Below are 221,131 nucleotides of genomic sequence, written 5' to 3'. Positions count from 1 at the left end.
TCGGCCCGGGGGAGAAGAAATGGCAAAGGCAGGAGCGGGCTCCTGCCTTTTTTGATTATTTGACCAGAACCGGGCCTGTGCCCTTGTGTTCGGGATTTTCGTTCATGATGCCAAGGCGCCGCGCGACTTCCTGATAGGCTTCGAGCATGCCGCCAAGATCGCGGCGGAACCGGTCCTTGTCGAGCTTGTCGTTGCTCTCGATGTCCCACAGGCGGCAGGAATCGGGGGAGATCTCATCAGCAAGGATGACGCGCATCGTGTCGCCCTCGAAGTAGCGACCACATTCGATCTTGAAGTCGACGAGGCGAATGCCTGCTGCCCGGAACATGCCGCAAAGATAGTCGTTGATGCGGATGGCCAGCGCCATGATGTCGTCGATTTCCTGCGGGCTCGCCCAGCCAAAGGCGGTGATGTGCTCTTCGGAGACCATCGGATCGTCCAGACTGTCGTTCTTGTAGCAGAATTCGATGACCGAGCGCGGCAACTGGGTGCCTTCCTCAAGGCCCAGACGCTTGGCAATGGAGCCGGCCGCCACGTTGCGCACGATGACCTCGAGCGGAATGATTTCGCATTCCTTGATCAACTGTTCGCGCATGTTGATGCGGCGAATGAAGTGGGTCTGGATGCCCATATCATTGAGATTTTTGAAAATGAATTCGGAAATCCGGTTGTTCAGAACGCCCTTGCCGTCAATGATTTCGTGCTTCTTGTTGTTGAAGGCGGTGGCGTCGTCCTTGAAATGGCAGATAAGCGTACCCGGTTCTGGACCTTCATACAGAATTTTGGCTTTGCCTTCATAGATTCTGCGACGACGATTCATGAGCGTAATACCGTTTCATTGAGCCCCTAAAGGGCTGGTGTATTGGAGTGAAAAGCCCTGACGCTTTTCGTGCGAACAGTCGGCTTTTTTCGTTTCAATTCTGTGTCACTCAGGCCGCTTGCTGCTGATCGCCCGAGGGGTTCGATTCTGACCCTCGCCCTTCAAGGGGAGAATCAGGCCGGACCATCTCTGGACTATAACGCAAATCGAGCGTGCGGCGGGAAGCCAAGTCGCGATTTCGGTTGGTTTCGCGCTGTCTGACGCGCAGTCTGGCGCACAGGCACGGTGATTAGCGAATTTTGAGCCAATTCTCAATCTTGGAAACGCACAAAACGCAAGTTTTTTGCGATGTTCGGTTGATCGTTCGCTTGTTGGCATCATGGCGCAAGGACCAAACCTTGAAATGCGCACAGTTGGACCGCCTACGACGGATTGATAAGACGGCCAATTTCAAGTGGTGTGCCGAAGCCAATGGCGCTTGTGGTATAATGATGTGGCGCTGTGCCGAGGTCTCTGTTCAGGCCGTGATGCGACGAAAGTGGGAGGGATATAGAAAATGGTCCTGTTGTTTTCTCAACGGTACTGAACATATACGGGAAGGTAGGTATGCGCTCGGATTGATCCGAAGGGGAGAGGCTTGATGACAACATTTGATAAGCGTGAACAAAGCTATGAAGCCGGGTTCGTGCATGATGAGGAAACGCGCTTCAAGGCGACGGCACGCCGCAACAAGCTTCTGGGGCTCTGGGCCGCCGAAAAGCTGGGTCTTGAAGGGGAGGAAGCAGAGAATTACGCAAAGGAAGTGGTGCGTTCGGACTTTGCCGAGCCGGGCGAGGAGGATGTTTTCCGCAAAATCCAAGCTGACTTTCAGGAAAACGCGGTGGATCAGTCCGAACATCAGATTCGGCGGCACATGAGCCAGTTGCTCGCGGTTGCACTGGAGCAGATCAGGATTGGCTAATGATGCGTGTGCCAGCCGCGTTCAGCGTTTGGCGCCGCTATTATCCTATATTCTAAATCCTTTAAATTAGAATTCTGCCAAGGTTTCGGCTTCATTTGATCTAGGTCAGAGCAAAGCCGCGCTTTTCTGCGCATTCTTCGATAAGAGGAATGTTATATGCGTCTTTTGTTCGTCCGGGCAAACGGTGCAGGGAAAGGGAGGAGGACCCTCGATGCTGAAGCTGACGGCCATATTTTTCATTGTCATCGCACCGACGTTGGCAGGTATTTTTGCGCTGGTTCCATTGACTATGTATGGAACCCTTGATTTTGACCCGATGCTGTTCATCGCATTTGTGGTTGCGGGCGTTGTTCTGGCGCTCCCGGTATCTTGGTATGTTGCAAAGCGTGTCGATGCAGCCATCTCCAAGGAAAGACCGGCTGCGACTGCTTGATGCCCGCAATAGCTTGATATCTGTGATTGGGTGCAATGCAAAAGGCCTGACTGGTGTCAGGCCTTTTTTTGTTTCACGACAACTTGTTCATGAAGTTGGCGAAAGTCATCAGGCCTTCGGGCCATGGGCCCTGACCGCTGTGTTCATTCAGGTGGCCGGTGTCGCCTGCGTCGACCAGCTGGGATCCCCATTTTGCGCTGAAATGCTCTGCCGTTTCAAAGGCGCAATAGGGGTCGGAGCGTGAGGCGACAAGGATCGAGGGAAAGGGCAATGGCGCTTCCGGGATCGGGGCAAAATGGCGAATGTGGCCCGGCACGTGATCATCGCTTTCCACGTTTGGCATCCCGACCAGAAATGCTCCACTGACAATGCCGGGCTTTATGCCGTGTGCAGCCTTGACTGCAGCGACGACACCCAGAGAATGGGCCACAAGAACAGCGGGCCGGGTGGCTTTTTCAACGTCGGCGATGATGTTGGAGACCCATGCCTCCATTTGCGGATTGGCCCAGTCTTGCTGCTCAATGCGGCGGGCAGACCTGATCTTGTCCTCCCACCGGGATTGCCAGTGATCGGGGCCGGAATTATCCAGCCCCGGTATGATGAAAATGTCCGCTTCAGACGCTTTCATGAGACTCCTTTCGGGTTGCCCCTATCGGCGAGGCCTCAAGCTTCGCCGAACACGCGTTTGAAGATCACGTCAACATTCTTGGTGTGATAGCCAAGGTCGAAGCGATCCTTGATTTCCTCTTCCGAGAGATATTGACGCACGTCTTCGTCTGCAAGAAGCTCGGTGAGAAAATCGACGGTGGCGTTGCCTGCCATGTGATAGCTCTCCCAGACCTTCATCGCATTGCGCTGCACGAGGCGATAGGCGTCTTCGCGAGAAGAGCCTGCCTGAGTGAGGGCCAGCAGAATGCGCTGGGAATGCACGAGACCGCCCAGGCCGTTCATGTTGCCCAGCATGCGCTCGGGATAGACCAGCAGCTTGTCGATAACGCCGGTAAGACGCACAAGGGCGAAGTCGAGCGTTACGGTCGCATCTGGGCCGATCATGCGCTCAACGGAGGAATGGGAGATATCGCGTTCATGCCAGAGGGCGACATTCTCAAGGGCAGGCGTGACGGCAGAACGCACGATGCGGGCAAGTCCGGTAAGGTTCTCGGTCAGGATCGGGTTGCGCTTGTGCGGCATGGCCGAAGAGCCTTTCTGGCCCTTGGAGAAGAATTCCTCTGCTTCGAGCACTTCGGTGCGCTGCAGGTGGCGGATTTCTGTCGAGACGCGCTCAACGGACGATGCGATCACGCCAAGGGTGGAGAAAAACATGGCGTGACGGTCACGCGGGATGACCTGTGTGGATACTGGCTCGGGCTGAAGGCCCATGGCTTCTGCCACATGTTCCTCAACGCTGGGGTCGATGTTGGCGAAGGTGCCGACGGCCCCGGAAATGGCACAGGTGGCGATTTCGTCGCGGGCCGCAATGAGGCGGGTCCGGCAGCGATCGAATTCTGCGTAGGCTTCGGCCATCTTGAGGCCAAAGGTCACCGGCTCGGCATGGATGCCATGAGAGCGGCCGATGCAGACGGTGTCCTTGTGCTCGAAGGCGCGGCGTTTGGTGGCCTCAAGCAGTTTATCAAGGTCGGCCAGCAGCAGATCGGCAGCTTTGGTCAACTGGACGTTGAAACAGGTGTCCAGCACGTCCGAAGAGGTCATGCCCTGATGCACGAAGCGGGCGTCGGGGCCGACAATTTCGGCCAGATGGGTGAGGAAAGCAATGACATCATGCTTGGTCTCGCGCTCGATCTCGTCAATCCGGTCGATGTCAAAGGTCGCCGCGCTGCCCTTTTCCCAGATAGTCTTTGCTGCGCTTTCCGGGATGACACCCAGCTTGGCGAGCGCATCGCAGGCATGGGCTTCGATCTCGAACCAGATGCGGAACTTGGTTTCGGGAGACCAGATGTCGACCATGTCGGGCCGGGAATAACGAGGGATCATGTCGGTTGCCTGTGTTCGTTTGTGGGACCCCTTGGGAGCCTCGCCAGAAGCAGGACCAAAGGGAGGAAAAGGGCCGGATATGCGACGGGCATATCATGGTATGCACTATCAGCAGCGCGCGCTTTATTGGGCTTTTTGGGCGGCTTTGCGAAGGTTTTCGATTTCTCTGCGATAGTCGTCCACGCTCTCGCCCTTGAAAATGGCAGAACCGGCAACCAGCACATTTGCGCCAGCCTCGACAACTTTTGGCGCAGTTTCAACCGTGACGCCGCCGTCAATCTGGATGTCGATGTCACGATCACCAATGATTTTCTTTACGCGGCGGGTTTTCTCGATCACTGAGGAGATCAATGACTGACCACCAAATCCGGGATTAACCGTCATCAAGAGCACCATGTCGAGGCGGTCGAGCACATATTCGATGACGCTCTCATGGGTTGCGGGGTTCAGTGAAACGCCTGCCTTCTTGCCCATGGCCTTAATGGCCTGAAGAGAACGATCAAGATGTGGACCCGCTTCGGCATGTACGGTGATCATGTCCGCGCCCGCCTGGGCAAAATCTTCCAGATACGGGTCGGCAGGCGAGATCATCAGATGCGTGTCGATGATCTTGTCGGTATAGGGGCGAATGGCCCGCACGACTTGTGGCCCAAACGTGATGTTGGGCACGAAGTGGCCATCCATGACATCGACGTGAATCCAGTCGCACCCGGCCTCGTCAATGGCCTTGACCTCTTCGCCAAAGCGGGCGAAATCCGAAGCGAGAATGGAAGGGGCGATGATGATGGGCCGCGCCATGGTTGTTGATCCTGTCGTGTCATTGGGATGTTGGCTTCGCGGGTAGCATATGGGCGGGGTTTGGGCAAGCTTCCGGGTGGGGGGGGTGACGAATTGTTTTTGATTTTGCAGGCAATCGGTGCAAATATTTCGCGGATCAACGCAAGAGACGAGGCCTTGGCGCTTTTGTCCTGATAAAATGCGGGAAGTGATTGCTCTTTTGTATTTTGTTTGTATATTGGTGGTATTTCCGGGGCGTTGGCGTTCTGCTGTCAAATCCAGCCTGTCTCAAATGATACTGTGGTCCCGTTTCAAACGATGCTCCCTTGATGTCGGGTCACCGAGGGCTGCCGAGTGGAGTCAATTTTGATGAGTAACGAAGAAAAAAGCCATGACGTCCTCGTTCTTGGAGCGGGGATTGTGGGTGTCAGCACCGCCTTGCATTTGCAGGCTGCGGGGCAATCGGTGGTGCTGGTTGATCGACGTGAGCCGGGGGAAGAAGCCTCCCATGGCAACGCTGGCGTCATCGAGAAGGATGGCATGATCCCTCTGACCATTCCGAGCAATCCGATTGAGGTGGCGAAATATGCGTCCAATCGGCAGATCCACATGCACTATCATCCCACGTTCATGCCCAGGCTTGCGCCATGGCTGTTTCGCATGTGGCTGTTGTCCAATGACAAGGGCATCGATACCTACGCCCGGGCGATTGCCCCGCTTAGAGCGGTAGCGGCAGACGAACATGCGCATTTCGCCAATGAAGCAGGAATAAACGAGCAGTTTCGCGCCACTGGCTGGATCCACCTTTACCACAGCGCCAAGAGCTTTGCGTCAACCGAAGGGGCGCGGCGCTATGCGGCTGAGTTTGGGGTCGATTATGAGGTGGTCAAACAGACCGATCTCGAAGAGCTCGAACCGCACATGCAGTTTGACAAGGACGATCACGCCATCTTTTGGAAAGGCTGCGTGTCTGTCTCTTCGCCCAAGACCGTGACCAAGGCCTATGCAGCGCTATACGAGAGCCGCGGCGGACGCTTCGTCAAAGGGGATGCCAGGAGCCTCAAACGGGAAGGGGATGCTTGGGTCGTCACCACCGAGGCTGGCGATGTCAAGGCCAACAAGGTGGTTGTTTCGCTGGGGGCATGGAGCCTCGATCTGCTCAAACCCATGGGCTACAGCTTTCCGCTTGCGGCCAAGCGCGGCTATCATCAGCATTTCGCCAGCAAGGATGGAGCCTTCCTCAATCGCCCCGTGGTGGATGAGGACGTCGGTTTTCTGATGACCCCGACCGAGGCGGGCATCCGGATGACCTCAGGCATTGAGTTTGCCGCGCGGGACACGAAGAAAACACCGGTGCAGATCTATCGTGCAACCGAATGGGCCCGGCATCTCTATCCACTTGGGGCACCGGTTGAGGATGAACCTTGGATGGGCTTCCGGCCATGCTTCCCGGATTCGCTGCCGCTCATTGATCGGGCGGACAACCATCCCGGCCTCTACTTCAATTTTGGCCATGGCCATTTGGGATTTGCGACGGGGCCGGTGACTGGCCGAATGATGGCCGATATGATCATGGGGCGCGAGCTATCCTATGATGTGAAAGGCTTTTCTGCAGGCCGGTTCTAGGGCAGGGTGGTTCTTCAAGAACAAGAAACGACGCTGGTCTGAACGGGCCAGCGTCTTTTTTGCCTCACGCGTCACTCGACCAGCGGCAGAGCGGCGGTCTCCTTGACGGTGGAAACGACGATGCGCGACTGAACATCCGAAACCAGTTCGGAATTGAGCAGTTTGTAGCACAGAAAATTGTCGTAGGCCTTGATGTCTTCGGTGATGACCTTGACCAGATAGTCGACAGCACCGGTAATGCGTTCGCAGGTGACGACTTCGGGCCAGACGCTCATCAGCTTGTCGAATTCTTCCATGTTTGTGCGGCTGGGCACGGTGAGTTTGACAAAGGCATAGGAGACAAAGCTCAGGCCCACGGACTCGCGATCTATGATCGCGGTGATCTGCTTGAGAACGCCCGTTTCCTTGAGTTTCTTGATACGGCGCCAACAGGGCGTTTGCGACATGCCAGCCTGCTTTGCGACTTCCGCGATGGAAAGTGATGCGTCACTCTGCAAGACTTTGAGGATGCGCACGTCCCCTGAATCCAGTGTCATTTTTTCCATATCTAGCTCACATTAGAAATATTTTATTCGAAGGCTACAAAGTATTTTGGGGCTTGTACATGATTATTTTTATTCAATTCGAGCTGCCCTAGGAAAGAAAAGCACTCGATTTGAAAGGAATGTGAAGAAAAAGCCCCTGTGGCTCGACGAGGTAAAACAATTCTTCCGCCGAGGATTGTGGATTACGTCGAACAGAATCATCGCTAGGACGAAAACATCGCTCGCCACGTGGGGAAGGGGTCTTCGGGTGCCGGCGTGGCCTCATAGACCCCTCTGGCGATGGCACGGGCCATCGTCGCTGCGCCATGAGCGCCGAGCATCCCAAAGCCGTCATCTCCATTGGGCAGATCCTTGCTGCCTGTGGACAGCGCGAAGATCAAATCCCCATCCATTGGAGAATGGGACGGCCAGAGCGCGCGAGCAAATCCGGTGTGGGCCATGATCGCAAGGCGCTTTGCCTCGGGCTTGGTCAGTTTGGCATCGGTGGCGATGATGCCGATCGTGGTGTTGCCACCCAGTCCGGTCGGTAGGCCGCCGGTGGGGGCATTGCGCATGGCGTCCAGCTTCGTGTAGGGGATGGCTATGTCTTCGGGGAGTTCCTTGGCATGACCGAGCCCGCCGAATTCTGCATTCTTCTCGAAGGGCGCGGCCCAGAAATGGGGTGTCTCGCCCATTGTCGCGCGCCCCACGGCATTGACCGCGACCAGCGCACCGATGCGAATGCCGTCGTCTGTTTGCATGGATGCGGAGCCCAAGCCCCCTTTCAGTCCTGCCGTGAAGGCGCCTGTGCCCGCACCATGGCTGCCGAGAGAAAAATCTTGGGCTGCTGCCTCTGCAGCCTCCCAGCCAAGCTCCCAATAGGGGCTCTGGCGGGACCATGACTTGTCGCCGCCATTGATCAGGTCGAACAAAATGGCGCTTGAGACGATGGGAACACGCACCGGTCCGATGGCAAAGCCGCGGCCTTGTTCTCGCAACCAGGCTTGCACGCCACCTGCAGCATCGAGGCCATAAGCGGAGCCGCCGGACAGAACAAGCCCGTCGATATGTTGCACGCTCTGTTCGGGGGAGAGGAGGTCTGTGTCCCGGGTGCCCGGCGCGCCCCCCAGAATCATGCACGAGGCAATCATCGGCCGGTCGCACAGAAGTGCTGTCGTTCCTGATTTCAACGTCAGATCAGTGGCGTTGCCGACCTTGAGACCATCGATATCCGTGATGAGATTGTTCATTTGGTTTCCTTGCGTCCGACTGAACTCCCTGACCCTCATGTGCCATCCTGACTGGACAACACAAGTTAGGGAGCTCTGTCTGCGTCAGCATAACGAGGCTTTTGGTCAGGACCAAGCCCGCATTGGCAAGGTTGGCGGTGTGGTTGGTGCATCTTGTTGCGAACGGGCCGGCATAGCTACGCAAAAAGAAAAGCCCCATTGCTGAGTGCAAAGGGGCTTTCCATTTTATTCAAGAGCGGTCAGATCGTCAGATCTGTGATACCGATCTTATTTGTAGGAGTATTTGCCTTCGCTCCATTCGTACCAGACATAGCCTGGCAGGGTGACGTCGCCTTTGTCGTCGAAGGACAGGTTGCCAAGAACGGTGGAGAATTCGCCTTCGTTCAGAGCTTCGTTGACAGCGTCATAGTCGGTGGAGCCAGCCGCTTTAACAGCATCAGCCCAAGCCTGGATCGCAGCGTAGGTGTAAAGAACATAGCCTTCGGTGGTCAGGCCTTTGGCTTTGAATTCTTCCACAACCGGTGCTGCTTCCGGGTTAAGAGCCGGATCCGGGGAGAAGGTCATCAGGGTGCCTTCGCCAGCGTCGCCGGTGATGGACCAATATTCGTCCGTCACAAGAGCGTCACCAGAGATCAGGACGGTGTCCATGCCCTGTTCGCGCATCTGACGAACGATCAGGCCTGCTTCGGTGTGATAGCCACCAACATACAGAGCGTCGATACCAGCCTGTTTGAACTTGGAGACCAGCGCGGTGTAGTCTTTTTCACCAGCGGTATAGGCTTCGTACATTGCAGTTTTGCCACCAAGAGCTTCGAAAGCTCCCATGGTCTGATCAGCAAGACCCTTACCGTAAGCGGTTTTGTCGTGGATGATGGCCACCTTCTTGTCGCCGAACTCTTCAAAGAGCAGTTTACCGGCAACTTCACCCTGCTGGTCATCACGACCACAGACGCGGTAGGTGCCGCCATCCGGATTCGGACGTTCGTCGGTGAATTTCGGGTTGGTGGAAGCCGGCGAAATCTGCACAAGGCCTTCTTCAGCATAAACTGCGGACGCAGGAATGGAAGAGCCAGAGCAGAAGTGGCCAGCCATGAAGACAACGCCTTTACCAACCATCTGGTTGGCTACAGCAACAGCCTGTTTCGGATCGCAGGCGTCATCGCCAACTTCCAGCTTCAACATTTCGCCGTTGATGCCGCCAGCTTCGTTGATGTCTTCAACCGCCTGCTCGGCACCGATTTTCATCTGCATGCCGAAGGAAGCATACTGACCGGTCATTGGGCCTGCAGTTGCGATCACGATATCGGCCATTGCGGCGCTGGACATAGCAATAGAGCCAGCAAGGGCGACGCCTGCCAAAAGTGCTTTTTTCATCAAAACTCTCCCATGAGATGTTTGGCGTGTTCCGTTGCGCCTGATTGAGCGCAACAATCTGGTAGTGATTTTATTTTTGAACCTTACGGTTGGTTGGATTAGGGCTGAAATTTATAAAACATTCAATCCCCTTTTTCTCCTTCACAAATTGAACAATCGATTATGTCCCGCATGTGTCGGAGCGAGTGTGGCGTGTGTCGTCACACCCGATCTTTTGCTGATCGGCTCTGGCCTACCGCTCTTTCCAGGAAAGAGGGCTGACCTTTTGATAGAGCCAATGATACTGCCTTACCATCTGATTTGTGCGTGTATAGCGGTAACCCAGCCAGCAGAAGGCTGTCAGGATTACGAAGGTGACCAGATAGTAGTAGAGGGACAGCAATTGTCCTTCATAGAGGCCGTAATTCAGAAATCTTACTGCTGCGGTCAGAAGCAGCATGTATAAAAATATTTGCCAATTCGGACGCCAGCTCAACGCGATGGCTCTGCCTGACATCCAAGCTGCTCCGCCACCCAGAAAAATGGTGAGGACGAGAAAGGCGGCGATGGTATTGTCCCAAAGAAAGTTCATGACAACCGTTCCTTTTGCTTAGTGCCGTCCGCCTTCGAGATAGGCTGCCTGAACTTCCGGATTGGATAGAAGTTCCTTGCCGCCACCTGTCAGGGTGATCTGTCCATTGATCATCACGTATCCGCGATGGGCGAGGCGCAGCGCATGATAGGCATTCTGTTCCACGAGAAAGACCGTCAGACCCTGCTTTTCATTCAGCTCCTTTACCACTTCGAAGATCTGCTTGACCACGAGAGGGGCAAGACCCAGAGAAGGTTCGTCCAGCATCAGAAGCTTGGGGCGGGACATCAGGGCTCGGGCGATCGCCAGCATTTGCTGTTCGCCCCCTGACAGGGTGCCGCCCCGTTGACTTTGACGCTTTTCCAGAATGGGGAAGAGGTCAAAGACCATCCTGAGGTCTTCATCAATGTGGGCGTAGTTGATGACTGCTGCCCCCATCTGAAGGTTTTCCATGACGGTCATGCGGCCAAAGATCCGGCGTCCCTCGGGAGACTGAGCGATCTGTTTGTGCGCAATCTCATGGGTTGGCAGCTTGGTGATGTCCTCGCCGCGGTAGATGATGGAACCGGCGCGGGCACGCGTGATGCCGCAAATGGTCATCATGGTGGTTGATTTACCGGCACCGTTGGCACCGATGACGGTGACGATCTCGCCCTCATTGACATCAATGTCGATGCCGCGCAGGGCAACGATCTTGCCATAATAGGTTTCGACGCCTCTCAGGCTCAGGAGTGGCTGGCTCATGAGGTCTGCTCCTCCTTATGCGAGAAATGCGCTTCTGCTTCGGCTTCCTCAACCTCTTCGTCATCGACACCAAGATAGGCAGCAATCACGCTGGGGTCATTCTGGACATGATTGGCATCGCCGTCCGAGATCTTCACGCCATAATCGAGAACGACAACATGGTCGGAGATCTCCATCACCATGCTCATGTCATGTTCGATCAACAGAACCGCCGTGTCGTCTGTCTTCCGGATGGAATAGAGCAGTTGGTTCAGCTCATGGGTTTCCTTGGGGTTCAGACCTGCAGCCGGTTCGTCAAGGCAGAGCAGTTCCGGACCCGTGCACATAGCACGGGCGATTTCCAAACGGCGCTGGTCGCCATAAGGCAAGTCTGCGGCGGGGTCATCTGCCCGGTCGATCAGCCCGATCCGCTCAAGCCAGCCTTTTGCTTTATCGATCGAGGCGGTTTCGGACCTGCGGAAGCTCTTGAGACCAAGGACGCCGCCCACAGTGAAGTAGGAATCCTTCATCAGTTTGTTGTGTTGGGCGATCATCAGGTTTTCCAAAACGGTCATGCCGCCGAACAGACGGATGTTCTGGAAAGTCCTTGCCACTTTGGCGCTTTGCGCGATCTGGAAATCGGGCATCCGTTCCAGAAGGAGCTGTTCGCCGTTTAACCGTTTCATGGTGATCCGGCCTTCAGTGGGTTTGTAGAAGCCCGTGACGCAGTTGAAGACCGTGGTCTTGCCGGCACCGTTGGGGCCGATCAGAGCGGTGATGTCATTGCGGCCAACCTCGAAGGAAAGGTCATCGACCGCAACCAGACCGCCAAAGCGCATCGTGAGATGCTCGACGGTCAGGATGGGATTGTCGTTCCAAGTGTTCATCCTTCGCCCTCCGCAACCAGATCGCCCGAGACGGCTTTCTTCTCTTTAAGATAGACAGACGGGGCGCGACTTGAGATCAAACCACGCGGTTTCCAGACCATGATGAAGACCATCAACAGGCCGAAGACAAGCATGCGCAGCTCTTGTAGATCTCGGAAGAGCTCAAAGCCGCCGATCATGACGATGGAGGCGATGACGACGCCGATCTGGCTACCCAGCCCGCCAAGCACCACGATGGCCAGAATGATTGCCGATTCCATGAAGGTGAAGCTCTCTGGCGAAATGAAGCCCTGCCGGGTGGCAAAGAATGCGCCGGCGAAACCGCCGAACATAGCGCCAAGCGAGAAGGCTGTCAGTTTGGTGTTGGTGGTGTTGATCCCCAGAGACCGGCAGGCGATTTCGTCCTCACGCAGGGCTTCCCATGCGCGGCCAATCGGCAATTTGCGCAGGCGCATTGTCACGAAGTTGGTAACGAGAGCCAGAATCAGGATGAGATAGAAAAGGAAGATCACCCTGTGCAGTGAGGAATAATCAAGGCCGAAGAAATCGGCAAATCCGTCCTTGCGCTTGAATTCAAGGCCGAAGAAGGAGGGGCGCGGAATGCGGGATATGCCGTCGGGGCCGCCGGTGAACTGGTACCAGTTGAGCAGGACGACACGGATGATTTCCCCGAATGCTAGCGTCACGATGGCGAGATAGTCGCCGCGCAGACGCAAGACAGGGAAGCCCAGAATAATGCCCCAGAAGGCTGCCAGAATACCGGCAAGCGGCAGGCAGACCCAGAAGGAGAGATCAAAATAGTGGGCGAACAACGCGTAGGAATAAGCGCCAACCGCATAAAAGGCCACATATCCGAGGTCAAGAAGACCGGCGAGGCCAACCACGATGTTCAGACCCCAGCCGAGCATGATGTAGGTGAGAACCAGAATGCCAAGGTCAATCATATAGCGATCGCCCCAAAACGGCATCGAAACAGCCAGCGCCAGAAGGGCGGGGCCGAAAAAGGTGCCGATTTTGGTCAAGGCTTCCGTTGATGGCAGGACGGATTTGGCCGCATCTGCGACGACGTTTTCACCGCGCCAGACGAGCAGGCTGATCAGGAAGCGACCAATCGCAACCACAACAACCATCCAGGTAACCAGTTCCCACTGGCTGGTGAGGACAAGGCCGCCTGTCGCGGTCTTTGTTCTCATGCCCACGAGGATCCACGTCAGGCCAAGGGTTACCAGTGCCGCTAGGCCCGCATCCTTGAGAGCGGCACCTACGCGGCTATCGTTGAGAAACTGCATCTTACACTTTCTCCACTTCAGGCTTGCCTAGCAGGCCGGACGGCAGGAAGATCAACACAATCGCGAGGATCGAGAAGGCTGCCACGTCCTTGTACTCCACCGAGAAGTAACCGGACCAGAAGGTCTCGATCAGGCCGATGAGCAGACCGCCAAGCATGGCGCCGGGAAGCGAACCAATCCCGCCAAGGACAGCGGCCGTGAAGGCTTTCACCCCGGCAAGGAAGCCGATGTAGAAGTCGATCACACCGTAGTAGAGCAGGAACATGATGCCTGCGACCGAGGCGAGCGCTGCGCCCATGACGAAGGTCAGGGAGATCGTGCGGTCGACATTGACACCGAGAAGGGCTGCCATTTTCTGATCCTGTTCGCAGGAGCGCTGGGCGCGTCCGAGCGATGTCTTGTTGATCAGGAGGGTAAATCCGACCATGAGCAGGAATGTCGTCACGATGATCAGGATCTGCATGTAGGACAACTGGACCGCAAAGCCATTGCCTTCCATCAGGGTGAAGCCACCAGTGATTTGTGGCGGCAGCGGCTTGACGCGTGCGCCCTGAACGACCTGAACGAAGTTCTGAAGGACAATCGACATGCCGATGGCCGTGATCAGCGGAGCCAGGCGGAAGGAGCCTCGCAAGGGGCGATAGGCCAGACGCTCGACACCCCATCCCCACACCGATGTCATCAGCATCGATATGATGAGGACGATCAAGAGGGCAATGGGAAGGAAAGTGACGCCCATGGCTGTTACGGCCAGAAGCGCGATCAACGCGATGAATGCGCCAACCATGAAGATGTCACCATGGGCAAAGTTGATCATGCCGATAATGCCATACACCATGGTGTAACCAATGGCGATGAGACCGTAAATAGACCCCAGTGCGATACCATTGATCAGCTGTTGTATAAAATATTCCATTTGACTCGCTGTTCCTGAGTTCTCTGTGGCTTTGGACCACTTATTATGATGGAAGGTGTTGTTTTGTTTTTATATGAGAAAGTTCTCGCCAACTTTTTTAGCAAGAAGTGGCTAGGAGTACAAATAGTTGAGTCGAGAAAACAAACAATTTCAGCGTAATTCGAAAAATATGTCTATAATTTAGCCAAATTCGGCGTGAATGCTGGTATATTTGGCACTGATATCGGGGTTTTTTAGAAGAATGATTGCATAATAGACGATAAATGTGGAACGTTTCTGCTGTTCTGTATGAAAAATATGCAGAGTTGTAATCTGTACCATAGAAACTGTTGGAATCTTGCGTATTTATTGCGCAAATCTAGTTGTTCTGGAAAGATTCCGGGTGTTTCACGGCACCGGACTGGCAGTCCAGATCGGTGGTTCCGTAAGGGTGCTTAGGGAGAAAGAACTAGATTAATCCAAGTGATCGGAAACTCACGTGACCGCTGCGCGCCACTATGATGTGATCATGCAGAATGACACCGAGCGGTTCTGCTGCGTCGGCAACCTGTTTGGTCATGTCGATATCAGCCCGTGAAGGGGTCGGGTCGCCGCTTGGATGATTGTGAACCATGATGATGGCAGAGGCAGAAAGCTCGAGCGCGCGCTTGACTACCTCGCGAATATAGACCGGTGTGTGATCGACCGTTCCGGTCTGCTGCACTTCATCGGCGATCAGCTTGTTCTTCTTGTCCAGAAAGATGACCCGGAACTGCTCGATATCATTGTAGGCCATGGTGGTGCGGCAATGATCGAGCACCGCGTTCCATGACGACAGGACCGGGCGGTTCTTGACCTGATCGGATGTGAATTTGAAGGCGGCAGCCTGAACCAGCTTGAGTTCGGTGACGACCGATTGTCCAATGCCGGGGATCTCCATCAGCAGACGGTCCGGGGCGGACAGGACCTCGGCGAAAGAGCCGAAGCGGTCCAGCAGGGCCTTGGCGACGGGCTTGGTGTCCCGCCGCGGGATGGCGCGAAAGAGAATGAGCTCAAGCAACTCGTAGTCATGCAGAGCTGCCGGGCCTGCCTCGCGGAACTTTTGGCGCAGGCGGTCGCGGTGGCCCATGTAGTGCGGTGAACCCGCTGCATCCTTCAAACCGCCCATTGCGCTGCCTCCCTGCAAGCCCTCGGGGTTGAGGCTAGTCGTTGCCTAGAATATAGGGCGGCTTGTCATAACCCTTTGGCGACAGGGTGAAGATCTCGCAGCCATCCTCGGTAATGCCGATGGAATGCTCGAACTGGGCCGAAAGGGAGCGATCACGCGTGACGGCGGTCCAGCCGTCGTGCAGCACCTTGACGTGGGGCTTGCCCAGATTGATCATCGGCTCGATGGTGAAGATCATGCCGGGCTTGAGCTCAACGCCTTCGCCCCGCGTGCCATAATGCAGGATGTTGGGTGCATCGTGGAACAACTGGCCGACACCATGGCCGCAAAAATCCCGCACGACACCGCAGCGTTCGCTTTCAGCATATTCCTGAATAGCCGCGCCGATGTCTCCGGTGGTGTTGCCCGGCTTGGATGCGTCGATACCGATCATCAAGGATTTATAGGTGACGTCGAGCAGACGTTCGGCCGCGCGCTTGATCTGGCCAACTGGGTACATCCGCGAACTGTCGCCGTACCAGCCGTCGAGGATGTAGGTGACGTCGACATTGACGATGTCGCCTTCCTTGAGGGGCTTGTCATTGGGGATGCCGTGGCAGACAACATGGTTGATCGAGGTGCAGGTGTATTTCTTATACCCGCGGTAGTTCAGGGTTGCTGGCAAGGCGCCGTTCTCTTCGCCGAAATCACGGATGAAATCATCGATTTCCTGGGTCTTGGTTCCCGGCTTGATCAGTTCGGCAACGCCATCAAGGGCGCGGGCGGTCAACTGGCCAGCCTTACGCATGCCTTCGAAGGCTTCTTCGCCATAAAGGCGAATGTCGCCGGTGTTTCTGAGGGGGGCGCTTGAGGCTTCTATATAATTTACCATTGGATCGTATTCCGATTGCTTCTTTCCCCCATGGATATCGTTCTCGCACGCAATGTGCAAACCGGAAATCGGATCAAAGGGGCACTTTTTGCTTCATCGGTGCAATGAAAGACGCGTTGGGTTCTTCATTGTTCAAAGGGGTGGAGATCAAAGGGGATCGGGTGCGACAGCGTGATACCGTCCGTTGAGATGTCGCAGGCATAAACATAGGCCTCAACTCCTCGCTGGCGTGCAAGGGCAAAGGCGGCGGCATAGTCCGGATCTATGTCCGCAGCAAGGGAGAAGCGCTCAGCGTCCGTGCGCTGGACCAGATAGAGCATCACGGCACGGTGCCCCTCCTGAACCATGTCACCAAGTTCGACAAGATGCTTGGCGCCGCGTTTTGTGACCGAATCCGGGAATTCGGCCAGACCGGGGACGCGCAACAGATGGACGTTTTTCACCTCGACATAGCAATTCGGCAGGCCTTCTCCCTCCAGCAACAGGTCAATACGGCTGTTCTTGCCGTATTTGACTTCGCGCCGAAGGGTCGGGTAGGCGGCGACTTCGCTCACCTTGCCTGCCAGTATGGCCTCTTCGACAATGCGGTTGGGGTGGGCTGTGTTGATGCCAATCATTGCGCCGTCCAGTTCCATGAGTTCCCAACTGTAGGCGAGCTTGCGTTTGGGATTGTCGGACTTTGACAGCCAAACTGTCACGCCGGGGTCTTTCAGGCCCATCATAGAGCCGGGGTTGGCACAATGGGCGGTGATCAGGCTGCCATCATCCAGTTCGATGTCGGCCAGAAAGCGCTTGTAGCGTTTGATCAGAGTGCCTCGAATGAGGGGGGCGGCGAATTGCATGGGCGGTCTCTTCGGCGGGAAGACGTGTTTCGGGATGGGGTGGTCGATGTGTTGTGTCAGCTTAGGGATCCCGTGGGCGCGGTTCAAACGGAAAACGTGGTTTTATGGTTTGGCCTGTGGGGGCTGTTTTGGGATGACGAGCGTGCCATCTTCTTGTTAAGATTAGCGGTGTTGTCAAATAGCCCACTTGAGCGGATGGGCGCCTTGGCGTAAATCCAAGGGCATTCTTTCTGAGCGTCAGCTGGGATCTCCCTTTGCGGGATGAGGGTGTGACGATCAGGAGCCAATAACAGATGTGAGACACGTGCGATGAGTGTAGAGGTGGTGACCGCAGCGGTTCTGGTGATCGGAGACGAGATCCTGTCTGGCCGAACCAAGGACAAGAATGTCGGCTTCATCGCCGATTATCTGACACAGGTCGGGATAGACCTTAAGGAAGTGCGGGTCGTTTCCGATGACATGGACGCCATCGTCGAGGCGGTGAATGCCCTGCGTTCGCGCTTTACCTATGTCTTTACCACCGGCGGCATCGGCCCAACCCATGATGACATCACGGCGGATTCCATTGCGGCGGCCTTCGGGGTCGGGATCGATCATGATCCGCGCGCCATGGCCATTCTTGAGGCGCACTATGACAAGATGGAAGGGACCGACTTCAATGAGGCCCGCAAACGCATGGCGCGCATTCCATTCGGTGCCGATCTGATCAAGAATAAAGTATCGAGTGCACCGGGCTTTCGCCTTGAAAACGTCCATGTCATGGCAGGTGTTCCCTCCGTGATGCAGGCGATGATGGACGAAATCGTCCCCACTCTTCGCACCAACAGCCAGATCGAGAGTGTCACCATCGACAGTGGCCTTGGTGAGGGACTGGTGGCTGGACCCCTGTCCAATCTGCAAACGGATCATCCGCAGGTGGTCATTGGCTCATACCCTTATATCAAGGACAATGTCTTTGCGACCAACATCGTTCTGCGCAGTCGCGACAAGGACGCCCTGTCTGCTGCTGCAGATGCGGTTCATGCGCTCTTGACGGATCTCAAGGGGCACCATCAAGGTCAATTTTAGCAAGCGGCTCCCAAAGGGGCAGGCGTGATCGAAAGCGAGAAGGAAAAGAATATGGCTGAGGCTTCTCCCAATGCCTTTCCCGTTTACTGGGAACAATTTCACAGGGATTGCCGCGCTCTTGCATGGCGTCTCAAAGGGGTCTCCGAATGGAAGGCCATCGTCTGCATTACGCGCGGTGGGCTCGTGCCTGCGGCGATCATCGCCCGTGAGCTGGGTGTGCGGATGATCGATACCGTCTGCGTTGCGTCCTATCACGATTATGAATCGCAAGGTGAGATGCAGGTTCTCAAGCCCATTGATCCGTCGGTGATCGATGTGGAAGGTGGCGATGGCGAAGGTGTGCTGATCATCGACGATCTGGTCGATACGGGCAAAACCGCAAAGGTGGTTCGGGCCATGCTGCCTAAAGCCCATTTCGCCGCGGTCTATGCCAAGCCGATGGGCCGACCTCTCGTCGATACCTATATCACCGAGGTTTCTCAGGATACCTGGATCTATTTCCCCTGGGACATGGGCCTGCAGTTTCAGGCACCGATTGCCAAAGGGCCTGTTGGCTAGTCGCCTGCATTTGTCCTTCAAGTCGACAGGAGGGGCGGTGCTGATCGGTGTCGCCTGCTCTCCTTTGCCACAAGTGGATACCGCTTCGCTGCGTTTCTATCGGCGCGGGCTTTGTGGATGGAGTGTGAGGCATTGCTTGCAATTGCCACTTCATCGCATTAGCAATGGTCGCACCATTTCTGCGGGCATGGCGGAATTGGTAGACGCAAGGGACTTAAAATCCCTCGATCCTAGATCGTCCGGGTTCGATTCCCGGTGCCCGCACCAGATGCTTTGATGCTTCTGTTCGCTACGCATTGGCCTGTTCGATCAGGCCTTTGGAGCTATTTTTCCTTACGGATGACTTTGGCGCCGATCGTGAAACCCAGATGGGATGTGATCATCATGGCCACCACAACGCACACGACCGAGATCGTATAAAAGGACGCTGATTTCTCAACAAATGCGGCCTTGTTGACGAACATGACCGCACTTGCGGCCAGCAGAGCTGCAACGCTCGCCTGCCAGCGCTTTTTCAGGATTGTGCTGATGATGAAATTCGCAATGCCGGGCGGGCTGAACATAGCCGCAAGAAAAAGCCTGGAGAGTGTGTCAAAGTCCATTATGCGTCCGTTCGGGCAAGTCTCGTCTATTTGGCTCGATCATGGCCCGGGTTGCCGTGAATTGGAAGAAAAAACAGGCCAAATATCCCGCCCCTTTTGATGTGCTTGGGAAAACCGGATCAGAAGGGCAGGAATATCGGGATCGCGAAGGTCGAGATGATCAGCGCTATGACCTGAAGCGGTACGCCGATGATGGCGAAATCGCGGAACCGGTAGTTGCCCGGACCCATCACGAGGGTGTTGATGGGAGAGGCGACAGGGGTGGAGAAGGCGGTCGAAGCGGCGATGGCCACGCTCATCAAGAGCGGTTCGGGATTGACGCCCATGATCTTGGCGACTTCGAAGGCAACAGGGGCCAGCAGCACTGCGGTCGCGGTGTTCGAGGTGAACTGGCTGAGAACCGATGTGAGTAGGAAGAAGGAAATCAGCATCATATAGGGTGAATTGGCACCATTGAGCGCGAGCATTTTATCAACGATGAGCGCCAGTCCGCCGGTTTTATCAAGGGCGGTTGCCATGGGGATCATGCCCGCGATCAGGACGAGGCTGCGCCAATTGATGAGCGTGTAAGCCTTTTTGGGATCGACGCACTGGGTGACAACCATGGCGGCTGCTGCAAGGACGACGGCGAGCACGCTGGGCACAACGCGGAAAATGATCAGGCAGAGCATAACCAGCAGAATGCCGATGGCGATGGGGGCGAGCTTTCGGCGGGGCAGGTAATTGTTGATCTCTTCGGGGAAGGACAACAGCAGGAAGTCCTCGCGAGAGGCGCGCAATTTCTGAATGTCGCGCCATTCGCCCAGAACCAGCAATTGGTCGCCGAATTCCATCTCGATGTTGCCGATGTTGCCTCTAATGGCTTTGCCCCGCCGCATGATGCCAACAATGGTCAGATTGTGCTTGGTGCGAAAGCCTGCACCGGAAATCTTGCGCCCCACCAGACGGGAGCGTTGGGTGACGATCAGATCGGCGATGCCCAATTCGCGGGCGGACAGGTGATGACCGGCTTCGTCCATATCGATGACCTTCATGCCAACGGCGGCCAGATCTTCCGGTGAGAGCGGCTCGGCCATGACACCATAGATCACGTCTCCTTCCTGAAAGACGATTTCCGAGTGCATGAAGGACACCTTGGGTTTGGAGCCTGACTGGTCCCGATCCTCGATGCCGAAGACGGTCAGGCCGATCTTGCGGCGCAGCTTCACGCTGACCACGGTCTCATCAATCAGGATGGAGTTTTTGTGCAGCTCCAGCCGGACGATCTGGTCCTTGACGCCATAGGCCGAAATCATGTCGTTGAGAGAGCGGCGTTCCTGTCGCTTGTGGACCGCGGATCCATCGTCGCGGAGCATTTTGCGACCGTAGAAGACCATGTAGACAACGGCGATTGCCAGAATGATCAGGCCGATGGGGGAAAACGCGAAAAAGTTGAATGGCTCGAGGCCAGCTTCCTGCAACTGGGCACTGACAACAAGGTTGGGCGGTGTGCCGATCAGGGTCAGCATGCCGCCAATGAGAGCGCCGTAAGCAAGCGGCATCAAAAGCTTGGAGGGCGAAATGCCGGCACGCGTGGCCAGACGAATGGCGACGGGAATGAAAATCGCCCCGGATCCGGTCACGCTCATGACGGAGGCGAGTGCGGCAACCGACAGCATCAACAGGACAATCAACTTCCATTCATCGTGACCGGCAACCTGAACGATCTTGTCGCCGACAGCGTAGGAAATGCCGGTCTGGGCAAGCCCTTCCCCGACAACGAACAGACCAGCGATCAGAATCACCACCGTTGAGCCGAACCCGGCGACTGTTTCAGCCGGTGTGAGAATGCCGGACAGACCGAGTGCGAGCATGACCCCAATGGCCACAAGATCCAGTCTCACCTTGTCGGTGACAAACAGAATGACCGAGGCTCCAAGGACGATGAAGGTGAAGATAATTTCCCAGGACATTGAGGATCCAATTGATGTGGTGACGGGGCTTTTGAAGATTGGCGAATCCGTTGCCGTGCAACGGTGCGCCAACCATAGCAGAGCCACTGCATATTTCAGCAGGGATGGCCTATAACAGCCATGCTCAAAATGCAGAACTCAAGTTAACATCTGCAATTAATACATACCTGTCAGGTGGTTATCGGATTCGTATGCGCGCGTATTAATACTTTTTGGCCATCACGTGCCTGTGCGCTTCCGCGCTCTCATACCAAGGGCGTGAAGTTCTGACTCTTTAGGGATTCCATTTTTAGCACTGGCGTGATTCAACATGGCAAAGGAGATTTTGCCATGTCTGCCGCTTTGATTCTTAGCGATGCTTTTGACGCCGATAGTTTGCGCCGTCTTGCCAAAGGATGCCGCAATGCCAAACAGAGCCGCCGCCTACTGGCCATTGCGGCTGTCTATGACGGCATGAACCGTGCTGATGCCGCCAAAGTCGGCGGTATGGACCGCCAGACTTTGCGAGATTGGGTTCTTCGCTTCAATGAGCAAGGCACCGATGGTCTTGTCGACATCAAAGCAACCGGCGCTCCCATGCGCTTGAGCCCAGAACAGCTCGAAGAGTTTGTTGCTATCGTTGAAACCGGTCCTGATCCTGAGAAGGACGGCGTCTCTGTCTGGCGTAGCCAGGATCTGGTGCGTGTGATCCAAGAGCGGTTTGGGGTCTCCTACAAGGAACGTGGAGTACGGGATCTTTTGCGCCGCATGGGGTATGTGCGCATATCTGGTCGACCTCAACATCCAGAACAAAAGCCTGAAGTCATTGATGCTTTCAAAAAAACTTCTCCGCAACGTTGGCAGCGCATGTAGGCCATTTGCCAAAGAACAAGCCCATCGAGATTTGGTGGCAAGATGAGGCTAGGCTTGGTCAGAAGAATGGACTGGCCCGACTATGGGCAAAAAAGGGAACCAGACCACGTCTGCCAGCCGATCAGCGATATAAAAATGCCTATCTGTTCGGTGCAATATGTCCAGCGCGTGGCGTTGGCGCGGGATTGATGATGCCTTTTGCAAATACACAGGCCATGCAAATGCACCTCGAAGAAGTCTCAAGGACAGTGGCGCGCGGCGCTCATGCCGTGGTGCTGATGGATCGTGCCGGATGGCATACGACAAGCAGACTCAACGTGCCCAAGAATATCACCATCCTCCTGTTGCCTTCCAAATCACCGGAACTGAACCCAGTTGAGAATATTTGGCAGTATCTGCGCGGTACCTTCCTGTCCAATCGGGTCTTCGAAGACTATGCCGCCATTCTTGATGCTGGTTGCCAAGCATGGAAGAGCCTCTCCGCCAACCCAACCATCATCCATTCAATAGGTATGAGAAAATGGGCTCAAGAAGGTCAGAATTAAATGCCGTTGGTATCACGTCTTTGTTGTGCTTTCTGAGAAAAAAAGCCCCCTTCCGATGATTGATACCAAGGGCGTGAAGTTCTGACTCTTTAGGGATTCCATTTTTAGCACTGGCGTGATTCAACATGGCAAAGGAGATTTTGCCATGTCTGCCGCTTTGATTCTTAGCGATGCTTTTGACGCCGATAGTTTGCGCCGTCTTGCCAAAGGATGCCGCAATGCCAAACAGAGCCGCCGCCTACTGGCCATTGCGGCTGTCTATGACGGCATGAACCGTGCTGATGCCGCCAAAGTCGGCGGTATGGACCGCCAGACTTTGCGAGATTGGGTTCTTCGCTTCAATGAGCAAGGCACCGATGGTCTTGTCGACATCAAAGCAACCGGCGCTCCCATGCGCTTGAGCCCAGAACAGCTCGAAGAGTTTGTTGCTATCGTTGAAACCGGTCCTGATCCTGAGAAGGACGGCGTCTCTGTCTGGCGTAGCCAGGATCTGGTGCGTGTGATCCAAGAGCGGTTTGGGGTCTCCTACAAGGAACGTGGAGTACGGGATCTTTTGCGCCGCATGGGGTATGTGCGCATATCTGGTCGACCTCAACATCCAGAACAAAAGCCTGAAGTCATTGATGCTTTCAAAAAAACTTCTCCGCAACGTTGGCAGCGCATGTAGGCCATTTGCCAAAGAACAAGCCCATCGAGATTTGGTGGCAAGATGAGGCTAGGCTTGGTCAGAAGAATGGACTGGCCCGACTATGGGCAAAAAAGGGAACCAGACCACGTCTGCCAGCCGATCAGCGATATAAAAATGCCTATCTGTTCGGTGCAATATGTCCAGCGCGTGGCGTTGGCGCGGGATTGATGATGCCTTTTGCAAATACACAGGCCATGCAAATGCACCTCGAAGAAGTCTCAAGGACAGTGGCGCGCGGCGCTCATGCCGTGGTGCTGATGGATCGTGCCGGATGGCATACGACAAGCAGACTCAACGTGCCCAAGAATATCACCATCCTCCTGTTGCCTTCCAAATCACCGGAACTGAACCCAGTTGAGAATATTTGGCAGTATCTGCGCGGTACCTTCCTGTCCAATCGGGTCTTCGAAGACTATGCCGCCATTCTTGATGCTGGTTGCCAAGCATGGAAGAGCCTCTCCGCCAACCCAACCATCATCCATTCAATAGGTATGAGAAAATGGGCTCAAGAAGGTCAGAATTAAATGCCGTTGGTATGATCTGAAGGGGGCGATTGATTGATGTCCGAATTCTTTTGGCTACGGCACTAACTGTTAGCGGCAGAAGCGCTTATGGCCGCTATAGGTCGTGAAATAGCCGGTGCGCGGATTAAAGGACCGGTATTTGCTGTGACAATAACGATACCATGCACGGGTCCATGGGCGTGGGCGGCCATAGTGAACCGGACTTGACCTCCGGTAGCTTGGGCCTTTTCGGCCGTGACAATGACGAATGCCGTTGTGGATGTGGCAGCCGCGCCAGTGTCCGCGGTGATAGTGATTGCGAACGCGCGACCAACGGTGTTTGGATGCGCTGTAAAGGGCAGCCGCCCCGACGGCCCCCGCAACCAGACCAGCAACAAAGGCGGCTTTGCGTCCATTGGCGGCGTGCGCCTTGCTGGTTGGAATGGTAATGGCTATGGCTGGCAGGATAGCCACAAGCAAAGCGTAGATAAAAATCTTTCTTGCAAACATTGTGTGCTCCTCGAGATCTCCCCAGTGTCTTCCCAGTCGCAAACAGTAGACCAGTTATACTTGAACATCATGGCAGACTTGGGTGGGTTAGGCTAGAAGAACGTAAAAATAGGTATATTTAAGTACAAAAAGACCACCGTCCTGATGGGGCGGTGGTCTGGCTTTGATCTTCAATCACAATGTTTTAGCGGCAGAAGCGCTTGCGACCGCTATAGGTCGTGTAATACCCGGTGCGCGGGTTAAAAGACCGATATTTGCTGTGACAATAGCTATACCATGCGCCGGACCAGGGACGCGGGCGCGCGTAGTGGCGCGGTCTCACCGGACGATAATGGCGACGCGGAAGGTCGTAACGATAGCCGCGATGGCGACGATCCTTGCGATAATGGCGATAGCGCCGGTCGCCTCTATAATGTCGGCGTGGATTGCCCCGCCAATCAACAGTCTGCGCGACGGCTCCAAGGGTCAATCCCGTGATTGTGCCTGCCACGAACGCTGCGTTTCGACCCTCTGCCGCTTGCGCCTCAGCGGTCGGCAAGGTGACCGTCGCTGTTGCGGCAAGGCCGGCAATGATCGCTATTGCTGCAAATGCTCTTTTAAACATGTTTTCTCTCTCCGATGAATTTGACACTGCTGAGGTGTCAAGAGTCACCCTGACCATCCACAAATCGAACGCTACATGCAAATCGTGATCAGAATGCGGTCAAGGTCGAAATTTATTTTCCCTTTGCCGTTGCCGCGCACTCTTGGCCGATGCTTTGCATCCATATGCACTCTCTGAAGCGCGGTTTTGGTGCGTTTGATACTGAGGAGAAAAGCCACCCTTTTGGGGCGGCTTTTGTTGAGTGGGAGGATTAACGGCAGAAGCGTTTGTGGCCGCTATAAGTGGTGAAGTAGCCGGTGTGTGGATTAAAGGACCGATAGCGGTTGTGGCAGTAGCGATACCATGCACGGGTCCAGGGAGCTGGGCGACCGTGGTAGGCCGGTCCCGCATGATGACCATGGTAATGGCGGCGATGCGAATGGGCGGCCATGGCACCCACGGCAAGACCGGTGAAGGCTCCGATAGCAAAGGCCGCTTTGCGTCCGCCTTTGGCCTCGGCCTCAGAGGTTGGCATGGCAACTGTTGCTGCGGCAGCGAGGGTTGCGATCAGTGCAAAGGTTGCGATGGTTTTCTTGAACATGTCGTTTCTCCTGAAAGGTATCTGTTGTGATCTGGCTTTGAAGGTCAGTGTGTCGCTTTGTTGATTGGGTTGGCGGTGGTGTTCGCCGCCTATACTCATCAGTCGCGGTCAGGCCAGAATGGGTTCAAGAAAAATCGTGTTTTTTGTCGATTTTTATAAAAGGCATGGAAATTCAATGGGATAGTTGATGTGCTTTTCTTTCCTATGGTCTGGGGTAAGGCAGGCTTTCGGCCTTATAGGCGTTGGAGCGTGTCCGTTTCAGCATCGTTTCTGTCTGGGCTGGCCCGCAGATGATTCCTGTGCCAATAATAAGAGTGGGCGTGTCTGACGTTTTTCCATTAAGTTTTTTGAACCAAACGGCGCTCTCAAACGACACAGGTATGACAGTGAAATCGAGGATCGAATGTCTGGATCTGATAATGCCCGTGATCTTGAGCTGTTGCGACAGATCGCGAGCAATGATCGAAAAGCCATAGCTCTTCTGTATCAGAGGCATCATCTTCGGCTTTATCGTTATCTGCTGCGCTTTGTGAAAAGCGAGGCTGTTGCAGAGGAACTTGTGAACGAGACTTTCATCGATGTCTGGCGTGCGGCAGGCAAATTCGAGGGGCGCTCTCAGGTTTCGTCCTGGATCATTTCCATCGGACGGAACAAGGCGATCTCTTTGTTGCGCAAGAAGTCGGACGCAGAGCTGGATGACGATTATGCAACCAGCCTTGAGGACGATAGCGACACCCCGGAGGTCACGACGCTGAAGCAGGACAAGGCCGTGCTCATGCGGATCTGCATCAACAAGCTGAGTGATGAACATCGGGAAGCGATCGATCTCGTTTACTATCAGGAAAAGGCGATCAAGGAGATTGCCGTGATCCTGTCTGTTCCGGAGAACACGGTAAAGACGCGCGTGTTTCACGCTCGAAAGAAACTGTCCGAACTCTTGTCAAAATCCGGCATAGACCGGGGATGGCCATGAAACCCGTTGGATACCCGTGTCGAGGACAATGATCATGATGAATGAAGCGGAAATCGAAAAGCTCCTGCCTTGGTATTCAAAGGGCCTTTTGGAGCGCGATCAGACCGAGCAGGTTGATGCCTACTTGAAGGCGAACCCCGAGATGCAGATGCAGCTTGATCTGATTGCGGAAGAGGCTGATGCGGTCGAGCGGATCCATGCGTCTCTCGGAGCTCCCAAGCCCGGCGGGCTGGACCGGCTGATGGCCGATATCGATGCGATCGAGGCCGAGAAGGCACCGGTTTCGAACACGGCAAACTCTCTGGCTGACAAGTGCAAGGCCTTCTTTGACAATTTCTCTTCGCCGGGCATGCGCATTGCAGCCATGGCGGCCGCCCTGGTGGTTGTCATTCAGGGCGTGATCATCGGCGGATTGATCGAGGGGGGGCAAAAGGCAAACGTGCCGGGCTCCGTCTCGTCCCGCTTTACCACCGCGTCGGGGCCTGCGGAAGCTGTCAGGGTTGATGGCGGCGCTGTCTTCCTTGTTTCCTTCAGGAAGGATGCCCGTATCGATGCCGTTGCCGCATTGCTGAAGACGCAGTCTGCCCGCATCATCAGTGGGCCAAAGGCTGGTGGTTTCTTCGAGCTTCAGGTTCCGTCTGACAAGTTGCCGGACGGTGGGGCCAAGGCGGTGGTTGATGCGCTCAAGGCAGAAACCGACCTTGTGCAGTTTGCATCTGTCTCCGAGTAAGAGTCGAAATCCTTGTTTTTGGTCGGGCCTTGTTTGATGGTCGGGCATTGAGAGACCTTCAAGCGCAATTTGTTGTGACTTATGGTAAGCTGTTCCCCGGAATGGAACCATTGCGGGGCATTGGTGGGCACCTTGCCGCGCTTCGTTTGTTGATTGTTGTTGGTCAGCGCGTCGGAGAGAAGCGATGAAACGGGCAAGACTTCAGAAGATTTTCGGCTATGGATGCGCGGCTTTGACCTGTACCTTCCTTGGATTGTCATCGGTGGCAGGGGCCCAGACCTATGGCCAAACAGGCACCCAGACTGGTCATAGTGACCGGAGAAACGATAGCGGGAATCGCGACCACAAGAAGAGCAATAAATTTGCCCCTGCATTTGGTATCGGAATCGGTATTGCGCGTGAGATTTACCGCCAGAGAGAGTTGGAGCAGGTCGACCCCCAATATGTGGAGCCGCCCGCAACCTATCGCCCTCCCAAACGCATCCAACCGAAACGGATAAAGCCCAAACGTATCAAGCCCAAGCGGACGGCAAAGCCCCAGCGCATTCAGCTGCCGCAAAATCTGCCCGTGCTCGCCAAGGCCAAGCCGCGCATCTATTCGATCGGTGACAAGCCGTGGGCAAGTGAGACGGATTTTCTGATCGCCATGACACCGGGTCTGTCGCGACCGGATCTGGCTTCGTTCCTCAAGGAGTATGGACTGTCTGTGCTCTCGCAGACACGGGTGGGGCTTATCGATCAGGTGCTATTGAAGGTGGCCTATCCGGATGACTTGTCTGTGAGGCGCGCCCTGCAATTGGCGACGGATGACCGCGTGTTTCGAGCTCAGCCGAACTATTATTACTATCCGACCGCAAATGCCGACCCTCAGCCTGTGAGCCTCTTTGCCGAGTTGCAATATGCGTTCGACAAGATGCGTTTGAGCCAGCTTGAAGATGGGGAAACCGGTCGGGGCGTCAAGCTTGCCGTGATTGACAGCGGTATTCGAGGGACCCACCCGGCGCTTTCCGATGCGGTGGCATCAAGTTTCACGGCCTTTCCTGATGCGGATGCCGAGAGCCTCAATTTTGATCATGGCACCGCTGTTGCGTCGATCATTGCGGCCAGAACGGGGATGCGCGGCGTTGCGCAGAATGTTTCGCTGATGTCGGCGCAGGTGTTCCGCTTTGGCGAAAGTGGCAACATGGTCGCCGATAGCTTTGACATTGTGCGCGGCATCGACTGGGCCGTCAGCAATGGCGCGAAAATCCTCAATCTCAGCTTTGCCGGATCAAAAGACAAATTTCTTGCTGATGCTTTGAAACGCGCGAGCGAGAAAGGCGTGATCATGATCGCGGCGGCGGGCAATGAGGGAGCAGATGCGCCAGCGGCCTATCCTGCCGCCTATGAGGATGTGATTGCCGTCACGGCCACCGATGAGGAGGACGGGCTTTATAGCTTTGCCAATCGGGGTGACCATGTCGAACTGGCAGCGCCGGGTGTTGATGTTCTTGTTGCTGCGGGCGAAGAGGGCTATGGCCTTCAGACCGGAACCTCGATGGCGACAGCCTACATTTCCGGCTCGGTGGCCTTGATGCTCGAGCGGGAGCCTCAGTTGGATGTGCAACAGATCAAGGATCGTCTTGCCAGATCCGCACTGGATCTGGGCATCGCGGGGCGTGATCCCGAATTCGGCTATGGCCGTCTTGATGCCTACAAGGCCATCACCAATGAGCTTCAGTCTTCCAATGAAGTGCAGGCAGACACGATGTCCGACGCCGCCAAGGTGACCAAAGCGCTCGATTTTTCCGGCGATGTCCCTGAGGGCGATGTCCCTCAAGGCAAGGGCGCTGAGAAGGACATGTGAGTGTTGGCACCATGCTTGGCTGCGGCTTTAAAGTGTGGAGTGATTTCCCAACGGCCAAGGCTGCTGACAGGATGCTGTCAGTAGCCCTTCTTTATGGTTGGTTTCAACGGCACTGATGCCGTGCCAACTATGGAGAGAAACATGACCAACAATCCCAAGAATGCCGTAACCTGGTTTTCCATTCCTGCAACGGATTTCGACAAATCTGTGAAATTTTACGAGGAGTTGCTCGACATCTCTCTCGATCTGGTGACCATGGAAGGGGATGCTTCAAGCTATGGTCGTTTTCCTGTCATGGACGGCGGTGTCTCCGGCGCGGTGACATCTGATGGCCGATACCGCAAGGGCGGAAATGGCACAGGCGTTGTGATCTATCTTGCCTGCCGGGACATTGATGCGTCGATTGCAAAGCTCGATAAGCTTGGCGGCGAGCTTTTGGCACCAAAGATGCCCTTGCCGGGCGATATGGGGCAGGTGGCTGTGATTGCGGATTGTGACGGCAATCCTGTGGGCTTGCATCAGGCGTGATCTCGCAGTCCTTGCCGCAGTTGACCAAGGCTGGGATCCTTGCGGATCGGAGAGAGAGAATGCGGCGGGCTGATCGTTTGTTTGAGATTGTACAGTTTCTGCGGGGTGGGCGTTTGCTCACCGCGCAGGCTCTTGCCGACCGGTTGGAAGTCTCCAAACGCACCATTTACCGCGATATTCTCGATTTGCAAGCAAGCGGAGTACCCATCGAAGGAGAGGCTGGAGTGGGGTATGTTCTCTCCAGCGATTATCACGTGCCGCCCCTCAGTTTCACGCCCGATGAAATCGCCGCTCTCGTGCTGGGTGCGAGAATGGTGAAGGCGTGGGCGAGCGAGGATCTCAAAAACGCTGCGGAGGAAGCACTGGTCAAGATTGATGCGGTGGTGCCCGACGGGATGCGCAACCTCATGAGCGAGACACAGCTTTATGCCATGAAGCTGGAAGATCAGGGCAGCGAGCGGATGACGCTCGATCAGCTCCGGCTTGCCTGCAAGGAACGGCGTGTAATCGTGATGACCTATCTCAGTCTTGAAGGGCAAGGCAGCACGCGCCGTGTCCGTCCGTTAGGGCTCTATTTTTGGGGGCGCGTCTGGACCTTGCTCAGCTGGTGTGAGCTGAGACAGGATTTCCGCTCTTTTCGCGTCGATCACATCGAAGGTCTTGACGTGATCGAGGAGCACTTCCCGGTTGAGAAGGGGCGGGAGCTGAGGGACTATGTTGCCCGGATGAAAGCGCTCAGCAAAGCGTCTTCCTGACGGTGGGCAATCGCAAATCGGCGCTAAATGTCGAAGTGCTGTTGATCGGGACGCCAGCGATAGATCCAGTCGAATTGCTTGAGCAGTTGGGACTGGGGCATCAGGCGCATGGCCAGATTGCGGGCCGTCGCCATGGGGCCACTATAGTGATAGATGTCGCCGTTCTTGGCCGCGCGCTGCACAACCTGACAGACCCGCGCCTTGCGCATGCGTTCATAGGCCATCAGTCGGATGTGCATGGTGGCGGAAATCTCGTCGATAGCCCGGGCCAGAATGGCGGCGTCCTCGATGGCCATGCCAGCTCCCTGAGCCATAAAGGGCAGCATTCCGTGCGCGGCGTCGCCCAGCAGTGCAACCTTGCCCTTGACCCAATGCTGTTCGGGTTTGTGGCCGCACAGGGCCCATTTCAACCAGCCATCCTGCTCTGCCAGCACTTCGCGGATCTCCAGAGGCCAGCGCGCAAATCGCTTGTTGAGCCAAAGGGCATCGCCCGGGGCGCTCCAGCCCTCTTCGGTCCAGTCTTCATCGACGATTGCGACGATGTTGAGCATATGGCCGCCAACGACCGGATAGTGAACGAGATGGGCCTTTGGCGACAGCCACAGACCGACATTCTGCCGGTCGAAATGCTCGGGAACCATCTGCATGGGCATGGTGATCCGCCATGCGGTCTTGCCCGAATAGGTGGCCGGGCTGCTGCCGACATGCTCGGTGCGGATGCGGGACCAGACGCCATCTGCAGCGATCAATGCCGCGCCGCGGTAAAAGCGCTGCGTGCCATTGCTGCGTTTGCTGCGCACCTCGATATAGTCGTCGGTCTGCGCAATTTCACGCACTTTCCGATCTTCGAGAATTTCAATCAGGTCGAACTGACTGGCACGATGATAGAGCGCCTGATGAAGATCGGCGCGATGGACCACAAAATAGGGAGAGCCATACCGGCTTTCGAAATCGCTGGTATCAAGTGTCGACAAAAGGCTGCCGGAAGTGGCCGAGTGGATGTTGATCTTGGGCGGTGTGACGGCATGCTCCGACAGATAGGGCCAAACGCCCCAATCCTTGAGGCTCGCCGTCGCGTTGGGGGAAATCTGAACACCGGCGCCAACCTCGGTTGGAATCGTGTTGCGCTCGAGTAGCAAAACCGGGATGTTTCTTGAAGCCAGCGCCAAGGCAGCAGACAGACCACCAATACCGGCTCCGGCGATGATGATCGGCAATTGTTCAGTCATGTTTCTTCCCTTTGCGGCACTCGTCAGCAGGACCGGCAATTGTCATCAGAAAGCTGCTTTCCAATGACCCTATGGTGTTTCGGGCCTGTTGCTACTCTTTGATTTGGACACTAGACCGGCCAGTTGATTGCTGTATTGATCCTTAGCAAACAGCACGGCTCCCCGTCTTTGAGGTCTGGCTCTTTTCCCAAGGTGGGGGCTTGCTATTCGTGATAGCAACCAACCGGGTTGGTTTTTGTCTTGCCCATATTTTTATTGTATTTGTAATGGGTTGAGCAGTAGGGGCAGAGAATTTCGCTGTCATCACCCATGTCGAGATAGACGTGCGGGTGGTCTTGCGGCGGGCTTGCGCCCATGCACTGGAATTCGCGAACGCCGATTTCGATTACAGAAACACCCGCGTCATTCTTGAAGTGGGGAATCGTGTGGTCTGCCATGGCTGAATCTCTCTTGATATGCGCGCCTGCCTGCCGGACCTTAACCGGACTGGTGATCAAATCCTAGTGTGCACGGGATACTGCTTAGGAACAATCCCGCTTTTATAAGGCGCGCGCAATTGCCTTCCAAACGAAGATCCCTGGTTGCTCTTTTGTGCCAACCTGTTATGAAACGGGACTATCTGTCCATATCGAACCCAACTGTCTGTCATGCCTCAATTCCAATCCGAAAATGTTACGCTCTCCTATCTTGATGAGGGGGCTGGTGAACCGATCCTGCTCATTCACGGCTTTGCCTCCAACAAGATGATCAACTGGGTCAACCCCGGCTGGGTGCAGACCCTGACCGGCGCGGGCTATCGCGTCATTGCGATTGACAACCGGGGGCACGGGGAGAGCGAAAAGCTCTATGATCCGGCGCTCTATTCGGCCCTTACCATGTCCGAAGATGCGCGGGCCTTGCTTGATCACCTCGAAATCGAAAGCGCCTTTGTGATGGGCTATTCGATGGGCGCTCGGATTTCTGCTTTTCTCTCGCTCAACCATCCCGAGCGGGTGCGGCGGGTGGTTTTTGGCGGGCTTGGCAGTGGCATGATCCATGGCACTGGCGATCCCGAGCCGATCATCAAGGCGTTGAGAACTGACAACGTCGACGAGATCCGCCATGTGGTCGGTAAGTCCTTCCGGCAGTTTGCCGAGCAGACTGGCAGCGACCGGATGGCGCTCGCAGCCTGCATGGCCGCGTCGCGCCAGAAGATATCCGAAGAAGAGCTTTGCGGTCTCAAAGTGCCAGCTCTCGTTGCTGTGGGCACGCGAGATGCCATCGCAGGGTCGGCGCAGGATCTGGCTGATATCCTGCCCGAAGCCCGGGTTTGCGACATTCCCGGTCGCGATCACATGGTTGCGGTTGGCGACAAGGTCTTCAAGAAAGCTGTGCTCGAATTCCTGTCGGAATATTGAGCGGCCCGACGATGCGAGCGCCAGACGATACGGGCGAAAAGCGCGCCTATTTGCCGGTGAAGACCGGTTTGCGCTTTTCTGCAAAGGCCTTGCGTCCTTCTGCATAGTCGGCGCTGTCGTAACAGGCGATGCCCATTTCGCGCAACGCGTCCGCAAGCAGGCAATCGGTCTGGTCGATGGCGCTATTGATGGCCGCTTTGTGATATTGCGCGCTCAAGGGAGCGAGGGTGGCGACCGTCTCGCAGTAGCCTTGTGCTTTGGCATCAAACTCCGCATCCTCGAAAATCTCGTTGAGCAAGCCCATTGCTGCGGCCCTGTCTGCGTCATAGACATTGGCTGTGAGATAAAGGGCCTTGGCATTGGCAGAGCCTGCGAGGGTGACAATGTCGCCGATGGCGCCCAGCGGGTAGCCCACTCCGAGCTTGCCTGCCGGTATGCCGAATTTGCCGCTTTTGTTGGAAAGACGCAGATCGCACGCAGCAGCCAGTCCGAGGCCGCCTCCCATGCAGAAGCCCTTGATAAGCGCGATGGTCGGCTTTTTCGCATTGCGAATCTGGCGATAGCAATCGGCATTGATATCATCATAGCGGGAGGCGGAGGCTGTGTCCTTGCGCACCGTGTCGAATTCGGAAATGTCAGCCCCCGAGATGAAGGCCTTCTCGCCAGCCCCGGTGAAGGCAATGACGTGAATGGCGGGGTCGTCGTCCAGTTGCTTTACCGCAGCCGGGATTGCCTGCCACATATCAAGGGTCATGGCGTTGCGGCGGGTTTCGTTGTTGATGATGATCCGACCGATGGTGCCGGAGCGCTCGATGAGGATCTTGTCGGTGGTTTGGGTGTTTGTCATGACTGTGATATCTTGGCTTTTGGTGATTGAAATGGGGCAAATAAAAACCCCGCAACTCAAATGTGATGGCGCTGCTCTTGCGGGTGACATCTGCGCAGACTATGTCTAGCGGCAATGTTGGCCCTTTGAAAGTCGGGCAATAGGCGAAGGAAGAGGCAAAGAGCAATGGCTGAAAGCAGTCTGAAGAGCGTAAGCGGCGAGGAGCTGGATCTGGTTGATCCGATCTGGCATCGGGTTCGTTCCGAAGCGGAAGAGGTGATCCGTGCCGAACCGGTGCTGAGCAGCTTCATCTATTCCACGGTTCTCAGTCACAAGCGTCTTGAGAATGCGGTCATGCACCGGCTGGTGGATCGTATGCACAGCCCCGCGATGGACTCGGAGGCTATCCGTCAGGCCTATCGTGAGGCCTATGCCTCCGATCCCTCCCTTTCAGACGCCATGCGCGCCGATATCGTCGCAGTGGTTGATCGCGACCCTGCGTGCGACCGCTATCTTGATCCCTTGCTCTATTTCAAGGGGTTTCAGGCCATCCAAACCCATCGTCTTGCCAACTGGCTCTGGAAAAATGGTCGTCAGGATTTTGCCCTCTATCTGCAAAGCGTCAGCTCGGCGGTCTTTCAGGTGGATATTCATCCGTGCGTTCCGCTTGGCAAGGGGATATTCTTCGACCATGCCACCGGTATCGTCATTGGGGCCACTGCGGTTGTCGAGGATGATGTGTCCATTCTTCAGGGCGTTACTCTTGGCGGGACCGGCAAGGAAGGCGGTGATCGCCATCCCAAGATTCGCCATGGCGTCCTGATCGGGGCCGGTGCCAATGTGCTTGGCAACATCGAAATCGGCAATTGCTCACGCATCGCCGCCGGGTCTGTCGTGCTCAAGGATGTCGCCCCCAACACCACGGTGGCTGGCGTTCCCGCCAAGATGGTTGGCAAGGCCGGATGTGCCGAGCCTGCGCGCACCATGGATCAGATTTTACGCGAAACCGAATAGCTTCGTGTGCGTTATCCTTGGTGGCTTGGCTAGAGTGGCCAAATCGCGCATGTGGACAATGATGTGTGGAAAGCGGCTTTACTCTGGAAGCTCGTTATGTCACTTCACCAACGAGCATATTAAGGCATTGCGGATCGTTTAGGGCGGCTTTGCAAATCGGGCCCTTAGGATAAGATGGCATCTGCATCTGATCCCGCATACAACAAACTTTTTGCAGGAGGCAATTTTGGACAAGACCGAACTGGCGAAACTTCAGAATTTCATGCGTCGGACCTTGCAGTCCCCAAAACTCGAAGTGCGCGCTCGCCCCCGCAAAGATGATTCTGCCGAAGTGTATGTTGAGGACGAGTTTGTCGGCGTTCTGTTCCGCGATGAGGAAGACGGGGACCTGTCCTACAATTTCTCGATGGCGATTCTGGACTATGACCTCGAGGAGCAATGAGCCTTACGGCGCCCTTTCGAGAGATTTGACATTGCATCAAAGCTGCCTGATCCCTGATCCGGCGGCTTTTTTGTTGTCTTTTCTAGGGGTGTTCCAAAGGGCCGCCCTAGGTGACTTTCCCCCTTGCCTAGGGGAAATGGACAAAGCCGGTGACGCGGTCCTTGATGGTTTCGTCCATGCGTTTCCATTCCTTCAGCAAAGGCAGGCGAAAGCGATAGCTTAGTTGCACTTTGCCAGTGAGCATGATGTCGCGCATGCAGAATGTGGGGGAGCCTTTTACGGGCTGGACACAACGGGCGACAAAGGGCTCGCTTTCATCCGGTTTGAAATAGACCGTCTCTCCGGCGAAGCTTGATTTCGGGTCCATGGCAAAGCCAATCAATCTGGCCGGCCCGCTGATCGGGTCACCATCGAAATGCTCGCTATAGACCGTATAGAGCCGCTCGGAGCTTGAGAGGATCTGCTCGGGCTGACTGAGGGTGGCGTAGATCAGACGCGAGTCGGGGCCCGAATTGCTGAAGTGAACCTGATTGTCACGGGTGAAGCCTTCCAGTTCCGGCCAGAGCATGACGAGGTCCAGCTGTTGGACCATGGCGTCTTCGCGTTGTTCGGGGCGGCGGATCATATTCTCGGGCACCGTGAAGCGAATGTCGCCGATGAGGATGATTTTCGGCTCGGTCTTGGCGCTGTAGGGGCTGTTGAGAAGCTCGGGGCCGGAATATTCGAACAGGCGACTGACGATGAACAGGGTCGTGATGGCAATCAGCCCGGCAATAAGCAGAAAGAAAATCCATCTCTGCGGCGAACCATGTTCGTCAAGCGGCTGTTGCATCTCTGTCCTTTGCTGCTGTCCTTGCCCTGTCATTATTGGATAAGGGGCATTGCAAGCTTAAGCAATCCTCTCTGGCGCTTCAATGAACAGTTTGGCGGGAGGTCCGGCCCGATGCGGACGGGCCCGGCGGCACGCGGATTGCACTTTCCTGATCAATGCATTCGCTCTGTTTCAAGGTGAGACGAAATGGAGCCAGAAATCAGGAAAGGTGTCCATAGATGGGACTTGAAGTGTTTGCGTTTGTCTATGTCACATGTGTGGGATTCGTCTGCGCGGGGATTCTCTCCAGCCTTTATCAGTTGTTCGCTCAACGGCCGGTCGGTTTTCGGGTTGAGGCTGAGAGCTGGGGGAAAGCCATGATCGCGATCGGGATGTGTACCTTTGCCGGCCCGTTCATTATCATGCGCAATGCCTTGCGGGGGCGCCGGATCGAGAACAGGCCGATCGGTTGGCTGTTCGGTTCGTCTGCCATTGCAGGTCTTTGGAGTGCCTGCTCGGGTGTGCTTCTGCTCAATGCTGTTGTTGGCACGATGACCGCCGTGGGGTGAATGCCCGCAGCAAAGAAGCAGCAAAGAAGAAGGAGGAGAGCAGGGTGACACTTTATCAATTGGGAGAGGTTCGACCCGAATTGCCGGAAGCGGGAGACTGCTGGGTCGCACCGTCGGCGAGTGTGATCGGCAAGGTCATTCTGAAATCGAGCGCAAGTGTCTGGTTCGGAGCCGTGCTTCGCGGTGACAACGAGGCCATTACTGTTGGAGAGCGCAGCAACATTCAGGAAGGCAGCACGTTGCACACCGACATGGGGTATCCGCTCGATATTGGCAGTGACTGCACGATTGGTCACAATGTGATCCTGCACGGATGCACGATCGGTGACAATTCGCTGATTGGAATGGGAGCGGTGATCCTCAACGGGGCTAAAATCGGGCGCAATTGCCTGATCGGTGCCAAAGCGCTGATCCCGGAGGGCAAGGAGATTCCCGACAATTCCCTCGTCATGGGGATGCCGGGCAAAGTTGTTCGCGTGCTTGATGAGGAGGCCGTCGCCAAACTGACCGCCTCGGCGCGCAACTATGTCGCCAACTGGAAGCGGTTTGCGTCTGAACTGCAGGCGATCTAGCCTCTATACCGTTCAACCGGATGGCCCAAAAGGGCAAGGGCCAGCTGCGGGGACAGCTGGCCCTCAAAACCTGATCGATGCGGACGGGAAGTGGGGATTTACGATCAGGTTTTGTCTTCGTACTTCATGTCAAGAGCTGTCACACTGGCAAGAGTTCGAACCCCACTTATTCCTATGTTTCTTCAATCAGTTAGCATGTGTGTCTTTCAGAGCAGGCCGATCTAGCTGCCAGTTATCTTTGGTCAAGGATCGCGGTCCAGTTTGAAGGGTGAAGCGCGGCCTGGCGTTTGACATAATGATAAGGTGTCTGGTCCCACGGCAGGATGCGCGAGTCCTGATTATCAAGAATGAGGTCGCCCCGGTCGGTCCGTACGGTGAGCACGGCATGGCCGTTGCCATTGACTTCGCGCACAACCGTGATGAGCAGCGCCGTTTCTGGCCAGCCGAGATTGTTCAACAGGCGCCGTTTGAGCAGGGCATAGTCTTCGCAGTCCCCTGCGTTGCCCGGATAGGTCCATACTTCCTCGGTGCGATAGAGCTCCTGATCGGTAACCGGTTTCACGGTCTGGTTGACCTGATTGTTGATGTTGATCAGCTGTTCCCAGTTTTCCGGCGTCAGGCGCACCGCCTGATCCACGCTGAAGGACTTGTTGCATTCGCGCGGATTCTGGCGGCAGAATTCGACATGTCCTATGGGTGCAGAGGTTTTCCCTGAAAGGGTCATGAATGGTGAAAAGGATGCTGCTTGTGATTGGCTGATGAAGGCCAAGCTTGTGAAGCAGAAAAATGCAAATCCCCAAATGCGCTTTTTCATGTAAATCTCCCGTCGTTGTCTGGAGATTTATAGCGCCTTCGATTTTATATACTTCCAACTTTGCTTGGTACATTTGAGTATAATAAAAATAGTACTTTATTTTACTTTGATTTGAATTCGAATTTACTTTTATTATATTTTATTTTTATTTTTATGAAAACTTGAATAGCCTTTTTCTCAAGCTTTAGGAAAAAGAGCGTCAAACTTTGTTAAAACTGTAATGAGCGGGAAAAATGTATAAAAAACAATAGCTTAGGGAATTTTTTGTCGCCGCTTCGGCTTGTTGCCTTGCTCCCGTTGAGGTTTGACAACAACAACGACGAGAGATGAGAGGTTGCTTTCAGGCCGCGCACAAGCGATCTGATGCGCGCCAGTTGGACGCCGCGCACGGCAAAATCCCACCGAAAAATGATATTTTCGATGAGATTATTTTCTCAAAAATATTCTGTGTATGTGATTGGGCGTGCCGGATTTAAACGCGAGGATGCATTACGGCAGGATCGTTGAAGGTGATCGGGGAGGACGCTCAAGAGAGACATGCGTCACTTTTGGCCTGTGTCACCCATACGGGATGTCAGCGCAGATTCTCGTCGAGCATGTTCCGGTCCTGAACTGCGGCGAATTCGATGGCGAGACCATCTTCAAGGTGGCGCACCACACGAGCGCGGATCTTGCCTACCTTGACCGGTTTGCCGATCTTCGGGCGTACCTTTGTCTTGACCGCGGCGCCCGAGAGCGACAGGTCGAGAACCTGACAAATATGCTCAGTGCCATCTTCAAGGATAAGCTTGGTGATCGGGGCCTTGGGCTGTTGCCGTTCGTGGCGGCGATCTTCAGGCAGATCGAGAATGTGGCGGTTGGCCAGCCAGGTCAGCTGTGATGCCAGCTTGTCACGCTTTCTTGATGTCGCATCGACAGTCAGGGCAAAGCCACCTTCAATCTTGCGAACGATTTTTCCTTCAATGCGGCCGATGTGATCGATATAGGCAATGACCCTCTCACCGATTTCACCGCGAATTGGTGCGATCAAGGCAACGCCGCCGGGGGACATGTTGATAACCTGGCACGGGTATTCCTGCTTGTTCTCAAGCATGAACCGACCGAGCAGATTTACCCTGACCCGCTGGTGCCGTCGACGCTCGGTTACCCGAGGCAAAACGGATTTTTGCAGTGATGCAGACATGAAGGACCGCTTATCGCCATAAGAGACTTGTTGACGTGACTGGACCTATCCTAGGCCTTGCATGGTTAACAAAGCCTTTTAGCGGGCGTCCGGAATATCGCTTTGGTTGTGATCATGACCTTGGTGAAATCGATGTGAGAGGCGTTTAGGACAGGATTGGCCGAAAATAGCTGTAAATGCCGATATTCCGCCATCGATCCGAACGGAACGGCAAAGAAAAAGCGCGCGTCATGATCCGGATCGTGACGCGCGCTCAGTCTTTAATCAACAGGCAAAAGGATTTGTTCAGTCTTGACGCCCACCTTCGATGACCGTCAGGTGCCCGAAACGCTGCTCGGTCTGGAACGCCGGGCTTTTGTGCATTTGAGCGGCTGCCTGTCGCGTGGCGGTGACAGGGGCAAGGCCGAACTTGTTGTTAAGGCTCTCATCGCCCGCGCCCTTGCGCATGAAAGAGGGGCGTTCGTCCGGCCAGATGAGACGCATGGATGTGACGCTCAGCTCGGTCAGTGGCCAGATGCCCACCCAATAGGGAATGTCTGCCGGGCTTGCTGCGCCAAGGATGCGTGACTTTGGTTGGCCATAGTGGCGCAGCGGCAAAAGGATTGCCTCGAAATCAAGCTCCTGATCCCGTTCGGTCTTGCCCTTGAAGCCTACAACGGCAGCGGCTTCATCTTCTGCCACGGCGGTGAGCAAGAGGCGGATGCTCGAGGTATCCTGTCGGCTCCAGATCTTGAGGAAATTCTGGCCTTTCAATTCGCGGCAAAAAGAGCCGCACAGACGCGTTCCGGCAAGTCTGAACCGGAGGGTGTCCTGATTCTCATATTCAAGAATGAATGTGTCGCCCAGAATTTGATGAATTTCGGCCGGATCAATGTCACTGCGTTCCGGAGCCGTCCGTCCGCCACGCAAGCCATCCCAGTATGTGAAGAGCTCTCGTGTCACCTGATGTTTCATGGTTCTTCTCTATCTGGGCCAGTTTTGTGCCAAAGCTGTTTCAAGCTGAGACACTTTAGACCCTTTGCCTGTTGTCTACCCCATGATCTGCGAAAGCCGTGCCAATTTGCTCGGTCATCGGGGGGGCGACTCAGGCCGGGTCGAACTTGGTAGAGACATACAATAAAGAATGGCCTTTCTAGAGCGAAGGGTTTGTCTGGGGCAGATTAACATTAATAATGTCTTTCGATTGCCACGGGCTTCCATGCGCAGTAAACAGGTGATCAACAGCATCCTCGGCGTCGGGCCGGACTCCTAAAGCGCCCGATGCTGCGGCTCTTCAAGCCAGCCCTGATAATTTTCAGGAGGCTTTTTTTGCCATCCGAAGTGATCAACAGGTCGTCGGGTGGCTTTTTTTTATCAAAGGCTCCGTCGTCCCTGCTAGGCGTTGTTAAAACAATTGCCTTATCAAATGGGAGCCACCATCGCGCCGTGCTGTGCTGCGTGGGCTTGATGTCGCCACAAAAAGCTCCCAAATGTCAGTCTTGGCGCCTGTAGAGACAAGGAACAGACATGGCATTGCAACCGCGCGGCTCCTGGCATATGCCTGCCGGAACACCTCCTCCAAGAGAACCCATGCTCAATTTGCCGAGGCCTATCATGGTGCTTGGCGGAATCATGATTGTCATTCAGGTGCTGCAGTCCTTCGTGCTTTCTCCTGTTCAGCGACAGGATCTCATGCTGTGGTTCTCTTTCCTGCCGCCACGCTACGGCGAAGTGGCGCAGAATTTTGCCTTTCCCGGCGGGATCTTCGGAGATGTCTGGACCTTCGTGACCTATGCCTTCCTGCATGGAGGCTGGGCGCACCTGCTTCTCAACCTCGTTTGGATGGCGGCCTTTGCAACGGTGGTTTTGCGGCGGATCGGGACATTCAATTTCGCGATCTTCTTTGTCGTCACGGCAGCAGCCGGTGCATTCGTGCATCTGCTGGTGCATCTGAACAGTTCCTCGCCGCTCGTCGGTGTGTCCGCGGTGCTCTCCGGTGCAATGGCGGCGACCGCACGGTTCGCCTTTGTTGGCGGCTATGGCGGGTTTTCTGCCCTACAGGGAACGCACACCTATCCCGCGCTGACCCTCAAGCAACTGTGGCAAAACCAGCAGGCGATGGCTTTTCTGGGTATCTGGCTGGTGCTTAACCTGGTGTTCGGTCTGACGTCTGCTTTTGGCGGTGGCGGTATCGCTTGGGAAGCGCATCTTGGTGGATTTATTGCCGGTCTGCTCATCCTGCCCTACGTTGACCCCTACAGCCGACCGCCGCGCGGTCCGAAAAAACCAAAAAAGCAGGACGAGAAGAAACGACCTGAGCACTTACGCGTTATAAAGTAGACGATTGGTACTCTGCCCGGACAGAAGAAACAGCAAGATCTGAGGTCTATCCATCTTTTGTCCTCGCTCAAACAGTATTAATTGTGTTTTAAAAAGCGTCGCCAAAGCAACGTTTGACCGTTAGTGTTGGCGATATTAGTCGTAAGTTTTCGCGTCGGACGCTTGCCATGCGCTTTATTTCGTCGCAGACTTTAAAAAGGACACGTCATCGGTGCCCGAAAGACAGCGTTGAGATTGACTTCGGGCATCAGATCATCAGGGGAGACATGCATGACGATCGCTACTATTCTGGATAAGAAGGGGCGCGAGGTCTTTACGATGCAGCCCGCCAGTCCGCTGGCAGACGTCGTGAAGATGTTGCGCGAAAAGAGGATTGGTGTGGTGTTGCTCGCGGAAGGCGCAACGCTCAAAGGCATTTTGTCAGAGCGCGATATTGTGCGCGCGCTGGGCGAAAAGGGAGGGGCCGTGCTGTCCGAGTTGGCCTCCGATTACATGACCGCGAATGTGGTGACCTGCAAAGAGGCGGATACGATTGTCAGCGTCATGTCGAAGATGTCGTCGGGCCGGTTTCGCCACATGCCTGTCGTCGAGGATGGCAAGCTGATCGGGCTGGTCTCGATCGGGGACGTCGTGAAGCGCCGGATTGAGGAAACCGAACGGGAAGCGGAAGAAATGCGGCGCTACATTGCCTCAGCCTAGAGGCTGGCCTCCTTTTCGCAATCTGATGCTCTGGAGCAATTCTCCGGAGCAAGCGTGCTTGAGAATGCATTATAATACCGAGCAATGGCGTTTAAATCTAAACTGTTGACCCGGTTTATCTTCAAATCGCTCTGACAGGCGGGCTTATTGCCCGCCTTTGTTTTGTCTTTTGTCGTGATGGCGTGGTTGGCGGGGCTAGGACTTGAGGTCATCCGACAATTCGTGCAGTTCCTTGATCACCTTCTGAGTTGCTGCATAACCTGCCGCGATGGAGGCCTCAGCCTGATCAAAGTCGAACATGCCGATATCCTTGAGGCGGGGTTTGATGGTGATGTCCGGTGGGTCTCCGGCGAGACGGGAGCGTGTGATCCGGTCCTGAATGATGGTGTAGGCGTCAAACATCACGCTCGAGATGCCGGGGCTGCCCTGTTCTTCGTTGCCAAAGACGAGATTTTTCAAAGTCCCCAGTGTTCCCATGGCCGGAGCCTCCCGCTCAAGGGGCTGGCTCGCGGGAAGCCGATCGTCCTCGAAATGGACATTTGGGACGATGGTGCCGCGCCCGAACGTATCCGAGCTGAGATTGACCGCGATAACGATTCTTGCCCCCAGGGCGCGCGTGAGGGAGACGGGCACCGGGTTGACCAAAGCCCCGTCAACGAGAAGACGGCCATTGACATTAACAGGCGAGAAAACGCCGGGCAGGGCATAGGATGCCTGCATTGCCGTGATCAGGGAGCCCCGGCGGAGCCAGATTTCATGGCCCGTTGAGAGCTCGGTGCCAACCGCCATGAAGGGCCGGTCCAGATCCTCGATTTTGATATCGTTGAGATAACGCTTGAGAAGTTTGGTCAGGCGTGTGCCGTTGATCAGGCTGCTGCCCGAGAAGCTGACATCAAGCAGGCCAAAAAGACGGCCACGGGTCAGACCGCGGGCAAATTCCTCCAGCTTGTCGAGACGACCGGCAAGATAGCAGCCGCCAACCACAGCGCCGATGGACGTCCCGGTGATGATGTCCGGCCGGATGCCTGCTTCGTCAAGAGCGTGAAAAACACCAATGTGGGACCAGCCCTTGGCAGCGCCGCCCCCAAGAGCAAGGCCAAGCGGCGCATCGAGAGAGGGTGGCGCTATGACAGGGTCGGATTGCTCGGAGATCTCCTGTGTTCCATCCTGAGATGTTGCACCCTTGTCTGGTGCGGGCGTGTCCAGCCAGTTCGAGAGCATGGTCTTGTCCTCCGGGCTTCTAGTCTATCAGTGGAGCGCTCCAGGAGCATTAACAGGCGGATGGGCCTTCCTTGTCAATTGGTCGGATGGGATCAATGCTTGCCATAGACCTTGGCGGGGTCGAACAGGGGCTTGTCTTCAGTGAAGGACAATTTGGCTTTGCCGTCGTCCAGCGAGGCTGCGCGGTAGAAGCAGGATTTGTAGCCCTGATGGCAATTGGCGCTGGCGCCGCGGGTGCGGACCTTGATCCAGATGGCGTCCTGATCGCAATCGGTGCGTAGCTCAATGACATCCTGAACGTTGCCGCTGGTCGCGCCCTTGTGCCAGAGCTCCTGACGGGAGCGGCTCCAATAGTGAGCCTCCCGGGTTTCAAGCGTCAGGCGCAGGCTTTCTTCGTTCATATAGGCGAACATGACGACATCACCGCTGTCGGCATCGGTGACGATGCAAGCGATAAGGCCGGCCTCGTCAAACTTGGGCAGCATGTCTGTGCCCAGCTCGATGGTCTCTTTGTCTTTGCCGTCTCGGGAGAAAAAGGGCGTGGGCATGGGCGTCTCTTCCTAAACTATGGATGGCCGTTATTGCTGCTCTTGCCATAGCCTTGATGGGGCAAAAAGAAAAGGGGCGGATCCAGATCCACCCCTTGCTCATGTTGTGGTGTGGTTCGGTGGGCCTAACGCCGCTCTCCGACCAAACGCATGAAACGCTCCTGCTTGTCCGCATCGTCTTCGAAGACGCCGGTGAAACAGGTGGTCACAGTGGATACGCCCCTTTTCTGAACGCCCCTCATGCTCATGCACATATGTTCTGCCTCGATCATCAGGGCAATGCCGCGCGGAGCCAGAGATGTCTCGATGGTCTTGATGATCTGGGAGGTCATGGATTCTTGCGTCTGCAAACGGCGGGCGAAGGTGTCGATCACCCGCGCCAGCTTGGACAGACCGACGACGCCGTTTGCCGGGTAGTAGGCAATGTGCGCCTTGCCAACGAAAGGAACCATGTGGTGTTCGCAAGCGGAATAGAATTCCACATCGCGCAAAAGCACCATGTCCTTATAGCCGTTGACCTCTTCAAAGACACGCTCAAGCGGCACGGTCGGGTCTTCGCGATAGCCCTTGTAGAGATCCTCATAGGCATTGACGACCCGGCGAGGCGTGTCAATCAGGCCTTCGCGTTCGGGATCATCGCCAATCCATTTGATCAGTGTGCGTACGGCTTCCTCAGCCTCTTCACGAGACGGACGCTCGGTCAGCGCCCAGTCTTCGGCGGTGTTCTCCGCGCGAGGGAAGGGGTGCAGATTTTCTGTGTTTTTGTTGTTTTTCAACGCTGTTTCATGCTCACTCTTGGAAGCCGAAGCGGTATCACTCGTGTCAACGACAATAGCCATGGGAATCCCCGTGCCTTTCCTGAATGAGGTGCGAGTGGCATTTGGATCGACGGAATGTCATCGTTTGGTGACGATTGATCTAGTTGCGCCATCATGCACTTTTTTGCTGATTTGTCAGCAGCTATTTGCTCCTGCTAGGCAGGCATCATGCTCTTTGATCTGAATATTTGCTTTCGGGGGTGGGAAAAGCTGCGACATTCTTGTTTCACTTCCCATATAGGGGTTATAGGGTGAAGCACCAAGTTTGGATCGCATCGGCGAGTAAAGAAACGGGATCATTTTCATGTTAGATGCCATCTACAACAAGAAAATCATGGAATTTGCCGGCAATATTCCACGACTTGAGCGTCTGGCGGAGCCTCAGGCCTCGTCCAAGAAACACAGCAAGCTGTGCGGATCGACGGTTGAAGTCGACCTTGTCATGGAAGACGGCAAGGTGGTTGATTACGGCCATGCGGTCAATGCTTGTGCGCTGGGTCAGGCGGCGTCCTCTGTTGTGGCGCGGCATATCATCGGGTCGGATGGCAATGAGCTGCGGCTTTTGCGCGATGAAATGCGGGCCATGCTGATGGACAAGGGCAATCCGCCGCAGGGAAAGTGGGACGATCTGCAATATCTCGAGCCTGTGCGGGACTATCCTGCGCGCCACACCTCAACGCTTTTGGTGTTCGATGCGGTGGTTGATGCGATCGATCAGATCGAGCAATCAGGGCAATCAGGGCAATCAGAGTCTGGGCAATGAAATATCTGGCGATTGGTCTGATCAAGCTCTATCAGATCTTTCTTTCCCCCTTCATGGGGCGGCAGTGCCGTTATCTTCCCACCTGTTCCCAGTATACTGAAGAGGCGATTGGGCGCTTTGGCTTTTGGGCCGGGGGCTGGGTTGGCCTTGCGCGGATCTGTCGCTGTCACCCTTGGGGACATAGCGGCTATGATCCCGTGCCTGAACGGTTGCCTGATGATGCTCGTTGGTATAAACCATGGCACTATGGCCTGTGGGGTGGCGACCACATTGATCATGCGACGGGACCGGGGTCCTGCGATTGATGCCTTTGCTGCTCCTCCCTAGGCCATAGACTGATCGCATTTTATGACAAAAACCGGGCCATGCCCGAAAGCTTACCTGCGTTGTAGGCAGGAGTTGAGCAGGAGAATACCAATGGTCAATCTGACTTTCCCCGACGGATCTGTTCGCGAATATGATGCTGGGACCACCGGCGTCGATATCGCTGCGGGCATTTCCAAATCCCTCGCCAAAAAAGCCGTCGCCATGAAACTGGATGGCGTGCTTAGTGATCTGGCTGATCCGATCAAGAGTGACGCCTCCATCGAAATCGTGACCCGCACGGACGATGTTGCGCTCGAGCTTATCCGTCACGATGCCGCGCATGTGATGGCCGAAGCTGTGCAGGAACTCTTCCCCGGAACCCAGGTCACCATCGGCCCAGTCATCAAGGATGGCTTTTATTACGATTTTGCTCGCAACGAGCCCTTCACCACTGAAGATCTCGAAGCCATTGAGAAGAAGATGGCCGAGATCATCGCGCGCAACAAACCCTTCACCAAGGAAGTCTGGAGCCGCGATGTTGCCAAGAAGCATTTCTCCGACAAGGGAGAGGGCTACAAGGTTGAGCTGGTGGAAGCCATTCCGGCAGATCAGGATCTGAAGATCTACCGGCAGGGCGAGTGGCTCGATCTGTGCCGCGGTCCGCACATGACCTCGACCGGCCACATTGGCACGGCCTTCAAGCTGATGAAGGTTGCCGGTGCCTATTGGCGCGGCGATTCCAACAATGCCATGTTGAGCCGCATCTACGGCACGGCATGGGCTTCGGACAAGGATCTCAAGGAGCATCTGCATCGCCTCGAGGAAGCCGAGAAGCGCGACCACCGCAAGCTGGGCCGCGAGATGGACCTGTTCCATTTTCAGGAAGAGGCCCCCGGGTCCGTCTTCTGGCACGACAAGGGCTGGACCCTGTTCCAGAGCCTCATTGCCTATATGCGTCGCCGTCAGCGGGATTGGGGCTACAAGGAAGTCAACAGCCCTGACATGATGGAGAAGTCTCTTTGGGAGACGTCTGGCCACTGGGAGAAGTTCGGTGAAAACATGTTCACCACCCAGACCCCGGATGAGCGTGTCTATTGCTGCAAGCCGATGAACTGCCCCGGCCATGTGCAGATCTTCAAGAATGGTCTCAAGTCCTATCGTGACCTTCCCCTGAAGATTGCCGAGTTCGGCAAGGTGCATCGCTATGAGCCATCGGGTGCTCTGCATGGAATGATGCGCGTGCGTCACTTCACGCAAGATGATGCGCACATCTTCTCTTCCGAGGATCAGATCACCGAAGTCTGTGTCGATATGCATCAGCAGATCATGTCGATTTATCGGGATTTCGGCTTCCATGACATCCGCGTCAAATTCTCGGACCGTCCCGAAAAACGCGTTGGTTCGGATGCTGTCTGGGATGCTGCCGAGGCGGCATTGAAGCATGCGATTGATGCGGCAGGTCAGGAATGGACGCTTAATCCGGGCGAGGGGGCCTTCTATGGTCCCAAGCTCGAATATGTCCTGCGCGATGCCATTGGTCGTGACTGGCAATGCGGCACGGTTCAGGTTGACCTCAACTTGCCCGGACGTCTCGGTGCCTTCTATATCGACACCGAGGGCAACAAGGTCAATCCGGTGATGATCCACCGGGCGCTGTTCGGATCGCTGGAACGCTTCTGCGGCATCCTCATTGAGCATTATGCCGGTCACTTCCCGCTTTGGCTTGCGCCGCTGCAGGTGGTGGTCGCGACCATCACGTCCGATGCGGATGAGTATGCGCAAGAGGTGCGTGATCTGCTGACCGCTGCGGGTCTCAATGTTGACCTTGATCTTCGTAACGAGAAGATCAACTACAAGGTTCGCGAGCACTCGCTGGCCAAGGTTCCGGCGCTGCTGGTTTGTGGCAAGAAGGAAGCTGAAGAGCGGACCGTTTCCATCCGTCGTCTCGGCTCCAAGCACCAGACCTCGATGAGCCTTGAAGAGGCGATCTCTTCGCTGGTCGATGAAGCTGTGGCTCCAGATCTCCGCCGCGAGATGGAAGCTGCCAAGGGGCAGGCTGCCGAGTAGAGATGTGTCTCACTTGAGAGATTGATTCAACTAACAAGGCTAAAGGCGGCACTTTAAGTGTCGCCTTTTCTTTTTGTATTCCAGATGGTTATTCCGCTTTGGTGCTAAAGAGAATCTACGGCTTCAGACTTTGATTCCGTTTTCGGATGCAAGATCGTCTGGCCGATGGCGCGGCCCAAAATGTCGTAGGCAATCGCCTGCCAGCTCGAACCGGTCCTCTGGAATACCGGGGGTAAGGCAGCTGACGGATCGGTGAGGATGACTGGCTGGATCTGCTCCAGTTCAGGCAGGCGACGGCGTATCGAATCCTTTGACATCCAGTTGCCCATCTGCTGTGGCGTCTGTACCAGCCAGCCTTCGATGCCGTAGGCCAGTTCAACCGCGTCGGGTATTGTTGCGGTTATGGGCCGATAGATCAGATCCGGTTTGAGCGGGTCGAAGATTGAACTTTCAATGCGATGAAGCCGGATGGAATTGCCCCCCTGTATCTGCGAGAAGGTTTCCCTTAGCGCAGCCATCATGTCGTTCGTTGTGACCGGCGGCAGCATTTTTGTCTCGGTGCTCTGCTCGCCCCAAAGGCGGTTCTGGCGTTCCAGAGAATAGACGCCAAGTTCATCAAGGATGCCAAGCGTCTCGCCGGTGCCGTCAAGGTCTGCATGGGCCTCGCCGGGATAGAGAGAGAAGGCTTTCTCGCTTGGAATGAAGGTGCGCTCGAAGCGGGTGCGGATCAATGTTTCGAACTTCGCGTGTGCCACATCCCGCTGATCTGCCTCCAGCTCTCGCCAGAGATAGCGGGTGATGAAGCGCAGTCCCCTGTTCTGTGACAGGATCCATTCGTGCATATCACTGAGATCGGATTGTTCTTCGGGAGCGGCTGAGTTCAAGTGCGCAAGCACGGTGGAGAAAATCTGATCCCGGTGCTGGAGTGGAGCGTCCTGACGTCGCCGATTGCCATCGTTGTCGAGATACACTTGAGCGATTTTTTCACTGGACGTGATGTCTCCACCGCCAGCGGGAAGGGGATCATCGGCACGGTGAGGGCCCCAAAGCCCCGTCTGAGGGTGTTGATGGGAATTGGCCCAATCGATGAAAGCGAGGTGCCAAGCGTCAGAGAATTTGTACATGCCAAGCTCCTCCAGATCCTGCGCGAATCCGATCAATTCTCCAATTTCGACGAAAGGAGTCTGGGGCATGCGCGCGCCAAATGGCCCAATCATTGAGAGATCATCCAGAAGCGGGATGAGTTCGCCGGGCTCGTTGAAGCCTTCGAGGAAGCGCATGGGATGGTTGAGCTCAAGTGGCATGCCAGTTTTTCGCGAAAGACCGTCAATTGTGTTTATCATATTGGCCGTGACGCTGATGGAGGCAAAAACCGGATACCCCTTGTCCTGCATGAAGTCTCCCGTGTCAGGCTGTTGCAGATCCTTGAAGAAAGTCAGCGTCTGGGACGGAGTTGCATCCTGTGGCAGCTTGATGAGGCCTTCGCCGCTTTCAAGTTTGTGATGCACAGCGCGAATGATCGACAGCGCAGTGAGATAGTGCCCCCGATCCACATGGTAGATGACAGAGAGCATCTGAAATTCAAACTCGGCCATGAAATAGCCCTGCTGTTTGCGTTCAGCATTGAGGGCAAAGATTTCATCGACCTGAGCTTTTGTCTTAAGGCCCAGAAAGGCGAAGGATCCGAGCAACACCACACACAAGGCAATGAGGGCATAGCGAACTGGATGGGCGCGGATGCCCCATTTTGACTTGGCGGATGCGTTGGCCATTGTTCAATCTCACGGCGAAAGGCGTTTGAAACTACAGCCGCAGATATATGGTGCCGTGATGAAGTCCGTAGATGGCAAAGCGTCGCAGATTGGTTCTGCAGAGGAGGGTGTTGGGTCATGTGGTGGGGCGCTGGGACATGGATCAGCGCACCGTTGCGAGAACCTCGATGTCTCGGTCAAGACCGGAGTCCACCGAGAAGTCTCTGTTGTAGACTTCATTGTTCTGCTTGGCGATGGCGGTGTAGTCGCCGGCTGTCAGGGCGAGGGTGGGGAAGGCGCCGATGGCCCGTTTGACGACATCGCCGCCGGGCGTGAGAACCGTCCAGATCGTGTTGGCCAAGGCTTCGCCGCCGGGTTCGGAGACGAGGCGCAATGTGACCTTGGCGGCATTGTGGATCATGGTCACGTTGACGAGTTTGCCGGCAGAGATTTCAACGTCGCCGCGCACCTTGGCGTTGGAGGTGCCGTAGCTGGAGACGATGTGATAGGTCCCTTCCGTCAGCTTGATGACATGATTGGGTTTGACATTTTCAGCCACCCGCTTCTGTGCTTCGCCCTCGGCCTTGTCCCGTGTGTAGATATCGAAGGACAGAATGGAGTTGTCGAGCGGAATGTCGCCCGTGGCTACCGCGTTGAGACGGACCGCTCCTGCCTGCAAATTGAAATTCTCGGCATAATCACCGGCTTTGTCGAGCACGATGCGTTTGGTCAGATTGGCAAATCCATATCCGGCATAGATGATGTATTTGCCGGTTTCCAATTCGACTTGGATCGGGCCGCCTTCGATATCCTGAATGAGGGGCAATTGGCCATTCTCGTCACGCTTTTCCTCATAGATGCGCCAGTCAATGCCGCGGCGCAGGACTTCTCCTTCGTCTGAGAGAAGCGCGGCTAGCTGCAGGCGTGCAATGCCTCCGGGCTGGATCTCCGGCTCGACTGGTGCTTCTGGCTGAGTGGTCTCGCCGGGAATGGGGGCAAGGAGCGGATCCTGGCTTTCTGTGCCTTCGGCGCTTTGTGCTGCCGGGTCCGTCTGATCGGTGGTTTCAGCCGCGCTTTCGGGTGTTGCGCCCTGAGCCGGTTTGGCTGTCGGCAGCTGAATGGTCTCGGGCAGTTTGATATAGGAGGGTGGCGGCGCGGCTGTCCTGCTCTCCTTCTGGATGACTTCACCGAGATTGAGGGGCTGGTCGGCCTGCTGTGCGGCGGCGTTGCCCGGCAAAACGGCTATTGTAAGAATCAGAAGCAGGCACCTGAGAATGATCTGTACAGGTCGAACGGTTCGATTGGAAAGATCGGGGCGTTTCACGTTTGGGTCCTTGCTTGCAATGCAACTGGTTCTTGCGTGACAGACTCGGTCATACTGACCACTCTGTTTAGCATCTGGTGCTGGCTTAGCAAATCCAAAAACCATGGTCATTTCTGGGCACAAAGACCGGGAGGTCTGGTGCGTCTAAGTTTCTTTGCGTAGGTTCTGAGAGAATTTTGTAAGAAGGAGTGTTCAATGTCAGAATTGCTTGATCATCTGCTCACGCGGCGCAGTGTGCAGGCCGCCTTTCTGGAAGCACCGGCCCCGAGCGAGGCTGAGGTCGAGGTGATGTTAACCGCAGCGGCCCGTGTGCCTGATCACAAGAAACTGGCGCCTTGGCGATTTCTTCGGTTTGATGCGGCGGGCGCAAAGCGGCTTGGTGACGTGGTGGCCGAGCGCTGGCTCGAAATAGAGCCTCGCTCGAAAGACGAACGGGTCGAGGTGGAGCGGGCGCGATTCACGCGTGCACCACTGGTGATCGCCGTTGTCTCGTCGCCCAATCTTGCCGCGCCGGTCCCTGTCTGGGAGCAGGTGCTTTCCGCCGGGGCGGTCTGCATGAACCTTGTCCACGCTGCCCATGGTTCCGGTTTCGCCGCACAGTGGCTGACGGAATGGTATGCCTTCGATGCCCCATTTCTGAAGGTGCTGGGCCTCGGTCCGGATGAGCAGATTGCCGGTTTCATCCATATCGGCACCGCAGCCGCAACGCCTGCAGACCGGGATCGCCCCAACCTGTCCGATATTGTCTCCTATTGGCAGGAGTGATCGGATTTCTCTCTTTAACTCAGAAGGTTGCCCTTCGGTTCTTGTGTTCAGATTCTGGTGATTGGCGGATTGATTTATGTGCATGAGGATCTGATTCAAGAGCTTTGAATTCTGATTCAGAAAAGTGGATCAACTGTTTGATATTCATGCAATAAATTACTTGAAGTGCGGATCGGGCGTGGCCCTTTTGTGTTATGCCTGATCCAGACCGAAGACAGAATTGAGAACGGCGACCTGTTGCTCGTTTGTCGCGATCTTGCCTGTGAAGCCGTCTCGTCTGGCGGTCATGGCCTCCCTTTTGAGGGCAGCCGGGCTGCCGCTCGCGGGGAAGCCCGTGTCGATCGACGCGACACCTGCGGCGGCTGCACCAAACAGGCAAAGGCTTCGAGCGGTGAGGCATGGTGGGGTGAAATCGGCCGTCTCGTCACGGGGCGATTTGGCCCCGATGGCCGCTGCGATTTTGTCGGCGTCCCATATCAGTGCCTTGAGACGTGGGCTTGAGCCTTGGTAGGTCTCCAGCCCGAAGATGGCCTCTGCGCTTTCGGGTGCCACGGCCAGAATGTCAATCGTGCCGATCGGCACATTGGCGATGGCTTCCGCTGCGCCGAGCCTGACATCCATGGCGGTGATGTCCGTGCCCGAGGTGCAGTTTGTCACAAGCACGCCGTCGGGTCCGGTCTCGACGAGTTTGCTGATGTCCTCATCCGAGGTGTGATCGGCGCGCGCATCGATTTGGATATAAAGGTGCGGATGCTTCTCTGTGCCGAGCAGTTTGGTGCATGCTGTTCTGATCTCGCAGATGGCACCTTTCATTGCATCAAGGTCAAGTTCGATGGGCGAAAGGATGAGCGCATCCGCCTTGGAGGTGATGGCGGATTCCAGTTCACTATACAGGGTGTCGGCACTCAGGCGGATGGGAAGAAAGGTTCGCATGATAGCAGCCTCGGCTCGGTTCGATCTGGCGTTGCAGACAGTATAGGTGCGAAGCCGGGCAGGGGCGATCCCTTCCTTTGGGGCGTCCCCCGAAGATCAAGGCTTTTCAAGGCCTGAAGCTGGCTGGTTCCTTATGTGTTAAGCATTCATTAACCTAAAATGGGCACCATGGTTAAGAAATGGTAACCAGTCTGAGTCCCAAATGTTTGGACAGGGTTTTCCCATCCGCACATTGGGCCATTCCAGAGGATTAAGAGAGAAAGCCGTGACCAGTCCCGTTGCGAACAATCTGCCTCAAAGGTTTCAGTCCGTTTTTGAAGAGGCGAGCCGGACCACCGGCACGAGCTTTCAATTTCTGCTGCATACGGCTCAGCGTGAAAGCGGACTACAGCCAGCGGCAAAGGCGCCGACTTCATCTGCGACCGGCTTGTTTCAGTTCGTCGAGCAAACCTGGTTGCAAACCATGAAGCATGCCGGGCCGGAGCTGGGTTACGGCAATTTGTCGGACAAAATCACACAGGTCGGCAGCAAGTATTACGTCAGGGACCCCGATGCGCGGGATCAGATCCTCAACCTGCGCAGTGATCCTCGGGCATCGACGTTGCTGGCTGGTGCGCTTGCCCAGCAGAATGAAGGCATTCTGGCGCAGAAACTCAATCGGGATCCCTCGTCCGGGGAGCTTTATGCCGCGCACTTTCTGGGTGCGAATGGCAGCAGCAAGCTGATCGAACTTGTGAACAGCAATCCTGATCTTGCCGCGAACAAGGTCTTCCCGCAGCAGGCGCAGGCCAACCGCGGCATCTTTTATGAAAAAACCGGGGAGGCCAAAACGGTTGCCGAGGTCTATGACGATCTCGTTTCGACCGTTCCCAACGGTGCGCCGGAGAAGAAAAGCCGGACGCTGGTCGATGTTCTTGGTTTGCGCGATCTGTTCAAGTCCAAGAACAGCGAAGAATCCAGCCGTTATGCGCAGGTGAATGAAGAGACTGTCCCGGCGACAGCGCAGGCGAGCGTGACAAAGTCGACTGTCGCGCAGAATCAACCCGTGGAGACGGATGTTGCCAAATCCCGTTTGGTGGCAGAATCGTCTGACAGGTCTCTTGAGAATTTCTTTTCGCATCCCGGCAAGCCCTTGCTGCCCAGTCGGTATGGGCTGAGCTATAATTCGACGGAAACGGCGCTCGAGGCGCGTTCCTCTCGTCTTGCACTTGATACAGATGGCCAGCGCGTGATTGAAGCCGCTCAGCATGAGATGCGCAAGAGCCGCATTTTCACAGCCGAACAGGCAAGCTATCTCACCGGTGATCCACTGTCAGGCGTTCGGACCATGCAGACCGAAGCCGACAATCCAGACGTTGCAGCGTCGGCGGATATGCAGCCATTGCCCCGCAGCAAACCGGCAGCACCCTCCGCCCCTGTTGCTGCCTCCAGTCCCGCCAGCACAGCTGGCGCAATTCTGCAGACGCGCCCGGTCAGTGCGGACGTCTTATCTCCAGCCCCGATCGATCTGGTTGGTGATGAAGCGAGCGCTTCTGTCAGCACACATCAAACCGGCCGCAGTCGGTCCGCCATGGACCTTACGGCTTTCCTCAGCCGAGACGTGTTTAAGCTCGGACGCACGAGCTGATTTCATCCCGATTGCCTTTGCCATTTATGGTGAACCGATCGTTAAGGGTTGGTCAGGCAAAATGATCCCAAGTAAGGCACTTTCCGTGCCGCCTTTTCAGTATGTGCGTATCGGCCTTCGGGCCAGGGATTTTTGGGATGATTGTTGCGAAGTTTCTCTCGTGGATTGAAACCGCCCCTGTCGAGCGTCGCGCGGAAGCGACAAGCGCCTTGGCGCGTGCCTACCTCTATTCCGATCTGGAGCCTTGCGAGAAGCAGGCAGCGGAAACGGCCTTGACGATTCTTCTGGATGATCCATCGCCGATGGTGCGTGAAGCGCTGGCCTATGCGCTCGCAACGTCGCCCTATGCGCCCAGACACGTTGTTCTCACTCTTATTCAGGATATCGAGGCGGTTGCCGTTCCGGTTTTGGCTTCCTCGCCGGTGTTGCTGGATGGAGAGCTTGTCGATCTGATCGCTGATGGCGCGGTCTCTCAGCAGATAGCGATTGCATCACGCCCGTCTGTGAGCCCGTCGCTGTCTGCTGCGATCTCAGAGGTTGGCACACTCGAGGCTTGCCGTGCCATGCTGGACAATCCCGGTGCACAACTGGCTGTGTTCAGTCTGCGTCGGCTGACCGAGCGTTTCGGACATGAACCCGAGTTGCGCAACGCCTTGCTCAGCCTTCCCGGCCTTCCTGTTGATATCCGCCAGATGCTGATCGTTCAACTTGGCGATGCTCTGGGGCAATTGTCGCTGGTTCAGTCATTCGTCAGTGTTGAACGTCGCTCTGCGCTGCTCAAGGACGCGTGCGACAAGGCCACTGTCGATCTTGCCTTTTGCTGTGCGCATGGCGATGAACTGATCGCACTTGTCGAGCATTTGCGCCTGTCCGGGCAGCTGACGGCCGACATCCTCATTCGCGGGCTTTGTATGGGCAATGTCGAGCTGTTCGTGGCGTCGATGGTCAGCCTCACCGATCTCAGCGACAAGCGGGTGCGGGCCTGTGTGGCGGACGCCAGTCAGAGTGCTGTTCGGGCTCTGTGCCTGAAGGCCGGGCTTTCGGAGCGCGTCGTGTCGACTGTTCAGTCCGCGCTGGTTGCCTATCAGGATCTATCGGAAGATTTCGACCCCGAAGTGCCCCGGTCGCGGTTTGCGCGGCTGATGGTCGATCGGATCCTGAGTGATTATGATGGGGGCGGGGACGACGAGCTGGACGATCTGAATGCACTGCTAAGGCGCTTTGCGACGCAGATTGCGCGTGACGAGGCTCGGGAAATGCGGGCAAAGTTTCGGCAAGTCGATGCCGCTTGACGCATGGAGGCGAAGTGCCACGTCAGCAATCAACTGCGGAGCCGCTCGACAGGGCGGCTCTTTTCGTTTCTAGCGATTGTTCGGATCAAAGGGTTTGCCTGTGACCTTTTCGATATGGTCGATCGCGACGCTTGAAAGCTCGTTGGCCAGCTTGTTGCCGATTGCATTGTCTTCTTCGCGAGCGCCTTCGTTGACGACAGCAGTGATCGCCTGAACATGTTTTTGCATGATCTGCTTGGGCAAGTCTTCAACTTGCGGAATAGTCTCAATCAGATCGCACAGGGATCCAGCGATGACACCAGCGATCGGAAAGCCCATGGTGTGCCCCTGACCCTTTATGTCGTGAGCAGACCGGAACAGGGTGGCGACGGTCTCTTCGGTCCATTCACCTTTTTCCATCGGCTCCCAAGCTTTTTGCAGCTTGAAAACCTCTTCCTTCATCCAGTTGCCAAAATTGACCGAAAGACGTTCCATGGCTTGCTCTGCCTTGGCAACGGGATCAAAATCGTTGCTGCTGGGCAAGACACGAATTTTTTTCCTCAAGTCGACTTTGGGCTTTATGATCTCATAGTCGGCCATTTGGTTTGTCCTTTGCTTGTCCTATGACCTTAGGCCGCTTTAGGGCCCGAGTCACCTGCTCTCGTCACTTAAGCTCCACCCGGTCTGGGTCGGATTGAGCGTTTCTACGCTCGCTGCCCTTGTAGAGTGGGTTGGAGAACCGCCTGCGATCAGGTCCATAAAATGCCGAGGCTTTGATGAAAGGCCTTGGATTGATTACGCAATTCGCGACCCTTGCATACAGTGCCTTTGCCGAAATGGGTTTGCACAAAAACTCGGTTACCCCGGAGTCTCTGGCGTCGACCACTCTTTTCTTCTCCGAATGTCCGGTCAGCATGATGATCGGTACTGTCGGATTGCTGGACGAATCAGGGTTACGCATCATCCTCGTGAGTTCTATGCCGCTAAATATAGGCATAAACCAGTCAGTGATCACTATGTCCGGTTGAGTCGCCTGAAATAATTCGAGGCCGGTTGCTCCGTCCTCTGCTTCGGTTACTTCTCGGGCTCCAAATCCGTTGATCAAGGTGCGCACGACCCGTCGCATATGCGTGTTGTCTTCTACCACTAGAAAACGCAACTGCGAGAGGTCGAGATTGATCATTGCTTGTGCAGCCTAAAAAAGTCACCTGCCATGCCGGACGCCTTTGTTCGCTGTCCGGCAATGGTTCGAATTTGAATTATAGTGGTTGCATATTAAAGAAGGCTTTCCTTGCTGCAAGGCAAAAACCTTGATGGAATTTGCATCTGCCTGCAGGTTCAATAGCGGAACTGCTCGGTGAGAATGCGCTCCGTCCAGCCGTGTTCGGGGTCCAGCATAATCTTGCAGGAATGCTCCATGTCCTCGCGAATTTCAACCTCCAAGACGGATCGGATTTCCGAATGATCTGCCACGGCGCTCAAGGGGCGCTTGTTGGGTTCGCGTACCAGAAGCCGTACCTGTGCCGAATTGGGCAACAGGGCTCCGCGCCAGTGACGGGGCCGGAAGGGGCTGATCGGCGTGAGGGCCAGAAGAGGGGAATCGATGGGCAGGATCGGACCATGCGCTGAGAGGTTATAGGCCGTGCTGCCGGTGGGGGTTGCCACCAACACACCATCGCAAATCAGCTCTTCCATGCGGATCTTGCCGTCAATCTGGATTTCGAGCTTTGCGGCCTGCGCTGTCTGGCGAAAAACGGAAATTTCGTTGATTGCGAGGGATTCGTGGATGGTGCCGTCTGCGGTGGTTGCTTGCATATGCAAGGGACGAATTTCCGACACCTCAGCTTTTTCAAGGCGTGCCTGAAGATCGTCTTCGAGATATTCATTCATCAAGAAGCCGATCGAACCGCAGTTCATACCGTAAATGGGTATGTCGCTGTTCATGTAGCGATGAAGGGTCTGGAGCATCAGGCCGTCGCCACCCAGAACAACAATGACATCGGCCTGATCGGGAGGGACGGAACCATAACGGTGAGCCAGCTTTTTCCTCGCCTTTTCCGTTTCATCGGTTGCGCTGGAAATGAAAGCGATATTCTCAAATGCCTGCGACATTTCGATGGTCCGTTTTTTACTCAACTGATCCGCTTTGCGTGGACCCTTAATCTGCAGTAGCATGGATTAGATATTTTTCCAATCAGGAGGACCGCTTGGACAACAAGTTTGATGCCGAATGTCTGTTTGTGTATGGCACCTGTCCCGATGCCGAGGTGGGCAAGGCTATCGCGCGGGCGCTGCTGGATGCGCGGCTTGTTGCCTGCGTCAATCTTTTGCCCGGCATGATTTCGTTGTTTCGCTGGGATGGAAAGGTTGAGGAAGCGGCGGAGGTCGCCTTCATTGCCAAGACAAGCAAATCCAGGATGCCTGCCGTCAAAGCTCTGTTTGAGAAACATCACCCTTACGAAGAACCTGCCCTAATCGCACTGCCTGTGGCCGATGGCCTGCCGGGCTTTCTGAGCTGGGTCATTTCGGAGACGGCTGATCCTTCGCCAGATGCTGGCTAGTGATGGCCTGCTGCATGTCTTTTTGTCCGTAGTATGGGGATAATACCTAGGTGAGGGCGCGGTGTGTCATGTTTGGTCCATCCATAGATAAGGGAGGACTATCATCATGGCTAAGAAAATTCTGTTGCTCGCTGGCGATTTTGGCGAAGACTACGAAATCATGGTTCCGTTTCAGGCCTTGCTTGCGGTCGGACATGAGGTCATCGCGGTTTGTCCGGACAAGAAGGCGGGAGAGTCGATTGCCACCGCCATTCATGACTTTGAAGGCGACCAGACCTATTCGGAAAAGCGTGGCCATAATTTCGCGCTCAATGGCACATTTAGCGAAATCAAGCCCGAGGACTTCGACGCGCTGGTTGTTGCCGGTGGTCGGGCGCCCGAGTATCTCAGGCTCAATGAGGCTGTGCTTGCGATGGTGCGGCATTTCTTTGATGCAGACAAACCGGTTGCTGCAATCTGTCATGGTGCGCAACTTCTGGCCGGGGCGGGGGTTCTGAAAGGGCGCAATTGTTCGGCCTATCCGGCGTGCAAGCCCGAGGTGGAACTGGCTGGCGGCACCTACGCCGATATAGCCATTGATGCTGCTGTGACAGATGGTAATCTGGTGTCTGCGCCAGCATGGCCGGCTCATCCGGCCTGGATCTCGCAGTTTCTGGTGGTTCTGGGGACAAAAATCGAAACCTGAACATGCCCGTGGATTGCCGGAAGTCTGTAGCGCTCGGTATGGGAGGATACCATGTGTCAATTGTTTATTGGATCTGATCCGGCAATGTGGGAGTGTGAAACCCGATCCTTGCGGATCGACGGCATGGTGACGTCGATCCGGCTGGAGAGTTTCTTCTGGCAGGTTCTGGAACAGATTGCCAAGCGTGACGGGTTTGCCGTCACGCAATTGATTTCAAAGCTTTATCATGAAGCCGAAGACGCCGATCACAATCTGGGGAATTTCACCAGCTTCCTCAGAGTGTGTTGTGGGCGCTTTCTGGCATTGCAGCTGACGGGCGACATTCCGCAAAATCCATCCATTCCGATCCGGTCTCTCAATGCGGAGCGGATTCTGGATCGCGAGCGCAATGGGTGGGCAGAGGAAAGACTGCGCCTCGTAAAATGATCCTGCGTCATATGATGCTGTGAAGAGCAGCCTCTCACACAGCCCCAGTCACTTAACCTTGCGTAACATCTTATGCGTGCGGCTTTGAGGTGGATGCTTTTCTACAAGCGCCATTTCGAGAATTGCCGCAATGAGCCCGGAATCCCGAATATTTTTCCCAATGCAGCATTAAGGCGATCAAATTATCCCAAATTGGGTGGAATATATCGAATAAAAGATTGCATTTCTGTTTTGTTTGGTTTCGACTTTGGGTCTGCTGGTTAGGCATTGGGAGAGACCGTTCCTGAGGGTATAACTTCGGGAGCGGCAAATACTACTGGATGGTTGATTTTATGCATCCGGTCTGTCTAGTTGGCACATCAAAATGATAACGAATAGAGGGATATTAACATGAAGCTGCTTACCAAAGCTCTGGCTGCGACCGCTTTGGCTGTTGTGTTGTCTGCGACCGCGCAAGCCAAGACCCTGGTTTATTGCTCTGAGGGTAGCCCGGAGGGTTTCACCCCGGCGCTTTACACGGCGGGCACCACGTTTGATGCTTCGTCCAAGAACGTCTACAATAAGCTGGTCGAATTCGAGCGTGGCGGCACCAATGTCGTCCCTGGCCTGGCTGAAAGCTATGACGTGTCCGAAGATGGTCTGGAATACACCTTCCATCTGCGCAAAGGCGTCAAGTTCCACACAACCAAGGACTTCACTCCGAACCGCGACTTCAATGCGGATGATGTGCTCTTCTCCTTCATGCGTCAGAAAGATCCGAACCATCCTTACTACAAGGTTTCGGGCGGCACGTACGAGTATTTCGGCGGCATGTCGATGGATACCCTGATCAAGGATATCGTCAAGGTCGACGATTACACCGTCAAATTCGTTCTTGCCGAGGTTGAAGCGCCTTTCATCGCCAACATGGCCATGGATTTTGCCTCCATCCATTCCGCTGAATATGCCGATCAGATCGCTGAAACTGGCAAACTGGAAACCTTCGATCAGAACCCTGTCGGCACCGGTCCTTTCCAGCTCGTCGCTTATCAGAAAGATGCGATCATTCGCTTTAAGGCCAATCCGGACTACTGGGCAGGCAAGGCTCCGATTGACAACCTGATCTTCTCGATCACGCCGGATGCTTCTGTGCGCTATCAGAAGATGAAAGCCGGCGAATGCCATGTCATGCCGTATCCGAACCCGGCAGATCTTGAAGCCATGGACGCGGATGACAGCATCAACCTGATGCATCAGCCCGGCCTGAACGTTGGCTATCTGGCTTACAACAACCAGAAAGAAAAGTTCCAGGACGTACGTGTTCGCAAGGCCCTCAACATGGCCATCAACAAGAAGGCCATTCTGGATGCCGTCTTCCAGGGCTCTGGTGAAATCGCCAAGAACCCGATTCCGCCGACCATGTGGTCCTACAACAACAAAGTTGTCGATGATCCGTATGATCCGGAAGCTGCCAAAAAGCTGCTGGCCGAAGCCGGTGTTGAAGGCATGAAGACCAACATCTGGGCCATGCCGGTACAGCGTCCTTACAACCCGAATGCGCGCCGTATGGCTGAACTCATTCAGGCTGACTGGAAAGCCATTGGTGTTGAAGCTGAAATCGTGTCCTACGAATGGGGTGAATACCTGAAGCGTTCGTCCAATGGTGAACATGATGCCGCCCTGCTTGGCTGGACCGGTGACAATGGTGACCCGGACAACTTCATGTATGTTCTGCTTGGCTGTGATGCCGTTGAGTCCGGTGCAAACCGTGCGAAATGGTGTAACGAAGAGTTCAACGATCTCTTGCTGAAAGCAAAACAGACCACCGATATTGAAGAACGCACCAAGCTTTATGAAGAAGCTCAGGTTGTCTTCAAACGCGAAGCCCCTTGGGCAACCATCGCGCATTCGGTCGTCTATGAGCCGATCAGCACGAAAGTGAAAAACTACAAGATTGATCCGCTCGGTGGCCACATCTTCTACGGTGTGGATATCGAGGAATAATCTACACGGACAGGGGCGGGTTTTACCGCCTCTGTCTTTTTTTGGCTTAGGGCTATGGATTGCGCCCAGTGTATCCGCTAAAGAATGCCCGAAATTCTTGCCTGTCACCAATGACGATCAGCCTTGCTGATTCAATAAAAGAAGACGACCGGCAAGGCAGCTGCTGAATGAACAAAAGGCGAGAGTGCAGACTCTTTCCTTCAAAGGACTGGCAACATCAATGTTGGGTTTTATCTTGCGCCGTGTCGGGATGCTTATTCCGACCTTCATTGGCGTGACACTTGTGGCGTTCTTTTTCATACGCCTTCTCCCCGGTGATCCGATCCTGCTGCTCGCTGGCGAGCGCGGCATTTCCGAAGCACGTTATGCGGAATTGCAGGCGCAGTTCGGCTTTGATCAGCCGGTGATCATGCAATATTTCGACTATCTGGCAGGCCTGTTCCATGGGGACTTTGGCACGTCGATGGTGACGCGTCGCCCGGTATGGGACGAGTTCTTCACGCTCTTTCCTGCAACGCTGGAACTCTCCTTTGTCGCTATCATCATTGCCGTTGTGCTCGGCATTCCGGCTGGTGTGATCGCTGCGGTTAAACGCGGTTCGGTGTTCGATCATTCGGTCATGACCACCGCGCTTGTCGGTTATTCCATGCCGATCTTCTGGTGGGCGCTTCTGGTGATCATCGTGTTTTCGGGCTGGTTACAGTGGACGCCTGTCTCCGGACGAATCTCGGTGATGTATTACTTCGAGCCGGTTACTGGGTTCATGTTGATCGACTCGCTGCTCTCTGGTGAGAAGGGGGCCTTTGGCTCAGCTTTCTCACACTTGGTCTTGCCATCGATCGTGCTTGCTACCATTCCCATGGCCGTGATTGCGCGTCAGACGCGCTCTGCCATGCTGGAAGTGCTGGGTGAGGATTATGTCCGCACCGCACGGGCCAAGGGCCTCTCGAAGTTTCGTGTGACCGGGCTTCATGCGCTGCGCAACGCGCTTATCCCGGTGATCACCACCATCGGTCTTCAGGTGGGCGTGCTGCTCGCCGGGGCCATCCTGACTGAGACCATCTTCTCCTGGCCGGGAATCGGCAAGTGGATGGTCGACAGCATCTCGCGGCGTGACTATCAGGTCGTGCAGGGCGGGCTGCTCATGGTTGCCGTGCTGGTGATGACGGTCAATCTGATCGTCGACCTGCTTTATGGTCTCATCAATCCGCGCATTCGGCATCACTAAGGGAGCGCTCTATGACTGATACAATTGAAAGAGTCGAATCCGTCTCCCGCCAGTCCACGCGGGCTGTGTTAAAGGAATTCTGGTTCTATTTTAGCGTCAACAAGGGGGCGGTGATCGGCCTTGGCGTGTTTGTCGCGCTTGTCCTGATCGCGTTGCTGGCCCCTTATATTGTGCCGCATGATGCCAATCACCAGTATCGCGATGCCTTCCTTCTGCCTCCCTTCTGGCAGGATGGTGGCCAGAGCGCTTACCTTCTGGGTACCGATGCTGTGGGCAGAGACATGCTGTCGCGTTTGATCATGGGGTCACGCTTTTCGCTATTCGTCGGCGTGGTTGTTGTTCTGATCGCGCTCACTGGCGGCATCGTGCTTGGTCTTGTTGCTGGCTACTATGGCGGCAAGACCGATACCCTGATTATGCGGATCATGGATATCATTCTGGCGTTTCCCAGCCTTTTGCTGGCGCTGGTCATGGTCGCCGTATTGGGGCCGGGCCTCATCAACGCCATGATCGCGATTGCGGTGGTCTATCAGCCTCACTTCGTGCGTCTGACGCGAGCCGCAGTGATGGCCGAACGTGAGCGCGAATATGTGGTTGCAGCCCGCGTCGCCGGTGCCAGTTCGCTCAGGCTGATGTTCCTGACCATTCTGCCCAACTGCACAGCCCCGCTGATTGTGCAGGGCACGCTGTCCTTCTCCAATGCCATCCTCGATATTGCGGCTCTTGGCTTTCTGGGACTTGGTGCCCAGCCGCCGACCCCCGAATGGGGAACGATGCTTGCTGAAGCGCGCGAGTTCATCCTGCGTGCCTGGTGGGTTGTCACCTTCCCGGGTATTTCGATCCTGATCACCGTTCTGGCGATCAATCTCATCGGTGACGGTCTGCGCGATGCGCTTGATCCGAAACTGAAACGGTCTTGAGGAGGGTTTCTTATGTCCTTGTTGGAAATCCGTAATCTCACGGTCGAATTCGAAACAGCCACCGGTCCGTTTCAGGCCCTCAAAGGGGTCGACTACAGGGTCGAGAAGGGCGAAGTTCTCGCCATCGTTGGCGAGTCCGGTTCGGGCAAGTCGGTGGCCATGCTGGCGACCATGGGCCTGTTGCCGGACACGGCAACGGTCAAGGCCGACCTCATGCAGTTTGATGGTCGTGACCTTCAGACCCTGTCTGCCAAGGAACGCCGGCAGGTGATCGGGAAAGACATCTCGATGATCTTTCAGGAGCCGATTGCCAGCCTCAATCCGTGCTTCACGGTGGGCTTCCAGATTGGCGAAGTGCTCAAGACACATCTGGGCCTCACAGGCAGGGATGTGAAGACACGGACGCTCGAGCTGTTCGAGGCGGTGGGCATTCCCACGCCTGAGAAGCGGCTTAACAGTTTTCCCCATCAGATGTCCGGTGGCCAGTGCCAGCGCATCATGATCGCCATGGCGATTGCCTGCCAGCCTCAGTTGCTTATCGCCGATGAGCCGACTACGGCGCTCGATGTGACAATCCAGAAGCAGATCCTTGATCTCTTGATGGACATCCAGTCGCGCAGTGACATGGCCCTGATCATGATCACCCACGACATGGGTGTTGTCGCAGAAACCGCTGATCGGGTGGTGGTGCAGTATAATGGCGAGCAGATGGAAGAATCCGGCGTGCTTGAGCTTTTTGAAAGTCCCAAGCATCCCTATACCAAGGCGCTCCTGTCTGCTCTTCCCGAACGGGCAGATGGCGACAGGTTGCCAACGGTGAGTGACTTTGCCAGCTCCTACAGCAAAGAGGATACAGTGGCCTCATGAGTGTTGAAACCAATCCGATTATGCAGGTGCGTGGCATCACACGGGACTATATCACCAAGAGCGGCATGTTCGGCCGTGTTGAAACCGTGCGTGCGCTCAAGGGGATCGATTTTGATCTCATCAAGGGCGAGACACTGGCACTTGTTGGGGAATCCGGCTGCGGCAAGTCGACCCTAGCGCGCATTCTTACGCTGATCGATGCCCAGACGTCGGGCGAGTTGAAAATCGAAGGCCATTCGATTGACATCTCCAAAAAGAAGATCGGTTCCGAGTTGCGCCGAACCATCCAGATTGTGTTCCAGAACCCTTATGGCTCGCTTAATCCGCGCCAGAAGGTCGGGGCGGTTCTTGAAGAACCGCTGCTGATCAACAATCCGGAAATGCCATCGGCGGAACGTCGGCGACGCGCGATGGACATGCTGCAGAAAGTGGGGTTGGCTCCGGAGCATTTCGGGCGCTATCCGCATATGTTTTCGGGCGGCCAGCGTCAGCGCATTGCCATCGGTCGTGCCCTGATGTTGAACCCGGATATCCTTGTGCTGGATGAGCCGGTGTCGGCGCTCGATCTGTCGATTCAGGCTCAGATCCTCAACCTGCTGAAGGATTTGCAGGACGAGTTCAATCTCTCCTATCTGTTCATTTCCCACGATCTCAGTGTGGTTAAGTATCTCGCGGATCGGGTGATGGTGATGTATTTCGGTGAGATCGTCGAAAGCGGAACGCGCGAAGAGGTGTTCAACAATCCACAGCATGACTACACCAAGACCCTGCTTGCGGCGACGCCGCAGACGAGCATCGAGAAGATCAGGGCGCGGGTGACTGAAGGCAAGAAATCCGCCTGACTTGGTGTCAGTTCAACCCAAGTCCAGTCTGAGAATAGGACAAAGCCTAAACAAGCCCGTCGAGCGAATGGCTCGGCGGGCTTTGCTGTTTGTTGAATAAAACCTGTGATAGGCGCGCATCAGATCGGGGTGACGAGCGGTTCCTGCCTGTCTTGCTCATCGTCCTTCGGCGTTTCGCTGTCACTCGCCGGTGGTTCAGCAGCCTGATTTTGGACTTCGGGGTCATCTGCTGGCCCGTCTTCCATCACGTCTTCAGGCGCAGTCTCAGGCGTGTTTTCAGGCGTCTTCTCCGATGGAGCCCCTAATGTCTCATCCGTCTCGTCCTCAACCGCATCTTCCTCTTCGGGCTCAGGTTCCTCGATTTCGAGATAGATGATATCTTCCGCTGCAAGGAAGGCCGGTTCGGCACTGGTTTGCTCTTGCTTGATCTTGTCGTCTGTTTCCGTGGCAAAGGCCGCGATACGCTCATTGAGTTCATCGAAAATGAACAGCGGGGCGTGGCCCTGATCCTTCACTTCAAAAAGCTCGCAATCCGGATGACGGGCCAGCATTTCTGAAGCCGTGGATGGCGACAGCAAATCGGAATTCTCTCCCCGGATCACCAGAACGGGACAACGGGAGAGGGCGATGAATTGTGGCCATGCGGCGGGCAAGGGTTGGCTGAGATCGAGCGAGCCTAGGCTGTCGGCGATTGCCTTGTCGAAGTCGCTTGTGGGTTTGCCCTTTTCGTCCCGGAACGTCATCTGTGCGAAAAGCTCCCATTGCTCTTCACTGAGGTTTTTGAACTGGTTGAAGTTGGCCGTCTTCATGTAGGACAGGGCATCATCCCAATCACTCACCGGTTTTGACATGGTGAGATAGGATTTGATGCGCGCAATGCCGGTTGCGTCAATCACCGGGCCGACATCATTGAGCACCGCGCTGGCGATGATGCCGGGGCGCAGGGCTGCGATGGCCATGGTCAGCAGGCCGCCACGGGAGGTGCCTATGAAGATCGCCTTTTCCAGACCGGCCGCCGTCAACGCATGGATGGCATCGTTTGCCTCGATCAGGACGGTATAATTCTCGGGGTCTTTGTCATAATCGGACGGCCCGCGGCCCCGGCTGTTAAGGATCATGACGAAGCGAGGATTATCCGGGTCTCCGGCGAGACGTTCGGCAAGCGGATGGAAGTCGCGGCTGTTGCGCGTGAGGCCCGGAAGGCAAAAGATGGGGGTTGACGGCCACGACCGGTCGCCAAAAACTTCTCCGCGTAGAACGAGGCCGTCAAAGGTCGTGATTTCGAAGCGTCTGACAGGATAGTCCATCAGCATGTCCCATGGTTTGGCATCGGCCATCGATCAAAAAACGGCATGATGGTCTGGTAGCCCTTGTCGTCTTTTGTCTCTCATATCCACTATGTTTTCAGTCTTAGCGCGTCTTTGGCGACCTGCCAAGCTGGTGCAGCCTGCTCTTTGGTCGACTAGGATTCGATCTTTGCATCAAGGATGACCGCGCTTGAGATCTGCACTGATATCGAGCCCCTTGCCGTGGATGCGGGCTTCATAGACCTGCAGATTTTCGATCAGCTTCATGACATAGTCGCGGGTTTCGGTGAAGGGGATCCGCTCCACCCAGTCAATCGCGCTCACCTCATTGGTTCGGGGGTCTCCGAAGCGCTCAATCCACTGGGGCGGGCGCCCCGGACCGGCGTTGTAGCCAGCAAAGGTGAGGATGAGAGACCCGTTGAAGGTTTCGAGATTTTTCTTCAGGAAGGCACTGCCCAACAGCACCGCATATTTTGGATCGCGGGTCAGCCTGGATTTTGAATATTTCACGCCCAGACTGCGAGCCGTCCGCTTTGCCGTGGCGGGGAGCATCTGCATGAGGCCGCGCGCGTTCGCGTGGCTCACGGCTCCGATGTTGAAGACGCTTTCCTGTTTGGTCAGTGCATAGATCAGGGCAATATCAATGCCGTTGGTTTTGACACCGCGCGGGATGACGTTGAGCGGGAACGCCATCTTCTGGGCCGGCATGTGGCGATTGAGGGCGATCTGTCCGATCTGCACGGCTTCCTGATGCTGGCCATAGCTCTGTGCCATCTGATGCAGAAGGAGGACTTCTGATGGATTGTCGAGCGTTCTGGCAAGATGACGGAAAATCGGACCCGCGCGATCTTCATGACCAACCGCTTTCAGGCGCTTGATGGCCTTGACGAGTTCACGACCATTGAAGCGGGTCTTGGTGCCAGCATCGGCTGCAGGCGGATTGGACAAGTGCATCTGTGTCTGTCCGATTTCCTCCATTGCAAGCTGGCCATAATAGACAGTCGGGTTAGCAGCCGCCTTGTAGAATTTCTCGGCGACCTTGCGGTCTCCGGCTGTCTCCCATGCACGACCCTGCCAGTAGAGCCCGCGCGACTTGTCGCGATCGCGGGAGGCCACTTTCCAGCTTCTTTCGAAATGGATGGCAGCCGTCTTGTGATCATGCAGGTAGCGCAAGGCGAAGAAGCCGGCGTGGAATTCGGCCTCGGACTTGTTCTTGCTCGATTGGGCCGTATGGCGGGCCGCAATGAGATAGGCGCGCCTGGCATCGCCCTTGTTGAGCATGATGCGGGACATGAGCCTGCGTTCAATCCACCATTCGCGGTGATTGATCAGCTTTTCGACAGCGCGAGGGGCATTGATCATGACGTCGGCTGCGGCGGTCTCATTGCCCTTCCTGCGCAAATACTGGATGCGCGAGAAGACATAGCCGGGATCCGAGCGAAGGCTCTTGGGAACCGCCTTGAGCTTTGCACTGGCCGATTTCTGTTGGCGGATCACTGCGGTGCGCGCCTCGACATATTTGCGCTGATCAGCGGTCAGATATTTGTTCAACCGGTTCGCGCCTGTCGCTCTCTCATGGTAGAGCAGGAAGCTGGCGCGTTGGAAGTGATCGTTGTTGGTCAATAGCGAGCGCATGGCTGACAGGATTTTCCGCTCGGTTTTTGCATTCAGTTTTTCACTGCGCCAGATGGGCCGAATGATCCGCGCGGCCTGTTTTTTGTTGCCAACCATGGCTTGTGAGATGGCGACCTCGATTGCGGCTGTGGTCGATTTGGGGATCGTGTTGCCAAAGGCTCCGGCCAGCGGTTTTCCCGTTCTGACCTGACGGGCGACTGCTTCCTCGATTCTGCGGGCCGTCAGGCTGCGGCTCGGCCAGTTGGTTTTCTGATCATAGAAGCGCTTGATTTCCGAGGCCGGGAAATTGCGATAGGCACCAATGGTCAGTATGTAGGTCAGGATCGAGCGATCAAGCGAGGGCTTCATGCCCTTGTAAATAGCAACGGCTTCGTTGGATTTGTATTTATCGAGCGCATCAAGGGCCTGCTTCAGCGTGCCTCTCTTGGCATCGATATCGTTTGTGGTTTTGATCACCTTGGGCAGTGCGACCGTGGCGGGTGCTACGGTGGCCGTGATTGCAGTGAGTGGAGGTAGGCCCGGCTTGGCTTGGGGCAGGGCTGTGACAATCGCTGCGCCGCTCGTCGGTGTCACCGAATGGGTATCGATGATTTGCTCGACGCTTTGTGGCACGAGTTGAACCGGGGCAGGGGTCACTGCTGGGGCCGCAATCGGAACGGCAGCCGGACGCGCCTTTGGCAAAGGCATCGTCTCGGCCTGCGCGGAGGCGTCGCAGGCACCAAATACGATGGCCAGAATGAGGCTTGCTGCGGCTGTTCTATTAATGGATTTGCACATATCAGCTTGAAATTCTGTTGGTTTCCCGGTTTATCTCTCTTTGAGACATCAATCTTGCAGAATTATGATGAACAAATCCCTTCGGGATGGAATGATTCCCATTGTTGCATTGAGCGCTGTTCTGTGATGTTATGCACTCATGAAATCGGCAATTTGCTGGATATGTCGTATATTTCGGCAATTTGCTGGACTGAAATAACAAAATGTCAAGAATAATGGCGGGAAAACCCATAACCCGCTCAAAGTGAGGAAACACGGATATGTTCAAGGGATCTTGCACCGCTCTGATCACACCTTTTCGAGAGGGCGCTGTGGACTACAAGGCCTTTGAGTCTTTTGTAGACTGGCAGATCACCGAAGGAACCCACGGGCTGGTTCCTGTCGGCACAACGGGGGAATCCCCAACACTCAGCCATGATGAGCACAAGAAGGTCGTCGAGGCTTGCGTGTCTGTTGCCAACAAGCGTGTTCCCGTTCTGGCCGGTGCCGGTTCAAACAACACCGCCGAGGCCATTGATCTGGCAAAGTTTGCCGAAGGGGTTGGCGCTGATGGTGTGCTCGTTGTTACGCCCTATTACAACAAGCCATCGCAGGAAGGCCTCTATCAGCATTTCAAGGCGATTGCCGCTTCGGTTTCCATCCCGATTGTGATCTACAACATTCCGCCCCGTTCGGTGATCGACATGAGCGTTCAAACCATGAAGCGCCTGTTCGATGATTGCGACAATATCATCGGTGTGAAGGACGCGACTGCGGATCTGACACGGGTGACGCGTCAGCGGCTCGAAATTGGCAAGGACTTCGTGCAGTTGTCCGGCGAGGATCCGACCGCGCTTGGCTATAACGCGCAAGGCGGCCATGGCTGTATTTCGGTGTCGTCCAACGTTGCACCAAAGCTGTGTTCACAGTTCCAGACTGCCTGCATGGACGGCAACTGGGACAAGGCACTTGAGCTTCATGACATGCTATTTCCGCTGCATCGTGCGATGTTCCTTGAGCCAAGTCCTGCAGGGGCGAAATATGCCTTGTCGGTGCTCGGCAAGATTCAAAACGAGATCCGCTTGCCGCTGGTTCAAGCAACAGATCCGGTGAAAGCCAAGATCGAAGCTGCAATGAAGGTTGCAGGTCTGATCTAAAGCGCTTATCTGTTGGGCATGGCACAGAAAAAGAAAAAAAGCGATCCGAATAATCGTACCGTGGCGGAGAACCGGAAGGCGCGTCACAACTACGAGGTTGGCGATGTTTTGGAAGCGGGCCTACAATTGACAGGCACCGAAGTCAAAAGCTTGCGCCTTGGCAAGGCCAACATCGCTGAATCCTATGCGTCGGACGAAAATGGCGAGATTGTCCTGATCAATTCCCACATTCCGGAATATACTCAGGGCAATCGCTTCAATCACGAGCCGCTCCGGCCACGCAAGCTGCTTTTGCACAAGCGCGAAATCGACAAGCTGAAACAGGCTGTCCAGCGAGAAGGCATGACCATCGTGCCTTTAAAGCTCTATTTCAACGACAAGGGCATCGCCAAGCTCGCCATTGCTGTTGCCAAGGGCAAGAAGGATTATGACAAACGCCAGGATGCCAAAAAGCGTGACTGGCAGCGCGACAAGGCGCGTCTGCTGCGGGAGCGTGGGTGAGCGTTTGCATTTCCAACGGCACCTTTGCCGCTCTGTCGCGGTGGCAAAGTCATCGTCCCCTTAAAGGAGGGGAAAACCCGAATTTGGGGGTTCAAATTCTGACTGTGCCTCTATAAAGATGACACTCCAATGACGCGGGGTGGAGCAGCCCGGTAGCTCGTCAGGCTCATAACCTGAAGGTCGTAGGTTCGAATCCTACCCCCGCAACCAATCTTCCCTACATTTTGTATGAATGATAGCTACTTGATTTGGTCAAGCATTCGCTCGCTATGCGTGATGGTGCAGTGGTTCTTGGTCGCGGTATCGGTCGCTCCTGATCAGCGCTGCGACGGCTTCCATCCCCGTGAGGGCGATTCCGCCGGCTTGTGGCAGGCAGCTGCGGTTTCATCGGCAATTGGTTCGGGCACAGGCGCCGACAGGTTCGCTGGCACGCAGGCATATTCGGCAGACCCACCACCACTCATCACGTAATCGCCAAAGATGCGTTGCCCGACTTCGAAACCGGTCACGCCAGCCCCGATCTTGTCAATCGTTCCGATACTATTCGACCCCTGAAGCTTGATGTGAGGAGGCTGCCGCCTTGGCCTTGCGAAAGAGATTTGTGTCGAATAAGCGTTAATGCTTAAATGTGCTTCCGATATTTTGTCGCTGCGACACCTTCAAGGCGCTCTAGTCCGGGAGGGATCGGCACATATTGCAAGCCAAGCGTGGAGAGAGGTAAAGACCCATGCCCAAACAGATCGTCGGCGGTGGCCACAAGAAAGTCCTCTACACGCTCAATACCATGCGCCAGATCGGTGTGGTGAAATCGGCCAAGGCTCTGACCAGCAAGAATACCTGCAAATCCTGTGCGCTTGGCATGGGGGGGCAAGCCGGCGGTATGGTCAACGAGATTGGCGAATACCCGGCTGTCTGCAACAAAAGTGTTCAGGCCCAATCGACGGATATTCAGCCTCCCATTCCGGATGCCCTGTTTGACAAGCACACCATTGCTGATCTGCGGGAGCTTACGGGCAAGGAAATGGAGACCCTTGGTCGCCTGAATACCCCGCTCTACAAGGCAAGGGACGCTGAGGGGTTTTCAAGACTGGAGTGGGATGATGCCTTGCAGATCGTTGCCGACAGGCTGAAAGCGACCGAGCCTGACCGATCCTTTTTCTACTCCTCCGGTCGGTCATCCAACGAGGCTGCGTTTTTGTTCCAGCTCATCGCCCGGATGTACGGCACCAACAATGTGACCAACTGCTCCTATTTCTGTCATCAGGCCACTGGCATGGCGCTGGGGGCCACCATCGGCACCGGAACCTCCACCGTTGAGCTGGCGGACCTCACCGGCGCTGATTTGATCTTTGTGATCGGTGCGAATCCGGCATCGAACCATCCACGTTTCATCCACAAGCTGCTCGAGTGCCGCAAGCGGGGCGGCCATGTGGTGGTGATCAACCCGGCGAAGGAACCGGGCCTCGTGCGCTTTGCCTCGCCCAAGAGCGCCCGCGCCATGATGACCGGGGGGCGTGATGTCGCCTCCCACTATCTCCAGCCGAAAATCGGCTCTGATATGGCGCTGTTCAAGGGCATTGCGAAGGCGATCATCGAGGCGGGTGATCTCGATGAAGCCTTCATTGATAGCCACACCATCGGGTTCGAGGCTTTCCTTAACGACATTAAAGCCATCTCATGGGATGAAATTACCCAAACAAGCGGCGTTCAGCGGGACAAGATCGAAGAGGCTGCCCGCATTTATGGCGCCTCAAAATCGGCGGTCTTCTCGTGGGGCATGGGCATGACCCATCATCTCCATGGCGTGGAGAATATCGAATATATTTCCGCCCTTGCCCTGATGCGCGGCATGGTGGGGCGGCCCAATGCCGGTCTACTCCCCTTGCGCGGCCATTCCAATGTGCAAGGGGTTGGCACCATTGGCGTCAAGCCGGTCTTGCCGGAAGAGGTGCTGTCCCGTCTGGAAGAGGCCTTTGGCATCCAACTGCCAGCAGCCAAGGGACTTGATACCATGGCCTCTTTGGCTGCTGCGCGTGACGGGTTGATTGATAGCGCCGTGATCATGGGGGGCAATCTCTATTCAGCCACGCCAGATACCGCTTGGGCGCGGGAAGCCCTGGAGCTGATCGGGTTCAAGCTGTTCATGACCACCACCCTTAATCAGGGCCATGTGCATGGTCTTGGAAGCGGGGAGGTGCTGATCCTGCCGGTCACGGCCCGGGATGAAGAGTGGGAGCCGACCACACAGGAGAGCATGTTTAACTTCGTGCGCCTGTCTGATGGCGGCATCCATCGTCTCGACAAGGTTCGCCCGGAATCCGTGATCCTGTCCGATCTGGCATCGCGCCTTCTGGGGGATGATGTGATAGACTTCAAGGTGTTTGGCAAGCATCAGGAACTGCGCAAAGCCATCGCGCAAGTGGTGCCCGGTATGGAAGATCTGGCCACAATTGATGTCGCCAAGCGCGAATTTCACATTCGCAACCGGATCATCCATAGCCCGGACTTCAAGACCAAGGACGGCAAGGCCCATTTTGTCACCCATCCGTTGCCGGAGGCTGGAGACAAGCCTTTCGTTCTGTCCACGATGCGCAGTGAGGGGCAATATAATTCCATCGTTTATGAAGAGACGGACAGCTATCGCGGCACCAAGACCCGATGGTCCATCCTGATGAATGCAGAGGACATGAAAAGACTCGGCATCGAGCCCGAAGCCAAGGCGGATGTGACATCACCCAACGGCAAGATGGAAGGGGTGACCGTCTATGCCTTCGGATTGCCGCAAGGATCCATTCTGGCCTATTACCCGGAAGCCAATGTGTTGACCGACACAAAGGTGGATCCGCGCAGCCGGACACCTGCCTTCAAATCCGTTGATGTCGATGTTGCCATCGCGGGCGCGGTGGGGCCGAGGTAACGGCCTCTGGTCGTGGCGATGGCCCTATTTATGAAATACAGGGGCGCTGGCCATGTTTGCTTGAGCGAGGTCAGAGTGGCTTTATCCACTCCTTGCGGAAATAGCTGTTGCAATGCGATGGCTTAGCTTCTATGGGTGTGCAGCGTTAAGCGCGCAAGTGACAAGCAGGGATACGGTCAAAGCCTTTCCCGCACCCAATCTCACAGATTGTCGGTCTCTTGAAATGGCACGGACACGGTGCCATATAAGTGCTATGTTGCTTTGGCAATATAGGACACGCTTTGGCGCGGGGTGGAGCAGCCCGGTAGCTCGTCAGGCTCATAACCTGAAGGTCGTAGGTTCGAATCCTACCCCCGCAACCAACGCTCCTTCGCATTCGATTGAATGTGAAGTTGAGCAGATGTGAAGATCCCGAAAGCGAAGTTGCTCTCCCACGAGACGAAATTTTCTTTTCTCCATTCTTGCTCTGTCGATCTTGGTTATCGTTGCCGGTCGTCAGGCCTTTATCTTCGTTTCCAGTGCGCGGTACTGCGATGGGGTCATGCCCCATTTGGATTTCATCGTGCGCGAGAAATGGGCGACATCGCAAAAGCCGCAGGCGATGGCGATTTCCAAGATGGGTTCATTGGTTGTCCTGAGCCATACGAGGGCACGTTCCAGCCGGAGCGTCAAATAGATTGTGTGCGGTGTTTCCTTGACATCTGCCAGAAACCGGCGCTCCAGAGTACGCCTTCCGATGCCGATCTCCTTGGCCATATCATCAATGGTTTTGGGTAGTTCGATATTCTGCTGCATGCGCAGGATGGCACGTTTTACCAGCGGATCTTTTGCCTTGTTTGAGGAAAAGGTTGCTGGCTGCGGTCTCTCGCCGCTCATCGCATCGTCGATCATCATGATGTTGAGGCTTTTGATGGCTGCGGCCTGTCCTATGTGGCGCTGGACCAGAAAGGCGGCGAGATGAGCCGTGCCGTGGCCTCCCGAGCAGGTCAGGCGATTGCGGTCGACCACGAAGATCTGGTCAGACACCGGCTCTTCGGTTTCAAAGCGATCAATGAATTCCTGATGATGAAACCAACTGACGCAGGTTTTGTAGCCTTGAAGAAGCCCCGCTTCCTGCAAGATGAAAACACCGGTGCACAGGCCAACGAGTGAGGTGCCTTCGGTGGCGACCCGCTTGAGATAGGCGATGCTTTCGGCGCTGAGAGCGGCCCGCTCGCCCATCAATCCTCCGACAACGACGACATAGTCATAGTGGCCCGCATTCCTCAGCCGTGTGTCTGGCCGGATGGAGACGCCGCAGCTGGATTTGATCAAGGACATGTCGTCGGACAGGACTGCCCATTCGCAGTGTATCTGGCGGGATTTGTCGGCGTCGTCGGCAGCGAGGCGCAGAACATCAACGAAATTTGCGAAAGCCGACAGAGTGAACCGGTCGGACAACAGAAAGGCAACGCGCAATTGTTTGCGGTTTGAGGGCTCATTTGTCGGCATGGCGCAATTTTACAAATCATGTGACGGAAATATTCCTGCGCACAGCCCATCATACTTTCAACCTGTCGTCCAGACACGAATATTAGGCGGTGTGTATGATGACGCGCTTCAATGCATTTTCTTTGATAAAAAATACTCTTTCCGGACACAAGAACTGGCCCGAGCAATGGCCCGAAAGCCAACCGAAGAGCGAATATGATGTGATCATCATCGGCGCTGGCGGGCATGGTTTGGGCGCGGCCTATTATCTGGCCAAGGAGCATGGCATCACAAACATTGCTGTGATCGACAAGGGCTGGCTCGGTGGTGGCAATACGGGCAGAAACACGACGATCATCCGCTCGAACTATCTCTATGACGAAAGTGCGCGGATCTATGATCACGCCCTCGATCTGTGGGAAGGGCTCAGTCAGGACCTCAATTACAATGTAATGTATTCAAACCGCGGCGTGCTGATGCTCGCCCACACGGTGCATGATGTGCAGAGCTTCAAACGTCACATTCATGCCAATCGCCTTAATGGCGTCGACAACCAGTGGCTCACCCCTGAAGAAGCCAAGGAGTTCTGCCCGCCCCTCAGCATTTCGCCAAACGCCCGCTATCCGGTGATGGGGGCGGCCTTGCAGAAGCGAGCGGGGACGGCTCGCCACGATGCTGTTGCCTGGGGCTATGCCCGGGCTGCGGCTGCTCGCGGTGTTGAAATCATCGAGAATTGCGCGGTCAATGCCATTCGCCGCAATCCCGATGGCTCTGTTGCGGGTGTTGATACCTCGAAGGGCTTCATCAAGGCCAAGAAGATCGCCGTTTCTGCGGCTGGCAACTCCAGCGTTGTGATGGACACCGCACATGTTCGCATGCCGCTCGAGAGCTATCCGCTTCAGGCGCTGATTTCCGAACCGGTCAAGCCCATCTTCCCCTGCGTGGTGATGTCGAACGCTGTTCACGCCTACATTAGCCAGTCGGACAAGGGCGAGCTCGTCATCGGGTCGGGGACGGACCAATATACTTCTTATTCCCAGCGTGGCGGTCTTCCGCTGATCGAGCATACGGTCGCTGCCATTACCGAAATCTTCCCGATTTTCAATCGTATGCGGATGCTGCGCAAATGGGGTGGCACGGTCGATGTGACGCCTGATCGGTCAGCCATTCTGGGCAAGACCCCGGTCAAGGGCCTTTATGTCAACTGCGGCTGGGGCACAGGCGGCTTCAAGGCCACGCCGGGCGCGGCCCACACCCTTGCCTGGACTGTCGCCAAGGACGAGCCGCATCCGATTAACGCCCCTTTCAACCTTGAGCGTTTCCGCTCCGGCCGCCTGATTGACGAAGCCGCTGCCGCCGCCGTTGCCCACTAAGGATCTCGCCATGCTTTTGATTCATTGCCCCTATTGCGAGGAAACCCTCCCCGAAGCCGAATTCACCTATGCCGGTGAAGCCCATATTGCCCGCCCTGCCGATCCAGACAGCCAGACCGACGAGGAATGGGAAGCCTTCCTGTTTATTCGTAGCAATGCGCGCGGGGCGCATGCGGAAAGATGGCGGCATTTCCATGGCTGCGGCCGCTTTTTCAACGCGGTGAGAAATACGGTGACCGATCGCTTCCTTGCCACCTACAAGGCAGGCGAGGCCCGGCCAGAGCTTGAACCCACGAAGGAAGACGGACAATGAGCGACTTTCGTGTTTCCGGCGCAGGGCGCGTTGATCCGTCCAATCCGGTGTCTTTCACCTTTGACGGCAAATCCTATCGTGGTGCAAAGGGCGACACCATTGCCTCAGCGCTGCTTGCCAATGGCGTTCATCTGATCGGGCGTTCTTACAAGTACAATCGCCCGCGCGGCCCCGTCACGGCAGGGTCGGAAGAGCCGAACGCGCTGGTCGGGACGAGCCGGGGCAAAGGGCGTTATGAGCCCAATTCCCATGCCACGATGCATGAAATCTGGAATGGGCTCGAAGTCACCTCCCAGAATAAAGGCCCGAGCCTGAAGTTTCACGTCGGTGCGATCAATGATTTCGCCTTCATGTTCTTCTCCGCCGGTTTCTACTACAAGACCTTCATGTGGCCGCGGGTGCTCTGGGACAGGCTCTATGAGCCCTTCATCCGCAATGCCGCGGGACTGGGCACCTCGCCGAGCGAGGAAGACCCCGATCATTACGCTTCGCGCTATATGCATTGCGATGTGTTGATCGTCGGGGCCGGGCCTTCGGGACTGGCGGCTGCGCGCGCGGCGGCGGTGGATGGCCTCAAGGTCGTTGTGGTTGACGAACATTCGGAAGTGGGTGGTTCGCTACTGTCCGAGCCGCAGGCGGTGATCAATGGCAAGCCCGCATGGGACTGGTTGGAAGCAGAAGTCACCGAGCTTAAAGCGCTGGGCGTGAAGATCATGCCGCACACCACGGCCATCGGCTATTATCATCAGAACATGATCGGCCTGTGCCAGAAGGTGAGCGATCATCTGGAGCATGTGCCCGATGGCATGCCGCGTGAGCGCCTCTGGCGGGTTCGTGCCAAGCAAGTCGTACTGGCACAGGGGGCCATTGAGAAACCACTGGTCTTTCATTGCAATGATCGACCGGGCGTCATGCTGGCCGGGTCGGTACAAACCTATCTCAACCGCTATGGCGTCAAGGTCGGCAACAGGCCATTGGTGATCACCAGCCATGACAGTGCTTGGTTCGCTGCCTTTGATCTGCATGATGCCGGGGCCAAAGTTCAGGCGATTGTCGATGTCCGCGAGGATGTTCGAGGCGATCTTGTGGCCGAGGCAAACCGTCGGAGCATCCCGGTCAAACTATCCCACACGGTCAGCGAAACCGCAGGCCGGTTGCGCATCAAGCGCGTTCGCATCAATCCGGTGAAGGGCGGCTCGGTCGGGGCGGGGGAATGGATCGCTTGCGATGTGCTTTTGATGTCGGGTGGCTGGACGCCATCGCTGCATCTGTTCTCGCACACCAAGGGCACGCTCACTTGGGATGATGATCGCACGACCTTCTTGCCCAATGAAACGCCGGAGGATTGTGTTATCACCGGCGCAAGCCGCGGCCTTTGGGGGCTTCAGGATGCCATGACCGACGGCATGCTCGCAGGGCAGAAAGTCGCGTTTCTGCTTGGCAAGGATGCAGAAGCGCTGGACTATGTCATTGGGAATGATCGGATCGGGAGTGGCGTTTCTCTTAAGGAGTTGCCGACCGACAAGAATGCAGGCAAGGCAAAGGCCTTTGTCGATTTCCAGAGCGATGTTACCGCCAAGGATTTGCGCCTCGCCGTGCGTGAGGGCATGCGCTCCATCGAACATGTCAAACGCTACACAACCAACGGCATGGGCGCAGATCAGGGCAAGATGTCCAATATCAACGGCCTCAACATCACCGCTGATGCTCTGAGCCGCAAGCAGCCGAAGGTGGGGCTGACGACGTTCCGTCCCCCGTTCACGCCCATTACCTTCGGCACGCTTGCTGGTTATCATAGTGGCGAGCATTTCGAGGTGACCCGCAAGACCCAGATTGATGGCTGGGCCGAGGAAAATGGTGCCGTTTTCGAACCGGTCGGTCAGTGGCGCAGGGCGCGGTATTTCCCTCGTGCCGGGGAAGATATGGACACTGCGGTGCGCCGCGAATGTGTGGCAACGCGCAAGAGCCTTGGGATTTTCGACGCGTCCACTTTGGGCAAGATCGAAGTTGTCGGTCCCGATGCTGTTGAATTCATGAACCGGATCTACACCAACCCATGGACCAAGCTTGGCGTTGGTCGCTGCCGCTATGGCCTGTTGCTGGGGGATGATGGCTATATCCGCGATGATGGCGTGATTGGTCGTCTTGCCGAGGACCGCTTCCATGTCACAACGACGACCGGCGGGGCCGCACGCGTGTTGAACCACATGGAGGACTTCCTCCAGACCGAATGGCCGGATCTCAATGTTTGGCTGACCTCGACCACGGAGCAATGGTCGACCATTGCGCTGAATGGTCCCAATGCAGCCAAGCTGCTGGCACCGCTCGTGGAAGGGGTTGAGCTGAGCGATGAGGCCTTCCCGCATATGTCTTGTGTGGATTGCACCGTGGCCGGAATGCCTGCGCGTCTGTTCCGGGTCAGCTTTACCGGTGAAATTGGCTTTGAGGTCAATGTGCCCGCTCCGATGGGACGCGCCATGTGGGAGATCCTCTGGGCTGAGGGGCAACAGTATAACATCATGCCCTATGGCACGGAGACCATGCATGTGCTCAGGGCCGAGAAGGGCTATATCATCGTCGGTCAGGATACCGACGGCACAGTCACGCCTTACGATGCGGGCATGGGCTGGGCCGTTGGCAAGAAGAAGCCAGACTTTGTTGGCAAGCGCGGTCTGGCGCGGCCTGATCTGGTGGCGGAGGGACGCAAACAGCTCGTTGGACTTCTTTCCAGTGATCTGTCGAAGCTGGAGGAGGGGGCGCAGATCGTCCTTGATCCCAAGCAGCCTGTCCCGATGACAATGGTCGGTCACGTGACGTCTTCCTATCATTCGGACACCGTTGGGCAGCCGATTGCTCTGGCCTTGGTGGAAAATGGTCACAACAAGCTTGGCGAGACGGTCTATATCCCGATGCCGGATCGCACCATCGAAGCCAGAGTTGCCGAGACGGTTTTCGTCGATCCTGAAAATTCCAGATTGAAAATCTGACTGGAGGTCATGATGAACGCACCAATTTCTTCTATCACGCCCGGTGTTCTGGCCTCCAGCCACGCGGCAGAGGTGACGCTCGCGGCTCCCTGTGGGCGCCTCTCCATTCGGGCGCGGGGTGATGTTGCACCCTTCAGTGCAGCACTCGGTCTGAGCCTGCCGGGCAAGATCGGCAGCATCGCATCCAACGGCGAGACCAGAGCCATCTGCTTGGGGCCTGACGAGTGGGCCCTGCACATGGCAAGTGATGCCGTGCCCACGATCATTGAGGCTTTTGCGGGGCTCTATGCTGAGAATCCGCACAGTCTGGTGGATATTTCGGGGCGAGAGATCAGTCTCTTGATCTCCGGTCCACAAGCGACGGACTTGCTGACGATCGGTACCCCGCGCGACATTGCCTCGATCCCAGTGGGGGAGGGGCGTAGAACCTTGTTTGACTGTGCAACGGTTGTTTTGTGGCGTTCGTCGGAGACGCGCTTTCAGATGGATATCTGGAACAGCTTTGCACCTCATCTCATTGGTCTGCTTAAGACCGGGTGCGCGGAGTTCGCCCTTACGGCCTGATATGCGACTCTTTTGTTGTTGATCCCGGTCCATCAGTGACCGGGCCTCCTCTTTGTTCCGATCTGCGACCGGCCAAATGGGCGGATGTGGTCTTGAAATGTCCTGATTTGGCGTGACAGTGTGCGCCAGATTCTATAAGACGACTGCAACGGGTTTGCATGTATGCGTCTTGCTACGGACTGAGAGATTAAGATGAAGATCGTTGTTGCTGGCATCGGCTATGTTGGGTTGTCCAACGCTATCCTTTTTGCGCAGAACCACGAGGTGGTTGCCGTTGATATTGATCAGGCCAAGGTGGATCTGGTCAATGAGCGCAAAAGCCCGATTATCGATGAGGAGATTGAGGATTATCTCGGCAACAAGCCGCTCAATCTCTCGGCGACAACCGATATCGGTCAGGCCTGTTCGGACGCCGATTTCGTCATTGTTGCGACGCCAACGAATTACGATCCCGATACCAACTATTTCAACACGTCTTCGGTCGAGGCGGTCATTCGCTCTGTTGTCGGCGTCAATCCTGATGCAATCATCGTGATCAAGTCGACGATCCCGGTCGGCTTTGTCGAGCGCGTGCGCGTCGAGCTGGGCAGCACTCAGGTTGTGTTTTCGCCCGAGTTCCTGCGTGAAGGCCACGCGCTTTACGACAATCTCTACCCATCGCGCATCATTGTCGGGGAGCGCTCGACCCGGGCAGAGACTTTCGCCAATCTGTTGCTGGAAGGGGCCATCAAAAAGGACGTTCCGGTTCTTTTTACCGACCCGTCCGAGGCTGAGGCAATCAAACTGTTCGCCAACACCTATCTTGCCATGCGTGTTGCCTATTTCAACGAACTTGACAGCTATGCCATGGCCAATGGCATGAACTCGCGCCAGATCGTTGAAGGAGTGGGGCTCGATCCCCGTATTGGTGATCACTACAACAATCCGTCCTTTGGCTACGGTGGCTATTGCCTGCCCAAGGATACCAAGCAGTTGCTGGCCAACTATTCGCAAGTGCCGCAGAACCTCATTCATGCCATCGTCGAGGCCAACACCACGCGCAAGGATTTCATTGCGGATCAGATTATTGCCCGCCAGCCGCGCACGGTCGGGGTCTACCGTCTGGTGATGAAAGCCAATTCGGACAATTTCCGCAGTTCCTCCATTCAGGGGATCATGAAGCGCATCAAGGCCAAGGGTATTGAAGTGATCGTCTATGAGCCCTCCTTCAAGGAGGACAGCTTCTTCAATTCCGACGTTGTCGGCGACCTTGAGACGTTCAAGAATCGGTCCGATATCATCATCGCCAACCGGATGGCCCGCGAGATCGAAGACGTGACCGACAAGGTCTTCACCAGAGACCTGTTCGGGTCAGATTAACGAGTAACGTATGCCCACTGCACTTGTAACCGGTTCTGCCGGTTTCATCGGCTATCATGTCAGTCGCAAGCTCCTTGCCGAAGGATGGACTGTCATCGGCCTTGATTGTCATTCCGATTATTATGATGTCTCTCTCAAGCAGCGCCGCGAGGCGATGCTCAAGCAGTCGCCGTCGTTTCGGGTGGTCAATGAGGCGCTGGAAACGCCGGATGTGCTGATGTCACTGTTCCGCGATGAGCGGCCCGATCTGGTCATCCATCTGGCAGCGCAGGCCGGTGTGCGCTATTCCATCGAAAATCCGCGCTCCTATCTCGACAGCAATCTCATCGGCACATTCGAGCTGCTTGAGGCAGCAAGGGCTTTCCCGCCTAAGCACATGCTGATGGCGTCCTCCTCCTCGGTTTATGGGGCCAACAGTGTGATGCCGTACGTCGAGACGGTGAAAACCGATCACCAGATGTCTTTTTACGCGGCGACCAAAAAGTCTTCAGAGCTGATGGCGCATTCCTATGCGCATCTCTATGACCTGCCGACGACCATGTTCCGCTTCTTTACCGTTTACGGTCCCTGGGGGCGGCCCGACATGGCGCTGTTCAAATTCACCAAGGCGATTCTGGAAGATCAGCCGATCGATGTCTATAACTTCGGCGACATGAAACGCGACTTTACCTATATCGACGATCTGGTGCAGGCCATCTGGATGTTGGTTGATGTCGCGCCGGAGCGCCCGGTGGATGGTTTGGTGGACGAGGGCGACACGCTGTCGCCTGTTGCGCCGTTCCGGGTGGTCAATATCGGCAATGCCAATCCGGTGCAGCTGACGGACTTCATCGCGGCTATCGAAGCCGCTCTGGGCAAGAAGGCCATTCGCAACCTCATGCCCATGCAGGCCGGGGATGTGCCTGCGACCTGGACCGATGTCAGCCTGTTGCAGTCACTGACTGGCTATGCGCCCAAGACGGCGGTGCCTGAGGGGGTTCGAAAATTCGTCGACTGGTATCGCGACTATTTCAACGCTTAGCTCTGTTTGGTTTCCATCTCGCCGTTGGGAATGGAGACAAAATCCCTTGAACCATCCGAACCGACGATGAGAGCCGTCAGGGAACCACCGTGCACGGCGCCGGTGTCGATGCCTGTTGCATGAGGGAAGAGGGCAGGGCCGTCACGAAAGGGATTGTGCCCGAAAACGATATGCCCGAAGCGCCCGTCATAGCGTTCTGCCCAGAAGGGGTCGCCGTCTTTCTCCTTGCCACGTGTGATGAACTCGCCGGTCTTTTGATCGATGAAGCGCGTGTAGAGAATCTTGCGAAAGGAATTGCGGGCCTTGCCCTTGAGGGCTTTTGCCTCCTCGACTGTCTGAGGTAGCGTTTGCATGTCGCTGGTCACCCCTGCGTGCAGGACAAGAATGTCGTGTTCAGGAATCCGGTAGAAGGGCAGGGCCGGTTCAAGGAAGCGCGCATCTTCATCGGACAGGGCGGCATGAAGCTGAACGAGCGCGCGATGGCTTTGGGCCTGCTCCCGTGCAACGGACGGACGCTGCGTGAGGTTGCGCCGATATCTCAGATAGACTTCCTCGTGATTGCCTTCGACCAATATGGTTCGAAAGGGAGCTGCCCTGACCAGTTGACGCACCCGGCGAACAACGCCAGCCGGATCCGGCCCCTTGTCGACCAGATCGCCAACAAAGATCACAGTATCCTCGGGACGTGGTGCTACCTCTTCGAGCAGGTGATTGAGCATGTCGAGCATGCCATGTACGTCACCGATGAAAATATGCCGACTGGTCATGAGATCTTTCTGCTGGGCTTTCTTATGGGTCTCAGTCTATCGCATTCCCTGCGCTGGCAGGCAAGGCCTTCCCTATCTGCGCATGGCTCTCTTGCTTGAAAATGGCGGCATTGTCGCATTCCTTATTTTGAGATTAATACCGACCGCCTCCTATGGCCGACTTTGCCTGCTATGAGTTGTGGTGGGTTGCAATTCCTGTTGAAAACAATCTTTGATTTACTTTGATTCATCCAATTTCCCGCCTGATCGCCGTAAATCCTGAGCTGAAGGAGCCGATTAAGTGGCCAGAAATCTTTGCCTGTTGTGATGGTCTCAACAAAGCACAGGAGCGGATAATGATGAAATATCTGGTGGCGTTCAGCGTCCTTTTGGCATCTGGCCTCATGGCTCATGCCAGTTCGGAAGACAATGTAATCGAGCTTATGAATCAGGCTGATATGGATGGGAATACCGTTGAGCTTTTGGTGACGGGATCGAACAACGGACTGCATATCAACCAGACGCTGGCGAGTGGCGCTGTCGATGGCAATATCATGAATATTTCCATCAACGGCGATTTTAACGGCGGCCCGCTTGGTGCGCGTTTTTCGGGTGCCTTGGCGGCCAGTGGTCTGGAGCCGGGCCATCTGACCCAAATCGGTTTCAACAACCGTATGGACATTGATGTTGATGGATCCAACAACTTGTTCTCGTTCTTGCAGAATGGATCAGGCAACTCGATTGATGCCAGCATTCAGGGCACTGGCAATCAGGCCGCCATTCAGCAATATGGCCAGAACAATCATGTCAGCATGAGCCAGGTCGGTAGCGGCAACATGATCGCCATTTCTCAGCGGTCCTTCTAACCACTCCGCTAGCCCCTCACTTTTGCATCAATTTCGCTTCACAAGGACTGCTGTTATTGCACAGCAGTCCTTTTTTGTGTCCGGTTGCCTGTCTCGAAGAGACGGAGGTCGGGCGGGAGCGCGCAGTCTTTGGCCAGATTTTCATGAATATCAAAGCGCTTTGGTTTGTGTTTTGTTGGTTCCATCCGCATTTGCGATGTTGAGTTGGTGTGATCCATTCAAGCGCCTTAAGGGTGAAAAATTATATATTTCATATGGTTGCATGCATTCATCTCGCGGTATGACCTGCAAGGTTGCGGTGCTTTGATTTGCCTGAAGCCGCTAAGCTGTCTCTGTGGTTGGCGTGGTATGTTGGGTCGCGCTTAAGTTTCCTGCGGCAAAAACTCTCTGTTTTGCTCGTTTTTATTTCCGATATTATATAACAAAGACAGTGTCTTATGTTTCTTTTCCGCGCTTCCTTGGGGTGTGATGGTGTGTTCAATTGCGTATAAGTGCGAAAATTCTAAGCGCTTTGGCTAGGCAGTGGCGTGAATGTATGATAGGGACGACAAGAGACAAGAAGCGTCCATCTGATGCGCAGCGCCGAAGGTTTGGTGCGTGCGCGTGGGTTTGGTGATCGCACAGGTAAGGGGGGAGCTTCCCATGAAGTACGGCTATTTCGATGATGATGCGCGGGAATATGTGATCACTCGTCCCGACACACCGTTGCCATGGATAAACTACATCGGCTGTCAAAGCTACTTCGGCATCCTCTCGGCCACCGGTGGTGGCTATTCCTACTATCGCGATGCGCGCCTTCGCCGGTTGACCCGGGGGCGCTACAACAATGTGCCGACCGATTTCGGTGGTCGTTATATCTATCTTCGCGACAATGCGGACGGCGATTTCTGGTCGCCAAGCTGGATGCCGACCCAATCCGAGCTTGAGGACTACACCTGTCGCCATGGCATGGGATACTCGACCATCTCGTCCAAACGCAATGGTATTCGCTCTTCGACCCGCTATTTTGTGCCGCTCGATGAAACTCTTGAGATCTGGCAGGTGACGGTGACCAACGAACGCCAGTTCCCGGCCGATGTGTCACTGTTTTCCTCGGTGGAATTCTGCCTGTGGGAAGCGCTTGATGATGCCACCAACTTTCAGCGCAATCTGTCGACCGGGCAGGTGGAAGTCGAAGACGGCGTCATCTATCACAAGACCGAGTATCGCGAGCGCCGCAATCATTTTGCCTATTTTGCCTGTTCCGAAGAGATTGAGGGCTTTGACACCCAGCGTGAGGATTTTCTCGGGGCTTGGCGCGGATGGGACAAGCCGCTTGCTGTTACAGAAGGCCGGTCGCGCAACTCCATCGCCCACGGCTGGTCGCCAATGGGATCGCATCAGGTGTCTATCAAGCTGATGCCGGGTGAAAGCCGTCAGGTGATCTTTGTGCTCGGCTATCATGAGAATGACAAGGACGACAAATTCGATCCGCCGGGCTCCCAGACCCTCAACAAGCGCACCGTCAAGCCGCTGATTTCGAAATATTGCGATATCAATGCGGTGGAAGAGGCATTCGCAGCCCTCGGTAAGCATTGGGATGCTTTGCTCAATGTCTATCAGGTGTCCAGTCCGGATGAACATGCCAACCGCATGGTCAATATCTGGAACGCCTATCAGTGCATGGCGACCTTCAACATGTCGCGCTCGGCGTCGTCGTTCGAATCCGGCATCGGGCGTGGGCTCGGGTTCCGCGATTCCAACCAGGACCTGCTCGGCTTCGTGCATATGGTGCCATCGCGAGCGCGGGAGCGGATCCTTGATATTGCGGCGACACAGCTCGCCTCTGGCGGGGCCTATCACCAGTATCAGCCGCTGACCAAAAAGGGCAACAATGATATCGGCGGTGACTTTAACGACGATCCGCATTGGTTGATCATTGGCGTTGCTGCCTATCTCAAAGAGACCGGCGATTTTGCCATTCTTGATGAACCGGTGATGTTCGATTGTGAACCGGGAACCGAAGAGCCGCTATATGAGCATCTAAAGCGCTCGATTCAATATGCTCTTGAACGCAAGGGGCCGCATGGTCTGCCCTTGATTGGTCGGGCTGACTGGAATGACTGCCTCAACCTCAATTGCTTCTCGGATACGCCGGGGGAGAGCTTCCAGACCACGACCGGCAAGGATGGCAAGGTCGCTGAATCTGTCTTCATTGCCGGATTGATGGTGCTCTCTGCCAAGGAGCTGGCCGACATCGCCAAGGTTGCTGGCCGTGATGAGGATGCCACTTTCTACACCCGTGTTTCATCCGACATGAAGCAGACGATCCTTGAACATGGCTGGGATGGTGACTGGTTCTTGAGAGCCTATGATGACTATGGCCATAAGGTGGGTAGCCACGAGAATAAAGAAGGTAAGATCTTCATCGAGTCTCAAGGCTTCTGCGTGCTGGCCGGGGTTGGGCTTGAAGATGGCAAGGCCGAGGCTGCGCTTGAGTCTGTCGCCAAGCATCTGGCGACACCGCACGGCATCGTGTTGCAGCAGCCGGCCTTCTCTGACTATGTCATCGAGTATGGTGAGATCTCGACCTATCCGCCGGGCTACAAGGAAAATGCCGGTATTTTCTGCCACAACAACCCATGGGTTAGCATCGGCGAAGCAATGCTGGGCAATGGCGACCGGGCGTTTGACTATTACACTCGCATTTGCCCGTCTGCGCGTGAGGGCATATCCGATGTGCATCGTCTGGAGCCCTATGTCTATGCTCAGATGATCGCCGGTCGGGATGCCCCGACACATGGGGAGGCGAAGAACTCCTGGCTGACCGGTACGGCTGCATGGAACTATTACACCATCACCCAGTGGATCTTCGGCATCCGGCCAGACTATTCCGGCCTGCGGATTGCGCCGCGCATTCCTGAGCGCTGGACTGGCTTCACCGTGTCTCGCACCTTCCGGGGGGTGACCTACCACATTGCCGTTAGCCGCAAAGGACCGGGCAATTCGGTCGCTCTGTCTGTCGATGGTGTTGCTGTTGATGGTGAAATTGTACCCCCGCCCTCAAATGGCGCGCCTTCGGTTCGGGTTGAGGCAGTCATCGGTTGACTTGATCTGACAAGAAAAGGGGTGAGAGTCCCCTCTTGATATATCTCTCACCCTTGGAAAGCATCTCTTGCAGATCTGATTTGCAGGAGATGCTTTCTTTTTATAACCCGGCTTTAGTGCTGTCGCCGGCCCGCCGGCCTTGGCTTGAGGTGGTCACGTTTGCTGCGCGGGCTTTTGTCTGTTGCGATAAAGCGTGAGCAGCGGATGGCCCAGTGCAGCCAGCAAGATCAGGCTTCCGCCCATGAAGGTTGCCTGATTGGGCACTTCGGCAAAGACCAGCCACATGATGGCTGGGGCAATGGCAACCTTGACCTGTGAGATGAGGCTAACCTCAGGAGCGGGCATCAATCTGGTCGCCATGGCCATCAGCATGCGCCCGACCGGCGCGCTGAACAGGCCCATGATCATCATGATCAGAATGCCGCGGGTGTCGAAATCGCCGGTCTCAATGAAAAAGGATGCAAACAGAGCGATAAAGAAGCCACCAGCGGCAACGGCGAGCGAGCGGCTGAGTTTGGGATATTTGCGATAGACCACAAAATTCAGGGACACTGCCATCGTGCAGATCACCGCCAGGATATCGCCGGTTACGCCATCGGACGCCAGTGACCCTTGGACAATGATATACATGCCGCCAATGGATAAAAGTGTTGCCAAAGCGGTCTGGGTGGTGATGCGTTCCTGCAGGAGGATCCAACTGAAGAGGGCCGAGAAGAAGGGGGACAGACTCATGATCAACAGCACGTTGGCGACAGTCGTGTTCTGTACCGCAAGGACGAAGGCCGTGCCACTCACGCCCATGATGGCGCCGGACAGGATCAGGATCGGGCCACTGGCCTTGACGGCAGCAACGAGTGGACCCTCGCGCCAGCGCGTCAGTGACGTCATGGAGACGAGTGAAAAGAAGCCAAACAAAAAGGATGGCGCGAAGCCGTGAAGGCCGGAAAGGCGAATGAATACCGCATCAAGGCTCATCAGGGCTGACGCTACGAGAAGGTATGCGAGACCTTTTTCGTGAAATGACATGAAACAGACTACCAGGTTGATATTTTAGATTTTTCAAATATAATACTGATCAGTATGATTTTCAATCGCTACCGGACAGCAATGAAACGAATTGAACAACAACAGGTAAAGACCCGCCAGATCCTCGCCGCGGCAGAAAGGCTTTTTCTCGAGCACGGCTATGTCGGAACGACAATGGACGCTGTGGCAGAAGAAGCCGCTGTCACCAAGCAGACGGTCTATCGCTATTTCCCGTCAAAGGCAGATCTGGTTATCGCTCTGATCGAGGGCGACGATGATGGTGCGAGAACTTTTGCTTTTGGGGATGGTGGGGCCGGACAGGAGCTTGAGCGGTATGGCGTGGCTTTTCTCTCCGAGCATATGACGCCGCACAATCTTGGATTCTTTCGCATGATGATGACGGAGGCTCGGGATCATGGCGAGCTTGGGGAGATTTTTCGCACACGCGCGCAGCCATCCTGGCGCGATGGGCTGGTGCGCTTTCTGAGCGATCATCTGGATCGCCCGGTTGATCCGGCGATGGCAGATCTTTTCAATTCGATGCTGTTGTCGCAGCGCACCGCAATTTTAATGGGCAATCGCCCGCCGATGTCAGCGGAGGAGATCGCTTCGCATGTCGCCTTGGTGGTCGGGGTGTTTCTTCATGGGGCAGGGATGCGATGAAAGGGGGCGCGTGCTCCCTTTCAATTGGTTAGTACTGGCAATTGGTTATTACTGGCAATTGGGTGTCTCTGAAAGCGGCTATTTCAGCCAGGTGTCATAATCCGAGACGAGCAGGTGTTTCGGTTTCTCATCTTCATCGATGTTTGAGAAGCGGCCGATTTTCATCTCGAACCAATTGTCGGTGCGATCATCGTTGACGGTGGAGACCTCGCCGATCAGGACATCATCCCCTTCACCCCAGAAGGCATGCCAGACGCCGGGCATCAGCGTGACGCTCTCGCCCGGATCGAGCTTGAGATGTCCGCCCGCCGGCAGCGTCACCATGCGGCCATCAACCGGCACGGTCACGTCGCTGTCGCGATCGATTTCACCCTTGTCGTCAAAGGCGAAGAGTTCGAGCACGAGTTTGCCGCCACCGCGATTGATGATGTCCTCTGCCTTGATATAGTGGCGATGCATCGGGGAGAGCTGGTCCTTGCGGCTGATCATGATCTTTTCCGCATAGAGCATGCCGGTTCCCTTACCGAGATCGGCTGCGATGCCGTTCCGAACCGTGAAGAGAAAAAGGCCCAATTCGTCGAATTTCTCAAGGCCATAGTCGGTGATGTCCCAGCCCATGGTGCGCTCGACATAGATTGAGTGATCGACTTCTTGCATTTTTTCGGGAGAAAAATAGGCAAAGGGCGGCAGGACATACCCGAAGGAGCGAATGAAGGCATCGCTTTCCTTGAGGATTTCATTCACCATTGAGCGTTTCATGGCAGGGCCTTGTTCTAGGAGAAATGGGTCGTTTTTGCCCCCTAAAAGGAGCGATTGCGAGCAGTATAGCAGGGTTCCCGTAAGAGTTTAAATCGTTGCAAATATTCAAAGGGGATAAGTTGATAGGTGTTTGAATTGTGAATACTTATCTCGTAACGTGAGGCGGATTTTGAAAAGTGACGTGTTAAAGGTGGGATCTTGAACCACCCGCCGCCCGCCCGCCGCCCGCTCAGCCCAAGAGACCGCGTTTTGCAACGAGACCGTGTCGGGATGGGTTCACCGGAGACTGAATGGCTAAAGATAGCAAACGTCCGACGCAGAGGACAATAGCCGACGTGACCGGATTTGCCGTGACCACGGTGTCGCGTGCGCTCAAGGGAGATCTCAAGATCGCCGAGGCGACACGGCTGAAGGTGGCGCAGGTGGCCAAAGAGATCGGCTATGTCCCCGACCGGGCCGCCTTGCGCCTCAGGACCGGTAAGACCCGCACCATCAGCCTTATTCTCAATCCCCACGATGAAATTTTCGGCTTTGGAAACAGTCTGATTGCGGGGCTGTCCGAGGCTCTAGCCGGATCTGACTATCATCTCAACATCACGCCTGCCTTTGGTGGCGGCGACGAAATCACGCCGATCCGGCGGCTCGTTGAGAACAGTCTGGTCGATGGCCTTGTGCTCACGCGGACGCAGAATTTTGATGAGCGCATCCGGTATCTGCTGGAGAAGAACTTTCCCTTTGTCAGCCATGGTCGCACGGATTTTTCTACACCCCATCACTTTGTCGATTTCGACAATGAGGCCTTTGCCTATCAGGCGGTTCAGAGGTTGGCCGACAAGGGTCGAAGCAAGCTGGCGATCATTCTGCCGCAAGCCCACTACACCTTCCACCAGCACATGCGCTATGGGTTCATGCGGGCTATCCGGGAGAGCGGGCTTCAGGCTATCATCCCCGAAGAGGTGACGCTCGATTCCACTCAAGAGCAGGTGGACAGCTGGCTGAGGCATTTGCTGGAGGATGAGACCACCCGTGATGTGGACGGGTTCATATGCCCCGGAGAAGCCAGTTATCTCGCGCTATACTCTGCTTTGAGAGCAGTAGGCCGAACGCGCGGAGAGGACTATGATGTGGTTGTGAAATGCAATCATCGGATTCTCGAGCAGATTGATCCCGGTATCGACCGGGTTCATGAGGAAATCGGCGAGGCCGGTCGCCAGATGGGCGAGATTCTGATCGATCAGTTGCGGGATGGTGCAGATGAGGTCCAGCAGATCGTGCGGGATCCGCAAATAAGGTTTGATTGAAATAGGGTCCAGCGCCTCGGATAACTTGGCGCGAACAGGAGGACAAGTAGTGAGCAAGGCGGCAAAAATTCTATGTTGCGGTGAAGCGTTGATTGACATGATCCCGGTGGAAAGCGCCTCTGGTGCTCTGGCTTATGAACCCTGTTCGGGCGGCTCCGTCTTCAACACGGCGATTGCATTGGGGCGGCTTGGCGAGCCAACTGAGTTTCTGACTGGCCTGTCATCGGATCTGTTTGGCGAGCAGTTGCAGGCCACGCTTGCCAACAGCGGCGTGGATGTCAATCTTTGCAAAAAGAGCACGCAGCCGACAACATTGGCCTTCGTCAAGCTGGCGGATGGGCATGCGACCTATCATTTCTATGATGAGAATACGGCAGGCCGCATGCTGTCGCTTGATGACGTGCGCCCCATCCCCGACGAGATTGATGCGTTGTTCTTTGGCGGCATCTCCCTTGCGGTCGAGCCCTGCGCCCGCACCTATGAGGCGATCGAGGTGCGCGAGGCGGCCGGTCATGTGATCATGATGGACCCCAATGTCCGCCCCGGCTTCATCAAGGACGCCGATGTCTTTCGCGCGCGGATCAACAATATGCTCTCGCACGCGGATATCGTGAAAGTCTCGGATGAGGATCTTGGCTGGCTGATGCCAGATTTGGCCGATCTCGATGCGCAGGTGGATACTTTGCGCAAGATGGGTCTCAAGATCATTCTGGTAACCAAGGGCGGCGATGGCGCGACCGCTTATCTGGCCGACGGGCGAGACATTTCCGTTGCTGCAGAGCGCGTCGAAGTGGTTGATACAGTGGGGGCCGGGGATACCTTCAATGCGGGCATTCTCTACAAGCTCTCCGAATTCGGTCTGTTGGACAAAGCCTCTCTTGGGTCAATCTCTGATGAGCAGATTGCCCAAGCTTTGGGGTTCGCAGCCCGCATCGCGGCTGTTACCGTGTCGCGCAAGGGGGCGAATCCGCCCTGGCAGCATGAGCTCTAGGGTGCGAGCTCTGGAAGCCAAGATTGGTTAGCGGTCATTATCTAATTGAAACAAAAGCTTGTGCGGTGGTTGGAGACATGCGCTCTAACCAATCGCTGAAGCGTAGTCCTGAGCGGGGGATTTTATGGTTGGAGGCAAGAGCTTGAGCGGTCACGAGGAAAAGATCCGTCTGGGCATGGTTGGAGGCGGGGTCGATGCCTTTATTGGCGATGTGCACCGAATCGCGTCGCGGCTGGATGATCATTATGTGCTCGTTGCCGGAGCTCTGTCTTCCACGCCGGAGCGCGCGCAACAATCCGGCGCGGCTCTGGGTCTTGATCCGGACCGTGTTTATGACAGCTATGAGCATATGGCCAAGGCAGAAGCCGCTCGTCCCGATGGCATCGAGGCGGTGGCGATCGTCACGCCAAATCACATGCATGAAGGGCCTGCCAGCGCCTTTCTCAGGCAAGGGATCCATGTCATTTGCGACAAGCCACTGACGGCCACTATTGAGGAGGCGCGAGCTCTGGCGGCAGAGGCGGAGCGCTCCGGCGCCTTGTTCGTTCTTACCCACAATTATACCGGCTACCCCATGGTGCGCGAGGCACGGGCCATGATTGCCGATGGTCTTCTGGGACCGTTGCGCGTGGTTCAGGTTTCCTATGCGCAGGACTGGCTGACCGAGGAGGTCGAGTCGAAACAGGCGGCGTGGCGCACCAATCCTGCCATGACCGGCGGAGGGGGCGCGATTGGCGACATTGGCACCCATGCTTTCAATCTGTCACAGTTCGTCACCGGTCTGGAGGTTCAGGGGCTTTCGGCGGATCTGCAATCCTTCGTGCCGGGGCGGCGCGTCGATGACAATGCGCACGTGATGATGTGCTATGGTGGCGGCGCTCGCGGGATGCTTTGGTGCAGTCACGTCGCACCGGGCAACGAGAACGGTCTCAAGCTTCAGGTCTATGGGGTCAAGGGTGGTCTTGAGTGGGCTCAGGAGGAGCCGAATAAGCTCTGGTACACGCCCTTTGGCGAGCCCAAGCGCCTGTTGACGCGCAATGGGGCTGGAACCGGTGCGGCTTCGCTGCGCCTCAGTCGTGTGCCTGCCGGACACCCGGAGGGGTATCTGGAAGGGTTCGCCAATATCTACTTCGAAGCTGCAACGGCGATCCGGGCCAAAAAGGCTGGCAAGCCAGTGCCTCAGGATGTGGTGTATCCGACCATTTGGGACGGGCTTGCCGGTATGGCCTTCATTGATGCCTGCGTCCGGTCGTCGTCGAACAATTCCGCGTGGGTGCAATTTGTCGATCTGACGCCGTAAGATGGCATATCAGGCACCAACATCAGTTGAGCCCGGCCACCTGTCCTTTTGAGAGCCAGCGCAAGAGCGCGATCAGGGTCAGCGGGATGAGGGTCGTGATCAGGATTGCGCAGAAGGCCATGGCCATGCCAAGACCGACGGAGCCCTGATCGAACTGCTGCCAGATATAGACCGCGATGGTCTGGAAGCCGACCGGTGCGACGAGCAGTGAGGCGACAAGCTCTCGCGACGCGACCGCAAAGACCAATATCATTGCGGTCACCATGCTGGGCAAGATCAGCGGCAAGACAATCGTGCCAAAGGCTCTGAGTGCACCCGCGCCGCTGACCCTTGCTGCTGCCTCAAGATTATCGCCCAACTGGTGCAGTGAAGCGGTGGCATAGCGGACAGGTTGCGGCAGCAGAATACAGATATAGGCCAGCAGCAGAATGAAGGGCGTGTTGTAGGGCGAGATCGGCAGCCACGGCTGGCTCCACGCCAGAATGATGCCGACGGCCACGACAACACCGGGCAGGGCGTTTGGCGTGATCGACAAGGCATCAAGGACAAGACGGAAGCGGCCGCGCCCCTTGACCACCGAATAGGCGGTGATGGCGCCCAAGAGGCCAGCAAGTATGGCGGTGCTGATGCCAAGCATGAGCGAATTGCTCAGCGCATCAACGCCATCGCTCCCGATCCCGAGCAACTCATTGAAATTGTCGAACCCCATGTTTGATGGCTTGAGGCCTCCTGATATCGTGCGCGACAGGGCCGTTGCCAGAATGGCAAGGATCGGCAGGCCGGTGGCGAGAAAAGCCACAAAGGCGAACAGCATCATCACCGGCATGGTCCAAGGGCCAAGGGAGCGCTTGTCGGCCGCCTGAGGTTTGCCGCTAACGATGCGATAATCGCGACGGGTCAGCAGCCAGCGCTGAAGCATGAAGGCGAGGAGCGCGAGGCAGACCAGAACGAGCGACAGGGTGGCCGCGCCCGGCAGGTCGATGGGCCATTCGGAAATACGGTTCTCGATGCCAGTCACCAGCACTTCAAAGCCGATGCGGCGACCAAGAGCGGCGGGCGTGCCATATTCCTCAATCGACATGGCAAAGACCAGCAACAGGCTGGCGGCAAGCCCCGGCATGGCGAGCGGGAAAGTGATGCGGGAGAAGGAGCTCCACTGATTGGCGCCAAAGACGCGGCCAACATCGGAATAGCGGGCGCCAACCGTCTCGAAGGTGCGCGAGAGGACGAAATAGACCACTGGGAAGGTGTTCAGCCCCATGATGATCATGATGCCGGGCACGGAGAAGAGCACAGGAGCGAGGTTGAAGCCGGTCAATTGTTCCATATAGCCGCGTGGCTGCAAGGTCATGATCCAGCCAAGCGCCGCGATATAGGGGGGGATCATGAAAGGAACGAGCAGGATTGCGTCCCAGATTATGGCATAGGGGACGTGGAACAGCGCCCTGAGGGCCGCAAGGGGCAGTGCCAGAACTGTGGCCGCAATCACCGTGCCGACACCCAACAGAAGCGTGTTGCGTGTCAAGCCGATGAGGCTCGGGTCAGCCAAGGTCTTGATAAAGAGCGAGAAGGGAGCGGCCAGAGAGCCGCTCCCGATGTCGGGGAATATCGCCTGTATGACGATGAACAGGCAGGGGATCGCAACGATCACCATCAGACCGATGATCGCAGTCCATTTGAGCAGGGCGCTGCCCTCAGCGCCTGTCGCAGGCGTCCCCGTTGCCATTAGTTGAAGATCGCTTTGAAGTCAGCCAGTACCTTGTCGCGTGCCGGTGCACCATCCTTGGACAGCAGCTTCAGATCGCCGATCAGCGGGCGGTCCACCTTGATGTCGGTGCGGGATGGCATCAGGTTGACTTTGGCAACCGCCTGCTGGCCTTCCTCAGACAGCACATAGTCGATGAACTTCTTTGCGTCTTCCTGCTGTTTGGACGACTTGAGGATCATGATCGGACGCGGTGCAACCACGGTGCCGCTTTTCGGGAAGATGGCTTCCACGGTTTCGCCTTTGGCAGCGGCACCCATGGTGATGTAGTCAACGCCAGCGAAAACGGCGGCTTTTGCGCCCTGAAGAACAGGGTTGAGCGCTGCCTTGTTGGCACCGGCCACGATCGCGCCATTGTCCTTGAGGCCTTGGAGCACGTCGGTCATGTCATTGGCGATGAAAGCTTCGACCAGCGTGTAGGTGCCGCCGGAGGCTGCCGGATCGGGAAGGGTCACCAGATCCTTGTATTCCGGCTTGGTCAGGTCGGACCAGTCGGTTGGCTTGGGGGTGCCGGACTGGGTGTTCCATGCGATGATGAGACCGGCAACGCCTTGCGCCACCGCACCGTCTATTTTGAGGAAATCCGGAACGGTTTTGGCATTTGGGCTGTCGTAGGAAAGCAGCAGGCCTTTTTCGGCAAAGCTGGTGGCCGTGCCCCAGGAGGCTGAGACGACAACGTCAGCAACCGGGTTGGCGCTCTCGGCTTCAAGACGGGCCATCACCTTGCCGGTGGTTGCCTGAAAGACGTTGGCCTTGATGCCGGTCTTTGCCGTGAAGCCCGTAGCGAGATTCTTGATCAGGGCCTTGGGGCCAGCGGAATAAACGGTGATATCGGCCTGAGCAGCCGTGGTGGCCAGAAGGCCCATTGCGAGAGCGGCAAGTGTGCGACGCATCGAAAATCTCCATTGGAAAATGTTAGGTGGTGATGGGAAACCAGCGTAGGTCTTCAGGTGAGTAGGACAGGTCCAGTTGTTCGCCGGGGGCCGCGCGAATGGAGCTGACAAGGCGGATGAGGTGGTCGGTTCCTTTTGCCCGCAGCGTGAGGGCAAAGCCGGTGCTGCGGGTTTGGGACCGGACAACCTCGACGTTGATGGTTTCGGGCCCGGCATCGCCTAGGCGCAGGGCCTTCTCCGGCAAAAGGACGGTGGCTCTGGATGTCTTTTGTTCTGCGCCGATGAGCGGGATCGTGGTGTTGTCGATGTACCAACCATTGCTGCCCTGTTTTGCGGGCAGTAGGCAGCCAAGACGGAGAAAATCGGCAACCGTCTCATTGGCGGGCTCACTGACGAGTTGATCCGGTCTTGCCAATTGTTCGATGTGCCCGCCGCGCATCACTGCCACCTGATCGGACAGGGTGAGGGCCTCTGCGTGGTCGTGGGTGACATAGACTGCACTGAGATTGAGGTCTGCGACAAGGTCTCCAAGTTCATCAATCATGGTCTCGCGCAGTTCGCGATCGAGGTTGGAGAGGGGCTCATCAAAGAGGACAAGTGGTGGCTCGGCAACGATGGCGCGGGCAATGGCGACGCGTTGCTGCTGGCCACCAGACAGGTCTGAGGGGCGACGCTCCGCAAGAGCGCCTAGCCCAACACGATCCAGCGCCCGGATCACCCGGCGCTTGCGTTCGTCGGCTGGCACTTTCTTCATTTCGAGCGGGAAGGCAACATTCTTTGCGACCGACATGTGCGGCCAGAGCGCATAATCCTGAAACACCATGCCCAGATCGCGTTTTTCCGGTGGCAGGGCATTGTGACCGGCCTGACCGGCAACGATGCGCCCGGCGATCTCGATCTGTCCCTCATTGGGGAGCAGCAGACCTGAAATAAGGCGGAGCAAGGTCGTCTTGCCACAGCCGGATGGTCCCAGCAGGCCTAGGACCTTGCCTGCTTCCAGATCGATGTTGATGCCGTCAAGGACCTTTTCGGTCCCATAACTCATGGACAGAGAGCGAATGGACAGGGCAGCGGGAGCCTGACTGGTCATGGGAAAAACTTATCGTTGAGCGCATCAGAAGGGTGTTGCGTTTGCCTATCGCTCGCGTATGACGCTTACATGTAAGTTTTGTGAAGATTTGATGTCAGCGGACTCTGGCGGGACAGTTCTGTCCAGAATTTTATCCAATTATTACAATTTGTTATGGTCTATCTTGGTGATTATCTGAAACGCCGTTTCAATGCATCGAGAGAAGGGGCATCAATAGCGAGAAGAGTTCGGCTTGCGACGAAATCTTGCATTTGCTGTAAAGCTGCTTGCGAAAGACCTTGACGGTTTGTGGGCTGATGCCCAGGCGCAGGCCGATGGAAACAGACGAGTGGCCCCTCAGGATGAGCAGGGCCACTTGAGCTTGTCTCGGGCTCAATTTGATCTGATGGGCTTCCTGAATGGCTTCGATCAAATGCCGGGCCAGATCCTCGTCGCTGAAATCGCCCGTGGATTCAAGGCCCGACCAGCGTTGTTCGATCAGGGCGCAGACGATCGGTGCCAGCAATTCCGCCTTGGCGACTTCGCGCGCGTTGAACCGTCGTCCCGAAGATATATCTCGCCCCAGACAAATATGCACCGAAACGCCATCGGACGGGTTTGCCACATAGGCGACTTCATCGACCAGCGTTGTGCGTTGATAGTAGGTGGCGAAATATTCATTGCGCTGGAACTGATCTGGCGCGATACGCTGCAACCAATAGAGCCCCGGTTCGGCCTGATCCACATGCAGAGCATGGAAAGGATCAAGGAGGTATGCGGCGGGGACATAGACCGTCTCAAGCTTCTCGTGAACGCTTTTCACGCGAGATTGTGAGAACAGGATTTCGGGCCTTTTGTTCTGGAAATAGGCCAGCATGGTTGTGTTGTCTATTTCAAAGCATCTGTTAAGCCATTGAAATAATTTGCTTTCAAATGTCTCGGACGAGAGAGCGGCAATCACCTTCCCCAAGTGGCTTTCCGACGAATTGGGCGAGACCATCTCCATACCTCCTTGGGGGTATATACCCCTCAAATGACCTAACTTAGTCTTTTATCCAGTGAATTGAGTGGTATCAACGAAGAGATTTAGATGAACCGCCCTGATGTTGCAATTGATATTGATAAAGTCGTTAAAAACTATGGTCCGGTGACCGCGCTGCATGGTGTGTCTCTGGATATTCGCGACAATGAGTTCTTCACCCTGCTTGGACCGTCCGGTTGCGGCAAGACAACGCTTCTGCGCTGCATTGCTGGTTTCGAGGAGGTGAGTGGAGGGTCGATCCGGCTGCAAGGCGCGGATCTTACGGATCTGCCGCCGCACAAGAGGCCGGTCAATACGGTCTTCCAGCAATATGCACTTTTCCCGCATATGAGCGTCGAGGAAAATGTCATGTTCGGGCTCCTGCGGTCCGGCTGGAGCCGGGTCGAGGCGGTGCGGCGGGCCGATGACGTGCTCAAACTGGTCCAACTTGCGGATTTCGCCAATCGAAAGCCAGCGCAATTGTCCGGGGGACAGCAGCAGCGGGTGGCTCTTGCCCGGGCTCTCGCTCCGCGCCCGAAAGTGCTGTTGCTCGATGAACCGCTCTCTGCTCTTGATCTGAAGCTGAGGCAGGCGGTGCGCGTGCAGTTGAAGGAAATTCAGCGCGAGACCGGCATTGCCTTTGTTTTCGTGACCCACGATCAGGAAGAGGCGCTGACCATGTCGGATCGCATTGCCGTCATGTCGGATGGGCGTGTGCAACAGGTCGGATCGCCTCGTGAAATCTATGAAGCGCCAATCAATCGCTTTGTTGCGGATTTCATTGGTGAGACGAACCTTCTTGATGTTGATGTTCTTTCGGTATCTGGCGGACAAGCCAGTATCACCTTGCCCGGAGGGCATCCGTTCTCCTGTCCGGCTGCCGATGCAGTGGATGCGGGCAAGGGGCATCTTTCGGTGCGACCGGAACGGATCAGTCTGTGTGCCGAAGCCGAGGCAGATCTCTGCGCAACGGTTGTCGGCCAAGTCTATCTGGGTACGGACATTCACCTCCAGATGCAGCTTGTTGATGGTGAGGCCATCAACATCAGGCTGCAGAATTCGGAGGGGCAGGAAGTTCCCGAGGCTGGTGCCTCGGTGGGGCTGAAAATGGAGGCAGGTGCCGCGCGCCTGCTCGTTGACTAATGGCGGCCGGTGCGCCGATGGGCGCGGGCGAGACCTCGGACATCTATCGCGGCAACAGTTTCCGCCTCATGCTGCCAACCTGGATCGTCATCGGGATCTTCCTGTTGGCTCCGGTTCTGGTGATGGCCGTTTATTCGTTCCTGACCAAGGAATTCCGCGGCGGCGTGATCTGGGAATTCTCCCTTGATGCCTACGACCAGTTCTTCTTTGATCGCGGCCTGTTCGGGGATGAGCCCCCGTCGATCGAATGGACCTACATCTCGATTTTCTGGCGCTCGATCTGGCAGGCGGGCGTGGCAACCATTGCCTGTCTGCTTATCGGCTTTCCGACCGCTTGGTTCATCGCCACGCGGGATCCGAAGTCGCGCTCGATCTGGCTGTTTCTGGTCACCATTCCTTATTGGGTCAATCTGCTGATCCGCACCGTCTCAATGAAATTTCTCATTCGCGACACGGGTCCCTTCAACGAGTTTCTGATGTGGACCGGGATCATCAACGAGCCCATCGGGCTGATCAATACCAATTTTGCCGTGCAGCTGGGGCTGTTCTACAGCTATCTGCCCTTCATGGTGTTGCCGATCTATGCCGCGGTCGAGCGATATGACTTCGCCCTGTCGGAGGCCGCTGCCGATCTCTACTCCGGGGTCTGGACGACCTTGCGACTGGTTATCCTGCCGGTGATCAAGCCGGGGATCATTGCCGGCTGCATCCTTGTTTTCGTGCCGTCCCTTGGTGCCTTTCTGGCACCGGATCTGCTGGGCGGGGCAAAGAACTTCATGATCGGTTCGCTGATTGAGGAGCAATTCAAGGGTGCTGCAGGGAACTGGCCCTTCGGAGCCGCCATTTCCATGGTCCTTCTGAGCATTGTCATGGCGGTGCTTCTGGTCTACGCCCGCAATCAGAGCAAAGGGGAGCGTCGCTGATGGCTGCCAAAACCGACCTTCGCCGCTTTCCCGGCTTTCTGGCGATCACCATCCTGTGCCTTGTGGTGCTTTATGCCCCGCTGGTTATCGTCGGTGTCTATTCCTTCAACGCATCGACCTCGATCACCAACTGGGGTGGCTTGTCTCTCAAATGGTATGTCGATGTCTTCACCGGACCGGAGGCAACGAAATTCCAGCGGGCCGCAACCAATTCGCTGACGATTGCGATGATTGCAGCGGGTCTTGCGACCATGATTGCCGTTGCCGCTTCGGTGGCGATGACGCGGGCTGGGCGTTTCAAGGGCAAGATGGCGAGCTTCGCGCTCATCAATTTGCCACTGATGGTGCCCGAAGTGGTGACCGCCGTGGCCAGTCTGGTGTTCTTTTCCGCCATCGGATTTACCAGTGGCCTTGGCACAATCCTTGTTGCGCACACCGTTTTTTGTATTCCTTTTGCCTATTTGCCGATTTCGGCTCGCATGCAGAGCATTCCGGATGTCTATGAGCAGGCTGCCATGGATCTCTACGCCACGCCCAGAGAGGCGTTCCAGCAGATCCTTTTGCCGATCATGATGCCCGGCATTCTGTCTGGCTTTTTGCTTGCCTTCATCATTTCCCTTGACGATTTCCTGATCACCAACTTCGTCAAGGGCGCTGGCGTTGAAACCCTTCCGACCGCAATTTTCGGGTCGGTCAAACAGGGGATCAAGCCCAATATCATGGCCATTTCGACACTCATGCTTGGCGTGTCGGTGGTCTTTGTCTCCCTGTCCTGGCTAATCGGTCGGATGGGGCAATTAAAAACAAAATCCTGACAGAAAACATTTTTTACAGAGTGGAGCCCTCCCGATGAAGAAACTCCTATTGACGACCTCGATGGCACTTTTGGCGCTAACGGCCAACGTTCAGGCCGAAGGCAAATTGTCCATTTATCACTGGTTCGAATATATCCCGCAGGAACTGCTGGACAAGTTTGCCAAGGAATATGATGTCGAAGTCACCATGGATACCTATGACAGCAATGAAGCGCTGCTTGCTTCGCTCAAGGCAGGCAAGCTGGGCAGCTATGATGTCGCGGTTCCCGGCGACTATATGGTCAAGATCCTCAATGACGAGGGCATGCTGGATACGTTTGAACCCTCCGAGCTGTCCAATTTCTCGAATATTCAGGATCAGTGGGTCGATGTGAGTTTCGATCCGGGTCGCAAGAGCTCCATCCCCTATCAGTGGGGCTCCACCTCTTTTGCGGTCAATCGTGATGTCTACAAAGGGCCGATCGATACCACCGCGATCGTCTTTGATCCGCCTGAAGAGCTGAAAGGCAAGATCAACGTGCTCGATACGGCGGGTGAAACACTGACGCTGGCGTCTCTTCATCTTGGTATCCCGCAGTGCACCGCCGATCGCGATCAGCTCAAGGCCCTCAATGCTCTTGTTCTGGATGCCAAGAAGGACTGGGCATCGTTCGGTTCCGATGTTGCCAAGGATGTGCTTGTCTCGGGCGATGCCGCTGCTGGCATGATCTGGTCTGGCTTCTCCGCCAAGGCGCGCGGCGAAGGGGCGAACATTGAATATGCGTTCCCGAAGGAAGGCTATATCGTCTGGATGGACAATGTGGCGCTGCTTAAAGATGCCCCCAACCGGGAAAATGCGTTGAAGTTCATGAACTTCCTGCTTGAGCCGGAAAATGCGGCGGCGGTGACCAACTATGCCCAATACACATCCGGCGTGAAGGGTGTCGAGCCTTATCTCGATGATGCGGTGAAGAATTCTCCGGAATCCAATCCACCCGAGGGCCCCAAGGGCGTCTTCGTGCAGGCATGCCCTGAAGAGGTTCAGGTTCTTTACGATGCCATCTGGACCAACCTGAAGAAATAGGCGAACGGATCAGACAGTCATGAAACTTGCACTGTATCAGGGACCGGCCATTGATGGCGATATCGATGCGGCCTTTGCCGTCATCGAAAGCCAATTGTCTGCTGCCGCGATGGCAGGCGCAAGAATGGCTGTCTTTCCGGAGCTTTACCTGCCCGGCTATAACCAGCCGGCGCTTCACAAAAGCCTCGCCCAGCCTCTGGGCGGGGAATGGTGCCAGCGCTTGTCCGCTGTCGCTGCGCAAAGTGGTTGCGGTCTGACAATTGGTTGGGCTGAGGCTGCGGATGGCTGTGTCTATAATGCGGCCACCTGCTTTGATGCCCAAGGCACGCAATTGGCGCATCACCGCAAGCTGCAGCTGTTCGGACCGATGGAGCAAGCCAGCTTTGCTTATGGGTCCAGCTATACGACCTTTCTGTGGGAGGGGCGAAAAGCGGCTCTTCTCATTTGTTATGATATTGAATTTCCTCAACATTGTTTGGCCCTTGCGCAAGAGGGCGTGGAACTGGTGTTCGTGCCGACCGCCAACCCGAAAGGGTATGAGCATGTTTCGGACTATCTGGTTCCCGCGCGCGCTTCCGAAATGGGCCTGATTATCGTTTACGCCAACTATTGCGGCTCGGAAGCCGGGCTTGACTACGCGGGATGCTCGCTGATCGCGGGGCCAGATGCCGAGATGCTGGCCACTGCCGGGCGACAGGAAAGCCTGCTGGTGGCTGAAGTGAGACTGTCGGGAGAGATTGCACCGGAGATGGTGTCGCGACAGCGTGAAGATTACAGAGCGATTGGAGTTATCAATGAACTATAATGTGGCAACCGATACCGACACGGTGTTGACATCGGACGTTCATCTCATCCAGTCCTTTGCCGACCTCAATGCCCTCAAGCAGGATGGTGCCCGAACCGTGGTGACCAATGCTGACGGTGCCTATGTGATGGACAGCGAAGGCAACAGGCTGATTGATGGGATTGGCGGGCTTTGGTGCGTCAATGTCGGGCATCGCCGCCAGGAGATCATCGAGGCGATCTCCAAGCAGCTCGATACGCTGGATTTCTATTCGACCTTCTACAACTTTACCCACCCGGCGGCGGCTGCCCTTGCCGAAAAGGTGGCCAGCCTTGCGCCCGGCGCACTCAACAAGGTCTATTTTGCCAACTCCGGCTCGGTGGCCAATGATACGGCTGTGCGCATGCTGCACCATTATAACAATCGTCTGGGCCGCCCCAAGAAAAAGAAGATCCTGAGCCGCATGGGGGCCTATCACGGCTCCACCCATCTTGCCATCGCCATGACCACACCCGGTTATTCGGAAGGGTGGGACAGCGCCAATGAACTCGTCCACCACTTGCGCAGCCCGCATTATTGGCGCGAAGGCGGTGGGGTTAGTGAAGCGGAGTTTCTTGACCTGCTCGTTGCAGATCTCAAGAGCACCATCGAGCATATGGGCCCAGAGACCATTGCGGCCTTCATCGCTGAACCGATCATGGGGGCTGGCGGCGTGATCGTTGCGCCTGAGGGCTATCATGCGCGCATGGCGGCGGTCTGTTCTGCCTATGACATCAAATATATCTCGGATGAGGTCGTCACTGCATGGGGACGGCTCGGCCATTTCTTTGCGTCCAAGGATTTGTTCGGCATTGAACCGGATATCATCACGACCGCCAAGGGGCTGACGTCGGGCTACCAGCCGCTGTCAGCGACCATCATCTCGGACGAAATTCACGACGTGATTTCGGGGCCGGGGGGCACCTTCCTGCATGGAATGACCTATTCGGGGCATCCGGCTGCGACGGCTGCGGGCCTCGCCAACATCGCTTTGATGGAAGCGGAAAAACTGCCTGAACAGGTGCGCACAACGGGCAAGTCCTTCGAAAATGCTCTCAAGGCGCTGTGCGATCTGGACATTGTCGGCGAAGTGCGCGGCAGCCACTTCATGATCGGCATCGAGTTCGTCAAGGACAAGGCGACAAATGCGCCTTTCTCGCCGGATGAGGCGGTCGGTCTCAAGATCGCCCAGGCCGCACAGAAACGCGGACTGATAGCCCGTCCGCTTGGCAACATCCTCATCCTGTCACCGACGCTTATCCTGACCGAACAGATGATTGCCGAGATCGCCGCTATCCTTCGCGATAGCATCAGCGAGGTGATGAAAACGCTGTAATGCCCATGTGGGGACTGCGAGGGGGGATGATCCTGTGCGTCGAGTGAAGGGTGTTGGCACCGCGATGGCCGGCACCTTTTTCTTGCCGTGCCCAGAAGCATCTCATGCGGTTGCTGTTTGTTTGGCTGCTATTTTGTATGACAATGTCTTCAAAGGCAGTTACCCTTTGAAGGAGATGATTCAAGGGGTTAAGCTCGGGTAGCCGATATCCGGTATTTCTTGAATGTATGTGGCGTCTTTGTCGTCTCTTTCAGGGTCTCCGAGGGCTTGATGAACTACGATCCAATTGCCGATATCGATTCAAGATTTTTTCGTGAACGGGGAAAGCGCCCGGTCGTGCCGCTGCGGGAGAGGCGTTTGCTGTCCGCTCTTTTGCGTCAGCCCAATCTGCAACGCGCTGAGTTGGCCGAAATCCTCGACATCGACGGTGACACGTTTCATGCACTCATCATGGATTTGTGCGAGCGGCGGCTCATGCGCCTTGGTGAACCCGAAGCAACTGCTTCTGGCGGAAAGTCCAGCCCCAAGCTCCTGCTGAATGCACGCTATTGCTGCTCGATCGGCATTGCGGTTCATACCGACCACGCCTGCGTCGCCCTTATGGACTTTGCTGGTGGGGTCTGGACCCGGTTCTTGTGCATCAGCGGTCAAGGCAGGGACGATACGCTCTCCAGCATTGATGGGGAAATCACCAGCCTTCTGCTCGAAACGGGGTTCGCGCGGGATCATATTTTCGGGCTGGGGTTCTGTCTTGATGGACAGGTGCTTGATCGCACGTCTTTTTCTGCCCATCCAGCCCTCAAGCAATGGTCAAAAGTGCATGTCGGGCCGCTGCTTTCGCAGTGGTATGACCTGCCAATCTGGACGGAAACTGCGGCGCACGCCGCTGCTTTGTGCGAGGCCAGATTTGGGGCCGGGCGCAAGCTGGATACCTTTGTGCATCTGTCGATTGGCCGCTCGCTTGCCTGCGGTCTGGTTGTTGATGGCTCGTTGACGCGCGGGGCATTTGGCAATGCTGGTGTGCTGGACAGCCTGTTGAACACGGGCGATGCGACCAGCGAGCCGTCGCTTCACGGGCTACTGGCGAACCTCAAACAGCATGGGGCTTCGGTTGATGATCTCGGCGCAGTGACAGAGGGCATCAATCTGCGCACACCCGGCGTTTCCCAGTGGCTTGATCAGTCCGCGCCGTCCCTTCATCGGATTCTCAGTGTTTTGACGGGCGTTGTCGATCCCAAGGCGATCGTGCTGGGCGGGCGGATCCGCAAGAACTTGGCCAAGGCCCTCGTCAAACGGACACAATCCCTCGGCCCCATCGCTGGCAGGGACAAGCAACATGCTCCCGGTCTTTTGGTAACCGAGATGCCTCCCGAGGCAGCTGCCATCGGGGCTGCGGGGGTGCCGCTTGAGCGTGTCTTCTTCAGCCCGTCAACATGATCTGATGCTTTTCTGGCTGTTGCCGGATGGCATGGGGTGTCGCTCCGAAACGCTGCTTGTAGAAGCGGCTGAGATGGGACGCATCACAAAAGCCGCTGTCAACCGCGATCCGGGCAACCGATTTCTGGGTCGAGGTCACGAGGTGATGGGCAAAGGATAGCCGGATCGACAGGAAGGCCGCTTGAGGCGACATGTCCAGCTCTGCCCGAAAATGGCGCTCGATGCGGCGCTTGCTTTCGCCAATGCGTTTGGCGATTTCCTTGATGGTCAGTGGCGTGTCGATATTCTGTTGCATGATCAACAGTGTTCGATGGACCAGCGGGTCCTTTGTCCTGAATTCGAGTGTCACGCCCGGTTGCGGCATTTCTGCGTCCTGAGCCCCGTCGATGATCATGATCCGAAGGCTTTTCTGGGCCTGTGCCCGTCCGACATGCTTGTCGACGAGATAGGCGGCCAGATGGGCCGAGCTTGCCCCGCCTGAACAGGTGAGCCTGTCGCGGTCGACCACGAAGATCTGGTTCGATACGGGGTTAAGACCATCGAACTGTTCAAGGAAATTGGGGTCGTGAAACCAGCTTACGCAGCAGCGGAAGCCGTCAAGAAGACCCGCCTGATGCAAAAGGAACGCACCGGTGCAGACACCAACCAGCGGCACGTGCTCATTGGCTGCGCGCTTCAGGTAGCGGGTATAGGCGGGATTGAGGTCCGGTGTTTCATCCATCACCCCGCCAACAACGACGATATAGTCGAAGTCCTTGGGATTGCCGAGGCGCTCATTGGGGCTGACCCGCACTCCGCAGCTTGAGGAGACGGGGGACATGTCATGAGAGAGCACCGACCAGTTGCAGAAAATGGGACGACTTCGATCGCCATCATCGGCTGCCAATCGCAGCACATCGACGAAATTGGCAAAGGCGCACAGGGTAAAGCGCCCCGAGAGGATGAACCCGACCCTCAGGCGCACGTCCCCTCGGCTGCTCGGTCTGGTCGGATTGATGGTCCTCTCCATTGGCTCACATGCTCCGTTCGCTGTTGGCCCCTGCGCGATGCGTGTTCCAGTGTCGTTAAAATCATCTCATTTTGTCGCATTCATACTATACAGCGCTGCATATCGTCGCAATAGTTTCTCTATTGAGTTTTCATACCGACAGTAGATGCCCCGATTGTGTGGCACTCTGCTTTGAATTGACTGGTCCCGCTTCCGTTTTGAAGCGCACCCTGTGCTGCAGGCTGTTCGGAAGACGGGCTAAAACTGAAATAATGGGGCGCTGATGCGACTGTTAGATAAAGATATACTGACGCCCCTTTTTATACTGCGGGGAAGCCAGTTGATGCGATTGCTTCATGGTCCCCTGTTCATCCGCCGGATGGTCGGGTGGCCTTGAAATTCTGAATGACAGAAATTCCGAATGATGGGGATCTGTCGCAGCCGTTCAGCTCGGGCATCTTGCCATGTTGACCGGCTTTATCTGGCAAGGAGTTTTGAAGATGTCCTCATTTCCTCAGCATGCAAAGGTCGTGATTGTCGGGCTTGGCGGGATTGTGGGTGCCTCGGTGGCCCATCATCTGATCGAACGCGGATGGGACGATATTGTCGGTATCGACAAGTCGGGCATCCCGACCGATATCGGCTCAACAGCCCATGCATCGGATTTCTGCTATGCGACCAGCCATGATTTCCTCTCTTGCTGGACCACGCTCTATTCGGTCGATTTCTACGAGAAGATGGGCCATTACGAGCGGATCGGCGGCATTGAGGTGGCGCGTGTTGGCGATGATGAGCGCATGGCGGAGCTGAAGCGCAAGGTGGACTCAGGTCGCGCCTTCGGTACGCGCGCCAAGATGATCTCGACGACAGAGGCCAAGGAGAAATTCCCGCTGCTTGAAGAGGATCTCATTCAGGGTGCACTTTGGGATCCTGATGCCGGTCTCGTCGTTCCGCGCTCACAGACCGTGGCGGGCAAACTCGTCGATCAGGGCGTGAATGCAGGCAAGCTGAAAGCCTTTGCCAATACGTCCGCCTTGGAACTCATCACCGAAGATGGCGTCATCAAGGGTGTGGTGACTGAACGCGGCACGATCCATGCGGATTATGTGGTTGTCTGTGCCGGATTGTGGGGGCGTCTCATTGCAGCGATGGCAGGAGAAGATCTGCCCGTCATGCCGGTGGATCATCCGCTGACCTTCTTTGGTCCCTACAACGAGTATGATGGCACCGGGCTTGAAATCGGCCGCCCCTTGATGCGTGATCAGGGCAATTCGGCCTATATGCGCGACACGGGCGATTCCAAAAGCACAGAAGGTGGCCAGATCGAGTGGGGCTATTATTACGAGTCCAACCCGCGCCTTGTGCATCCGCGCGACATACTGGAGAAGGAAGAGGCGCGCCTGTCGCCCTCCCAGCGTGATCTCGAGCTGGAAGATGTCATCGAACCGCTCGAACGCGCCATGGAGCTGACACCCATTCTCACCGAGCTTGGGTTCAATGAGAGCCATTCCTTCAACGGCCTGTTGCAGACTTCGATTGATGGTGGCCCGGCGATGGGCGAAAGCCAGAAGCTGCGCGGACTTTGGTATGCGGTCGGGATTTGGGTGAAAGACGGCCCGGGCATGGGCAAGCTGATTGCTGACTGGATGACGGATGGCCGTACCGAGATTGACCATGCCAGCATCGATTTTTCGCGCTTCAATCCCTATCAGCTCGAAGAGGATTACATCTACGGTCGCTGCGAGGAAACGGCGGCGAAGATCTACAATCCCCCGGTTCATCCGCGCGAGCCTTTCGGCAACGGACGCAATCTCAGACGCTCGCCCTTCTACGAGCGCGAGGTGGAGCTTGGCGGCTATTTCATGGAGCTTGGGGGCTGGGAACGTGCCCACGGCTATGCAGCGAATGAGCATCTTCTCGAGAAATATGCCGACCGGATTCCGGTGCGCAAGAATGAGTGGGACAATCGCCATTTCTGGCGCGTTTCCAACGCCGAACAACTGGAAATGAGCGAGGATTGCGGCATCATCAATCTGTCGCACTTCCACCTCACGGATATTTCCGGGCCAGATCATGTGGCCTTTCTGGAATGGCTGTGTGCGGCCAAGATCGGTGGCGAGCGCAACATCAATCGCGGCATCTATACCCATTTCCTTGATGATGAAGGCAATGTCCGGGCTGATTTTACGGTGCTGCGGTTTGAAGCGTTCTGCCGTCTCGTCAATGGTGCCGATGCAGGACCGCGTGATCTGCGCTACATGCAGCGGGTGGCGCGAGACAAGGGCTTTGATGTCACTATCACGGAGGTGACGACGGACTTTGTCACGGTCGGCATCTGGGGGCCGAATGCGCGGGTCAAACTGCAGAGCCTTGTTGAGGAACCAGCAGCGCTGCTGTCTGACAGTTTCCCCTTTGGAACGCTCAAACCGGTCACGATTGCAGGCAAGGAAGCGACCGCTTTCCGGATCTCCTATGTCGGCGAGCAGGGATGGGAGCTGCATATGGCCTATGAGGACGGGCTCGCCATTTGGGATGCTCTGCGCTCGACCGGTGCCATTGCTGTCGGTGTTGAGACTTATGCCAACACGCGCCGGATGGAGAAGTCCCTGCGCCTTCAGAATGCTGACCTGCTCACCCAGTATAATCTTTATGAAGCCGATCTGGCGCGGCCCAAGGTCAAGGAGGCTGATTTCCGCGGCAAGGAGAAGCATCTGGAATATCGTGCCCGCGAACACCAGCCTGCCACGCTCTGCACGCTGGTCATGACAGGCAATGAAGATGGGGCGGGTGTCGCGCGCTATCCGGTTGGCACGCTACCCGTGATGGATCCCGAGACCGGAGACGTGCTGGTGGATGATCTGGGACGGCGGTCTTACACGACCTCTATCGCCTTCGGCCCCAGCATCGGCAAGACTATCGCGCTTGCCTATTTGCCGCGCGCCTATTGCGAGAAGGGGCGGAAGCTGAATGTGACCTATTTTGATGAGGTCTATCCGGTGGAAGTCGCTGGAGTTGGCTATGAACCGCTTTATGATCCGGAGAATCTGAAGCCGCGCAGCTAGGCTTTGCCGGTCAGTTCCAATTGATTGATGGTTTGGGGCGAGGACGCAGTCTCGCCCCTTTTATTATTGTAATTTTACAAGCCCGAAGGAATAAGCCGGATCTGTTCGCTGTGGAGTGACAATAATGGCTGCTTTGATTCTGTTCTTTCCTGATTTCTACTTGCACAAGAACTATGCACTTTTCTTCGGTGTAGATAAAATTGGAAGAGAAACGGGAGGCTTGGGCGTGACGGGACCTGATCAAGGAATGATCACTCATGCGTTAAGTTGAGGTGATCTTAATTGATGGGGGCCGCTCATGACGGGGTAGCTCGGGCCTGATCAGGCACGAGCCTTTCAACGAGCCAGTCGGCAAACAGGCGCGCATTCTCCGATGCGCCACTGTGGATGCGAAGGTAGAAAGGGTAGGGGGATTCGATCGACTCTGGCACGAGCTGGATCAGCCTGTCGTTTTTCATATATTCGGTCAGCAGGCTTTCCCAGCCCAGAACGGCACCGATGTGATTCTCTGCAGCTTGGAGCGAGATGAGATAATTGTTGAGGGAGTAGCGCGGGCCTCCGGGGAGTGTTGCGCCGAAGGCGTCGAACCATTCGGCCCATTCCGTCCGGGTGCTGTTGCTTGTCTGCGTGTGAATGAGGGGCACGCTCAGCAGATCCAGAACATTCGTGATTTTATGGTTTTCCAAAAATTTGCGGGTGCCAAGTGCCACGATCCTGCCGCGAAAGAGATGACGGGTTTCATCATGCTCTTCATTCGGATCGCCATAGACAATGCTCAGATCAGGTCCCGGCGGTGTGCCGCTGTCCTGAACGATCTGGGATACTGAAATATCAGGATTATTCTCTAGGAACAGCGCCAAAAATTGCGTCAACCACAGCCCACTGACAGCTGACGTTGAAGCGATGGCGACGCCGGTCTCATCCTGACTGTTGCGAATGCGCGAAACGCACTCCGAAATCGTGGTGAAGCCGCGCTGAAGTGCGACAAACAGCAGAGTTCCCGCTTCCGTGAGTTCAACGCCCCGATAACGCCGCAAAAACAGTGGTTGGGTCAATTCAAACTCCAGTGCCTTGATCCGGTGGCTGACGGCCGCTGGAGTGACATTCAGTTCGGAAGCCGCCTCCTTGAAGCTGAGGTGGCGGGCTGCCGCTTCAAAACAGGCGAGATCGCCAAGCGAGGGGAGGTCGTAGGAGCTGGGCACGAATGAGTCTCCTGTGGGATCTGAATCTGTCAGAAATCATTATAACATTAGCTGGCCTAATTTAACTTTAGAATTTTCGATCTTGTCAAGAACGATCTACAAATGGCTTGATTTAAACTGACTACAGTCTGATCACCTTGGCTGCATGGGAATAGCTTCATGAATGACACGGCTTTTATTTCGGAATTGCTATCTCAGCATCGGCCCGGATACTCGCTCTCTCAGGCCTTTTATACTTCGCCGCAAGTATACCAGTCCGATCTCGAGACGATCTTTTACAAAGACTGGCTGTTCGCGCTTCCCTCCTGTGCGCTTGAGAAAACGGGAAGCTATGAGCGGATGAAGGTCGGCGCCTATGATGTGATTGTTCTGCGTCGGCAGGATGGTGAAATCGTCGCGTTTCACAACAGCTGTCGGCATCGTGGATCGATCATTTGCTCAGGGTTTCAGGGCCGTGTGGCAAACCTGACCTGTCCCTATCATCAATGGACCTATGATCTGAATGGCAAGTTGCTCTGGGCGCGGGACATGGGCGAGGATTTTGATCCGAGCCAACACGGCTTGAAACCTGTTCATTGCCGTGAGGTCGCCGGTCTCGTTTATATTTGTCTTGCGAGTCTTGCGCCGGATTTTGATGAATTTGCCGAAACAGCCGGGCCCTATCTTGCCAAGCATGATCTGGCCAACGCCAAGGTGGCACACAGTTCCACCATCATTGAGGGCGGCAACTGGAAGCTTGTCTGGGAGAACAACCGCGAATGCTATCATTGCGCCGGTAATCACCCCGATCTGTGCCGCACCTATCCTGAGGACCCTGCCGTAACAGGCGTGACTGAGGATGGAGTGTTTCCCGATATCGTTGAAAATCACTTCAGCCGTATGGAGGCGGCTGGAGTTCCATCCCGGTTCAAAATGGCCGATGACGGGCAGTTTCGCGTCGCGCGGATGCCGCTTCTGGAGGGGGCTGAAAGCTATACCGTGAGCGGCAAGATCGCGGTGCGCAGACGGCTCGGGCAGATCCCTTATCTGGATGCTGGTGCGCTTCTTCTGTTCAACTATCCGACCACCTGGAACCATTTCTTGTCCGATCACTCCATCACCTTCCGCGTGACCCCCATCGGTCCGATGGAATCCGCCGTGACCACAAGCTGGCTCGTTCACAAGGATGCGGTGGAAGGGGTTGATTATGATCTCGAAAACCTCAAACGCGTCTGGACCAAAACCAACGAAGAGGACCGGGAGGTTGTCGAGAACAATCAGCAGGGAATCAACTCGCCCGTCTATGAACCCGGTCCCTATTCGGCCAAGGCAGAAGACGGCGTGATGCAGTTTGTCGATTGGTATCTGGGCAGAATGCGAGCAGCCCTGTCTCCGGCTTCGATTGCAGCGGAGTAATGGAATGATCTTGAAGGCGAATTCTGCCATCCGCAACAGCTGGACCGACGACGAGCCGCTCGAATGCGTTTCGGTGCTGCCTGAAACCAAAGACGTGGTCACCATCTGCTTTCAGTCGCCGTCCGGGCGGCCGTTTGGCTTTGATGCGGGGCAGTTCGTCACCCTTGAATTGCCCGTGCTCGGCGGCCCACTCTATCGCACCTATACGATTTCCTCGTCGCCCTCTCGCCCCCTGTCCCTGACCATCACGATCAAGGCCCAGCCCGGATCGATCGGCAGTCGCTGGCTGATCGATAATCTCAAGCCCGGCATGATGCTCAAGGCTATTGGGCCGAGCGGTGTGTTCACCACCACGGAGCATCCGGCGAGCAAGTATCTCTTCATTTCAGCCGGGTCAGGCATCACGCCGATGATGTCCATGACGGCAGAGATCTATGATATCGGGCGGCCCTGTGACGTCGTTCTGGTTAATTGCGCCCGGCGTCCTTCCGAGATCATCTTTCGTGAGCGGCTTGAGCATATCGCCTCTCGCGTTGAAGGCATCGACATCAAATGGGTGGTCGATGAGCGGGATCCCTTTAAGCCATGGACCGGCTTTCAGGGGCGGTTCAATCAGCTGATGCTGGGGCTGGTCGCGCCGGACTATCTGGAGCGTGAGGTCTTCTGCTGCGGGCCAGAGCCCTTCATGCAGGCCGTACGCGAGGCGCTGTCGGTGCTGGGCTTCGACATGGATCATTATCATCAAGAAAGCTTCCATCCGCCAGAAGGGATCGGAGAGAGCACGCCTTACGATGCCTCTGATGATGACAGCCTGCCGCAGGAAGACGAGTTGGCTGAAATCCTGTTTGATGTCTCTGGCGTCAAGCAGACCTGCGCCGAGACAGAGACGGTTCTGATCGCCGCACGCGGTGCTGGCGTTGCGATTCCCTCCGGATGCACGTTCGGGGTCTGCGGTACCTGCAAGATCCGCAAGCTGTCCGGTGATGTTCAGATGGTTCACAGTGGCGGGATCACTGAGGACGAAATCGAAGAAGGCTATATTCTGGCTTGTTGCTCCTACCCACGAGGCAAGGTCTCGGTTGATATGTAAGGCGAGTTGAACGCCGGTTTTCCGTTTGATTGGTCCACGATGGCCGCATGGCTGCGTCAATGCCAGAAAATCCCGTGCTGTGATGCGGGGCGGCTTAATCGAGAGATTTTAAGGAGGAGTGGTGCCGGCAGCAGGATTTGAACCCGCGACCCCCTGATTACAAATCAGGTGCTCTACCAACTGAGCTATACCGGCTTTCTGTCAAAAAACGAAACAAAATCAAAGAGCTGACTGAGGTGCGCTATTCATCTTTTATGATGCTAATGCGCCGGTTTACAGCCGGTTTACAGTTTTTGTTCGTTTGACGTTCTTTTTCGACCCTATGGATGATAGCTCTTAGGACAGTTTCTTTGTCGATGTAAAGCTTAATTATCTTTTCCACATCCGCTTTTTTCCATCCGACGATATCGGCAATTTCATCGTCTTCCAGGCCGGCCAATTTGAAATGCGTGACGGCTGTGCCGCGCATGTCATGCATGGTCTTTTCTATGCCGTGTTTGCTCGCCTGTTTTCGGAAGCTGGCTGATAGCCCCATCCCTGTCCATGGTTTGCCGCGGCTGTTGCAGAGCAGGGTGGTGCTCTTGATCTTCTGCCTGCCCTTGTGGTCGGCTATGTCATTAAGGAGCGTGCGCAGCTCGCCGATGATCGGGACAATGATGGTTAGGCGGCGGCCGCTCTTGTGGGTGCGCCATTCCAGGTGGCTGTCTTTATCGGCGTTGGCGGGGATCGTGACAAGATCCTCACGGCGCAGCCCTGTCATGGTCGCCAGATCGATGACCCATTTTAGATGGTTCGGCGCGTCTGATTTGAATGCCTCGATGTCTTCCTTCTCCCAGATAATATAGGAGCGGTCGGACTTGTGCAGGCGCTTGATCTTACTGATGACATGCTGGGTTATTTCGCCTTCATCTATTGCAAAGTTGAGAATGTAGATCAAAGAGCCGAGCATCTTGTCGGCCTGTCGGGGCGTGGCGCGCCAATTGTTACGCCAGTCCTTTACATCCTTGCGCATCGCCTTATCCTCGAAGGCGGCAATTTCATCCTCTCCGAATTCCTCCAAAATGTGGGGGAAGGCTTCTTCGTAATAGGCGCGGGTTGCCCTAGCTAGCTTTTGGAATTCTGGTGTTATGCGTACGCGGCGGATCAAGTGAGCGATGGTATCACTTTCTGCGATCGGGTTGACAAACCAGTCTGCCCGCTTGTCATGGTAGGCGGCAATAAAAGCTTTTGATACTGGCTCTGGCTCTGGCGCGTGGTCGCGCGTCCAAAAGACAGGAGCGCCCTTTTCTCGTGATACTTTATAGTAGTATCGCACCAAGCCGCCACTTAGCGTTTTCTTGTAACGGTGGATGCCGGTGAGATCAGCCTTGACCATGTTTACGTTTCCTGCGGCGCTCATACGCGCTTTGTGACTGATCTTCAGTAGAGTCTAGATTGCTCAGTTTATCAAGTGCGAGGTCTATTGCGCGTCTGTCATAGCGGCGGTGGCCAGTGATCGGCGGTGGCAATAGTCCATCCCTGATCCAAGCATCAAAGGTGACCGGACTGATGCCGCAATAAGCAGCGGCGGTTTGTTTTGTGAGCAGGCGCGGCGTCATGATGGCCTCCTACAGTCCTGCATAGTCCGGATCATAATCATCGGGGCCGGGCGGCATGTCGCCATAGGCGCCGGGTTCGGCTGATGGCGGGCCGCCATTGCCGGATTTGTCGAGCAAGGTCAGTTTGCAGCTAAAGCCCTGCAAGACGATCTCGGTGATGTAGCGATCGATGCCATTGTTGTCAGTCCACTTTCGGGTCATCAGTTGCCCCTCGAGATAGACCTTCGAGCCTTTCTTGCAGAAGCGTTCAACCACGCTGGCGATGCCATCGGAGAAGATCACCACCCGGTGCCATTCGGTGCGCTCACGTTTCTCGCCTGTCTGCTTGTCCTTCCAACTTTCGCTGGTCGCAACGGACAGATTGGCGATCTTGCGGCCCTCTTGGGTGGTGCGGATGTCCGGGTTTGCGCCCAAGTTGCCCACGAGAATGACCTTGTTGACGGATCCTGCCATAACTCTCTCCTATCCGACTTCGCGCAAAACCATGATGCGCGGGATTCTTTGTTCGACCTGGTCGGCCCATTCGGCGGCGGCGGCTTCGGGCGTGCGAGGGTGAAGCTGACCTTTGCGAGGGATGCCGCGATTGTGCTTGAGGTCGCGCATCTCGGTTTTGATCAAGGTGTCTTCCAGATCCCATAAGTGCTGCTTGATCGCTTCGGACATGACGGCGTCAAGCTCCGCTGCCTGACGGATGCCAAGCAAGAGGGAATTGTGAACGACGGGCGGGAAGGGCGCGCGCAAGACCTTGGTTTGTGCCTCGCCATGGGGATCGGTGGTCGGATCGTTGGTGACCAGCAGGACCGGGCCTTCGGCTATGGCCATGTGCGCATGGAGCAACAGGGCTTCGAGCCGCAGCGCCTTGGGGGCCTTTGCGGCGAGGTCGAGCAGGTGATCGGCGTAGGAATAGGCCGGATGCATCATGCCATACATCCAAGCCCGCGCTGCCAGATGGCGGCCGAGCGTGCGAAAGTCGATCGCGGACAGGTCATAGCCAAGGGGCCAGCTTTCGCCTGTGGCGAGCGTGATGATCGGGTTCATGGCGCGGGCTCCTTCTGGACTGGCCCAGAATGCGGGCCGGAGTGCGGGTTGGGGTGGCCGTGTGGCGCGTTTTGAGCGGTCGGTCGGCCTGGCTCGCTCAGCGTGCTACACAGCATCCACGCAAGCTGCGGGGCGTCATCCCGATTGAGATATTCAATCCGCGCCTTTGGTGCGCCGCCTTCAGCGACCGACAGGGCGACCACCGTGCCGGCCTTTCTGAGGCGATTGCTATAAACGCGCTCGCCAAGTGATACCGGAAATGTGACTGTCTGGGTTGTCATGATGCGCTCCTCCCGCTGGTTGCTGGGGCGGCAATGCCGCCCACAGATCACTTGCTCTCTGGCCGACCAAAGAAGAGCGGCAAGGCGGTTTGCTGAGCTGCGACTTCGCAGGCCTCGGCAAAGGCGTGCTTGACATAGCGGTCGAGCTGGTATGGCTCGATCAGCCACGCGAGCGATCCGCCTTTTTTGCGATAGCGGAGTCGGACGGGGATGCGATAGGGCTCGCCCCCTTCAAAGATCGGGATGGCGATCAGGAACATATTAGGCACTGACAGCTTGTTGCCTTCGGCGTCCTCGTGTTCGGTTTCAAAACCGATGGCTTGCTCGCCCGTGTTCCGGTCGATGATCACCTTGGCCTTGGTGTCCTCGTTGATCTGCAGGCCCTTGCTGAGTTCCATAAGCTTCTGCGGCCCGCACGGATTGCCATCGAGCTTGTGCATTAGCTCGGCGAGCCGTTTGTCGGACTCTGTTTCCGGCTTTTCGTCTTTGTTGGCCAGGAAGCCGGGGAGGGGTAGGACATCGAGAATGTTGTCTTCGAGGAACAGGGCAAATTCGAGAAGTTCAAGAGGGTTTGCCGCGATGACGCTCCAAGCCTTGATTTCGTCAGACAGAGGGAAGCGGTGTGTGACACGATGTTGGCAATGTTGCGGATAGACGCTGTCTGCCGCACGAACCACATCTGGCTCATCGAGGAGGTTGACGCGGTCGTGATAGTCGATCACCGCCGAGATTTTCAAAATCTCGTTGTTGTCGGTGCGCTCGCCGAACAGGGCACTTTCTTCATTCTTGAAGCGGTTGACATAGTCGATCAAGCTATCGAGATGGTCCATGCTGGCGGTCGTTTTGATCGCTCGGGGGTGCTCGTCAAACCTTTCCAGCTCATCGTTGAGTTGGACACAGTCTGTTCCGCCCTGCTTATTGCGCGTGAACAAATAAGTGAGCTGTTCATTGCTTCCTTTGTGAGGGATTTGCAAAATTTCCGGGGCGTGATTTTGGCCAGCCAGCTCGGAGATGCGGTCGATTGCTTCTTTGGTGAGATCGCTCATGATGTCGCCTGTTCGATAAGGGGTTGAATTAGATGGTCTTCACGTCGCTGGAATCGGGCACCTCTTTTGGTTTGCCGCGGAACATGTCCATCTGTTTGGGATTGAGAGGGGTCAGCCCCTTCTCGGTGACATAAAGCATCGACGTGCCACGCGGGGCCTTGGGCAGTGACTTGTCGAGCGATGGCCGGACCGACAGGGTGCCCTTTTCCATCTTCAGCTTGAACTTGATGGTCAGCGTGGCCGATGGCTCGCCGCCGTGATCGAGCATGTAGTCGGTCAGTTTTTCGCGGATTTCGGTCAAGGTGTCCGAGCAGTCTTGATGGAATTGTCCATCCTCAAGGCTCTGCATGAATTGGCCGAATTGGCGCAGGATCGGTGGTTCGTTGGTCATGATGCCTGCTCCTCTTTCTTTGGATATTTTTCACCACAGAACGGGCAATAGCTCGGAAACACTGAAATTGCCTTTGGCTTGCCGCGGACAATTTCAATGCGTTTGGTTTCGAGCATCAGGCCCGGATTTGGGTTTTCTCTGAAAAAAAATGCTTGTGAGAGAACTGTGTTTCTCTCGGCAAGTTGTTCATTCACTGTTTCAATGCAATTGCACATAGCTGCCTCTGCGCGGGTTGGGGTTGTAAGCTGACGTCGGCGGCGATGGCCGCCGACGTCAGGATCCAAAAATCAAAAGTAGGGAAAGGGTGATGGCGGCGGTGCTGGCGGCGATGGCGACAGTCTCGGCGATGTAGCGCAGGACTTGCGAGACCGGTTGGGAGGCCTTGTCGCGCATCTGCTCGATCGCGATGCGCTGGCGGTGCGGCCAGTCCGGTCTGGCAGGGAGGTAAAGTGCGGTCATGGGTGGCTCCTGCTACAAAAGTGAAAACTGCTGGCTAGAGGCGGGGGCAAAGTCAAAGGCTTGCTGCCCCAATTTGGGGCGCGTCACGATAACTTTGTCTTTGCTGCGAAGTTCGCTCTGGTAGAGTTCCCAAGCGTCTTGCAGCGCACCTTTGTTTGAAAGGTGGATGGTCCAGAAGGTTTCTTTATGCTTGTCGGAATATTTGTGCCGACTGCCGTCGGGTTGTTCTTCTGCGAAATTTACGCATTCCAGCCGCATAAACTGGTCTTTGGTGCCAGCGTGGTCGTCCATAAAGGCGCGCCGTTCACTGCCCAGTTTTCCAAAGCGGCAAGCCAGTCCGCGAGACCGGCAATAGGCCTGAAAGTTCATGTCCGAACTATCGAAGTCATACTCATGGATCTGCGTGCGGACATCAAAGTCTTGGCAAAGCGCTTTTGGATGTGGGCGTTTCCACCCGGTCTGTTCGGTGATGGTTCTTGCTTGTCGGGGCATGGCTGGGTGGTTAAGAGTGGTCATGGGTAAAGCCTCAAATTGCAAAAATGCAATAGCATAATTGCGCAAAAAAGCTATTTTGAAAAGTGCAAAAATGCAAACAATGGTTAAGTTTGTTGTAAACTGTTGTTTTGACGTTCAATTTTTTGTTTGAAATTCTACCCACGGTGGTCTTGACTGGTATGAGCACTCAGCTGTGGCGTGCGGGTGGCTCAAGAACTTGTGGAGGATTAACGTGAAAAAACTGATTAGCCTTGCGGCTATCGCGCTTGTGCTTTCGGTCGTGGGCAATGCGTCTGCGCAAGGATTACCCCGCTATGACCCTAAAGGGCACTGCAAAGAGGTTGCGTCGTTCGGTGGGGAGTATTCAGCGATGTTGGATAAATCATGCCTGAAGATCGAGCAGAGCGCCTATAATGGTTTGAAGGCCGGATGGGAGGACTACCCGCAATCTGCCAAACGGCATTGCAATCAAGTGGCGACTTTTGGAGGTAGGGGGTCGTATCAGTTGTTGCAGTCTTGCATTGATATGGAAATAGAGGCGGCAAAAAGTACGCCAGATTTTGAGTTTTAGGTTTATTAATCGCCGCAATGGCGGATAATTTGGGAGGTTGCCGTGACGACAATAATCAGAAAAGAAGTGAGAAAGAGGGGTTTTTTCGGTTGGGTATTTTTGACCCTTTTCATTGTGTTTAATTTGATCATGCTGCTGTGGCTTGTCGCAGGGGCGGATGCTTTGAGCGAGTTGAAACCGGTAGGGGCGGCAGAGGAGGCAGGCCATGCTATCGGTTCAGCGGTAGGGATCGGCATGGTGCTGATTCTATGGGCCATTGGATCAGTGATAACGGGAGTCCTGGCGCTGGTGTCTCGGGGAAGAAAAACGATTGTTGAAGAGACGGTGCAATAATCATTTTTGTTCAAAGATGAAACGACAAAGCCCGCGTGAGCGGGCTTTTATGGTTGTTATCTCTAGTGGATGTGCTCTTCGTGTCTAATATCCTAGAAGCTCATTCATTGTTAGCACTTTCCAGACGTTGACGGCATATTTGTCGGTTTTCTCAGGAGCGGGGCCATCGGGGATAATATATTCGATGGTGGCCTCCGGGTTGTGTTGTTTGCAGATGATCCGATTGCCGTCCCGGCGCTGAAATATCTTGATAAAGGCTTCTTTTTCTTTCGTGGCCGGATTGTAGGTCTCGATGATCACGCTGTCTCCTGGTGCTGCGGGCCGGTCAGGATGAACAAAGCGCAATTCGCCGGGGTTGTGCTGGGGCACCATAGAGTCGCCTCGCACATAGATGGCAAAGGCATTCTTTGCGGTCATCAAGCTGGGCGGGCGGCGCACGAACTCAACTGTTTCCGAGGTGATTTGCATCGCACCGATCAGGCCACCCATGGCCGTGCCGCGCACCTCGATATCCATGGGCCCTGAATGAAAGCTCTCAAGTGGGCGGGGCGGAATGCTGGCCGCATAGGCGACTTCTTGCTCTGGGCCTGCGATATCCGGCATCTTGCTGCCCGGCACCAAGGGCAAATACTCCTCCTGATAAAGGGTAATCTGCTCAGGTGAGGCTTTGCCGGACTGGATATGAGTGCGCATGGCCTCCTCAAGCTTCTCCATTGTGCTCTGCTTGATTTCGGAATCGGCCGACCCGGCCAGGTAGCGGGAAAAGGTGCTTGCCGCAACTCCGGCAAAGGGTCCGAGAGGGGACGCCTTCAAGCCGGTTATTCTCATCGCCAATTCGAGTTTTCTTCTAGTCAGGTTGCTCATGGCGTCTTGCCTTTGTGACCTTACTTTATTGCTGTCGATTGCGATTATGCACAAAAAAGCCTTTTTGCATTCTTGCAATATTGCAATTAATGTGCGCAAATGCTCTTTATGGAAATTGCAATGCAAATTTCGGAGAGCAAAATGTGCGACAGTGGGCACCCTCTACAGGTCTTTATGGACTTGAAAAAGTGGAAGCAGATCGAAGCTGCAGATGCACTCGGTTGCGCCGCCTCAACAATCTCGCGGATACTCAAAGACGACAGATGGCCTCCAGCGGAGATGATTAACGCTGTTGAACATTTGAGCTGCGGGGCAATCACGTTCCAGTCGTTTCAGGCATATTTCCGCAATCAGGAGGCCGGTGATGCTGCCTGACCCGCGCCTCATGCTCCCGTGCGAGCATCTCACCGATTTCGCGCGCCTTCGCTCTGACCTCAGTCGGATTCTCGGGGAGGGCAGTCTTGCCCGCTTTCGTCATTTGCTGCGCATGGACGCTCTTGTTGCCCGCTGTGGGCGCTTTCGCCATTTGCTGCGCAATTGGCTTTCGCACAATGAGCGGCGGGGCTTCGCCCCTTGCTCGTACTGGCCGTCGACGTCGGCGCTTTCGCGCCTTGTCTTTTGTCATCTTTCTCGCCTCCTGATTTCTGGATTGCTTTCCTGCCGGGCAGTCTCTCAAGACTGCCCACTGCCTGTCACCGAGAAAGACGGGAGAAATTTCTCATGACCGAGGCCCGCCAATATGCCGCCGACTTTTACCTGCGCCTGCGGCATCGGTGCCGCGCCTTGATCAAGACATGCGGCGGCATCGAATGCGCCGCCGACCTTTCGCGGGTCAGCCAAGCCCACATCGGGCGCTATGGCGCGCCGGACGGGCGCGACTGGATGCCCGCTGATGTGATCGCCGATCTGGAAAAGGACATCGGCGAGCCGGTGGTCAGCCGGGCGCTGGTGCAGGCGCTGGGCTTCGAGGTGGTCAAGCTGCCCGACGGGCGCTGGGACGGCGACATCAACCAGCAGCTGGCTGCGATGTTCAAGGAAGTGGGCGAAGTCACGCACCACATTGGCGAATGTCTGGCCGATGACGGTGAGATTACGCCAGACGAATGCCGCGCGCACCGCCTGCGCAAGGAGATCGACGACGCGCTGCAGGTGCTGGTTGGCATGAAACAGCGGGTCAAACAAATCGAGGAGGGCGCGTGATGGACAAGGAACGAATCAGGCAGCGGCATTTCCGGCACGGCAACAGCCTCAAGCGCATTGCGGCGGATTATCACCTTGCGGCTGCTGATATAGCGGCAATCTGCGGCTATGGCCCCAAGCCTCGTCCGATGCTGCCGGATTGGTTTGTTTGTTTGGAGGAAAACATTCAGGCCTTGATCACGTGGGCTTGCGATGCGGAAGGCGTCGATGTCAATGGCTTTCACAGATCGAAAGAGGCGCGACCGGCGCGCGGTGCAGTGGCATGGCACCTGGCCAACCGCTGGGGCATGACGGGCGGCGCAATCGCCGCGATCATTCAGGCGACCGCGCCGAATGCTCTGGTCATGATCAGCAGCTATGGCGGCGCGCGGGACTGTCCCATTGATCCGCCCTTGCCGGAGCTTCCCTCTGCCTATCTCACCTGTCTCTGCGCGCTGGCGCATGACGAGGAGGAAACACCGCTGGCGATCTATCATGGTGAGCGGTCGCACCACAAGCATCTGTTTCGGTTGTTCCTCGGGCGGTTGGTGCACGAGGAAGGTTTTTCGCAGGCTGATGTGGTCGAGGCCCTGGGCGTCGACAAAAAGACCGTCCGCCGCGCGGCGCAGGCGCATCTCCAGCGACAGAAGCGCGTGTCAGGCCGGCACATCGTTCAGGAGGCACACCATGCGGCGTAACAGACAAGGCTGCATGGCGGCCGAAGTCGTCGCTAGCGCAAGCCAATTGCGGAGCAAATGGCGAGAGCGTCAACGAATTTTGCTTGTGATGGAGGCCGTTCAATGAAGCGTCACCACAATTTTTCCACGTCATTCAAGCCACCCATTTCGGTCTCGCCGCTGCGCGATCCTGCCTCCGGGCAAGTCCATTTTCGCGTGTGCGGTCCGTTCCAAATCCCCGATCCGCGCTTTAGCACGGTCTCGCCGAGCGAGCTGATCGAGCTGCATGAAAAAATCGGAGCCGCTGTTGAGGCTCTGCAGCGCGGCGAGGGGGCAGAGTGATGCTTGATCTATTCCAGACCGAGTCCGGCCCCGGCCTTCCACCAATTGGCTTCATCGATTCCTTTGCCGGTGGTGGCGGGGCGTCAACAGGCATTGAGCTGGCAACAGGCAAGTCGCCTGAGATAGCCATCAACCATTGCCCGCTGGCGCTGGCCATGCATGCGGCCAATCACCCGGACACGCTGCATTTGCCCTCTGACGTGTGGGCGCTGGATATTCGATCCTACACGCAAGGCCGCCCGGTGAATGACCTCTGGGCCAGCCCGGATTGCACCCATTTCAGCCGTGCGCGCGGCGGCAAACCGACCAGCAAGCGCGTGCGCGGTCTGGCATGGGTGATCGTGGAATTTTGCCAGAAGCTCGGGCGCAGCCGCCCCAAACGCATCTTCATGGAAAATGTTGAGGAATTCCTCACGTGGGAAGATTTCGACTTCTGGAAGTCCGCGCTTGAGAAGCTGGGCTATAAGCTGGAATGGAAGGTTCTGCGCGCCTGCGACTATGGCACACCGACCATCCGTAAGCGGCTGTTTATCGTCATGCGCCGCGATGGCAAAAAGATCCGCTGGCCTGCGCCCAGCCACGGCGCGCCTGATAGCGCTGATGTGATCGCCGGTAAACTGAAGCCATGGCGCACTGCGGGCAATGATGTGATCGACTGGTCGCAGCCCTGCCATTCGATTTTTCTCAGCAAGGAAGAGGGCCGAAAGCTCGGCATCAAGCGTCCGCTGGCCGAGAACACGCTGAAGCGGATTGCTGCCGGCATCCAGCGCTATGTGATCGATGCAAAAGCGCCGTTCATTCTGACACTGACCCATGGCGGCAGGCACGAACCGATCAACCGGCCCATCAGCACAGTGACCGGAGCGCACCGTGGCGAGAAGGCGCTCGTCGTTCCACATCTGATGACCATGCGAAACTCAGGCAAGCCTCACACCGCGGCCTATGAGCCGATGCATACGGTGGTGGCCGATGGCGCGCAGCATAATCTCGGCGTCATCGGTCGGCCTGCCGATCAGCCTGTCGCGACGATCACCACGCGCGGCACGCAGACACAATTGGTCTGCTCGCACCTCATGTCCATGCATGGCTCAACTCGCCGCATGAGTAGCCTTTACCGGCCTGTTTCGACCATCACGGCAGGCGGCGGCCACGCTGCCGAGGTGCGGGCCTTCCTGATCAAATATTACGGAGCTGGTGTCGGTCAATCGGCCAACGAGCCACTGCACACCATCACCACTAATGATCGCTTTGGCCTCGTCACCGTCGAGATCGGCGGCGAGCCCTATGTGATCGCCGATATCGGCATGCGGATGCTTACCCCGCGCGAGCTCTATCGCGCGCAAGGCTTCCCTGATGATTACAAGATCGATGTCGATCACAACGGCAAGCGCTTGAGCAAAACAACCCAGATCGAGAAATGCGGTAACAGCGTCTGCCCGCCAGTGGCCGAGGCGCTGGTGCGGGCCAACCGGGGCGAGATCCCGGTACAAGGGGAGTGTGCGGCATGACAGACAAGACCGCGAAGCGGGCGCCGTCGAAGCAAGCGCCAATCAATTGTGCAGCAAATGACGAGAGCGATGTCCTTTCCACGAAAAACACGGCGCGCGGATTCGTGCTCTCTGGCTTCGTAGACAAATATGGCCAAAGTTGCAGCCTGCAGGAGAGCTCGTGCGCTGAAGAGCCGTGCGTGTGGTTTGGCGTTGATAACCCGGCGCAGGTTGCGGCTCCTGATGGTCAAGTCGTCATCCTCAGTCGCATGCATCTGACACAAGATCAGGTCAAAGCGCTGTTGCCTCATCTGCAGCACTTTGCAGAGACTGGCGCTCTACCAGAGCTTGGCGGTGCAGCATGACCCTCCACCTCGCCGATGCGCGCGACATCACCGTCCGCGATGCTGATTTGATTGTCTCGGACGTGCCCTACAAGCTGACGCAGGGCGGGCGCTCGCCGCATCCAGATGCGCCGCGTGGCGGATGGCTCAAGGAGTATGACAACAAGGGTCAGCCGGTTGTCTGCGATATCAGCTGGGATGAGATTATGGATCTCTGTTTCCAGTCCCTCGCTCCGCGCGCTCATGCCTATGTGTTTTGCAACGATAAGAACCTATGCGATGCGCTGAACGCGGCCAGCCGCGCGGGCTTCCGGTTCCACAATCTACTGATCTGGAACAAGCGTTCGGCAATGCCGAACCGTTGGTACATGAAACCGGCTGAGTTCGTTCTGTTTCTCGGCAAGGGGAAGGCTTTCACCATCAACCAGCCCGGCTCTATGGCGCTGGTTGAAATGCCGTGGCCAGACGAGACGAACCATCCAACCGAAAAGCCTTGGCCGCTGCTGCAGCGCTATATCCGCAACTCCTGCGAAGAGGGCGCGGTGGTGTTCGATCCGTTCATGGGATCGGGCAGCACAGGTGTCGCCGCCGCCAAGCTCGGCCGCCAGTTCATCGGCATCGAGATCGAGCAAAAGTGGTTCGACGTGGCGGAAGCGCGCATCGCCAAAGCTCAAAGAGAATTTCAGACATTGGGGGGGCAGGCGTCCTTCATCGGTGCCAGCAAGGCCGCCGATGAGCAACTTTATCTGGAAGGTCTGCAAGACAGCTAGGGCCCGACGCCTATCGACAGTGCCAACTGGTCGTCATGACGACCAGTGAGAGCGACAAAAGGGAGCAAGACGCATGACTGATCAACTTGAGAAATCTAAAAATACAAGAAAAGGCGATTGGATGCAGACCGCATCCGGGCGCGTGTTTTGGCCGATCGATCCAAGGCCGGAAGATGTCTGCATCGAGGATATCGCCCACGCGCTTTCGAACATGTGCCGTTTCTGCGGGCACTGCCTAACATTCTATTCCGTCGCCCAGCACAGCGTCTTGGTTTCGCGGCAGCTACCCGATCACCTCAAGCTCTGGGGTCTCTTGCATGACGCCTCAGAGGCTTATGTGGTCGACGTCCCGCGCCCGCTGAAGCCGTTCCTTGGAGGTTACAAGGCGGCCGAGAACCAAGTGATGACGAGCATCACTCAGGCGTTCGGCCTCGATACGGAAGAGATGCCGGCAGAAGTGAAGCGCGTTGACAACGCTATTCTTGCTGACGAGATGGCGCAACTTATGGCTTCTCCCCCGATGCCATGGACACTGCCAGAACCACCGCTTGGAATCATGATTGAACCATGGCCACCAGCGCGCGCGGGTCTTGAATTTATGAAAGCGTTTCAGAGCTATTGGGGCGGTGCGTGATGGCTGAGAATTCCAAAATCGAATGGACCGAGGCGACGTGGAATCCGATTGCGGGTTGTTCGGTTGCATCACCGGGCTGCAAGAATTGTTATGCGATGACATCGGTCGCGCCGCGCCTGGCGGCCAATCCGAAAACGCCACATTATCACGGCACGGTCGAGAAGACCGCCAAGGGCAAATATGTCTGGACGGGCAAGATCGGGGTGGCTGGCGAAGACAAGCTCATGCAGCCCCTGCGCTGGAAAAAGCCGCGCATGATCTTCGTCAACTCCACATCGGATCTGTTCCATCCCAACGTGCCCGAGAATGTGATTGATCGGATTTTCGCTGTGATGGCCCTGTGCCCCCAGCATACGTTTCAGGTTCTTACCAAACACCCGGAACGGATGCGGGATTATAGCCTTCGGAAAAATCCAAACGGGCACCATCCAGCGATGGATTATGCGGCTCTGATGGCTGCAACGGGGAGCTGGAATACACCCGCCGTTGATCTTTTCTGCTGGCCTCTTCCCAACGTCTGGCTTGGGGTGTCGATCGAGGATCAGCCGAGGGCAGACGAAAGAATACCTCATTTGCTCGGAACACCAGCTGCCAAGCGGTTTGTTTCGTGTGAGCCTCTGCTGGGGCCGGTGGATCTCAGCGAATTGACGCGCCTTGATGGCACTCATGTCTATAGCTGTTTACCTCCTGTGGACGTCAATCAACAAGATGACGAATGGAACGGCGCAACCGTCGATTGGGTCATCTGCGGCGGTGAGAGCGGCGCAGGCGCCCGCCCGATGCATCCCGATTGGGCGCGGTCCATTCGGGATCAGTGCGTTGCGGCTGACGTCCCATTTTTCATGAAGCAAATGGGTGGAAAGCGAAAACCCTTTGAACCAATACCTGATGATCTAATGATTAGGGAGTTTCCTAATGCCCCGCGGTAAGCACAAAAACCATACAAAGGCGTCGAAACAGCATCGCTGGAAACCGGGAAGCCGTGTCGGTTCAACAGGTCATGTAAAGGTGCGTGTTGGAAAATGTCACCCTTTGGCGGATCCGAACGGATGGGCTTACGAGCATATAGTTGTATGGGTATCCGCTGGGAATGAACGACCAGCCAAGGGTGAGGTTCTGCACCACATCAACGAAGACAAAACTGACAATCGGCTGGAGAACCTTCAACTGATGACCCGCGCCGAGCACAACCGGATACACAATATTGAAAAAGGTCGCTGTCCTAAAACGGGCCGGGTCGTCGGCAAAAAACGCGCCGGTCACCTGCTCGATGGGCAGGAATGGCGGCAAAAGCCAGACAAGTCCGCAACGCGGCCGCCGCCAGCGCAAGTACAAGCAAGGGGCGAAGCCCCGCCGCTCAATGAGCGAAAGCCAATTGGGCAGCAAATGGCGAAAGCGGGCACAGCGGGCAACGAGAGCGAGGTGCAGTCATGAAGCCGATCTCTCCTGAAGTGAAAAAAGAATACGAAGCACAGGCGCAAGCCTATTTCACGGCCATGCGTGACGCTCTCTATGCCGCCACGGATACGTTCGAAACTCCAATTTCAAACGCTGCGATGACCGCGCTCGTTGCTCTGATGGCTGAAAGACTCGCTGCCGTTCCTGATGGTCGGATTAGGAAACAGATGAAGCGTGATCTTGATCAGTTGAGAGATCAGGAAATCAACAAGCTTATTTCGAAGCCTGATTGGCAGTACAGCGAAATGGCAACTCTGGGAGGGCGTGACGCATGACTCTCATTGAGATGCTGAACGAATGGTCAGGCAGGAAGATCCTTGACAACCTTAGAAAAAGATACGGCGGGATCCAATCGTGCCCTTGGTGCCGCCAGTGCGCACAATCACAAAGCGGATGGAGTTTTAATCAATGGGGACGCGATCCGTTTCTGGACGTTCTGACCTGCGGTGTGTGCGGTGGTCAGAGCCTTTGGCGGTTCGAGATTGGAATGATCTACATTGGCCCGCTTGCTGCGCCCAATCCTTCACACGCTGCCGTGCCTTATTACGACATCGAAAATGCGAAGCTGAAAGAGGTCTTTCGTGGTGAGGGAAGTTCCGCGCCATGACCTATTTTCATGAACACAAGCGTCCGGAAGGGGCCGAGATCACGGTCGAGTATGACTACAAGGAAGGCTCCGGCGACTATTTCGCGGGCGGGTGCTGGATGCCCGGCGATGACGCCGAAGTGGAGATTATCGCGGCCTTTGGTAATGACGGGGGGGTGACCCTGACCACCGCCGAATGTGAGGCGATTGAGGCGGCCATCTACGCCGACCCGCCAAACGTCGACCCTTACGATGATTGGATTGATTATGACTGATCTCACCCTCGATCCAGCCAAACAGCCGCGGCGCAAGGCTGGGGTGCCGTTTGTTGATCACTGGTGCCGGGCCAAGGGCTGCGACAGGTGGGGATCGTTCGGCATTGGCCGGGGTCTGTGGTTTTGCGCTGACCATCTCGCGGCGGGTCGGATGATCCTTGAGCGGGTTCCGGTACCGCAAAAACAAGACGAAAAGCAAGCGCAAGGGAGGTTGATCTGATGGCCTGCACGATCGCAAAAAAAGCCCCGATAAATCGGAGCTTTCATGTTTGCTTTTTCAGCCGCGTTCTAGACGGGGCAAGGACCGTCCGGCAAGGGCGTGTGATTCCTGGGCAACTTGGAGCGGATGGAAGCCGCGACAGTTGGTGCAATTTCTTTTCGTGCTCTCATGAAGCGGAAAACGTTTTTACGCAGGCGCCATCCGTAATACATGTTTCGATAAGAAATAGCCATCAGTCCAGAGGACGAGGCATCGACAAAAGCTTCAGCCAACTCGGGGTTTTGTTTAAGACGAAGAAGTGCCGCAGTGAATTCTGGCATAGATGGATCTTCATTTGTCTTGTCGTTCTCGATCATTTGGAGTGCCTCGTAGAACAACTTTGCAGCATCCTGTCTGTTGACATATTTCCGTATGTTCAGGATCAGATCGACAATAAAGTCCGGCGTATCAGGATCTTCTACCAACAAAGTTGCACTTTTAAAGAATTTTTCAGATGCGCGAGCGAATTCCTCGTAATGCCTTCTTTTGGTCGTGACAAACCAAGAAATGGCAAAAGAAACGGCAACGAGAATGCTCAAAATGATATTCAGTATTGTCATCAGCTGCCTCCTTCTACTTCGTCGGTTTCGGGTTTGAACAAGTCCTCGTTTCGTCTGTTCGCAATCGCGGCATCGAGGCGTTTGTTATTCAGGTCATTTGCATTTGAGATTTCGCGTTTTCGATTTAAGCCTGCAAAAACCTCTTTGATGATGTTAGGAAGTCTCCATAGTAAAACGAGAATACACACGCCTGCAAAGCCTGCCACCTTAATCAGTTCAGTCAGATCGCTGGAGAGTTCCAACGCGCTGGTGGCATCCGCTTGGGGCATTGTTGCGCTATCCGTCTTTGGCAATTTCCAAATAGTTCATTTGGTCATATCAACCAAAACGGGTACCCGCAATACAATATATGGCGCAATTGTCTCACTTCATAGATTGACAGCCGGTAAAATTCATGCAGCGGCGATCACTTTCGAGCGATATACGCCGTTTTTACGAGTTCTCCTTAACAGTTTCACACAGGCAACGAGCATATCACGCGGTTGCAAAGCGAGAACAAGGGGAATTTCGCGCGTCAGCTCTCCTGTTACACATAGTGCTGAATTGTGGCGAATCTCCTGCTGTTTGACAATTTTTGCAAATCAGAGCATGGTTGCGGGCGGAGCTCAAAACTCTTCACAGCGGATGCCGCGCCCGATAGCTTGCGGTATTTTTGCGCCTAGAATCCGGGTGCAATCCCCTATGGCGGGGGTGCGGAGAATACAAGACCGGTTCGCCGGAAATAATCCCGCCTGGCTGTGTACAGGTTTTGAGCCCCCGCTACCAGTGGGTCTCAAAAGCTCTCTGGGAGCGGTGTGTGAAACGCCGTACACAGAGGCTTTTGTCATGACCCAATCCCCATCAGGGGCGCAGTGCGCCCAATCCCGATATCTCTTAGAGGTTGAATGCACCTTCGCGGATTTGCGCGAATGTCTGTTCGCCATGTCTTTTGTCGCCGGTGACATTGCGCTCGTCGATCACGAGGCGCGGGTGATGTCCGCGCTGCGCGATGCCATGCTCAACCGCCTGTCGCTGGCCGAACGCGAGCTTGACCTGCTCGAAAAGCAGATCAAACAGGGGAGGGCCGCATGAGCGAGATGATCCCCCATGCCTTTGAAGACAGTCTCATCCGGTCGTTTCTGCGTGAAGATGGTGAGCCCTGCTTCATTGCCAAAGACGTTTGCGCCTGTTTGGAGACAAAGAAGACCGATAGTGCGCTAAGAGGTTTGGATGAAGATGAAAAGGGTACTCGTTTAATGAGCACCCTTGGTGGCAATCAGGAGATGAGTTACGTCACCGAAGGCGGGCTCTACACCCTGATCCTGCGGTCGCGCAAGGCGGTCACACCGGGGACGGTGCAGCATCGGTTCCGCAAATGGGTAACATCCGAGCTTTTACCCACAATCCGCCAGACGGGGCGCTATGAGATGCCGGGGCGTGAAGGCGGCATAGATCTTGGCTCCCTGCAGGAGCTGTCCAACAAGGCTCGCCTTGTCGATTTGGCCCTGAAGCTCAAGGGCCGCGAGGCGGCCTATGTCCTGTGGGAACAACTCGGCTTGCCGGAACTATCAGAAGGTGGTCCCGACAGGGCTCCGGATGGCCCGGATCTGCATCCGGTTGATGAATTCATCGCCGCTTGCGTCATGCCCGCACGGGGCAATCTGCTCTCAGCCGCTGACTTTCGCGCCGCCTACGCTGAGTGGGCCAAAGGACACGATAGGCCACACCTCAACATGACCGTTATCGGGCGGCGTGTGCGCGAGGCGGGCATCCGCAAGACCAGACCGGGTGGTGACAGCCGCCATTATTACTATGCCGATATTGCATTGGTGGTTGGGGGTGAGCAGTGACAAAGACCATGCACCAGCCCCGCATGCGCTATCCCGATGAGGTGGTGGTGCGCGCCAAGGCCGGGTTTGACCTCGTGGGTGCCATTGGCCAACTGACGAAGCTCAAAAGCGCTGGACGGCTGATGTCAGGTCGCTGTCCGGATCCGGCCCATCGGGACAGGGACGCCAGCTTTGTCGTCAACCCGTCGCGCAATCTTTATCACTGCTACGCGCCCAGCTGTCGCCTGAATGAAAAATGGTTCTCGCCGATCGACTGGATGATCGATTTTCGCGGGGCGGCTGATTTCAATGAGGCGATGGAGATGCTCGGCGGGGTGCGTGATCCGCTACCCGCGCCGGTGCGCCGCAAGATGGCGGCCGAGCAGGAAGCCAAGGCCAAGCAAGCCGAAGACGATGCAAAGAAACAGGCCGAAGACGGACGCCTAAAGGGGCGCAAGATATTCGCGGCCGGTGGCCCGATGAAGGGCACGCTGGGCGAGACCTATCTGATCGAGGGCAGAGGGCTTGCTGGCCTTGATGTCACCGCCCCGGCGCTGCGCTTCCACGCTGATCTGCCCTATTGGCACGAGGTGAAGAAGAACGTTTTTCGCGTCATTCATTCCGGACCGGCCATGCTGGCGGCCTTTCAGGACCGGTGGGGCAATTTTTCCGCCGTGCATCAGACCTGGCTTTTGCCTGATGGCTCGGGCAAGGCGGTGATCGAATTTGAGGGCGAGGAGGGGCTTGAGCGCCTCCCGGCCAAGAAGATTCGCGGGCCCTTCATGGGCTCGGCCATTCGCCTGACACCACCAGCAAAGCTCATGCTTTGCGGTGAGGGCATCGAGACGACGGGCGAAATTGCACGGCTTCACCGACCCGGAACGGGCGCATGGGTCGCCGGCACGATGGGCAATCTGACGGGGCGGTTCCATCCAGATGCGCCCCGCGCGCCGCACCCGACCGACCCAAAGCGCCGTTTGCCAGCAATCGTGCCGGACATGACGAGCCTGCGCATGGCCGTGCCTGATATCTGCAAAACCGAGATTCTCATCGCCGATGGCGACACCAAGGATCTGCATGCCCTGCATGCGCTGCTGGATATGGCCGAACGCCGCATTCGGCAGGAGGGGCGCGCCGCGGGCCAACTCTGGCCACCCGGCCGACAGGATTTGAATGATTGGGGGCGCCAACTCCGCAAAGCGGATTGCGCCCAACTCGCGCCAGTTCATTGCAAGGCAATGAACGAGAGCGACCAAGTTAAAGCAAGCACCGAAGAGGAGGCGCGCCATGTCTGATCACGATACGCACGATCATGAGATGGAGGAAAGCGGCGCTGAGGATTGCGCAGAAGGCCATCCAGCGGATGATGCGCTGATTGATGGTTTGGACGCTGCCGAGCGTGAGGCCCTGCCGCCTATGGCCTCCCATGACGAAAAAATCAAATGGTGTGCCACGCTGGATCAGAATGACGTGGGCAATGCTCAACGGCTGATCTGCCATTTTGGCAACGGCATTCTCATGGTCCGTGAGCAGGGCTTTTATCAATGGTCCGAAACCCATTGGGAGATGACCGGAGGCGAGGAGCGCATTGCCATTTTTGCCCAAAAGACAGCCAAGTTGATCGAAGAAGAGGCGGCATTCATCAAGATGACGCCAACAGAAGAGACCGCCGTCAACGACGCCAAGAGCATCGAAGTCTCGGATGAAAACACCGAGGCCGAAAAGACGCTGCTGGACAAGGCAAAGAACGCACAGGCGGCGCTCGGAAGGCGCAAGGGAAAGAGGCGCAGCTTTGCGCTGTCGAGCGGCAACAATGGCAAACTGATGGGCATGATCAAGCAGGCCTCGCCCCACATAACCATCGGTCCGGAAGAGATGGATGCGGATCCGATGGTGTTCAATGTGCAGAATGGCACTTTGATCTTTCGGCGTGTCAGGGATGAAACCGAGGGTAGATTTCTGGAAACGGACCTGGTGCCACATGATCGAACCATGCTTATCGGAAAGTGCGCGCCGGTCAAATATGACCCGACTGCCAAATGCCCCAAATGGTTATCATTCCTTGAAAAATTTCAGCCAGATGAGGATCGGCGAACCTTTCTACAGGTCTATTTTGGCTATAGCCTCACGGGCCTGACTGATGAGCAAAAGCTGATTTACATGTACGGGAAGGGCGCGAATGGCAAATCGACCATGATCGAGGCGCTGTGTCGCCTGATGGGCGTCTATGCGGGCCAGCTCAACCCGGAATCCGTTGCAGGCACGGGCCAGCGTAGGGGTGATCAAGCCACGCCTGACCTTGTCACGCTCAATGGCAGGCGCCTGGTCCGCATGTCCGAGCTGCCAAAGGGGCAGGCGGTGAAGGAGGATCTGATCAAGGGTCTGACGGGGGGCGAGCCGATCATGGTGCGCCACCTGAACAAGGGCTTCTTTGACATGACTCCCATTTTCAAGGCCGTGATGTCTGGCAATGACATGCCCTACATAACCGGGACCGACTGGGGCATTTGGCGCAGACTGCTGATTGTGCCGTGGGAGGTGACCATTTCAGACGAGGAAAAGCGGCCCATGGCTGAGGTGCTCGCCGAGTTCGATGCCGAGCGATCAGGCATTCTCAACTGGTTGCTGGAGGGTCTGGCCATCTATGTCAATGAGGGGCTGCGGGTGCCTCAAAGCGTCACGGCTCTGACGGAAAACTACAAGTCAGAGATGGACCCGATCCAGAACTTTATCGATGCCTGTGTTGTGCGCGTTCCTCCCGATGAGGAAGGAAACCCTGTGTGCCGTGTGACGGGCGCCGATATGTACAAGAGCTATGAGATGTGGTGCCGGGCCTCTGGTGTCAAGATCTTCTCATCGACGCTCTTTGGACGCGAGTTGCCCAAGAAAGGCATTGAAAAGGTCAACGGGCGCATCCGCGAATATATCAACGTCAAAATCGAATTGCCGGAGGAAATCCACCATGAACACGAGTTTCCACCCGATCGGCCCAAGGATTGATCACCCGCCCACACCCACCCGATTGGGGATAGTGCGCACCAAATGTGAACACTCGCGCGCAATTTTGCGTTCACCTTGCCGGTTTTTGCGAGGGTTTAGCGAGGGTTTAGCGAGGGTTTTAAGCAAACTATCGCGGGTTGTTTTCGTCGCGATTTCAAAGACTTGCGGGGAAGGTGCGAGGGTTGCGATAGTTTACGCGCGCACTCACACATGAGGGGTGCGGGGAAGATTAAAGAAAGTGTTCTCATGTGCGTTATAGACCCTAAAACTATCGCAACCCTCGCAAGGGGTAAATAACTCACTGACTTAAAATAACAAAAGGCCCGCGAGGGTTTGCTTAAAACCCTCGCTGAACTATCGCAACACTCGCAAGAGGGTTTATCCGCCGAAGAACGCCAAAGGGAGCGAAAGCCATGGTCATCGTCTATAAGTCCGGAATGAAGCAAGGGGCATCCGACAATTGTGGGGTGCTGTCCGTTCAGCAAGAGCGGCGGGATCGGGATGCGGCGCGGGGGCTTCCGGCGCGTGTGTCGATCGAGCAATTGCTTGAATGGGTTTACTCAGCACAGAAGGCCGACAAGGTCTCCGGCCTGATGGTCGAGGATGTGGTTGCACTTGCGGGCGGCGGCTGGGTGTTTGATCGAATTGGTGAGCTTGGCTGCATGATCGATGGTGGCGGCCCAGCGGGGCAGGATGTGGATCCCGATGCGCTGGCCATCCATGAGGCGGTGTGTGCCTATGCTGCGCTGGGCAAGGTCGAGGCGATGCGGGCAGGGCTGGTCGTGCTCTATGCGCGCGCCGGGGTGCGGCCCGATGTGCTGACCGATGAGCCGCCGATGCGGTGCTATGATCGCGCCAGCTACAGCTATTGGGCTGGTGATGTCGAATTGGACTTTATCCCCAACTCCAAGATGCGGCGACCTGCTGGCTATGACGGGCCATTCGTACGCAAGGGTCAGGCCTGTGATGTGATGTTTGTGCGGGACTATCAAACCCACGAGAACCGTTTGATATTATGGCAGGATTGGGCGGCGGGTCTTGAGGAGTTGCATGGCCGCATGCCCCCTCTCAATGGGTGGCGTCTGCGGCCCTTCAGCCTGCCCGCCTTCGTGCGCAGTGAGGGCAGGGCTCAGATTTGAAGCAAATCCCGCTTGTGTCCACATCGGGTTTGACATACCGTTTAATAGTCGAAAAGTAACCCGTGATTTGCAAACCGCAGATCGCGGGTTTTTGTTTGGGGTAATGCCCGGCTGCGAAGGCAGGGCGCGGGCTGATGTTTCTCAAGCTGGAGGTTTTGCCATGATCACGGCGCTGTAATGGTGCCACTCCCCACCTTGACGCCCGCACTCACGCCTCCCGGTGCGGGCGCCTCTTTATGGCGTGTCCGGCGCTGTAGCCAAACAATCAGCGGTGAGGTGGCAGATTTCCTTATTGGAGCATTCCCATGCAGGTCTATGTTTCCCTGAAGAATGCGCCAAATGTTCGTCGCTTTGACAACATGATCAAGGCGCTGGGTGAGAAAGATCAAAAGCTCGTTTATGTCCGCGCAATCAACCATTCAGGTGCCAAAGCATTCACTCAAGTGAAGAAGGCCTTGGCCAAAGAGACTGGCTTGGCGCAAAAGCACGTCGCGCGTTACGTTGCCAAACCACGCAAGGCCAACTTCAGTGATATGGCTTATCGTATCCGGGCTCGCGGCGGTGACGTTCCGATTAAGTACTTCAAGGCGAAGGAACGGAAAGGTGGTGTCACCGCCAAGCCGTGGGGCAAGAAGAAATTCTTTCCAAACCACTTCATCACCTCGGGGCGCGTCGGCCATCGGTTCTCAATGATTGCGTTTCGTGGACATGTCTTTGAAGCGTTCGATACGTCTACTCGACGTTGGGGGCGCTCTATTCGGAAAGGCAAATCCGGGGTGGTCGTACCTGCCGCGATGATTGACGGTGCTGCCGCTCAGGCTTTCCGCGATCATGCGGCGCCTGCCGTTGAGAAACGCCTCGAGCACGAGCTCCGCCGCGTCCTTCTCTGACCCCACCCCCTACCTTAGGGACCGTACTCCGGCCCGACCTCGACACGGGGGGAAACCCGCCCGGAATTTCGCTAGTTTCTTAGGGGTTTTTATTGGGTTGTTTGGGTTGTTAGAGTTGTCATCTTTGGTTGTTTGGAAGGGGCGGTTGTTACCATGACTGTGCTGATCTCTCCCAAGGAACTGGCTGAAAAACTCGGTGTTACATCGCAGGCCGTAACTAAGAACATCCGTCGTTGGCGAGACCAAGGGGCTTTCAATGACGGCGAACTTCGGTTCTCGGGCCGGAAGGTGGTCTCAGTCTCGGAGGCCAAATATCGCCTGCTGTATGACCAGGTCATCAATCTCAATATGAAACGTGGGGAAGATGAGAACGGCGAATCTTCGATCGATCCCAGTATTGAGAGCGGCCTCAACTCCGAGGATAAAAGCCGTGTAGCCCAACTCAAACTGCGGGAAGCTGAGGTCAACATCGAGATCAAGGAGCTGCGGCTCGCTAAGGAAGCTGGCAAGTTGCTGGATGCCGAGAAGTTGATGGAAGGGCTGCTTGGTTGCGCCCGCGATATCAGCGCCAAGATCAATCGTCTCGAGAACAAAACCGAGAAGCTTGTGACCGCCTTCAAGCGTGATGGCGATCACGGGGTCCGTAATGCCCTGCGGGAAATTGCATTCGAAACCAACGAACAGATTTCCAGATCGCTGATGGCGATCGCCAAGGATGCGGAGGAGGGCGACCCGCTAGATTTTGATTGAGGTTGAGTGATGGCCCAGCTTGTCGGAGCAATGCGCTTTGTTGCCAAGACACTGGCACGCGGCATTCGCCCTATCAAACCGATGCCATTCCACGAATGGCTTCAGAAAAACATCGTTCTTGTTGACGGCAAGCTACGCGGTGAAAAATGGTCGGCTGAAGAAGCTCCCTATCTGCTGGAGATTGCGGAGTTCCTGAGCATTGAGAACCCGGCCACTCGTGGCGTGGTGCTCAAGTGCCAACAGTCTGGCGTGTCTATTCTGGCGATGTCCTGGAGCCTCTATCTTGCCGAGCTTGGTCTGGATAGCATCCTTTATGGCATTCCCGGCAAGGATATCCTTAGCCGCATGAACGGCCAGAAGCTCCAGCCACTGATCGACAAGTGGCAGGAGCATACCGGCAAGCGGATCATCAAGGATGACATCAGCCGCAGCGGCAAGGGCTCGACGACCTATGTCAAAAAATTCGCTGACAGCTTTCTGACGCTGGTCAATGCCAATACGCCGGGCGAGCTTTCCTCGTTTACCGCCCGCTTTGGTATCAAGGATGAGTTCTCGAAGTGGAAGAATTCGCCCAAGGGAGATGACCCGGACGAGTTGTTCGAGGGACGCTTCACAGCGTTTTTGCGTTGGGGACTGCAGAAGATTTTCGAGTTCTCAACGCCTGAAATCGACAGTGGCGACGAGACAGGAGATGACCCGACACACTGCCGGACGCATCGCAGCTTTCTTAAGTCTGATCAGCGCCACTGGCACATCCAGTGCCCTAATGAGGACTGCAGTGGTGATGGTGAATTCGTTCTCGACTATGAGAATTTCGACGTCGATCGCAAGAATCCGGAGCTGAGCTACTGCTTCTGCCCTGATTGCGGCGCCAAGGTTTATGAAAGCGATCGCATCGAGTTGGTGCGCAAAGGTCGCTGGATTGCTTCCAACCCGGACGGCAAGTATCCCGGCTGGAGTATTCCGGCCTTCATCAGCTTGCAGCTCGGCCTTAAGGACATTGCCGAGGCGCTGATCAACGCTGAGAAGAAGGGCGAAGCGGCGCTCAAGAACTTCTTCAACCTCTATCTTGCCCGACCCTACGCCTTCAAAGGCAATGCGCCGGACTATCAGCGTCTGATGGAGCGCCGCGAAGACTATCCGCAGGGCTTCATTCCAGAAGCCGGTTTGATCTTCGTTGGTGGTGCCGACGTGCAGCATAACGGGATCTATGTTGAGGCGGTCGCCTTTGCCGAGGATCGGCAGAGCTGGTCAATCTGGAACGAGTTTCTGGAAGGGCCAACCGACAACCACAATGCGGGTGCCTTTGTTCTGCTTGATGAGTTTTACCGCAAGACCTTTGAGGATGCGCGGGGAACACCTCGTCGCCTGATGGCTCTGGCCGTTGACGGTGGCGACGGTGGCCGAATGAACCAGGTGCTGGAATGGACCAAGCGCCGCTATAACACCTTCGCCATCAAAGGCAAGGACGGACATCATGTTCCGGCCATTTCGGTGCCTGCAAAACAGTCCATTCGCAAGAGCGGGAAGAAGAAGAAATTCGGATCAACGATGCTGTGGCCCGTCGGGACATGGGATCTTAAGCACGAGTTTTACGGCAACTTGCACCGACAAGGAGTTGCCGCGGGCGAGGTCATGGATCCGGGTGGCTATTGCCATTTCGGTCTCTGGCAGGGTGAAGAGTATTTCAAGCAGATCACTGCAGAATCCTTCAACCGCGAAGTTAAAAACCACAAGCTGGTCGAAGGCTGGGACCGTCTGCGCAAGGACAACCACTTCCTCGATTGCCGCGTGTACGCAATGGCGATGGCCGAGAAAGAAGGCCTCTCCAGTATGACGCCGGCCCAATGGGCCGCTCTCAGACATACGCTTCTGCCTGCGCAGGCAGACTTGCTTTCCAGCGATAGCGCTAAACTAGCGGCGGGGTTGACCCCGACACAAACAGAACCCGAGACGGTGAGCGAGGCCAAACCGGCCGCGGCTGAAGGACCAACCCGACATGGCACAGACGAACGTCAAAGCAGCTACCAGCGGCGGCGGCAGCTTGTTTAATGGCATGCGAGGGCTTGGAACCAAGACGCCGCGGCCGGTCGCCCAGATGATGCGTGACACTACCACAGGTGCGCTTGCCGGAAGGCGGGTGTCTCTGGTCGAAACCAAGGACGATATCCGCCGGGTGTGGATGCGGTCTGCCGCTCTGGCGCAGGATCTGACACAGAATAACGGCCGCCTCAAAGGGGCGGTTGAGCAGACGCTCGGGGACACGGTCGGGGATGAGCTAAAGCTCTCTCCCGCACCTCGTCTTGAATCCCTTGGCTGGACGCCGGACGAAATTTCCGATTGGAAAAAGCTGGTCAAGGAGAAGTGGCAAGAATGGTCATGGGAGCCGACAGAGTGCGACTATCGCGGTAAGCTGACCGTGCCTCAAATGGTCGATGTTGCGCTTCGCTATAACTTCTCTTTTGGCGAAAATCTCTCGATCCTCGACTATTTTAGCCCAAGCCTTCGAAAGCGCTACGGCACCCAGACGGGCACCAAGGTTTTGCTTTTACCGCCAACAAGACTTGTGCAGGAAACTCGTGAAGCGACTGGGCTTTTTCAGGGTGTTTTGCATGATGAAAATGGTCGGGCCACGCATTACCGCATCAAGGATAGCGATCGTACTAGGACGCGAGACTATCCGGCCTATGTGAATGGCCGGCGCTCTGTGTTGCACATCTTCGACCCGGAGGGGGCCGATGATGTTCGCGGTATCTCCAAGCTTGCCTCCTGCTTCAAGACTTTGGTTCGTCAGGATACTTTGAGCGATGTGACGCTTGACCAGGCGATCGCGCAAGCTGCTGTGGCCATGGTTCTGACGAGCAATCTTCCCAGCCCGGAAGCCTTTGAGGCGTTTCAGGAGTTGGGTGGCAATGAAGTTGGCCCGGATGGGAAGCCTGCCCCCAACGGCTACGCAAGCCTGGGCAATGAGATCATGGGCTACTTGGCCGATGCCTATGCCGCGGTGAAAGACGCTGGCGGGATTCGGTTCGGGCAAGGACCGATGCTACCGCACCTAGCTCCGGGCGAAAGCTTCGATTTCAAGACGGCAAGCGTGCCCGGCAACAACTATATCCCATTCTCAGCAGACTTAAGACGGGAGGTCGCCGCAGCCATCGGGGTGACCTACTCGAGCTATTCAAACGACTACTCGAATGCGACTTACAGTTCGGTGCGGATGGAAGTGGCTTCGATCTGGCCAAGGGTGATCCGTCGTCGCGAGCGCATCGCCGCTCCTCTTTGCCAGGCGATCTATGAGGCTTGGCTCGATGAGCAAATCGGCATGGGCCGGATCTGGTTCAAGGGCGGTTATGCTGCCTTTCGAGCCTATCGCGGTGCTGCCGTCTGGGCGCAGTGGAAAGGGCCGGCCCCTCCAACTGCCGATGATTTCAAAGCTGCGCGCGCTGCCAATGAACGCGTGCAGGGTGGAACATCCAGCCTTGAAATCGAATGCTCTGCTGTAGGGCTTGATGGTGATGAGGTGCGTGCGATGCGTATCGCCGAGCATAAGGCATATTCCGACGACCCAATGCCGTCGCCTTATGCGCCACGTGCCAGCCAACCCGCTGGTGGTGAAGGCTCATCGGCTAGCCCTGACACTCCAGACAAGGAGGTCGATGCATGATCATCAAAATTGGCGGCCTTCAGGTCGATAGCGCAGTGCCATGTGATGTGGTTGAAGCGCTCAATCTAGTGCTGGACAAACTGGCAACCGGAAGTTTGCGCGAGGTGGTCTGGTTCGGTGACGACAAGGTCACCTATACCAAGGCAAATCCAAACCTGCTGAAAGAGCGGGTTGCGCATTATCAGGGGCTTTGTGATGCGGCGAACGGTCAACCGAAACGCCGCCGTCGCTTTGCTACCCGATTCTGCTACTGAGGAAATCATCATGACACTTTTGATCAATGGCGAGCTCGTCCTTTACGGCGAGGTCGGCGAAGGCTGGTGGGGTGACTGGTTCGCCGCAAGCCAAGTGGTTGAGGCTTTGGCCGAGCATGGATCTGACAACGATCTTGCAGTCCGGCTCAATTCTCCGGGTGGTCTGGCCTATGAAGGCGTTTCGATCTTCAACGCGCTTAAGTCCCATCAGGGCAAGGTGACAATCTATGTTGATGGCTTGGCCGCATCTGCTGCTTCTATCATCGCCATGGCTGGTGATGAGATCGTCATGCGGGAAGGCTCGACCATGATGATCCATGACCCTGCGACGATCGCTTGGGGTAATTCCGGGGATTTGACCAAAGCAATCCAGTCGCTCGACAAGCTCGGAGAGCAGATGGCCGGTATCTATGCCCGTGTGAGCAGCAAGAGCAAAGATGACGCTCGCACGATCATGAAGGAAGAGACATGGCTCACCGGCGAAGAGGCTGTTGCGGAAGGCTTCGCGACGGCCAACGACAATGAACCGGCAGTTGACCCTGTCGCCTTCGACTATCGCATCTATGCCAAAGCACCAGAGCATTTGAAGCTTGTCGCGAAGCATAATGACTGGACGTTCCGGCGCCCAAGTCTCCCTCAATCCGCGGCCTCCGCCGCACCCACCCGTCAGGATAAGGAGAAACCCATGTCCGGCAAACCACAGGCGGCGGATGATCAGGCCGTCGACACCGCAGCCATTGCACAGGCCACAGCTGATGCCATCGCTGCCTTCAAGACCCGCTGCAAAGAGGTGAAAGCCTCCGAACCCTATAAGGGTAACGAAGCGCTGGCTGAGCACATGATCGACAATACCGATCTCGCTGCTGCAGACATCATCGCCGCGCTCGAAAAAGCGCCGAAGATTGCCGCACCCGAACAGGAGCAGGAAACAGATCCAGAAGGCTATGACAAGGGTCGCACGTTGGCGACTGATCTTGCCCAGCCATCTGGAGGGCAAGGCAAAAAGCAAAACCCATGGACGGAGGTTGTCACCAAAGGCAACCGCCGCATGAAAAAGGTCAAATAGGAGAGCCTCACCATGACCACTTATGTCGAAGGGGCTCGCAATGCCGAGTTCCTGATTTCAGAAGCTGAGCATTATCGTTCTCGCGAAGCGGGTGACGTGAATGCAGGCGCCGATACCACCCTCGAAGCCGGTGCTATCCTTGGCAAGATCACCGCAACAAACGTTCTTGCTCAATATGACCCTGCTGCAAATGATGGCACTGAGAGTGTTCATGGCATTCTCTTTGAACGCCTGACTGGCACAGGTGTTCGAACCTATATCCGCCGTGCAGCGCAGGTGAAAGCCGGATTGCTCGTCTGGAAAACTGGGCTTTCTCCTGCTCAAATTACCACTGGCACAGCCGAGCTCGAAGCGCTCGGTGTCATTGTGCGCTAAGCGAAAGGACAATAGATCATGGTAGCCATGACGATTTTTTCGGATGACGCTTTCCGCACTATGGAGCTCACCGAAGCCCTCAATGAAACCGAGTATGTTCCCCAGTTTCTGGATTCGCTCGGGATCTTCGAAGAAGAATCCATCACGGGGCGCGATTTTGGTGTTGAGCGCGTTGGTCAGTCCCTCAACCTCATTCCAACCTCAGCGCTTGGTGCACCTCCACGCCAGACAGAACGTGATCCGCGTAAAATTACGACATTCAAGACCACCCGTCTGGCCGATGCGTTTACTCTTTTTGCTTTTGAAATCGAAGGCATCCGTGATGACGGTCCTGATGGTGGTCTGTTGAATACGCTGACCGAGTTTGACAAGCGCAACCGGGTCATTCTCGACAATATGGACCTGACCAAAGAGTTCCATCGCCTCGGAGCCTTGCAGGGTAAGCTTCTCGATGCGGATGGAACAACGGTCATTTATGACTATTTCTCGGAACTCGGCGTTGCTGAGCCTGCTGCTGTCGACTTCGGCCTCAATGATGAGACCACAAATGTTCGTCAGGTCTGCACCGATATCAAACGTCAGATGACCCGTGGCTCGAAAGGTGCAATCACCTCTGGTACGCAAATCCACTCGCTGGCGGGTGATGAGTTTTTCGATACGCTGGTCAACCATGCGAGCGTTTCGGAGACCTACAAAGCGCGGCAGGGTGAACAGCTGCGCGAAAATATGGCCTTTGAAACCTTCTATTACGGCGGCATCTTCTTCCACAACTATCGCGGTACTGACGACAACTCGTCGGTTGCTATTGCCTCGGATGAGGTCAAGGTCTTTCCTGTCGGTGCGAATGGCGTGTTCAAGAAGGTCACTTCACCTGCCGAGTTTGGTCCTTGGGTCAACACCTATGGCGAAGACCGTTATGGTCTTATGGTTGAAGATCGTGATCGGCAGGCTTGGGTGAAGGGCGAGGTGTACAGCTATCCTCTGTTTCTTTGCGCGAAACCATATTGTCTCCGCTCTGGTGTTCTTGCCAGCTAATCCGGAACCAGCGTCAGAACGGTGTTTGCCGTTCTGACGATTGCGAGGGTATCATGAAAATCAAAAATAGCGGGTTCCGTGACCAGGCCGTCAAGACCTATGGTGGCTCTGTAACCGTGCCGGCGGACCGGGTTGTCACGGTTGATGATGCGATCATCAAGCCACTCGATGATGGCCAACTGGCTCATTTCAAGTCGGTTGGTGTTGTTTTCAGTAAAAAACCGACTGGAAAACAGGCTATGAGACCGTCCGCAATCAAGGAAGAGGCTGAAGCCAAAGCCAAGGAAGAGGCTGAGGCCAAGGCCAAGGAAGAGGCTGAGGCCAAAGCCAAGGAAGAGGCTGAGGCCAAAGCCAAGGGAGAGGCTGAGGCCAAGGCCAAGGAAGAGGCTGAGGCCAAAGCCAAGGAAGAGACTGAAGCCAAGGCCAAAAAAGCTGCTCAGTCCGACCTCTTGAAGAACAAATAGCAGCTAGACAATTCTCCGAGGATTTTCCGATGATCGAAGTGCTCGACCCTTTTGACGAGGTGGCCGAAGTGGCCGATGGCGAATTCTCGGAGCTTTTGCGGATTATGCCGCAGAAAAATGCCATGGCTGATACGGATCGCTTGGCCTTTGACCTGATGGCCTGTCTCAGGGTCGGTGAGGTTGGGGATGAAGCGATCGGGAACGGGCGGAGTTGGTCGGGAAGGATCCAGTCAGGAAAGGCGCGGCTTGTCATTGCCCGCTCTTCCTATTTGGGCCCGGCTTTAAAGGAAGGTGATCTGGTGAGGGCTAAATCCCGCATAGGTGAGCCGGTTTGGGAAATCATGACCATTGATGACCGAAATCTAACGCGGATCATTTGTGAGCTTGGAGCGGCGCGATGAGTTTAATGCTATTGGCCGTGAGCACTTGCCTTGTCAAGGCGCTCAAGGGCCACACCCTCGCAGGCGAACGTGTGTTGGAAAGCGACCCGACAGCGCTGCGCTTTACCGAGGACGGGCGGTTTAAAACCGATCAGACCGGCCCATTTATTTCCATTTTTGCCCATACGAGCAAGGCGTCCGGTTTGGGGCAGCAACCGGCACTGCTGGCAAATGGCGATGTTGAAATAGAGCTGCTGACCGGGGTAACAGCGACAATGACGAGCGTTGCTGATGATGATGGTCACCGGAAGTTCGACTTTATCGATCTCGCCCCGAGCTCAACGAACATGGATCGAACGCTCAATCTGATGCATCGGCAAATTGTTGATGTTTTGCTGGCTGACACATTCTGGGCTGAGAGATTTCGTCAGTTTGCCGTTGTTACCGTTGTTGATCGGGCAGGGGTGGTGAGCAGTGAAGACGGTCAGCGCCTCGCAGCCCGACAGATGAAAATCAAAGTTAATGTGCTTGATGAGCCTTTAGCTGAAGAGATCGATGCTTACCATCAGTGGGTTGATCTGGGTGACGAAGCCGCCAGTTTGCCCGATGGCGTGACGCCGTTCGCCAGTTTCTTGTGGGGGTTGAAAACCAGTGAAGACGCCTCTGATTGCGCGATGGCGGACGAGATTGCTGCGATGCTGAGTGGTGACGTTCTTGAATGGCAGGCAATTGCCAAGTCGATGGGATTCACTCGAGATCAAATGATGGCTTTGGGTCTCAATCCGATCGATTTCGATAATCCAGAACAGGTCGTCACGGGGGCGGACGCTCCAATCCACGAAATTGAACCGGGCTAGGATCATGGACAGTATTATCGAGATGCGGATTGACCTTGAGAGCTTGAAAAGTGCTTTCTCTCGCTCTCTGAAGTCTGGCCCGGTGACGCATATCGATGCCAAAAAGGGATATCGGTTTTCGCTTGGAAAAGATGATGATGGTGGCGAGATGCTATCGCCATGGATACCTCACCCAGAGACCATGAAAAGCTCCATCCCTCTCAAAGAGGGGGACATGGTCGGTGTGATTGCTCCCAATGGCGACTTGCGACAAGGTCTTATGCTTCGGGGCGGATACAGCAAAGATCATGAGAGCCCGAATGAAGACATGGCGGCCAATGTGTTTGAGGATGCTGGTGTGCGGATCTCGATCGCCAACGGCGCTCTCGTGATTGAGGCTGGCGGCACGACTCTCTCATTCTCAGGTGATGGCCTGTCGATCAGTGGTGGACGGGTCGATCACAATGGCAGAAATATCGGCTCGTCTCACGTCCATGGCGGCGTGATGCCCGGCGGGGCCGACACATCCACTCCTCACTAACAGACTATTGGAGGCCTCCCATGGCTGAAGCGAAAAAGTACAGGGTCGTTGGCAACCGTAAGGAAGTCGGCGGGATCAAGGTCGTGCGCGGTCATGTTGAGATGTCAGCCGAGAAGGCGCGATATCATGTTGCAATCGGTCGATTGGTTGCCCCCTCAGCAGCGAAGAATGCGAAGCAAGATGCCCAGAATGCCAAAGAGCCACCTGTCGGGGCTCTATAGATGGTCGGGATCAGCCGGTATACCGGCAAGCCTATCGACAATCTAACCTCTGCCAAGCAAGGGGTTGAGGTCACTCTTGCCACCCGCCTGCGCAGTATGGTGATGCTTCGGGAATTCGGTTCAGGCGCGGTGGAGTTGCTGGGGCGCAAGATGACCCCTTCGCTTTTCCTCGCCTATCAGCAGCTGATAGGGACCGCGATCGACCTTTGGGAGCCGCGGTTTCACATTGTCCGGATGGTGCCTTCGGGCAGTGTCGAAGAAATCCGGGCGGGGACGGCCGGGTGGCGCGTCGAGGCCGAGTGGCGGCCGCGCGGACATCGAGGCGACTTGTCGGTTGAGAAGATTGTCAGTTTCGGACTGTTCTACAACCAACGGCAGCTCATCATCACATAACGGGGATTTTCATGGCCAGCTTTGCTCCCACGGCGATTGACCTTTCGCGCGTGCCGGTTCCGGCTGTGCTGGAGGCGCTTGATTTTGATGCTTTGCTTGATGGGTACAAGACGCGGTTTTTGGCGTTTTGGGATGAGGCTCGGGCAGAAGACCCGTCTCTCCCTCCTTACGAGATGGAGGATCAGGCGACTGACCCGGCAATGATTGTTGGCCGCGCATGGTCTTATATTCGCCTCCTCGATCGCGGTCGTGTGAATGACGCGATCAAGTCCTTGCTCGCGACAACGGCGCAAGGGGCTGATCTCGACAACGTGGTCGCCTCGCGCAACCTCATGCGCTTGGTTGTCCGTCCAGCGACGGCGGATGCGCCTGCGCTGATGGAGACGGATGCGCAGCTGTTGCGGCGCTATCTGTTGAGCTTTGATGCGCCTGCGAGTGGGTCGGCTGGCCGCTATTTGTTTGACGCTTACACAGCGTGGCCGGACATGGGGCATGCACGCGTCAATGGGCATTTGATCCATGGTCGCAGAGGTGACGCTGATGTCGTCATTTGCGGAGAGGATGGTGCCTTGGCGCTGGATGCAGAGCTTGAGGCTGTGAGCGCTTCTGTGCGGCACGTCAACCGCATGCCGGAGGCATGCTCTGTCGCGATCCTGAGGGCCACACAGGCGGTCTATGATGTTGATCTGCTGATCAAGGTGCCGAGTGTCGGTCCGGCTCCCGAAGTGCTGCAGGCCGAAGCTGTTGAACGCGTGACCAATGCCGGTCATCTCCGCTCGCTCATTGGAGGGCAGATCCCGGCAGGGCTTTTGGCTGGGGCTGGCTATGGTGAGAACATCATCGAGGTGGTTGACAGATCACCGGTCGTGATAGCCGCTGATCCGTATCGTGTGCCTGTGCTAGGGACGGTGTCGATCAGCACTGAGGTGGCAGCATGACCGAGGTTCCACTGCCGCCCGGATCTGGCATTTTTGAGCAAGTACTCGCGGCCGCGATGAATGACAATCTGCCGGTCGAGTATGCGGCTCTGCTTATGCCCTATACTGCACCGGCGAGCTTTCTACCGTTTCTCGCGGCGCAATACTCGGTCGATCTCTGGTTTGATGATTGGCCGGAGGCACGCAAGCGCGAGATGATCGCGCAATGCGCTGGGCTGTCTATCATCCATCCGGGTGAGCATCTGGCAGAATTCAAGGGCACCTTCGAAGGTCTCAAGCGCTACTTATGGTTTGTGGATGCGGAAGTCATTGATCGGGTCGCCTATCCCTGCCGGTTCGTTCTTGGGCGGTCAAGCCCGTCCTTTACGCCTCTGCAATTCCCGGCCTTTAAGGCGCACTACCTGATCAGGGTGCTGCTGGAACGCAAGCCGAACAGCTTTGTGCTGGGCCGTAGTGCATTGGGGCTGGCGGCGGCACGTCCGGTCGATTTGACACCCCTGCAGCGAGCCAAGAAAGCGGCACGCATTGCCAAGGCCGAACATGTCGAATATCTCGTCAATTTTTCATACAAGCGCCGCGCAACCTTTGGGGATGCCTTGCCGCTTGATGGCTCTTACACGATCAGTCCTTTCCTTGATCGCGAACATTTGTAGGTTCACCCATGGACATCATTAAATTCAATGAGGCCGAGATCGTCGAGCCTGAAGACTTCACCGCGATCAGCGAGAATGCGCGCGATGATTTCGACGAGAATGCCGCCAAGGCCCTAGGCTGGCCTGCGCATTATAGCAGCTTCACGGTTAGTCAGGCGGCTGATGCGGACTCTGTGACCATCGGCATCGGGCGCTATTACAATGGCTCCGCGACTTATAATCATGTTGAGGCTGAGGATCTAAACCTTGAGGTCTACAAGCCTCTGGTGGCAAGCGACGGGCGATGGGTCGCCCTGCTGGCACGGGCCAATGAGGATACGATCAACAAAAACCGTCGTCTGGAGACGAGCGATGAGCCGCTCAATAGCTCCGAGCCAGTGACGCAGTCCGTTCCCAAGGTCATCACCCGAACGGCCAGCATCACCGTGCAGCTCGGCGAGATCAGCCCAACGGCGGTTAAGCCAACCATCGACGAAGATGATTGCTGCATAGCCTTTGTCTTGCTCAAGTCGACCGGCGTCGAGGATATCGTCGCCAGCGAGGATGCACGGGTCAAATCTGTCTATGAGATCGAGATCCGCCTGCAAGCTGCAGAGGCAAATATCGCCAATATCAACAACAGTGTGACCACCATAAAGACCGATGTTGCTGGCATCGCCCAGCAGATCGAAGATGGTCCGCCGCCCTGGCTGACGTATCAACTGGTGCGAGGGCAGGCGGAGATCCGCGAAGAGTTGGACATGCCAGACGAGGCCTTCAACTACAAGTCGGACTACGGATTGGTAAAGGATTTTTGGGATCTCGATCATCCTAATGCGAATTTTCGCATTATGGAGGGGATCCGCTTTCCTTATGTGAATATGTCGAATGATCGCATCGAGCTGTTGGATGCAGCAAGCGATGACATCGTCATCTATGACAATAAGATTGTCATGCCTGCGCATGCTCGCGTGGTGCGGTTCGAACTGCCCAAGGGCGGCAGTGAACAGAACCTTTCGAATACGACCTACTCTGTCCTGACGGCGATCGAGAAGACGGTCAGTTACGAGTCCATGCGCTATGGGGAGACCATTTCGGTCTGCTCCAACCAAGCGCAATGGCGTGCACTGCGGGGTCGGAACGTCGGCGAGTTGGTCTATATCAACGGGCAGGAATATACGATCACGAAAAAGGAAAAGCCCCATTCCGGCTATTATGGCTACAACCTGAAGCGCATCATCCGTTACACTGAGACCAAGACTTACACCGACTACATCACAACCGAGGTTGGCCTGACCGGGGCGATCTATGCGCAGACCTTCCCTTGCTCTCAATACGGGATCCTTCTGGGCGTCCAGTTGTATTTCACGCATGTGGGATCGACAGGCGATGTGACGCTCTGCCTGTGTGAGGTTCGGGTGGATGGCACGCCGGACTTTGAAAGCGTGTTGAAGACCGCGACGGTGGCTCATGTGGATCTCAGGGAGGGTTGGGTTGAGTTTGATCTGGGGGCTGTCGCGCAAGAGCCGGGCAATCGATACGGATGGTTTACGGTCACAACCGGCAACCACTCGATTTCGATGACAACCGGAAACGCTTTTCCTGAGGGGACGAGTTTTGCCTCTACGGATGGTGTGTGGGCACAGGGCTCGAACGAGAACGATCTTTCTCATCGCCTGATCATGGCCGAGTTCAAGAACAATCGGACTGTTGTGCCGATGGAGCCGGTCAGCCTGGAGAACGGGATGACCGAGATCCAGATGGCCTACGCTGCGGTGCAGACCGGGTCGGCTTCTCTCTCGTGGCAGGTCAAACCCGTTGGCACTGATGAGTGGATCGACATGGACGGGCGGGAAGACAATCCGCTCGCCACCAAACCGGTGCTTTGTGCCTATCAGGCGGTCCTTGTTGGCACGCCAGACAATGCGCCTTTCATCATTCTTGATGCCGACGCGCGGATCATCTGCGGTCGGATGGGCACCGACATGGTCGCCATCACCGAGGATTACACATTCGCGGAGACCACTGACAGTGTCAGTCTTGTTGTCTACATGGATGAGTTTGACGAGGTCCACCACACAGTCGCGCCCAAGCTGATTGTGGGTGGTTCAGTTATCGATGCGGACGCGATCGATTACAAGCCTGATCGCGAAAGCGACACCCGCGTCAAGGTGACGGCAAACTTCACACTTGGCGCTGCCGTTACTACGCTCGCCGGGCGGATCGACGCAACGTCTGATAGCGACATCCTGTTGCCGTTCGGCGAAAGCATCCAGATCAACGCATTTTAGGAAGTATCGTCATGGCTGAAACAAGCTACATCGACGAGGCGCGCTATCTGGTGCGCTTCAGCAAGAAAGTCGAGGCGGGGGTTTTTGTCTATCGCCCTCGCCAGACCAAGCTGGACATGAAAGGCTCGACGCTTAACGCGATCATCGCTCAGGGGGACGGCGACAAGATCAAAAGTGCTGAATTGATTGAAGCCAAGAGCACCAAAGACTAAGGGGATCCATCATGACTCTGCAGGATGCAATCAACACGGTCAATGGGATTGACGGCGACACCCACCTTACGGGGCAACTCTATCAGGACATCTTTGGTCCGGTGTTTTCGTCGCTTCAGACCTGTCTTGACAAGGTGGCTGATTTTGAGGCGCTGGAGGCGTCTGGCGTGTCGGCGGCCCTGCAGAACATCACGGACACGATCGCGCCACAGCTGGCCAACGAACAAGCCAAACTGACAGAGCTGGTTGCCGATATCAATCTCGCCAAGGATCAATTGCTCACGATCCAGCAGGGCGGGATCTCGGCGACGAATGTGGGCATTCCGGACGGATCCGGTGTCGAGGCGGAGACACTCGATGCGGCCATATTGGAACTGTCTCAGGCGCTCGGTGCAGCAGCGGCGGCTATTGCTGATCGCTACACAAAGGAAGCGGCTGATAACCTCTTTCTAAGTCAAGAGGCTGCGGCGGATCAATATCTGGACTTTGCCAACGCCCAAGCGCTGACCGAGGCCCAGAAGGGGCAGGCACAGGCGAACATCGGGCTAGGCGGAGGCTGGAACTGGATTATCAACGGTGACTTCACGGTCAACCGGCGCGGCGGCACTCGCAATCCGGGGATAGGCGTTTATGGCTATGACCGATGGAAAGGCCATGCCGACGGCTTGGAGCAGATGATCGAAAGCCTGCCAGCCGGTGACTACACACTGACATGGACCGGTGGTGGCACGGGAACAATTGGCGGCGTGACGGCGGCAAGTCCGATCTACGTCACCGGGCTTTCTGGTGGCCAGACGTCTGTCGTTGTTCCGTCCGATGCGGCACGGGTTTCTGTCTGCAAGGGCGACTGCCGGGCGATGACTTATGATTATGATTGTAGATCTTATCAAGCTGAAGTTGAGCTTTGCCGAAGATACTATGAAAAACTGACGGTTTTTTTCATAGGGAACGTTGTTTCGAATGGGTTTGTAGGAAGCCATGTAACATACCCAACGAAGAAAAGAGTTATACCAGCAGTCAGTGTAATGTCGGTGCTAGAGAGCCAAAACATCGGCGCAATAAACTTTGGTCCGATCACAGATGCAAGTCTTAGGGTGTATACAAATGTACCTTCTGATGGAGATAGTTACTACTCAGCAATAGTAGAACTGGATGCGGAGATTTAAAAAATGCCGGTCGAAAGTGCAAAATATCTTCAAGATGGTTCGATCAATGCGGTCATTGACGGGCGAGTTTTGACCGTGCCTGATCATCCAACCAATAGGCACCGCCAAATTCTTTCTGAATGGGAGGCTGATGGCGGTATTATTGCTCCTAATACCGCCCAAGCAACCACCGGTAATGACGTCAATGCCGAGAGGTCGCGGCGGATCGAGTCCGGGTGCAGTGTTTCTGTTACTGGCGTTGTTGATCCAATCCCTTTGCAGGGGCGTCCGCAAGATCAGACCAATCTTTTGGGTTTGGTGACAGGCGCTCAGCTCCATATCGCTTCTGGGGACACCACGACTATTACATTTCGGGATGCCGACAACGTCGATCATGATTTGACACCATCTCAAGTCCTTGAGCTTTGGCAGGGTGGGGCGACTTTCATCTCTGCCGTGATGCAGGCGTCTTGGGATCTCAAGGCCGCAACGCCGATCCCGTCCGACTACACCGACGACGCCTATTGGCCGGTGCCGTAGGTAAAACCAAACCCAAATCCAAAACCGAACCACCCGCCACGGCTGCCGTGAGCGGGATTTTTTGTAAGGAATGCTTCTTATGTCTAAACCAGAAGTAGACCTATCGACTCTACACGACTTTCCAACCAAGATGGAGCTGATAGCAATCCTTCATTTGCCATCGGATTGGTTCTGGTCGGATATGAAAAAAGCATACGCAAACTTGTTGGATGATCTAAGGGGCGCTGTGCTTATGTTCGGCGGCGCAGCTGGTGGCGCAGTTTTAATGAAGTATCTTTTGCCAAGCTCAGTCACCATCGGCTTAGGCTTTCTAGCTGGGGCAACGGTAGGAGCTGTGTTGACATTTCGAACAAAGTTTTCGCAAATGAAGCTATCTGGTTTGGGACTTGATCTTCAATTTAAACTGGAAGCTGTTGCCAAGGATGCTGCGCAGGCCAAGGCTTTGGCTCAGCTCTTGGCAGAGATTGCTATCGATATCGGAAATAGGTCGCGCGGCGTGCTTGGTGGAGGTTTGCTCTCTCAGAATGACCGGGTCAGAAAAATGTTGGCTGAGCGTCTCAAAGAACTCGGCTTTGACAAAAAAGAGGCATCTGATTTTGCCAAATTTGATGATCCAAATATCGCTGGCAGGATCATCCAGTCGATGGTTTTGAAGGCTGTCGAAAAAACTGAGAGGCTCGAAAAAGAACAATTTAATCAACTGGTGTTGCATTTGCTTGGCAAGGATGCCCCGCGCGAGCCTGACACAATTGCAGAAGCACTTGGACCAGACTTGTTGAAAGATACAACGGTCAAAGCTGCTGTTGACTTTTATCGGCAGTGGCATGCCGATGAGGCAAAGCTCTACTTTGTTGTCAATAACCTTGGCCGTTTTCATGAGGCTGAGAAGACCGAGTAAACGCCGGATAGTCAATCCCACAATCAAAACCGAACCACCCGCCACGGCTGCCGTGAGCGGGATTTTTAATGATGGTCGCTCTCGCTCATTGCGGTGCAATGAGCTGGCGCTGGCTATCGACTTCGGCGCTTTCGCGCCTTGCCTACTAGGAGATATGCCATGACGGCGCCAGTATTCGGGATGCAATTCTCGCGACCCGCTGATGATCCGGTCCCGGTGATCGGTGCTGACTTTTCCAAAATTCTGATCATCGAGACATCAGAAGATGCAGATGCGGTGACATTCCCGGTCGGAAGCGAGGTGCGGTTCTCGACCGGTGATACCACTTACACATCCAAACTTGGCACCGGATTGCTGGCTGACTATGTGGCTGGCATAAATGCCCAGCTTAATAGCCTAAATGCGGCGGCTGATGTCACGGTGGTGCGTGTGGCCGAAGGGGCTGATACGGCTGCGACGGTAACCGATATTGTGGCGGTCATCAATGATATCACCTCGATCCCTGCCAAGGTCAATTCAACGCCTCGTATCGTCCTTGCCGGACGAACTGCATGGCAGCCGGAGGATCCAGAAAACCCTGGCACCTTGTTGGCTAGTCCTGTTGTGGCAGCGCTTGAGGCGAATCTTGGCAAGACCCTGGCGGTGGCTCCTGTTGATGTGGATGACACCGATGCGGCGAGCTCTATCTCTGCGCGTGAGAAAATGACATCGGAGCGGATCCTGCCTATTGGCATTGCGGCCAAGGTCTACAAGGACGGTGAGGTGGTCGAACGGCCATTGTCGCCTTATGTGGCTGGTCTGATGGTGCGCGTTGACAACGAAAATGAAGGCAAGCCCTTCGACCCGTTCGCCAATCGCCCGATCTTCGGAATCATTGGCACGAGCCGGAAAATTCCTTTCTCCTTGCTGGATGGCTCAACCGAGGGCCAACAGATGCTGGCGGCCAATGTCTCGATTGTGGTCGAGGGAGAAACCGGAGTTGATGGTGCGGTGGCCGATGGTGGCTATGTCTTTATAGGCACGGATAATGCCCAGACCGGCGAGCTGTGGGAGCAAATCCATCAAGTTCGGGGTACGGACTATCTTACGGTCAAGATGATTAAAATCACGACCGAGTTTCTGGGCAAGAAGATCACGGCTTCTCTGGTCGAGAACTGGATTAACTCGGTCGCTTTCATGCTGCGCGATCACAAGGCTGCGGACGACATTCTTGGTTACACGCCAGCGGCCAGCATGTTCAAGGCAAGCCAGAACAGCGCTGAACAAATCCGCCTTGGCACGCTCAAGGTCGATATCGGCATTGAACCTTGCCCAGTCTTCAAGCTGGCCAATCACGACATCCGGCGTTATCGCCCGGCCGTTGAGGGGCTCGTTGAAGACATTCTTGCCCGCCTTAACCAGACCGCATAACAGGAGCGCGTCATGCAGCAACAGAACCAATATACTTATGTGGCCGATGATGTGCGTCGGGCGTCCAAGCCCAATCTATCCCGTGCCAATATTACAGCATCGGTCGCCATCCCGCCTCTCAAGCTCAAGAACGCAACCGCCAGTGCAGGCGGCGGCGTTGCCGATGTCAACTGGGTCATGCCCCAAGCCGAGGCTCCCGAGCCAAAATTCGGCACCAATGGCCCTGACACGGATGTATTCGCGGGCATGGGCGAGAGCGATGTCTGGACGTTCGCGGGCGCTTTCAAAAAGCGCAATGGCGTGTTCGTGCCGGCGCGAGCAATTATCGAGGGCATCGTCTCCGAATGGGAACCGGATGAAATGGCATCGGGCGAAATGCTCAAATTCAGCCATGTGTTCCAGGAGGTCACCCATTACGAATTCGTGTTCGATGGGAACGAGCTTTTCTATATGGACGTCGAAGAGCGCGAAATCCGGTTTAACGGCAAGTCGATCATGGCCAGCGTCAACCGCGCGCTGGGTATCTGACCGAGCCGCATAAAAATCCTCTTCCCGAAACTTGACCCCGCCAGATTACTGATCTGAGCGGGGTTCTTTATTTGAAAGGACTGCGCCATGAGCAAGGGCCCGAAAACCGTAACCGTTGAACTTGATTACCCGATCGAGCATGAAGGCAAGACTATCTCCAGTCTTACTTTTCGCCGCATGAAAGCCAAGGATAGCCTCGTTGCGGAAGATACCGAAAGTCAGGCGCGCGCCGGCATCGCTCTTTTTGCCGCTCTCGCAGATGTTGATGTCGCCGTAATTGAGGAGCTGGATCTTGAAGACTTCCAGAAGCTCGCAAAGGCAGCAGAGCCCCTGATGGGAAAGATTGGCGCGGCGGCGATGGAAGCGCTCCAGAACAGCGCGGAATAGCGGCTGTTTCCTGGCGTGATGCCCTTGTGGGGTTTGCTCGTCAATCGGGAACGCCTCTTAACGAAGTGAAGGACATGGATATCGACGAGTTTCTCGCCGATACCCGCGCGCTTGGTCGCGTCCTTGCTGCCGAGCAGCGGAAATGACCTTTCCCTAAACTCTCTTAATAGGTGCTGTCATGGGTGTTTTAACGTCCCAGCTGATCCTTTCGCTTGTCGATCGGGTTAGTGGCCCTGCTCGCAAAGTGGCCGCGACTATGGATCAGTTGCAGCTCGCGCAGGCCGCGAACAATCGCAAGCTCTCAGAGATGCGTGGGCGTATGATTGGAGCTGCCGGCATGGGCTATGCGCTGGCGCATGCCATAGGCTCCCCCATTCGGTCGGCGATGGAATTCAACGAGGCCATGGCCAATGTATCGACCCTAGTGGATACGTCCACTGAGTCGATGGGCAAGATGAAAAAGGAGGTGCTTGAGCTTGGGAAGCGCGTGCCTGTAGCCTATGCCGAGCTAACGGCAGGCTTGTACGACATCCGCTCTGCCGGTATTCCCGCGAGCCGGCAAATGGATATTCTTGACCGGGCCGCACAGCTTGGTGTTGCTGGTCTTGGCTCCACAAGTCAGGCGTTGGATTTGGCGACGTCTGCAATAAATGCCTTCAATCTCGAAGGAGAGGAACAGGTCCGGCTTTTTGATGTGATCTTCAAGGCCGTCAAAAACGGAAAAACAACAATTAGCCAATTGTCTCAAGGCTTTGGTGCTGTTGCCGGGACCATGTCAAACGCCGGCGTGCAAAATGACGAGTTTCTCGCGTCTGTCGCCGCGCTGACAACGACGGGCATGCCAGCAGCTCAGGCCTATACTCAGATTCGGGCGGCTGTCGTGGGCTTGACCCGCGACACGAAGCAAACCTCAGCCATCTTTAAAGAACTGGGCGTCAAAAACTTCAAAGAGCTCGTTTCCAAGAGCGGCGGTATGGTCGGTGCATTCAAGCGCATTCGAGAGGTCTTGCATGGCGACGATGCAGCTATGCAAGCGCTGTTTGGCTCAGCCGAGGCCGTGAACGCTGTTATTGGATTGACAGGTGCACAGAACAAGAAATTCACCGAAACACTAGATGACATGCGCACTGGGACTAATGCTGTCAACGAGGCGTTTGGCAAGCAGGCGTCCGAGCCAGCCAAGCAACTACAGCAATTGCAAAATCAGATGAATACCGTTTCTATTGCCCTTGGCGATGCCTTGCTGCCTGCGCTCATTGCGGTTGGACAGGCGATAACTCCGTTTCTCGAAGCTGTTGGGCAATTCGCCGCGGCAAACCCCGAAGTGACGGGCTGGGTCGTGGGGCTGGCGGCTGCGCTGATCGGGCTGAATGTGGCGGCTACCGGGCTTCGCTTCGCTTTCCTGTTCGGGAAGGGCGGCCTGCTGTCGCTTCTCGGCGCGGTGACCCGGGTCGGCTCGGTTCCGAAACTGGCGTGGAGCGGGTTCATGCCGGTGCTAAAGTGGGCGAGCTGGGTGCCGAAGCTGGCATGGAGCGGGTTTGTGACTGCTTTGAAGTGGGCGAGCTGGGTGCCGAAGCTATCGTGGCGCCTGTTGATTCCCGTGTTGCGCTGGGGCTTGCGGTTCATCCCGGTTATTGGTTGGGCTGCACTTGCTGGCGAGCTTCTCTGGAACCTGCTGATCAAGCCGCTGGGGTGGGATAAATATCTGCCCTCTATCGATTGGGACAGAATTCTCGGGGCGTTTACCTGGGAAGGCTGGATACCAGAAATCAATTGGGCCGAGATTTGGGGGGCTGTTTCGTGGTCGGAGATTGGGGCCGAAGCCATGCAGAACTTATGGGACGGCATGAAGTCCATCACTGATGGTCTGGTCGACTGGGCGAAAGGCATTGCGAACGCGATTGCGAACCCGTTTAGGTCGGCTGGCAACGCCATTGTCGAAAGCGCCACAATCGAAACAAAGAATGGCGGACACAAAAGCCGCGCTCGGCGCAGCGTTGTCGACGGCATGAAGGCCGCTGGTGGTCCAATCGCTGGAGGCAAGACCTATCTGGTGGGCGAGTACGGGCCTGAACTGGTCACGCCAAATCGCTCCGGTTACGTTCACACAGCAGGTAAAACCCAAGACATGATGGGCGGGCAGGGTGGCACGAGTGTCAGCTTTGGCGACATTGTCATTCAGGGTGTTTCCAATGCCGATGAGATCGCTGACCAGATCGAAGCGCGCATTCGCGAGAAGCTAGCCGGATTGCATAGCGATTTGGGATATGCGGGGTAAGGATTATGCTTTTCATGATTGGTGCGGTTAGCGTTGATACCAAGCCCTTTCCCGCGGACAGTTTCTCGCGGTCATCAACGGCGACATGGGCGGAGAAGGCGGTGATGGGAACGCTGCCGCCTTCAGAATTTATGGGCGAGGGGCCCGAGAGCCTGAGCCTGTCGGGCAAGCTCTTGCCCTACAAGTTGGGTGGGCTCTCAGAACTCGACACACTGCGGAGCTATCTCAAAAAGGGCGAAGTTGTGCCGGTGATGCGAGGGGATGGGGTGCGGCTTGGCACTTACGCGCTAACCGACATCAGCGAGAAGCATGATCACCTGCAGCGTGAAGGGGTCGGTTTTGTGATCGGCTACAGCCTGTCGCTCAAAAAAATGCCTGAGACAGGTGCGGGCCAGCAACAGACCGTGGATGGCCTGTTGTCATTGTTCGAAGGACTTGTTTGAGGTGCATCATGGCTGAGACGATCACGATCGAGGGCGACAATATCACGCTTGATCTATTATTGGTGCGGCGCTTCGGCTTTGCCGGACAAGGGGCGGTGAGCAAGACTCTCGCACTCAATCCCGGTCTGTCCGCGTTGGGGCCAGTTCTGCCACTCGGCACCAAGGTCACCTTTCCTGATGCGCCGGTTGTGCCAGACAGGCAGGCCAAGGTGGTCACCTTGTTCGGAGAGGTGTGATGGGGTGGACGGTTGACTGGAAGGTCTATATCAACGGGTTTGATCGCAGCGGCGATATGAAGTCCTTCTTGATGGATATCAGCACGACGGACAAGGCTGGGTTAACGTCCGATTCCTGTTCGCTCAAATTTGACGACGAAGCCGGACAGGTCAGGCTCTCACGCAATGACGAGACCGTGCGTGTGCTGCTTGAGGGTACACAGGTCTTTGATGGCGTGATTTCTGGCGTGCGGTCATCGGGTGGTCGGGGCTCTGGCCACATCCTGACTATGACCGCCAAAGGCGTTGATCTGCGCGGCAAGGCAAAGCAGCCTCAGAAATACCACATGGATGACGCCACAGCCGGGGACTTCCTGAAGAAAGCGGCCAAGCTTGCTGGCTTCGACATCGATGTGCATCCTGATATAGCCAGCGTGAAGCGTGACTATTGGGCCAATGATCGCCAAAGCTTTTTGCAGCTTGGTGAGCATATGGCCAAGGAGCTGGGCGGCACATTCAAGGCGCGCGGCAAGAATGCTGTCTTGGTGCCTCTGGGTTTTGATCTCGGTTTGCCGACCATCCAGGGCGTCGTTGGCAGGAATGTTATTTCTTGGGACATCGCTCCAGACCTCGGACGGGCGCGTTTTTCTGGCGGCGCGATTGATTATCTCGATCGGAAAACTGGCAAGATAGAAAGCCTTGAGACAGAGTATGATCAGGGCCCGAGCAAAGCCGAAGCAATCGAGACCGGTCGTGCTCTTGCCGTAAACAAAGATCATGCGCAGCAAGTCGCGAAAGGTCGCAAGGCGCAGGCGGAGCGGAAGGGCGGCAGCGGCAGCGCGACGCTAGACATCACTCCTCAGGCACAGGCCGAAGGGTTGTTTGTCTTGTCTGGCGCGCGTGCAGGTATCGACGGTCAATATAAAATGACTTCCGTCACTCACAAAGCCAGCCGATCGAGTGGCGCAACAACATCTCTGCAGCTGGAACAGCCAGACGGTAAGGCAGGCAAAGACGGCCGGTGAACCTTTATGTTCTTATTTTGTTCTTGTGCTGATTGACAGAACGGGCGTACATTCGGATCCGGTTGCTCAAGCGGGTCTGATGGCCAATGGAAAAATCTGAAAAATGGGAAACTGTGATCCTCGGGCCGCGATGGCAGGTCCGGGTGCGGGACTTTTTGCCCGGCATATGGTTGCGGCTCAAGTGCCCGTGCGGGCATGAGGCTGTGGTCAGCACCGAGCGGATGCATGCGCATCATCCGCCGTATATGCGGTTGAAGGAAATTGAATACAAGTTCCGCTGTCGCGCCTGTGGTGACAACAAAGAAATCATGTGGAGCGCTGTGAAGCTGATCAGTTGAGATCTTGTAAGTGGTCAGATAAGCAACAATGTGCTAGAAAAGCGGGTATGGATATGGATGTAAGCATTGATCACGCTCTTTTGGAGGCTGCTGCGCTTCAGCGCATAGGCGATCCACCAGCAATCACACGCCCGTTTTTTGATGCCGACGCTGGATTTGCTGCAATGAAGGAATCCAATCAGAAACAGATTGCGAGTTTACGGGCGTCTCTCGATAAATATGAACGAGACGGGCAAATGATACTACATAGCCTGGATACCGCTTTCTCAGAACACGAGTTGTCTGGTCAGCATATCTCCTCGCTTAATCGACTCGTTGAGATTATTGAAGATCGTGCTGATAAATATGTAGCTTTGTATCGAAAATCCCAAAAGGAAGTCAGCACTCTTGTGAAGGAATGTAGAAGACTTTCTCCTGCGCATGCGTCGGACTTAAAGGCGGATTTTGATGTTGTTTTGGGTCTTTACAAGCGCGAGATTGATGTGATCCTGATTTATGCTGATGGTGTCAGGTTTTTACGTGGTAAACATGATCCAACCAACAAGGTCATCGCGAAAACGAATTCACCTCAGGATACGGTCTCTTTTCTAGAGGCGTTGATGGATTAGTGACTTGCGAGATCGAGTATACCGAACAGTTTGTCAGTGCATTTAAAAAGCTTTCGCAACAGCAGCAAAAGCGACTGACAGAGACGGTCAAAAAGCTAAGTACCGATCCCGACCATCCCGGTTTGCGTAGGCACAAGTTCAAAGGCCTGCGCGATTGTTGGACCATTCGTTCAGGCCGAAGCGACAGATTGGTCATTCTCCAAATTCATCAAACAAGATTTAGACTGCTCGATGTTGGCCCGCATGATGCGGTATACCGACGACTAAATCGAAGTTAGTCTTTTTGCGAACGCAATCAGTTGAGCAGTGTCGGGTTATCTTCCGGGCGCGGCAACATAGCTGATCCGGCTTCCTGCTGGGTCTCTGCCTCTTGTTTTACCATTGCCAGTAGATAGTTGATGACGGCGGCATTTGTGTTGCCTTCGGTGAGAAGAAGTGCGCGGTTGATCAGGGTAATGACCTTGAACCATGGATCCTCTGGATTGCTCGGCTGATCGGTCATTCGAATACCCCTTTTGGTTTTACCCGTAGACTTTGCTACCGCAATTGCTGCTGATTGGCAATGGCGGCGTTTTCCTTACATTGTTGGAGATAATCCATGATCACGCTGGCGTTTTATCGCGGGCGAGGGTGGCTGCGTGCTGTTCTCACCCGATTGCTTTCGCGTGGCTCTAGTTGCATTCCGCCACCCGCCCCGTCACGTGAGTCCTTCGCCAGAGCGCGAATGATCGCCCACTTTGGGGCCGCTATTTCTACAATCCCAAGAGTAAAAGCAAAGCCGAAAGGAATAAGCCATGATGAGCTTTAAGCAATTCTTTGCGGGGTTTGGTTTTGAGTTTTTCAGTGCGGCCGAGATGCTTTTCAAGGGCGATGCTCATTTCAATCCGCAGCATCCCGGCTATGGCCTCAATACCGACCCTCCGCCCGAGCTTTGGTGGAGCATTATCAAGACCGCCAAACAGCTGGAATGGCTGCGGCGCGACATTGCCGAGCCGATCCGGATCATTAGTGCATATCGGTCACCGGCCTACAACGCGGTGATTAGCAAAGCAACGGCCAGCCAACACATGAATTTCACCGCACTCGATTTTGTCGCGGCCACTCGTCACCCGCAGTATTGCTATGACCGCCTGATGTGGCGGCGGGATGGCGGGGCCTTCAGCGGTGGGCTAGGGCTTTATGACACATTCGTTCATATCGACACGCGCGGCGAAAACGCCGACTGGCACGGCTAAGCGCCTCGACTCCGTAAACCTCAAAATCACATCACCCTAACGCTCTCGCTCATTGCGTTGCAATGAGCTGGCGCTGAGTTTCTTGTCTGCGCTCTCATCGTTTTCGCCTTGCGAAAATCGACTGGCGCGCGCTCGCGACGTCGGCGCATTCGCGCCTTGTCTTATAGGAGTTACCCATGCGAATTTCATCTTTCGCGACGGTTCCGCTCGGCCTTTTGGTCGGGCTGGCCATTGTCTTTTCCAACGTCCATTTTTCGCCTCTGTTGGCGGGCTATCCCTCTGGCGGCGTCTATTCGGCGTTGGCTTCGGTCTGTGCTGGTCTGGTCTTGGGTTGTGCCTTGTTCGCGATGTCCAAGCGAGCAGAGGTCTTGCTGCCGCTGGTGATTGTATTTCCAGCAGTCATTCTCTTGTGGCTGCTCGAAGTGCCGCGCAAAGTCCGCATCTTGCTGCTGTTCGGCGCGGCGCTGGCGGGCGGCCTCGCCATCGGGCGTCCGGCTTTTGCGGCTGAGACATATGCGATCGATACCAAGCCGATGATTGATCTCATCATGCCGTTTTTTGAACCGGTCATCCTTGCGGCCTTCACGGCGTTGCTGGGCATCGTTGCAAAGCTGCTTAAAAAATATGTCGGCGTTGAGCTGGATGAAAAGCACCGGGAAAGTCTGGCGCAGATTGCCGCCAGCAAACTCAATCAGATTGCTTTTGAGCAAGTCAGCGCCCACGCACCAACCTATTATACCCGTCATCAGATTTTGCAAACTGTTGCCGACTATATCGTCGAGCGGGGGCCACAGGCGGTCAAACATTTCGGGCTGACGCCAAAGGCGCTTGAGGCCTATATCGCGGGCAATTTCAGGCGGGAATTGATGAACTTGGAGTCTCGGTCTGATGTCAACACTGAAACTGGTTTTAACCTTCGCCCTGCGCCTCCTTATGGCCGGTCTGGACCAATGGATCCTGCGCCGCAAGGCCGATAGGGCCGACGATCTAAAACACCGTGCGGATGCAGAGCAGCGCGCCCGCGAGGCAGAAGGGAGGGCGGCAGATGCAGCGCTGGATAATCCTGGTCTTGATGGCCCAGATGGCATTGTTGACCGCCTGCGCCGGGAGGGTCGCCTCTGACGGCCCGCGCCCTGGATCTTCGGAACCAGCGGCGCTGCCTGTGCCACGGCTCAAAACCTATGAAAAGGCGTTTGTCGACCGGCTGGCCGACGAGCTTGAAGCCATGCCGATCGACAGTGCGTCACGCGTCTGTGCGGCGGATCTATACACACTCAGGCGGCAAATCTGTGCTATCAATGGCCAGCAGCCCGCCTGTCAACTCATGAGGCAATCGAAATGATGCGACACCTTGTCCGTCTTGTTGCGTCCGGTTTGACGCTTTTGGTGTTCTGGCATATTTCCGGAGCGGTGGCTGGTTGGAAACAGGATCGAGAAACCCTGTTTCGGGAAGGCAAGCGAACACCGGCCATTGTGCGCCGTGTGATCGATGCGGACACGGTCGAGGTCGATGTGCGCCCCTGGCTTGATATCAAGGTCGAAGATGTCGACGTGCGCATTGCCGGCATTGACACGCCCGAGAAGTCCGGCACCGGCTGCACCATGCACCCACTTTGGCACGACGGAAAAGTGCCTGATGATGTCAAGGCACATGAGAATCTGCTCGGCTGTCGCGCGACCGCTTTTGTAGCGGGAACTGATGCCGTCAAGAGCAAGAAGTGCAAAGCCCTGCTGCAAGGCGAGCCGCGACAAGCGGGCCTGTTGCATCCGGGTGCTCCCGTCATTCTAACCGAAATCCATGGCGGCAAGTATTTTGGCCGGGTGGTTGGCGATCTGCTCTATCCGATCGAGGGCACAAAGAATCCGGTAGTCTGGCAATCCCTCGCCATGAAGCTCTATAAAGAGGGCATGGCCGTGATCTATGGGGCGCGACTGAAGAATGGCGGCCTGATCGAGGACAGAAACGCCCTGACCAAGGGCGCCTGGTGGTGTGACGGCAAAACGTCCAAGCCACCAGAAGAGGAGCGCGACTGAATGCCCGATAAGCTTTTGGAGCTTATGGGTCTCACTCAAAGCTCACGCCCGGATCTTGTACCGGGCTTTTTTGGTGCCCTCGCTCGGGCCATCGTGGTCAGCTGGCGGATGATATTGAAGGGCGAAGGGTGTCTGGTTGTCTTTCGGGCGGCCTGCTATTTTATCGGTGCTCTGGCTGTCGGGCTGATGACAGCCGCCTATCTGACCGATATCACCGAGCCGGTGATGGTCAAGCTGCTCGGGACGATAGGCATCGCGATCGAGCATCCTCGCACATCCGCCGCATTTATAACCGGCTTTGCAGGCATTGCCCTGCTTGAAGGCGCGCTTAAAATGGCCAAAGCTTGGAGCGAGAATCCGCGGTTACCGCTTGGGAAAAGATGATGTTGACTATGGCCCGCTGGAGTGATCTGGCGGGCTTTTTGTGTGGATATTCACTTGTATTTGTTCAGAGGCTGTATCTGCTGGTTGCCAAGTAGATTCCTGCACCTCCGGCTCGTCACATTCGCAGAAGGAAATCTCCTGAAAAAGTACGTCTGCCTGATCGGGTGCCAGCTCGATAAAACATATTGTGTTTCCACAGATGTCGAGGTGGGATTGGCTTGATGCGGCGATCATGTCTAGGACCGCTCGGGCTTGCTCATATGCGCACTTATAGTCCATCGTCGTTACTCAACACAACTTATTCGTTTGTTATATTGAGAGTGATTAATGACAATTGCAACTAAAAATGTCTAAATTGCAATTCCTATGATAGTGCTTATGCGCTTGCGCAATTTTAGCGGGATGATACCGTAAACGATCAGATCACCATTTGGCTCACAGCGAAATTCAAGATTGGCTTTGATCTCGAGCAGCAGTTTTTCGCAATGGTCGGCGGGATCTTGTGAGTCTTCGTTTTTCATATGGGTCCATCAAACACAAACAGACCTATAGCCTCACCTTACTTGTCATTTTTGTCTATGTATTGATGGTTGGAAGTGATTGCATTATCACCATTGCGAGTGCATGTGCCATGACATGCAAATCTCAGTGGTCTTGTTGGTGTGCGACCTACTCGCGTGTTTTTTGCAGCCAAAATGGGAGTAATTGCGGTGAATTTTGGAGTTAGCAAATTTAATTATTGGTTTACAAATTAGATTGTAAGTAATTGATGTTTATAAGCTCACTAATAGTAGGGTTTACATATAAGATGTTGAAATATATGGGATAATATCAGATTACAAATCAGGTGCTCTACCAACTGAGCTATACCGGCTTTTCTTTGTTTTCAGATGCTTAAGCTAGGGTTTGGCACCTGTCAGAAACTGTCTTATAGGGCTCAATGTTTAGGTGAGAGCACTCAAAATTTAATTTCCGTGGCGCGAGAAGTAAAATGGAAGACTGGCTCGTGTAAAGGAAAAAATACTCTTTCCACACGAACTTTCCCAATCGGCGCATGCGGCGACTGCCATGCGGAAAACACAGCCCGTAGTCGCGTTCGGTTTATCGGCTAGCGAGCATTGGTAGGATCATCCCCCATTGGGTTTCCTGTGGCGGTCCTGATATCTCGAAACCCAGCTTTTGGTAGACGGCTATCGCGCGTTCGTTTTCCGGGTGTGGATCGGTTGCAATCACCGGGGCGCCCGCGTCGAAGAGCGCCTGCAGTCTCGTTCCAATAAACGCCGTTCCATGGCCAATGCCGACCATTTTAGGATCTCCGATGTATTGATCGATGCCGCGTGATCCTTTGGGGAGATGGGCGAAGTGATGGTTCTCCCATCCATGCACGGTGTAATCCTGCATGAAGGCAAATGGTCGATTGTTGATCGAGACGATCCAGCGAGCGACCTGAGGATCGGCCAATTGCGCTTCGCTGTAGGGTTCATTTGCATCCCACCATTTTTGGACATGCGGCCTTTCCTGCCATGCTTTCAGCAGGGCGAGGTCATTCAGGGTAACATCGCGGAACGCGTAGGGGTGGGGCTCGATCATGGTATCACTTTACCATATCATTTGGCCTTAGGTCTGGCTCCAGGGCCTTTGGCCTGTGATTTTATGCGCCAGCGGTGCTATGATGCCGGGATGGATATTATCGCAACCGCTTATTATGCCATTGTCTGCGCCGTGCTGGGGTTTGCCTCGTCGAGTTTGCCTTCTGTCTGGATACGGATCGGGGTCGGGGCCGTCGTTGGCATTGCTGCTTCGAATTTCCTGCCGATTCTCAAAAGCCTGATTGGTGCCGGATAGGCATTCAGACCACCGGCAGAGCTCAGGCAGAGCACCGGCTGCAGTCGCAGCCGATCGCCGATCTTGTCGGGATATCCTGAGTACGAGATATCCGGCTTACATGCACATCAGAGGCGCGTCACAGGCGTCTCACAGGCGCGTCCATGTCTGGCTGCGGCAGATCAGTCCACCGGCGATGCAGCCACTGACCGAGAGCTTGTTGCCACGCAGCTTCATCTTGGACGCATAGGTCTTTTTCTTGTCCGGAGCCCAGATCGTGCCGCCTGAGTAGCTGCCGCCGCCATCGTCGTTCATGTTCTTGATGATGCTCCGGCCGATGATCTTTGAATTCTTCTTGCCGACAACTTTGGTGATCGTGCCGCAAATTTTCGGGCCGCAAGGGCTGATCTTGACATGGATATAGGCACCGCCATCCCCGGGAGCGCTTTTCCAGTTGCCATAAATCGGGTTTGCGAGCGTGGGGCTGGCCATGAGCAAGGTGGCGGCTGCTGCCATCAGCCATACTCTTTTCATTCGATGTTTCCTCCCTGATTTAAAAGAACGAGTGTTTGTTTAATGACTGTGACCCGAACTTTCCGTTTGCGTCAAGATGTCGCTGCGGCAGGCTGCGTAGTCAAATGGTCTATGGAGTGAGGAAGGCTTTCTGATGGCAAAGGGGCTTGGTGCTGCCGCGGCTTGAAACGCCTTAACGATACGAGCCTGAGTGTTTTTACAAATTGTTAAGGAAATGCTAGGGTGCTGCCAAAGAGAGTTTGGATCACGAAGGGGAGTTCAGTATGAGAATGCCAAAACAACTGTCAGGCCGGTGCCTTATTGCGGGCGCTGCGCTCATGATGGCCACGCCGCTGGCGGTCGCTCATCCCATGCATGACACATATTATGCGGACCCGGATCCGGTATATGAGAGCGACGTCTATGTTGTTGATGCAGTGCCGGATGCACGCGGCAAAGTCTATCTAGAAGCCACCTATGATCCGCATCTGGGAGCCTATGTCTATCCTGAGCGGATCAGCGTGACCGTTGATCCCTACGGCCCGCCGGTCACCTATCGTGCCAAGCGGATCCATTTCAATGGCATGACGCCTGTTGTTCCGGTTGATGCCCGGTGACGGGTGCTTCTTATGGAATGAAGAAATGATCGCTAGAGCCCCTTTTTGAGGGGCTCTTTCTATTTCGGGCCGATGAAATTCTAGCCAATCACACCGCTGCGTTTGAGCTGATATGCATAAAGCGTCATGGCAACGGAGTTGGAGACGTTGAGGCTCTTGATCGGGCCGGGCATGTCGAGACGGGCGAGGGACGTGCATTTCTCGCGGGTCAAGCGTCTTAGGCCCTTGCCTTCCGAGCCGAAAACGAGGGCGAGATGGCGATCCATGTCTTGCGCTGCGAGGATGGTTTCGAACGGCTCGCTCTCCTCGGAATCAAATCCGATCACATCAAAGCCATTGTCAGCCAGATCATCGAGCGCGCGCGCGAGGTTTGGCACGGTAACCATCGACATCATGTCAAGGCCGCCCGATGCTGTCTTGGCCAGAATGCCGGATTCTTCGGGGCTGTGCCTGCCGGTCATGATGATGGCCTTGGCACCCAAGGCAACCGCCGAGCGGATGATTGCGCCGACGTTGTGCGGATCAGTGATCTGGTCGAGAATCACAACCAGCTTGCTGTCATAGATATCCGAAATATCCAGCGGCGGAAGGTTGCGGGCAACGAGAAGGGCGCCCTGATGCACCACATCACGCGCCAGATTGTCGATATCCTTGGGGGAGGCGGGCTCGACGAGGCCATCAAGGCGTGCCGGATCCCCCTTGAGCTTGCGGATCTCGTCCACCAGCCGCGCCTGCGCATTGGTCGTGGCATGCAGGCGGATCAGCTCGCGGCGCGGGTTGGCCACGGCACTGGCGACCGCATGAATGCCGAAAATGCGGACGGTCTCGTCGCTGCTTTTGCGGCTTGGGCGGTTGGAGGTCTCCGCGGCGTTGGCCTGCCGGGCCTTCTTCTGTTTTTGGGAACGGTTTTTTGTCATGAGGGGATTTACCGTCAAAAAGGGGATGAGAGCAAGTAAAAGGAGACGAAAAGGCGCATATCGAGTCTGATTAGCCAGATGAGGTCTGTCTTGTCGTTGGGCGGGAGTGGGTGGCCCTGACGCTCAACTGATTGAAAATGTCTCTTTCAGCCAGTTTTTCGTTGCGGTGTAGTCCGATCCGTCTTCAGCCTCGCCATGGCCAGTGCGCAAGGTGATGTGTGTGACCTTTGCGCGCGCCTGTTCGAGTTGCACTTCCAGATGGGCGGAGGCATCGGCGTCGCGTCTTTCATCCCAGAGACCGGATAGGATAAGCACAGGCAAGCCGTTGAGCGGCTCCGGACGCACCATGCTTGGGGATTGGGGTCTGAGCAAGGCTGCTCCGGCAATGAGGGACGGTCGCTGCCAGAGAATCGCTGCCGCCATGATCGCGCCGCTCGAATAGCCAATCAGTACAGGGGGCTTTGCCCAGTCGGGGTTCCGGTGTTTCAGATCCCTGATGAAATCCGCCAGGTCACCCGCATCACGGGCGATTTCGTCATAATCGAGCGAGAAATCCTCATTTCGTCTGATAAAGGAGTAGCCTCGTCTCTGGCTGTGATGGCCTCGAATGAAGATCCCCGCAACGCGCAGAGACAGGCGCGCAAGGAAATCAGCGCCATCGGTTTCCGAGCGTCCAGAGCCATGCAGGAAGATCAGCGGATGGCCGTTCGCGCTGCGCATATTGGTGTTATGGTAGAACGAGTCGGCAGATGACATGGGCATCACAGGCTTAGCGATTGATAACGCTCCTATTTGACTGCAAATATCCCCAGACCAATACGGGAATTTTGCGATACTCACAAATTTGCAAAATCCCTGTTGACTTCACCCATGCGGTTTTGCATAAAGCCGCTCACGAACTGACCGCGACTTGGCGGGCTTTTCGAGACCATCCTGTTCGCAGGGACAGGACGCGAAGCTTGGAGGAGTGTCCGAGTGGTTAAAGGAGACGGACTGTAAATCCGTTCGCTATGCGTACGCTGGTTCGAATCCAGCCTCCTCCACCATCTTCGCTTACGTCTCGCGCGGGTGTAGCTCAATGGTAGAGCAACAGCCTTCCAAGCTGATGACGAGGGTTCGATTCCCTTCACCCGCTCCATCATTGTTTCTGTTACACCTTTGTCGTATTCGTTGGTCCGAAAGTCCTTTCGTGTCGGTCTTTTTGTATAGAACCGGGTTTGCGGCTTCTTTCACAAGAGGTGCGGCCTTTTAGCGCAGAAGTATGCCAACGACGTTTGGCCCGACGACGAGAGCTGTTTCCATGGCTAAGGAAAAGTTTGAACGTAACAAGCCGCATGTGAACATCGGCACGATTGGTCACGTTGACCATGGTAAAACTACCCTGACAGCAGCGATCACCATGACCCTTGCGGAAACTGGTGGCGCGACGGCGAAAGCCTATGACGAGATTGATGGTGCGCCTGAAGAAAAAGCACGCGGCATCACGATCTCTACGGCTCACGTTGAGTATGAGACGGAAAACCGTCACTACGCTCACGTCGACTGCCCGGGCCACGCTGACTATGTGAAAAACATGATCACTGGTGCGGCTCAGATGGACGGCGCTATCCTGGTCTGCTCTGCAGCTGATGGCCCGATGCCCCAGACCCGTGAGCACATCCTGCTTGCCCGTCAGGTTGGCGTTCCTGCGCTTGTTGTTTACCTGAACAAAGTTGACCAGGTTGACGATGAAGAGCTTCTCGAGCTTGTTGAAATGGAAGTTCGCGAACTTCTGGACAGCTACGAATTCCCTGGCGATGATATCCCCATCGTTAAAGGCTCTGCTCTTGCTGCCGTTGAAAACCGTGATCCGGAAATCGGCCGTAACTCCATCACTGAGCTGATGGCTGCGGTTGATGACTACATCCCGACCCCGGAACGTCCTGTCGACCTTCCGTTCCTGCTGCCGATCGAAGACGTTTTCTCGATCTCTGGTCGTGGTACGGTTGTTACCGGTCGTGTTGAACGCGGCAAGGTGCATGTTGGTGACGAGATTGAAATCGTCGGCATCAAAGACACTCAGAAAACCACCTGTACCGGTGTTGAAATGTTCCGCAAGCTGCTGGACAGCGGTGAAGCAGGCGACAACGTCGGTGTTCTTCTGCGTGGTACCAAGCGTGAGGACGTTGAGCGCGGTCAGGTTCTTTGTAAGCCGGGTTCAGTTAACCCGCATACCAAGTTCAAGGCAGAAGCCTACATCCTGACGAAAGAAGAAGGTGGTCGTCATACCCCGTTCTTCACCAACTATCGTCCGCAGTTCTATTTCCGCACCACCGACGTGACCGGTGTTGTGACCCTTGATGAGGGCGTGGAAATGGTTATGCCTGGCGATAACGTGAACATGAATGTCGAGCTGATCGTACCGATCGCCATGGAAGAAAAGCTGCGCTTCGCTATTCGCGAAGGTGGCCGTACCGTCGGCGCCGGTATCGTTGGCGCTATCGTCGAGTAATCCACTCGATCAAAAGAATATTGCGAAGCCCCGGTCAGACCTCTGGCCGGGGCTTTTTGTTGTGGGGATGTTGTGCTGTTGCAAAGCAGCTTTCTCATTCTCGTCTAGCGAGGGGAACTCTGTTCAGAGGATCTGCCTTTCTAACCCATAGCAAAGCTAGGATCGGCTTGAATTGACAAAGCGTTGCTTGAGCTTCTCGGTTCTTCGGGGCGAGTAAAGTGGGGTGGAATTGTGTAGTGTTGAGTAAAAACACCCGCATAAGTAGTAGAAGTTTATTAACAATCCCATGCAATAGTTCGATTACTTTTTACTAAGTATAACATTGCGTGAGGAAAAGATGCGCTATTCAGTATCCGCAAAGGTCATCACGATCGTTATGGTCTTGAGTCTCGTGATCGTCGCTCAGTCCGTGTTCAGCGTAATGCAGCTGGGCAAGATCGGTCAGGAAATCGAGACAATTGCCGAATCTGACATTCCGTTGACCGAGGTCTTGAGTCGGATTACGACGCATCAGCTGGAACAATCCGTGATGTTTGAGCGGATCCTGCGTCTCAACGGATTGGTTGAAGGGGATATTCCGGCCCAGAAGTCGGCTGCCGAAACCAGATTCACTGACTACGCAGCTCTCGTCGAGCAGGAAATCCAGCAAGGGGAGCGTATTGCCGAAAAAGCGCTCGAGCATACTTTTGATGAAAAAACGCGCTCTCAAATTCAGCATGTCGTAACGGCACTCAAGCAGATTGAAGCCGAGCATCGTACCTACGATAAACATGCAGCGCAGATCATTGCCTATTCGGATGCCAACGACACCGACAAAGCCCTCGCAATGCTTCAGACAATTGAGCAAGAGGAAAAGAAGCTCAATCGGGAACTGGTAGAGCTTCTGCGACAGATTGAGGGGTTCACCCTCAAGGCAACACGCACGGCAGAAGAGCATGAGAAGACAACGGAGTATGTTCTCATCATTATCGCCATTGTTTCGACGCTACTCGGTGTTGCTGTCTCTAGTTTTCTCACGCGAAAGACCGTCACGTTACCCTTGCGCCAAGTTGTCGCCGGGCTGGAAAAGCTGTCGGAGAATGATCTATCCGCCAGCGTTTCGGTCAAGGGCAATGACGAGATCGCAGATCTGGCGCGGGCATTTGATCGCTTCAAGAAGAAGCTTATTCATATGCGCCAGCTGGAAGAGGAGCGAGAAGAAGCCGATCGCAAGAGTATTTCTGAGCGGCGGAAAATACTTTCGATCATGGCGAGTGAGGTTAAAGACAAGACCGAGGAAGGCATTGATGTGATTGCCGAAAGCGCGGGCGAAGTGAGGAGCCAGTCGATGGAGATGCGCGATTCTCTGGAGCAGGCCAATAAAAGTGTTTCGCAAATATTGGCTCAAGCTCAGGAAACCCATGCGCAGTCTCAGGAAGCCGTCGAACTTTCGGAGGAACTGCTCACCGCGATCAGTGAGGTGGCCGAGAAAACGGATATGTCCAACAAGCTGACCGTGGAGGCCGTTTCCTTGTCTTCCTCCTCGCAAGGCACGATTGCCGAGCTGGCAACGGCCGCCGACAGCATTGGTCAGTTTGTATCTGTCATCAGCGACATCGCAGAAAAAACCAACCTTCTGGCACTGAATGCGACGATCGAGGCGGCAAGAGCCGGGGAGGCGGGGCGCGGCTTTGCCGTTGTTGCTGCGGAAGTCAAGGATCTGGCCGAGCAAACCAACAATTCGACCAAGCAGATTTCTGAACAGGTCGTAACCATTCAGCAGAAGACGAATGCTGCCGTCTCCTCCATGGATCAACTGATCCAGAGTACGCGCGGACTGAGCGAGATGGCCGCCACCGTTGCCTCGGCTACGGAAGAGCAACGCGCGACCACCGAAAATTTCGGCCGTATTGTCAGTGAATCCGGCCGCTCGGTCGGGATGATGTCAACGGGCATGTCAGAGGTGGCCCAGATTGCCCAAAGGACTCTGGCTTTCTCTGGTGCAATGAGCGAGAAGACAAACAGCATGTCCATGACGGCGCGGAGCTTGCGTGAAGAGATCCCTGCCATTATTCAAGCTTCGCTTGACGCAACCGAGCAACGCTCGGAAGCCAGAATCGACACTGATGTGCAGGTGAAGGGCCGCGATGAAATGGGTGAGTTTGTGACCAAACTGTCCAACATCTCCAGCAAGGGTGCCTGCATGTCGGATATCGGGCGCGCGGTTTCCGATCCCATCCAACTGGATATGCCAGACTTGGGCTGGGCCAACTACAGGAAGATTTGGGCCAGAGACCAAAAGATCGGACTTGAGCGGATCTAGGGGTATTGGTTTGTCTTTATGGGATTTCAAATTGAAAGCCATGATCCCTCTCTATACATGCAGCACATGCTGCCGTTCGTGAACTTCCTGCGAACGTCAGCAATCCGCCCTGTTGAACAATTGATGTTTCCGGTCAGGTGAATTTCCTGCTTTTCAACGGATGCTGCAAATATCGGAACAGACATTATCGCAGTCAGATGATTCCACCGATTGTTGATTGGTCTGCAAACCGGGCCCTTCTCTTTGCGTGGCAGATGGATGACCTGATGCTATGACATGAGGAAACAGGCTTATTCTTTTCCACCTGTTGATTTTTTGTCATATTGCTGTCTTTTCCCTTGCGGTTGAGATCGAAAGCCAATAGGTAGTCACCATCCTGATTGTCACTGACTGTCACGAGATAGGGGTGTAGCTCAGCTGGTAGAGCATCGGTCTCCAAAACCGAGGGTCGGGGGTTCGAGTCCCTCCGCCCCTGCCATTTCGTGCTTGATCTTACGGGTCAAGGTATTATATATGGTGTCAATCCTATGAACGCGCGAAACTTGTTTCGCGCGTTATTATATGTGAGCGGCTAACTAAATGGCTAAAACCAACCCTTTTACATTCTTGCAGCAAGTGCGTTCCGAAGCGTCCAAGGTTACTTGGCCGACGCAGAAGGAAACGGCGATCACCACAGTGATGGTGTTTGTGATGGTGGCACTTGCCTCTGTCTTCTTTCTGCTGGCTGATCAGGTGTTGAGCTTCGGCGTCAGCTTTATTCTCGGATTGGGAGGGTAAGGCATCATGACAAAACCAAAGCGATGGTACATCGTTCACGCATATTCGAATTTTGAAAAGAAGGTTGCTGAAGACATTCGCCAGCAGGCTGAGCGGAATGGACTTGGTGAGCTTTTTGATGAGGTTCTTGTGCCAACCGAGAAGTTTGTCGAGGTTCGGCGCGGACGTAAGGTGGAATCCGAGCGCAAATTCTTCCCCGGCTACGTGCTGGTGAAGATGGCCATGACGGACGATGCCTATCATCTGATCAAGAATACCCCGAAAGTTACTGGCTTTCTGGGGTCCGATAACAAGCCCATTCCCATCTCGAATGCGGAAGCCGAGCGCCTGTTGTCGCAAGTTGAGGACGGTGTCGACAAGCCGATGCCGACCATTACCTTTGAAGTGGGTGAACAGGTTCGGGTTTCCGATGGCCCGTTTGCTTCCTTTAACGGGCTCGTGGAAGAGGTGGACGAAGAACGTGCACGTCTGAAGGTGACTGTGTCGATCTTTGGTCGCGCGACGCCAGTCGAGCTCGAATATAATCAGGTCGACAAGCTCTGATTGTGACTAACCGGGTGCCGTGTTCTTTTTGAGCCGGCGTCCTTCGTTTCGTGCGGGAGATTGGTTCATTTGCCAAATGGGCTGTCCGACCGCGCGACTTTCTCGTTTTAAACTACTGCTCCAAATCGGGAGCGTTAGGGAAAGAACATGGCAAAGAAGATTCAAGGGTACCTGAAACTTCAGGTACCGGCAGGGGCGGCTAACCCGTCTCCGCCGATTGGTCCCGCTCTCGGTCAGCGCGGCCTGAATATCATGGAATTCTGTAAGGCGTTTAACGCCAAGACACAGGAAATGGAAAAGAATCAGCCGATTCCGGTGATTATTACCATTTACCAGGACAAGTCTTTCACTTTCGAGATGAAGACACCGCCTGCGTCTTACTTCCTGAAAAAGGCTGCAAACGTGCAGAAAGGGTCTTCTGCTCCTGGTCGTGATGTTGGTGGCAAGGTTACCAAAGCACAGGTCAAGGAAATCGCGGAAGCGAAAATGAAAGACCTGAACGCCAACGACATCGAAGCTGCGATGTTGCAGATTGAAGGTTCCGCCCGCGCGATGGGTTTCGAGGTGGTGGGGTAACGTCACATGGCTAAAGAAGGTAAACGCGTTCGCGCTGCTCGCGAAAAAGTCGACGCTACTGCAACATATTCCCTCGAGGAAGCAGTCAAGCTCGTCAAATCCGGCGCACTCGCCAAATTCGACGAAACCGTCGAGATTGCTCTCAACCTTGGTGTTGATCCGCGTCATGCCGACCAGATGGTCCGTGGCGTTTGTCAGCTTCCTGCCGGCACCGGTAAAACCGTTCGTGTCGCTGTTTTCGCTCGTGGCGATAAAGCAGAGGAAGCCAAGGCTGCTGGTGCAGACATCGTTGGTGCAGAAGATCTGGTGGAAATCGTTCAGGGTGGCAAAATCGATTTCGATCGTTGCATTGCATCCCCTGACATGATGCCTCTGGTAGGTCGACTCGGCAAGGTTCTCGGCCCGCGCGGCATGATGCCGAACCCGAAAGTTGGCACCGTAACCCCTGACGTTGCGCAGGCTGTCAAGGACTCGAAAGGCGGCTCTGTCGAATTTCGTGTTGAAAAAGCCGGTATCGTTCATGGCGGTGTTGGCAAGGTCAGCTTTGAAGAATCCGCGCTCGTTGACAACGTAAAAGCGTTTGTTTCTGCGGTTTCCAAGGCTAAGCCGACCGGCGCCAAGGGCACCTACATGCAGAAAATGTCCCTGTCCTCCACCATGGGGCCAGGTGTACGTGTAGATCTTGCTTCTGTCGAATAAACCGATTAGAAGTCAATACTGATTCCTCCCGATTCTTGTCGGGGGGATGTCTGACTATTGTTTATCGCGGAAAAGTTATTCGACTTACCTCCTGTGATTTGCAAGATCGCAAGATCATGTGCGCGGCGACGTCTTTCGGGATGTCTCCAAACACACAGTCAGACTGCCTGTCCAAGACTGCGGGTGTCAATCGCTTTGCTGAAAAGTGAGAGACTTAAATATCCAGCACAGATGGGGTGGACTAATGAGACAAAGGATTTTGTCTGTTGGTCGAACCTATGCTTGCCGTGTTCCTGATCCATCGGGGCGGCAAGGAGGACAGGTCCCTTCGTGCCAGGACTCCTTGTCGATTTCGTTAGGGTGAACTGGTCAAGTGTAACCTCCGGTTTTTGCCTGTTTGGGGCAGGGGCCGGTAACTGGAGAGAAGGCATTGGATAGAGCGGAAAAGCAAGAAGCTGTTTCGGCCCTTCATGAAACGCTGAAAAGCGCGGAAGTTGTGGTTGTAGCTCACTATGCTGGCCTCACCGTTGCAGATATGACCGACCTTCGCAGTAAAATGCGTGATGCCGGTGCATCGGTGCAGGTTGCCAAGAACCGTCTTGTCAAGCTCGCTCTTCAAGGCACGGATGCTGAACCAATTTCTGACCTGTTCGCAGGCCAGACACTGATCGCCACGTCTGGCGATCCGGTTTCTGCACCGAAGGTGGCCGCTGAATTCGCCAAGAAAAATGACAAGCTTGTCATCCTGGGCGGCGTTATGGGCACCACCGTACTCGATACCGCAGGCGTGAATGCACTCGCAACCATGCCGTCGCTTGATGAACTGCGTGGCAAGATCGTTGGTGTGCTTCAGGCACCCGCGACCAAGATCGCTCAGGTCCTGCAGGCACCGGGCGGACAGCTCGCACGCGTATTCGGGGCATATGCCAAGAAGGACGAAGCGGCATAAGGCCGTTCTCGATCAAACAAACAGATTATTAGGTTCGTACCAATAGGAAACAATACGATGGCTGATCTTGAAAAGCTCGTAGAAGAACTTTCTACCCTGACCGTTATGGAAGCAGCTGAGCTGTCCACCATGCTCGAAGACAAATGGGGCGTTTCTGCTGCTGCTCCTGTCGCGATGGCTGCTGCTGCTGGCCCTGCTGCCGAAGCTGCTGAAGAAAAAACCGAATTTGACGTTGTTCTGACCGCCGCTGGCGACAAGAAAATCAACGTCATCAAAGAAGTCCGTGCCATCACCGGTCTTGGCCTGAAAGAAGCCAAAGAACTGGTCGAAGGCGCACCGAAGCCGGTTAAAGAAGCTTGCGACAAAGCAGAAGCTGAAGAGCTGAAGAAAAAACTCGAAGAAGCAGGCGCTTCTGTCGAACTCAAATAAGACTTCGGTCTTGTCCATGTATTTCGGGGGAGCAATCCCCCGAAATACTCTTTGAAAATCCGCAGCCTTAACGGGCGTTTTTCTCAAGAGCCTGCACAATCCTGTGACGGGCTTTTTGGCCAACCGCCCATATAGCGAGACGAGGAGCGACGATGGCTCAGACGTTTTCTGGTCGTAACAAGCTAAGAAAATACTTCGGTCATATTATTGAAGTGGCAGACATGCCAAACCTCATTGAGGTTCAAAAAGCTTCCTATGACCAGTTTTTGCAAGTGGATGAACCCGCCTCTGGACGCCTTGATGAAGGTCTTCAGGCGGTGTTTTCATCTGTATTTCCAATCTCGGATTTTTCGGGATCGGCGCAGCTCGAATTCGTGCGTTTCGAATTTGAGGCACCCAAGTATGACACCGAGGAATGCCGCCTTCGCGGGATGACCTACTCGGCACCGCTGAAGCTGACCCTTCGCCTCATCGTTTTCGAGGTGGATGAGGATACAGGTGCGCGGTCCGTCAAGGACATCAAGGAGCAGGATGTCTATATGGGCGACATGCCGCTCATGACCGACAAGGGGACATTCATTGTCAACGGCACCGAGCGTGTGATAGTTTCCCAGATGCACCGCTCTCCGGGCGTGTTCTTCGATCATGACAAGGGCAAGAGCCATTCTTCAGGTAAACTTCTGTTTGCCGCGCGCATCATTCCTTATCGTGGCTCATGGCTCGATATTGAATTCGATGCCAAGGATATCGTCTTTGCCCGTATCGACCGTCGTCGCAAGATTCCGGTTTCCAGTCTGCTGTTCGCTTTGGGTATGGATACAGAAGAAATTCTGGAAACTTACTATAACAAAGTCACCTATGAACGCGCGGATGGTGCCTGGCGTGTTGCCTTTGATGGCGAAGCCCTCAAGGGAACCAAGCCGGATACAGATCTTGTCGATGCCCTGACCGGTGAAGTGGTCTTTGAAGCTGGCAAGAAGCTGACCGCGCGTCAGATCAAGAAACTGACCGAGGGTGGCCTGACCTACCTCAAGGTTGATGACATTGATCTGCATGGCAAATATCTTGCTGAAGATGCTGTAAGCCTGACCTCTGGCGAGATCTTCGTTGAAGCCGGTGAGGAAATCGACGAGAAAAATCTCCAGTTGCTGAAGGATTCCGGCTTCGACGAGATTTCGGTTCTCAACATCGACCATGTTACGGTTGGTGGGTATATCCGCAACACGCTGTCTGTCGACAAGAACTCGGATCGCGAATCCGCACTGTTCGATATCTACCGCGTGATGCGCCCCGGTGAACCGCCGACCATCGAGACTGCTGAAGCGATGTTTGAATCGCTGTTCTTCGATTCCGAGCGTTACGATCTTTCCGCCGTTGGCCGCGTCAAGATGAACATGCGCATGGATCTCGATGTCGAGGACACCGTTCGTATTTTGCGCAAGGAAGACATTGTCGAAGTCATTCGCACTCTGCTTGATCTGCGTGATGGCAAGGGCGAGATCGACGACATTGACAACCTTGGCAACCGTCGTGTCCGTTCGGTTGGCGAGCTGATGGAAAACCAGTATCGCATCGGTCTTTTGCGCATGGAGCGCGCGATCAAGGAACGTATGTCCTCGATCGAGATCGACACCGTGATGCCGCAGGATCTCATCAACGCCAAACCGGCTGCTGCTGCCGTACGCGAGTTCTTTGGCTCGTCCCAGCTTTCGCAGTTCATGGACCAGAACAACCCGCTGTCGGAAATTACCCACAAGCGCCGTCTTTCGGCTCTTGGGCCGGGTGGTCTGACCCGTGAGCGTGCCGGGTTTGAGGTGCGCGACGTGCATCCGACTCACTATGGCCGTATCTGTCCGATTGAAACGCCCGAGGGGCCGAACATTGGTCTGATCAACTCTCTGGCCACTTTTGCGCGCGTCAACAAATACGGCTTCATCGAGTCGCCTTATCGCAAGGTTAAAGATGGGCGTGTGTCCGACGAGGTTATCTATCTTTCTGCAATGGAAGAGGCCAAGCACTATGTTGCTCAGGCCAACATCCCGCTGAATAACGACAACAGCTTCGTTGACGAGACCGTTATCTGCCGTCATGCGGGTGATGTGATGCTGACGCCGGCTGATCGTGTCGATTTCATGGACGTTTCGCCCAAGCAGTTGGTCTCTGTTGCTGCGGCGCTTATTCCATTCCTTGAAAACGATGACGCCAACCGCGCTCTGATGGGCTCGAACATGCAGCGTCAGGCCGTGCCTCTGGTGCGCGCCGAAGCGCCGTTCGTTGGTACGGGCATGGAGCCGATTGTGGCACGGGATTCCGGCGCCGCAATTGCTGCAAGCCGTACTGGTGTCGTCGATCAGGTGGATGCGACCCGTATCGTTGTTCGGGCAACCGAAGAGCGTGACCCGAACAAGTCCGGTGTCGATATCTATCGTCTGGCCAAATTCCAGCGTTCAAACCAGTCGACCTGCATCAACCAGCGTCCGCTCGTGGCTGTTGGGGATCTTGTGACCAAAGGCGAGATCATTGCGGACGGTCCTTCGACCGATCTTGGTGATCTGGCGCTAGGCCGCAACTGTCTCGTGGCCTTCATGCCTTGGAACGGTTATAACTTCGAAGACTCCATTCTTCTTTCCGAACGCATCGTGAAGGAAGATATCTTCACCTCGATCCATATCGAGGAATTCGAAGTGATGGCCCGCGATACCAAGCTTGGACCAGAAGAGATCACACGTGATATTCCGAACGTTTCGGAAGAATCTCTGAAAAATCTCGACGAGGCTGGCATCACCTATATTGGTGCGGAAGTGAAGCCGGGCGATATTCTGGTCGGCAAGATTACACCGAAGGGCGAAAGCCCGATGACACCGGAAGAAAAGCTTCTGCGTGCCATCTTTGGTGAGAAAGCTTCCGACGTTCGTGATACCTCCCTGCGCATGCCTCCGGGAACCTTTGGTACCGTTGTTGAGGTTCGTGTGTTCAACCGTCACGGCATCGACAAGGACGAACGCGCCATGTCGATCGAGCGTGAGGAAATTGAACGCCTCGCGAAAGACCGTGATGACGAACAGGCGATCCTTGATCGCAACGTCTATGGTCGTCTTGCAGACATGCTCAATGGTCACGTTGGCACAGCTGGTCCGAAAGGCTTCCGCAAGGATACCACCATCACCCAGGCGGAGATGGCTGAGTTCCCACGGAGCCAGTGGTGGCTGTTTGCTGTCGAAGATGAAAAGCTGATGGGTGAAGTAGAAGCCCTGCGCAATCAGTATGACGACAGCCGCAAGCGTCTTGAGCAGCGTTTCATCGACAAGGTCGAGAAACTGCAGCGTGGTGACGAACTGCCGCCGGGCGTCATGAAAATGGCCAAGGTCTTCATCGCGATCAAGCGTAAGCTTCAGCCGGGTGATAAGATGGCTGGTCGTCACGGCAACAAGGGTGTGGTTTCCCGCATCGTGCCGATTGAGGACATGCCTTATCTGGAAGACGGTACCCACGTTGATATCGTTTTGAACCCGCTTGGTGTGCCGTCGCGCATGAACGTTGGTCAGATTCTCGAAACCCATCTTGGCTGGGCCTGTGCAGGCATGGGCCACAAGATTGGCAAGATGTATGACGACTACCGGAAAAATGGTAACCTTGAGCCATTGCGTAAAGAGCTGAGTGACGTTTATCATGACAATGGCAAGAATCTAAAAGTCATTGAGCATGATGATGAAAGCGTCATCCGCATCGCGCAGCAGGTTCGTAAGGGCGTATCCATCGCGACGCCGGTCTTTGACGGCGCTCATGAGCCTGACATTGTTGAAATGCTGGAAAAATCGGGCCTTCATAGTTCCGGGCAGTCCACGCTCTTTGACGGTCAGACAGGCGAGCAATTCGACCGTCCGGTGACAGTGGGCTATATTTATATGCTCAAGCTGCACCATCTGGTCGACGAGAAGATCCACGGTCGTTCGATTGGCCCATACAGTCTTGTTACCCAGCAGCCGCTTGGTGGTAAGGCCCAGTTTGGTGGTCAGCGCTTCGGTGAGATGGAGGTCTGGGCGCTGGAAGCTTATGGCGCAGCCTACACCTTGCAGGAAATGCTCACCGTCAAGTCGGATGACGTCGCTGGCCGTACCAAGGTCTACGAAGCGATTGTTCGTGGCGATGATACGTTTGAAGCCGGTATTCCGGAGAGCTTCAACGTCCTCGTCAAGGAGATCCGGTCCCTTGGTCTGAATATGGAGCTGGAAGATAGCCAGCGCCTGCTCGACCTTGAGCCGAATGATACACCGCCTGCGGACGCTGCTGAATAAGCGGCGCCCGATTAAAGAAACCCGAGGCATATTTTCGGAACGGATCGCGGGGTGAAAACCCGTGATCCGTCTAACCGTAGAGGAGACCCCATGAACCAAGAGGTCATGAATCTTTTCAGTCCGCAGGCTCAGGCCCAGACCTTCGACCAGATTCGCGTGTCCATCGCGAGCCCGGAGAAGATTCTGAGTTGGTCATTTGGTGAAATCAAAAAGCCCGAAACGATCAACTACCGGACATTCAAGCCCGAACGCGATGGCTTGTTCTGTGCACGCATTTTTGGTCCGATCAAGGACTATGAATGCTTGTGCGGCAAATACAAGCGCATGAAGTACAAAGGCATCATCTGCGAAAAGTGCGGTGTGGAAGTGACCCTTTCACGCGTGCGCCGCGAGCGGATGGGACATATCGAACTGGCAGCGCCCGTTGCGCATATCTGGTTCCTCAAGTCTCTGCCAAGCCGCATCGGCCAGCTCTTGGACATGACGCTCAAGGATCTTGAGCGCGTTCTCTATTTCGAGAACTATATTGTCGTTGAGCCCGGTCTGACGCCGCTCAAGGAATATCAGCTCCTCAGTGAAGAGGAGTATATCATCGCACAGGACGAGTATGGCGAAGATACCTTCACCGCCATGATCGGTGCCGAGGCGATCCGCGAAATTCTGGCATCTCTTGATCTGGAACAGATCTCCGAGAAACTGCGTCAGGAAATTGCTGAGAGCACCTCGTCGCTTAAGCCGATCAAGCTTGCCAAGCGTCTGAAGATTGTGGAAGCCTTCATCGAATCCGGTAACCGTCCGGAATGGATGATCATGACCATTGTTCCGGTCATTCCTCCCGATCTGCGTCCGCTTGTGCCGCTCGATGGTGGCCGGTTTGCAACGTCCGACCTCAACGATCTATATCGTCGTGTGATCAACCGTAACAACCGTCTGAAGCGTCTTATGGAGCTGCGTGCGCCGGATATCATCATCCGGAACGAAAAACGCATGCTGCAGGAGTCTGTTGATGCGCTGTTCGACAACGGTCGTCGTGGCCGCGTCATTACCGGTGCCAACAAACGTCCGCTGAAGTCGCTGTCCGACATGCTCAAGGGTAAGCACGGTCGTTTCCGTCAGAACCTTCTGGGTAAACGCGTCGACTATTCCGGTCGTTCCGTTATCGTGGTTGGTCCTGAGTTGAAGCTGCACCAGTGCGGTCTGCCGAAGAAGATGGCGCTTGAGCTGTTCAAGCCGTTCATCTATTCGCGTCTTGATGCCAAGGGCTATTCAACGACGGTCAAACAGGCCAAGAAATTGGTAGAGAAGGGCAAGCCGGAAGTCTGGGATATCCTTGAAGAGGTCATCCGCGAGCATCCGGTCATGCTGAACCGTGCGCCGACGCTCCACCGTCTTGGCATTCAGGCTTTTGAGCCGATGCTGGTGGAAGGCAAGGCCATTCAGTTGCATCCGCTCGTCTGCTCGGCCTTCAACGCCGACTTCGATGGTGACCAGATGGCCGTTCACGTGCCTCTGTCGCTTGAAGCTCAGCTCGAAGCGCGCGTCTTGATGATGTCCACCAACAACATCCTGCATCCGGCCAACGGTACTCCGATTATCGTTCCGTCTCAGGATATTGTTCTTGGCCTTTACTATCTCTCGATCATGAACGAGAACGAGCCGGGTGAGGGGAGTCTCTTCTCCGATATCGGCGAGTTGCATCATGCGCTTGAGACCAAGGCGGTCACTCTGCATGCCAAGGTCAAGGGTCGGTTCAAGACCGTTGATGAAGAAGGCAACCCGATTTCACAGATCTATGAGACCACTCCAGGTCGCATGCTGATTGGTGAACTTCTGCCGCGTCATCCGGGCATTTCCTTCGAGGAATGCAACAAGCTGATGACCAAGAAGGAAATCTCTCGGATGATCCATGCCGTCTACCGCCAGTGCGGTCAGAAGGAAACGGTCATCTTCTGTGACAAGATCATGGGTCTCGGGTTTAACCGCGCGTTCCGTGCCGGCATTTCGTTCGGTATGGATGACATGGTTATTCCGGATTCCAAAGCTGGTCTCATCGAAACCACCGGCACCATGGCGCTGGAGTTTGAACAGCAATATAACGACGGTCTCATCACGCAAGGCGAGAAATACAACAAGGTTGTTGATGCCTGGGCGAAATGTACCGACCGTGTTGCCGATGAGATGATGAAACGCATTCAGGCGATTGAGGTCGATGAAGAAACCGGTCGCCAGAAGCAGATGAACTCGGTTTACATGATGGCCCACTCCGGGGCGCGTGGTTCACCGGCCCAGATGAAACAGCTTGCCGGTATGCGTGGTCTGATGGCCAAACCGTCGGGCGAGATCATCGAAACGCCGATCATCTCGAACTTTAAAGAAGGCCTTACTGTGATGGAGTACTTCAACTCCACCCATGGTGCCCGTAAGGGTCTGGCCGATACCGCTCTGAAGACCGCGAACTCCGGTTACCTCACCCGGCGTCTGGTGGATGTGGCGCAGGATTCGATCATCACCGAGGTTGATTGCGGGTCTGAAGAAGGTCTTGAAGTTGGTGTGATCGTTGATGCCGGTCAGATCGTTGCTTCTCTTGGGACGCGTACTCTTGGCCGTACTGCGGCTGAGGATGTGGTGAACCCGAAAACGGGCAACGTGATCGTTCCGAAAGGCCGGATCATCTCGGAAGAGGATGTCTACGAGATCGAGAACTGCGGTCTGCAGACCATCACGGTTCGTTCGGTTCTGACCTGTCATTCGCGCAACGGTGTTTGTGCGGCATGTTACGGTCGCGACTTGGCACGTGGTACCGAGGTGAATATCGGTGAGGCTGTCGGCGTTATCGCGGCTCAGTCGATCGGTGAACCGGGCACCCAGCTGACCATGCGTACCTTCCACATTGGTGGTACGGCGCAGGTGGTTGACAGCTCCTTCATCGAAGCCAACTTCGAAGGCACGATTCAGTTGCGCAACCGCAATGTGGCTCGCGACTCCGACGGACGGCTTGTGACCCTTGGGCGTAACGTCGCCATTGTCATTATTGATGATGAAGGCAACGAACGTTCGGTCAACAAGCTTACTTACGGTTCGCACCTGCATGTCGATGAAGGGGATCGGGTTACCCGCGGCCAGCGTCTGGCCGAATGGGATCCTTACACCCGTCCGGTGCTTTGTGAGGTGGATGGTGTCGTTGATTTCGAAGACATGGCAGAAGGTCTGTCGGTCAGCGAGGCAACGGATGAGTCCACCGGTATCACCAAGCGTGTCGTCATCGACTGGCGGTCAAACCCACGCTCTGTAGACATGAAGCCGGCGATCACCATCCGTAATGGTGATGGCAAGCTTCTGACCCTGCCGCGTGGTGGCGATGCCCGCTATATGTTGCAGGTCGAGTCGATCCTTTCGGTTCAGCCCGGCAACAAGGTTGGTGCTGGTGACGTTCTGGCCCGTGTTCCGATGGAAAGCGCCAAGACAAAAGACATCACCGGTGGTCTGCCACGTGTGGCCGAACTGTTCGAAGCGCGTCGTCCGAAAGATCACGCTATCATCGCAGATATCGATGGCACGATCCGCTTTGGTCGCGACTACAAAAACAAACGCCGCATTGTGCTCGAACCGCATGATGAGTCGCTTGAGCCAATTGAATATCTGATCCCGAAAGGGCGCCCGTTCCATCTTCAGGAAGGTGACCCGATCGAAAAAGGTGAATATATTCTCGATGGCAACCCGGCACCGCATGACATTCTGGCCGTGAAGGGCGTTGCTGCTCTGGCTGAATATCTCGTCAACGAGATTCAGGATGTTTATCGTCTGCAAGGTGTGGGCATCAACGACAAGCACATTGAAGTGATTGTTCGTCAGATGCTGCAGAAAGTTGAAATCGAAGAACAGGGCGATAGCTACTTCCTGCATGCGGAGCATATCGATCGCCTTGAATTCGAGGAAGAGAATGAACGTTTGGCTGGAGAGGGCAAGCGTCCTGCAAAAGGCAAGCCGGTTCTGCTTGGTATCACCAAGGCCAGCTTGCAGACCCGTTCGTTCATCTCTGCAGCCTCCTTCCAGGAGACCACACGCGTTCTGACCGAAGCTTCGGTCCAAGGCAAGATCGATACGCTCGAAGGCCTGAAAGAGAACGTTATCGTGGGTCGTCTCATCCCGGCCGGTACTGGTCGTGTGATGTCCGGCTTGCGCCGTGTGGCGACGCATCGCGATGATCTCATTCTGGAAGAACGCCAGCGGACACAGTCCCTGAGTTCTACGCCGAAGATCCGCGATATGTCGGACCAGCCTCCGGTGGAGCCCGCTGAATAAGCGATAAAGTCAAATTCGAAAATCAGAAGGGCCGCCTTGCTTCGCAGGGGGGCCCTTTTTTAATCCTGTGTCTCACGTCGCGCGGCCCCACTTTTAACATATTCGGTCAGGTACATGCGCCCTTTGAAAAGGGGATGAAGCGATGGTTTGTCTTGGTTGTGTTTTCAAGGCCAGCAAGATGAGAACGTCTTGCCTGGTATTGGTTGTTGGGGTTCTGACGGCTACGTCCTCCTTTGCTAACTGCCAAGATGCAAGCGGCAATGGGTTTGAGCTCAAGGGCGCGACCGCTGTGCAGGACGAGAAGGGCTTGGAGTGGCAACGCTGTGCCGTGGGGATGCGCTGGTCGGGCGGGGAGGGAACCTGTGTTGGTGAACCCCAGGGGCGCGGTTTGGAAGAGATGAAACTTGAGGCGAAGAAACTCGGGCAGGGCTGGCGCGTGCCAACCGCGGAAGAGTTTGACAACATCTACTTTGAGAGCTGTTCCGGCCCCAAGATCGATACGATTGTCTTTCCGGGAATAGAGGCTTCTGATTTTGGAGATGGCGCCGAGTTCTGGACTGTAACCTCGGCCACGCTTCCCCGTATGTATTACTACTTCAACATCACCCATGGCTATGTTGATGCGCACAGTGCGGGATTTTCTCTGTCCGGTTTGCTTGTCAGGAATCACCAGTAACTCGGCCAAGGTTTCTTAGCGAATCTGTTGTAGAGGAGCTTGTTGAGGGGCGGTCCGATAGCTCTGTTTTCTCGCCAATAAGAGGGAAGAATCGGCGGTTTCACGCGAAGGGTCTGAGATGGTGTCTTGATGTTGCGGATTCTGTTGTAGATGAGCAATAAAAATACAATGATTTCCTACAAATGGTGGGTTTCTGGGAATCTTCATCAGGGGGGTTGACGAGATTGTAAAGTCAGAGTAGTTTCGCGCCACTTCTCGGATAGGCCGTAAGCACTCACGATCGAAGGCGCCACGTTTTCGAACCAAGACTGCTTAAACGATGTCCGTATTTATGAAGCTGAGATTGACTGGCTCAAGATTGCGGCTCCGGCTGTAATCCTCTGGTTTTCACAGCGCCGTTCGCGGCAAGGGTCGCGCGATGGTGCGCTTTTGTGCGTGCGGACGGTGCATTTGGTAATTCGGGCAGTTCCGGCGATCGCCTGATCGATGGAAGTGCGTTGCACCAACTAAACATGGCGTTTCCTTGCCATCTTGACGTGTCAAGTTGACCGGGGCGCCTTAGTTCAGAGAGATCTGAAAGGCACACGTTAATGCCAACCATTAACCAGCTTATTCGTAAGCCGCGCAAGGCGCCGGTAAAGCGAAATAAAGTTCCGGCCATGGAGGCCTGCCCCCAGAAGCGGGGTGTATGTACGCGCGTCTATACCACTACGCCGAAAAAGCCGAACTCGGCTCTGCGTAAGGTTGCCAAGGTGCGTCTGACCAACGGGTTCGAGGTTATCGGCTACATCCCTGGTGAGGGCCATAACCTGCAGGAACACTCGGTTGTGATGATCCGCGGCGGTCGCGTGAAAGATTTGCCCGGTGTTCGTTATCACATTCTTCGCGGTGTGCTGGATACGCAGGGTGTTAAAGACCGTAAACAGCGCCGTTCTAAATATGGTGCAAAGCGGCCTAAATAAGCCGCTTATTGGAGTTCTGGTCACATGTCACGTCGCCATAGTGCAGAAAAACGCGTTATCAACCCGGATCCGAAATTCGGTGATATCGTTGTTTCAAAATTCATGAACAGCATCATGCTGGACGGCAAAAAGTCCGTTTCAGAAAGCATCGTTTACGGTGCTCTTGATGCTGTTGAAGGCAAATTGAAGCAGAATCCGGTTGAGGTGTTCCACACCGCTCTGGAAAATGTCATGCCTGCTGTTGAGGTTCGCTCCCGCCGTGTTGGTGGTGCGACCTACCAGGTTCCTGTCGACGTTCGCACAGAACGCAAGCAGGCTCTGGCTATCCGCTGGATCATTACAGCAGCTCGTAATCGCAACGAACGCACCATGGTTGATCGCCTGTCCGGCGAACTTCTCGACGCGTTCAACAATCGCGGTTCTGCAGTCAAAAAACGCGAAGATACGCATCGTATGGCGGAAGCCAACCGTGCATTCTCGCATTATCGCTGGTAAACCTTTAGGGGCGAAGTCATGGCACGCAGCCACAAGATTGAGGACTATCGTAACTTCGGCATCATGGCCCACATTGATGCTGGTAAGACGACGACTACTGAGCGTATCCTCTTTTATACCGGAAAAAGCCATAAGATTGGCGAAGTTCATGATGGTGCTGCCACCATGGACTGGATGGCTCAGGAGCAGGAGCGTGGCATTACGATCACGTCTGCCGCAACCACTTGCTTCTGGCGCGAAAAGCGTCTGAACATCATCGATACTCCAGGCCACGTTGACTTCACCATTGAGGTTGAGCGTTCCTTGCGTGTGCTTGATGGCGCTGTTTGTGCCCTTGATGCCAACGCAGGTGTCGAACCGCAGACCGAGACTGTCTGGCGTCAGGCTGACAAATACGCCGTGCCGCGGATGATCTTCGTCAACAAGATGGATAAGCTTGGTGCCGACTTCTTCCGCTGCGTGCAGATGATCAAGGACCGTCTTGGTGCTGTTCCGCTTTGCCTGCAGCTGCCAATCGGTTCCGAGAGCGAATTCACCGGTGTTGTTGATCTGATCAACATGCGCGCCATCATCTGGCTCGAAGAGTCTCTCGGTGCTAAATTTGAGTATCGTGATATTCCTGCTGAGCTTGCTGATCAGGCTGCAGAATACCGTGAAACTCTCATCGAGACCGTTGTGGAAGCTGACGAAGCGGCCATGGAAGCGTATCTGGAAGGTGATGAGCCCTCCAATGAAAAGATCATGGAACTGATCCGTAAGGGCACCATTGCCAACGAATTCGTTCCGATCCTGTGCGGTACTGCTTTCAAGAACAAAGGCGTTCAGCCTTTGCTCGACGCTGTGGTCGACTATCTGCCGAGCCCGATTGATATTGAATCAATCCGTGGTATCGACGCGAAAACCGAAGAGCCGATCGAGCGTCATGCTGATGACGAAGAGCCCTTCTCCATGCTGGCCTTCAAGATTGCAAACGACCCGTTCGTTGGCTCTCTGACTTTCTGCCGCGTCTATTCCGGTAAGCTTGATGCAGGTACCTCTGTTCTCAATACCGTGAAAGAGAAGCGTGAACGTGTTGGCCGTATGCTGCAGATGCATTCGAACTCACGGGAAGACATCAAGGAAGCCTTTGCTGGTGACATCGTTGCTATCGCGGGCCTCAAGGACACCACCACGGGTGACACGCTGTGTGATCCGCTGAACCCGGTTATCCTTGAGCGCATGGAATTCCCTGATCCGGTCATCGAGATCGCTGTTGAGCCCAAAACCAAGGCCGACCAAGAAAAGATGGGCCTTGCGCTCAACCGCTTGGCTGCCGAGGATCCTTCCTTCCGCGTTAAAACGGATGAAGAATCCGGTCAGACCATCATGGCTGGCATGGGTGAGCTGCATCTTGATATTCTCGTTGACCGCATGAAACGCGAATTCAAGGTCGAGGCAAATATCGGTGCGCCGCAGGTTGCTTACCGTGAAACCATCACCAAAGAAGAGACCGTTGACTACACCCATAAGAAACAGTCCGGTGGTACCGGTCAGTTCGGTCGGGTGAAAATCGTCATTAGTCCTAACGAAGTTGGTGCTGGCTTTGAATTCAAGTCCTCTATCGTTGGTGGTGCTATTCCCAAGGAATACATCCCCGGTGTTGAAAAGGGCATTCGGTCCGTCATGACCGCAGGTCCTCTGGCTGGCTTCCCGATGGTGGACATCAAGGTCGATCTTATCGACGGTGCCTTCCATGATGTTGACTCCTCGGTACTGGCCTTCGAGATCGCTTCTCGTGCCGGTTTCCGCGAAGGCTGCAAAAAGGCAGGTCCGAAACTGCTTGAACCGATGATGAAAGTCGAAGTTGTCACTCCAGAAGAATACATGGGCGACATCATCGGCGACATCAACTCCCGCCGCGGTCAGATTTCTGGTACCGAAGCTCGCGGCGTTGTCACCGTTGTCACCGCTATGGTGCCGCTGGCCAATATGTTCGGGTATGTGAACAACCTTCGTTCCCAGTCCCAGGGTCGCGCGCAATATAGCATGGTGTTCGATCACTATGCGCAAGTGCCTCAGGCCGTTGCAGACGAGGTTCAGGCGAAATACGCCTAATCTTAGCAATTGTTCCGCACTTAACGAAATTCGAAGAATGGAGACTTTCCTATGGCTAAGGAAAAGTTTGAACGTAACAAGCCGCATGTGAACATCGGCACGATTGGTCACGTTGACCATGGTAAAACTACCCTGACAGCAGCGATCACCATGACCCTTGCGGAAACTGGTGGCGCGACGGCGAAAGCCTATGACGAGATTGATGGTGCGCCTGAAGAAAAAGCACGCGGCATCACGATCTCTACGGCTCACGTTGAGTATGAGACGGAAAACCGTCACTACGCTCACGTCGACTGCCCGGGCCACGCTGACTATGTGAAAAACATGATCACTGGTGCGGCTCAGATGGACGGCGCTATCCTGGTCTGCTCTGCAGCTGATGGCCCGATGCCCCAGACCCGTGAGCACATCCTGCTTGCCCGTCAGGTTGGCGTTCCTGCGCTTGTTGTTTACCTGAACAAAGTTGACCAGGTTGACGATGAAGAGCTTCTCGAGCTTGTTGAAATGGAAGTTCGCGAACTTCTGGACAGCTACGAATTCCCTGGCGATGATATCCCCATCGTTAAAGGCTCTGCTCTTGCTGCCGTTGAAAACCGTGATCCGGAAATCGGCCGTAACTCCATCACTGAGCTGATGGCTGCGGTTGATGACTACATCCCGACCCCGGAACGTCCTGTCGACCTTCCGTTCCTGCTGCCGATCGAAGACGTTTTCTCGATCTCTGGCCGTGGTACGGTTGTTACCGGTCGTGTTGAACGCGGCAAGGTGCATGTTGGTGACGAGATTGAAATCGTCGGCATCAAAGACACTCAGAAAACCACCTGTACCGGTGTTGAAATGTTCCGCAAGCTGCTTGATAGCGGTGAAGCAGGCGACAACGTCGGTGTTCTTCTGCGTGGTACCAAGCGTGAGGACGTTGAGCGCGGTCAGGTTCTTTGTAAGCCGGGTTCAGTTAACCCGCATACCAAGTTCAAGGCAGAAGCCTACATCCTGACGAAAGAAGAAGGTGGTCGTCATACCCCGTTCTTCACCAACTATCGTCCGCAGTTCTATTTCCGCACCACCGACGTGACCGGTGTTGTGACCCTTGATGAGGGCGTGGAAATGGTTATGCCTGGCGATAACGTGAACATGAATGTCGAGCTGATCGTACCGATCGCCATGGAAGAAAAGCTGCGCTTCGCTATTCGCGAAGGTGGCCGTACCGTCGGCGCCGGTATCGTTGGCGCTATCGTCGAATAATCATTAGGGCAGGGGTGCCATGGGCACGCCCGAGGCACCCCAGTCTTTGAGGTTGAAAATATGAACGGTCAGAATATTCGAATTCGCCTTAAGGCATTCGACCATCGCATTCTCGATACGTCGGCGAAGGAAATTGTTTCCACGGCTAAGCGCACAGGCGCTAATGTTCGTGGTCCGGTTCCCCTTCCGACCCACATTGAGAAGTTCACTGTCAACCGTTCGCCGCATGTCAACAAGAAAAGCCGTGAGCAGTTCGAGATCCGTACGCACAAGCGTCTCCTCGATATCATCGATCCGACCCCTCAGACGGTCGATGCCCTCATGAAGCTTGACCTTGCGGCCGGTGTGGACGTTGAAATTAAGCTCTAAAGAGCGAGAGGCAAGAGTAGCCATGCGTTCTGGTGTGATCGCACAGAAGTTGGGAATGACCCGAATTTATACCGAGGACGGCGAGCACGTTCCGGTGACAGTTCTCAAAATCGAGAACTGTCAGGTAGTCGCCCAGCGAACTGTACAGAAAAACGGCTATACCGCACTTCAGTTGGGTGTAGGTAAAGCCAAAGTCAAAAATGTAACTCAGCCAATGCGCGGCCACTTCGCCGTTGCAAAGGTCGAACCGAAACGGAAAGTTGCAGAGTTTCGTGTCAGCGAAGACAATCTCATCGAGATTGGTGCCGAGTTGACTGCGGATCACTATGTAGCTGGACAGCATGTGGATGTTGTTGGTACGTCAATTGGTAAGGGCTTTGCCGGCGCCATGAAACGCCACAACTTCGGTGGTGGTCGTGAAACGCACGGCAACTCCCTTTCCCACCGTGCGCATGGTTCGACGGGTCAGTGTCAGGATCCAGGCAAGGTCTTTAAAGGCAAGAAGATGGCAGGTCACATGGGGTCTACCCGCGTAACCACGCAGAATCTGAAAGTCGTCAAGACCGATGCCGATCGTGGTCTGGTGCTGGTTCAGGGTGCTGTTCCCGGTTCCAAAGGCGGCTGGATCCTTATCAAGGATGCCGTCAAAAGAGCACGTCCGGCAGAAGCTCCGCTTCCTGGTGCAATCCGAGCTGCTGCTGCAGCCGCGGAAGCTCCTGCAGCTGAAGCTCCAGCTGAGGGGGGGGAATAAGAATGGAACTCAAGATCAAAACCCTCGATGGCAAAGCTGCCGGTTCTATCGACGTTTCTGACGATGTGTTCGGTCTCGAGCCGCGCGCGGACATTATTGCCCGCATGGTTCGCTACCAGCAGTTGAAGAAAATGGCAGGCACACACAAGACCAAAACCCGTGCGGAAATCACGGGCACAACCAAGAAATACCTTCGTCAGAAGGGTTCTGGTGGCGCCCGTCACGGCAACAAGAAAGTTCCGCAGTTCCGTGGTGGTGGTCGTGCGTTCGGTCCGGTCCTTCGGGATCACGGCGTCGAGTTGCCAAAGAAAATTCGTGCGCTTGCGCTCAAACATGCCCTGTCGACCAAAGCCAAGAATGACAATCTGATCATTCTGGACGATGCGAAAGCAGAGGCACCAAAGACCGCAGCCGTGAAGAAACAGTTCTCCGGTCTGGGCATCGAAAATGCACTCATTATTTCCGGCAAGGAAGTTGATGAGAATTTCGCAAAAGCTGCCCGCAATATCGTTGGTATCGATGTGTTGCCGGTTCAGGGGATCAACGTTGTTGATGTTCTGCGTCGCAATACTCTGGTGCTAACCAAGGCCGCAGTCGATGCTCTGGAGGAACGGTTCAAATGACCACCCTTCGTCATTACGATATCATCCGCAGCCCGGTGATCACCGAGAAAGCCACCATTCAGTCCGAACAGGACAAGGTTGTTTTCAACGTATCCAAGGATGCGACCAAAACAGAAATCAAGGCCGCCGTTGAGGCCCTGTTTTCCGTCAAAGTCAAAAGCGTGAATACTCTGCTCCGCAAGGGCAAGGTTAAACGCTTCAAAGGCATTGTCGGCAAACAGGTTGATGTCAAAAAAGCGATTGTTACCCTCGAAGAGGGCCAATCCATTGACGTCACGACTGGTCTTTAAGCAACACGGGGATAGGCTTTAAGTCATGGCACTCAAGACCTTCAAACCGACAAGCCCAGGCACCCGTCAGTTGGTGATTGTTGACCGTTCCGATCTTTGGAAAGGAAAACCGGTCAAAACCCTCACCGAAGGCCTGACCAAGTCTGGTGGTCGTAACAATGCTGGTCGCGTCACGTCACGTCGTCGTGGTGGCGGTCACAAGCGTTCCTACCGTATGATCGACTTCAAGCGTCGCAAGTTTGACGTTGTCGGCACGGTAGAGCGACTCGAATATGATCCTAACCGTACGGCATTCATTGCTCTGGTTACGTATGAAGACGGCGAGCAGGCCTACATCCTTGCTCCTCAGCGCCTGCGCGCTGGCGACAAGGTTGTCTCTGCCAACAAAGCCGCCGACATCAAACCGGGCAACGCCATGCCGCTGGCCAACATGCCTGTTGGTACCATCATCCACAATGTGGAGATGAAACCTGGCAAAGGCGGTCAGATTGCTCGCTCCGCTGGTGCTTATGCCCAGCTGGTGGGACGTGACCACGGTTATGCGATCGTTCGTTTGAATTCCGGTGAAACGCGTTTGGTCCAAGGGGCCTGCATGGCATCTGTCGGTGCTGTTTCAAACCCGGAACATTCAAACATCAATCTCGGTAAAGCCGGTCGTAACCGTTGGCTCGGTAAGCGTCCGGAAGTGCGCGGTGTCGTTATGAACCCGGTTGATCACCCGCATGGTGGTGGTGAGGGCCGGACCTCTGGTGGCCGTCATCCTGTGTCTCCATGGGGTAAGCCGACCAAAGGCAAGCGTACTCGCTCCAACAAGTCGACCGACAAGTTCATTGTTCGTAGTCGGCATCAGCGCAAGAAATAAGGGTTAACCGATGGCACGTTCTGTTTGGAAAGGTCCGTTTGTTGACGGATACCTCCTGAAGAAGGCAGACAAGGTTCGCTCTTCTGGTCGCAGCGAAGTGATCAAGACATGGAGCAGACGCTCCACGATCTTGCCGCACTTCGTCGGTCTCACCTTTGGTGTGTATAACGGTCAGAAGCATGTACCGGTTCTCGTCTCGGAAGAGATGGTCGGTCACAAGTTCGGCGAATTTTCTCCCTCCCGTACCTACTATGGTCACGGGGCCGACAAAAAGGCTAAGAGGAAATAATGGGTAAGGCAAAACGCGCACGCGTCCTGAAAGACAATGAAGCACAAGCGGTTCTCCGCATGCTTCGCACGTCTCCGCAGAAGCTGAACCTTGTCGCAGCAATGATCCGGGGGAAAAAGGTAGATACGGCTTTGGCCGACCTGTCGTTCTCCTCCAAGCGCATTGCCCGTGATGTTAAAAAGTGTTTGGAATCTGCGATCGCCAACGCTGAAAACAACCATGAACTGGATGTTGACAGCCTGATTGTAGCAGAAGCATATGTTGGTAAGGCACTTGTGATGAAACGCTGGCAGCCGCGGGCTCGCGGTCGCGTCGGCAAGATCCTCAAGCCTTTCTCCAACCTGACGATCGTTGTTCGTGAAGTTGAGGAGACTGCCTGATGGGTCACAAGGTCAATCCAATCGGACTTCGTCTAGGCATCAACCGCACTTGGGATTCCCGCTGGTACGCGGTCAAGGGCGAGTATGGCAGCCTTCTGCACGAAGACTATGCAATTCGCTCCATGCTTGAGAAAGAACTCAAGCAGGCAGCGGTGTCCAAGATTGTTATCGAGCGCCCGCACAAAAAGTGCCGCGTTACCATTCACTCTGCTCGTCCGGGCATCGTGATCGGTAAAAAAGGTGCCGATATCGAGAAACTTCGCGCCAAGGTCGGCAAACTGACCAGCTCTGACGTACACATCAACATTGTTGAAGTACGCAAGCCGGAAACCGATGCCAACCTGGTCGCCCAGTCCATCGCTCAACAGCTGGAACGCCGTGTTGCTTTCCGCCGTGCGATGAAACGGGCCGTCCAGTCCGCTATGCGGATGGGTGCTGAAGGTATTCGTATCAACTGTGCTGGCCGTCTGGGTGGCGCCGAGATCGCACGGACCGAATGGTACCGTGAAGGTCGCGTGCCGCTTCATACCCTGCGCGCCGACATCGATTACGGTACTGCTGAGGCTTTGACTGCTTACGGCATCTCCGGCATCAAGGTGTGGATCTACAAAGGCGAGATCATGGAACATGATCCAATGGCCTCTGAACGTCGCGCCTCTGAAGGTCAGGATGCAGGCAATAACAATAGCCACCAGCGTCGTCGTAGCAACAAGCCTGCTGCTTAATGTTGGCCTCTAGCTGAGTTAAGAGAGATAAAAAATGCTGCAACCTAAGCGCACAAAATATCGCAAGCAGCACAAAGGCCGCATTCACGGCAACGCAAAGGGCGGCTACGAGCTGACCTTTGGTGCCTACGGTCTTAAGGCTCAGGAGCCTGCGCGCATCACCGCTCGTCAGATCGAAGCTGCGCGACGTGCTATGACCCGTCACATGAAACGTGCCGGGCGTGTGTGGATCCGTGTGTTCCCGGATGTGCCTGTATCCAAGAAACCTACCGAAGTCCGTATGGGTAAAGGTAAAGGTTCTCCTGAATATTGGGCCGCTCGTGTAGCTCCGGGCCGGATCATGTTTGAAATTGATGGTGTACCGGTCGATATCGCCCGCGAAGCCATGCGGCTTGCTGCTGCGAAGCTCCCAATCAAGACACGCTTCGTAGAGCGCATCGCCGACTAACGGTGTGAAGGGAAAGACCCATGAAAGCATCAGATGTCCGCGCGATGACGTCGGACCAAATTGCTGATGAGCTGGAAAAACTGAAGAAAGAGCAGCTTAACCTGCGCTTTCAGCAGGCCACTGGTCAGTTGGAAAATACTGTGCGTGTTCGGCAAGTTCGCCGCGATATCGCACGCCTGATGACGATCGCTCGTGCAAACAGCGCATCGGCAGCAGAATAGGAGAGACGGGATGCCAAAGAGAATTTTGCAAGGCCTCGTCGTCAGCGACAAGCAAGACAAGACTGTCGTCGTCAAAGTCGAACGCCGCTTCACGCACCCGCTTCTCAAGAAGACTGTGCGTCGTTCAAAGCGTTACCAGGCTCACGACGAGGGTAATGCCTTCAAAATAGGTGATCAGATCTTCATTGAGGAATCTGCCCCTATTTCGAAATCGAAACGTTGGGTTGTAGTTGGCAAGGATCTTCCTTCCTCTTGACCCGATTTGTGAAATTGGACGTAAATCCGGCGCAGCGATGCGCAACGGAAAAATTATAAAGGCGGCCAGTCATGATTCAGATGCAAACAAACCTTGACGTAGCGGATAACTCCGGCGCACGTCGTGTCATGTGCATCAAAGTGCTCGGCGGCTCCAAACGGAAATATGCTGGCATTGGCGACATCATTGTCGTTTCTGTCAAGGAAGCTATTCCGCGTGGACGCGTCAAGAAGGGCGACGTGATGAAGGCAGTTGTGGTTCGTACCGCAAAGGCTATTCGTCGTCCGGATGGCAGCGTCATCCGTTTTGACCGCAGTGCAGCTGTTCTTGTGAACAACAACAAGGAGCCAGTAGGGACCCGTATCTTCGGCCCGGTTCCGCGTGAGCTTCGTGCGCACAACCATATGAAAATCATTTCCCTTGCTCCGGAGGTGCTATAATGGCTGCGAAACTCAAAAAGGGTGATCGCGTCATTGTTCTTGCCGGCAAAGACAAGGGCAAGAGCGGTGAAATTGTGCAAGTCATGCCAGCTGAACAGCGGGCAGTCGTGCGCGGTATCAACCTGGTCAAACGCCACCAGCGTCAGACACAGACCCAGGAAGGCGGCATCGTTACCAAAGAAGCCCCGATCCATCTGTCAAATCTGGCGATTGCCGATCCGAAAGACAACAAACCTTCTCGCGTTGGTTTTGAAGTCAAGGAAGACGGCACCAAGGTGCGTGTGGCCAAGCGTTCAGGAGATGTGATTGATGGCTGAGGCTGCTTACGCTCCGCGTCTCAAGACGCAGTATGAAAACACGATCCGCGCCAACATGCAGGAAAAATTCGGTTTCTCTAATCCGCATCGGATGCCGAAACTGGAAAAAGTTGTCCTGAACATGGGTGTCGGTGAAGCGGTTGCTGATTCCAAGAAGATCAAATCTGCCTTGGAAGACCTAGAAGCCATTGCCGGTCAGAAGCCGGTGGTGACGAAAGCGCGTAAATCCATCGCAACCTTCAAGGTTCGCGAAGGCATGCCGATTGGTGTGAAAGTAACGTTGCGCGGCGACCGTATGTACGAATTCCTCGATCGTCTGATCACGATTGCACTGCCTCGGGTACGTGACTTCCGTGGTCTTAACGGGAAAAGCTTCGACGGCAATGGCAACTATGCCATGGGCCTTAAAGAGCACATCGTTTTCCCAGAGATCGATTATGACAAAGTTGATCAGGTATGGGGCATGGACATCATCGTGTGCACAAGCACAAATGACGATGACGAAGCACGTGCTCTTCTGAGTGAATTCAACTTCCCGTTCAGCCGATAAGGTCCCGCGGAAAGTACGAGGAAATAGAAATGGCTAAAAAGAGCTCTGTTGAAAAGAACAAGACTCGCGAACGCCTGGTTTCGAAATACGCTGCAAAGCGGGCGAAACTGAAAGCACTTGCGAACGATGAGTCTCTGTCTCTTGAAGAGCGGTTCAAGGCTCGCCTGAAGCTTGCCGAGCTTCCGCGCAACTCCGCATCCGTCCGCATCCGCAACCGCTGCGAAGTCACGGGTCGTCCCCGTGGTTATTATCGCAAGTTGAAGATGTCCCGTATTTCTCTTCGTGAGCTGGGCAACATGGGTAAGATCCCTGGCCTGGTGAAGTCGAGCTGGTAAGGAGCGCGGTGCAATGTCAATGACTGATCCCCTTGGGGATATGCTAACACGCATCCGCAATGCGCAGATGCGTAGCAAAGTAAAAGTTTCCACTCCTGCCTCCAAATTGCGTCAGCGTGTGCTTGACGTACTGGCATCAGAGGGTTACATCCGCGGCTATACCACCGTCGAATTCGAAGGCGGCAAGTCCGAGCTCGAAATCGAGCTGAAATACTTCGATGGAGAGCCGGTGATCCGTGAAATCCAGCGTGTGTCCAAACCAGGTCGCCGTGTGTATGCATCCGTGAAGAATATTCCGCGCATTCAGAATGGTCTTGGTGTGTCTATCGTCTCCACCCCTAAAGGTGTGATGGCCGATCATGATGCTCGTGAGCAAAACGTAGGTGGTGAGGTCCTGTGCCGCGTCTTCTGATGCGGTACTGATCTTATTCCTCCAGATCCGGACAGGTTAGTCTTATGTCACGAATTGGCAAAAAGCCTGTTGCAGTCCCTGAGGGAGTTACTGCAACGATTGATGGCAAGACCGTCAAAGCTAAGGGACCGAAGGGTGAACTTACCTTCGTACTCTGCGACGACGTTAATGCTAAAATGACGGATGACGGGATTCTGGTCGAGCCGCGCAACAAGTCCAAGACTGCGCGGTCTCTGTGGGGCATGTCCCGCACCCAGATTTCCAACATCCTGAGTGGTGTTTCTGCAGGTTTCGAAAAGAAACTTGACATCAACGGTGTGGGTTACCGCGCCCAGATGAAAGGCAATGATCTTTCACTGGCACTTGGTTTCTCCCACGATGTGCTTTATGAGGTACCTGAGGGCGTAACGGTGGCTTGTCCCAAGCCGACCGAGATCGTCGTCAGCGGTATCGACAAGCAGGCCGTAGGCCAGGTCGCAGCAGAAATCCGCGATTATCGTCCGCCAGAGCCCTACAAAGGCAAAGGCGTCAAATACAGTGATGAATTTATCTTCCGCAAGGAAGGTAAGAAGAAGTAACGGAAAACTATTATGGCGAAGGCACTATCTCAGTTTGAGCGTCGTCGTGCACGTGTACGTCGCGCCCTGAAAAAGACTGCCAACGGCCGTCCGCGTTTGAGTGTAAACCGGTCTTCCAAGCATATCTATGCGCAGATCATCGATGATGTGAAGGGTGTAACCATTGTTGCCGCTTCCTCCATCGAAAAAGATCTTCGTGGTAAGCTTAAGACCGGCGCGGACACAGCCGCCGCTTCAGAAGTTGGTAAGCTCATTGCCGAACGGGCAGTGGCAGCCGGCGTGAAGGACGTGGTCTTTGATCGTGGTGGATATATCTATCACGGACGTATCAAGTCGCTCGCAGATTCTGCGCGCGAAGGCGGATTGAATTTCTAACGCGTCGGGCAACCGATTGCTCAGACGAGAGAAGAAAAGCTCATGAACAAGAAACCTGATCGTAATGATCGTGAAGAGCGCGAGAGCGAGTTCGTCGACCGCCTAGTCCACATCAACCGCGTTGCTAAAGTGGTTAAAGGTGGTCGTCGGTTCGGATTTGCTGCGCTTGTGGTTATCGGTGACCAGAAAGGCCGTGTTGGCTTTGGTCACGGCAAGGCACGTGAAGTGCCAGAAGCCATCCGCAAGGCATCTGACGCTGCTAAACGAAACATGGTTCGTGTACCTCTTCGTGAGGGCCGCACACTGCATCATGACGTGTTCGGTCGCCACGGCGCTGGCAAAGTCATCCTGCGTGCCGCTCCTCCGGGTACCGGTATTATCGCGGGTGGTCCAATGCGTGCAGTGTTTGAAACACTGGGTGTGCAGGACGTGGTGGCCAAATCCACTGGCACCTCGAACCCCTACAACATGGTTCGTGCAACTTTTGATGCCCTGAAAGCAGAAGACAGCCCTCGCGGTGTTGCTGCTCGTCGTGGTCTCAAAGTTTCCACGCTCCAGGCTCGTCGTCGTGTTGCTGATGGAGGCCGTGCCGAAGTCTAAGGCTTTGGCATGTGCTTGCATCCCTAGGATAAGAGGAGCCGGACATGGCTAACAATGAACAGGGTACCGTAACTGTTGAACAGATCGGCAGCCCTTTGCGTCGGCCACATGACCAGCGTGCTACGCTGGTCGGCCTTGGCCTGAACAAATTGCATCGCCGCCGCACCCTTCAGGACTCGCCTGAAGTTCGTGGCATGATCGCAAAAGTCTCTCACCTTGTCCGCGTTGTGGACGAGGACTAGAGGCGGGAGAGTATTATGAAGCTCAACGAAATTCGCGATAACGACGGCGCTACGCATTCTCGCAAGCGCGTTGGTCGCGGCATCGGGTCCGGCATGGGTAAAACCGGCGGACGTGGTGTCAAAGGTCAGAAGTCCCGCTCTGGTGTTGCCATCAAGGGTTTTGAAGGTGGTCAGATGCCTCTGCATCGTCGCCTTCCGAAACGCGGCTTTAACAACATCTTTGCGAAAAACTTCAACACCGTCTCTGTTGGTCGCGTCCAGCAGGCGATTGACGCCGGTAAACTGGATGCATCTGCACCGGTTACCGTTGTCACCCTGAAAGAAGCAGGCGTCTTGCGCCGGGTTCTGGATGGTGTTCGCTTGCTTAGCGATGGCGAGCTGACCTCCAAAGTATCCTTCGAAATCGAAGGTGCTTCCAAGGCAGCGATTGCGACGGTCGAAAAAGCTGGCGGATCGGTCAAGATCCTGGGCAGCGAAGAAGAATAAAAAGAGGGCTCACATGAGCCCTCCTTTTTGCGTTTAGGGCGATGGCGGAGGAGACTTCTTCCGCCACGCTCTATACATTTGTTTGAGCGCACCTATATTTGTTTAACCGGTTTTCCCAGTTCAACACGCGCTATCAGCGGAGTAGATGATGGCTTCGGCAGCAGAACAACTCGCCGCCAATATAAATTTTGGCGCCTTTGCAAAGGCAGAAGAACTCAAGAAACGCATCTGGTTTACGCTGGGTGCTTTGTTGGTTTATCGCCTTGGTACCTATATTCCGCTTCCAGGGATCAATCCTGAAGCTCTTGCGCAGGCCTTTGACAGTCATCAGACTGGCATTCTTGGCATGTTCAACATGTTCTCCGGTGGTGCGGTGGGCCGTATGGCCATCTTTGCTCTGGGGATCATGCCTTACATTTCCGCCTCCATCATCATTCAGCTGATGACGACCGTGTCGCCACAGCTCGAACAGCTGAAGAAGGAAGGCGAGCGTGGCCGCAAGGTCATCAACCAATATACCCGCTACGGTACGGTTATTCTTGCCACCCTGCAGGCCTACGGCATTTCGGTCGGTCTTGAAGGCTCTGGCAACATTGTCACCGATCCGGGCATGTTCTTCCGGTTTTCCGCCGTTTTGACGCTGGTTGGCGGCACCATGTTCATGATGTGGCTTGGCGAGCAGATCACCGCACGTGGCATCGGGAACGGCATTTCGCTGATCATCTTCTCTGGTATTGTTGCCGGTCTTCCTTCGGCTGTTGCCAACACGCTCGAGCTTGGCCGTCAGGGCTCGCTGTCGACCGCTATCATTCTGGGCGTTCTTGCAACGGCTATCATCGTGATTGCCTTCATCGTCTTCATGGAGCGTGCACAGCGTCGTCTGATCATCCAGTATCCGAAGCGTCAGGTTGGCAACAAGATGTTCCAGGGGGATTCGTCCCATCTGCCGCTGAAGCTGAACACTGCCGGTGTCATTCCTCCGATCTTTGCGTCTTCGCTTCTGTTGCTGCCGGCAACCGTTGTGAACTTCGTATCGCGCAACGGGCAGGGGCCTGATTGGCTTAACACCGTCACCGCGCTTCTGGGGCATGGTCAACCTCTGTATATGATGCTTTATGCCGCCTTGATTGTTTTCTTCGTTTTCTTCTACACAGCTATTGTGTTCAATCCGCAGGAAACCGCGGATAATCTGAAGAAGCATGGCGGCTTCGTTCCGGGTATCAGACCCGGCCAGAGGACGGCTGAATATATCGACCGGATCCTGACCCGTATTTCTGTGCTGGGTGCGATTTATCTGGTTCTCGTCTGTCTCTTGCCGGAATTCCTGATTTCCGCGACTGGCGTGCCATTTTATTTCGGAGGAACGTCTCTGCTGATTGTGGTCAGCGTGACAATGGACACCGTATCGCAGATTCAGGGACATTTGCTGGCTCATCAGTATGAAGGGCTGGTCAAGAAATCGAAGTTAAGAGGTAAGCGTCGATGAGACTTATTTTGCTCGGACCTCCGGGCGCAGGGAAGGGAACTCAGGCTGAGCGTCTCGTAAATGAGTATGGCATCAAGCAATTGTCGACTGGCGAAATGCTCCGTGCCGCTGTTGCAGCTAAAACCCCCGTTGGGTTGAAGGTTGCTTCCATTCTGGAAAAGGGCGAACTCGTTTCTGACGAAATCGTCTGTGCGATCATCTCTGATCGTGTTGACGAACCGGATTGTGAGAACGGCTTCATTCTGGACGGGTTCCCTCGGACCATCGCGCAGGCCGAAGCACTCGACAAGCTGCTCGAGGAAAAGAAACTGACCCTTGATGGCGTTGTCGAGATCAGGGTTGACGAAGGCATCCTTCTTGGTCGCATCGAAAGACGCGCGTCTGAAAGCGTTGACGGACCACGTGCGGATGACAATGCCGAGGCATTGAAGAAACGTCTTGCTGTCTATTCTGCGCAGACCGCTCCGCTGGTCGACTATTATGCGAAAACCGGTCTGCTCAAGACCGTTGATGGCATGCAGGATATCGATGGCGTGTTTGCTTCCATCAAGCAAGCTTTGGAAGACTGAGAATCGCTTCTCCTGCTTTAGGCGTTTGGGCGCTGATGTTGGAGTGGTTCAGTCAAAGGTTTTGGAGCCGTTTTTCGCCCTGTGCGGCAGAAATGGCTCCAATGTGTCGCAAGTTTGCGATAAAAGGTTGACTCAACCTGCATGAGTCCGGTAGTAACCGGCGCTAATCATGCAAGTTGTGTGGCCGGTGTTCGGAAGCCATGTCTTTCGGGCACTCTTTTTTGCGTTCTGACAATGCTTTGTTCAGAACCAATAAACAAAAAAACCGTCTCCTACCATTAAGTGGTCAAAATCACTAAGGATGGGGAGGAGGCAAAACCCATTTGCAGCCAGACTTGGTGTCTCGCTGTTAAAAGGAGATAAGTTGTGGCCCGTATTGCTGGCGTCAACATACCGACGAACAAGCGTGCAGTTATCGCGCTTCAGTATATTCATGGTATTGGTGCGAAGTTCGCCCAAGAAATCATCGAAAAGGTGAATATCGCTCCGGAGCGCCGTGTGAATGAGCTCTCCGACGCAGAAGTCCTGAAAATCCGCGAGCTGATCGATTCCGATTATCTGGTGGAAGGGGATCTTCGTCGTCAGACCTCCATGAACATCAAACGGCTGATGGACCTTGGCTGCTATCGCGGTCTGCGTCATCGTCGCGGTCTGCCTGTTCGCGGTCAGCGCACCCATACCAACGCACGTACCCGTAAGGGTCCGGCGAAAGCGATCGCTGGTAAGAAGAAGTAATCCACGGCTTGTCCGGTGGAGCCGCTGGAGTTACGGCGGTGTAGAGATCGAGGTTTATAAAATATGGCAAAAGATGCCTCGCGCGTTAAGCGCCGTGAACGTAAAAATATTACGTCTGGCGTAGCGCATGTTAATTCGACGTTCAACAACACCATGATCACCATCTCTGATGCGCAGGGGAACACCATCTCCTGGTCTTCCGCAGGTACAATGGGTTTCAAGGGCTCTCGTAAGTCCACCCCGTTTGCTGCTCAGATGGCTGGTGAAGATGCCGGCAAAAAAGCTGCCGAGCATGGCATGAAAACCTTGGAAGTTGAGGTTCGCGGCCCGGGTTCAGGGCGTGAGTCCGCTCTGCGTGCCCTGCAGGCGTCCGGTTTTACCATCACGTCCATTCGCGACGTATCGCCCATTCCGCACAATGGATGTCGTCCGCGCAAACGCCGTCGCGTCTAGTAACCACCAGATACTCTGGGATCCACGACGGGATCTACCAGAGCATCTCCCCGAAAGAAGAAAGGGTTGAGACGTGATTCAGAAAAACTGGCAGGAATTGATCAAGCCAACCAAGCTCGAAATCAATCCGGGCGATGACGAACTGCGTCTCGCCAAGGTGGTTGCTGAGCCTCTGGAACGTGGTTTTGGCATGACCTTGGGCAATGCCCTGCGTCGTGTTCTGCTGTCTTCCCTTCAGGGTGCAGCGGTGACCGCTATCCAGATAGATGGCGTTCTGCATGAATTCTCTTCCATTGCAGGTGTCCGTGAGGACGTGACGGATCTGATCCTGAACGTCAAGGAAATCTCTCTGCGTATGGAAGGCGAAGGCCCGAAACGCATGGTTCTCCGCAAGGAAGGACCCGGTGTGGTACGGGCTGGCGACATTCAGGTCGTCGGGGATGTTGAGATTCTGAACCCTGAGCTTGCCTTGTGCACGCTCGATGTGGGCGCAGAATTGCGCATGGAATTTACCGTGGATAGCGGTAAAGGTTATGTGACGGCTCAGCAGAACCGTCCGGACGATGCTCCGATCGGTCTTATTCCGGTCGACAGCCTTTATTCCCCTGTTAAGCGCGTCGCTTACAAGGTCGAGAACACCCGTGAAGGTCAGGTGCTCGACTATGACAAGCTTATCATGGACATCGAGACCGATGGTTCGGTCAAGCCTGATGATGCGGTTGCTTTTGCAGCACGTATTCTTCAGGACCAGTTGTCCATCTTCGTCAATTTCGAAGAGCCGGAGAAGGAAGTCGTACAGGAACAGACCCAGGAGTTGGCATTCAATCCTGCTCTGCTCAAGAAAGTCGACGAGCTGGAACTGTCTGTCCGTTCGGCAAACTGCCTGAAGAACGACAACATTGTTTACATCGGTGATCTTATCCAGAAAACGGAAGCGGAAATGCTCCGCACGCCGAACTTTGGACGCAAGTCGCTCAACGAGATCAAGGAAGTCCTTGCACAGATGGGTCTGCATCTGGGTATGGAAGTTCAGGCATGGCCGCCTGAAAATATCGACGATCTCGCCAAGCGCTACGAAGATCAGTATTAATTCACGCCAGCGGTTTGGAACCGCCGGACAGGATATAAGGAGAGGGCAATGCGCCACGGCAAATCAGGTCGCAAGCTCAATCGGACCGCTTCTCATCGCAAGGCTATGTTCGCCAACATGGCAGCAGCCTTGATCAAGCATGAGCAAATCATCACCACCCTGCCCAAGGCGAAGGAACTTCGCCCGATCGCAGACAAACTGGTAACCTTGGCCAAACGCGGCGACCTGCATGCACGTCGTCAGGCAATTTCCCAGATCCGCGACAAGGATATGGTAGCGAAATTGTTCAGCGCCCTTGGCCCACGCTACGAAGAACGCAAAGGTGGCTACACCCGCGTCCTCAAAGCTGGCTACCGTTATGGTGACAACGCTCCGATGGCTGTGATTGAATTCGTGGATCGTGATGTGGAAGCACGCGGTCTGGATTCTGGTCCGACCCAGGAAGTTGAGACCGAAGACGCAGCATAAGCCTTGCGTATCGGTATTGAATGGAAAAAGGGTGGCCTCGTGCCGCCCTTTTTTGTTTTGTCCCCCGGGGATGGAGGATCCGAGAGGCTATGGTTGCCGCGCGCGATCAAAGGCTTTATTAAATCTTGGCAAGGGTCGGGAAAAAGTCCCGGCCTTTCCCTTTTTCTGCCGTGGATCGGTTGGATATTGATCAGACATGCATATGTCTTGATGCAAGAGATTCACTCTTGTGTGGTTTCCAATCAGCCGGGAGAATCGGTTGATCGGAAAGCAGCAATATGTCCTTTGACCGCAGACTATCGCGCGTGTGTTGATTGGCGCGATAGACTCTAAAAGAGGTAGCAAAATGATGAACAGGAAAAGCCTTGCTGCTGTGTTCGCCTTGGTCCTGGCCGCCGGTGCCGGGGGCGTGATCGCTCAATATATCGGGTCTTCAAATGCGTCGGCCCCGATCTCCGCCGTCACTCCAGTTGCCGATCCCGCGCCCGTTCAACCCGTTGTCCAGCCTGTTTCCCAACGCGTTCCGGAAAGTCGGAGCGAAATGCAGCTCAGTTTTTCTCCGGTCGTCAAATCGGCAACACCGGCCGTCGTCAACGTCTATGCGACGCGGAAGGTTCAAACCCGCTCTCCCTTTTCTGGTGACCCCTTTTTCGAACGCTTCTTTGGCGGGCGTGGTTTCGGAGCGCCCCGTGAACGAGTTCAGCGCTCGCTCGGGTCTGGTGTGATCGTTGATGCAAGCGGCGTGATCGTCACCAACCACCATGTCATCGACGGTGCAACGGAGGTGAAGGTGGCACTGGCTGACAGACGTGAGTTTGATGCGGATGTGGTGCTCGATGAAGAGCGCTCCGATCTTGCCATTCTCAAAATCCGAGATGAGGGCGAGGATCTGCCCTTTCTGACCTTTGCCAATTCTGATGATCTGGAAGTAGGCGATCTGGTGCTCGCGATCGGTAACCCCTTTGGCGTTGGCCAGACGGTGACCAGCGGCATTGTCTCTGCACTGGCTCGGACGCAGGTCGGGGTGTCCGATTATCAATCCTTTATCCAGACCGATGCGGCCATCAACCCGGGTAACTCGGGCGGCGCATTGGTGGATCTGAGCGGCAAGCTGGTCGGCGTCAATACGGCTATTTTTACCCGTTCGGGCGGCTCGAACGGCATTGGCTTTGCTATCCCTGCGAACATGGTTCGGCTGGTTGCCGAGGCTGCCATTTCCGGCAAGAAGGTTCAACGCGCCTGGTTCGGCGGGTCGATGCAGACCGTTTCCTCCGACATTGCAGACAGTCTGGGTCTAGACCGGCCGCAAGGCGTGCTCGTCACGGATGTTCAGTCCTCAAGCCCGGCGGCAAAGGCAGGGCTTGAAGTCGGCGACCTCATCCTGACGGTCAACGGCAACAATGTGGATAGCCCGGAGGCCTTTGGCTACCGGTTTGCCACGATTGCGATCGGCGCGCCGGTCGAGGTGACGATCCTTCGGCAGGGCAAACGCTATTCGGTGTCGATGTCAGCCGAGGTCGCCCCCGAAACGCCGCCGCGTGATGCGCGCGAGTTGGGGGGCTATTCGCCATTTTCGGGAACAACGATTTACAACCTGTCACCTGCTGTTGCGCAGGAGATGGGAATGGACAGCAACCAGACGGGCGTTATCATTGCAAAGGTTAAGGACGGCTCGACTGCGGCGCGGCTGGGCGTCAAGGTGGGCGATGTCATCCGCAAAGTGAATGGTGAGGTTGTCCGCGACACCAATGTGCTGGAAGTCCTGTCGACTCATGAGTTCCGCCTGTGGCGGCTTGAGATTGAACGGGATGGCCAGCTAATCAAGTCTGTAATCAGCGGATAGCAATGTGAGCAATCTTTTCGAAAAGGCCGGCCTTGACGAACCCGTCAGCGCCAGCGGGATGAGCGATCAGTCGCAGGCGGGCGGAACCCGCCCGCTGGCTGATCTGCTGCGTCCAAGGCAACTGTCCGAAGTTGTGGGGCAGGGCCATCTGGTCGGCCCCGATGGGACGCTCACCCGGATGCTGAACAGTGGATCGCTCGGGTGTCTGATCTTGTGGGGGCCTCCCGGCACAGGCAAGACAACGGTGGCGCGACTGCTGGCGGACGGCACGGACCTGCATTTCGAACAGATCTCGGCTATCTTTTCTGGCGTGGCGGACCTCAAGAAGGTGTTCGAGGCTGCCCGTGATAGGCGCCGGATGGGCAAGGCCACGCTGTTGTTTGTTGACGAGATCCACCGCTTCAACAAGGCGCAGCAGGACAGCTTCCTGCCGGTGATGGAAGATGGAACGGTGGTGCTTGTCGGGGCGACGACTGAGAACCCGTCGTTTGAGTTGAATGCTGCGCTTCTGTCGCGCTCTCAGGTCTTGACCTTCAAGAGTTTGGACGAAGAGGCCATTGGTAAGTTGCTGTCGCGAGCTGAAGAGGCGCTGGGGCAAAGCCTGCCTCTTGATGATGAGGCGCGGGATGCGCTTGTTCGCATGGCCGATGGGGATGGACGGTCGTCGCTGACGCTGGCGCAGGAGGTTTGGCGGGCCGCGCATGAAGGCGAGGTTCTCACGGCCGAGCAGCTTGGGTCGATCCTGCAGCGACGGGCTCCGGTGTATGACAAGTCAGCAGATGGGCACTACAATCTGATTTCGGCGCTTCACAAGTCCATCCGAGGTTCGGATCCTGATGCGGCGCTTTACTACATGTGCCGGATGATCGATGCGGGTGAGGATCCGATCTATCTTTTGCGGCGGATGACGGTGATGGCGTCCGAGGATATTGGCCTTGCCGATCCCAATGCACTGGTTATGGCGCAGGCAGCGCGGGAGGCGTTTCAACTGATTGGAGCGCCAGAAGGCTATTATGCCCTTGCCGAGCTGGCGATCTATCTTGCCACCGCACCCAAGTCCAACAAGGGCTATCTGGCTTTCCATGCCGCGATGAAGCTTGCCAAGAAGGCCGGTTCCCTGCCACCTCCCAAGCATATTCTTAATGCGCCGACCAAGCTGATGGCCAATGAAGGCTATGGGGATGGTTATCGGTATGATCATGACGAGCCTGATGCCTTTTCCGGGCAGGATTATTTCCCCACCGAATTGGGCCGAAGACAGTTCTACGAGCCGGTGGAGCGTGGGTTCGAGCGCGACTTGCGAAAGCGTCTGGATTATTGGTCCAGACTAAGAACGGAACGGAATAGCAAATGAGTCACTTTGTCTTTGTCGCCATTGGTGGTGCTGCCGGTGCCAGCCTGCGCCACCTTGTGGGTATGATGGCCCTGCGGTCGCTCGGCAGCGGTTTTCCCTTTGGGACCTTTATCTGCAATGTCGTTGGGTCTTTCCTGATGGGCCTGCTCATCCATCTGCTTGCTGTGCGCTTCCAAGCCAGCACCGAAGTGCGTCTGTTGCTGACCACGGGCCTGCTGGGTGGTTTCACGACCTTTTCCACCTTCTCGCTGGATGTGGTGACCCTGACCGAGCGTGGGCAAATGGGGATTGCCCTGTTTTATGTTGCATTGTCGCTGGCTGGCGGTATTGTGGCCCTCTTTATCGGACTGAGTGCGGCGCGCGCGCTGGTTTGATGGGCATTTTACAGGCAATTGCGACGCACTCCTATTGGAGCAGGCGACGAGCGAGAGGATTATGGCAACCATTCAATTCCGCGATGTGACGGGCGACGAAGACGGGATGCGTCTGGACCGATGGTTCAAGGAGCATTATCCCGGCCTGTCCTTTGGTCAGCTGCAAAAGCTTCTGCGCACCGGACAGGTGCGCATCGATGGCAAGCGGGTCAAGACCAACGCGCGGCTGGCAAAAGGCCAGCAGGTTCGCATCCCGCCGCTTGCAACAGATGAGAAATCTACCAATGCAGCCCCCAAACGGGCGATGCCGCGTGTGGATGACAAGGACGACGAGTTCCTGAAATCGATCATGCTCTATGAAGACAAGGACATCTTTGTCTTCAACAAGCCTGCCGGCCTGGCCGTGCAGGGAGGGTCGGGCATGTCGCGCCATGTTGATGGCATGATGGAAGCCCTGCGTGATCGCAACGGTCAGAAGCCCCGCCTTGTGCATCGGCTCGATCGGGACACTTCCGGTGTTCTGGTGGTGGCGCGCAAGCGATCCATTGCCGAGGCACTGACACGGGCTTTTCGCGAACGAACGACACAGAAAACCTACTGGGCGCTGGTGCGCGGTGTTCCCAAGCCGCATCAGGCGCGCATCTCAACCTATGTGGCCAAATATCAGGCTGAAGATGGCGACCGCATGCGGATTGCCAAACATGGTGATGATGGTGCACAGCATGCAGTCACCCATTATTCGGTGGTTGAGAACAGCGGCCAGAAAATGTCGTGGCTCGTGCTCAAGCCGGTGACCGGCCGGACCCATCAGTTGCGTGTCCATGCCGCCTATATGGACTGCCCGATCATTGGTGATCCGAAATATTTCAATGTCGATAACTGGGAATTCCCGGGAGGCATTCAGAAAAAACTGCATCTGCACGCACGGCGGATTCGCATTCCCCATCCCAAAGGCGGCATTCTTGATGTGACCGCACCACTGCCGACCCATATGCAACAAAGCTGGAACCTTCTGGGCTTTGATGTTGCTGATTATGATCAGGATATCGAAGATGAGCTCGGGACTGAAAACTGAGCTCTCCGCGTTTTGCCTTCCGACTTCCTATCATTTGTGAATTGAAAGGACGTGCCCGTCATGAGCCTCAAGCTTTTTATTTTTGATTGCGACGGCACACTTGTCGACAGTGCGCACACGATTATTGAGGGCATGGAACAAGCCTTCGGGCAGAATGGGCTCGAAGCGCCCACCCCAGAAGCCACGCGGTCGATCATCGGCTTGTCGCTGCCAGAGGCGATTGCGCGGCTCGATCCCTCGCTGGATGAGACCATGCGCGATCGGCTTGTCGAAGGCTACAAGGATTTCGTGATTGCCAAGCGAGAGCAGGGCGAGGCGGAAGAGCTGCTCTATCCGGGTGCCAAAGAGGCAATCGAGGGGCTTGCTCGGGAAGAAAACGCGCTGCTTGGTATCGCAACGGGCAAGGCCTATCGCGGTGTGCTGCATCTGTTCAACAGCTATGACTGGCATGATCTCTTTGTCACCGTGCAAACCGCCGACAGGGCGCCGTCCAAGCCGCATCCGGGCATGATCCATCAGGCCATGCAGCAGACGGGTGTCGAGGCTGCAGACGTCTTGATGATCGGTGATACGACCTATGATATGGAAATGGCAGTCAATGCCGGTGTCACCGGTGTCGGGGTGACCTGGGGCTACCATAGCGAAGACATGCTGACGAAGGCCGGTGCGCGCCATATGGTCCACGATTATGGCTCGCTGCATCGGTTGCTTGCCTGCATGCTTTGATCGCGCTGAGGGGAGAGTGATGATGGCTGAAGACGAGAATGGCGGCGAAGTCGAGACGTTGATTGGCGGCTTCGTTCCCGGACAAAAGGACAGCACCGAAACACCCATGATGCGGTCCAAGGAAGTGCAGAAAGCGCCCTTGCCCAAGCGGTTCTACAAGGATGTCTCCATCGATGAAGACGGTGGGAGCTTCCGGATCCTGCTCGACGGTCGGCCCATTCGCAGTCCGGCCAAGAATGTCGTCACCGCTCCGCGTCTTGCGCTCGCCGAGGCCCTGAGGGCGGAGTGGGATGCGCAGGAGACAGAAATCAATCCGGCGCAAATGCCGCTGACGCGTCTGTTCAACTCCACCATTGATGGTGTCGAGGACGCGCGTGAGGCCATGCTGGACGAGATCGCTTCCTATCTCAGCCATGATCTTCTATGCTATCCCGCTACGCACCCAGCACGTCTGGTGGAGCGTCAGAAAGCCCATTGGCTGCCGGTGCTCGATTGGGCCGAGGGTGAGCTGGGTGGCCGGTTTGTGCAGGCAAGCGGCATTCTTGCAGTAGAGCAGTCCCCCTTGATGGGCGTGACCTTGCGTGGCCTGTGGCAATCCCTTGATCGCTTTGAGCTTGGGGCGGCGCATGTCCTCATGACGCTGACAGGCTCGGCGCTGCTGCCCTTTGCCTTTTGGCGCGGGTTCCTTGATGAAGAGGCCATGTGGCAGGCGGCGATGGTCGATGAAGACTGGAATATCGAAATGTGGGGCGAGGATGAGGAAGCTGTTTTGCGCCGGGCGTTCCGCCGCAAAGACTTTGACGCTGCGGTTCTCGTGATAAAATCGCACCGAGACTAATGTTTTATAAGTAAAACAATAGTATAATCCATTGAATTATACGATTCGGTCAATCGCTCGTCCGATTGGCCAACTATTGATGGCCTCTGATATGTGTTACTCCGTAGGGTGTCACTTAAACGCGATCAGAGGCTTCTTACCCCATGTCACAAATACTGGAAGAGCTGGAACGGCGCCGGGCGCAGGCGCGGGTCGGGGGCGGTGAGCAGCGCGTCAAGGCGCAGCATGCTCGTGGCAAATTGACAGCGCGCGAACGCATCGCGGCGTTTCTCGATGAAGGGTCCTTTGAGGAGTTTGACATGTTCGTGCAGCACCGATGCACGGATTTCGGCATGCAGGACATGAAAATGCCCGGTGATGGCGTGGTCACCGGTAGTGGCACGGTCAATGGTCGCGTTGTCTATGTCTTTGCCAAGGACTTTACGGTTCTGGGTGGCTCGCTATCGTGGACCCATGCCCAGAAGATCATCAAGATTCAGGATATGGCGCTCAAGAACCGCGCGCCGGTTATCGGTCTGTTCGATGCGGGTGGGGCGCGTATTCAGGAAGGCGTTGATGCGCTCGGGGGCTATGGCGAAGTCTTCCAGCGCAATGTTCTGGCCTCTGGCGTCATTCCGCAAATCTCTGTCATTCTGGGGCCGTGCGCCGGGGGAGATGTCTACTCGCCGGCCATGACGGACTTCATTTTCATGGTGCGGGACCGCTCCTACATGTTCGTTACCGGTCCTGAGGTCGTGAGGACGGTGACCAACGAGGATGTTTCAGCCGAGGATCTGGGCAGCGCCCATGTGCATACCTCCAAGTCCTCGATTGCTGATGGAGCCTATGACGATGACGTCGAAGCGCTGTTGCAGATGCGGCGGTTGGTCGACTTTCTGCCCTCCAACAACATCAGCGAAGCGCCTGAGATAGACAATTACGACCCTTGGGATCGGGTGGACATGTCGCTCGATACCCTCGCGCCCGACAATCCCAACAAGCCCTATGACATGAAGGAGCTGATCCTGAAATGCGTTGATGAGGGTGATTTTTTCGAGATTCAGGAAGCCTTCGCCAAGAATATCATCGTCGGTTTTGGGCGGATTGAAGGGCGCACGGTGGGGATTGTCGCCAACCAGCCCATGGTACTGGCTGGGGTGCTGGACAGCGATTGTTCGCGCAAGGCGGCCCGCTTCGTGCGATTCTGCGATGCCTTCGGTATTCCGATCGTGACCTTTGTCGATGTGCCGGGCTTCCTGCCCGGTACCGATCAGGAATATGGCGGGCTGATCAAGCATGGCGCCAAGCTTCTGTTCGCCTATGCCGAGGCGACCGTGCCGAAGGTGACCATCATCACGCGCAAGGCCTATGGCGGGGCCTATGACGTCATGGGGTCAAAGCATCTGAGGGGGGACATGAATTATGCCTGGCCCAGTGCGCAGATCGCCGTGATGGGGGCCAAGGGGGCGGTGGAGATCATTTTCCGCAAGGATATCCATGACAGGGAAAAGATCGCCAAGCACACCAAGGATTACGAGGATCGGTTCCTGTCACCCTTCGTGGCTGCTGAGCGTGGTTTCATCGATGAAGTGATCATGCCGCATTCGACGCGCAAACGGATCGTCAAGGCGCTGCGCATGTTGCGCAACAAGACGTTGGAGAACCCTTGGAAGAAGCACGACAACATCCCTCTGTGATCATGGCAGAGCGATGTTCAAGCGTCTCGGTTAACATAGGGAGCCTGATAGCAGGCGGTGTTCGTTAGGTCCCTAGCTGGCGATCTCCTGAGGAAACGCGTCGTCCTGTGCATAAGCTGTGTGCAGTGCCTCAATACCGGTCAGATCGATCTTTTCCAGCATCTCGTCGATATGCTCACCATTGAGTGTGAAGTCTGGAGCGACGTCCTTGAGCGGCACCAGAACGAAGGCGCGTTCGGCGATCAGAGGATGCGGAATGGAGAGGTCATCTTCGTGTACCTGCTCGTCGCCATAGCTCAGAATGTCGATATCGATGATCCGCGGACCCCAACGCTCGCCACGCTCACGGCCCATGCGCTTTTCCACTTCAAGACAGGTTTTGAGCAGTTTTTGCGGGCTGAGGGTCGTGTGTATGGTCGCACAAGCATTGATAAAATCGGATTGGTCGGTCTTGCCCCAAGGTGGCGTGCGATAAAACGGAGACCGGGTTAGAACCTTGATCCCTGGCCGTCTAGAAAGACTTGCCAGTGTTTCTTCAATTGTAATAGATGGATCGCCAATATTTCCACCAAGGCCTAAATATACTTCGACACCACTGTTACTCATTGTCATAATCCTTGCGCGATCTGGTAATTTCGACGGCAATATCCTTTACAATAGCAGGAACTGGTGCCTCAGGCTTGCGTAATTTCACTTGGACAGATTGTATTTTTGGGAAGCGAATTAAAAGCGCCTGTGCAACCTGCTCGGCCAGAGCTTCGATCAGCTTGAATCGCTTGGTGGTGACGATCCGCTCGACTTCCTGTGCGATGTGGTCGTAACGCACCGTTTGGTCTTCGTCGTCGCTGAGGCCTGCGGGCTTCAAATCCAGATAGCAATCGAGATCGAAATAGAAGCGCTGTCCGAGGCGGGCTTCTTCCTCATAGACGCCATGATAGGCAAAGAAAGCAAGGTCTCTGAGAATTATCCGATCCATAGCTCAGCTTCCGGGGTAGGTGTGAATGGCGTGTGCGACGGCGAGGGCGTCCTTGTGGGCGGCGACATCGTGGACACGGAAGATGGTTGCGCCCTTGGTCAGCGCCAGAACATTGGACGCCACTGTACCGTGGACGCGGTCCTTGGGCTCTCGCCCGGTGATGTGGCCGATGAATCGCTTGCGTGACGTGCCGATCAGCAAGGGATATCCCCATGCGTGCAATTGATCAAGTCCGGACAGAATGAGCAGATTGTCCTCGACAGATTTTCCAAAGCCGATGCCCGGATCCAGAATGATCAAGTCCTCATCGACACCGGCCTTGAGAGCGATCTCGATGGACCGATCAAAGAAGGCTTTCATCTGGGTGATGAGATCCTTGTCTGCATCGGGCTCCTTTTCCCAGTGATTGATGATGACCGGTGCGTGATGGGCCGCGGCAGCCTTGGCGATGTCCGGTTCGCGCTGCAGGCCCCAGACGTCATTGACAACATGAGCCCCGGCATCGAGCGCTTTGTCCGCGATGCGGGCCTTGTAGGTGTCAATCGAGATGACACGGCCCAGATCGGCGCTGGCGATGGCGCGAATGGCGGGGAGAACCCGTTGCAGCTCTTCCTGCTCTTCCACCAGACTGGCGCCGGGGCGGGTTGATTCCCCGCCGATGTCGAGGATATGCGCGCCTTCTTCCGCCAGTTGTTTGGCATGGGCGAGAGCGGCGTTTTCGGTCAGGTGCTCGCCACCATCGGAAAAGGAATCCGGGGTCACGTTGATGACGCCCATGATCAAAGGGTGTTTGGCGGGGTGCCACCGGAGTGGACCCAGCGGGCGAGGTGCTGCGGCGTTTGGCACGTGGGGCCTCCCTCTGTCAGTTTGGGTGTTTCGTTGCTCAGAACGGTCGGGCTCTTTTCGAAGCCATTCTGGATGCGCGCTGCCTGATCACAACAAGATCACAACCCATAGCAGCCGGAGTATGGCCTGATTGGTTTCGCTGCTTTTCAAAGTGTCGCATCCGCTCTTCATACGAAAGGTTGAATGAATATGGCGAGTCCTTTTTCTTCCAAGTCATTCAAAAGTTCAAAGCGGCGCGTTTTATTAGACGAATTGCCTGATCCATTTTCCAATTCTGGCCGATAGTCCGAGTTGTTCCGCCATTGGGGGCGTTTTACAACCAATTATGCGTAGAAACTCTGATTATGCGGGATTGTCATGTTCGAGAAAATTCTGATTGCCAATCGCGGTGAAATCGCTTGCCGCGTAATCAAATCAGCTCAGAAGATGGGCATCAAGACCGTTGCGGTTTATTCCGATGCCGATGAGGATGCACTGCATGTGCAGTTGGCTGATGAGGCTGTGCGACTGGGGCCGCCACCTGCGACCGAGTCCTATCTGCTTGGGGACAAGATCATTGAAGCCTGCAAGACGACCGGGGCAGAGGCGGTGCATCCGGGCTATGGGTTTCTATCGGAGAATGCCGCCTTCTGCGAGGCTCTGACTGACGCGGGCATCACCTTTATCGGTCCGCCGCCGAACGCCATTCGCGCCATGGGCGACAAGATCGAATCCAAGAAATTTGCCCTTGATGCCAAGGTGTCGACCGTACCGGGCGACATGGGGGTGATCGAAGACCCTGATGACGCGGTGCGCATCGCCAGAGAGATCGGCTATCCTGTGATGATCAAGGCCTCTGCTGGCGGCGGCGGCAAGGGCATGCGGGTAGCGTGGGATGATGGCGAAGCCCGAGAAGGATTCCAGCTCGCGCGCTCGGAGGCGAAATCGTCCTTTGGAGATGATCGTTGCTTTATCGAGAAATTCGTCGTCGGGCCCCGGCATATCGAGATTCAGGTGCTGGCGGACACGCATGGCCATGCGATCCACCTCAATGAACGCGAATGCTCCATTCAGCGCCGAAACCAGAAGGTGATCGAGGAGGCGCCGTCGTCTTTCCTTGACCCCAAAACGCGCAAGGCGATGGGGGATCAGGCTGTCGCACTGGCCAAGGCCGTGGGATATCATTCCGCCGGGACTGTGGAGTTCATTGTCGACAAGGACAAGAATTTCTACTTCCTGGAAATGAACACCCGCCTGCAGGTCGAGCATCCGGTGACCGAACTGATCACCGGTGTCGACCTTGTCGAGCAGATGATCCGGATTGCAGCGGGGGAGCCTTTGACCCTGCAACAGACTGATGTGCCGATCAACGGCTGGGCCATCGAGTCCCGTATTTATGCCGAGGATCCGTTTCGCGGCTTTCTGCCATCAATCGGGCGACTGGTCGACTATCGACCACCACGGGAGAGCGAAGTGGATGGCCTGACCATTCGCAACGACACCGGCGTTGTTCCGGGATCCGAGATATCGATGTTCTATGATCCCATGATCGCCAAGCTCTGCACCCACGGGCAGAGCCGCATTGAGGCCATCGACCACATGTCTCAGGCGCTTGATGCTTTCTATGTTGATGGGATCGATCATAATGTCCCGTTCCTGTCGGCCTTGATGCAGCATCCGCGCTGGCGATCCGGTGACATCACGACGGGCTTCATCGCCGAGGAATATCCCGATGGCTTTGAAGGGGCGATGCTTGATATCGAGACGGAGGTGGCGCTTGCATGCGTTGCCATGTCGATGGAGATCGTGCGGCAGGATCGCCTGATGCATTTTCGTCTGGCCAAGGAGCTGGACGAGATGGCCATGCACGAATATTGGGTTGTTGCCTTTTCCAAGGAGCGGCGGCATGAGCTGCGCTATTGTGGCGGCTTGCCCTCAACCCCGATCGACATGGAGATCCAGTTGCCGGTTGGCAAGGTCGTCTCGGTGCGCTCCGACTGGGTTCCGGGGCAAAAGCTATGGACTGGCACCGTTGATAATGTGCCGATGGTTGTTCAGGTGCGCTCAGGGCTTAACAGCTATCGACTGTTCCATCAGGGGGTGAGGGAGGTCGTCAAGGTGATGCGGCCCCATGTTGCCGAGATGGAAGCCATTTTGCCAATTCGTGGCCAGCCGGATACGTCCAACCTTCTGCTTTGTCCGATGCCCGGGCTGGTGGTTTCGATTGCCGTAAAGGAAGGCCAGACCGTTCAGACCGGTGAACCTCTGGCAACCGTTGAAGCCATGAAAATGGAGAATGTGCTAAGGGCCGAGCGGGAGCAGGTGGTTGCCAAGATCCTTGTCCAGCCGGGGGCCAGTCTTGCCGTTGACGATGTCATCATGGAATTCGAAACCGAAGAGGACGGTGACGAGGAGGCCAGTGAGAAAGCCCATAAGAAAGCCAATGAGAAAATTAGTTAGAAAATTAGTGAGAAAGCATAATCTCAGATTGGCGCGCGGCGGTTGTGTCATTCCCATATACGCATGAAAAAAGCCCGGCGCTTGTGGCGTCGGGCTTTTGTTTTTTAAAAGTCGATGCGGTGTAAAGACAGGGAAACCCGGTCGAAAAGTTGAACCACTTGGTTCTGATACTCTTTTCCCGCTGCGGCCCATCCAAGTCCCAAAATGCCGGTCAGCATGAGGTATTCAATGGCCACGCTCGCTCTTTCGTCCTTCAGAAAGGACAACAGCGTCTGTTTGGACATGTTGCCTCCTTAGGTTGTCTTGCGCACCTTGGTTGTAGCTTAACAGTTTGTTAAAGAATACCAATTTGTTTATTGATGTTTAGTTTTGGTTAACCACTGCGCCGCCATTGCCGCTTCCCTCGCTCTGCTTTCTGGGCTTGCGCATTTTCAAGATAAAAAACGGGCATGTGGGTAGCCTTTGGCATCGGCACTGCGAGCTGTGAGCTCATCGGGGTGATCTGAGCGTAATTCTAGGCTGTTGGCCCAAAAAGCGTCTCAAACTCTTCCCTCAGGGTCATGTCGACATCGGCGAGAGTGACCGGATAGCCAAGATCGACAAAGCTGGTCACGCCATGCTTGGCAATGCCGCACGGAACGATGCCGCCATAATGCTCAAGGTCCGGTTCGACATTGAGGCTGATGCCGTGGAACGTCACCCATTTGCGCACTCGGATGCCGATCGCTGCAATCTTGTCTTCGACGCCCTGTCCCTTTTCTGGCCGGGCGACCCAGACACCGACGCGATCCTCCCGCCTTTCGCCACGAATGTTGTGGGCTTCCAACGTGTTGATGATCCACTGCTCAAGGGTTGCCACAAACAGGCGGACATCCTGGGCTCGGCGCTTGAGGTTGAGCATGACATAGGCGACCCGTTGGCCGGGGCCGTGGTAGGTATATTGTCCGCCGCGCCCGGTCTCAAAGACATCGAATCGATCCGGTGACACCAGATCGACGGGGTCGGCGCTGGTCCCCGCCGTATAAAGCGGTGGATGCTCAAGCAGCCAGACGCACTCGCGTGCTTTTCCTGCCGCGATGTCCGCAATGCGCGCTTCCATGAAGGCGAGCGCTTCGGGGTAGGGCACCAGATCGTCGGAAATCAGCCATTCAACTGTATCCGGGCCGTTGGCATGCATCTGATTGGTCTGTTGTGAGGAGCCCAGAATGTCTGAGCGGTCTTTTGCGGGGTGGGTCATTGCTTTTCGATCTGTGGTCAAGATTGCCGAATTGGCACGGGAAATGCTGTTCGTTAATCGTTCATTTACCAAGACGGGTAACACTTTGTTAAGTTGGCACCCTGATGGTGTCTTACATAAGTGTTTCAGTGCTCCGTGGCTAGCACGGAAGGGTTAGATGTGACAAATCTTGATAGCATTGCGATCGATATCTCCGTCGAGTTGGGCGCCACCACCATTCCGATTCATCAGCTTCTGCGCATGGGTCGCGGTGCTGTGATCGAACTGGATGCGCATGAGGAAGATGATTGCCTGATCAAGGCCAATGACACGCCCGTTGCGCTGGGGCAGGTGATCCTGCGGGGCGAAAAGGTCGGAATTTCGATCACCAAGGTTCTCAACCGCAGCGCCGACTGGCGTCCGTTGCGCGGTATTGCTCGCGTCGAAGGATAGGGCGAAATCAAGCCTTTGCGCCATTCTGCGCATGACAAGCAGCTGCCAAAAACTGAACTGTCATCAAGTTTCCACATTTGTTGTTGATCGCACGCTTATTCGCTTGTCTGCCATATCCGGATTTGCTAGTTACACGCCACCAACAAGGCGAATGCCTTGTAAGCCAAAGGCTTGCGGCCGTGGCGGAATTGGTAGACGCGCAGCGTTGAGGTCGCTGTGGGGTAACTCCCGTGGAAGTTCGAGTCTTCTCGGCCGCACCATTCTCTCTTGTAGAGAATTGATTTTCCTATATAATTTGAAAATGATGAGGGCCAGCCCACCAGCTAAAGCGTGTCGCAGTTAATGAGATTCAGGATTCCCATTTTTTGCCAATTGTGATTCCCTTTGAGAAAAGGGGATCATCATGGGCAAATCACTTCCTATTGCATTGCGCGAACGTGTTGCTTCATTTGTTGATGCCGGTCATTCGCATCGGGCGGCCGCCAGCCATTTCCGCGTGTCACCACGGTTTGTCAATAACCTGATGCTTCTCAAGAAAGAGACGGGTTCTGTGCAGCCTCGCAAGCAAGGCCGACCAGACAAAGGCAAGTTGGGTGTGCATCATGAATGGATCACAAGGCGCATGTCTGAGAATGGCGATCTGACGCTTGATGAGCTTTGTCTGGAATTGGCTGAACGCGGGGTCCATGTGCATCGCTCTAGCGTTGGGCGCGTGCTTCACAGGCTCGGCCTGAGCCATAAAAAAAAGTCTGGTAGCCACTGAACAGCTACGGGCCGCGATTGCTCATGATCGGTATGTATGGATCAATCAGCGCCGGCCTTTCTTCAACAAAGCATTGTCCCGATTGATCTTTATCGATGAGACATCAACCAACACGAAGCTGACCAAACGGTCTGGATGGTCACCAAAAGGACAGCGCTATCGCGCCCACGCTTCTTTTGGTCATTGGAAATCCCAGACCTTCATCGCTGGTTTGAGATCCCGTGGGATGGTTGCGCCCTGGATCGTCAATGCTCCGATGAACCGACGTATCTTTGAAACTTGGATTGAAACTCAACTACTGCCGACCCTGTCAGCTGGCGACATCGTCATCCTCGATAATGTCGCCTTCCACAAAAGTGAGAAAGCTCAAAAGCTCGTCAAATCAAAGGGAGCATGGCTGCTGTTTCTTCCGCCATATTCACCGGACCTCAATCCCATCGAAATGGCATATTCCAAACTCAAGACACTGCTGCGCAAGCGAGCAGCCAGAAGCTTCGATACAATCTCAGACGCGATCGGTGACATTTGTGACCTCTATTCTGCCAAGGAGTGTCTGAACGACTTCAAAGCTGCCGGGTATGAGGTTAATTAATTGCGATATGCTTTAGCCCACCATTTGTTTGGTATTGGGATCGAGGTATGCCTCGATTTGTTCCGTTGGAACATATGCAGCGCCATCCCTTCTTATTATCGTGAATTGTCCCTTTTGAACCTTTCTGTAGAGTGATGTTTTGCCAATTCCCAAGAGCTCGATTGCCTGGGACACGCGCACCATCTTTGGCTTTATAAACTGGTTCATTCTGCTTTCCTCTCCGTTGCCCGCTTTTCTTCTTTCAGCTCTTTGCGGATTCACTTCGCTTTGTGTTCGATTCGTTCAAAGACGCGGTGCCAAATGCTTGCGCGAGCTGCCCACAATTTTGATCTAGCTGCTTCGCATTCGATTTAGCTCGACTCATAGATTTCAAGGTCAATTTCCTTCATCGCCTCGCCCTCGCTATCAGCCTCTTGCATGTGTCTTCGTCTCCGGTGTGTTTGTGCAGGTCCAGAGCGAGCTGGACTGCGTCTTGCCATTGCCACCCCATGGCGGTCCAGAAGCGGACTTCATTCATGCTGTGCTGGCTGGCGTGCATTTGAAGAATCATCGGAAGAACGAACCGGTCGTCGGGCTTCTCCCGCATGCCCGTGTGCCGCTTGTTCAAGGGAAGGCAGGAGGACCGGAGATGGCAAACCTGAACTCCCGGACGTCCTGTGATGACACAGGGAAGGGTGGAGACGAATGCAAGATGGAGCCTGTCCTCCTGACGCGGGGCGCGGAAGGTCTGGCCGGATTGTATCGGGGCTAGTGAACCCATTGACGGGCCTCCTGCAGTTGGGCCTTCAGACGTTTGGTCCTGGCTGCAAGGACCGTAACCAGATCGAAGAGCAGCTCATTCATCTCAAAGGCCCGGGAGAGATTGGTTGTTGTTCTGTGCCTGGTCGTGAGCTGCTCGAGCCTTTCCAGCTGCAGGGCTTCAAGGGTGGCATACTGTGCCTGAAGGGTGGTCAGCTGCTGGTGTAGCTGGCGGATCTCCTGATCCTTGTCTGGCGTGGATGATGGCGTGGATGGTGTCTGATGATCGGGTGCCATTATGCGACCTCACAGAGTTGTTGGATGTCTTCGTGCTGATAAAGGCAAGAGAAGTGGTTGGCTCCCACCTCTGCCTCAAGGGACAGGAGATAGGGCTCCACGCCTCTTGTCGCCTGATAATGGACATAGAGCGGGGTCATTGCTGTTGCTCTCTGTCCAGATCGGCGCGGCGTTGATGCACGGCCTTGTTGGCAAGTGTCTGGAATACCTCTCCGGCGTCCAGCACATCCTGTCCGAACTCGGAGTGCGGATTTCAGAAATACCGGACAACGATTTCACGAAAACCCGGACAGCGATTTCAGTAATTCGCGAACAGCTGAGTAATGGCTGATCCTTTACCTGGTTCAGGTTTGTGGATTGATGGTTTCCTGTTCTGTTTGTTGGGTCAAGTTCTGATTTTCTTCTGATCGCCTCATACTGTCCCCTTTGAGCTCTATTCGGTGCGCATTGTGAATAATTTGATCAAGGATGGCATCGGCAATTGTCGGCTCGCCGATCATCTCGTGCCATGCCGAAACGGGAAGTTGAGCCGTGATGATGGTTGATTTGCGTTGGTATCTTTCCTCGAAGAGCTCGAGCAGATCGAGGCGCTGCTGGTCTGTGAGCGAATGGGTTCTCCAGTCATCCAGGATGAGCAACTGGACGCGAGCAAGTTTGTCGACCAGC

247 protein-coding genes, 8 tRNA genes and 1 pseudogene (1 of these 256 only partly in view) are annotated in these 221,131 nt (G+C 55.4%); 179 read left to right on the top strand and 77 right to left on the bottom strand.

Annotation, left to right across the window (positions count from 1 at the left end; translation table 11 throughout):
* Positions 1-55: 55 nt before the first annotated feature.
* Positions 56-820, bottom strand: coding sequence for a phosphoribosylaminoimidazolesuccinocarboxamide synthase (purC, locus tag CPH65_RS22630; protein WP_096175966.1), 765 nt, complete (start codon positions 818-820; stop codon positions 56-58).
* 640 nt (positions 821-1,460) lie between these two features.
* Between purC and CPH65_RS22625 the strand changes: the two genes are divergently transcribed.
* Positions 1,461-1,781 carry a DUF1476 domain-containing protein gene (locus CPH65_RS22625; protein ID WP_096175965.1) on the top strand — a complete coding sequence of 107 codons (321 nt, stop codon included), beginning with the start codon at positions 1,461-1,463 and terminating at the stop codon, positions 1,779-1,781.
* Between the two features lie 211 nt (positions 1,782-1,992).
* Positions 1,993-2,214, top strand: coding sequence for a hypothetical protein (locus CPH65_RS22620; RefSeq protein ID WP_096175964.1), 222 nt, complete (start codon positions 1,993-1,995; stop codon positions 2,212-2,214).
* A 73-nt stretch (positions 2,215-2,287) separates the two neighbouring features.
* Here CPH65_RS22620 and CPH65_RS22615 read toward each other — a convergent pair whose 3' ends face one another.
* The 3 genes from CPH65_RS22615 to rpe all read right to left on the bottom strand — a co-directional run bounded on the left by CPH65_RS22615 (position 2,288) and on the right by rpe (position 5,004).
* On the bottom strand, positions 2,288-2,842 hold the full coding sequence (locus CPH65_RS22615; protein ID WP_096175963.1) for an alpha/beta hydrolase: 555 nt from the start codon (positions 2,840-2,842) through the stop codon (positions 2,288-2,290).
* 35 nt (positions 2,843-2,877) lie between these two features.
* The gene (purB, locus tag CPH65_RS22610; RefSeq protein ID WP_096175962.1) at positions 2,878-4,206 is read right to left on the bottom strand and encodes an adenylosuccinate lyase; all 1,329 of its coding nucleotides are present in this window, start codon (positions 4,204-4,206) and stop codon (positions 2,878-2,880) included.
* Between the two features lie 123 nt (positions 4,207-4,329).
* On the bottom strand, positions 4,330-5,004 hold the full coding sequence (gene rpe, locus CPH65_RS22605; RefSeq protein ID WP_096175961.1) for a ribulose-phosphate 3-epimerase: 675 nt from the start codon (positions 5,002-5,004) through the stop codon (positions 4,330-4,332).
* A gap of 348 nt (positions 5,005-5,352) precedes the next feature.
* Between rpe and CPH65_RS22600 the strand changes: the two genes are divergently transcribed.
* Positions 5,353-6,609 carry an FAD-binding oxidoreductase gene (locus tag CPH65_RS22600; RefSeq protein WP_096175960.1) on the top strand — a complete coding sequence of 419 codons (1,257 nt, stop codon included), beginning with the start codon at positions 5,353-5,355 and terminating at the stop codon, positions 6,607-6,609.
* Between the two features lie 71 nt (positions 6,610-6,680).
* Here CPH65_RS22600 and CPH65_RS22595 read toward each other — a convergent pair whose 3' ends face one another.
* The 11 genes from CPH65_RS22595 to sfsA form a co-directional block, all read right to left on the bottom strand.
* Positions 6,681-7,154, bottom strand: a complete 474-nt coding sequence (locus CPH65_RS22595; protein ID WP_096175959.1) for an Lrp/AsnC family transcriptional regulator — start codon at positions 7,152-7,154, stop codon at positions 6,681-6,683.
* A gap of 203 nt (positions 7,155-7,357) precedes the next feature.
* On the bottom strand, positions 7,358-8,383 hold the full coding sequence (locus tag CPH65_RS22590) for a P1 family peptidase (protein ID WP_096175958.1): 1,026 nt from the start codon (positions 8,381-8,383) through the stop codon (positions 7,358-7,360).
* A gap of 267 nt (positions 8,384-8,650) precedes the next feature.
* Positions 8,651-9,757: a branched-chain amino acid ABC transporter substrate-binding protein gene (locus tag CPH65_RS22585; protein ID WP_096175957.1), complete on the bottom strand. Its 1,107-nt coding sequence runs from the start codon at positions 9,755-9,757 to the stop codon at positions 8,651-8,653.
* A gap of 232 nt (positions 9,758-9,989) precedes the next feature.
* Positions 9,990-10,328, bottom strand: a complete 339-nt coding sequence (locus CPH65_RS22580) for a DUF6867 family protein (protein ID WP_096175956.1) — start codon at positions 10,326-10,328, stop codon at positions 9,990-9,992.
* 18 nt (positions 10,329-10,346) lie between these two features.
* Positions 10,347-11,072 (bottom strand): ABC transporter ATP-binding protein, encoded by a 726-nt coding sequence (locus tag CPH65_RS22575; RefSeq protein ID WP_096175955.1) that lies wholly within the window; start codon positions 11,070-11,072, stop codon positions 10,347-10,349.
* Complete coding sequence (locus tag CPH65_RS22570) at positions 11,069-11,938, bottom strand: ABC transporter ATP-binding protein (RefSeq protein ID WP_096175954.1); 870 nt, start codon at positions 11,936-11,938, stop codon at positions 11,069-11,071. The genes CPH65_RS22575 and CPH65_RS22570 overlap by 4 nt, the downstream gene beginning before the upstream one ends.
* Complete coding sequence (gene livM / locus CPH65_RS22565; RefSeq protein WP_096175953.1) at positions 11,935-13,227, bottom strand: high-affinity branched-chain amino acid ABC transporter permease LivM; 1,293 nt, start codon at positions 13,225-13,227, stop codon at positions 11,935-11,937. Before livM ends, CPH65_RS22570 begins: the two co-directional genes overlap by 4 nt.
* A 1-nt stretch (position 13,228) precedes the next feature.
* A complete protein-coding gene (locus CPH65_RS22560) occupies positions 13,229-14,143 on the bottom strand; it encodes a branched-chain amino acid ABC transporter permease LivH (protein ID WP_096175952.1) in 915 nt (304 codons plus the stop codon).
* A gap of 448 nt (positions 14,144-14,591) precedes the next feature.
* Positions 14,592-15,290, bottom strand: coding sequence for a DNA repair protein RadC (radC, locus tag CPH65_RS22555; protein ID WP_096175951.1), 699 nt, complete (start codon positions 15,288-15,290; stop codon positions 14,592-14,594).
* Positions 15,291-15,324: 34 nt separating this feature from the next.
* Entirely contained in the window at positions 15,325-16,161 is an 837-nt protein-coding gene (gene map, locus CPH65_RS22550; RefSeq protein WP_096175950.1) for a type I methionyl aminopeptidase, read from the bottom strand.
* A gap of 125 nt (positions 16,162-16,286) precedes the next feature.
* Positions 16,287-17,003: a DNA/RNA nuclease SfsA gene (gene sfsA / locus CPH65_RS22545; RefSeq protein ID WP_096175949.1), complete on the bottom strand. Its 717-nt coding sequence runs from the start codon at positions 17,001-17,003 to the stop codon at positions 16,287-16,289.
* A gap of 309 nt (positions 17,004-17,312) precedes the next feature.
* Between sfsA and CPH65_RS22535 the strand changes: the two genes are divergently transcribed.
* The 3 genes from CPH65_RS22535 to CPH65_RS22525 all read left to right on the top strand — a co-directional run bounded on the left by CPH65_RS22535 (position 17,313) and on the right by CPH65_RS22525 (position 18,896).
* On the top strand, positions 17,313-18,071 hold the full coding sequence (locus CPH65_RS22535) for a competence/damage-inducible protein A (RefSeq protein WP_096175947.1): 759 nt from the start codon (positions 17,313-17,315) through the stop codon (positions 18,069-18,071).
* A 51-nt stretch (positions 18,072-18,122) separates the two neighbouring features.
* The gene (gene gpt / locus CPH65_RS22530; protein ID WP_096176575.1) at positions 18,123-18,629 is read left to right on the top strand and encodes a xanthine phosphoribosyltransferase; all 507 of its coding nucleotides are present in this window, start codon (positions 18,123-18,125) and stop codon (positions 18,627-18,629) included.
* Between the two features lie 181 nt (positions 18,630-18,810).
* A tRNA-Leu gene (locus CPH65_RS22525) sits at positions 18,811-18,896 on the top strand.
* 56 nt (positions 18,897-18,952) lie between these two features.
* Here the strand turns inward: CPH65_RS22525 and CPH65_RS22520 are convergent.
* The gene (locus CPH65_RS22520; RefSeq protein WP_096175946.1) at positions 18,953-19,231 is read right to left on the bottom strand and encodes a hypothetical protein; all 279 of its coding nucleotides are present in this window, start codon (positions 19,229-19,231) and stop codon (positions 18,953-18,955) included.
* 119 nt (positions 19,232-19,350) lie between these two features.
* Positions 19,351-21,183: an SLC13 family permease gene (locus CPH65_RS22515; protein WP_096175945.1), complete on the bottom strand. Its 1,833-nt coding sequence runs from the start codon at positions 21,181-21,183 to the stop codon at positions 19,351-19,353.
* 330 nt (positions 21,184-21,513) lie between these two features.
* Between CPH65_RS22515 and CPH65_RS22510 the strand changes: the two genes are divergently transcribed.
* Together CPH65_RS22510 and CPH65_RS22505 are read left to right on the top strand one after the other, a co-directional pair.
* Positions 21,514-22,580 (top strand): IS630 family transposase gene (locus CPH65_RS22510; RefSeq protein ID WP_096171592.1). Its coding sequence is split into 2 segments (ribosomal slippage): positions 21,514-22,018 and positions 22,018-22,580, totalling 1,068 coding nucleotides; the frame shifts between segments, so codons are not numbered across the junction.
* Positions 22,581-22,725: 145 nt separating this feature from the next.
* A protein-coding gene (locus CPH65_RS22505; protein ID WP_096171592.1) for an IS630 family transposase occupies positions 22,726-23,792 on the top strand; the annotation gives its coding sequence in 2 pieces (ribosomal slippage) (positions 22,726-23,230 and positions 23,230-23,792; 1,068 coding nt in all).
* Between the two features lie 69 nt (positions 23,793-23,861).
* On the opposite strand, the gene CPH65_RS22500 is transcribed toward CPH65_RS22505, so the two are convergent.
* From CPH65_RS22500 to CPH65_RS22490, 3 genes are all read right to left on the bottom strand, one after another.
* Entirely contained in the window at positions 23,862-24,281 is a 420-nt protein-coding gene (locus tag CPH65_RS22500; protein ID WP_096175944.1) for a BA14K family protein, read from the bottom strand.
* A 184-nt stretch (positions 24,282-24,465) separates the two neighbouring features.
* On the bottom strand, positions 24,466-24,885 hold the full coding sequence (locus CPH65_RS22495) for a BA14K family protein (RefSeq protein ID WP_096175943.1): 420 nt from the start codon (positions 24,883-24,885) through the stop codon (positions 24,466-24,468).
* A gap of 250 nt (positions 24,886-25,135) precedes the next feature.
* Positions 25,136-25,465 carry a BA14K family protein gene (locus tag CPH65_RS22490; RefSeq protein WP_096175942.1) on the bottom strand — a complete coding sequence of 110 codons (330 nt, stop codon included), beginning with the start codon at positions 25,463-25,465 and terminating at the stop codon, positions 25,136-25,138.
* A 403-nt stretch (positions 25,466-25,868) separates the two neighbouring features.
* Between CPH65_RS22490 and CPH65_RS22485 the strand changes: the two genes are divergently transcribed.
* From CPH65_RS22485 to CPH65_RS22465, 5 genes are all read left to right on the top strand, one after another.
* Positions 25,869-26,438 (top strand): sigma-70 family RNA polymerase sigma factor, encoded by a 570-nt coding sequence (locus CPH65_RS22485; RefSeq protein WP_096175941.1) that lies wholly within the window; start codon positions 25,869-25,871, stop codon positions 26,436-26,438.
* A 34-nt stretch (positions 26,439-26,472) separates the two neighbouring features.
* Positions 26,473-27,168, top strand: a complete 696-nt coding sequence (locus CPH65_RS22480; RefSeq protein ID WP_157747864.1) for a hypothetical protein — start codon at positions 26,473-26,475, stop codon at positions 27,166-27,168.
* 184 nt (positions 27,169-27,352) lie between these two features.
* Positions 27,353-29,014, top strand: a complete 1,662-nt coding sequence (locus CPH65_RS22475) for a S8 family serine peptidase (RefSeq protein ID WP_096175939.1) — start codon at positions 27,353-27,355, stop codon at positions 29,012-29,014.
* Positions 29,015-29,155: 141 nt separating this feature from the next.
* Entirely contained in the window at positions 29,156-29,542 is a 387-nt protein-coding gene (locus tag CPH65_RS22470) for a VOC family protein (RefSeq protein ID WP_096175938.1), read from the top strand.
* A gap of 59 nt (positions 29,543-29,601) precedes the next feature.
* Complete coding sequence (locus tag CPH65_RS22465; RefSeq protein WP_096176574.1) at positions 29,602-30,297, top strand: YafY family protein; 696 nt, start codon at positions 29,602-29,604, stop codon at positions 30,295-30,297.
* A 23-nt stretch (positions 30,298-30,320) separates the two neighbouring features.
* On the opposite strand, the gene CPH65_RS22460 is transcribed toward CPH65_RS22465, so the two are convergent.
* The gene (locus tag CPH65_RS22460; protein WP_096175937.1) at positions 30,321-31,526 is read right to left on the bottom strand and encodes an FAD-dependent monooxygenase; all 1,206 of its coding nucleotides are present in this window, start codon (positions 31,524-31,526) and stop codon (positions 30,321-30,323) included.
* Positions 31,527-31,729: 203 nt separating this feature from the next.
* Positions 31,730-31,963 carry a zinc-finger domain-containing protein gene (locus CPH65_RS22455; protein WP_096175936.1) on the bottom strand — a complete coding sequence of 78 codons (234 nt, stop codon included), beginning with the start codon at positions 31,961-31,963 and terminating at the stop codon, positions 31,730-31,732.
* A gap of 210 nt (positions 31,964-32,173) precedes the next feature.
* On the opposite strand from CPH65_RS22455, the gene CPH65_RS22450 reads away from it, so the two are divergent.
* Positions 32,174-32,923 (top strand): alpha/beta fold hydrolase, encoded by a 750-nt coding sequence (locus tag CPH65_RS22450; protein WP_096175935.1) that lies wholly within the window; start codon positions 32,174-32,176, stop codon positions 32,921-32,923.
* A gap of 46 nt (positions 32,924-32,969) precedes the next feature.
* Here the strand turns inward: CPH65_RS22450 and CPH65_RS22445 are convergent, their stop codons facing one another.
* Positions 32,970-33,770, bottom strand: a complete 801-nt coding sequence (locus CPH65_RS22445; protein WP_096175934.1) for an enoyl-CoA hydratase — start codon at positions 33,768-33,770, stop codon at positions 32,970-32,972.
* A gap of 165 nt (positions 33,771-33,935) precedes the next feature.
* Between CPH65_RS22445 and cysE the strand changes: the two genes are divergently transcribed.
* Together cysE and CPH65_RS22435 are read left to right on the top strand one after the other, a co-directional pair.
* Positions 33,936-34,763, top strand: a complete 828-nt coding sequence (gene cysE / locus CPH65_RS22440; protein WP_096175933.1) for a serine O-acetyltransferase — start codon at positions 33,936-33,938, stop codon at positions 34,761-34,763.
* A 226-nt stretch (positions 34,764-34,989) separates the two neighbouring features.
* On the top strand, positions 34,990-35,205 hold the full coding sequence (locus CPH65_RS22435; protein WP_096176573.1) for a DUF3126 family protein: 216 nt from the start codon (positions 34,990-34,992) through the stop codon (positions 35,203-35,205).
* Positions 35,206-35,332: 127 nt separating this feature from the next.
* Here the strand turns inward: CPH65_RS22435 and CPH65_RS22430 are convergent, their stop codons facing one another.
* Positions 35,333-36,037 (bottom strand): hypothetical protein, encoded by a 705-nt coding sequence (locus CPH65_RS22430; RefSeq protein ID WP_096175932.1) that lies wholly within the window; start codon positions 36,035-36,037, stop codon positions 35,333-35,335.
* 218 nt (positions 36,038-36,255) lie between these two features.
* Between CPH65_RS22430 and CPH65_RS22425 the strand changes: the two genes are divergently transcribed.
* The gene (locus CPH65_RS22425; protein WP_096175931.1) at positions 36,256-36,585 is read left to right on the top strand and encodes a hypothetical protein; all 330 of its coding nucleotides are present in this window, start codon (positions 36,256-36,258) and stop codon (positions 36,583-36,585) included.
* 44 nt (positions 36,586-36,629) lie between these two features.
* Positions 36,630-37,157: a gamma carbonic anhydrase family protein gene (locus tag CPH65_RS22420; RefSeq protein ID WP_096176572.1), complete on the top strand. Its 528-nt coding sequence runs from the start codon at positions 36,630-36,632 to the stop codon at positions 37,155-37,157.
* Positions 37,158-37,389: 232 nt separating this feature from the next.
* Here CPH65_RS22420 and CPH65_RS22415 read toward each other — a convergent pair whose 3' ends face one another.
* From CPH65_RS22415 to CPH65_RS22405, 3 genes are all read right to left on the bottom strand, one after another.
* Complete coding sequence (locus CPH65_RS22415) at positions 37,390-37,971, bottom strand: transglutaminase-like cysteine peptidase (protein WP_096175930.1); 582 nt, start codon at positions 37,969-37,971, stop codon at positions 37,390-37,392.
* 574 nt (positions 37,972-38,545) lie between these two features.
* The gene (locus CPH65_RS22410) at positions 38,546-39,154 is read right to left on the bottom strand and encodes a PilZ domain-containing protein (RefSeq protein ID WP_096175929.1); all 609 of its coding nucleotides are present in this window, start codon (positions 39,152-39,154) and stop codon (positions 38,546-38,548) included.
* Positions 39,155-39,439: 285 nt separating this feature from the next.
* Entirely contained in the window at positions 39,440-40,108 is a 669-nt protein-coding gene (locus CPH65_RS22405) for a PAS domain-containing protein (protein ID WP_096175928.1), read from the bottom strand.
* A 615-nt stretch (positions 40,109-40,723) separates the two neighbouring features.
* Here CPH65_RS22405 and CPH65_RS22400 point away from each other — a divergent pair.
* A complete protein-coding gene (locus CPH65_RS22400) occupies positions 40,724-41,473 on the top strand; it encodes a rhomboid family intramembrane serine protease (RefSeq protein WP_157747863.1) in 750 nt (249 codons plus the stop codon).
* 270 nt (positions 41,474-41,743) lie between these two features.
* Complete coding sequence (locus tag CPH65_RS22395; protein WP_096175926.1) at positions 41,744-42,172, top strand: CBS domain-containing protein; 429 nt, start codon at positions 41,744-41,746, stop codon at positions 42,170-42,172.
* Positions 42,173-42,367: 195 nt separating this feature from the next.
* Here CPH65_RS22395 and CPH65_RS22390 read toward each other — a convergent pair whose 3' ends face one another.
* The 3 genes from CPH65_RS22390 to folE all read right to left on the bottom strand — a co-directional run bounded on the left by CPH65_RS22390 (position 42,368) and on the right by folE (position 44,780).
* Complete coding sequence (locus tag CPH65_RS22390; RefSeq protein ID WP_096175925.1) at positions 42,368-43,393, bottom strand: patatin-like phospholipase family protein; 1,026 nt, start codon at positions 43,391-43,393, stop codon at positions 42,368-42,370.
* Positions 43,394-43,485: 92 nt separating this feature from the next.
* Positions 43,486-43,941, bottom strand: a complete 456-nt coding sequence (gene hisI, locus CPH65_RS22385; protein ID WP_096175924.1) for a phosphoribosyl-AMP cyclohydrolase — start codon at positions 43,939-43,941, stop codon at positions 43,486-43,488.
* A gap of 125 nt (positions 43,942-44,066) precedes the next feature.
* Positions 44,067-44,780 carry a GTP cyclohydrolase I FolE gene (folE, locus tag CPH65_RS22380; RefSeq protein ID WP_096175923.1) on the bottom strand — a complete coding sequence of 238 codons (714 nt, stop codon included), beginning with the start codon at positions 44,778-44,780 and terminating at the stop codon, positions 44,067-44,069.
* 283 nt (positions 44,781-45,063) lie between these two features.
* Here folE and CPH65_RS22375 point away from each other — a divergent pair, with 283 nt between their 5' ends.
* From CPH65_RS22375 to thrS, 3 genes are all read left to right on the top strand, one after another.
* Entirely contained in the window at positions 45,064-45,522 is a 459-nt protein-coding gene (locus CPH65_RS22375) for an iron-sulfur cluster assembly scaffold protein (RefSeq protein WP_096175922.1), read from the top strand.
* Positions 45,519-45,827, top strand: a complete 309-nt coding sequence (yidD, locus tag CPH65_RS22370; protein WP_096175921.1) for a membrane protein insertion efficiency factor YidD — start codon at positions 45,519-45,521, stop codon at positions 45,825-45,827. The genes CPH65_RS22375 and yidD overlap by 4 nt, the downstream gene beginning before the upstream one ends.
* Positions 45,828-45,939: 112 nt before the next feature.
* On the top strand, positions 45,940-47,895 hold the full coding sequence (gene thrS, locus CPH65_RS22365) for a threonine--tRNA ligase (protein ID WP_096175920.1): 1,956 nt from the start codon (positions 45,940-45,942) through the stop codon (positions 47,893-47,895).
* A 104-nt stretch (positions 47,896-47,999) separates the two neighbouring features.
* Here thrS and CPH65_RS22360 read toward each other — a convergent pair whose 3' ends face one another.
* Together CPH65_RS22360 and CPH65_RS22355 are read right to left on the bottom strand one after the other, a co-directional pair.
* Positions 48,000-49,667, bottom strand: coding sequence for a hypothetical protein (locus tag CPH65_RS22360; protein ID WP_096175919.1), 1,668 nt, complete (start codon positions 49,665-49,667; stop codon positions 48,000-48,002).
* 142 nt (positions 49,668-49,809) lie between these two features.
* Complete coding sequence (locus tag CPH65_RS22355) at positions 49,810-50,970, bottom strand: hypothetical protein (protein ID WP_096175918.1); 1,161 nt, start codon at positions 50,968-50,970, stop codon at positions 49,810-49,812.
* 195 nt (positions 50,971-51,165) lie between these two features.
* Between CPH65_RS22355 and CPH65_RS22350 the strand changes: the two genes are divergently transcribed.
* The gene (locus CPH65_RS22350) at positions 51,166-51,735 is read left to right on the top strand and encodes a nitroreductase (protein ID WP_096175917.1); all 570 of its coding nucleotides are present in this window, start codon (positions 51,166-51,168) and stop codon (positions 51,733-51,735) included.
* A 192-nt stretch (positions 51,736-51,927) separates the two neighbouring features.
* Here CPH65_RS22350 and CPH65_RS22345 read toward each other — a convergent pair whose 3' ends face one another.
* Positions 51,928-52,668, bottom strand: a complete 741-nt coding sequence (locus CPH65_RS22345; protein ID WP_096175916.1) for an aldolase/citrate lyase family protein — start codon at positions 52,666-52,668, stop codon at positions 51,928-51,930.
* Positions 52,669-52,933: 265 nt separating this feature from the next.
* Between CPH65_RS22345 and CPH65_RS22340 the strand changes: the two genes are divergently transcribed.
* Both CPH65_RS22340 and CPH65_RS22335 read left to right on the top strand, forming a co-directional pair.
* Positions 52,934-54,295: a transglycosylase SLT domain-containing protein gene (locus CPH65_RS22340; protein ID WP_096175915.1), complete on the top strand. Its 1,362-nt coding sequence runs from the start codon at positions 52,934-52,936 to the stop codon at positions 54,293-54,295.
* A 137-nt stretch (positions 54,296-54,432) separates the two neighbouring features.
* Complete coding sequence (locus tag CPH65_RS22335; protein ID WP_157747862.1) at positions 54,433-55,587, top strand: DUF2336 domain-containing protein; 1,155 nt, start codon at positions 54,433-54,435, stop codon at positions 55,585-55,587.
* A 69-nt stretch (positions 55,588-55,656) separates the two neighbouring features.
* On the opposite strand, the gene CPH65_RS22330 is transcribed toward CPH65_RS22335, so the two are convergent.
* The 3 genes from CPH65_RS22330 to CPH65_RS22320 all read right to left on the bottom strand — a co-directional run bounded on the left by CPH65_RS22330 (position 55,657) and on the right by CPH65_RS22320 (position 57,678).
* Positions 55,657-56,109, bottom strand: coding sequence for an Hpt domain-containing protein (locus CPH65_RS22330; protein ID WP_157747861.1), 453 nt, complete (start codon positions 56,107-56,109; stop codon positions 55,657-55,659).
* A gap of 121 nt (positions 56,110-56,230) precedes the next feature.
* The gene (locus CPH65_RS22325) at positions 56,231-56,749 is read right to left on the bottom strand and encodes a response regulator (RefSeq protein WP_096175912.1); all 519 of its coding nucleotides are present in this window, start codon (positions 56,747-56,749) and stop codon (positions 56,231-56,233) included.
* Between the two features lie 155 nt (positions 56,750-56,904).
* Positions 56,905-57,678: an NAD kinase gene (locus tag CPH65_RS22320; protein ID WP_096176571.1), complete on the bottom strand. Its 774-nt coding sequence runs from the start codon at positions 57,676-57,678 to the stop codon at positions 56,905-56,907.
* Positions 57,679-57,773: 95 nt separating this feature from the next.
* Here CPH65_RS22320 and cutA point away from each other — a divergent pair, with 95 nt between their 5' ends.
* The 8 genes from cutA to CPH65_RS22280 all read left to right on the top strand — a co-directional run bounded on the left by cutA (position 57,774) and on the right by CPH65_RS22280 (position 65,078).
* On the top strand, positions 57,774-58,127 hold the full coding sequence (cutA, locus tag CPH65_RS22315; protein WP_197703901.1) for a divalent-cation tolerance protein CutA: 354 nt from the start codon (positions 57,774-57,776) through the stop codon (positions 58,125-58,127).
* Positions 58,128-58,230: 103 nt separating this feature from the next.
* Positions 58,231-58,812 (top strand): DJ-1/PfpI family protein, encoded by a 582-nt coding sequence (locus tag CPH65_RS22310; protein WP_172891602.1) that lies wholly within the window; start codon positions 58,231-58,233, stop codon positions 58,810-58,812.
* Between the two features lie 51 nt (positions 58,813-58,863).
* Complete coding sequence (locus CPH65_RS22305; protein WP_096175910.1) at positions 58,864-59,238, top strand: ribbon-helix-helix domain-containing protein; 375 nt, start codon at positions 58,864-58,866, stop codon at positions 59,236-59,238.
* A gap of 390 nt (positions 59,239-59,628) precedes the next feature.
* The gene (locus CPH65_RS22300) at positions 59,629-61,221 is read left to right on the top strand and encodes an ABC transporter substrate-binding protein (RefSeq protein WP_096175909.1); all 1,593 of its coding nucleotides are present in this window, start codon (positions 59,629-59,631) and stop codon (positions 61,219-61,221) included.
* 220 nt (positions 61,222-61,441) lie between these two features.
* Positions 61,442-62,449: an ABC transporter permease subunit gene (locus CPH65_RS22295; protein WP_096175908.1), complete on the top strand. Its 1,008-nt coding sequence runs from the start codon at positions 61,442-61,444 to the stop codon at positions 62,447-62,449.
* Positions 62,450-62,460: 11 nt separating this feature from the next.
* Positions 62,461-63,369, top strand: a complete 909-nt coding sequence (locus CPH65_RS22290) for an ABC transporter permease subunit (RefSeq protein WP_096175907.1) — start codon at positions 62,461-62,463, stop codon at positions 63,367-63,369.
* A gap of 12 nt (positions 63,370-63,381) precedes the next feature.
* Complete coding sequence (locus CPH65_RS22285) at positions 63,382-64,236, top strand: ABC transporter ATP-binding protein (RefSeq protein ID WP_096175906.1); 855 nt, start codon at positions 63,382-63,384, stop codon at positions 64,234-64,236.
* Positions 64,233-65,078, top strand: coding sequence for an ABC transporter ATP-binding protein (locus tag CPH65_RS22280; protein ID WP_096175905.1), 846 nt, complete (start codon positions 64,233-64,235; stop codon positions 65,076-65,078). Before CPH65_RS22285 ends, CPH65_RS22280 begins: the two co-directional genes overlap by 4 nt.
* Positions 65,079-65,197: 119 nt before the next feature.
* Here the strand turns inward: CPH65_RS22280 and CPH65_RS22275 are convergent, their stop codons facing one another.
* The gene (locus CPH65_RS22275) at positions 65,198-66,415 is read right to left on the bottom strand and encodes an alpha/beta fold hydrolase (RefSeq protein WP_096175904.1); all 1,218 of its coding nucleotides are present in this window, start codon (positions 66,413-66,415) and stop codon (positions 65,198-65,200) included.
* A gap of 144 nt (positions 66,416-66,559) precedes the next feature.
* Positions 66,560-68,797 (bottom strand): lytic transglycosylase domain-containing protein, encoded by a 2,238-nt coding sequence (locus CPH65_RS22270; RefSeq protein WP_096175903.1) that lies wholly within the window; start codon positions 68,795-68,797, stop codon positions 66,560-66,562.
* A 260-nt stretch (positions 68,798-69,057) separates the two neighbouring features.
* Between CPH65_RS22270 and dapA the strand changes: the two genes are divergently transcribed.
* The 3 genes from dapA to CPH65_RS22255 all read left to right on the top strand — a co-directional run bounded on the left by dapA (position 69,058) and on the right by CPH65_RS22255 (position 70,644).
* Positions 69,058-69,933, top strand: a complete 876-nt coding sequence (dapA, locus tag CPH65_RS22265) for a 4-hydroxy-tetrahydrodipicolinate synthase (RefSeq protein ID WP_096175902.1) — start codon at positions 69,058-69,060, stop codon at positions 69,931-69,933.
* An 18-nt stretch (positions 69,934-69,951) separates the two neighbouring features.
* Positions 69,952-70,434, top strand: coding sequence for an SsrA-binding protein SmpB (gene smpB / locus CPH65_RS22260; RefSeq protein ID WP_096176569.1), 483 nt, complete (start codon positions 69,952-69,954; stop codon positions 70,432-70,434).
* 133 nt (positions 70,435-70,567) lie between these two features.
* Positions 70,568-70,644 (top strand) — tRNA-Met (locus CPH65_RS22255).
* Between the two features lie 107 nt (positions 70,645-70,751).
* Here CPH65_RS22255 and CPH65_RS22250 read toward each other — a convergent pair.
* Positions 70,752-71,033, bottom strand: coding sequence for an alcohol dehydrogenase catalytic domain-containing protein (locus CPH65_RS22250; protein ID WP_371359467.1), 282 nt, complete (start codon positions 71,031-71,033; stop codon positions 70,752-70,754).
* Between the two features lie 128 nt (positions 71,034-71,161).
* Here CPH65_RS22250 and CPH65_RS22245 point away from each other — a divergent pair, with 128 nt between their 5' ends.
* Positions 71,162-73,351: an FdhF/YdeP family oxidoreductase gene (locus CPH65_RS22245; protein WP_096175900.1), complete on the top strand. Its 2,190-nt coding sequence runs from the start codon at positions 71,162-71,164 to the stop codon at positions 73,349-73,351.
* Positions 73,352-73,636: 285 nt separating this feature from the next.
* Positions 73,637-73,713 (top strand) — tRNA-Met (locus CPH65_RS22240).
* A 133-nt stretch (positions 73,714-73,846) separates the two neighbouring features.
* Here the strand turns inward: CPH65_RS22240 and CPH65_RS22235 are convergent.
* Positions 73,847-74,842, bottom strand: a complete 996-nt coding sequence (locus CPH65_RS22235; protein WP_096175899.1) for a GlxA family transcriptional regulator — start codon at positions 74,840-74,842, stop codon at positions 73,847-73,849.
* A gap of 98 nt (positions 74,843-74,940) precedes the next feature.
* On the opposite strand from CPH65_RS22235, the gene CPH65_RS22230 reads away from it, so the two are divergent.
* The 6 genes from CPH65_RS22230 to CPH65_RS22205 all read left to right on the top strand — a co-directional run bounded on the left by CPH65_RS22230 (position 74,941) and on the right by CPH65_RS22205 (position 82,438).
* Complete coding sequence (locus CPH65_RS22230) at positions 74,941-76,194, top strand: sarcosine oxidase subunit beta family protein (RefSeq protein ID WP_096176568.1); 1,254 nt, start codon at positions 74,941-74,943, stop codon at positions 76,192-76,194.
* Between the two features lie 10 nt (positions 76,195-76,204).
* Positions 76,205-76,507 (top strand): sarcosine oxidase subunit delta, encoded by a 303-nt coding sequence (locus tag CPH65_RS22225; protein WP_096175898.1) that lies wholly within the window; start codon positions 76,205-76,207, stop codon positions 76,505-76,507.
* On the top strand, positions 76,504-79,494 hold the full coding sequence (locus CPH65_RS22220) for a sarcosine oxidase subunit alpha (protein ID WP_096175897.1): 2,991 nt from the start codon (positions 76,504-76,506) through the stop codon (positions 79,492-79,494). The genes CPH65_RS22225 and CPH65_RS22220 overlap by 4 nt, the downstream gene beginning before the upstream one ends.
* A 12-nt stretch (positions 79,495-79,506) precedes the next feature.
* Positions 79,507-80,058 (top strand): sarcosine oxidase subunit gamma, encoded by a 552-nt coding sequence (locus CPH65_RS22215; RefSeq protein ID WP_096176567.1) that lies wholly within the window; start codon positions 79,507-79,509, stop codon positions 80,056-80,058.
* 192 nt (positions 80,059-80,250) lie between these two features.
* Positions 80,251-81,417: a nucleotide sugar dehydrogenase gene (locus CPH65_RS22210; protein ID WP_096175896.1), complete on the top strand. Its 1,167-nt coding sequence runs from the start codon at positions 80,251-80,253 to the stop codon at positions 81,415-81,417.
* A 10-nt stretch (positions 81,418-81,427) separates the two neighbouring features.
* Positions 81,428-82,438 (top strand): NAD-dependent epimerase/dehydratase family protein, encoded by a 1,011-nt coding sequence (locus CPH65_RS22205; protein WP_096175895.1) that lies wholly within the window; start codon positions 81,428-81,430, stop codon positions 82,436-82,438.
* Here CPH65_RS22205 and CPH65_RS22200 read toward each other — a convergent pair.
* Complete coding sequence (locus CPH65_RS22200; protein ID WP_096175894.1) at positions 82,435-83,205, bottom strand: metallophosphoesterase family protein; 771 nt, start codon at positions 83,203-83,205, stop codon at positions 82,435-82,437. The two genes, CPH65_RS22205 and CPH65_RS22200, sit on opposite strands and share 4 nt — an antisense overlap.
* 335 nt (positions 83,206-83,540) lie before the next feature.
* Between CPH65_RS22200 and CPH65_RS22195 the strand changes: the two genes are divergently transcribed.
* Positions 83,541-84,050 (top strand): hypothetical protein, encoded by a 510-nt coding sequence (locus CPH65_RS22195; RefSeq protein ID WP_157747860.1) that lies wholly within the window; start codon positions 83,541-83,543, stop codon positions 84,048-84,050.
* A 642-nt stretch (positions 84,051-84,692) separates the two neighbouring features.
* Positions 84,693-87,137 carry a GH36-type glycosyl hydrolase domain-containing protein gene (locus tag CPH65_RS22190; protein ID WP_096175892.1) on the top strand — a complete coding sequence of 815 codons (2,445 nt, stop codon included), beginning with the start codon at positions 84,693-84,695 and terminating at the stop codon, positions 87,135-87,137.
* Between the two features lie 153 nt (positions 87,138-87,290).
* Here the strand turns inward: CPH65_RS22190 and CPH65_RS22185 are convergent, their stop codons facing one another.
* A complete protein-coding gene (locus CPH65_RS22185) occupies positions 87,291-88,163 on the bottom strand; it encodes a DMT family transporter (protein WP_096175891.1) in 873 nt (290 codons plus the stop codon).
* Positions 88,164-88,244: 81 nt separating this feature from the next.
* Between CPH65_RS22185 and CPH65_RS22180 the strand changes: the two genes are divergently transcribed.
* Positions 88,245-88,826, top strand: a complete 582-nt coding sequence (locus CPH65_RS22180) for a TetR/AcrR family transcriptional regulator (protein WP_157747859.1) — start codon at positions 88,245-88,247, stop codon at positions 88,824-88,826.
* 78 nt (positions 88,827-88,904) lie between these two features.
* On the opposite strand, the gene CPH65_RS22175 is transcribed toward CPH65_RS22180, so the two are convergent.
* Positions 88,905-89,585: a D-lyxose/D-mannose family sugar isomerase gene (locus CPH65_RS22175; RefSeq protein ID WP_096175889.1), complete on the bottom strand. Its 681-nt coding sequence runs from the start codon at positions 89,583-89,585 to the stop codon at positions 88,905-88,907.
* A gap of 290 nt (positions 89,586-89,875) precedes the next feature.
* Here CPH65_RS22175 and CPH65_RS22170 point away from each other — a divergent pair, with 290 nt between their 5' ends.
* From CPH65_RS22170 to CPH65_RS22160, 3 genes are all read left to right on the top strand, one after another.
* Positions 89,876-90,886 carry a LacI family transcriptional regulator gene (locus CPH65_RS22170; protein ID WP_096175888.1) on the top strand — a complete coding sequence of 337 codons (1,011 nt, stop codon included), beginning with the start codon at positions 89,876-89,878 and terminating at the stop codon, positions 90,884-90,886.
* Between the two features lie 49 nt (positions 90,887-90,935).
* Entirely contained in the window at positions 90,936-91,877 is a 942-nt protein-coding gene (locus tag CPH65_RS22165) for a carbohydrate kinase (RefSeq protein WP_256385202.1), read from the top strand.
* A gap of 124 nt (positions 91,878-92,001) precedes the next feature.
* Positions 92,002-93,177: a Gfo/Idh/MocA family protein gene (locus CPH65_RS22160; RefSeq protein WP_096175887.1), complete on the top strand. Its 1,176-nt coding sequence runs from the start codon at positions 92,002-92,004 to the stop codon at positions 93,175-93,177.
* Between the two features lie 22 nt (positions 93,178-93,199).
* On the opposite strand, the gene CPH65_RS22155 is transcribed toward CPH65_RS22160, so the two are convergent.
* The 4 genes from CPH65_RS22155 to CPH65_RS22140 all read right to left on the bottom strand — a co-directional run bounded on the left by CPH65_RS22155 (position 93,200) and on the right by CPH65_RS22140 (position 97,904).
* The gene (locus CPH65_RS22155) at positions 93,200-94,903 is read right to left on the bottom strand and encodes an iron ABC transporter permease (RefSeq protein WP_096175886.1); all 1,704 of its coding nucleotides are present in this window, start codon (positions 94,901-94,903) and stop codon (positions 93,200-93,202) included.
* Positions 94,903-95,835: an ABC transporter substrate-binding protein gene (locus tag CPH65_RS22150; protein WP_096175885.1), complete on the bottom strand. Its 933-nt coding sequence runs from the start codon at positions 95,833-95,835 to the stop codon at positions 94,903-94,905. Before CPH65_RS22150 ends, CPH65_RS22155 begins: the two co-directional genes overlap by 1 nt.
* 22 nt (positions 95,836-95,857) lie before the next feature.
* Positions 95,858-96,925 (bottom strand): ABC transporter ATP-binding protein, encoded by a 1,068-nt coding sequence (locus CPH65_RS22145; RefSeq protein WP_096175884.1) that lies wholly within the window; start codon positions 96,923-96,925, stop codon positions 95,858-95,860.
* A 187-nt stretch (positions 96,926-97,112) separates the two neighbouring features.
* Positions 97,113-97,904 (bottom strand): helix-turn-helix transcriptional regulator, encoded by a 792-nt coding sequence (locus CPH65_RS22140; protein WP_096176565.1) that lies wholly within the window; start codon positions 97,902-97,904, stop codon positions 97,113-97,115.
* A 90-nt stretch (positions 97,905-97,994) separates the two neighbouring features.
* On the opposite strand from CPH65_RS22140, the gene CPH65_RS22135 reads away from it, so the two are divergent.
* The 7 genes from CPH65_RS22135 (at position 97,995) to CPH65_RS22100 (ending at position 105,465) form a co-directional block, all read left to right on the top strand.
* Complete coding sequence (locus CPH65_RS22135) at positions 97,995-99,068, top strand: ABC transporter ATP-binding protein (protein WP_096175883.1); 1,074 nt, start codon at positions 97,995-97,997, stop codon at positions 99,066-99,068.
* Positions 99,068-99,991, top strand: coding sequence for an ABC transporter permease (locus CPH65_RS22130; RefSeq protein WP_096175882.1), 924 nt, complete (start codon positions 99,068-99,070; stop codon positions 99,989-99,991). Before CPH65_RS22135 ends, CPH65_RS22130 begins: the two co-directional genes overlap by 1 nt.
* Positions 99,991-100,806, top strand: a complete 816-nt coding sequence (locus CPH65_RS22125; protein WP_172891565.1) for an ABC transporter permease — start codon at positions 99,991-99,993, stop codon at positions 100,804-100,806. Before CPH65_RS22130 ends, CPH65_RS22125 begins: the two co-directional genes overlap by 1 nt.
* A gap of 34 nt (positions 100,807-100,840) precedes the next feature.
* Entirely contained in the window at positions 100,841-101,869 is a 1,029-nt protein-coding gene (locus CPH65_RS22120; RefSeq protein ID WP_096175880.1) for an extracellular solute-binding protein, read from the top strand.
* 19 nt (positions 101,870-101,888) lie between these two features.
* Positions 101,889-102,674, top strand: a complete 786-nt coding sequence (locus tag CPH65_RS22115; protein ID WP_096175879.1) for a carbon-nitrogen hydrolase family protein — start codon at positions 101,889-101,891, stop codon at positions 102,672-102,674.
* On the top strand, positions 102,664-104,028 hold the full coding sequence (locus tag CPH65_RS22110; RefSeq protein ID WP_096175878.1) for an aminotransferase class III-fold pyridoxal phosphate-dependent enzyme: 1,365 nt from the start codon (positions 102,664-102,666) through the stop codon (positions 104,026-104,028). The genes CPH65_RS22115 and CPH65_RS22110 overlap by 11 nt, the downstream gene beginning before the upstream one ends.
* 357 nt (positions 104,029-104,385) lie before the next feature.
* Complete coding sequence (locus tag CPH65_RS22100) at positions 104,386-105,465, top strand: ROK family protein (RefSeq protein WP_157747858.1); 1,080 nt, start codon at positions 104,386-104,388, stop codon at positions 105,463-105,465.
* Here the strand turns inward: CPH65_RS22100 and CPH65_RS22095 are convergent.
* The gene (locus CPH65_RS22095) at positions 105,449-106,474 is read right to left on the bottom strand and encodes a GlxA family transcriptional regulator (RefSeq protein ID WP_096175875.1); all 1,026 of its coding nucleotides are present in this window, start codon (positions 106,472-106,474) and stop codon (positions 105,449-105,451) included. The two genes, CPH65_RS22100 and CPH65_RS22095, sit on opposite strands and share 17 nt — an antisense overlap.
* A 479-nt stretch (positions 106,475-106,953) precedes the next feature.
* Between CPH65_RS22095 and CPH65_RS22090 the strand changes: the two genes are divergently transcribed.
* Both CPH65_RS22090 and CPH65_RS24055 read left to right on the top strand, forming a co-directional pair.
* Positions 106,954-109,515, top strand: a complete 2,562-nt coding sequence (locus tag CPH65_RS22090) for an FAD-dependent oxidoreductase (protein ID WP_096176564.1) — start codon at positions 106,954-106,956, stop codon at positions 109,513-109,515.
* Between the two features lie 124 nt (positions 109,516-109,639).
* The gene (locus CPH65_RS24055) at positions 109,640-109,786 is read left to right on the top strand and encodes a hypothetical protein (RefSeq protein ID WP_157747857.1); all 147 of its coding nucleotides are present in this window, start codon (positions 109,640-109,642) and stop codon (positions 109,784-109,786) included.
* 25 nt (positions 109,787-109,811) lie between these two features.
* Here the strand turns inward: CPH65_RS24055 and CPH65_RS22085 are convergent, their stop codons facing one another.
* Positions 109,812-110,717 carry a LysR substrate-binding domain-containing protein gene (locus CPH65_RS22085; RefSeq protein WP_096175874.1) on the bottom strand — a complete coding sequence of 302 codons (906 nt, stop codon included), beginning with the start codon at positions 110,715-110,717 and terminating at the stop codon, positions 109,812-109,814.
* 159 nt (positions 110,718-110,876) lie between these two features.
* On the opposite strand from CPH65_RS22085, the gene CPH65_RS22080 reads away from it, so the two are divergent.
* Positions 110,877-112,112: an aromatic ring-hydroxylating dioxygenase subunit alpha gene (locus CPH65_RS22080; protein WP_096175873.1), complete on the top strand. Its 1,236-nt coding sequence runs from the start codon at positions 110,877-110,879 to the stop codon at positions 112,110-112,112.
* A 4-nt stretch (positions 112,113-112,116) separates the two neighbouring features.
* Complete coding sequence (locus CPH65_RS22075; protein WP_096175872.1) at positions 112,117-113,202, top strand: hybrid-cluster NAD(P)-dependent oxidoreductase; 1,086 nt, start codon at positions 112,117-112,119, stop codon at positions 113,200-113,202.
* Between the two features lie 119 nt (positions 113,203-113,321).
* Here the strand turns inward: CPH65_RS22075 and CPH65_RS22070 are convergent.
* The 7 genes from CPH65_RS22070 to CPH65_RS22040 all read right to left on the bottom strand — a co-directional run bounded on the left by CPH65_RS22070 (position 113,322) and on the right by CPH65_RS22040 (position 116,949).
* Positions 113,322-113,397: transfer RNA gene (locus tag CPH65_RS22070), tRNA-Thr, on the bottom strand.
* 46 nt (positions 113,398-113,443) lie between these two features.
* Positions 113,444-114,577: a tyrosine-type recombinase/integrase gene (locus tag CPH65_RS22065; RefSeq protein ID WP_157747856.1), complete on the bottom strand. Its 1,134-nt coding sequence runs from the start codon at positions 114,575-114,577 to the stop codon at positions 113,444-113,446.
* Positions 114,564-114,800 carry an AlpA family transcriptional regulator gene (locus CPH65_RS22060; RefSeq protein WP_157747855.1) on the bottom strand — a complete coding sequence of 79 codons (237 nt, stop codon included), beginning with the start codon at positions 114,798-114,800 and terminating at the stop codon, positions 114,564-114,566. The genes CPH65_RS22065 and CPH65_RS22060 overlap by 14 nt, the downstream gene beginning before the upstream one ends.
* Before the next feature lie 9 nt (positions 114,801-114,809).
* On the bottom strand, positions 114,810-115,253 hold the full coding sequence (gene ssb, locus CPH65_RS22055) for a single-stranded DNA-binding protein (protein WP_096175870.1): 444 nt from the start codon (positions 115,251-115,253) through the stop codon (positions 114,810-114,812).
* 9 nt (positions 115,254-115,262) lie between these two features.
* Entirely contained in the window at positions 115,263-115,838 is a 576-nt protein-coding gene (locus tag CPH65_RS22050) for a hypothetical protein (RefSeq protein ID WP_096175869.1), read from the bottom strand.
* Positions 115,835-116,119 carry a hypothetical protein gene (locus CPH65_RS24050; protein ID WP_157747854.1) on the bottom strand — a complete coding sequence of 95 codons (285 nt, stop codon included), beginning with the start codon at positions 116,117-116,119 and terminating at the stop codon, positions 115,835-115,837. The genes CPH65_RS22050 and CPH65_RS24050 overlap by 4 nt, the downstream gene beginning before the upstream one ends.
* A gap of 47 nt (positions 116,120-116,166) precedes the next feature.
* Positions 116,167-116,949, bottom strand: coding sequence for a DUF2303 family protein (locus tag CPH65_RS22040; RefSeq protein WP_244574482.1), 783 nt, complete (start codon positions 116,947-116,949; stop codon positions 116,167-116,169).
* Here CPH65_RS22040 and CPH65_RS24770 point away from each other — a divergent pair.
* Positions 116,941-117,192 (top strand): hypothetical protein, encoded by a 252-nt coding sequence (locus tag CPH65_RS24770; protein ID WP_244574481.1) that lies wholly within the window; start codon positions 116,941-116,943, stop codon positions 117,190-117,192. The genes CPH65_RS22040 and CPH65_RS24770 overlap by 9 nt on opposite strands.
* 1 nt (position 117,193) lies before the next feature.
* Here CPH65_RS24770 and CPH65_RS22035 read toward each other — a convergent pair whose 3' ends face one another.
* From CPH65_RS22035 to CPH65_RS22020, 4 genes are all read right to left on the bottom strand, one after another.
* Positions 117,194-117,556 (bottom strand): hypothetical protein, encoded by a 363-nt coding sequence (locus tag CPH65_RS22035; protein ID WP_096175866.1) that lies wholly within the window; start codon positions 117,554-117,556, stop codon positions 117,194-117,196.
* Entirely contained in the window at positions 117,553-117,750 is a 198-nt protein-coding gene (locus CPH65_RS22030) for a hypothetical protein (protein WP_244574480.1), read from the bottom strand. The genes CPH65_RS22035 and CPH65_RS22030 overlap by 4 nt, the downstream gene beginning before the upstream one ends.
* Before the next feature lie 79 nt (positions 117,751-117,829).
* Complete coding sequence (locus tag CPH65_RS22025; protein ID WP_096175864.1) at positions 117,830-118,015, bottom strand: hypothetical protein; 186 nt, start codon at positions 118,013-118,015, stop codon at positions 117,830-117,832.
* Between the two features lie 12 nt (positions 118,016-118,027).
* Positions 118,028-118,531 (bottom strand): hypothetical protein, encoded by a 504-nt coding sequence (locus CPH65_RS22020; protein ID WP_157747853.1) that lies wholly within the window; start codon positions 118,529-118,531, stop codon positions 118,028-118,030.
* A gap of 211 nt (positions 118,532-118,742) precedes the next feature.
* Between CPH65_RS22020 and CPH65_RS22015 the strand changes: the two genes are divergently transcribed.
* Together CPH65_RS22015 and CPH65_RS22010 are read left to right on the top strand one after the other, a co-directional pair.
* On the top strand, positions 118,743-119,081 hold the full coding sequence (locus tag CPH65_RS22015) for a hypothetical protein (protein WP_157747852.1): 339 nt from the start codon (positions 118,743-118,745) through the stop codon (positions 119,079-119,081).
* Between the two features lie 42 nt (positions 119,082-119,123).
* Entirely contained in the window at positions 119,124-119,414 is a 291-nt protein-coding gene (locus CPH65_RS22010) for a hypothetical protein (RefSeq protein ID WP_157747851.1), read from the top strand.
* Between the two features lie 84 nt (positions 119,415-119,498).
* Here the strand turns inward: CPH65_RS22010 and CPH65_RS22005 are convergent, their stop codons facing one another.
* Entirely contained in the window at positions 119,499-120,278 is a 780-nt protein-coding gene (locus CPH65_RS22005; protein WP_096175860.1) for a S24 family peptidase, read from the bottom strand.
* A 99-nt stretch (positions 120,279-120,377) separates the two neighbouring features.
* Between CPH65_RS22005 and CPH65_RS22000 the strand changes: the two genes are divergently transcribed.
* The 15 genes from CPH65_RS22000 to CPH65_RS21930 all read left to right on the top strand — a co-directional run bounded on the left by CPH65_RS22000 (position 120,378) and on the right by CPH65_RS21930 (position 128,250).
* Positions 120,378-120,653 (top strand): helix-turn-helix transcriptional regulator, encoded by a 276-nt coding sequence (locus CPH65_RS22000; protein WP_096175859.1) that lies wholly within the window; start codon positions 120,378-120,380, stop codon positions 120,651-120,653.
* Positions 120,643-121,002 carry a hypothetical protein gene (locus CPH65_RS21995; RefSeq protein ID WP_096175857.1) on the top strand — a complete coding sequence of 120 codons (360 nt, stop codon included), beginning with the start codon at positions 120,643-120,645 and terminating at the stop codon, positions 121,000-121,002. Before CPH65_RS22000 ends, CPH65_RS21995 begins: the two co-directional genes overlap by 11 nt.
* The gene (locus tag CPH65_RS21990; RefSeq protein ID WP_096175855.1) at positions 120,999-121,478 is read left to right on the top strand and encodes a phage regulatory CII family protein; all 480 of its coding nucleotides are present in this window, start codon (positions 120,999-121,001) and stop codon (positions 121,476-121,478) included. The genes CPH65_RS21995 and CPH65_RS21990 overlap by 4 nt, the downstream gene beginning before the upstream one ends.
* Positions 121,478-122,155: a hypothetical protein gene (locus CPH65_RS21985; RefSeq protein WP_096175854.1), complete on the top strand. Its 678-nt coding sequence runs from the start codon at positions 121,478-121,480 to the stop codon at positions 122,153-122,155. The genes CPH65_RS21990 and CPH65_RS21985 overlap by 1 nt, the downstream gene beginning before the upstream one ends.
* A 102-nt stretch (positions 122,156-122,257) precedes the next feature.
* Positions 122,258-122,476, top strand: coding sequence for a hypothetical protein (locus tag CPH65_RS21980; RefSeq protein ID WP_096175852.1), 219 nt, complete (start codon positions 122,258-122,260; stop codon positions 122,474-122,476).
* Positions 122,476-123,984: a DNA cytosine methyltransferase gene (locus tag CPH65_RS21975; protein ID WP_096175849.1), complete on the top strand. Its 1,509-nt coding sequence runs from the start codon at positions 122,476-122,478 to the stop codon at positions 123,982-123,984. Before CPH65_RS21980 ends, CPH65_RS21975 begins: the two co-directional genes overlap by 1 nt.
* Positions 123,981-124,328: a hypothetical protein gene (locus CPH65_RS21970; RefSeq protein ID WP_197703900.1), complete on the top strand. Its 348-nt coding sequence runs from the start codon at positions 123,981-123,983 to the stop codon at positions 124,326-124,328. The genes CPH65_RS21975 and CPH65_RS21970 overlap by 4 nt, the downstream gene beginning before the upstream one ends.
* Positions 124,325-125,077 (top strand): site-specific DNA-methyltransferase, encoded by a 753-nt coding sequence (locus CPH65_RS21965; RefSeq protein WP_096175847.1) that lies wholly within the window; start codon positions 124,325-124,327, stop codon positions 125,075-125,077. Before CPH65_RS21970 ends, CPH65_RS21965 begins: the two co-directional genes overlap by 4 nt.
* Before the next feature lie 73 nt (positions 125,078-125,150).
* On the top strand, positions 125,151-125,711 hold the full coding sequence (locus CPH65_RS21960; RefSeq protein WP_157747850.1) for a phosphohydrolase: 561 nt from the start codon (positions 125,151-125,153) through the stop codon (positions 125,709-125,711).
* Positions 125,711-126,640, top strand: coding sequence for a DUF5131 family protein (locus tag CPH65_RS21955; protein WP_096175843.1), 930 nt, complete (start codon positions 125,711-125,713; stop codon positions 126,638-126,640). Before CPH65_RS21960 ends, CPH65_RS21955 begins: the two co-directional genes overlap by 1 nt.
* Complete coding sequence (locus CPH65_RS24860; protein WP_096175840.1) at positions 126,627-127,145, top strand: HNH endonuclease signature motif containing protein; 519 nt, start codon at positions 126,627-126,629, stop codon at positions 127,143-127,145. Before CPH65_RS21955 ends, CPH65_RS24860 begins: the two co-directional genes overlap by 14 nt.
* Complete coding sequence (locus tag CPH65_RS21945; protein WP_096175837.1) at positions 127,142-127,444, top strand: hypothetical protein; 303 nt, start codon at positions 127,142-127,144, stop codon at positions 127,442-127,444. The genes CPH65_RS24860 and CPH65_RS21945 overlap by 4 nt, the downstream gene beginning before the upstream one ends.
* Entirely contained in the window at positions 127,441-127,776 is a 336-nt protein-coding gene (locus CPH65_RS21940) for a hypothetical protein (RefSeq protein ID WP_096175835.1), read from the top strand. Before CPH65_RS21945 ends, CPH65_RS21940 begins: the two co-directional genes overlap by 4 nt.
* Positions 127,773-128,030 carry a hypothetical protein gene (locus CPH65_RS21935; RefSeq protein WP_096175832.1) on the top strand — a complete coding sequence of 86 codons (258 nt, stop codon included), beginning with the start codon at positions 127,773-127,775 and terminating at the stop codon, positions 128,028-128,030. The genes CPH65_RS21940 and CPH65_RS21935 overlap by 4 nt, the downstream gene beginning before the upstream one ends.
* Positions 128,023-128,250: a hypothetical protein gene (locus CPH65_RS21930; RefSeq protein WP_096175830.1), complete on the top strand. Its 228-nt coding sequence runs from the start codon at positions 128,023-128,025 to the stop codon at positions 128,248-128,250. The genes CPH65_RS21935 and CPH65_RS21930 overlap by 8 nt, the downstream gene beginning before the upstream one ends.
* A gap of 68 nt (positions 128,251-128,318) precedes the next feature.
* Here CPH65_RS21930 and CPH65_RS21925 read toward each other — a convergent pair whose 3' ends face one another.
* The gene (locus CPH65_RS21925) at positions 128,319-128,849 is read right to left on the bottom strand and encodes a hypothetical protein (protein WP_096175828.1); all 531 of its coding nucleotides are present in this window, start codon (positions 128,847-128,849) and stop codon (positions 128,319-128,321) included.
* Complete coding sequence (locus CPH65_RS21920) at positions 128,849-129,118, bottom strand: hypothetical protein (RefSeq protein ID WP_096175826.1); 270 nt, start codon at positions 129,116-129,118, stop codon at positions 128,849-128,851. Before CPH65_RS21920 ends, CPH65_RS21925 begins: the two co-directional genes overlap by 1 nt.
* A gap of 556 nt (positions 129,119-129,674) precedes the next feature.
* On the opposite strand from CPH65_RS21920, the gene CPH65_RS21915 reads away from it, so the two are divergent.
* From CPH65_RS21915 to CPH65_RS21745, 35 genes are all read left to right on the top strand, one after another.
* On the top strand, positions 129,675-129,920 hold the full coding sequence (locus tag CPH65_RS21915) for a hypothetical protein (protein WP_096175823.1): 246 nt from the start codon (positions 129,675-129,677) through the stop codon (positions 129,918-129,920).
* Positions 129,917-130,678 carry a Bro-N domain-containing protein gene (locus CPH65_RS21910; RefSeq protein WP_096175821.1) on the top strand — a complete coding sequence of 254 codons (762 nt, stop codon included), beginning with the start codon at positions 129,917-129,919 and terminating at the stop codon, positions 130,676-130,678. The genes CPH65_RS21915 and CPH65_RS21910 overlap by 4 nt, the downstream gene beginning before the upstream one ends.
* Positions 130,675-131,952: a CHC2 zinc finger domain-containing protein gene (locus CPH65_RS21905; RefSeq protein WP_096175819.1), complete on the top strand. Its 1,278-nt coding sequence runs from the start codon at positions 130,675-130,677 to the stop codon at positions 131,950-131,952. The genes CPH65_RS21910 and CPH65_RS21905 overlap by 4 nt, the downstream gene beginning before the upstream one ends.
* Complete coding sequence (locus CPH65_RS21900; RefSeq protein ID WP_096175817.1) at positions 131,945-133,657, top strand: phage/plasmid primase, P4 family; 1,713 nt, start codon at positions 131,945-131,947, stop codon at positions 133,655-133,657. The genes CPH65_RS21905 and CPH65_RS21900 overlap by 8 nt, the downstream gene beginning before the upstream one ends.
* Positions 133,658-134,070: 413 nt before the next feature.
* Positions 134,071-134,796 carry a hypothetical protein gene (locus tag CPH65_RS21895; protein WP_096175815.1) on the top strand — a complete coding sequence of 242 codons (726 nt, stop codon included), beginning with the start codon at positions 134,071-134,073 and terminating at the stop codon, positions 134,794-134,796.
* Positions 134,797-135,155: 359 nt separating this feature from the next.
* Positions 135,156-135,686: a hypothetical protein gene (locus CPH65_RS21890; protein ID WP_157747849.1), complete on the top strand. Its 531-nt coding sequence runs from the start codon at positions 135,156-135,158 to the stop codon at positions 135,684-135,686.
* A 153-nt stretch (positions 135,687-135,839) separates the two neighbouring features.
* Positions 135,840-136,436: a hypothetical protein gene (locus CPH65_RS21885; RefSeq protein ID WP_096175813.1), complete on the top strand. Its 597-nt coding sequence runs from the start codon at positions 135,840-135,842 to the stop codon at positions 136,434-136,436.
* A 9-nt stretch (positions 136,437-136,445) separates the two neighbouring features.
* Entirely contained in the window at positions 136,446-138,488 is a 2,043-nt protein-coding gene (locus CPH65_RS21880) for a terminase gpA endonuclease subunit (protein ID WP_096175811.1), read from the top strand.
* A complete protein-coding gene (locus CPH65_RS21875) occupies positions 138,436-140,100 on the top strand; it encodes a phage portal protein (protein WP_096175810.1) in 1,665 nt (554 codons plus the stop codon). The genes CPH65_RS21880 and CPH65_RS21875 overlap by 53 nt, the downstream gene beginning before the upstream one ends.
* Positions 140,097-140,354 (top strand): hypothetical protein, encoded by a 258-nt coding sequence (locus tag CPH65_RS21870; protein WP_096175808.1) that lies wholly within the window; start codon positions 140,097-140,099, stop codon positions 140,352-140,354. Before CPH65_RS21875 ends, CPH65_RS21870 begins: the two co-directional genes overlap by 4 nt.
* Before the next feature lie 10 nt (positions 140,355-140,364).
* Positions 140,365-141,420: a head maturation protease, ClpP-related gene (locus tag CPH65_RS21865; RefSeq protein WP_157747848.1), complete on the top strand. Its 1,056-nt coding sequence runs from the start codon at positions 140,365-140,367 to the stop codon at positions 141,418-141,420.
* A gap of 12 nt (positions 141,421-141,432) precedes the next feature.
* Positions 141,433-141,795, top strand: a complete 363-nt coding sequence (locus CPH65_RS21860) for a head decoration protein (protein WP_096175806.1) — start codon at positions 141,433-141,435, stop codon at positions 141,793-141,795.
* An 18-nt stretch (positions 141,796-141,813) separates the two neighbouring features.
* Complete coding sequence (locus CPH65_RS21855) at positions 141,814-142,830, top strand: major capsid protein (RefSeq protein ID WP_096175804.1); 1,017 nt, start codon at positions 141,814-141,816, stop codon at positions 142,828-142,830.
* A 53-nt stretch (positions 142,831-142,883) separates the two neighbouring features.
* Positions 142,884-143,294, top strand: a complete 411-nt coding sequence (locus CPH65_RS24355; RefSeq protein ID WP_197703899.1) for a hypothetical protein — start codon at positions 142,884-142,886, stop codon at positions 143,292-143,294.
* Positions 143,295-143,323: 29 nt separating this feature from the next.
* On the top strand, positions 143,324-143,695 hold the full coding sequence (locus tag CPH65_RS21845) for a hypothetical protein (protein WP_096175802.1): 372 nt from the start codon (positions 143,324-143,326) through the stop codon (positions 143,693-143,695).
* On the top strand, positions 143,692-144,531 hold the full coding sequence (locus CPH65_RS21840; RefSeq protein WP_157747847.1) for a hypothetical protein: 840 nt from the start codon (positions 143,692-143,694) through the stop codon (positions 144,529-144,531). Before CPH65_RS21845 ends, CPH65_RS21840 begins: the two co-directional genes overlap by 4 nt.
* 4 nt (positions 144,532-144,535) lie before the next feature.
* Complete coding sequence (locus tag CPH65_RS21835) at positions 144,536-145,051, top strand: baseplate assembly protein (protein ID WP_096175799.1); 516 nt, start codon at positions 144,536-144,538, stop codon at positions 145,049-145,051.
* A 20-nt stretch (positions 145,052-145,071) separates the two neighbouring features.
* The gene (locus tag CPH65_RS21830) at positions 145,072-145,272 is read left to right on the top strand and encodes a hypothetical protein (RefSeq protein WP_096175798.1); all 201 of its coding nucleotides are present in this window, start codon (positions 145,072-145,074) and stop codon (positions 145,270-145,272) included.
* On the top strand, positions 145,273-145,665 hold the full coding sequence (locus tag CPH65_RS21825) for a GPW/gp25 family protein (RefSeq protein ID WP_096175797.1): 393 nt from the start codon (positions 145,273-145,275) through the stop codon (positions 145,663-145,665). It begins immediately after the preceding gene.
* An 11-nt stretch (positions 145,666-145,676) separates the two neighbouring features.
* A complete protein-coding gene (locus tag CPH65_RS21820) occupies positions 145,677-146,603 on the top strand; it encodes a baseplate J/gp47 family protein (protein ID WP_096175796.1) in 927 nt (308 codons plus the stop codon).
* A complete protein-coding gene (locus tag CPH65_RS21815) occupies positions 146,600-147,256 on the top strand; it encodes a phage tail protein I (RefSeq protein WP_096175794.1) in 657 nt (218 codons plus the stop codon). The genes CPH65_RS21820 and CPH65_RS21815 overlap by 4 nt, the downstream gene beginning before the upstream one ends.
* An 8-nt stretch (positions 147,257-147,264) precedes the next feature.
* Positions 147,265-149,526, top strand: a complete 2,262-nt coding sequence (locus tag CPH65_RS21810) for a hypothetical protein (RefSeq protein ID WP_096175792.1) — start codon at positions 147,265-147,267, stop codon at positions 149,524-149,526.
* An 11-nt stretch (positions 149,527-149,537) separates the two neighbouring features.
* Positions 149,538-149,738 (top strand): hypothetical protein, encoded by a 201-nt coding sequence (locus tag CPH65_RS21805; protein ID WP_096175791.1) that lies wholly within the window; start codon positions 149,538-149,540, stop codon positions 149,736-149,738.
* A gap of 11 nt (positions 149,739-149,749) precedes the next feature.
* Positions 149,750-150,904, top strand: coding sequence for a hypothetical protein (locus tag CPH65_RS21800; RefSeq protein ID WP_096175789.1), 1,155 nt, complete (start codon positions 149,750-149,752; stop codon positions 150,902-150,904).
* A 3-nt stretch (positions 150,905-150,907) separates the two neighbouring features.
* Positions 150,908-151,423, top strand: coding sequence for a DUF4376 domain-containing protein (locus tag CPH65_RS21795; protein WP_096175231.1), 516 nt, complete (start codon positions 150,908-150,910; stop codon positions 151,421-151,423).
* A 79-nt stretch (positions 151,424-151,502) separates the two neighbouring features.
* The gene (locus CPH65_RS21790) at positions 151,503-152,321 is read left to right on the top strand and encodes a hypothetical protein (RefSeq protein ID WP_157747846.1); all 819 of its coding nucleotides are present in this window, start codon (positions 151,503-151,505) and stop codon (positions 152,319-152,321) included.
* A 159-nt stretch (positions 152,322-152,480) separates the two neighbouring features.
* The gene (locus CPH65_RS21785; protein WP_096175785.1) at positions 152,481-153,731 is read left to right on the top strand and encodes a phage tail protein; all 1,251 of its coding nucleotides are present in this window, start codon (positions 152,481-152,483) and stop codon (positions 153,729-153,731) included.
* A gap of 12 nt (positions 153,732-153,743) precedes the next feature.
* Positions 153,744-154,259, top strand: coding sequence for a phage major tail tube protein (locus CPH65_RS21780; protein WP_096175784.1), 516 nt, complete (start codon positions 153,744-153,746; stop codon positions 154,257-154,259).
* Positions 154,260-154,346: 87 nt separating this feature from the next.
* A complete protein-coding gene (locus CPH65_RS21775) occupies positions 154,347-154,646 on the top strand; it encodes a phage tail assembly protein (RefSeq protein WP_096175783.1) in 300 nt (99 codons plus the stop codon).
* A gap of 178 nt (positions 154,647-154,824) precedes the next feature.
* Entirely contained in the window at positions 154,825-156,924 is a 2,100-nt protein-coding gene (locus CPH65_RS21770; RefSeq protein ID WP_096175782.1) for a phage tail tape measure protein, read from the top strand.
* Positions 156,925-156,929: 5 nt separating this feature from the next.
* Positions 156,930-157,367: a phage tail protein gene (locus tag CPH65_RS21765; RefSeq protein ID WP_096175781.1), complete on the top strand. Its 438-nt coding sequence runs from the start codon at positions 156,930-156,932 to the stop codon at positions 157,365-157,367.
* Between the two features lie 8 nt (positions 157,368-157,375).
* Positions 157,376-157,603 (top strand): tail protein X, encoded by a 228-nt coding sequence (locus tag CPH65_RS21760; RefSeq protein ID WP_096175780.1) that lies wholly within the window; start codon positions 157,376-157,378, stop codon positions 157,601-157,603.
* Complete coding sequence (locus CPH65_RS21755; protein WP_096175779.1) at positions 157,603-158,607, top strand: phage late control D family protein; 1,005 nt, start codon at positions 157,603-157,605, stop codon at positions 158,605-158,607. Before CPH65_RS21760 ends, CPH65_RS21755 begins: the two co-directional genes overlap by 1 nt.
* Positions 158,608-158,693: 86 nt before the next feature.
* On the top strand, positions 158,694-158,945 hold the full coding sequence (locus CPH65_RS21750; RefSeq protein ID WP_096175778.1) for a hypothetical protein: 252 nt from the start codon (positions 158,694-158,696) through the stop codon (positions 158,943-158,945).
* Positions 158,946-158,992: 47 nt separating this feature from the next.
* Positions 158,993-159,553 carry a hypothetical protein gene (locus tag CPH65_RS21745; RefSeq protein WP_096175776.1) on the top strand — a complete coding sequence of 187 codons (561 nt, stop codon included), beginning with the start codon at positions 158,993-158,995 and terminating at the stop codon, positions 159,551-159,553.
* Between the two features lie 295 nt (positions 159,554-159,848).
* Here the strand turns inward: CPH65_RS21745 and CPH65_RS21740 are convergent, their stop codons facing one another.
* Positions 159,849-160,055, bottom strand: coding sequence for a hypothetical protein (locus tag CPH65_RS21740; protein ID WP_096175775.1), 207 nt, complete (start codon positions 160,053-160,055; stop codon positions 159,849-159,851).
* Positions 160,056-160,347: 292 nt separating this feature from the next.
* Between CPH65_RS21740 and CPH65_RS21735 the strand changes: the two genes are divergently transcribed.
* The 5 genes from CPH65_RS21735 (at position 160,348) to CPH65_RS21715 (ending at position 163,206) form a co-directional block, all read left to right on the top strand.
* Positions 160,348-160,788, top strand: a complete 441-nt coding sequence (locus tag CPH65_RS21735) for a D-Ala-D-Ala carboxypeptidase family metallohydrolase (RefSeq protein WP_096175774.1) — start codon at positions 160,348-160,350, stop codon at positions 160,786-160,788.
* Positions 160,789-160,964: 176 nt separating this feature from the next.
* On the top strand, positions 160,965-161,765 hold the full coding sequence (locus CPH65_RS21730) for a hypothetical protein (protein WP_096175772.1): 801 nt from the start codon (positions 160,965-160,967) through the stop codon (positions 161,763-161,765).
* Between the two features lie 68 nt (positions 161,766-161,833).
* Positions 161,834-162,130, top strand: a complete 297-nt coding sequence (locus CPH65_RS21725; protein ID WP_096175770.1) for a hypothetical protein — start codon at positions 161,834-161,836, stop codon at positions 162,128-162,130.
* Complete coding sequence (locus tag CPH65_RS21720; protein WP_157747845.1) at positions 162,130-162,822, top strand: hypothetical protein; 693 nt, start codon at positions 162,130-162,132, stop codon at positions 162,820-162,822. The genes CPH65_RS21725 and CPH65_RS21720 overlap by 1 nt, the downstream gene beginning before the upstream one ends.
* Positions 162,823-163,206 (top strand): hypothetical protein, encoded by a 384-nt coding sequence (locus CPH65_RS21715; RefSeq protein WP_096175768.1) that lies wholly within the window; start codon positions 162,823-162,825, stop codon positions 163,204-163,206. It begins immediately after the preceding gene.
* Between the two features lie 1,101 nt (positions 163,207-164,307).
* On the opposite strand, the gene CPH65_RS21705 is transcribed toward CPH65_RS21715, so the two are convergent.
* Positions 164,308-164,796 (bottom strand): GNAT family N-acetyltransferase, encoded by a 489-nt coding sequence (locus CPH65_RS21705; protein WP_096175765.1) that lies wholly within the window; start codon positions 164,794-164,796, stop codon positions 164,308-164,310.
* Between the two features lie 90 nt (positions 164,797-164,886).
* Here CPH65_RS21705 and CPH65_RS21700 point away from each other — a divergent pair, with 90 nt between their 5' ends.
* Positions 164,887-165,051, top strand: a complete 165-nt coding sequence (locus CPH65_RS21700) for a hypothetical protein (protein ID WP_157747844.1) — start codon at positions 164,887-164,889, stop codon at positions 165,049-165,051.
* A 129-nt stretch (positions 165,052-165,180) separates the two neighbouring features.
* Here CPH65_RS21700 and CPH65_RS21695 read toward each other — a convergent pair whose 3' ends face one another.
* Positions 165,181-165,564 carry a DUF2147 domain-containing protein gene (locus tag CPH65_RS21695; protein ID WP_096175762.1) on the bottom strand — a complete coding sequence of 128 codons (384 nt, stop codon included), beginning with the start codon at positions 165,562-165,564 and terminating at the stop codon, positions 165,181-165,183.
* A 263-nt stretch (positions 165,565-165,827) separates the two neighbouring features.
* Between CPH65_RS21695 and CPH65_RS21690 the strand changes: the two genes are divergently transcribed.
* Positions 165,828-166,160 carry a hypothetical protein gene (locus CPH65_RS21690; protein ID WP_172891563.1) on the top strand — a complete coding sequence of 111 codons (333 nt, stop codon included), beginning with the start codon at positions 165,828-165,830 and terminating at the stop codon, positions 166,158-166,160.
* 80 nt (positions 166,161-166,240) lie between these two features.
* On the opposite strand, the gene CPH65_RS21685 is transcribed toward CPH65_RS21690, so the two are convergent.
* Together CPH65_RS21685 and CPH65_RS21680 are read right to left on the bottom strand one after the other, a co-directional pair.
* The gene (locus CPH65_RS21685; protein WP_096175760.1) at positions 166,241-167,077 is read right to left on the bottom strand and encodes an RNA methyltransferase; all 837 of its coding nucleotides are present in this window, start codon (positions 167,075-167,077) and stop codon (positions 166,241-166,243) included.
* 123 nt (positions 167,078-167,200) lie between these two features.
* Entirely contained in the window at positions 167,201-167,797 is a 597-nt protein-coding gene (locus CPH65_RS21680) for an alpha/beta hydrolase (RefSeq protein ID WP_157747843.1), read from the bottom strand.
* 241 nt (positions 167,798-168,038) lie between these two features.
* Between CPH65_RS21680 and CPH65_RS21675 the strand changes: the two genes are divergently transcribed.
* The 52 genes from CPH65_RS21675 to CPH65_RS21420 all read left to right on the top strand — a co-directional run bounded on the left by CPH65_RS21675 (position 168,039) and on the right by CPH65_RS21420 (position 212,145).
* Positions 168,039-168,123 (top strand) — tRNA-Tyr (locus tag CPH65_RS21675).
* A gap of 18 nt (positions 168,124-168,141) precedes the next feature.
* Positions 168,142-168,215 (top strand) — tRNA-Gly (locus tag CPH65_RS21670).
* A 162-nt stretch (positions 168,216-168,377) separates the two neighbouring features.
* Positions 168,378-169,568: an elongation factor Tu gene (tuf, locus tag CPH65_RS21665; RefSeq protein WP_096175745.1), complete on the top strand. Its 1,191-nt coding sequence runs from the start codon at positions 168,378-168,380 to the stop codon at positions 169,566-169,568.
* A 337-nt stretch (positions 169,569-169,905) separates the two neighbouring features.
* A complete protein-coding gene (locus CPH65_RS21660; RefSeq protein ID WP_096175758.1) occupies positions 169,906-171,870 on the top strand; it encodes a methyl-accepting chemotaxis protein in 1,965 nt (654 codons plus the stop codon).
* 402 nt (positions 171,871-172,272) lie between these two features.
* Positions 172,273-172,348: transfer RNA gene (locus CPH65_RS21655), tRNA-Trp, on the top strand.
* A 101-nt stretch (positions 172,349-172,449) separates the two neighbouring features.
* On the top strand, positions 172,450-172,647 hold the full coding sequence (gene secE, locus CPH65_RS21650; protein ID WP_096175757.1) for a preprotein translocase subunit SecE: 198 nt from the start codon (positions 172,450-172,452) through the stop codon (positions 172,645-172,647).
* Between the two features lie 6 nt (positions 172,648-172,653).
* On the top strand, positions 172,654-173,190 hold the full coding sequence (nusG, locus tag CPH65_RS21645; RefSeq protein WP_096175756.1) for a transcription termination/antitermination protein NusG: 537 nt from the start codon (positions 172,654-172,656) through the stop codon (positions 173,188-173,190).
* Positions 173,191-173,337: 147 nt separating this feature from the next.
* Complete coding sequence (gene rplK / locus CPH65_RS21640; protein WP_096175755.1) at positions 173,338-173,766, top strand: 50S ribosomal protein L11; 429 nt, start codon at positions 173,338-173,340, stop codon at positions 173,764-173,766.
* Between the two features lie 6 nt (positions 173,767-173,772).
* Positions 173,773-174,465 carry a 50S ribosomal protein L1 gene (gene rplA / locus CPH65_RS21635; protein ID WP_096175754.1) on the top strand — a complete coding sequence of 231 codons (693 nt, stop codon included), beginning with the start codon at positions 173,773-173,775 and terminating at the stop codon, positions 174,463-174,465.
* Positions 174,466-174,895: 430 nt separating this feature from the next.
* Positions 174,896-175,414 carry a 50S ribosomal protein L10 gene (gene rplJ, locus CPH65_RS21630; protein WP_096175752.1) on the top strand — a complete coding sequence of 173 codons (519 nt, stop codon included), beginning with the start codon at positions 174,896-174,898 and terminating at the stop codon, positions 175,412-175,414.
* Positions 175,415-175,471: 57 nt separating this feature from the next.
* Positions 175,472-175,843 carry a 50S ribosomal protein L7/L12 gene (rplL, locus tag CPH65_RS21625; protein ID WP_096175751.1) on the top strand — a complete coding sequence of 124 codons (372 nt, stop codon included), beginning with the start codon at positions 175,472-175,474 and terminating at the stop codon, positions 175,841-175,843.
* 152 nt (positions 175,844-175,995) lie between these two features.
* On the top strand, positions 175,996-180,138 hold the full coding sequence (rpoB, locus tag CPH65_RS21620) for a DNA-directed RNA polymerase subunit beta (protein WP_096175750.1): 4,143 nt from the start codon (positions 175,996-175,998) through the stop codon (positions 180,136-180,138).
* 90 nt (positions 180,139-180,228) lie between these two features.
* Positions 180,229-184,440, top strand: coding sequence for a DNA-directed RNA polymerase subunit beta' (gene rpoC / locus CPH65_RS21615; RefSeq protein ID WP_096175749.1), 4,212 nt, complete (start codon positions 180,229-180,231; stop codon positions 184,438-184,440).
* A gap of 142 nt (positions 184,441-184,582) precedes the next feature.
* Positions 184,583-185,116: a DUF1566 domain-containing protein gene (locus CPH65_RS21610; protein WP_096175748.1), complete on the top strand. Its 534-nt coding sequence runs from the start codon at positions 184,583-184,585 to the stop codon at positions 185,114-185,116.
* 590 nt (positions 185,117-185,706) lie between these two features.
* Positions 185,707-186,078 carry a 30S ribosomal protein S12 gene (gene rpsL / locus CPH65_RS21605; protein ID WP_090075714.1) on the top strand — a complete coding sequence of 124 codons (372 nt, stop codon included), beginning with the start codon at positions 185,707-185,709 and terminating at the stop codon, positions 186,076-186,078.
* A gap of 24 nt (positions 186,079-186,102) precedes the next feature.
* Positions 186,103-186,573, top strand: a complete 471-nt coding sequence (gene rpsG / locus CPH65_RS21600) for a 30S ribosomal protein S7 (protein ID WP_096175747.1) — start codon at positions 186,103-186,105, stop codon at positions 186,571-186,573.
* Between the two features lie 18 nt (positions 186,574-186,591).
* On the top strand, positions 186,592-188,667 hold the full coding sequence (fusA, locus tag CPH65_RS21595; protein WP_096175746.1) for an elongation factor G: 2,076 nt from the start codon (positions 186,592-186,594) through the stop codon (positions 188,665-188,667).
* Positions 188,668-188,718: 51 nt separating this feature from the next.
* Positions 188,719-189,909 (top strand): elongation factor Tu, encoded by a 1,191-nt coding sequence (gene tuf, locus CPH65_RS21590; RefSeq protein WP_096175745.1) that lies wholly within the window; start codon positions 188,719-188,721, stop codon positions 189,907-189,909.
* Between the two features lie 60 nt (positions 189,910-189,969).
* Entirely contained in the window at positions 189,970-190,278 is a 309-nt protein-coding gene (rpsJ, locus tag CPH65_RS21585) for a 30S ribosomal protein S10 (RefSeq protein WP_090072145.1), read from the top strand.
* Between the two features lie 22 nt (positions 190,279-190,300).
* Complete coding sequence (gene rplC / locus CPH65_RS21580) at positions 190,301-191,029, top strand: 50S ribosomal protein L3 (protein ID WP_096175744.1); 729 nt, start codon at positions 190,301-190,303, stop codon at positions 191,027-191,029.
* Between the two features lie 2 nt (positions 191,030-191,031).
* Positions 191,032-191,652: a 50S ribosomal protein L4 gene (gene rplD, locus CPH65_RS21575; protein ID WP_096175743.1), complete on the top strand. Its 621-nt coding sequence runs from the start codon at positions 191,032-191,034 to the stop codon at positions 191,650-191,652.
* Positions 191,649-191,942 (top strand): 50S ribosomal protein L23, encoded by a 294-nt coding sequence (locus CPH65_RS21570; RefSeq protein WP_096175742.1) that lies wholly within the window; start codon positions 191,649-191,651, stop codon positions 191,940-191,942. The genes rplD and CPH65_RS21570 overlap by 4 nt, the downstream gene beginning before the upstream one ends.
* A gap of 25 nt (positions 191,943-191,967) precedes the next feature.
* Complete coding sequence (rplB, locus tag CPH65_RS21565) at positions 191,968-192,804, top strand: 50S ribosomal protein L2 (RefSeq protein ID WP_096175741.1); 837 nt, start codon at positions 191,968-191,970, stop codon at positions 192,802-192,804.
* Between the two features lie 10 nt (positions 192,805-192,814).
* Positions 192,815-193,093: a 30S ribosomal protein S19 gene (gene rpsS, locus CPH65_RS21560; RefSeq protein ID WP_096175740.1), complete on the top strand. Its 279-nt coding sequence runs from the start codon at positions 192,815-192,817 to the stop codon at positions 193,091-193,093.
* Entirely contained in the window at positions 193,093-193,473 is a 381-nt protein-coding gene (gene rplV, locus CPH65_RS21555; protein ID WP_096175739.1) for a 50S ribosomal protein L22, read from the top strand. Before rpsS ends, rplV begins: the two co-directional genes overlap by 1 nt.
* Positions 193,473-194,198, top strand: coding sequence for a 30S ribosomal protein S3 (gene rpsC / locus CPH65_RS21550; RefSeq protein ID WP_096175738.1), 726 nt, complete (start codon positions 193,473-193,475; stop codon positions 194,196-194,198). The genes rplV and rpsC overlap by 1 nt, the downstream gene beginning before the upstream one ends.
* A gap of 34 nt (positions 194,199-194,232) precedes the next feature.
* Positions 194,233-194,646: a 50S ribosomal protein L16 gene (rplP, locus tag CPH65_RS21545; protein WP_096175737.1), complete on the top strand. Its 414-nt coding sequence runs from the start codon at positions 194,233-194,235 to the stop codon at positions 194,644-194,646.
* 20 nt (positions 194,647-194,666) lie between these two features.
* Positions 194,667-194,867 (top strand): 50S ribosomal protein L29, encoded by a 201-nt coding sequence (gene rpmC, locus CPH65_RS21540; protein WP_096175736.1) that lies wholly within the window; start codon positions 194,667-194,669, stop codon positions 194,865-194,867.
* Positions 194,868-194,877: 10 nt separating this feature from the next.
* The gene (rpsQ, locus tag CPH65_RS21535; protein WP_096175735.1) at positions 194,878-195,123 is read left to right on the top strand and encodes a 30S ribosomal protein S17; all 246 of its coding nucleotides are present in this window, start codon (positions 194,878-194,880) and stop codon (positions 195,121-195,123) included.
* A gap of 71 nt (positions 195,124-195,194) precedes the next feature.
* Complete coding sequence (gene rplN, locus CPH65_RS21530; protein WP_096175734.1) at positions 195,195-195,563, top strand: 50S ribosomal protein L14; 369 nt, start codon at positions 195,195-195,197, stop codon at positions 195,561-195,563.
* A complete protein-coding gene (rplX, locus tag CPH65_RS21525; protein ID WP_096175733.1) occupies positions 195,563-195,880 on the top strand; it encodes a 50S ribosomal protein L24 in 318 nt (105 codons plus the stop codon). The genes rplN and rplX overlap by 1 nt, the downstream gene beginning before the upstream one ends.
* Entirely contained in the window at positions 195,873-196,430 is a 558-nt protein-coding gene (gene rplE / locus CPH65_RS21520) for a 50S ribosomal protein L5 (protein ID WP_096175732.1), read from the top strand. Before rplX ends, rplE begins: the two co-directional genes overlap by 8 nt.
* A gap of 29 nt (positions 196,431-196,459) precedes the next feature.
* Positions 196,460-196,765 carry a 30S ribosomal protein S14 gene (gene rpsN, locus CPH65_RS21515; protein ID WP_096175731.1) on the top strand — a complete coding sequence of 102 codons (306 nt, stop codon included), beginning with the start codon at positions 196,460-196,462 and terminating at the stop codon, positions 196,763-196,765.
* 13 nt (positions 196,766-196,778) lie between these two features.
* Entirely contained in the window at positions 196,779-197,177 is a 399-nt protein-coding gene (gene rpsH, locus CPH65_RS21510) for a 30S ribosomal protein S8 (RefSeq protein ID WP_096175730.1), read from the top strand.
* 44 nt (positions 197,178-197,221) lie between these two features.
* Entirely contained in the window at positions 197,222-197,755 is a 534-nt protein-coding gene (gene rplF, locus CPH65_RS21505) for a 50S ribosomal protein L6 (protein WP_096175729.1), read from the top strand.
* A 12-nt stretch (positions 197,756-197,767) separates the two neighbouring features.
* Entirely contained in the window at positions 197,768-198,130 is a 363-nt protein-coding gene (rplR, locus tag CPH65_RS21500; protein ID WP_096175728.1) for a 50S ribosomal protein L18, read from the top strand.
* A gap of 42 nt (positions 198,131-198,172) precedes the next feature.
* Positions 198,173-198,730 (top strand): 30S ribosomal protein S5, encoded by a 558-nt coding sequence (gene rpsE, locus CPH65_RS21495; RefSeq protein ID WP_096175727.1) that lies wholly within the window; start codon positions 198,173-198,175, stop codon positions 198,728-198,730.
* A 44-nt stretch (positions 198,731-198,774) separates the two neighbouring features.
* Positions 198,775-198,972 carry a 50S ribosomal protein L30 gene (rpmD, locus tag CPH65_RS21490; protein WP_096175726.1) on the top strand — a complete coding sequence of 66 codons (198 nt, stop codon included), beginning with the start codon at positions 198,775-198,777 and terminating at the stop codon, positions 198,970-198,972.
* A 15-nt stretch (positions 198,973-198,987) separates the two neighbouring features.
* Positions 198,988-199,458, top strand: a complete 471-nt coding sequence (gene rplO / locus CPH65_RS21485; protein WP_096175725.1) for a 50S ribosomal protein L15 — start codon at positions 198,988-198,990, stop codon at positions 199,456-199,458.
* A 148-nt stretch (positions 199,459-199,606) separates the two neighbouring features.
* Positions 199,607-200,944 (top strand): preprotein translocase subunit SecY, encoded by a 1,338-nt coding sequence (gene secY, locus CPH65_RS21480; protein ID WP_096176562.1) that lies wholly within the window; start codon positions 199,607-199,609, stop codon positions 200,942-200,944.
* On the top strand, positions 200,941-201,513 hold the full coding sequence (locus tag CPH65_RS21475) for an adenylate kinase (RefSeq protein WP_096175724.1): 573 nt from the start codon (positions 200,941-200,943) through the stop codon (positions 201,511-201,513). The genes secY and CPH65_RS21475 overlap by 4 nt, the downstream gene beginning before the upstream one ends.
* A 366-nt stretch (positions 201,514-201,879) precedes the next feature.
* A complete protein-coding gene (rpsM, locus tag CPH65_RS21470) occupies positions 201,880-202,248 on the top strand; it encodes a 30S ribosomal protein S13 (RefSeq protein WP_096175723.1) in 369 nt (122 codons plus the stop codon).
* A gap of 63 nt (positions 202,249-202,311) precedes the next feature.
* The gene (gene rpsK / locus CPH65_RS21465; protein WP_096175722.1) at positions 202,312-202,701 is read left to right on the top strand and encodes a 30S ribosomal protein S11; all 390 of its coding nucleotides are present in this window, start codon (positions 202,312-202,314) and stop codon (positions 202,699-202,701) included.
* A 73-nt stretch (positions 202,702-202,774) separates the two neighbouring features.
* Positions 202,775-203,791 (top strand): DNA-directed RNA polymerase subunit alpha, encoded by a 1,017-nt coding sequence (locus tag CPH65_RS21460; RefSeq protein WP_096175721.1) that lies wholly within the window; start codon positions 202,775-202,777, stop codon positions 203,789-203,791.
* 48 nt (positions 203,792-203,839) lie between these two features.
* The gene (rplQ, locus tag CPH65_RS21455; RefSeq protein WP_096175720.1) at positions 203,840-204,259 is read left to right on the top strand and encodes a 50S ribosomal protein L17; all 420 of its coding nucleotides are present in this window, start codon (positions 203,840-203,842) and stop codon (positions 204,257-204,259) included.
* A 346-nt stretch (positions 204,260-204,605) separates the two neighbouring features.
* Entirely contained in the window at positions 204,606-206,102 is a 1,497-nt protein-coding gene (locus CPH65_RS21450; protein ID WP_244574478.1) for a DegQ family serine endoprotease, read from the top strand.
* 4 nt (positions 206,103-206,106) lie between these two features.
* A complete protein-coding gene (locus CPH65_RS21445; RefSeq protein WP_371359363.1) occupies positions 206,107-207,456 on the top strand; it encodes a replication-associated recombination protein A in 1,350 nt (449 codons plus the stop codon).
* Positions 207,453-207,830: a fluoride efflux transporter CrcB gene (gene crcB / locus CPH65_RS21440; protein ID WP_096175719.1), complete on the top strand. Its 378-nt coding sequence runs from the start codon at positions 207,453-207,455 to the stop codon at positions 207,828-207,830. Before CPH65_RS21445 ends, crcB begins: the two co-directional genes overlap by 4 nt.
* 61 nt (positions 207,831-207,891) lie before the next feature.
* Positions 207,892-208,905 carry an RluA family pseudouridine synthase gene (locus CPH65_RS21435; protein ID WP_096175718.1) on the top strand — a complete coding sequence of 338 codons (1,014 nt, stop codon included), beginning with the start codon at positions 207,892-207,894 and terminating at the stop codon, positions 208,903-208,905.
* Between the two features lie 60 nt (positions 208,906-208,965).
* Positions 208,966-209,631 carry an HAD-IA family hydrolase gene (locus tag CPH65_RS21430; protein ID WP_096175717.1) on the top strand — a complete coding sequence of 222 codons (666 nt, stop codon included), beginning with the start codon at positions 208,966-208,968 and terminating at the stop codon, positions 209,629-209,631.
* A 22-nt stretch (positions 209,632-209,653) separates the two neighbouring features.
* A complete protein-coding gene (locus CPH65_RS21425; RefSeq protein ID WP_096176559.1) occupies positions 209,654-210,469 on the top strand; it encodes an ATP12 family chaperone protein in 816 nt (271 codons plus the stop codon).
* Positions 210,470-210,612: 143 nt separating this feature from the next.
* Complete coding sequence (locus CPH65_RS21420; protein WP_096175716.1) at positions 210,613-212,145, top strand: acyl-CoA carboxylase subunit beta; 1,533 nt, start codon at positions 210,613-210,615, stop codon at positions 212,143-212,145.
* A 72-nt stretch (positions 212,146-212,217) separates the two neighbouring features.
* Here the strand turns inward: CPH65_RS21420 and folK are convergent, their stop codons facing one another.
* The 3 genes from folK to folP are packed head-to-tail and all read right to left on the bottom strand — an operon-like array spanning position 212,218 to position 213,967.
* On the bottom strand, positions 212,218-212,751 hold the full coding sequence (gene folK, locus CPH65_RS21415; RefSeq protein ID WP_096175715.1) for a 2-amino-4-hydroxy-6-hydroxymethyldihydropteridine diphosphokinase: 534 nt from the start codon (positions 212,749-212,751) through the stop codon (positions 212,218-212,220).
* A complete protein-coding gene (gene folB / locus CPH65_RS21410) occupies positions 212,744-213,121 on the bottom strand; it encodes a dihydroneopterin aldolase (RefSeq protein WP_096175714.1) in 378 nt (125 codons plus the stop codon). Before folB ends, folK begins: the two co-directional genes overlap by 8 nt.
* Before the next feature lie 3 nt (positions 213,122-213,124).
* Positions 213,125-213,967: a dihydropteroate synthase gene (folP, locus tag CPH65_RS21405; protein ID WP_244574477.1), complete on the bottom strand. Its 843-nt coding sequence runs from the start codon at positions 213,965-213,967 to the stop codon at positions 213,125-213,127.
* A 357-nt stretch (positions 213,968-214,324) separates the two neighbouring features.
* Between folP and CPH65_RS21400 the strand changes: the two genes are divergently transcribed.
* On the top strand, positions 214,325-216,406 hold the full coding sequence (locus CPH65_RS21400; protein ID WP_096175712.1) for an acetyl/propionyl/methylcrotonyl-CoA carboxylase subunit alpha: 2,082 nt from the start codon (positions 214,325-214,327) through the stop codon (positions 216,404-216,406).
* Between the two features lie 104 nt (positions 216,407-216,510).
* Here the strand turns inward: CPH65_RS21400 and CPH65_RS21395 are convergent, their stop codons facing one another.
* Positions 216,511-216,690 carry a Flp family type IVb pilin gene (locus tag CPH65_RS21395; protein ID WP_096175711.1) on the bottom strand — a complete coding sequence of 60 codons (180 nt, stop codon included), beginning with the start codon at positions 216,688-216,690 and terminating at the stop codon, positions 216,511-216,513.
* A 230-nt stretch (positions 216,691-216,920) separates the two neighbouring features.
* On the bottom strand, positions 216,921-217,583 hold the full coding sequence (lipB, locus tag CPH65_RS21390; protein WP_244574669.1) for a lipoyl(octanoyl) transferase LipB: 663 nt from the start codon (positions 217,581-217,583) through the stop codon (positions 216,921-216,923).
* 219 nt (positions 217,584-217,802) lie between these two features.
* On the opposite strand from lipB, the gene CPH65_RS21385 reads away from it, so the two are divergent.
* From CPH65_RS21385 to CPH65_RS25105, 3 genes and pseudogenes are all read left to right on the top strand, one after another.
* Positions 217,803-218,075, top strand: a complete 273-nt coding sequence (locus CPH65_RS21385) for a FliM/FliN family flagellar motor switch protein (protein ID WP_096175709.1) — start codon at positions 217,803-217,805, stop codon at positions 218,073-218,075.
* Between the two features lie 173 nt (positions 218,076-218,248).
* A tRNA-Leu gene (locus tag CPH65_RS21380) sits at positions 218,249-218,335 on the top strand.
* A 143-nt stretch (positions 218,336-218,478) separates the two neighbouring features.
* A pseudogene (locus tag CPH65_RS25105) lies at positions 218,479-219,430 on the top strand (IS630 family transposase).
* 385 nt (positions 219,431-219,815) lie between these two features.
* On the opposite strand, the gene CPH65_RS21365 reads toward CPH65_RS25105, so the two are convergent.
* The 3 genes from CPH65_RS21365 to CPH65_RS24045 are packed head-to-tail and all read right to left on the bottom strand — an operon-like array spanning position 219,816 to position 220,605.
* The gene (locus CPH65_RS21365) at positions 219,816-220,190 is read right to left on the bottom strand and encodes a hypothetical protein (RefSeq protein WP_096175707.1); all 375 of its coding nucleotides are present in this window, start codon (positions 220,188-220,190) and stop codon (positions 219,816-219,818) included.
* Positions 220,178-220,465, bottom strand: a complete 288-nt coding sequence (locus CPH65_RS21360) for a hypothetical protein (protein WP_096175706.1) — start codon at positions 220,463-220,465, stop codon at positions 220,178-220,180. Before CPH65_RS21360 ends, CPH65_RS21365 begins: the two co-directional genes overlap by 13 nt.
* Positions 220,465-220,605 (bottom strand): hypothetical protein, encoded by a 141-nt coding sequence (locus CPH65_RS24045; protein WP_157747842.1) that lies wholly within the window; start codon positions 220,603-220,605, stop codon positions 220,465-220,467. The genes CPH65_RS21360 and CPH65_RS24045 overlap by 1 nt, the downstream gene beginning before the upstream one ends.
* Between CPH65_RS24045 and CPH65_RS21355 the strand changes: the two genes are divergently transcribed.
* A complete protein-coding gene (locus tag CPH65_RS21355) occupies positions 220,605-220,796 on the top strand; it encodes a hypothetical protein (RefSeq protein ID WP_096175705.1) in 192 nt (63 codons plus the stop codon). The genes CPH65_RS24045 and CPH65_RS21355 overlap by 1 nt on opposite strands.
* 13 nt (positions 220,797-220,809) lie before the next feature.
* Here the strand turns inward: CPH65_RS21355 and istB are convergent, their stop codons facing one another.
* Positions 220,810-221,131, bottom strand: the 3' portion of a protein-coding gene (gene istB, locus CPH65_RS21350) for an IS21-like element helper ATPase IstB (RefSeq protein WP_096171584.1). 461 nt of this gene lie beyond the right edge of the window; only the last 322 of its 783 coding nucleotides appear in the window; its start codon lies off the right edge, out of view; it ends in the stop codon at positions 220,810-220,812.

The sequence above is a fragment of the Cohaesibacter sp. ES.047 genome, from assembly GCF_900215505.1.
In the GTDB taxonomy this organism is placed as follows: domain Bacteria; phylum Pseudomonadota; class Alphaproteobacteria; order Rhizobiales; family Cohaesibacteraceae; genus Cohaesibacter.
Note: the sequence above shows the minus strand (reverse complement) of the source record. Positions and strands in the feature narration are given on the sequence as shown.

Bases quoted from the DNA above. Each gene is read 5' to 3' on its own strand.
- purC (WP_096175966.1), bottom strand. From the start codon at position 820: ATGAATCGTCGTCGCAGAATCTATGAAGGCAAAGCCAAAATTCTGTAT.
- CPH65_RS22625 (WP_096175965.1), top strand. From the start codon at position 1,461: ATGACAACATTTGATAAGCGTGAACAAAGCTATGAAGCCGGGTTCGTG.
- CPH65_RS22620 (WP_096175964.1), top strand. From the start codon at position 1,993: ATGCTGAAGCTGACGGCCATATTTTTCATTGTCATCGCACCGACGTTG.
- CPH65_RS22615 (WP_096175963.1), bottom strand. From the start codon at position 2,842: ATGAAAGCGTCTGAAGCGGACATTTTCATCATACCGGGGCTGGATAAT.
- purB (WP_096175962.1), bottom strand. From the start codon at position 4,206: ATGATCCCTCGTTATTCCCGGCCCGACATGGTCGACATCTGGTCTCCC.
- rpe (WP_096175961.1), bottom strand. From the start codon at position 5,004: ATGGCGCGGCCCATCATCATCGCCCCTTCCATTCTCGCTTCGGATTTC.
- CPH65_RS22600 (WP_096175960.1), top strand. From the start codon at position 5,353: ATGAGTAACGAAGAAAAAAGCCATGACGTCCTCGTTCTTGGAGCGGGG.
- CPH65_RS22595 (WP_096175959.1), bottom strand. From the start codon at position 7,154: ATGGAAAAAATGACACTGGATTCAGGGGACGTGCGCATCCTCAAAGTC.
- CPH65_RS22590 (WP_096175958.1), bottom strand. From the start codon at position 8,383: ATGAACAATCTCATCACGGATATCGATGGTCTCAAGGTCGGCAACGCC.
- CPH65_RS22585 (WP_096175957.1), bottom strand. From the start codon at position 9,757: ATGAAAAAAGCACTTTTGGCAGGCGTCGCCCTTGCTGGCTCTATTGCT.
- CPH65_RS22580 (WP_096175956.1), bottom strand. From the start codon at position 10,328: ATGAACTTTCTTTGGGACAATACCATCGCCGCCTTTCTCGTCCTCACC.
- CPH65_RS22575 (WP_096175955.1), bottom strand. From the start codon at position 11,072: ATGAGCCAGCCACTCCTGAGCCTGAGAGGCGTCGAAACCTATTATGGC.
- CPH65_RS22570 (WP_096175954.1), bottom strand. From the start codon at position 11,938: ATGAACACTTGGAACGACAATCCCATCCTGACCGTCGAGCATCTCACG.
- livM (WP_096175953.1), bottom strand. From the start codon at position 13,227: ATGCAGTTTCTCAACGATAGCCGCGTAGGTGCCGCTCTCAAGGATGCG.
- CPH65_RS22560 (WP_096175952.1), bottom strand. From the start codon at position 14,143: ATGGAATATTTTATACAACAGCTGATCAATGGTATCGCACTGGGGTCT.
- radC (WP_096175951.1), bottom strand. From the start codon at position 15,290: ATGGGCGGTTTGAAGGATGCAGCGGGTTCACCGCACTACATGGGCCAC.
- map (WP_096175950.1), bottom strand. From the start codon at position 16,161: ATGGTAAATTATATAGAAGCCTCAAGCGCCCCCCTCAGAAACACCGGC.
- sfsA (WP_096175949.1), bottom strand. From the start codon at position 17,003: ATGCAATTCGCCGCCCCCCTCATTCGAGGCACTCTGATCAAACGCTAC.
- CPH65_RS22535 (WP_096175947.1), top strand. From the start codon at position 17,313: ATGAGTGTAGAGGTGGTGACCGCAGCGGTTCTGGTGATCGGAGACGAG.
- gpt (WP_096176575.1), top strand. From the start codon at position 18,123: ATGGCTGAGGCTTCTCCCAATGCCTTTCCCGTTTACTGGGAACAATTT.
- CPH65_RS22520 (WP_096175946.1), bottom strand. From the start codon at position 19,231: ATGGACTTTGACACACTCTCCAGGCTTTTTCTTGCGGCTATGTTCAGC.
- CPH65_RS22515 (WP_096175945.1), bottom strand. From the start codon at position 21,183: ATGTCCTGGGAAATTATCTTCACCTTCATCGTCCTTGGAGCCTCGGTC.
- CPH65_RS22500 (WP_096175944.1), bottom strand. From the start codon at position 24,281: ATGTTTGCAAGAAAGATTTTTATCTACGCTTTGCTTGTGGCTATCCTG.
- CPH65_RS22495 (WP_096175943.1), bottom strand. From the start codon at position 24,885: ATGTTTAAAAGAGCATTTGCAGCAATAGCGATCATTGCCGGCCTTGCC.
- CPH65_RS22490 (WP_096175942.1), bottom strand. From the start codon at position 25,465: ATGTTCAAGAAAACCATCGCAACCTTTGCACTGATCGCAACCCTCGCT.
- CPH65_RS22485 (WP_096175941.1), top strand. From the start codon at position 25,869: ATGTCTGGATCTGATAATGCCCGTGATCTTGAGCTGTTGCGACAGATC.
- CPH65_RS22480 (WP_157747864.1), top strand. From the start codon at position 26,473: ATGATGAATGAAGCGGAAATCGAAAAGCTCCTGCCTTGGTATTCAAAG.
- CPH65_RS22475 (WP_096175939.1), top strand. From the start codon at position 27,353: ATGAAACGGGCAAGACTTCAGAAGATTTTCGGCTATGGATGCGCGGCT.
- CPH65_RS22470 (WP_096175938.1), top strand. From the start codon at position 29,156: ATGACCAACAATCCCAAGAATGCCGTAACCTGGTTTTCCATTCCTGCA.
- CPH65_RS22465 (WP_096176574.1), top strand. From the start codon at position 29,602: ATGCGGCGGGCTGATCGTTTGTTTGAGATTGTACAGTTTCTGCGGGGT.
- CPH65_RS22460 (WP_096175937.1), bottom strand. From the start codon at position 31,526: ATGACTGAACAATTGCCGATCATCATCGCCGGAGCCGGTATTGGTGGT.
- CPH65_RS22455 (WP_096175936.1), bottom strand. From the start codon at position 31,963: ATGGCAGACCACACGATTCCCCACTTCAAGAATGACGCGGGTGTTTCT.
- CPH65_RS22450 (WP_096175935.1), top strand. From the start codon at position 32,174: ATGCCTCAATTCCAATCCGAAAATGTTACGCTCTCCTATCTTGATGAG.
- CPH65_RS22445 (WP_096175934.1), bottom strand. From the start codon at position 33,770: ATGACAAACACCCAAACCACCGACAAGATCCTCATCGAGCGCTCCGGC.
- cysE (WP_096175933.1), top strand. From the start codon at position 33,936: ATGGCTGAAAGCAGTCTGAAGAGCGTAAGCGGCGAGGAGCTGGATCTG.
- CPH65_RS22430 (WP_096175932.1), bottom strand. From the start codon at position 36,037: ATGCAACAGCCGCTTGACGAACATGGTTCGCCGCAGAGATGGATTTTC.
- CPH65_RS22425 (WP_096175931.1), top strand. From the start codon at position 36,256: ATGGGACTTGAAGTGTTTGCGTTTGTCTATGTCACATGTGTGGGATTC.
- CPH65_RS22415 (WP_096175930.1), bottom strand. From the start codon at position 37,971: ATGAAAAAGCGCATTTGGGGATTTGCATTTTTCTGCTTCACAAGCTTG.
- CPH65_RS22410 (WP_096175929.1), bottom strand. From the start codon at position 39,154: ATGTCTGCATCACTGCAAAAATCCGTTTTGCCTCGGGTAACCGAGCGT.
- CPH65_RS22405 (WP_096175928.1), bottom strand. From the start codon at position 40,108: ATGAAACATCAGGTGACACGAGAGCTCTTCACATACTGGGATGGCTTG.
- CPH65_RS22400 (WP_157747863.1), top strand. From the start codon at position 40,724: ATGCTCAATTTGCCGAGGCCTATCATGGTGCTTGGCGGAATCATGATT.
- CPH65_RS22395 (WP_096175926.1), top strand. From the start codon at position 41,744: ATGACGATCGCTACTATTCTGGATAAGAAGGGGCGCGAGGTCTTTACG.
- CPH65_RS22390 (WP_096175925.1), bottom strand. From the start codon at position 43,393: ATGCTCTCGAACTGGCTGGACACGCCCGCACCAGACAAGGGTGCAACA.
- hisI (WP_096175924.1), bottom strand. From the start codon at position 43,941: ATGCCCACGCCCTTTTTCTCCCGAGACGGCAAAGACAAAGAGACCATC.
- folE (WP_096175923.1), bottom strand. From the start codon at position 44,780: ATGGCTATTGTCGTTGACACGAGTGATACCGCTTCGGCTTCCAAGAGT.
- CPH65_RS22375 (WP_096175922.1), top strand. From the start codon at position 45,064: ATGTTAGATGCCATCTACAACAAGAAAATCATGGAATTTGCCGGCAAT.
- yidD (WP_096175921.1), top strand. From the start codon at position 45,519: ATGAAATATCTGGCGATTGGTCTGATCAAGCTCTATCAGATCTTTCTT.
- thrS (WP_096175920.1), top strand. From the start codon at position 45,940: ATGGTCAATCTGACTTTCCCCGACGGATCTGTTCGCGAATATGATGCT.
- CPH65_RS22360 (WP_096175919.1), bottom strand. From the start codon at position 49,667: ATGGCCAACGCATCCGCCAAGTCAAAATGGGGCATCCGCGCCCATCCA.
- CPH65_RS22350 (WP_096175917.1), top strand. From the start codon at position 51,166: ATGTCAGAATTGCTTGATCATCTGCTCACGCGGCGCAGTGTGCAGGCC.
- CPH65_RS22345 (WP_096175916.1), bottom strand. From the start codon at position 52,668: ATGCGAACCTTTCTTCCCATCCGCCTGAGTGCCGACACCCTGTATAGT.
- CPH65_RS22335 (WP_157747862.1), top strand. From the start codon at position 54,433: ATGATTGTTGCGAAGTTTCTCTCGTGGATTGAAACCGCCCCTGTCGAG.
- CPH65_RS22325 (WP_096175912.1), bottom strand. From the start codon at position 56,749: ATGATCAATCTCGACCTCTCGCAGTTGCGTTTTCTAGTGGTAGAAGAC.
- CPH65_RS22320 (WP_096176571.1), bottom strand. From the start codon at position 57,678: ATGTCGCAGGCATTTGAGAATATCGCTTTCATTTCCAGCGCAACCGAT.
- CPH65_RS22305 (WP_096175910.1), top strand. From the start codon at position 58,864: ATGTGTCAATTGTTTATTGGATCTGATCCGGCAATGTGGGAGTGTGAA.
- CPH65_RS22300 (WP_096175909.1), top strand. From the start codon at position 59,629: ATGAAGCTGCTTACCAAAGCTCTGGCTGCGACCGCTTTGGCTGTTGTG.
- CPH65_RS22295 (WP_096175908.1), top strand. From the start codon at position 61,442: ATGTTGGGTTTTATCTTGCGCCGTGTCGGGATGCTTATTCCGACCTTC.
- CPH65_RS22290 (WP_096175907.1), top strand. From the start codon at position 62,461: ATGACTGATACAATTGAAAGAGTCGAATCCGTCTCCCGCCAGTCCACG.
- CPH65_RS22285 (WP_096175906.1), top strand. From the start codon at position 63,382: ATGTCCTTGTTGGAAATCCGTAATCTCACGGTCGAATTCGAAACAGCC.
- CPH65_RS22280 (WP_096175905.1), top strand. From the start codon at position 64,233: ATGAGTGTTGAAACCAATCCGATTATGCAGGTGCGTGGCATCACACGG.
- CPH65_RS22275 (WP_096175904.1), bottom strand. From the start codon at position 66,415: ATGGCCGATGCCAAACCATGGGACATGCTGATGGACTATCCTGTCAGA.
- CPH65_RS22270 (WP_096175903.1), bottom strand. From the start codon at position 68,797: ATGTGCAAATCCATTAATAGAACAGCCGCAGCAAGCCTCATTCTGGCC.
- dapA (WP_096175902.1), top strand. From the start codon at position 69,058: ATGTTCAAGGGATCTTGCACCGCTCTGATCACACCTTTTCGAGAGGGC.
- smpB (WP_096176569.1), top strand. From the start codon at position 69,952: ATGGCACAGAAAAAGAAAAAAAGCGATCCGAATAATCGTACCGTGGCG.
- CPH65_RS22245 (WP_096175900.1), top strand. From the start codon at position 71,162: ATGCCCAAACAGATCGTCGGCGGTGGCCACAAGAAAGTCCTCTACACG.
- CPH65_RS22235 (WP_096175899.1), bottom strand. From the start codon at position 74,842: ATGCCGACAAATGAGCCCTCAAACCGCAAACAATTGCGCGTTGCCTTT.
- CPH65_RS22230 (WP_096176568.1), top strand. From the start codon at position 74,941: ATGACGCGCTTCAATGCATTTTCTTTGATAAAAAATACTCTTTCCGGA.
- CPH65_RS22225 (WP_096175898.1), top strand. From the start codon at position 76,205: ATGCTTTTGATTCATTGCCCCTATTGCGAGGAAACCCTCCCCGAAGCC.
- CPH65_RS22220 (WP_096175897.1), top strand. From the start codon at position 76,504: ATGAGCGACTTTCGTGTTTCCGGCGCAGGGCGCGTTGATCCGTCCAAT.
- CPH65_RS22215 (WP_096176567.1), top strand. From the start codon at position 79,507: ATGAACGCACCAATTTCTTCTATCACGCCCGGTGTTCTGGCCTCCAGC.
- CPH65_RS22210 (WP_096175896.1), top strand. From the start codon at position 80,251: ATGAAGATCGTTGTTGCTGGCATCGGCTATGTTGGGTTGTCCAACGCT.
- CPH65_RS22205 (WP_096175895.1), top strand. From the start codon at position 81,428: ATGCCCACTGCACTTGTAACCGGTTCTGCCGGTTTCATCGGCTATCAT.
- CPH65_RS22200 (WP_096175894.1), bottom strand. From the start codon at position 83,205: ATGACCAGTCGGCATATTTTCATCGGTGACGTACATGGCATGCTCGAC.
- CPH65_RS22195 (WP_157747860.1), top strand. From the start codon at position 83,541: ATGATGAAATATCTGGTGGCGTTCAGCGTCCTTTTGGCATCTGGCCTC.
- CPH65_RS22190 (WP_096175892.1), top strand. From the start codon at position 84,693: ATGAAGTACGGCTATTTCGATGATGATGCGCGGGAATATGTGATCACT.
- CPH65_RS22185 (WP_096175891.1), bottom strand. From the start codon at position 88,163: ATGTCATTTCACGAAAAAGGTCTCGCATACCTTCTCGTAGCGTCAGCC.
- CPH65_RS22180 (WP_157747859.1), top strand. From the start codon at position 88,245: ATGAAACGAATTGAACAACAACAGGTAAAGACCCGCCAGATCCTCGCC.
- CPH65_RS22175 (WP_096175889.1), bottom strand. From the start codon at position 89,585: ATGAAACGCTCAATGGTGAATGAAATCCTCAAGGAAAGCGATGCCTTC.
- CPH65_RS22170 (WP_096175888.1), top strand. From the start codon at position 89,876: ATGGCTAAAGATAGCAAACGTCCGACGCAGAGGACAATAGCCGACGTG.
- CPH65_RS22160 (WP_096175887.1), top strand. From the start codon at position 92,002: ATGGTTGGAGGCAAGAGCTTGAGCGGTCACGAGGAAAAGATCCGTCTG.
- CPH65_RS22155 (WP_096175886.1), bottom strand. From the start codon at position 94,903: ATGGCAACGGGGACGCCTGCGACAGGCGCTGAGGGCAGCGCCCTGCTC.
- CPH65_RS22150 (WP_096175885.1), bottom strand. From the start codon at position 95,835: ATGCGTCGCACACTTGCCGCTCTCGCAATGGGCCTTCTGGCCACCACG.
- CPH65_RS22145 (WP_096175884.1), bottom strand. From the start codon at position 96,925: ATGACCAGTCAGGCTCCCGCTGCCCTGTCCATTCGCTCTCTGTCCATG.
- CPH65_RS22140 (WP_096176565.1), bottom strand. From the start codon at position 97,904: ATGGTCTCGCCCAATTCGTCGGAAAGCCACTTGGGGAAGGTGATTGCC.
- CPH65_RS22135 (WP_096175883.1), top strand. From the start codon at position 97,995: ATGAACCGCCCTGATGTTGCAATTGATATTGATAAAGTCGTTAAAAAC.
- CPH65_RS22130 (WP_096175882.1), top strand. From the start codon at position 99,068: ATGGCGGCCGGTGCGCCGATGGGCGCGGGCGAGACCTCGGACATCTAT.
- CPH65_RS22125 (WP_172891565.1), top strand. From the start codon at position 99,991: ATGGCTGCCAAAACCGACCTTCGCCGCTTTCCCGGCTTTCTGGCGATC.
- CPH65_RS22120 (WP_096175880.1), top strand. From the start codon at position 100,841: ATGAAGAAACTCCTATTGACGACCTCGATGGCACTTTTGGCGCTAACG.
- CPH65_RS22115 (WP_096175879.1), top strand. From the start codon at position 101,889: ATGAAACTTGCACTGTATCAGGGACCGGCCATTGATGGCGATATCGAT.
- CPH65_RS22110 (WP_096175878.1), top strand. From the start codon at position 102,664: ATGAACTATAATGTGGCAACCGATACCGACACGGTGTTGACATCGGAC.
- CPH65_RS22095 (WP_096175875.1), bottom strand. From the start codon at position 106,474: ATGGAGAGGACCATCAATCCGACCAGACCGAGCAGCCGAGGGGACGTG.
- CPH65_RS22090 (WP_096176564.1), top strand. From the start codon at position 106,954: ATGTCCTCATTTCCTCAGCATGCAAAGGTCGTGATTGTCGGGCTTGGC.
- CPH65_RS24055 (WP_157747857.1), top strand. From the start codon at position 109,640: ATGGCTGCTTTGATTCTGTTCTTTCCTGATTTCTACTTGCACAAGAAC.
- CPH65_RS22080 (WP_096175873.1), top strand. From the start codon at position 110,877: ATGAATGACACGGCTTTTATTTCGGAATTGCTATCTCAGCATCGGCCC.
- CPH65_RS22075 (WP_096175872.1), top strand. From the start codon at position 112,117: ATGATCTTGAAGGCGAATTCTGCCATCCGCAACAGCTGGACCGACGAC.
- CPH65_RS22065 (WP_157747856.1), bottom strand. From the start codon at position 114,577: ATGGTCAAGGCTGATCTCACCGGCATCCACCGTTACAAGAAAACGCTA.
- CPH65_RS22060 (WP_157747855.1), bottom strand. From the start codon at position 114,800: ATGACGCCGCGCCTGCTCACAAAACAAACCGCCGCTGCTTATTGCGGC.
- ssb (WP_096175870.1), bottom strand. From the start codon at position 115,253: ATGGCAGGATCCGTCAACAAGGTCATTCTCGTGGGCAACTTGGGCGCA.
- CPH65_RS22050 (WP_096175869.1), bottom strand. From the start codon at position 115,838: ATGAACCCGATCATCACGCTCGCCACAGGCGAAAGCTGGCCCCTTGGC.
- CPH65_RS24050 (WP_157747854.1), bottom strand. From the start codon at position 116,119: ATGACAACCCAGACAGTCACATTTCCGGTATCACTTGGCGAGCGCGTT.
- CPH65_RS24770 (WP_244574481.1), top strand. From the start codon at position 116,941: ATGGTCCATGCTGGCGGTCGTTTTGATCGCTCGGGGGTGCTCGTCAAA.
- CPH65_RS22040 (WP_244574482.1), bottom strand. From the start codon at position 116,949: ATGGACCATCTCGATAGCTTGATCGACTATGTCAACCGCTTCAAGAAT.
- CPH65_RS22035 (WP_096175866.1), bottom strand. From the start codon at position 117,556: ATGACCAACGAACCACCGATCCTGCGCCAATTCGGCCAATTCATGCAG.
- CPH65_RS22025 (WP_096175864.1), bottom strand. From the start codon at position 118,015: ATGACCGCACTTTACCTCCCTGCCAGACCGGACTGGCCGCACCGCCAG.
- CPH65_RS22020 (WP_157747853.1), bottom strand. From the start codon at position 118,531: ATGACCACTCTTAACCACCCAGCCATGCCCCGACAAGCAAGAACCATC.
- CPH65_RS22005 (WP_096175860.1), bottom strand. From the start codon at position 120,278: ATGAGCAACCTGACTAGAAGAAAACTCGAATTGGCGATGAGAATAACC.
- CPH65_RS22000 (WP_096175859.1), top strand. From the start codon at position 120,378: ATGCTCTTTATGGAAATTGCAATGCAAATTTCGGAGAGCAAAATGTGC.
- CPH65_RS21995 (WP_096175857.1), top strand. From the start codon at position 120,643: ATGCTGCCTGACCCGCGCCTCATGCTCCCGTGCGAGCATCTCACCGAT.
- CPH65_RS21990 (WP_096175855.1), top strand. From the start codon at position 120,999: ATGACCGAGGCCCGCCAATATGCCGCCGACTTTTACCTGCGCCTGCGG.
- CPH65_RS21985 (WP_096175854.1), top strand. From the start codon at position 121,478: ATGGACAAGGAACGAATCAGGCAGCGGCATTTCCGGCACGGCAACAGC.
- CPH65_RS21980 (WP_096175852.1), top strand. From the start codon at position 122,258: ATGAAGCGTCACCACAATTTTTCCACGTCATTCAAGCCACCCATTTCG.
- CPH65_RS21975 (WP_096175849.1), top strand. From the start codon at position 122,476: ATGCTTGATCTATTCCAGACCGAGTCCGGCCCCGGCCTTCCACCAATT.
- CPH65_RS21970 (WP_197703900.1), top strand. From the start codon at position 123,981: ATGACAGACAAGACCGCGAAGCGGGCGCCGTCGAAGCAAGCGCCAATC.
- CPH65_RS21965 (WP_096175847.1), top strand. From the start codon at position 124,325: ATGACCCTCCACCTCGCCGATGCGCGCGACATCACCGTCCGCGATGCT.
- CPH65_RS21960 (WP_157747850.1), top strand. From the start codon at position 125,151: ATGACTGATCAACTTGAGAAATCTAAAAATACAAGAAAAGGCGATTGG.
- CPH65_RS21955 (WP_096175843.1), top strand. From the start codon at position 125,711: ATGGCTGAGAATTCCAAAATCGAATGGACCGAGGCGACGTGGAATCCG.
- CPH65_RS24860 (WP_096175840.1), top strand. From the start codon at position 126,627: ATGCCCCGCGGTAAGCACAAAAACCATACAAAGGCGTCGAAACAGCAT.
- CPH65_RS21945 (WP_096175837.1), top strand. From the start codon at position 127,142: ATGAAGCCGATCTCTCCTGAAGTGAAAAAAGAATACGAAGCACAGGCG.
- CPH65_RS21940 (WP_096175835.1), top strand. From the start codon at position 127,441: ATGACTCTCATTGAGATGCTGAACGAATGGTCAGGCAGGAAGATCCTT.
- CPH65_RS21935 (WP_096175832.1), top strand. From the start codon at position 127,773: ATGACCTATTTTCATGAACACAAGCGTCCGGAAGGGGCCGAGATCACG.
- CPH65_RS21930 (WP_096175830.1), top strand. From the start codon at position 128,023: ATGACTGATCTCACCCTCGATCCAGCCAAACAGCCGCGGCGCAAGGCT.
- CPH65_RS21925 (WP_096175828.1), bottom strand. From the start codon at position 128,849: ATGACAATACTGAATATCATTTTGAGCATTCTCGTTGCCGTTTCTTTT.
- CPH65_RS21920 (WP_096175826.1), bottom strand. From the start codon at position 129,118: ATGCCCCAAGCGGATGCCACCAGCGCGTTGGAACTCTCCAGCGATCTG.
- CPH65_RS21915 (WP_096175823.1), top strand. From the start codon at position 129,675: ATGACCCAATCCCCATCAGGGGCGCAGTGCGCCCAATCCCGATATCTC.
- CPH65_RS21910 (WP_096175821.1), top strand. From the start codon at position 129,917: ATGAGCGAGATGATCCCCCATGCCTTTGAAGACAGTCTCATCCGGTCG.
- CPH65_RS21900 (WP_096175817.1), top strand. From the start codon at position 131,945: ATGTCTGATCACGATACGCACGATCATGAGATGGAGGAAAGCGGCGCT.
- CPH65_RS21895 (WP_096175815.1), top strand. From the start codon at position 134,071: ATGGTCATCGTCTATAAGTCCGGAATGAAGCAAGGGGCATCCGACAAT.
- CPH65_RS21890 (WP_157747849.1), top strand. From the start codon at position 135,156: ATGATCAAGGCGCTGGGTGAGAAAGATCAAAAGCTCGTTTATGTCCGC.
- CPH65_RS21885 (WP_096175813.1), top strand. From the start codon at position 135,840: ATGACTGTGCTGATCTCTCCCAAGGAACTGGCTGAAAAACTCGGTGTT.
- CPH65_RS21880 (WP_096175811.1), top strand. From the start codon at position 136,446: ATGGCCCAGCTTGTCGGAGCAATGCGCTTTGTTGCCAAGACACTGGCA.
- CPH65_RS21875 (WP_096175810.1), top strand. From the start codon at position 138,436: ATGGCACAGACGAACGTCAAAGCAGCTACCAGCGGCGGCGGCAGCTTG.
- CPH65_RS21870 (WP_096175808.1), top strand. From the start codon at position 140,097: ATGATCATCAAAATTGGCGGCCTTCAGGTCGATAGCGCAGTGCCATGT.
- CPH65_RS21865 (WP_157747848.1), top strand. From the start codon at position 140,365: ATGACACTTTTGATCAATGGCGAGCTCGTCCTTTACGGCGAGGTCGGC.
- CPH65_RS21860 (WP_096175806.1), top strand. From the start codon at position 141,433: ATGACCACTTATGTCGAAGGGGCTCGCAATGCCGAGTTCCTGATTTCA.
- CPH65_RS21855 (WP_096175804.1), top strand. From the start codon at position 141,814: ATGGTAGCCATGACGATTTTTTCGGATGACGCTTTCCGCACTATGGAG.
- CPH65_RS24355 (WP_197703899.1), top strand. From the start codon at position 142,884: ATGAAAATCAAAAATAGCGGGTTCCGTGACCAGGCCGTCAAGACCTAT.
- CPH65_RS21845 (WP_096175802.1), top strand. From the start codon at position 143,324: ATGATCGAAGTGCTCGACCCTTTTGACGAGGTGGCCGAAGTGGCCGAT.
- CPH65_RS21840 (WP_157747847.1), top strand. From the start codon at position 143,692: ATGAGTTTAATGCTATTGGCCGTGAGCACTTGCCTTGTCAAGGCGCTC.
- CPH65_RS21835 (WP_096175799.1), top strand. From the start codon at position 144,536: ATGGACAGTATTATCGAGATGCGGATTGACCTTGAGAGCTTGAAAAGT.
- CPH65_RS21830 (WP_096175798.1), top strand. From the start codon at position 145,072: ATGGCTGAAGCGAAAAAGTACAGGGTCGTTGGCAACCGTAAGGAAGTC.
- CPH65_RS21825 (WP_096175797.1), top strand. From the start codon at position 145,273: ATGGTCGGGATCAGCCGGTATACCGGCAAGCCTATCGACAATCTAACC.
- CPH65_RS21820 (WP_096175796.1), top strand. From the start codon at position 145,677: ATGGCCAGCTTTGCTCCCACGGCGATTGACCTTTCGCGCGTGCCGGTT.
- CPH65_RS21815 (WP_096175794.1), top strand. From the start codon at position 146,600: ATGACCGAGGTTCCACTGCCGCCCGGATCTGGCATTTTTGAGCAAGTA.
- CPH65_RS21810 (WP_096175792.1), top strand. From the start codon at position 147,265: ATGGACATCATTAAATTCAATGAGGCCGAGATCGTCGAGCCTGAAGAC.
- CPH65_RS21805 (WP_096175791.1), top strand. From the start codon at position 149,538: ATGGCTGAAACAAGCTACATCGACGAGGCGCGCTATCTGGTGCGCTTC.
- CPH65_RS21800 (WP_096175789.1), top strand. From the start codon at position 149,750: ATGACTCTGCAGGATGCAATCAACACGGTCAATGGGATTGACGGCGAC.
- CPH65_RS21795 (WP_096175231.1), top strand. From the start codon at position 150,908: ATGCCGGTCGAAAGTGCAAAATATCTTCAAGATGGTTCGATCAATGCG.
- CPH65_RS21790 (WP_157747846.1), top strand. From the start codon at position 151,503: ATGTCTAAACCAGAAGTAGACCTATCGACTCTACACGACTTTCCAACC.
- CPH65_RS21785 (WP_096175785.1), top strand. From the start codon at position 152,481: ATGACGGCGCCAGTATTCGGGATGCAATTCTCGCGACCCGCTGATGAT.
- CPH65_RS21780 (WP_096175784.1), top strand. From the start codon at position 153,744: ATGCAGCAACAGAACCAATATACTTATGTGGCCGATGATGTGCGTCGG.
- CPH65_RS21775 (WP_096175783.1), top strand. From the start codon at position 154,347: ATGAGCAAGGGCCCGAAAACCGTAACCGTTGAACTTGATTACCCGATC.
- CPH65_RS21770 (WP_096175782.1), top strand. From the start codon at position 154,825: ATGGGTGTTTTAACGTCCCAGCTGATCCTTTCGCTTGTCGATCGGGTT.
- CPH65_RS21765 (WP_096175781.1), top strand. From the start codon at position 156,930: ATGCTTTTCATGATTGGTGCGGTTAGCGTTGATACCAAGCCCTTTCCC.
- CPH65_RS21760 (WP_096175780.1), top strand. From the start codon at position 157,376: ATGGCTGAGACGATCACGATCGAGGGCGACAATATCACGCTTGATCTA.
- CPH65_RS21755 (WP_096175779.1), top strand. From the start codon at position 157,603: ATGGGGTGGACGGTTGACTGGAAGGTCTATATCAACGGGTTTGATCGC.
- CPH65_RS21750 (WP_096175778.1), top strand. From the start codon at position 158,694: ATGGAAAAATCTGAAAAATGGGAAACTGTGATCCTCGGGCCGCGATGG.
- CPH65_RS21745 (WP_096175776.1), top strand. From the start codon at position 158,993: ATGGATATGGATGTAAGCATTGATCACGCTCTTTTGGAGGCTGCTGCG.
- CPH65_RS21740 (WP_096175775.1), bottom strand. From the start codon at position 160,055: ATGACCGATCAGCCGAGCAATCCAGAGGATCCATGGTTCAAGGTCATT.
- CPH65_RS21735 (WP_096175774.1), top strand. From the start codon at position 160,348: ATGATGAGCTTTAAGCAATTCTTTGCGGGGTTTGGTTTTGAGTTTTTC.
- CPH65_RS21730 (WP_096175772.1), top strand. From the start codon at position 160,965: ATGCGAATTTCATCTTTCGCGACGGTTCCGCTCGGCCTTTTGGTCGGG.
- CPH65_RS21725 (WP_096175770.1), top strand. From the start codon at position 161,834: ATGCAGCGCTGGATAATCCTGGTCTTGATGGCCCAGATGGCATTGTTG.
- CPH65_RS21720 (WP_157747845.1), top strand. From the start codon at position 162,130: ATGCGACACCTTGTCCGTCTTGTTGCGTCCGGTTTGACGCTTTTGGTG.
- CPH65_RS21715 (WP_096175768.1), top strand. From the start codon at position 162,823: ATGCCCGATAAGCTTTTGGAGCTTATGGGTCTCACTCAAAGCTCACGC.
- CPH65_RS21705 (WP_096175765.1), bottom strand. From the start codon at position 164,796: ATGATCGAGCCCCACCCCTACGCGTTCCGCGATGTTACCCTGAATGAC.
- CPH65_RS21700 (WP_157747844.1), top strand. From the start codon at position 164,887: ATGGATATTATCGCAACCGCTTATTATGCCATTGTCTGCGCCGTGCTG.
- CPH65_RS21695 (WP_096175762.1), bottom strand. From the start codon at position 165,564: ATGAAAAGAGTATGGCTGATGGCAGCAGCCGCCACCTTGCTCATGGCC.
- CPH65_RS21690 (WP_172891563.1), top strand. From the start codon at position 165,828: ATGAGAATGCCAAAACAACTGTCAGGCCGGTGCCTTATTGCGGGCGCT.
- CPH65_RS21685 (WP_096175760.1), bottom strand. From the start codon at position 167,077: ATGACAAAAAACCGTTCCCAAAAACAGAAGAAGGCCCGGCAGGCCAAC.
- CPH65_RS21680 (WP_157747843.1), bottom strand. From the start codon at position 167,797: ATGCGCAGCGCGAACGGCCATCCGCTGATCTTCCTGCATGGCTCTGGA.
- tuf (WP_096175745.1), top strand. From the start codon at position 168,378: ATGGCTAAGGAAAAGTTTGAACGTAACAAGCCGCATGTGAACATCGGC.
- CPH65_RS21660 (WP_096175758.1), top strand. From the start codon at position 169,906: ATGCGCTATTCAGTATCCGCAAAGGTCATCACGATCGTTATGGTCTTG.
- secE (WP_096175757.1), top strand. From the start codon at position 172,450: ATGGCTAAAACCAACCCTTTTACATTCTTGCAGCAAGTGCGTTCCGAA.
- nusG (WP_096175756.1), top strand. From the start codon at position 172,654: ATGACAAAACCAAAGCGATGGTACATCGTTCACGCATATTCGAATTTT.
- rplK (WP_096175755.1), top strand. From the start codon at position 173,338: ATGGCAAAGAAGATTCAAGGGTACCTGAAACTTCAGGTACCGGCAGGG.
- rplA (WP_096175754.1), top strand. From the start codon at position 173,773: ATGGCTAAAGAAGGTAAACGCGTTCGCGCTGCTCGCGAAAAAGTCGAC.
- rplL (WP_096175751.1), top strand. From the start codon at position 175,472: ATGGCTGATCTTGAAAAGCTCGTAGAAGAACTTTCTACCCTGACCGTT.
- rpoB (WP_096175750.1), top strand. From the start codon at position 175,996: ATGGCTCAGACGTTTTCTGGTCGTAACAAGCTAAGAAAATACTTCGGT.
- rpoC (WP_096175749.1), top strand. From the start codon at position 180,229: ATGAACCAAGAGGTCATGAATCTTTTCAGTCCGCAGGCTCAGGCCCAG.
- CPH65_RS21610 (WP_096175748.1), top strand. From the start codon at position 184,583: ATGGTTTGTCTTGGTTGTGTTTTCAAGGCCAGCAAGATGAGAACGTCT.
- rpsL (WP_090075714.1), top strand. From the start codon at position 185,707: ATGCCAACCATTAACCAGCTTATTCGTAAGCCGCGCAAGGCGCCGGTA.
- rpsG (WP_096175747.1), top strand. From the start codon at position 186,103: ATGTCACGTCGCCATAGTGCAGAAAAACGCGTTATCAACCCGGATCCG.
- fusA (WP_096175746.1), top strand. From the start codon at position 186,592: ATGGCACGCAGCCACAAGATTGAGGACTATCGTAACTTCGGCATCATG.
- tuf (WP_096175745.1), top strand. From the start codon at position 188,719: ATGGCTAAGGAAAAGTTTGAACGTAACAAGCCGCATGTGAACATCGGC.
- rpsJ (WP_090072145.1), top strand. From the start codon at position 189,970: ATGAACGGTCAGAATATTCGAATTCGCCTTAAGGCATTCGACCATCGC.
- rplC (WP_096175744.1), top strand. From the start codon at position 190,301: ATGCGTTCTGGTGTGATCGCACAGAAGTTGGGAATGACCCGAATTTAT.
- rplD (WP_096175743.1), top strand. From the start codon at position 191,032: ATGGAACTCAAGATCAAAACCCTCGATGGCAAAGCTGCCGGTTCTATC.
- CPH65_RS21570 (WP_096175742.1), top strand. From the start codon at position 191,649: ATGACCACCCTTCGTCATTACGATATCATCCGCAGCCCGGTGATCACC.
- rplB (WP_096175741.1), top strand. From the start codon at position 191,968: ATGGCACTCAAGACCTTCAAACCGACAAGCCCAGGCACCCGTCAGTTG.
- rpsS (WP_096175740.1), top strand. From the start codon at position 192,815: ATGGCACGTTCTGTTTGGAAAGGTCCGTTTGTTGACGGATACCTCCTG.
- rplV (WP_096175739.1), top strand. From the start codon at position 193,093: ATGGGTAAGGCAAAACGCGCACGCGTCCTGAAAGACAATGAAGCACAA.
- rpsC (WP_096175738.1), top strand. From the start codon at position 193,473: ATGGGTCACAAGGTCAATCCAATCGGACTTCGTCTAGGCATCAACCGC.
- rplP (WP_096175737.1), top strand. From the start codon at position 194,233: ATGCTGCAACCTAAGCGCACAAAATATCGCAAGCAGCACAAAGGCCGC.
- rpmC (WP_096175736.1), top strand. From the start codon at position 194,667: ATGAAAGCATCAGATGTCCGCGCGATGACGTCGGACCAAATTGCTGAT.
- rpsQ (WP_096175735.1), top strand. From the start codon at position 194,878: ATGCCAAAGAGAATTTTGCAAGGCCTCGTCGTCAGCGACAAGCAAGAC.
- rplN (WP_096175734.1), top strand. From the start codon at position 195,195: ATGATTCAGATGCAAACAAACCTTGACGTAGCGGATAACTCCGGCGCA.
- rplX (WP_096175733.1), top strand. From the start codon at position 195,563: ATGGCTGCGAAACTCAAAAAGGGTGATCGCGTCATTGTTCTTGCCGGC.
- rplE (WP_096175732.1), top strand. From the start codon at position 195,873: ATGGCTGAGGCTGCTTACGCTCCGCGTCTCAAGACGCAGTATGAAAAC.
- rpsN (WP_096175731.1), top strand. From the start codon at position 196,460: ATGGCTAAAAAGAGCTCTGTTGAAAAGAACAAGACTCGCGAACGCCTG.
- rpsH (WP_096175730.1), top strand. From the start codon at position 196,779: ATGTCAATGACTGATCCCCTTGGGGATATGCTAACACGCATCCGCAAT.
- rplF (WP_096175729.1), top strand. From the start codon at position 197,222: ATGTCACGAATTGGCAAAAAGCCTGTTGCAGTCCCTGAGGGAGTTACT.
- rplR (WP_096175728.1), top strand. From the start codon at position 197,768: ATGGCGAAGGCACTATCTCAGTTTGAGCGTCGTCGTGCACGTGTACGT.
- rpsE (WP_096175727.1), top strand. From the start codon at position 198,173: ATGAACAAGAAACCTGATCGTAATGATCGTGAAGAGCGCGAGAGCGAG.
- rpmD (WP_096175726.1), top strand. From the start codon at position 198,775: ATGGCTAACAATGAACAGGGTACCGTAACTGTTGAACAGATCGGCAGC.
- rplO (WP_096175725.1), top strand. From the start codon at position 198,988: ATGAAGCTCAACGAAATTCGCGATAACGACGGCGCTACGCATTCTCGC.
- secY (WP_096176562.1), top strand. From the start codon at position 199,607: ATGGCTTCGGCAGCAGAACAACTCGCCGCCAATATAAATTTTGGCGCC.
- CPH65_RS21475 (WP_096175724.1), top strand. From the start codon at position 200,941: ATGAGACTTATTTTGCTCGGACCTCCGGGCGCAGGGAAGGGAACTCAG.
- rpsK (WP_096175722.1), top strand. From the start codon at position 202,312: ATGGCAAAAGATGCCTCGCGCGTTAAGCGCCGTGAACGTAAAAATATT.
- rplQ (WP_096175720.1), top strand. From the start codon at position 203,840: ATGCGCCACGGCAAATCAGGTCGCAAGCTCAATCGGACCGCTTCTCAT.
- CPH65_RS21450 (WP_244574478.1), top strand. From the start codon at position 204,606: ATGATGAACAGGAAAAGCCTTGCTGCTGTGTTCGCCTTGGTCCTGGCC.
- crcB (WP_096175719.1), top strand. From the start codon at position 207,453: ATGAGTCACTTTGTCTTTGTCGCCATTGGTGGTGCTGCCGGTGCCAGC.
- CPH65_RS21435 (WP_096175718.1), top strand. From the start codon at position 207,892: ATGGCAACCATTCAATTCCGCGATGTGACGGGCGACGAAGACGGGATG.
- CPH65_RS21430 (WP_096175717.1), top strand. From the start codon at position 208,966: ATGAGCCTCAAGCTTTTTATTTTTGATTGCGACGGCACACTTGTCGAC.
- CPH65_RS21425 (WP_096176559.1), top strand. From the start codon at position 209,654: ATGGCTGAAGACGAGAATGGCGGCGAAGTCGAGACGTTGATTGGCGGC.
- CPH65_RS21420 (WP_096175716.1), top strand. From the start codon at position 210,613: ATGTCACAAATACTGGAAGAGCTGGAACGGCGCCGGGCGCAGGCGCGG.
- folK (WP_096175715.1), bottom strand. From the start codon at position 212,751: ATGAGTAACAGTGGTGTCGAAGTATATTTAGGCCTTGGTGGAAATATT.
- folB (WP_096175714.1), bottom strand. From the start codon at position 213,121: ATGGATCGGATAATTCTCAGAGACCTTGCTTTCTTTGCCTATCATGGC.
- CPH65_RS21400 (WP_096175712.1), top strand. From the start codon at position 214,325: ATGTTCGAGAAAATTCTGATTGCCAATCGCGGTGAAATCGCTTGCCGC.
- CPH65_RS21395 (WP_096175711.1), bottom strand. From the start codon at position 216,690: ATGTCCAAACAGACGCTGTTGTCCTTTCTGAAGGACGAAAGAGCGAGC.
- lipB (WP_244574669.1), bottom strand. From the start codon at position 217,583: ATGCATGCCAACGGCCCGGATACAGTTGAATGGCTGATTTCCGACGAT.
- CPH65_RS21365 (WP_096175707.1), bottom strand. From the start codon at position 220,190: ATGGGTTCACTAGCCCCGATACAATCCGGCCAGACCTTCCGCGCCCCG.
- CPH65_RS21360 (WP_096175706.1), bottom strand. From the start codon at position 220,465: ATGGCACCCGATCATCAGACACCATCCACGCCATCATCCACGCCAGAC.
- CPH65_RS24045 (WP_157747842.1), bottom strand. From the start codon at position 220,605: ATGACCCCGCTCTATGTCCATTATCAGGCGACAAGAGGCGTGGAGCCC.